Genomic DNA, 228,759 nt, shown 5'->3' on the forward strand with positions numbered 1-228,759 from the left:
CGCTCACCACGGCCCCGCGCAAGCCTGCCGCCCACCGCGGCAAGGGCTGGGAGGAGGTCACCGAGCAGGCCATCCGCGCGCTGGCCGCACGCGGCAAGCCGCTGGTGTCCATCCTGTGGGGCCGCGACGCCCGCAACCTCCGTCCCCTGCTCGGCGACCTCCCGTCGGTCGAGTCCGCGCACCCCTCCCCCATGTCCGCCGACCGCGGCTTCTTCGGCTCCCGCCCGTTCAGCCGGGCCAACGACCTGCTGATCCGGCAGGGCGGGCAACCGGTGGACTGGCGCCTGCCGTGACCGATGCCTCCGGGTTCCTCGCCGTCGACTCCGGGGGGTCCGGGATGCGCGTCGTCGTCGGGACCGTCGACCGGGGTGCGATGGCCGGGCGGGAGTCCCGCGATCCGGTGCGTACGGGTGATCGGGGCATCGACCCCGGGCACCTGATGGAGCAACTGGTGCCCATGGTGCGGGCGTTGCTCGCCGAGACCGGCATCGACCGGCTGGGGGCGGCCGGGATCGGGGCCGCCGGGCTCGCCTCGCTGGGTGATGCGCTGCGCGCCGACCTGCCGGCCGCGCTGGAGCGGGACTTCGGCATCGGGCGGGTCGCTCTCGTCGCCGATGCCGTGACCGCCTATGTCGGCGCCCTCGGGCCCCGGCCCGGTGCGGTCGTCGCCGCTGGTACGGGGCTGATCGCGACGGGCATGGATCTGACGCGCTGGCGTCGTGCGGACGGTTGGGGGCATCTGCTCGGCGACTGCGGCGGTGGTGCATGGATCGGGCGGGCGGGTCTGGAGGCGGCGCTGCGCGCGTACGACGGGCGGACTGGCGGGTCGGCCGGGCTGCTGGCCCGCGCCGAGGAGCTGTTCGGGCCGATCCAGGGGCTGCCCGGCCGGCTGTATCCGCGCCCCGACCGTCCCGCCGTCCTCGCCTCGTTCGCTCCCCAGGTGGCCGCCTGCGCCGACGGCGATCCGGTCGCCGCGGACATCCTGCGCGCCGCCGCTCGGCACATGGCCGAGTCCGCGGCGGCCGTGTGCCCCGGCACCGGAGAGCCCCAAGTCGCGCTCACCGGCGGTCTGTTCAAGATGGGCGCCCCTCTGGTCGTACCCCTGGAAGAGGAGTTGTCGAAGCGGCTGCCGCACGCACGGCAGGTCCCGGCCGCCGGGGATCCCTTGCTGGGGTCGGTGCGGATCGCGACCGATCTGGCGACGGGCGAGCTCACTCTGCCGAGTGACGAGAGGCTGCTCCACGTGGTGACCGAAGAGGCGTGACCGGCAAGGGGGACTGATCTCCCACGCCGTTCGGTTCCGCACTACAGGTAACTCAATCAGACAAAAGCGGACGGATACCGCTCACCTGCACCCTCCCCGAACAGGGGAGCCCAAGAAGCCAGTAACATGCGTCGCCATGAGCTCCCCCACTGGGCCCGCGTCCGGCCTGCCAGTACGAATGCCGCGACCTCGTCAGCCCGGGCGGCACCGCCGACCCGAGCCGTTGGCGGCTCCCGAGGGCGCGCCCGCGCTCGTTCTCGCGGTGCCGGGCACACCGAGCGCCGCCACCCGCGGTCTCGCCGAGGAGGTCGTGAGCATCGCCCGCTCCGAGCTCCCCGGTCTCGACGCCCGGATCGGGTACGTCGACGGTGACGACGGGGAGTTCCCCACGCTCCAGTCCGTGCTGGTGCACGCGGCCGAGGAGCGCGCCGCCCGCTATGAGCAGGCACTCGCCGCAGGGGTGGAGGTCAAGGAGCCGGAGGGCCCCGTCGCCGTTGTCGTGCCGCTGCTGGCCGGCCCGGACAACGCGCTGCTGCGCGTCATCCGTCAGGCCGTGATGGACAGCCGGGTCGCGGCCGACCTGACCGATGTGCTGGGCCCGCACCCGCTGCTCGCCGAGGCACTGCACGTGCGTCTGTCGGAGGCCGGTCTGGCCCGCGCCGACCGCGCCCGCCTGTTCACCGTGGCCACCGCCGCGGACGGCATCATCCTGGCCTCCGTCGGCGGCGAGGAGGCCGTGCAGGCGGCCGGGATCACCGGCATGCTGCTCGCCGCGCGTCTGGCCGTTCCGGTGATGGCGGCGGCCCTGGACCAGGACGGCTCGATCGCGGCCGTCGCCGCGCAGCTGCGGTCCTCGGGCTCGCAGCAGCTGGCGCTTGCGCCGTACCTGATAGGGCCGGAGATCGACCCGAGCCTGATCGCGGAGGCCGCGCAGGAGGCTGGCTGTTCCGCCGCCGAGGCGCTCGGCCCGTACCCGGCGATCGGCAAGCTCGCCCTGTCCAAGTACACGACCGCGCTGGGCATCGCCCCGCAGCAGGCGCAGGGCACGCCGGTGCGCTGACGCGCACGTCAGAGCCACAGTCGTCACTCCGAAGGCCCGCTCCTCAAAGGGGGAGCGGGCCTTCGGCGTACGTCACACCCTGCCCGTGTCCGGGCCGATGACCACGCAGGATGCCGCGGGCGCCTCGATGGAGCCCTCGTAGCGCGGCAGCCCCCGGTCCGGGTCCAGGGCGAACCAGGACACGTCACCGGAGCGCTCGTTCGCGACGTACAGGAGCCCTCCCGCCTCGGTGATCGCGCGCGGCCAGTGCCCAGCGCAGGTCACCGTGCCGGTCAGCCGCAGCTCGTCGCCCTCGACGGCGAACGTGGACAGCACGTCCTCGCCGCGTGTCGCGGTCCACACGAAGCGGCCGTCGGGCGAGGCGACGATGCCCGAGGGATAGGCGTCCCCCGCCGGGGCGCCCGACAGGACCGGTGTCTCCGTCAGGGGCTTCAGCGTGCCGTCGTCGGCATCCCAGTGGCAGACGGTGACGGTGGGGGTGAGTTCGTTGAGGACGTAGGCGTAGCTGCCGTGCGGATGGAAGGCCAGGTGGCGGGGTCCGGAGCCCGGACGCAGGGCGATCTCCCGGTACAGGTCGAGCGGGCCGTCGGCCAGGGTGCACACCCGCACGGAGTCGGTGCCCAGGTCGACGCTGACGGCCCAGCGGCCGCTCGGGTCGGGCTGGACCTGGTGGGCGTGCGGGCCCTGCTGGCGGGGCGTGTGCGGACCGGATCCGGTGTGGCGCAGGACCGTGGAGGGGGCGTCCGCGAGGGTGCCGTCGGCGCGGACGGGGACGGCGGTGACGCTGCCGGAGCCGTAGTTGGCGGTCAGGACGTGACCGGCGAACAGGCTGAGGTGCACGGGCCCGCTGCCGCCCACCGGCACCGGCGGTCCGAGCGGCTCCGGAGTGTCTCCTGTCACGCGGTAGGCGGCCACCGCGCCCTCGGCCGTCTCGCTGACGGCGTAGAGCGTGTCGCCGCCGGGCGACAGGGCCAGATAGGCGGGGTCGGGCAGGTCGTCCACGCCGCTGAGAACGGTCAGCGCTCCGCTGCCCGCGTCCACGGCGGCGGTGGTGATGCCCTGGCCACCGGCCGCCGTGAACGACCCGATGTAGGCCCGTCCTCCCCTTCTGCCGACGTCTGCCACCGCTGTCCCCTTCCGGTCGGTTGCCGTCGGGGCGACGGTAGCAGTGGATCAGCATCGGTCTAGACCAAGAGTCCCGTGCGGCGAAGGAGTTCCGCAGGACACTCCGCACCGGGCTCACCCGCGGGCCGCTCCCGCACGGCTCGCGGGTTCCGTGACGTCCGATGGCCCGGAGTTACCCGGCGGGACGGCTGATCCACCCTCTGGGTGGCCGATGAAGCGACTTGCCCATGTGATCGGGTCAGGCGAGCCAGTCGCTGTAGCGGGTGGCGGCGAGGTGCGCGTCCTTGTCGGTGAGGACGTCGCCCTTGACGGCGGCGAACATGCCCGCCGTGGGGTCGCTGACGACCGTACGCTTGTCGCCCTTGTGGGACAGGGTGATCCGGCCCAGCTCGTCCAGGGCGAAGATCTCGGGTCCGCCGATGTCGCGGATGCCGTTCAGCGGGGAGCCCATGGCCACCTCCGCCACCGCCTCGGCCACGTCCTTGGCGGCGATCGGCTGGATCGGCGTGGCGGGCAGCCGGACGGTGTCGGCGTCGGCGGTCCAGGACAGGACGGCGTCGATGAACTCCATGAACTGCGTCGCCCGGACGATCGAGTAGGGGACCGGCCCGGCCGCGAGGACGGCCTCCTGAAGCGCCTTGGCCTGGTAGTAGTCCAGCTCGGGCACCTGGTCCACGCCGACGATCGAGAGGATGACGAAGTGGCCCGCGCCGCCCTTGTGGGCCGCGGACAGGAGGTTGTCCATCGAGGTCCGGAAGAAGGCCGGGGAGGCTTCGTCGAAGGTCGGGGAGTTCGTCAGGTTGACGACGACGTCGGCTCCCGCCACCGCCTCGTCCACTCCTTGGCCGCTGATGACATCGACCCCGGTGGACTTCGAGTGCGGCGTCGCCTCGTGTCCGGCGGCGTTCAGGATCCTGACGACCTGCGAGCCGATCAGCCCGGTGCCGCCGATGACGGCGAATTTCATGACATGCCTTTCGTGGGGGGAACCTGCGGAGTGCGGCATGAGAACCACCATGGGGGCGCGGCCGGGAACTGCGCCCGGATCGACCGAAAGCGCGCGGCCCTCTCAACCATCGACGAACGTGAGCGTCTCGTCGAGCGGGGCCCGGCCCGTACGGACGTGGTCGACGGTGACGTCCTCGAACCCGATCGACATCCCACAGAAGAGGATGAGCCCGTCCGGGGGCGCCAGGACCTCGCCGACGGTCCGGTGGAACTTCGCCCAGGCCATCTGTGTGCAACTGTGCAGCCCTTCGGCGCGCAGCAGCAGCATGACGGTCTGCAGATACATGCCGACGTCGGACCACTGGGCCGGGCCCAGGTCGCGGTCGATGTAGCAGAACAGCGCGGCGGGCGCGCCGAAGCAGTCCCAGTTCGCGGAAGAGGCCCGCTGGCGTGCCTCGACGTCCTCGCGCGGGATGCCGAGTGCCCCGTAGCGCTGCTCACCGAAGGCGGATCGGCGCTCGCGGTACGGGGACTTCAGCTCGGGCGGGTACTGCTCGTACTCCGGCTCGTCCCAGGAGTCGCCTGCCTCCAGACGCTCGCCGGCGCGCTTCTTGAGTTCGGCCAGTGGCGCGCCGGTCACCACGTAGGCGTGCCAGGGCTGGAGATTCGATGCCGACGGCGTCCAGGCCGCCGCGGACAGTACGCGCTCGAGTACCTCGTTCGGGACCTGCCGGTCGGTGAATCCGCGTACCGCTCGCCGACTGGTGACCGCCTCATAGACGTCCAAGATCGTCTTCCTCCCGTTTGCTGAACTTGTCCATCTGCGTTGCAATCGCGATCGTATCAGTTGATACTTTCTCGTGTTTAACTATGGGCGAGAACAAGTCATCGGCTCCGGGCCCCGACTCGGACCTCACCTTTGGAGAAAGCCATGGCCACGCTGCTGCACATCGACTCGTCCGTACTCCCCGGCGAGGCGTCCTCGTCCCGTTCGGTCGCGGCCGCCTTCCGCACGGCCTGGGAGGAGCAGCACCCGGAGGGCACGGTGATCTACCGCGACCTCGCCGCGGACCCCGTCCCGCACATCACCGCCGTCGCCTGGTCCGCGGGTTACGTCGCCCCGGCCGAGCGCACGCCGGAGCAGTCCGCCGCGTTCGCCGCGCGGGAGATGCTCATGGAGGAACTGGAGCAGGCGGACGCCATCCTGATCGGCGCCCCCATGCACAACTACTCGATCCCGTCGAGCCTCAAGGCATGGCTGGACAACGTGCTTCTGCTCGGCCGCACGGCGGGCGAGAACCCCTCCGCCCAGGGCACGCCGGTCATCGTCGTCGCCAGCCGCGGCGGCTCCTACGCGCCGGGCACCCCGCGCGAGGGCTTCGAGTTCGTCCAGAACTACCTGGAGGCCGTCCTCGGACGCACCCTCGGCCTGGACCTCGACTTCATCGTCCCGGAGCTCACCATGGCCCCCCGCAACCCGGCCATGTCACAGCTGGTCCCGCTCTACGAGGCCTCCCGCAAGCGCGCCTTCGAGGACGCGGCCGCCAAGGCCAAGGAACTGGCGGAGCGCCTGGCCGCGTAACCCTCAGGGCCTCGTAGCCCTCGGGCCGTAGACCCGCAAAGCGCCCGCGCGACAGGCAACCGTCGCGCGGGCGCGCTCACGCCTCGCTGTCTGGCTTGCTGTCTGCGGGGTGGGCGAACCGGGTCAGCAGATCCATCAACTGCTCGGTCTCGCCCGGCGCCAGGCCTGCGACCAGCCCCTCGGCCAGCGGCTGCGCCGACGCATGAGCCGCGTCGAAGAGTTCGATCCCCTTGGGTGTGATCTCCACCGACCGCGCCCGCCGGTCCCCCGGGACGGCCTTGCGGACGGCCAGCCCCTTGCGCTCCAGGTCGTCCACGACCCGCATGATTCCGGCCTTGTCCGAGCCGGTCGCCGCCGCCAGATCCCGCTGCACCGTGGGTCCCTCGTTGACCAGCACGATCAGCACGGCGAAATGCCGCAACTCGACGCCGAGCGGCCGGAGCGCCTCCGTCATCACCGCGGCCGCACGCCAGTGCGCCCGGCGCAGCAGCAGGCCGAGTGCGAACGGCGAGCCGTCACCGGGGCGGTCGGTGGCACGCGCGGTGGGGGTGGGGCTGGGGACGTCGGCGGTCATGAGGTCACCGTACCGTCGACCACTCATTCGATACGGTATCGGCTGAAACCAGATTCCTACGGCTGCTGGGTCACGAGCCGCGACCCGGACGGCGTGCGCAGGGGCTGGGCCAGCTCGGCCAGCGCCCGCTCCAGGCCGTGCAGGTGGGCCAGCGCGGGGTCCGACGCGGCCGACTGCGCGGTGGGGGCGGTGACGTCCGTGCCCCCGGTGAGCGCCTCGACCGCGGCCTCGACACGCCAGCACGCGGCGGCCAGGCGGGCGTCGTGCGAGGCCTCCGGATCGGCGGCGACGGCGGCCAGGCCGCGGATCTCGCGGGCGCAGTCGTCGAGCAGGGCCAGGACCCGGCGGGCACGCCTCTTGCGGGCCGGCACCGGGTTGAGCGGGTGCACCAGCGGGGCGACCGAGAGCCGTACCCGAGCCAGCAGCTGCTCCAGTTCGGCCACCCGGGAGGCTGGGTCGGCACTCTCGTCCCCGGCGAGGCGTGCGGCGGCCTCGGCGGTGGCCGCGTGGACACAGCGCAGGGCGCGCTGGATCCAGGCGTCGGTGATGGTGTGGGTGGTGACGGGCAGGACGAACAGCACCGCCAGCACGGCACCGACCGCCCCGACGCCGGTCTCGGCGAGCCGCAGCGCCAGCAGGGCGGGATCGAGGACGCCCAGGAGGCCGTAGAGAAGCTCGGCGAGCACCGTGACGCAGAGCATCATCCAGGTGTAGGAGACGGCGGCGGTGTAGAAGATGCCGAAGACGCAGACGGCGAGCAGCGCGGCCGTCGGGATTCCCGCGCCGTTCAGCGGGACGGCGACGAGCAGGCCGAGGCCGATGCCGATCACCGTGCCGAGGACCCGGCGGAAGCCGCGGACCAGGGTCTCGCCGCGCGAGGCGGTGTTGACGAAGATCCACCAGGTGGCGCCGACGGCCCAGTACCAGCGCTGGCCGGACACCAGCTGTCCCACGACGAGGGCGAAGCCGGCGCCGGCGGTGGCCTGGACGGCCTGGCGCGTGGTCACGCGGGCCAGGCCGCTGCCGCCCGGCGGCGCGGGTACGGGTGCCGGGGGCATCCGGCGCTCGTAGCACCACAGCCCGAAGCGCACCGCGGACGCGGTGAGCAGGGACAGCAGGACGGCGGCGTAGAGCTCGGGCAGCTGCCGCGGGGTCGCCTGGAGGAACTGCGCCACGAAGAAGGTCATGAACGCGAACACGCCGAGGCTGTGCCCGCGCGGCCCCCAGCGGCGGGCGTACACACCGGCGCCCACGACGGCGAGGAAGGTGAGGTCGCGGGCGACCGGGTGGTCGTGCAGCCCGGCCGCCGCCGCGAGGACGGGCAGCCCGACGAGCGGCAGCAGCGCCGTGGTGACCGCCTGTCCGCGGACCGTGGCGTCGGTGACGGTGAACAGCGCGAGCAGCGCGGCGAGCCCGCCGGTGACGGCGCCGACGAGGGAATGTCCGGCCAGGGCGCAGACGACGACCGCGAGCCCGATGCCGAGGACGGCCCGCACGGCGAAACGCAGCCGCGCCCACCCCGGGTCCGGCGCCGCGAACACCCTCTTCAGCACTGCTTCCCGCCCCTTTGCACCGGCATGAAAAAGGCGCCGCGGGATCCGCAGCGCCATCGACCGGTCCATTGCAGCATCACTGAGGCGACTGGCTCAAGTGGCACTTAATATGGTGGGCCATTGGCACAGACATATCGGTCCCAGCACGTCCATCAGCGGGCCAACGGACCACACAGGCGGAAAGGCCGGACCCCATGGCCGTGGACGAGCTCGACACCCGAATCCTGCGGCTTCTCCTGGAGCAGCCCCGCACGAGCGTGCGCGAGTACGCCCGCATCCTGGGCGTCGCGCGCGGCACGCTGCAGGCCCGGCTCGACCGGCTGGAGCGGGACGGCGTGATCACCGGCACGGGACCGGCCCTCTCTCCCGCCGCCCTCGGCCACCCGGTGCTGGCCTTCGTGCACATCGAGGTCACCCAGGGCCACCTCGACGACGTGGGCGACGCGCTGGCCGCCGTACCCGAGATCGTCGAGGCCTTCTCGATCACGGGCGGCGGTGATCTGCTGACCCGCGTGGTGGCCCGTGACAACGCCCACCTGGAGGATGTGATCCAGAAGCTGATCAGCCTGCCCGGCGTGGTCCGCACCCGCTCCGAGGTGGCCCTGCGCGAGCGCGTCCCGCACCGGCTGCTGCCGCTGGTGGAGTCGATCGGGCGGGCGGCGGCCCGGAAATGACCTTTGACATGCTGGGGCCATGAGCGGTCTCAGCGGCACTTCGGTCATCTTCGATCTCGACGGAACACTCGTGGACAGCGAGCCCCACTACTTCGAGGCGGGCCGCCAGGTCCTGGCCGAGCATGGAGTGCCCGGGTTCACATGGACGGATCACGAGCGGTACGTCGGCATCAGCACGCTGGAGACGGTCACGCTCTGGAAGCGGGAGTACGGCCTGGAGGCCACCGTCGACGAGTTGCTCGCCGCCAAGAACCGCCGCTACCTGGACCTCGCCCGCACGGCCACGCGTGCGTACCCCGAGATGCGCGAGTTCGTGGAACTGCTGGCGAACGAGGGCGTCCCGATGGCCGTGGCGTCGGGCTCGTCACTGGAAGCCATCACGGCGATCCTGGCCGGCACGGGCCTGGACACCCATCTGCGCACCGTCGTCTCGGCCGACGAGGTCGACCACGGCAAGCCCGCCCCCGACGTCTTCCTGGAGGCGGCCCGCCGACTGGGCGTCGCTGCTGGCGACTGCGTGGTCCTGGAGGACGCGGCCCCCGGCGCCGCCGCGGCGCACGCGGCCGGGATGCGGTGCATCGCGATCCCGTACGTGGCCGCACAGGCCGACGCCCCGGAGTTCGCGACAGCCGGCCTCCTGGTGCGGGGCGGGCAGGGGGAGTTCACCGCGCGTGCGGCGTACGACTGGCTCCGCAACTGACCGGAATTAAAACGCTCCAGATCCATTGACCCCCACTCGTCCCATCCCTATCGTCTGGTCGACCATCCGCACACCGTTCGTAATACCGAACGGATGTCCCCCCGCGTGGAGGAGCACCCATGGCACCGCCCCTCTCCAGACGATCCCTTCTCCAGGCCGCCGCACTGGCGGCGGCGACCCCCGCGGTCTCGCTCGCCGCAACGGGCCGGGCCTCGGCCGCAGTTGACGCCCCGCAGGCCGCGACCGTCGCTGCCGCCGCCGCTCCGGCCGCTTGGACCGTCCAGCCGTTCGCCCTCGACAACGTGGCCCTCAGGCCCGGCGTCTTCGCCACCAAGCGTCAGCTGATGCTCGACCACGGCCGCGGCTACGACGTGAACCGGCTGCTGCAGGTCTTCCGCGCCAACGCCGGGCTCTCCACCGGCGGCGCGGTCGCCCCGGGCGGCTGGGAGGGCCTGGACGGCGAGGCCAACGGCAACCTCCGCGGCCACTACACCGGGCATTTCCTGAGCATGCTGGCGCAGGCGTACGCGAGCACCGGGGACCAGGTGTACGCCGACAGGATCGGGACCATGGTGGGAGCGCTGAACGACGTGCGCGAGGCGCTGCGTCGCGATCCGCGCATGCTCAGCGTCACCGGGAAGTTCGGCACCGCCCAGGAGAACGTGCGCGGCTCGTACCAGTACGTCGACCTGCCGTCCACCGTGCTCGGCGGCGCCTCCGCGATCACCCTGTCGGCCTGGGTGAAGCCCACCCACAACGCCAACTGGGCCCGTGTCTTCGACTTCGGCAACAACAACACCCGGTACATGTACCTGGCCGGGCGCAACGCGGGTGGCGTCCCGCGGTTCGCCGTCACCACCAACGGCCCCGGCGGCGAGCAGGGCCTCGACGGCACCGCCGCGCTGCCGCTGAACCAGTGGAGCCACCTGGCGGTGACGATCGGCGGCAGCACCGGCACGCTGTACGTCAACGGCACGGCCGTAGCCACGAACACGTCGATGACGCTCAACCCGGCGGCCCTGGGCACCCTGACGAACAACTGGCTCGGCCGCTCCAACTTCTCCGGCGACCCCATGTTCGCGGGCGCCTTCGACGAGTTCAACGTCTGGTCGCGGGCGCTGACCGCCGCCGAGATCACGGCGCTGCAGAGCAACCGGGCCTCCGCGACCTCGGCCGGTCGGGGCAACCTGGCGTCGTACGACTTCTTCGAGACCGCCGGTGGCACGTTCGCCGACTCCTCCGGCCGCGGGCTGACCGCCACCCTGCGCCGCACCTGGGGCGGACCGAGCCACCCCGGGTTCCTGGCCGCGTACCCGGAGACCCAGTTCATCGAGCTGGAGTCGATGACCAGCGGCGACTACACCAAGGTGTGGGCGCCGTACTACACCGCGCACAAGATCCTCAAGGGTCTGCTGGACGCCCACCTCGCCACCGACGACGCCCGCGCCCTCGACCTCGCGTCCGGCATGTGCGACTGGATGTACTCGAGGCTGTCCAAGCTGCCCGACGCCACACTCCAGCGGATGTGGGGCATCTTCTCCAGCGGCGAGTTCGGCGGCATCGTGGAGACGATCGTCGACCTGCACGCGATCACCGGCAAGGCCGAACACCTCGCCCTGGCCCAGCTGTTCGACCTCGACCGGCTCATCGACGCCTGCGCCGCGAACACCGACATCCTGGACGGTCTGCACGCCAACCAGCACATCCCGATCTTCACCGGTTACGTCCGGCTGTACGACGCGACGGGCGAGGCCCGCTACCTCACCGCCGCCAAGAACTTCTGGGGCATGGTCATCCCGCCGCGCCTGTACGGCATAGGCGGGACGAGCACGGCCGAGTTCTGGAAGGCCCGCGGGGTCATCGCCGGCACGATCAGCGACACCAACGCCGAGACGTGCTGCGCGCACAACCTGCTGAAGCTGAGCCGGATGCTGTTCTTCCACGACCAGGATCCGACGTACATGGACTACTACGAGCGAGCCCTCTACAACCAGGTGCTCGGCTCCAAGCAGGACAAGGCCGACGCGGAGAAGCCGCTGGTCACCTACTTCATCGGCCTGAAGCCCGGGCATGTGCGCGACTACACCCCCAAGCAGGGCACGACCTGCTGCGAGGGCACCGGCATGGAGAGCGCCACCAAGTACCAGGACTCGGTGTACTTCAAGAAGGCCGACAACTCCGCCCTGTACGTGAACCTCTACAGCCCCTCGACTCTGACCTGGTCCGAGAAGGGCGTCACGGTCACGCAGACGACGGACTTCCCCAGGGAACAGGGCTCCACCCTCACCATCGGCGGGAGCAGCGCGGCATTCGAGCTGAAGCTGCGCGTGCCGTCCTGGGCGACCGGCGGCTTCAAGGTGACCGTCAACGGCAGCGCGGTCAGCGGCACTCCGGCCGCCGGCAGCTACTTCACCGTGTCCCGGACCTGGCGCAGCGGCGACACGGTGCGCGTCACCCTGCCGTTCCGGGCACGCATCGAGAAGGCCCTCGACGACCCGTCCCTGCAGACCCTCTTCTACGGTCCGATCAACCTGGTCGGCCGCAACTCCGCCACGGACTACCTCCAGTTGGGCCTGTACCGCAACGCCGGTCTCTCCGGCGACCTGCTGCCGTCGCTCACCCCCGTGTCCGGCAAGCCGCTCCACTACACCCTGAACGGGACCGAGTTCGCCCCCTTCTTCGAGGGCACCGAGGACCCGACCCACGCCTACTTCCGGCGCTCCGAACCCCGGGTGGTCTTCGGCACCACCGACTCCGGCGTCGCCAACCCCGCGAAGTCCGACGGCACGACGCTGTTGGACGAGATCTGGGCCGGGGCTCCGTTCGCCGACAAGGGCGCTCTGGTCACGCGGGTGCGGTCCACCGTGAACGCGTGGGTGAGCGCGGGTCTGCTGAGCCAGACCAACGGGGCGACGGTCGTGCGTACGGCGGAGCAGGCGACGTACGCCCCCTGAGCCGCCGGCCGGTCAAGGGCCCCGGGAGCGAATCCGGGGGCCCTGCCGGCCTCAGCGGTTGCGGGGCTTGCCCCGGCGGGTGCCCTTGGCGCCGCCCTTCGCGCCCTTGGCGCCGCCCGAGCCGCCGCGCCCGCTGCGGCCACCGGCTCCCGGCTGCCGCCGTGCGCTGCCGCCGCTCTCGGGGCGCCCCCGCTTCGGCTGGTCCTTGGCGGCCGAGGCCTCGGAGGTCATACGACCCCGGGTGCTGTTGACCGTGCGGCCGCGGACGACGCCGATGAAGTCCTCAACCTGGTCGGTGGTGGCGTCCTCGGGCCAGGACAGGGCGATGCTCGACTGGGGGGCGTCCACGAGAGGGCGGTAGGTGAGGTCCTTGCGGTGGTGGAGGCGGGCCAGCGACTGGGGCACGACGAGCAGGCCGACGTTCGCCGCGACGAGCTCGACGGCGTCCGCGGTGGTCGCGGGGCGCTCGAAGGCGGGCTGCCCCGGGGGCCGCTCCCAGTCGATGACGTCGTCGAGGGGGTGGAAGACCACCTCGTCGGCCAGGTCCTCGGCGGTCACCTCGTCCACGGCCGAGATGACGTGGTCCTTCGGGACGACGACGACCGTGGTCTCGGTGTAGAGGGGGATCGCGCTGAAGACCGTACGGTCGACCGGGAGCCGTACGAAACCGGCGTCGGCGTCGCCCACGCGGAGCACGTCGGGCGCCTCGGCGGCGGTCACCGAGTGCAGGGTGAGGGGGATCTCGGGGAAGCGCTCCTCCCAGATCCGCACCCACTTCGCGGGGGTCACACCCGGGACGTACGCGAGCCGAAACGAAGGGGTGTCTTGCGAGCCTGTCACCTGGCCAGGTTACCGGCCGTGGTCGGCGACCGTTCACCCAGTCGATACCCTGGGACCATGACGTCGCACCAAAGCACCCAGACCATGAAGCCCGCGACCGCGGCGAAGAAGCTGGGTGTGTACCTCGAAGCCACCCCCGCCGAGTTCCGGGAGGGTGTCGTCACGCGCGCGGAGCTGAACGCGCTGCAGGCCGACCCGCCCCAGTGGCTGCGCGACCTGCGACGTGACGGTCCGCACCCCCGCCCCGTCGTCGCACAGAAGCTGGGCGTCTCCATCGCCGGGCTCGCCCGCGGTGGCGTCACCGAGGCGCTCACCACCGAGCAGATCGAGGCGCTGAAGCAGGACCAGCCCGAGTGGCTGCAGAAGGAGCGCGCCACTCAGGCCGAGGTCCGCAAGGAGACGGCGCGGCTGAAGGCGCGGGACGCCGAGCAGTCCTGACCTCTGCGTCACCGGTGAGGCGAGCCGCCCCGTGCGACCCGCCTCACCGCCAGCGGGTTCAGTCCGTCACGGAGCGTTCCGGAATGGCCTCCAGGAACGTGACCGAGGGGATGAAGAACAGCGTTCCGGTGACCGCCTGCGAGTAGTCCAGGATCGGGTCGGGGCCGGATTCCGAGTCGCCCAGGAACATCTTCCTCAGCATGGCCTCCGGGATCTCGGGCGTCCGGGCGTAGGCGATGAAGTAGGTGCCGAACTCGCCGTGTCCCGGCCGACCGAACGGCATGGCGCCGCGCAGTATCTCCAGCTCCTCCCCGTCCGGGCCGGTGACCGTGTTCACGTCGATGTGGGAGCCGGGCACGTCGAGTTCGATGTTGGTCAGCTTGGAGCGGCCGATCACCTTCTCCTGGGCCTCGACCGCCAGGGCCTCCCAGGCGTCCACGTCGTGCAGGTACTTCTGGACGATCGCGTAGCTCCCGCCGGTGAACGCCGGATCCTCGTCACCGACGATCGCCGCCTCGGCCGCCGACTGGCCCACCGGGTTCTCGGTGCCGTCGACGAAGCCGAGCACGTTGCGCGAGTCGAAGTAGGCGAAGGCCTGGACCTCGTCCTGGACGGTGACCGCGTCGCGCAGCCGCTTCATGATCTCGGCGACGAGGGCGAAGCACAGGTCCGTGCGGGCGGCACGGATGTGGAAGAGCAGGTCGCCGGGGGTCGCCACGGCGCGGTGCCGGGATCCCTCCAGCTCCGTGAAGGGACGCAGTTGCTCGGGGCGGGGACCGTCGAACAGCCGGTCCCACGCGGATGACCCGACACCGGCGACACAGCACAGGCCGCCGTCGGGGCTCGGGAACCCGACGGCCCGGACGAGTCCCGCGAGCCCGGCGAGCAGATCGCGCGCCTCGGGCTCACCGCCCGGTTTGATCGTGACCACCAGGAAGACGGCAACGGGCGCCGGCGGACTGAGCACCGCTTGTGGCTGTGCTCCGGCCCACCGTATCGACGACGACGGCATGGTTCCCCTCTCACCCTCAAACCCCGCCAACTAACGATGCCCGGCCGAACGGCGAACGATACCCGCCAAATTCCGCACATCCGGCGAGTGCGACGAGTGAGGAGAACCGGGGTTCGACACGGGAAACCCGCATGCGAACACGCGTATGGGTCTGGGACCATCGCGGCATGGTCCACCGACTCGAACCCCTGGTCATCCGGCATGCCCACCGCCTCCCCGACCCGACGGGACCCGCCGGGGAAGGCGCCGTCGCGGCACGGCAGTTCGACGCCGCGCTGATGTCCGTGGGCTTCAAGCTCTCGGCGGAGCTGCTGACCCGTCTGTCGGGGCTGTCCGAGGGCACGGTCGTCGACACCGCGGTGCGGACGCTGGGTACGGTCCGCGAGTTGGTCGGCGACCATGTGCGGCACAACGTGTACTTCATCGACTTCCCGGCCAACGTGCCGGACACCTACGACTTCTGGATGCGCTGCATCGCCGAGGCGCTCGCCGAGGACGCGACGCGCGAGAGCGTCCTGGAGCAGCTGAGCGACGGTGTCGTCGACCTGCTCACCCTGCCGTCGTACGGCCGCTACCAGCACACGTACGCCGAGATGCTCGGCCACCACGAGGAGCTGATCGCGGCGGCGGGCGACCGGATGACGGTACTGCACCTGGGCGGCGACGCGGACGCCGAAGTCACCGCGCTCTACCTGGCGTTGGCGGGCAGCAGCACGCCGCTCGGGGAGGACGCGCTGCGTGACCTCGACGTGCTCGCCGAGGCGTGCGTGGGTGGGCCGCAGCCCGAGGCGATCCCGGTCCGGGAGAACCGTGCCGTGCTCAACCGGGCGCGTCTGCGGGCCGGTTCGGAGCTGCTGCTGGACACGGTCACCGATGTGCTGCGGCTGGCCTGCGCGGTGTCCGGCGGTGACGTGACGCTGGTGGAGCCGACGCGGTTCCGGGGACTGTCCCGGCCGGTGCGCCGTGCTCTGCTGGCGGGCCTCGACGCGGTGGTCGCCGCCGCGCCCGCCAAGCTCGCCGACGTGCCCGCGTACCGCGAGGAGTTCAAGCGGCTGGGCGAGCGGCTGCACCCGCACGAGTACCCGCAGTGGCCGCACGCCGCCGACGTGTTCGCGGTCGCGCGGGGCGAGAAGCAGGCGCGTTCCTTCGACAGCCTGGTCGAGGAGCTGCTCGGCGCGCAGGACGTCACCGGCGCGGTGAAGCTGCTCAAGTCCGCGCCGGGCAGGCTGCTGCGCGCGCTGGACCGGCTGCTGCGCATGGCGCTCACGCAGGAGGAGCGGTTCGCGGTCGTGGCCGCCGCCGAGGAGGTCGCCCCGCAGGTCGCCGGACGCGTGCTGCTGTCGGTGCGTGAGCACCTCCACAACCGGGCGAAGGAAACCGGCGAGCGCCGGGTGTTCGTCAACCGTCTCGGCCGTGCCTGGGTCACCGAGGACACCCGTCCGTCGGTCCTGCCGTCCTTTCGGCTGCGCCTGACCACCATGCTCGACGCGGAGTTGCGGCGCCGCCTGCCGGCTCCGGGCCATCTGCTGATCGACCCGGCCGTCCTCGACGTCGCGCTCCCGCTCAGCGGCAAGGCGGTCTCGTCCGGTCTCGGCGTGCTGCCGCGCGGCTCATTGTCGCCGGTCGACGGCGAGCTGCTGCGCTTCTTCGTGTACTGGAAGCAGAAGAGCCGCGACACCGACTACGACCTGTCGGCGCTGATGCTGGACGACGCCTACCGGACCGTCTCCTGGCTGTCGTACACCAACCTCACCGACGTCGACGGCGAGCACTCCGGTGACATCACCGAAGCGCCCGACGGTGCCTCGGAGTTCATCAACCTGCGGCTGGGCGCCGTGCGGGGGACGTTCATCGTGCCGCAGGTCAACCTCTTCTCCGGGGAGGGCTTCGAGGAGGTCGAGGAGTCGTTCTTCGGGTTCATGCTGCGCGAGGGTGAGCAGCAGGGGCGTCCGTTCGAGGCGCGTACCGTGCGCATGAAGTCGGAGCTGCGAGGTCCCGGCCGGGTGGCGCTGCCGCTGGCGTTCTGGCGCGGGGAGGACGGGCGGTGGCGTGCCAAGTGGCTGCACCTGTACCTCAAGGGCACCCCGGCGGCCAACCGGGTCGAGGGCAACCACGTGTCGGTGGCGACGCTCCTGCGCGGCATCGTGGAGCGCGAGCAGCTGACGGTGCGCTATCTGACGGGCTTGATGAACGCCACGACGACGACTCTGTGGGACGGCGAGAAGATCCCGGACGGCCCGGTCACCTTCATCGGTCTGCAGCGCCCGGACGGGCTGCACCCCGAGTCGCGGATCCTCACTCCCGAAAATCTGCGCGACCTGATCCCGGCCTGAGTGCTAGCGTTCGTCGTGGCGAGGCCATGAAGGGGCTTCCTTCTCAACCTCCTTGAATCTAGTCCCTTCGCTTTCCTCGCCACTCAAGCTTCTTCAGCCGGCTCAGCTGTCGTAGTCCACCGTCAGCGTCTCGGACACCGGGTACGACTGACAGGTCAGCACATAGCCCGCGTCCACCTCGGCCGGCTCCAGCGCGAAGTTGCGCCGCATGTCCGCCTTGCCGTCGGTGACCAGCGCCCGGCAGGTGCCGCAGACGCCGCCCTTGCAGGCGAACGGCAGGTCGGGGCGGGTGCGTTGGGCGCCGTCGAGGAGGGACCGCTCCCTCGGCAGGGCGGCGGTGGTCGAACGCCCGTCGAGGGTGATGGTGACCTGGCTGACGGGTCCTTCCGGGCCGCCCTCCTCGTGACGCACCTCCCGCACGGGCTCGTCGTCGGCGTAGAACAGCTCCTGGTGCACCCGCTCGGCCGGGACCCCCAGGCCTTCCAGCACCCCCTGTGCGTCCCGGACCATGCCGTGCGGTCCGCACAGCCACCAATGGTCGGCGCTCCGTACGTCGACCAGCGCGTCGACCAGCGTCGCGAGCCGGTCGGCGTCGATACGGCCGGACAGCACCTCGGCCTCACGGGGTTCGCGGGACAGGACGTGGGCGAGCTGGAACCGGGTCGGGTAGAGGTCCTTCAGGTCGGCCAACTCGTCGGCGAACATCACCGTGCCGGTGCGACGGTTGCCGTAGAGGAGGGTGACCGTCGAGCGGGGGTCGGCGGCGAGGACGGACTCGGCGATGGACATCATGGGCGTGATGCCGGAGCCCGCAGCGATCAGCACATGATGGCCTGGCGTGCCGAGGTCGGGGGTGAAGGCGCCGGTGGGGGCCATGACCTCGACGGTGTCGCCGGGGTGTACGTCGTTGACGAGCCAGGACGAGAACAGCCCGCCGGGCACGACCCGTACGCCGATCCTCGGCCCCGACCCGACCGGCGAGCAGATCGAGTACGACCGCCGCTCGTCCCGGCCCTCGATCTCGCGCCGCACCGTCAGCGACTGGCCGGGCTCGAAGGCGAACTCCTCGGCCAGCTCCGCCGGGATGTCGAAACCGACGGCGACCGCGTCCGAGCACAGGGGCTGGACGGTGGCGACGGTCAGGGTGTGGAAGGCCGGACGGCGGCGGGTGCGCGGGCGGGCCGCGGCGGCCGTCTGTGCTTCCCTCAGGCCTTCCATTCAGATCTCCTTGACGTACTCGAACGGCTCGCGGCAGGCGCGGCAGCGCCACAGTGCCTTGCAGGACGTGGCGGCGAAGCGGGAGGTCTCCTCGGTGTCCGCCGAGCCACAGCGCGGGCAGGTCGCCGCGTGCCGGGTGGGGGACAGCACGAGTGGGACGGGGCCGTCGGCGCGGGGGGCGGGTCCGGGCGGGGCGATGCCGTGCTCGGCGAGCTTGCGGCGGCCGGCCGGGGTGATCCAGTCGCTGGTCCACGGCGGGTCGAGGACGGTACGGATCTCCACGCGCGCGTACCCGGCGTCCCGCAGTCGCGCCGCGACATCCGCCCTCATCTCGGCCATCGCCGGGCAGCCCGAGTAGGTCGGCGTCAGGCTCGCGACCACCGTGCCGTCCTCGGTCAGCTCCACGCCCCGCAGGACGCCCAGGTCGGACAGGGTGAGCATGGGCAGCTCGGGGTCCGGCACCTGGTCGGCGATGTGCCGGGCGCGCCGGGCGTCGAGCAGGGTGGTCACCATGTCGCCTCCGGGTGAGCGCGGGCCACGCCCTGCAACTCGGCCAGCAGCGGGGCGAGATGCCCGGTGTGCTCGCCGTCGCGGCCGGAGCCGGGCAGCGGGCGGTACACCGGCATGGGCAGTCCGGCGGCGTTGGTGACCTGGCGGATGACCGCGACTACCTCGTCGCGCACGTCGTATGCCGTGAACAACTCGCCCAGGTAGGGGGCGACTTGCTCCTGCGCTCGACGCATCCGCCGGTGCGACTCGTCGGTGCCGTCGCCCAGGCGCACCGCCCACTCGGCGGCGTACTGCCGGTGGTAGGCCAGCTCCTTCACGCCCTTCGCGGCGATGGCCGCGAGCACGGGGTCCGGGTGCGATGCCAGCCGCTCGAAGTGCGCGAGGCGCCAGCTGGACAGCACCAGCAGCCGCACGATCGAGAACGCGAAGTCCCCACCCGGCAGTTCGGCCAGGCGTACGTTGCGGAAGTCGCCGGCGTCGCGGAAGTAGGCGTAGGCGTCCTCGTCGCGGCCGGTGCCGTCGACCTGGCCGGCCCGGGAGTAGAGCAGGCGGGCCTGGCCGAGGAGGTCGAGGCCGATGTTGGCCAGCGCCACCTCCTCCTCCAGCTCGGGGGCGCGGGTGACCCACTCGCCCAGTCGCTGGGCCGAGACCAGGGCGTCGTCGGCCAACGCCACGCAGAGGGCGGCCAGTTCACCGGAGTCGATGCCCTCGGGCACGGTGGTGTCGACGCCGTACAGGGGGTCCTCGAAGCCGGTGCCGTAGGCCCAGCGGGTGTCGTCCTCGTGTCCCTCGGCGAGGGTCATGTAGACGTGGTCGTCGCTCATGCCCTCTCCTTCAGATGTGCGGGACGTCGTCGGGGATGTCGTAGAACGTCGGGTGGCGGTAGACCTTGTCGGCGCTGGGCTCGAAGAACGGGTCCTTCTCGTCGCGCGTGGAGGCGGTGATGTGCTCGGACCGCACCACCCAGATGGACACGCCCTCGTTGCGCCGGGTGTACAGGTCGCGCGCGTGGGTGAGCGCCATCCGGTCGTCGGCGGCGTGCAGCGAGCCCACGTGGACGTGGTTGAGCCCGCGCTTGCCGCGCACGAACACCTCGTACAGCGGCCAGTTCTGCCTGTCGGCGCTCATGCCACCGCTCCCTTCTCCGCACGGGCGGCCTGCTTGGCCGCGTGGGCGGTGGCCGCCTCGCGGACCCAGGCGCCCTCCTCGTGGGCGCTTCTGCGCCGCTCCATCCGTTGGGCGTTGCACGGCCCGGCGCCCTTGATGACCCGCATCAGCTCGTCCCAGTCCGGGGTGCCGAAGTCGTGGTGGCCGCGCTCGGCGTTCCAGCGCAGCTCGGGGTCGGGCAGGGTGACGCCGAGCTTGTCGGCCTGTGGCACGGTCATGTCGACGAAGCGCTGACGCAGCTCGTCGTTGCTGTGCCGCTTGATCTTCCAGGCCATCGACTGCGCGGAGTTGGGCGAGGCGTCGTCGGGCGGGCCGAACATCATCAGGGACGGCCACCACCAGCGGTCGACCGCGTCCTGCACCATCTCCCGCTGGGCCTCGGTGCCCCGCATCATCGTCATCAGCAGCTCGTAGCCCTGCCGCTGGTGGAACGACTCCTCCTTGCAGATCCGCACCATCGCGCGCGCGTACGGCCCATAGGAGCTGCGGCACAGCGGCACCTGGTTGCAGATCGCGGCGCCGTCCACGAACCAGCCGATCACACCGACGTCGGCGAAGCTCATGGTCGGGTAGTTGAAGATCGACGAGTACTTCTGGCGGCCCTCGATCAGCCGGTCGGTCAGGTCCGCGCGGTCGGCGCCCAGCGTCTCCGCCGCCGAGTACAGATACAGCCCGTGACCGGCCTCGTCCTGCACCTTGGCGAAGAGGATCGCCTTGCGGCGCAGGGACGGCGCCTTGGTGATCCACTCGCCCTCCGGCTGCATGCCGATGATCTCCGAGTGGGCGTGCTGCGCGATCTGGCGGACGAGTGTCTTGCGGTAGCCGTCCGGCATCCAGTCCCGCGGCTCGATCCGCTGGTCGCGCGAGATCGTCGCGTCGAAGTGCTCCTGCAGCTGCTCCGTCATCGATACCAGCTTCCCCAACCGACCATTCGTTCGGTATCCAGTGTGACGTGTTTCCGCCAGGCGAGCAAGACCCTTTCGTCGCACGAAAACGGCCCAGGACACCCCCGAGGGGTACCTGGGCCGCTTCAGCGAAGGCCCGTCACACGCCCGGCACCCTCAGCTTGTCCCAGCTGACCTTGCCGGGGATTCCGTCCGCGTCCTTGCCCTTGAAGCCGAGCTTCTGCTGCCAGGCGGCGTAGGAGCGGCGGTCGGCCTCGGTCCACTCGGGGCTCGGGCCCTCCTCGTAGCGACCGCAGCCCTCGGCGACCAGGCGGCGGCCCATCGCGGTGATGATCGGGGACTTCTGGCCGGTGTGAAAGAAGCCGCCGCCCGGGAACGGCTCCAGCTTCGGCTTGGGCGCGGGCTTCGGGTCCGGCTTCGGCTCCCCTCCCCCGCCGCCTTTCAGTCGCTGCGCGATGCGCTTGCGCATGCCGTCCATAGTGAAGCCGCGCGGGTCGGTCTTGCCCGGCTGCCACTCCTTGTGGCCGATGACCGAGCGCTCGCTCCAGCCGTGGTGCCGGCAGATCGCGGCCGAAACCCTCTCGATGGCCTCCTTCTGCGCCTCGGGCCAGGGATCCTTGCCGTCGCCGAGGTTGATGCACTCGAAGCCGTAGAAGCGCGCGTTGCCGTCGGTGTCGGCCTCGTTATCGTGCGGCAGCGCGGACTCGTTGATCACGGCGCGCAGGACGTCGCTGTCGCCGAGGCCGGCGTGGTTGGCGCGGCCGTTGCCGACGAGGTGGATCTCGCCCTTCTTGTCGATCACGCCGTGGCAGAGCGGGCCCGGCAGACCGGAGTAGCCGTTGTAGCAGATGCTGACCGAGGACTCGGTGCCCTTGGTGACGGTGTGGTGGATCATCACGCCGTTCACCGGGCCCCAGGCGCCCTTGCTGTTGCGGTTGTGCGTACGCCAGCTGCGGACCTCGTGGACCGTCAGGCCCTCCGCCCGCAGTATCTCCACCATCTTGGACGCGCTCAGGGGCTTGGCCATTACTCGTCTCCCTCCGCCGCCGCCTCCGCATCCGCAGTGGTCTGCGACCTCCCGCCCGACGGGTCCTCCGCCAACTGCTCCTCGCGGCGCGCCTGTTCCTCCGCCGCGAGCGTCGCCTCGTCCGCGGCCGGGATGCTGCTGGCCAGCGGGTTGAAGGCGAGGCGCAGGTCGACGGTGCCGCCCTCGCCCTTGACCAGGGCCAGCGGCGCGTAGCCGCGGACGATGCCGGCCGGGCTCTGGAGCAGCGGACGGCGCGCCGCGTCCGTGGGCCACTCGACGCTGCCGGTGGCGGTGCGGGCGGGGATGATCCAGTGGTCGCCGGTGCGGTAGGCGGCGCCCTTGGCGAAGTACACCTCGACGCCGTCCTCCAGCGTCAGCCACTCCCCCTCCGCGACGGGCACGGCACCGCCCTTGAGGGCGGTGGTACGGCCCTTGCGCCTCGGTCCCTCGTGGTGGTCCCAGCGGCGCAGGAACGGGTTGAGGTGGGGCAGCCGGCCGACCGCCTCGTCGGGCTCGGAGCTCAGGCGGACGCGACGGCCCGGCAGGTCCAGCTCCTCGACCCGGAGCAGGGGCAGGGGCTCCAGCCGGGAGGCGTACGCGGTGTCGACGAGCTCCACGTGGTCGCCGACGTCCAGGTCCAGCTTGTCGTCATGGCCGAGGGACGCCAACTGCACCCAGGTGCCGTCGAGTTCGTCGACCGGGAAGACCACCGAGCCGTTCTCGCGGGACCACTTGAAGGTGGCGTCCTTCGCCCCACCGCCGGCGTGCACCTCGACGCGGTACAGCTGGTTCTCTTGGCCGCGGTAGCGGGCGTCCGGCTTGACCAGGCAGGGGTCCTCGTCGGCGTGGTCGGGCCGCTCGCTGCGGGCGGCGAGGCGCGCGGTGGGCGTGGCCTGCTTCTGCGCCCACTTGTCGAAGGCGGCCCGCACGACCTCCTTGGACGGGTCGGTCTCCTCGATGTCCAGCGCGGCCAGCGACAGCGGCAGCACCTGCCAGACGACCTTCACGCGGGCGGCGGTGTCCGGCATCGCGGCGCCGAGCGCGACCTCGCGCAGCGCCGGGTCCTCGGCGGCGGAGACGGCACGCTCCCACACGTTCAGGTAGACCACGAACGGCGAGGTGGCGGGCGAGGGCAGCCGGTCGCCGGGCTTCTCCGGGTCGCGGAAGCCGTCGGGCTGGTCCCAGTAGGTCCAGTACGGGGGCGGGGTGGCGGTGTCCTGCTCGTCGTCGGCGTCCTCGTCCGGGACCGGCACACCGGGCGCCGGGCGGCTCGCGTCCAGCAGGATGCCGTCGACGTAGTAGCGGCCCCGTTGGATGTGAAGGGTGTCGATGTCGTGCTTGCCGCCCACGTAGTCGATCTTGAAGCCCGCGGCGTCACGCGGCCCTCCGTGCCGGCCGATCAGGTCGGCGGCGAGGGTGCGGGCCTGGTGGAGCTGGATCGCGGTCTGCTCGTTGATGTCCGCGTCGAGCTGGACGCGCCCCTGCTGGGCGATGACCGCCGAGTAGCGCCGCTGCGGGCGGAACGTGAGGCGGGAGAGGTCAGCGTGCATGAAGGGGGTCCCCCTGGTTCAGGAAAGTGCGGGTAGGGCTTACGGCGGCGGCGCGCATGCAATGGCTCATGTCTCGCCTCATGTCACGAAGAAGATCCCGGCGTCCGTGCCCGCCGGGGTGTACTCCGCGAGCCGTGCCCTGAGGCCGTCCTCGCGCTGCGGCCGGTACAGGTCGTGGAAGGCGCCCATCTCGGCGCCGTCGTCCGAGCCGCGCCGGATCTCCTCGGCACACCGGTCGGCGAGCAGGCCGTACCAGGGCGTCCCGTAGCGCTCGGAGGTGAACAACGGCCGTACCCGACCGGCCTGTTCGGGCCCGGCGAGGTCGGGCTGGCAGCGGTACCGACGCGGGGTGCGCGAGCCGGGCGGCACATACGAGTACCGCAGGCAGCCGATGCCGCGCCGGGCCACGTGGAGCCTGCCGGTGAGGATCGAGTTCTCGGCGATCTGCACGGCGTGGGTGTGGATCTCGCCGATGACGGTGGTGCGGTGCAGATGCAGCACGGCGTGGGCGTGGCGGCAGTCCGGTGCGGACAGGGCCTCGCGGTCGCTGCCCGTCGCGTCGAGGATGCTGTCGCGCAGGTGGATGTCGAGGGGGTCCTCGCTCACCTCGTCGCCGATGACCTCGATGGTGCCGAGGATGCTGTGCTCGATCTGGAGGCACGCGGTGGTGCGCTCCAGGACGATGCTGGGCTCCTCCGGCGAGTGCGGATCGCACTCGGGCTCCAGCGACCAGCCGGGCACGAGCGTGGAGTGCCGTACGACGACCGCGCCCATGGGACCTGTGACGTTGATGCCGCGTCCGGCGACCAGCAGTCCGTCGAGCACGATGCGCGGACGCTCGTGCGGGGCGCAGTCCTCGGACACCGCACGGATGTTGAGGGCGTCCGGGCGGTTGCTGTACCAGTCGAGCAGGCGTATCACCGGCCGGGTGCCCTCGGCGGCCCGGACTTCGAGGCGGTCGCCGGGGTCGAGATCGAAGTCCAGCTGCTCCTGGTAGGCGCCGCTGTGGGTGATCTCGATGATGCCGTCGGGACCGGTCCGGTCGGCACGGCGGTCGTGCTGCCAGGCCCGGTAGGCGTCCATGATCTGGCGGTACGGCTGCCCGGGACCGACACGGTAGACCTCGGCGTCGGGACGCGGCTCGCGGTCGGGCCGGTCGTACTCGCCACCGCCCATGTCCGCGGCGAACGCGTACTGGTAGTCCACCCACACGCCCTGCCGGGGCGCCGACCGCGACCCGAACGCGATCCGCCCGAGTTCCGGGTCGACGGCGACCTGGCCGCGCTTGGGCCGGTAGCGCCACTCCGACAGGTCGGCGACCACGATGTCCGACGGCGGTACGGGCTGGTCCTCGCCGTCGCGCCGGATGACGAGGCTCTTGCCGGGGCCGTAGTAGTCGGTGAGCCGGTCGTGGAGCTGGCGCCGCGTGATGAACGCCGGGACGTTGTCGATGGTCGCGATGTGCGTGGGCGACGGCTCCGGGAACGGCTTGGTGACCAGCGGGGTGTCGTTGCCCAGGATCGAGAAGGTGTAGAGGTTGCGGGCGCGGTCGATGCAGTACGCGGGGGACTGGGTGAGCGAGTGGGCCTTCAGACGCCAGACGAAGAGGGCGACTCCGGCGGGCGTCCAACCCCCTTGCCGATGCCGGGAGTTGGCACGCCGGACGTCGACCGTGCGGGCCGTAGCGCCGAAGGGGCCGCCCGCGAGGTCGAGGGCGGAGTTGTCGCGCAGGTCGACGAGTCGGCCGCGCCCGCCCCGGTGGACGCCTGTGTCGCCGTACAGCTTCACCGGCTGGGTGTGGGCGACCTGCCGGGACAGCTCGACGGCGCGGGCGGGCCAGCCGGCGACCTGCTCGGAGAGCTCCTCCAGGAGGTGGAGGGTGCCCTTGCGGCGGCGGTTGGCGACGGTGGCGGCCACGTCGGCGCGCGGGGCGACGGCCTCGGCGAGGGCGGCGCGGCCACCCTCGTGCAGGCCGGTCGTCAGGACCCGCTCGTAGCCGGGCAGGGTGCGGTAGCCGACCAGGTCGCCGAGGTACGGCAGCACCCAGGGCGCCGCCGTCTCCACGAACAGGTCGTCGTAGCCCTGCTGGACGCCGTCGCGGACCCGGTCGAGCTGCTCGGCGATCACCGCGAGCAGCGCGCGCAGCGGCTCACCCTCCTCGGCGTCGCGCAGCAGATGCCAGCGCGGCAGCAGTTCGGCGAGCCCGTCGGGTTCCCTGGACGTCGTCGCCGGGTTCGCGGTCTCCAACTTGACGTCCGGGGACATCACTTGACCTCCGTCAGAATCAGGGTGTCCGCCGCCCTCGGCGACAGCATCGCGAGCTGGGCCGGGCGGATACCGCGGAAGACGAACACCGAACGGCCCTTCGCCAGACGCCGGGTGTCGGTGATGTCGGGGTTCAGGCGCAGGAGTTCGGCGAGCGGGACGCCGTACCTGGCACAGATCTCCGACAGCGTCTCGCCGTTCGCGGCGCGGACCGTGTGGACCTTCTCGTCGTACGTCGCCGGGTGGGCCGGGACGGACGACTTGGGCGGGCCGGGGTTCGTGAGGATCCCGGTGAGTTCGTCGGGGGTGGCGGACGCGGGGACGCCGGTGAAGACGTCCACGTCCACGTAGTCGACGCCGGGCACGGTGTGGGCCGTGGCCAGGACGTCCGAGAGACGAGCGGGTCGCCCCAACTCCCGTCCCTCGTAGCCGAGTCGGCGGAGCAGCGCCTGACGCAGACGCGGCTCGACGATCTCCCACGCATGGTCGGGAGCGACCTTCACCTTGGCGGCGATGAGCAGCAGGACCAGCTCGCGCACATCCACCCGGACGGTGAGGTTGAGATCCCCGTACTCGGTCAGCGCGCCCCGCAGAGCCCTCAGCGTGTCCGAGTCGCCGTCGATCGGTACGTCGTCCGTACCCGCGACCGTCACGTGCAGCACGCGCCGCCGCCCGTCGAAGAGTTCGCGTGCGGCGGCCCGGCCGATGCCGGCCCGGGAGCGGGCGAAGTCCTCGTAGTCGGACGCGGAGACCAGGCGGTCCAGCGCGGAGACGGCGAGCGGGATCGTACGGCGGGTCAGGCCGGGGCCGTCCGCGTCCGCGCCGCCCTTCGCCGGGCGCGGGTTGGTCACCTGGGTGACACCGAGCGGGCGGGTGAGGGGCTGGGTGACGCGGTCGGCGGCGACATTGGCGGCCTTGCCGGTGCCGAAGCGGTAGCGGGCGCGGATGTTCTCGTGACCGCTCGGCAGTCGGGCGCCGTTGACGCCGTCGCCGAACGTCACCGTCGTACGGCCGTCCGCGGTGGAGCCGGTGATGTAGACACGCTCGACCGGACGGCGTCCGGCGAGGCTGTCGACCTCGTGCCACAGGACGCCGTCGACCCGGATCTCCAGCACCGGGGTGGCGCCGAGGGGGTTGTCATCGGCGAGCCACGTGAGCGGGGACTGCCAGAGCGCGAACGTCTGGTTCACCCGGTCCGAGTCACCGCTTCCGATGGCCTCCTCGCGGCTCTCGCCGTGGGTGGCCTCGACGACGTTGCCGAGGATCCTGACCGTCTCGCGCCGATAGCGGTGGGCCAGGTCGGCGGTCAGGGTCAGGCGGGTGTGGACGTGGTCGCCGGGCAGTTGCGGATCGACGGCCGGGTCGGCGGCGGCGATGGTGACCACCTCGGTGGCCTGGACGCCCACCGTGCCCGGGATGTCGCTGCGCTCACCGCTGACGACGAGGGTGCGGCCTGCCCGCAACCCGTCGTACAGCTGGGCGAGTTCGATCTCGTTGCCGTGGACGTCCTCGCCGAGCGGTTCGTCGGCGAGGCGGAGTGCCTCGCCGGCCGCATGGACGGTGGTGTCGCGGATGTGCGAGAGCAGGACGTCGAACTCGTCCAACCACGGGTCGGCAAGGGTGAGTTCGGTGCCCCGGCCGGTGATGCCGTAGTTCGTGTACGCCGCCGTACGCGCCGCGACCACCTGGGTGGTGACGAACGCGAGCTTGGCGTCGCCGGGGATACCGCCCTGGGCGCCCTTGGCGGGACGCTGGATCGCGACCCAGCTGCCGACCGTGATGCCGGTGTGAACCGTGTCCAGCTGCAGGATGCGGCGGTTGAGCGGCTCGGGCTTGCTGGCGATGACGACCTCGACGTTGGGCTCGGTGGAGCCCACCGTGTACTTGAGGCTGACCTCGTACTCGCCGTGCGTGAACTGCTCGCTCGCGTTCGGCCGCAGCGCTATCTGCTCGGACGTGCCGTTGTGGACGCCGACGTGGATCAGGCCCTCGTCGTCGGGCCGGGACACGAAGAGCGTGCGCTCGGGCAGACCCGAGTGGAGGCGGGCCGTGACACCGGGCTCCTGGGAGTCGGTGGGACGGCGGTTCAGCCAGCTGAGGTCGCGGTCCTGGCCGGAGCGTACGGACAGCTCGACCCGGCCCGTGCCGAGCGGGAAGTCGACCGTCTGGGTGACGGGCAGGTTCTCGGCACGCTGGTCGGAGCTGCTGCCCTCGACGTACTGGAACTCGGCCCGGATGGGCGTGCGGCCCGCCGTGTCGTACACGACCCGCATGGTCGCCAGCACGGCGCCGGTGAGGGGCCAGTCGGCGGTGCGGATGACGCGGCCGCGGTCGTCCTGGACCGGCTTGAGCGGGGCCGTGGCGCCGAAGGGGGCGGTCGTGACCCGCATGGCGAGCAGTTCGCGCAGGAGCTGCGGGGTGCCGGGGGCGGCGGCCCTGCGCCAGGCCGGGTAGAGGGTGCCGAGCCCTGGGTTCAGGGCGGACAGCAGGCGGGCGGTGTCGCTGCCCGGGCGTCGGGAGCCGGTTCCGCCCTGAGCTGCGGGGGTCGCCGCACGCAGGGCGGGCAGGACGGCGCTCAGGGTGTGGAGGGCGGCCGCTCGCGGGTCGGCGGCGCTCTCGGCGGTCTTGGCGGACCGCAGCGCCGGCTCGGCCGGGGCGTTCTGCGCGGGCGCCAACTCCAGTGCCCGTTCGGCGAGTTCGGCGAGCACCGCCTTCAGCTGCTCGAACCACGCCGCGACGTCCTCATACGGCTCGGCCAGCACCTGTGCCTCGCCGAGCCGTGCGACGGGCTCCGCGAGCCGGGCCGCGAGCCGCTCGGGGGTCTTGATGCCGTCCAGGTCGTCCCGCAGCGGCGCGAGGACCTGGTCCTCGAAGTCCTCGATCAGCCGGCTGACCGGCCGCGGGTTGGGGACCTCGGGCGTGGGCGGCTCGTCGCCGGGCTCGCCCGGGGCCGCGGGGGCCGCGGCCCAGCGCCGTACCTCGTCGACGAGTTCCTTGAGGGTCGGCGGGGCCGACTTCGGCAGGGAGATCGCGGTGATCTCGTCCTCCCGGTCGACACGCGCCTTGGCCACGGGCAGCAACTTGCGCTCGCCGCCCGCCTGTTCACCGAAGACGAAGAGCAACTGCTCCCCGGTCTGCAGCGAGTTGGCCGTGCCCTCGACGAAGATCTCCGAGCGGCGCTCCAGGTCCCCGGGCGTGACGAGGGAGGGACGCCGACGGCGGACCTTCAGCTCGTTCCAGTCCCAGCGGGCCGTCAGGTCACGGCTGGTCTCGAAGGTCAGGGACTGCTCGTCGGCGGACGCGGGCACGCTGTGGCTGCGGGCGCCGCGCGGGATCAGTACGGACAGCGTCTCGGCGCGCGGATCGCGTTCCAGGGTGTACGCCAGGTGCGTGGCGGCGGCGACGCCGGGGCGCGGGCGGTGGCCGACGAGGCGGCCGAGCAGGACCAGGGAGCGGTGCTCGTTGGCCGTGCGGATGTAGGCCTCGTCGGCGATGCGCTCGGAGTGGAAGGTGAGCAGGTCGCCGAGGACGGCGGTGGCGTCGAGGAGGCCGATCGCCGGGTCGTCCGGGGTGCGGACGGTGAGGCCGCCCAGTGCCGGGTACGCCGGTGAGGCGAGCCGGTCGAGGAGGGCGGCCCGGAAGGAGCCGTACTCGCCGACGCGGTAGTCGAGGGCGCTGCGGCCGGGCGGGTTGTGCACGGGGGCCGGAGCGAGGCGCTCGTCGTGGCCGCCGCGGCATGCGCCGCCGCAGCTGCAGTCGTCGGTGATCGTGCCCTCGGTGGTCGGGAACTCGGTCATCGGGCACCTCCCAGGGAAATCGCCAGCCGGCCGTTCTCCGGCCGGTCCGGGTCGTTGTCGCAGGTGGCGATCTCCAGCGGGCCGAGCCGCAGCACGCCGTCCTCCCTCTCTCCTCGGTCCGGCTCGAACAGCCTCTGCAGCCGGGTGACTTGGACGCTCTCCACGCCGGGGACCGCCGCCGCGACGGCGACCAGACGGCTGAGCCGCACCGGTTCGCCGAAGGTCAGCGCGTCCGGGTGGAAGAAGCCCCGCACGCCATTGCCGAGCGCGCCGCTGCCGAGCACGCGGTACAGCTCCGCCAGGATCTGCCCGTGCTGGTGGCCCGGCTTGGCGCACACGGTCAGCGCGATGTCCAGCGGGACGAGCCGCGAGGCGCCGACGACCAGGTCGTGACCGATACGCCGGTACGGCTCCAGCGACTGGGCGACGGAGGTGAGCAGCTCGTCGGACGGGGCGCCCGTGCCGTACGCGTCGACCGCGACGTGCGCCTCCTGGACGCTGCCGGTCCAGCGCAGCTCCGCCGCCGCGCGCTGCACGCCGGGCAGGGCGGAGGCGAGGGCCGCGTAGTCCTCGGCGGTGACCGCGCGCAGCCGGGTGCGGCGCAGGTCGAGCGGGGCCAACTGGCGTACCTGGTCCACGGGTTCGGGCTCGATGCCGCCGGTGGCGGGCAGCGGGTTGCGGACCACGGCGGCGGGCGGCTGCTCGCAGTCGGACTGGACGACCAGGTGGTTGATGGCCTCCGCGCCGACGTTGCCCGCCGTCCCGCCGCCGAGCCGGTAGTGCAGGGCGAGCCGGGATCCGGGCGTCGGCTTCGCGCCGTGCCGCCCGTCGCCGAAGCGCAGGGACAGACGACCGTCGTCCTCCAGTTCGCCGACGAAGTGCCGGTCGCGGGGGCCGCTGTCGAGCAGGTCGCGGCGCGGTTCCCAGGCGGCGGCCTCGTCCCCGTTCTCTTGGATGTGCACGGCGGGCAGCGCGCGACGCGGGTCCTGGTCGAGGGCTGCGGTCGCGGAGCCACGCAGCACCAGCTCGTCGGGGTGCAGTCCGGCCGCGTACGACGGGCCCCAACTGTGGGCGATCTCCCAGGCGATGTGCCCGTCCAGGACGGTGCCCGCGCGGGCGCGCGCCGTGAGGACCTCGATCCGGCGCAGCTTGGCGTCGAGCAACTGATCGCTGCGGTACAGAAGTTCACGCAGCGCACGGACGGGATGGAGGCGCAGCTCGATCCGCTCCAGGATCCTCAGCCCGTAGATCACCGCGAGTTCGGCGATCTCGGCGTCGGCGAGACCGCCCCGGTCGCGGGCGCTGCGCCACAGCTCGACGAGCCGCTGCCGCACCCGTCCCGGAATCGCGGCGATCCGCTCGGCCTGCCCGGCGGCGACGGTGCCGAGGTCCGGGAACGGCACCGCCTGCACCACGGGCGCGCGACCGAGGACGGGACGGAAGCGGGGCTGGATGCCCGGGTAGACGGACTGGGCGAGCAGCGTGCGCAGGCCGGCGGCCTGGGCGTATGCCGTGCCCGGCACGACGCGCTCATGGCGCTGACCGGCGCGCTCCAGACCGATTCCGGCCCGCGTGGTCGCCCCTTCGCCGACCACCTGGAACAGCTCGCGGACGTCGTCGGGTGTGAGCGCCTCGCCCGACTCCGCCTTGTCCGTGAGGGAGTTGATGAGCCGGGCGGGGGCGTTGCCCTCCTCCCGGTCGTAGCAGCCGAAGGCGGGCGGGTCGCAGGGCGCGATCTCGGCGGGTACCTGCGGGACGGTGAACGTCTCGGGCAGCCCGTGCAGCGTACGGCCGTGATCGACGAGGACGACATTGCCGCGGGCGAGGCTCACGTCCTCGACGGGCAGACAGTCCCGGCCGCCGCGCGTGGTGAGGCAGAGCGGGAAGCGCAGGGCGTCACCGGCGGTCCAGGTGACCTCCAGGACCGGCTGGTCCTCGATGCGGTCCACGGCCGGGGTGACGGAGGTCAGGCGGACGGCCTGGCGATGGCTCGGGTCGGCATCGCCGGGGGTGCCGGTGCGCGGGCCCTTGACCTCCTCGAGGATCAGCAGGTCGCCGGGGAGCAGGTCGAGTCGGCGCTCCCGGCAGGTCTCCGGGTCGACCCACTCGTCGCGCAGGGTGGCGGAGGTGGCGCCCTTCGGCAGGGTGCAGACCTCACCGCCCCACGTCCACAGGCGGATCGCGTTGTGCGCGACGCGCAGCTCCAGCGGGTCGGCGGTGACGACGGGTTCGAAGACCTCCACCGAGCCGCGCTCGTCGAGGTCGCCGAGGTCGGCCTCGTCGACGACCGTGCCGGGCTCGGGTCGGTCGTGCGGGTCGAGGGTGCGTACGTCGACGGAGGCGAAGCGGAAGGTGCCCGGGGCCAGCGTGCGGTCGCCGGCGGTCTCGACGGCCACGTACGCGCGGGCGGTGCACCCATCATGCATCGCGTAGTCGATGAGCCGGACTTGCCGCCGTACGGAGACCCTGCGGCGCGCGGTGTCGAGGTAGGCCTCGGTGGCGACCGCGTCCTGCTGGTAGCTGATCTGGTCGCCGGTGTAGGCGAGCAGCTCGACCAGGGTCATGCCGAGGTCGGCGGGGTTGCTCTCGACCCAGTCGGGGGTGGTGAGCGCGAGCCGGTCGAGGAGCAGCTTGCGGATGGTGTCGTAGTCGCGGGCCGTGTAGTCGATGACGGGCGCGGCCGGGAAGTCGGCGCTCGGCTGCTCGTCTTCCTTGCAGTCGAAGGGAGTGGGGCAGTCGGGCCGGAAGACGAAGGTCGCGCTGTGGTAACGCTGGTCGAAGCCGCGATACGGCTCCGTCCCGGGTCGTCCGTACGGGTCGGTCTCGACCAGGGACAGCCGGTAGCGGGAGGAGTCGCCGGCCTTGTCGAGGGTGACGTAGAGGCGGTCGTCGAGCTCGGGATCCTCCTCGCGCTCCACACTGACGTCCACGGCGGTGATGCCGGTGATACGGCGGCCACCGTCGATGCGGACGTTCTCGGGGACGAGACCGTGCGGGGCCTTGCCGAGGAAGCTGACGGTGAGCAGCAGTCCGTCGTCGCCGACCTCGACGGAGTCGACTCCGCCCAGCTGGGCGGCGCGGACCTTGGCCCGGCGGGAGGTGGTGGTCGTACCGGTCATGCCGTGGCCCTCCCTTCGAACGCGTCGTCGCGCCGGGCGCCGTCGGCGCGTATGGCGTACGACAGATACACACGGACGACGTTGTCCTCGCTGACCACGTCGAGGGCCTCCACGTCGATGAGATCGCCGAGCCAGCGCTGGAGCGAGGCCTGGACGGAGAGTTCGAGGGTGCTGATGAGTTCCGGGCTGGTCGGGGCGAAGACCAGATCGAGGAGCCCGCAGCCGAAGTCGGGACGCATCACGCGTTCGCCGGGGCTGGTGAACAGCAGCTGCTCGATGAGGTCGTGGACGTGCTCGCCGCGGGTGGCGTGCGCGGTACGGCCTCGGCGGTCGGGGTGGAAGGGGAACGCGATGTCGCTGCGCGGGCGCTGGCTGGTTCGGCGGCTCATCGGACGGTGACCTTTCGCTGCGCGGCCTGGACGACGGGCGGCCCCTGCGGCACGAAGGCGGCGGTGAAGCACTCGGCCGCGGCGGTGTCGAGCAGTACGGCCGCGCCGTCGACGGTGATGCCGGTGCCGCCGGCGGTCCAGTGGACCGTCACGCAGGGCGTGGGCACGCCGTTCACGGTGTGCGGGCAGCCGGTGACGACGTACCTGTGGGCGGCCGTGGCGACGGCGGCACCCGCGATGCGTACGCCGCCGGACGGTGAGCTGGCGGCGGTGACGCGGCCGCCGTGCGGGCAGCCGATCACGGCGCCCGCGTCGAGCAGACTCCCGGATGTCCCGGACACGTTCTTCCTTCCCCCGGTTCTTATCGCTTGGACGCGATGGTCAACTGGCCCTCGTTCACGTCCACTTGGTTCCCGCGCAGAATGACCTCCGCGCCGAGGCCGTTGGAGATCACGATGGTTTCCTTGGTGATGCGGATGTACGCCCCGCCCTGGGCCTGCAGCAGGATCCCCTGATCGGGGCCCGGCGGGTCGCTCATCACGATCTTGTGCGCCTCGGGTGTCTGCACCACGACGGGCTTGGCCTGCGACGCGGGCTGCACGAGACGGCGGGCGTCGGGCGGCAGCTCGCCCTGGTCCCCGTACCAGCATCCCGTCCACACCGGAAAGCTGGGATCGCCCTGCTCGAACTCGACCCACACACCGGCTCCCGGCGCCGGCACCACGAACTGGCCCGCCTGCGGTCCGGTGAACGGCAGACAGGGCAGCGCCCAGGTCGACGGCTCGTCACCCAGGACGTCGGGTACCTCGACGGTGATCCGGCCGATGTGCAGCGGATCGTTGTTGTCCACGACTCGGCCGCGGAACTTGCCGAGGTAGCGATTGCTGGGTGCCGCCATGTGAACTGCTCCTGGTCGTGACTGGTCGTGATGGTCGGTTCGGGGTGGATCAGGGGTGGATCAGGGCCTGACGTAGGCGCTGCGCGCTTCGAGCCCCTCTCGCGACAGCGTGAAGTTCTGCTGGAAGGACCCCTGCCGCAGGATGTGCGTGACGGACTTGACGAAGTAGTCGCCGTCGTACGTACGGCCCGAGCCGCGCACACCCACCAACTGGCGCGGCTGCAGGATGTAGCCGTGCCGGTTCACGTCGAGCGAGCCCGAACCGGAGACGACGTCGGCGGACACGGCCGCGCGCGCGAGGAGCTCGGCCTCGGCCTGTTCGCGCTGATGCTTGGCGGTGCCGGCGAGGGTCCTGCGCTTGAGGGCCGGGGTGGGGCGCTTGCCGAGCGGCGGGCGCAGCGGGCTGATCGGCGGCTGGGGCAGGAGCGTGGACTGCCGGGTGCCGGGGTCCTGCCAGCGGGCCTGCGGCTCCTCGCGGGCCGTCCCGTCGTAGGCGAACGTGAGCTGGTCGACGGTGGAGTTGGCGTCCATGTTGACGTTGAGGGCGTGCTGGCGTACGCCGAGGCGCACTTCGGGGCCCCAACGGGCCGAGGACTGGCCGGGGTTGGGGCCCGGCTCCAGGTAGAACGTGTAGCCGTTCGCGCGGGCGAGCTCGTTGATGTACCCCAGATCGGTGCTCGTCTGGTAGTGGACGCGGAGGTCCTGATGCGGCGGCTGGCTCACCTTCTCGGTGTAGACGTCGGGCCGGATGCCGTAGTCGGAGTAGCGGCCCAGGATGGCGAGGACGCGCTGGGAGGGAGGGAGGTTGGGGTAGCGGTCGGTGCGCTCCTCCAGGTCCATCAGGAGGCTCAGGTCCTCGCCGGTGACGGTGAGCGTGGAGTGCCCCGGCTGGTTGCTGGCCCCGACCTCCTGGCGCACGACGAGCCCGTCGAAGAGCACCTCGGGGGTGCCGCGGACGGTGACGGTCACGATGAGCCGCGTCTTCGGGTCGAAGTATCCCTCGGGCAGGAGGGTGCGGCTGATCAGCCCGTTCTTGGTGAGGTCGAAGGCGAGCTGAAATCCGGAGCGCTCGCCCGCGGTGGCGGTGATCTGGGCTGAGAGGAGTGCCTCAGCGACCTCCGCGGGCACGGGCTTGGCCAGCTTCGGCCCCATGTGCAGGGTGATGTGAACGGGGCCGCGCCCCACGGGCAGTTCAGCCACGCCGCACTCCCTGCCGGAAGTGCCCGGCGAGCGGCACCTCGACCTCGCGACCGGGCTCGTCGGTGAGTTCCCGCGGATCCAATACCGGGTTGGCGTCGGCGATCTGCCACCACTGGCCGGGGTCGCCGAAGTAACGCTGCGCGAGCAGGTCGGGCCGCTCACCGGTACGGACGATATGCGTCTGCGTGTCGTCGCCCGCCTCCTCGATCGGAGGCAGCAACCGTCGCTTGGCGTACCGGACCTCGGTACCGTCCGGCAGCCGGTGCACGCCGATCTCGGCATCGTGGTACCGGCTGGTGCGGGGGTACGGGTGGGCCCCCGGTATCGCGTCAAGCGCGTTCTCGTACGGCTCGATGTCAGCCATGGCGTTCGCTCCTCAGCCCCTTCCCACCCCGACGCCACCGGAGCCCAGCCCCAGCGACCCGATCCCCGCGGTGCGCGCGGCGGCGGCGAGGCGCTCCTTCTGCGCGAGATGCGCGTAGTACAACTCGGCACCCGGGTGCCCCAGCGGCAGATCGCTCACGGTGAGCACCTTGAGCCCGATGCTGAGCGAGGCCCGGATCGGGTTGAGGTTCACATCGAACGCGGACTCGTTGATGGACAGTTCGGTGAGCCGCACAGGCATGACCCGCTTGCTCCCCCAGGTGAAGAGGGTGAGCGGCATCTCGATCGGAGAGATCTCGATGGTCCCCTTCTGCGACTGCCGGCTGGCCTCGCGGAGTTGCGAGGACGTCGGCTGCACGAGCATTTCGAGCACGGCGAGCTGCGGGTGGATCCCGTCGGGTGCGGCGATCTCGAACTGGTCGGTGGCGTCGATCTCAGCGGTGAACTTCCAGGTCTCCTGGGCGGGGCCCTTGAGGCGGAGGGCCTCGTTTCTGTCCCCGTTCCCGCTGCCTCCTCCACCGGAATCGCCGCTGCCTCCTGCGGACTGGGGCGAGAGGCTGCGTTCCAGGGTGTCGGGGTTGAACTGGAGCACGATGATGCGTTGGGGGGTGCCGGTCTCGGGGTCGAGCAGGACTATTCCGGAGCGGATGGGTTTGGGGATGTCCTGATATCTGGTCACAAGCGCTCCGAAAGTCGCTGCCGAAGGGGCTCGTAGTCGTGTGCGGGAAATACCTCAGGAAAGACTTCAAGCATGGATTTCAGATTGGTGGCTGACCCCACGAACTCACGGGATGCAAGCGGCGCTTCAGTGAAGAGGTACTGCCATCCGGAGGTCCCCTTGGTGACCAGGATCGCATCGAGATACTGGCAGTAGTCGACATCCATCTTGAAGGTCCCGTGCGCCGGGTCGTAATACCAGATTTCCGGGCTGTCCACGCTTGGCTGAAGCCTGATGGCCGCAAGGGCTCCCGTGCCGCTTTCTGGACGATCGTCCAGAACTCGCAGCTGTTCGTAGAGTTGCCGCTCGGACGTCGAGGAACTGGCGCTGGCCAGTGGAGGGGTGGGCGTGCCCAGGGCAGCAAGCAGGTAGGACATGCGCATTTCACCGGGGAAGGCCACACCTCCGGCCTCGTACCGCCAGTGGCACCAGAATTGCGAGAATCGCATGTAGCAGCGCTGCAGCGACGAACGCAAGGGCATGTCGAACCAGTCGGCGACCAACTGGAAGGCGCTTTCGGCATCGCCGAACTCGTCGGCGATATCACCCTGATTGTCGATGTCCACCTCGATACCAGGAGCGCCCCTCAGCTCATCCAACATCGCCACCAGATTCTCTTCAAATTCTGTCATTTTCGTCACCTTTCTTCCTTGGTGGCTCCTCAGTAATCGATATTACCAAGTTTATCCTGGTCCTCAATTTCCTTGATGACCCGTTCGAAATCATCCAGCGGGCGCCCGATCTTCGGCGGATATGTAATTCCTGAGCCCGGCGCCGGCTTCCCCTCATGCCGCCTCAGCCTGGCAATCAGATCACCGATTCCAGTGGAGTCCCTTTCGGCTGCCAGCTTCCTCAGTACTGTGACGTACCCCGGGGTCGCGTTGAACTTCTCGATAATGTACGCCGGAGACTCACTCACGTCATTCACTCGAACCTTGCGTGCGCCCGAAGGAGACGGGATCACATCGGAGTGGCGCTTCTTCCCCCCTGACACTTCGGGCATCTCCTTCCAAGTCTTCCCATTTTGGTAATAGAAGTTCCAGCTGCTAGTGATGCGCTGCGGGAAATTTTCAAACGGTGCGGGATGGAAATTGACCACCGTCTTGTACCAGATCATTTTCCGGTCACCCTTACGTGCAATGTCCGCGGGTTCCTCCACCTCGTCCTTGAAGTTGTTGTTGATTCGAAGCGGAGCAGGAACCAGGTTGGATCCGGAGGCGAGGCCGCCGAATCGTTCGGTAAGCAGGTGCATCCTCAGGAAATAGTCCGGGGCCGCATACAGCGAAGTGCTGTAGCCCAGCGGATTCCCCGGCCGGTGCGCATCTGATTTTTCCCCGCGAGGTGTGTTCTTGCTGATGTAATGCGTCTTGGTCTCTTTCGGGGCACGGACGTTGTCCGCGAACGGGGGGAAGATCGTCGGGGGGAGGTCGTCTTCGCTCGCGTTCCTGACCGCCATCACTTGGGCGAGCTTGGTCATCTCTCCGCGCAGGAGGTTCAGTTCGGCTGGAGAGGTGGCGGTTGTGAACCTGCGCCTACCCGACGCCTTGTTGGACCTATCTGGTGACATTCCGTTCTGCAGTCGATTTACACCACCTTGGAGTTGCTTGGACCTGTTGAGGGCCCACTCCTGTCGTTCCCGTTCCGGGCCGTCCGGCATGGTTTCGATTTCCTTGCCCCAAGCATGGAAGAAGAGGCGCAACGATTGGGTGACACTGTGCACCTCAAGATCCGCACTCTTGGTCCGCCCGTTGAAGGAGAGAGTGTGGACCTCGCCATTCGCCATACGGAACCGCACCCGCGGTAGTGGAGGTTCCTGCTGGGACAACTGGGATTCTTCTTCTTCCTTTCTCTTCTCCTTTGCGTCCTCGCTCTTCGGTCGCCCGGGTTCGTCCTTGTCCTTGCCGTCACTGTCGGGGTCCTTCTTGCCCGGACTGTCGTTGTCCGACGGGTCCTTCTTGGAGTCGGGATCGGGACGCTTGTTGTCGGGGTTCGGACTCTTGTCCTCGTTGCCCTTGTTCTCGTCCTTCTTCGTGCCGTCCGGCCCGTCCTTCTTGCCCGGATCCTGCTTGGGCTTCGCCGGTGGAGTCGGCTTGGTGTCAGGCTTGTCCTTGTCCGGCTGCTGGTCCTTGTCCTTCGGATTGCCGTTCTTGTCCTTGGACGTCGGGGGCGTCGGCTTCGTGGACGTGTCGCTCGGGGTGTTGTTCTTCTTGTCGTCGGGCTTGCCGTTGTCCTTGCCGGGCTTGTTCGTGGGGCTCTTGGGGTTCGTCGGCTTGGGGGACGGGGCGTCGGTGTCCTTGTCCTTCGGCTTTCCGGGCTTCGTCGTCGCCGGCTTCTTGTCCTGGGGCTTGCCCGGTGCGTCCTTGTCCTTCGGCTTGGCAGGCGCGCCCTGGTCCTTGGGCTTGGCGGGAGCGCCCTGGTCCTTCGGCTTTCCAGGGCCGCCCGCGTCCTTGGGCTTCGTCGGGGGCGTGACCTTGGCCGGGGGCGTCTGCGTCTTCTCTGGAGTCGACGAGGGCTTGTCTTTGTTGGAAGCCGGCGGGTCGCCCCCGCCGTCCTTGCCCTTGTCCGTGCCGCCGCCCTTGTCCTTGCCCAAATTGGCAGCGACACCCTTCAACCGCTGGCCCACCTTCGACACGTACTTGCCGATCCCGCTGAGGATCAACTCGTAGGCCATCTCCAGCAGAACCACGATGCCCGCCGCGATCGCCTTGGCGAAGAGGACGCCCGCGCCGCCCTGGCGTACGGACTTGAGCCACGTGATGACCGCGCCGATCGCCTTGAGGATCTCGCCGAGGGAGCCGATCGCGGCCTGGATGGCCTCCAGGATCGCCGCACCCCAGCCCGCGCCGGGGATCAGCTTCGCCAGGACCTTCGTGATGACGATCTCGCCGATGATGAACGGGAGTTGGGGGACGATCGCGTCCCACACCTCCTTGGCGATCTTCTCTAGGGTCCAGCCGCCCTTCATGAGCTTGTTCCAGACGGCTTCGGTCAGGCCGGTGATCTCCTTGACCTTGTCGTTGAACCACTGCTTGACCGCGCTCTTGACCTCGTTGAAGAGGTGGTTCTTCGCGCCGTCGTACGCGGAGTTCTTCGCGCCGCTCAGCCAGCCGCCCGGGTCGGACAGGATGTCGACCAGGATCATCATGAACTCGCCGAACGCGGCGATGAACTTCGTCGCGAAGTCGAGGACCGCCTTGAGGGCGTCCTTGCAGGCCTTCAGGACGTCGAGGAGCATCTTCTTCAGGACGTTCAGGATGTCGCTGAGAAGCTTCGCGATGGACTCCAGCAGATCCTTCATGATCTGCTTCAGCGCCGCGGCGAGCTGGGTGACGAACGCGAGCGCCGCGTTGATCAGGTCCGTGATGAACTTGCGGATACGGCGGGCGATTTCGATGACCGCTTCCACCAGGGACGTGACGAACTCGATCAGGTCCTCGATGAACTTCTTGATCATCTCGACGATGCCCTCGCGGGCCGCGTTGATCCAGCCCTCGACCGTCTCCTTGAACTTCTTCAGGGCCCCGATGATCGCTTCACGGGCGTCCTTGATGATCTTGACGATCTTGTCCCGCAGCGCGATGAACTGTTCCTTGATCCAGTCGAGCGCCTTGGACAGCCAGTTCTTGGAGTCGTCGGTCTTCTCGTCCTTCTTCTTCTCCGCGTCCTCCTCGGCCTTGGTGCCCTTGTCCTTGACGTCCTTGTCGCTGGTTTCCTTCTCCTTGTCGACGTCCTTGTCGGTGTCCTCTTCTTCCTTCTTGACGTCGTCGCGGATCTTCTTCTCGCGGTCGGACTTCTTCGTGCCGAGCTTCTTGAGCTCTTCGTCCTGGTCCTTGGTCCAGTCGGAGCGCTGCTTGTCCACGTCCGTCAGGACGCCCTCGCGCTTGCCCGTCTGTTCCTTGGTGTTGGACTGGACTTCCTTGTCGACCTGCCGCTTGTGCTTCTCCTGGCCCGTGCGGGTGTCCTGGGTCTTCTTCTCCCGGCCCTTGCCCATGTCCTGGCGGCCGTCGCTGAGCGCCTTCTTGAACTGCGGCTTGCGCTCGTGCTCGGCCACTTCCGAGGCCGCTTCGGGCGGTACGGCACCGGTACCCGCACCGCCGCCACCGACGACCGACTTGCCGCCCTGCCCGGCCGGCACCTTCCCCTCGAGCCGTTCCTTGGGCGCGTCCGGGTAGACCTGGTCCTCGCCCATCTTGCGACCGGCGTCGTCGGCCCCGGTCTCGGCGGCCTCCTGGCTCTTGTCGTCGGTGTTGCCGCCCTGCTCCTCGGCCTTGTCGTCGGCCTGGCCCTGCATCTCCACGCCCGGCGCAGTACCGTTCTGCGCCTGCTTCATGGCCTCGTCCTTGGTCGGCATCCCGGCGAACTGCGCGGCGAGATCCTCCGCCGTCACATCGAGGCCGATCAGGTCGCCCGCCCAGCCGAGGGCATAACCCGCCATCATCCCGACCTGGTCGAAGAAGTCGGGCTCCTCCATCTCCTCGGCCTCGATCTTGCCCTCGGGCTTCTTCTCGCCCTTGACCTCGGCCTTCTCGTCCTCTGCGTCCTCGGCGCGCGCGGCCTTGTCCTCGTTGTACTGTGCCGCTTCCTCGGCGTCCGGCTTACCGTGCAGGGTCTTCGGGGCGCCGGTGGGACGGTCCATGGCGGGCGGCTTGGACGCCAGCTGCTTGTGTTCCTTGCCGACGTCCTTGTCCACGGCGCCGCCGACGCTGTCCATCGCCTCGACGGCCTGGTGCGGCTTGAGGTTCGACGCGGTGGCAAGGCCCTCCTCGGGGGAGCCACCGGAGAGGTCCGGCGCCGCCTTGGACGCCTTCTTCGCCTTGGACGCGGAGGCCTTGCCTCCACCCGTGGAGCCGCCCTTCGGGGCGCCGCCGCCTCCGCCGCGTGTCGGCGCGGGTGCGGCCCGGGAGCCGGAGTCGTCCCCGACACCGGAGTCGGCCTTGCTCTCCGGCTGCGGTGCCTGCTCCTTGGACTTCTCCGTCCGCGGTTCCTGGGCCCTCGGGCTCTGCTTCTCCGTACGGGAGGACGAGCGCGACTCCGTACGCGAGCCTGAACTCGCCGTGTCCGAGCTTGAGTTGTCGCTGCCGGAAGGCTGGCTGGAGGTCGAGCCGGACGGCGACGTCGCACCGCTGTCTGCCGAGCTGTCGGAGTCGGTCGTCCCGCCGCCGGACGCGGACCCGTCCGAAGTGGCGCTCCCGCCCTGGTCCTTGGGTCCCTTCGACTCCTGCGGGCCAGGGGACTCCTCGGCCTTCGCCGCACCCGTGGTGCCCTCGCCGGACGCCGCCTTCTCCCCCTCCGCGGCCGTCTTGGCCGTGTCCGACGGGGACTGGGTGGCCGAGGTGTCGGAGCGGGACTGCGCGGAGCCCTTGTCGCCGCCCGACGCCTTGTCGCCGGGACCTCCCGCGGTCGGCGTGCCCTTCTCGTCCTTGGCGGCCTGCTCGGCCATACCGCCGCCGGTCTCCTTCGAACGGTCCTTGGCCTCCTGCGTGTTGGCCTCGGCCGCAGCCGGACCCGCCTTGGGGTCGTCGCCCAGTTTGGGATCCTTGGAAGCCACGCCCGGTGCGGGCTTCGGCTCGGACTTCTCCTCGGGGTCGAGCTCGCTCTCCGTACGGCGGCCCTGCTCCGCCGCCTCCTCCTCTGCGCCCGGCACGGGCGGGGAGTCGTCGGTGCCCGGGTCGTCCTTCTCCGCCGCCGCCTCGCGCTCGGCGTCCTCCTCGTCCTCCTGCTGACGCTGTGCCTGCACCTTTTCGGCCCTGGTCGGCGGCGGCGCAGAGAAGGAGGGGGTGGGCGGGGCGGAGTTCCCGGCGGACTCGTCGATCTGGTCGGAGGTCGGCACGTTCGACACGTCGAGGTCCTGCTCGGGAAGGAAGTCCTCCGGCCTGAGTTTGATGTCCCACGCGCTCGGCTCCCCGCCGCCGACCTCCACCTCGGAGTCGCCGCCCTGGGCGGGGGACTCCTCCTTCTCCTCCTCACCCTCCTGGTCCTGGGCGCGTGCCCCGTCAAGCGTGCTGGCACGGCCGGGGAACCCGTCGTCCTTCCCCGTGTCCGTAGCGGTGCCCTCGTCGCGGCCCGGCGCGTCCTTCTTGGCCGCCTCGGTCGCGGCGGCGCTCTCGCGGGCCTTGGCGGCTTCGTCCTCGGCGTCGGCGCGCGGGCCTGCCGCCTCCTCCTGGCCGGCTTCCTTCTTGGCCTTCTCCTCGGCCTGCTTCGCCCCGGCCCGGTCGCCGTCCTTCCCGCCGCCCTGCTTCCCCTTGTCCCCCTTGTCCCCCTTGTCTTGCTGCTGGCCCTGCTGTCCGCTCTTCTCCGCGCCGGACTTCTCGCCCTGCTTCCCGGCGGCCTGCGCTCCGGCATTCCCGCCGGCCGCTGCCTCCTGCTGCCCCGGCTTCTGCTCGGACTGCGCGGCGGGCGAAGTGGGCTGCTCGCCGTCCCCCTTGGGGCTGGAGGCGTCCCCGCCCGTCCGCGGGTCGGACTCCTTGTCGTCCTCCGCCTTCCCGGCGTCCGCGCCCGGAGTGCCGCCCTGCGGGATCGTGCCGCCCGCGTTCTCGGGCGTACTGCCCGCGGCGGGAGCGGTGTCGCCGGCCCCGGAGTCAACGGACTGCTTCTCCGGGCCGGGAGCGGGCCCCGTCCGCTCGGTGCGCTGCTGCTCCTCCTGGGCGGCCTCCTGCTCCCTCTCCCGCTCCGCCTGTACGTCCTCGGCCGTGTCCTCCTCGACCTCCGGGGCGAGGAGGCCCCGCTGCCGGGCGGTGGCCTCGCTCTCCGCCTGGCCGTCCTCGGCGATCTCCGTGACCAGGTCCACCACGAAGTCGTGCTCGGAGGTGAGCAGCCGGTGCTCCAGACGGTCCAGTACGCGCTCCTGGAGCTCCTCCGAGAGCGGGGCCAGGGAGGCGCGGACGCGCTGCGCGCTGTCCGTCGGATCGCTACGGATGGACCGGATGACCGTGTTGGCCAGGCGGTCGACCAGCGTGGCGGGGTCGAGGTGTTCGAGCCGATTGCGGTCGGCGTGGACGGTGGTGTACCGCATCCACGCCGGAGTGCTGGCCTCCGGGGCGACCTCGGGTGCCTGCTCGCCGCGCGCCACGGCCTGGGCGGCGTCCTCGGCGGCGCGCTCGGCCGACTCGTGCGGCGCGCTGACCTGGCCCAGGTCGCGGCCGGCCGCCAACGCGCCGCTGGCGAACGGGTGTTGGATCGTGTGCAGCAGCTCATGCGCGAGCAGGGCGCGGCCCTGCTCCGTGCCCGGCTGGTACTGGCCCTCGCCGAAGAAGATGTCCCGGCCCACCGCGACCGCGTCCGCACCCAGCATGCCGGTGAGAGCGCTCGCGTCGCGGTCGGTGTGCAGGCGTACGGAGCCCAGGTCGTGGCCGAGCTGCTCCTCCAGCTCCCGGCGCACACCGGCGTCCAGCGGCTGCCCGGCCCCGCTGACGATGCTCTTCGGCTCGGGCGCACGGTTCTTCGCCGCGCGCTCCTTGCGCTTGCGGCGGCGCTCGGCGGCGGCCTGCTCGGCCGCCTGGGAGTCCTGAGCGGCGGAGTTCGTCATCGCGTCACCTCCCCACGGCCCGAAAGCCCCGCGTGCACCGCGCGGGCCAGCTCCTGGCCGAGGCGGCGCGCGGACAGCCCGGCGGGCATCGGGGGCAGTCCCGACACCCCGTCCACCGACACGGCACCGTCCACGGCCAACGGCACCCCGTGTTCCCGTACGAGACGGGTCAGCTCCCGCTCGAACGACGCCGACACGCGCCGCGGGTCCACGGACGAGCCGAAGCCGTCCAGGACCAGCTCGCCGATGTCGACGCGGATCTCGCGCGGCTCGGGGCGACCGGCCGCGCTCTCCCGGTATGGCCTGTTCACACCCATCCGCGGACCTCCGTCGGCGTCAAGGAGCGTTCCAGCTTGGAGTATTCGGTGCGGGCCGCGGCGAGCATGTGCCGCATCTGCAGCCGGTCGCCCTCCTCGGCGGCGAGGAACGCGCCGGACAGGGCGATGTTGCGGATCGAGCCGCCCGCCACGGTGAGTTGGGCGAGGAGCTCGGGTTCGATGCCCTTCGACGGGGTCTGCGCCGGAAGCACCCGGCGCCAGATCTCCGCGCGCTCCTGCTCGGCCGGGAACGGGAAGTCGACGACGAAGCGGATACGGCGCATGAAGGCCGTGTCCAGGGCCTTCTTCATGTTGGTGGTGAGGATGGCGAGGCCCCGGTAGGCCTCCATCCGCATCAGCAGATAGCTGACCTCGAGGTTGGCGTACCGGTCGTGGCTGTCCTTCACCTCGCTGCGCTTGCCGAAAAGCGCGTCGGCCTCGTCGAAGAGCAGGAGTGCACCGCCGGCTTCGGCGGCGTCGAAGACCCTCCGGAGATTCTTCTCCGTCTCGCCGATGTACTTGCTGACGACCTGCGACAGATCGATGATGAACAGGTCCAGGCCCAGCTCCTTGGCCATGACCTCGGCGGCCAGGGTCTTGCCCGTGCCGGAGCCGCCCGCGAACAGTGCGGTGACGCCGAGGCCGCGGCGCAGGGTCGCCGCGAACCCCCACTCCTGGTGCACGGTGGCCCGCTGCCGCACGTGCGCGACAATCTCCCGCAGCACACTGGTCTGCCGCTCGTGCAGGACGAGATCGTCCCAGCCCGCCTCGGGCTCGATACGGCGGCCCAGTTCGTCCATCCCGATCCGGGCTTCGTTCAGCCCGGCCCGCCAGGCGAGTCCAGCGGCGTCCAGCTCGTCCTCGCCGGGCAGATCACGGCGTACGGCGGCAGCGGCGGACCGTACGACATGCGGTGCCAGCTGGAACTGTGCGACCAGCGACCGCAGTTCGTGCTCCCCGATGTCGACGACGTCCCGGAACGCGCCCACCCACAGGCCGAGTTGCTCCTCGTCGTCCAGGCGCGGCACGGCCACCCGGTCGCCGTGCGGCCGGTCCGACTGGCGCGGATCGCGGCTCGACACGACGACGGGAACGGCGGCCCCGGTCAGGAACGCGTCGGTGGCCGCGTGCTGGTCGCGGTCGAGCTCGCCGATCTCGACGAGCAGCGCGGCGGGCAGCAGGATCGCCTCGCGCTGCCACAGCCGAGCGAGCCGGTCGCGCTCCGCGGCGTCGGTGGGGATGTCCTCGGCGCTCATCGCGTACAGCCCGAGTCCGGACCGGGCGGCCGCCGCGGCGGCGATGTCCGCCCGGCTGCGCAGATCGCCTCCGACAACCTCCACGAGCAGAGGCGCGTCCGGGCGGGCGGCGGTGCTCCAGCCGGCGGCGACCCGGCTCGCGGCCAGGTCGTACGACGGCGGCAGCTCGTCCGGCACCGAGGTGCGGCGCAGTTGGCCGTGCAGCCGGGCGTCCAGGTAGGGCGAGCCGAGCAGGAAGTGCAGGATGCGTTCGTCGAGCCGCAGCCGGGACAGCGTCAGGCGCGACTCGTCGTCCAGCTCCACCATGCGCCAGCGCCGCAGCGGTGCCACGGGCGTCAGGGCGCTCCAGTGCGGTTCGCCGAGGGCGGCCAGGGCCAGTGAGAAGGTGGGGTAGGCACGCTCCGGGTCACCGCTCGCGGCGGCGCAGCGGGCGGCGGTCGTGGCGTCCAGCTCGTAGGCGGCGGTGAGGAGTACGAGGTCCCGTTCGAAGGCCGTGAGGCCGAAGCAGGTGACGAGCGCGTCGAGGGGCGCGGTCGCGGGGGCCGTCGGGTCCGGTACGTGTTCGACGTCGGCGGCACGACCGCGGGAGCCGTCATCGGGCTCCGCTGCCGTGTCCGTACCGGCGGCCGTGCCCGGTTCGGCCGCGCGCGCCGCGTGGGCGTCGACACGGGCCAGGACGCGCCGGATCTCCGCGAGCAGCGTCGGGCTGCCGCCCGGTGCGTTCACGGCACCCGTCCGATGCGTCCCCATGTCCTCACCTGCCCCCGTCGTCCCCATTCCGCCTCAGTTCTCCGCGCCCTCGGGGCCACCCGCCGAGGAGGAGCCCGGTGACGGGTCCGGCGAGGGGTCCGAAGAAGGCGCGGCACCCGTGCTCCTGGCGGTGCCGCGCGCGGACTTGGCCGTCTGCGCCGTCTTGCTGCCGGGCTGGGCATCCTTCCTGGCGCGGGCAGGTGCCTTGGCAGGCGCCTTGGCCGCGGATTTCGCGGGCGCCTTGGCCGAAGCCTTCGCCGGCGCCTTCGCGACCGCCTTGCCAGGCGCCTTCTCAGACGTCCCCTCAGGCGCCTTCCGGGCCGGTTCTTCCGCCGGCGTCCCGCTCTCCGCGGAACCCGCCTCGGGAACCGGCCCATCGTTCCCGCTCCCCCCCGACGCCTCCGCCCCGCCGCCCGGCGGCACCGGCGCACCGGGCGCCCCGAACGGGAGCACCCGCGCCGTGTACCGCTCCACCGGCTTCGCCGGCACCGGCGTCTCGCGGCCCTCGATGAAGACGAGGGCCGCCTGGTAGACCACCGAGAGGGCGTACGGCGTCTGGTGGAGCATCCCCCACAGCTTCGACGTCTCGTCGATGTCCATGACCGTCGGCGTGAACCGCACGCGCTGCGCCGCCTCGGCGAGGTCGCTGCCCGCCAGGTACGGCTTCTCTCCGGCCTGTTCGATGACGTCCTTCGGCAGGATCGGGATCTCGTGCAGGGTGCGCACCACGCCGCCGATCAGCCGTTGCCCGACCAGCTCCGACTCCTCGCCGTACGCGCTGATCAGGTAGTGCAGGTCCAGTGCCGCGACGGGCCGCTTGCGCAGGGTGCCGTCGGTGGCGCGGGTCGGCAGGTCGTTGCCCCGCTGCGAGACGTTGGGCGTGACCTGGTAGCAGAACACCGAGATGGTGGGCTCGGACGGCGGTTCCGTCGGCGGTTTGCCCAGCTCCATCTTGACGGCCTCGTCGAACTCCGGCAGCAGATTGGATGCGATCAGCACGGAGAGGGCCTGGGTGACATGCGCGATGGCGAGTGCGTTGCTCATGGCGTCGGTTCCTCGGTTCCTCGGTCTGTCATGTCACTCCCGCCCTCGCGCCAGATAGTCGGCCAGGCTCAAGGTCGCCCCCGAACGCTCCCTCGCGGGCGTCCGCTGCCGGCCCCCGCCGGACGGTGCCGGTCCGGCCGTCACCTCCAGCCGCCCGATCTGCACCTGAACCACCTGCTCCGGCGCCTTGCCGGGCCGCCGGGCCGCGGCCTGCCGTACGGCGTCCCGTGCCGCCGCCGTGTCCGCGGCGCTGGGCCGCAGGGGGGTGGACACGGCGGCGGGCGAAGCGACGTCCCTGCCCGGGGGGTTGGGCATGGGCGCCGCGCTCTGGGTGGAGTCCCGCTCCTGCCGCCCCCGGCCCACCGCCCGGTGCGCGGCGTCGGGCGTCGGGCGCGGTCCCGTCGCGACCGGTGCGACGGGGCGCAGCAGCGGCGTCTCGGGCAGGGCCCTCGGGGCGGGCCGCGGCGCCGGGTCGGACGGGGCGCGTTCGGTGCGTACGACCGTCCGCTCCCGCTCCGTGTGCGGCCGGGCGGCGTGCGGACCCGGGCGCGGCGCCTCCACCGGCCGTACGTCCGACGGCGTGGTGGAGGGCCACAGCAGGTCGGTCCCGTCGTCCGGGCCCGGTGTCGTGGCCCGTACCGCCTCCACCCGTTCGAACGGGCCGGGCTGCCGGGGCCGTACCCGCACCACGCCCGGGCGGGGACCGGCGGCGGCCGGGGCGTGCCGGGCGATCAGCCGGTCGAGGAAGTCGGGAACCGGCGCCCCTTCGGCGTCAGACATCCGCACACAGCTCCAGGTAGTAACGGCGCCGCAGCGGACTGAGCGCCAGGATCTCCGGCTCGCTCCAGCCGTAGGAGGTGGCGAGCAGATGGACGTCGAGCAGCAGGTCCCGGGCCCAGGTGTCCAGTTCGGTCCAGAGGTAGGAGGCGATGTCGAGCTCGGCGCGGGTGGCCTCGCCGCACTCCGGGCAGGCGATGTTGAGCGTCACGTCGGCCCCGGGGTCGGCCGCCTCGACGGCCTCGGCGATCCGGCGCTGGACCGGGACGGGCAGGTCACCGGGCCCTGCGTCCGTCCCGTCGCGCACCGCCGAGACGAGGCACCGGGCGAGCAGGGCCGCGCGCGGGTCGGCCGCCCGGGCCGCCGCCGTCAGGTCGGCGACACCGGGCAGCCGGAACACGACGTCCCAGCCGTCCTGTCGGACCCGCACGACGGCCCCGGCGGACGAAGCCGACCCGGCGAACGAAGCGGTCCCGACGGACGAAGCCGACCCAGCGGACGAAGCGGCCCCGGCGGACGAGTCGCGCCCGCCCACCGAACCGCCCTGCCCGCCCGTCGAACCGCCCTGCCCGTCCCCCGACCCGCCCCGCCCGCCCAGCGACCTCGCGAACTCCCCGGCGTCCAGGTCGAACTCCATGTCCTCCCCGCACGCCGAGCACGCCAGCCGCACCTGCATCCGCTCCCCGAACAGGGCGCGGCGCAGCGCGAACAGGTCGGCCTCGCGCTCGCCCACCGGCAGCACCGGCAGGCTCGCGACGTCGACGTCCGGGCGGGCCGTGCGGTGCAGCAGCAGGGCGCGCCCGGAAGGTGCCTCGGCGAGGCCAGCCTCCCAGGTGGCCAGCAACTCGACCGCCCCCGTGATCGTCATCTCGTCCCCCCTCAACTACCCACTGATCAAGCGGGGTTGAGGAACGACGGCTCCTCCGGCTCGGGCACCTCGTAGTCCCGCTCCCAACCCTCGCACTCCAGCTTCAGCGACTGGATGGCCACCGCGTTGGCGTTGGCGTCCAGCTCGCCGAGGACCTGGTACTCGCTCGGCCAGGTCCGGTACAGCTTGTGCGAGACGGCGACCTGGCCGGCCTCGTTGAGGACCTGGATGACGATGTCCTTGCGGAAGTCGGCGAGGGACACCTCGGAGCCGAGGCCCGCCCCGACCTGCCAGACCTTGTTGGCCCAGCGGTCGAACTCGGGGTCGTGGGTGACGCCGCGCTCCAGGGTGATGCCCTCGAACTCGGAGCGGCCCGGCGACTTGCGGGGCGACGACGGGTCGCCTCCGTGCCGGTGCTTGACGACTTCCGTCGTCCGCTTGAGCGGACTGATCTTGCTGATGCCGGCGACCGTACGACCGTCCCACAGGACCAGGAACTTGAAGTTCTTGTAGGGGTCGAAGCGATGCGCGTTGACCGTGAACTCAGCCATCGGATTCCTTCAGTTCTCCACGATTCCCGGCGCTTAGAGCGCGAACTGCCCGGACGTCTGCTGGATTTTGACGATCACGAACTCCGCCGGCCGGACCGGTGCGATGCCGACGAGGACGTTGACGATGCCGTTCTCGATGTCCTCGGCGGTCGTCGTGTCGCTGTCGCACTTGACGAAGTACGCCTCGCGCGGGGTGCCGCCCTTGAAGGCGCCCTGACGGAAGAGCGTGTGCAGATACGAGGACGCGGCGAGCCGGATCTGCTGCCACAGGTTCTCGTCGTTGGGCTCGAAGACCACCCACTGCAGGCCCCGCTGGAGGCTCTCCTCGACATGCAGCGCGAGGCGGCGCACCGGCACGTACTTCCACTCGCTGTCGAGCGCGTCCGAGCCCTCCAGCGTGCGCGCGCCCCAGACGACCGGGCCGGTGACCGGGAAGGTGCGCAGGACGTTGACGCCCAGCGGGTTGAGCAGCCCGGCCTCGCGGTCGGTCAGGTTGACCGTCAGCGAGTGCACGCCCGCGAGCCGCGCCTCGGTGCCGGCCGGGGCCTTCCACACACCGCGCTCGGAGTCGGTGCGCGCGATGACGCCGGCGATCGCGCCGGACGGCGGGAAGGAGCGCAGCCGGCCCGTGAGCGGGTCGGTGAGCTGCAGGTGCGGGAAGTACAGGCCCGCGTGGTTGCCGCGTACGGCGTCGAAGGCGGCGAGACCGGCCCGTGCGGTGTCGACGCTGACCCAGGTGCTGGGGGCGTCGACCAGCAGGAAGATCCGGCGCTCGGCGGCCAGACGCTGGGCGGCCGAGATGACGGTGAGCGCGTCCTCGACCTTCTCGTACGCCGCGAGTTCCGGCAGCGCCAGCAGGTTGACGTCGGCGACGCCGCGCAGGGCCTGGATGCCGGTCTTGTCGGCCTCGGAGCCGATGAGGTCGCGCGGGCCCGGTGCCTCGCCGTCCTCGCCGCCCTCCAGCGGGAAGACCGGCGGGTTGACGGAGGCCTCGAGACCGAGGTCGTTGGCGCACTCGCCGAGGAAGCGGACGATGTCCTCGGGGTCGGTGGAGCCGGCGACGACCTGGATACGGCGGCCGAAGGCGGTGACCTCGGCGCCGGCGAAGGCGTGCTTGCCGGGCGCGTCGGGCAGGGCGCGCAGCTTGCGCTCCAGCAGCAGCGCCAACTCGGCGACGCTGCACGGGGGTTCGCCGTCGCAGTCGGGGTCGTAGAGCTTGAACTCGCGCTCCACCTCACCGATCTTGACGGTCAGGTCGACTTCCAGGTTCGGCAGTTCGTCACCGAAGGGCTTGGAGACGGTGCCGGACGGGTCGGGACGGCCCTCGCCGACGACCTCGACACGGATCAGCTTCGAGCCCGCGTTGATCACGGTCTGCGCGTAGCGGCCGTGCGAGGAGTCCATCGACAGGCCGGTGAAGCTCTCGCGGGCGTCGCCCTTGGCGTCGTAGACACGCAGGTTGAACGTCTCGTCGGGGCACGGCGTGTCGTGGTCGACGGCGACGCGCAGGCCGTTGCCCCAGACGCCGGGCTCCTTGGCGTGCACCTCGAGGACCGGGCCCTCGCTGTGGCCCTCGGTGGACTTGAGGGTGACGCAGGCGGCCTTGCCACTGCCGGCCTTGGCGACGCGGACGATGACCGCGATGGTCCCGCCGTTGCCGAAGAACTGGTGGACGGCGTAGCCGACGGCGCTCTGGGCGCTCAGCCCACCGAAGCGGCGCTCGAACTCCGCGAAGCTGTTGACGCGTACCGGCTCGTTGAGCGGACCACGTCGGGTGTGGCCCACAAAGGCGGTCACGGACGTGGTCAGGGTCGAGATGGTGCGGGTACTGCTGGGAAGTTCCTCTACGTATACGCCGGGATACGTCGGCTTGGCGGCGCTGACCGCGCTCATCGGCATTCCCCCTCCTATCCCTGTCTCGGGTACCGGACAAAGGCACCAAGAGATGGCAGAGGGAGGCATTCCCGACCCGGGGCACGACGACGCCACTCACACGAGCGACGCGGACACGTGCACCGCACCAGTTCCCCCGTCATCACCGTGGGCGATCGACCGCACGGCTCAAGCAAACGCGCTTGTGACTCCTGATGCTCAAGTGCTCAACCCACCTTCACGTGTTCGAAGTTGACCGAGCAAGGCGCCTTCAGGCCACCCCAGAAGGGGGTTTGGTGAAGACGCCCTCGCGACATCCACACATCACGCCTGCGCGCCCCGGCCAGGTGGTTCACAGATTCCGCACGCAGAGGGGTGTCGCGGAACCCCACGCGGGCTCCCGACCCCGCCGAAGGCCTGCTACCCACACCGTTCGACTGGTCGCACGTCCGTGCGCCTCCCCGAGTCGTACACAACGCGCCGTGGCTGGTTTTCCGGGGGTGACGCAAACCCACCCCCTTCGTCGATCGCGCTTTATAGGGCCGGTGAAATCTCGCAGCCATGTCTTGACATACGGCTGAAACGATTCGTAGCTTGGCCGATCATTTAGATGCGTGAAGTGAGTTCACGCATGTGAACCACCGAACCAGAACCACCTGGGATCCACGGAGTGTGCCCATGCGCGATCGCCGACGAAGTCGCCGCCCGGCCGCCCTGCTCGTCGCCGCGGCGCTCGCGTTCGGAACGGCCGCGTGCGGCTCCGGTTCCGGCAGCGCGGGCAGCGACGACCCGAACACCCTGGAGGTGTGGACCCGGAGCAATCCGGACTCCGCCGCCACCTATGACCGGGTCTTCGCCGCCTTCACCAAGAAGACCGGCATCAGGATCGACTACCAGCCGGTCATCAACTTCGACCAGCAGCTCCAGAGCCGGGCGTCCACCAAGGACCTGCCGGACGTCATGATCAACGACACGGCGCTGATGGGCAGCTACCAGAGCCAGGGCCTGCTCAAGCCGATCGACCCCGCCTCGATCGCGGGCGGCGACCAGATCACCGACAAGTCCTGGTCCTCCACGGTGGGCGTCGACGGGAAGCACTACGGCATTCCGTACTCCCGCCAGGCCCAGACCCTGATGATCCGCACGGACTGGCTGAAGAAGCTTGATCTCAAGGCGCCGACGACCTGGCAGGAGATGCTCTCCGTCGCCAAGGCGTTCGCCACCGAGGACCCGGACGGCGACGGCAAGGCCGACACCTACGGCATCGTCGCGCCGGGCAGCGCCCAGAACGGCTACGCCGCCTGGTGGGGCGCGAGCTTCCTGTGGCAGGGCGGCGCCGAGATCATCGAGTCGGACGGCAAGGGCAAGTACAGCCCGGCCATGAACTCCGCCGCCGCGGTGAACGCCGTGACCTGGATGAAGGACAACCTCTTCTGCGGCGAGAAGGGTGTCCTCCAGCCCGGCGCGATCACCGCCGTCACGTCGACCGCCACCAACTTCCAGGACGGCAACGCCGGGATGTACATGACCGGCCCGTACAACATCACCACCTTCGACGGCACGCTCGGCAAGGACAAGTACGAGGTCGTCCCCGCCCCCTCGGGCCCGGCCGGCGGCGATGTGCTGGCCGACGGCGAGAACGTCTACCTCGGCGCCAAGACCGGCAAGGACAAGCAGGAGCTGGCGCTGGCCGCGTTCCTGGTCTCGCCCGAGGGCCAGAAGATCGCCATGACCAGCGTCGACGGCCACCAGCCCGTCGTCCGCATCCCGGTGAACTCCACCCTGGACGCGGCCAAGGTCCGCGGCGACGCCCGCTGGAGTGTCGTACAGAAGGCCTACGAGGACGCCTCCCAGCAGTTCCCGAACGCGCCGGACTTCGCCCCGATCAAGCAGGACACCGCCGACGCGCTCAACTCGATCTTCACGTACTGCGGCGGTGACGTCCGCTCCCAGCTGGGAGAGCTCAACGAGACCCTCGCCGGTGACCTCAAGGACCAGGACCTGCTCAAATGACCGCTACCGTCCCCGCGCCCGCGGCGCGCAGAGGCCTCGGCAAGAGGGCCTTCAACAAGAAAGCCGTCGTCCCCTGGCTGTTCCTGGCACCCGGCCTGCTGCTCGCCCTCGTCTTCAAGTTCTGGCCGATGGCCAAGGGCGTCTGGCTCAGCTTCTTCGACGTACGGCCCTTCCTCGGCGACCGGTGGATCGGCCTCGACAACTACACCCGGGTCCTCACCGACCACCGCTTCCAGGACGCCATCGGCCACACCCTGGTCCTGGGCATCGGCCAGTCGCTCGGCGCCATCCTCCTCGGCTTCGTCCTCGCCCTGCTGCTGGAGGGCCAGGCCCGCTCGCTGAAGATCATCCGTATCGCGGTGTTCCTGCCCGCCGTCACCGCCACCGCGGTCGTCGGTGAGCTGTGGCGGCTGATGTACTACCCGACCTCCGACGGCCTCCTCAACAGCGGTCTGCACCTGCTCGGGCTCGGCCCCGTTCAGTTCCTCGACAACCCGGGCATCGCGCTGTACTCGACGATGGCCATGGGCATCTGGATCTGGGCCCCGTACAACATGGTGATCATCCTCGCCGGTCTGGCGGGCGTGGACCGCTCGCTGTACGAGGCGGCGGCGATGGACGGCGTCTCGCTGTGGCAGCGCCTTCGTCACGTCACGCTGCCCGCGATCCGTCCGGCGCTGATGATCGTGCTCACGCTCGCCACGATCCGCGGACTGCGCGTGTTCACCGAGGTCTACGTCCTCACCGGCGGCGGCCCCGCCGGGTCCACCGACGTCTGGATGACCCGCGCCTACACCCTCGGCTTCACCCGCAACGACATCGGCGGCGCCTCGGCGGCCTCCGTCGTGCTGCTCTGCGTGACGCTGCTGCTCACCGTCACGATCAACTACCTCCGCAAGAGGGGAGAAGCGCGATGAGCGCCCCCGTCATCGACCCCGTCCGGCCGGCGGCCCCTGACTCCCCGGCCGGACGGAGCACCAAGGCACAGCGGACCACCCCGGCCCGCTTCGACACCGCCCTCGGCTGGAACGACAAGCCCGGTCCCGCCTGGGCCCTGAGGATCCTGCTCTGTCTGATCGCCCTCGGCGTCTTCGCTGCGCCGTTCCTGACGATCTTCTCGGGCGCCCTGACGACCAACCCCAGCGGCTCCTCGCTGTCCTTCCTGCCGCACGACAACACGCTGCTGAACTTCAAGGTGGCGGGCGAGCGCGGCATCTGGGACTACCTCGGCAACTCACTCGTCATCGCGGGCGGCGGGCTGTTGCTCCAGCTCGTGGTGTGCACGCTCGCCGCCTACGCGCTGGCCCGGCACAGGTTCCGCGGCCAGGCGCTGATCATGATGCTGTTCATGATGACGCTGATGCTCCCCGAGGAGGTCATCGCGATCCCCCTGTCGCTGGTCCTCGGCGACGTCCCGGTGGTTCACCTGGACCTCAAGGGCACGGTCTGGGGCGTCATCCTGCCGCTGGGCGCCTGGGGTTTCTCGGTGATGATGCTGACCGAGTTCATGCGCGACATACCCGACGAGATAGAGGAGGCCGCCCGCCTCGACGGCGTCGGCGTCGGCGTCGGCGTCGGCGTCGGCGAGCTGAGGATGCTGTGGCAGATCGTCCTGCCGTTGTGCAAGCCCGCACTCGGCGTGGCCGGCGTCCTCGGCTTCATCATGATCTGGGACCAGTACCTGCTGCCGCTGATCGCCTCCAAGGACCCCACCGACTACACGGTCACCGTCGCCCTGTCCATCCTGCGCACCGACCCCGAGGTCGGCTCCGGGGTGGTGCTGGCCGGCGCGGTCATCGCCCTGATCCCCAGCCTGATCGTCTATCTGCTCCTCCAGCGCTCGCTGGTCACCGGCATCGCCGCCGGGGCCACGAAGGGCTGAACCACCCCCCACGTTTGAGGGAGACATGAAGTTCCAAGGAGTGCTGTTCTTCCCGGTGACGCCGTTCGCCGCGGACGGTTCGCTGGACGAGGAACGGCTCGCCCGGCACATCGAGAACGGCGTCGCGGCCGGTGCGGGCGGCGTGTTCGTCGCCTGCGGCACCGGTGAGTTCCACGCGTTGACGCCCGACGAGATCGAACGGGCGACGCGCGTCGCCGTGGAGACGACCGCCGGCCGCGTCCCCGTCCTGGCCGCGGCGGGCGGCCCTCCCCCGGTCGCCCGCGACCATGCCGCCCGCGTCGAACGCGCCGGCGCCGACGGCATCCTGTTGCTGCCGCCCTATCTCGTGACAGCGCCGCAGCGGGGACTGGTGCGGTACGTCGAGGAGGTCACGGCCGCCACCGACCTGCCGGTGATCTTCTACCAGCGCGGCACCGCCCGCCTCACCGAGACCACGGCGGCCGAGATCGCCGCCCTGCCGAAGGTCGTCGGCCTCAAGGACGGTATCGGCGACATCGAGCGGATGCACCGCATCGTCCGCGCGGTGCGTGCCGTGCCCGGCGGGGCGGACTTCCAGTTCTTCAACGGCCTGCCCACCGCCGAGATGACGGCGCCCGCCTACCAGGGCATCGGCGTCGACCTGTACTCGTCGGCGGTGTTCGCCTTCGCCCCGGAGATCGCGCTCGCCTTCCACCAGGCGCTGGCGCGGGGAGACCATGAGGTGGTGACGACCCTTCTCGACGAGTTCTACGGCCCCCTCGTCGAACTCCGCGACGAGGTCCCCGGGTACGCCGTGGCCCTCGTCAAGGCCGGAGTGACCCTCCGGGGCCTGGACGTCGGCGGCGTACGGGCGCCGCTGCTCGACCTCACGCCGGAGCACCTCGCCCGGCTGGCGAAACTCATCGACCACGGCCTGGAGGCGGTCCGCGCATGAGCACCACCGTCGGCACCCGGATCCGCGAGCTGATCGTCACCCCGATCGCCTTCCGCGACCCGCCCCTGCTCAACTCGGGCGGCGTCCACGAGCCCCTCGCCCTGCGCGTCATCCTCCAACTGGTCCTGGAGGACGGCACGGTGGGCCTCGGCGAGTCCCCCGGAGGCGTCGCCCGGCTGGAGCGGCTTCAGGCCGCCGCGAAGGTGGTCGTGGGCATGGACGTCTTCGACACGACCGCCGTCTCGGCCGCGATCGACGCCGCCCTGCTGCCCACCGTGCCCAGCTCCCACGAGCGCGGCTGGACCACCTCGGCGGTGGAGGTCGCCTGCCTCGACGCACAGGGCAAGCTGCTCGGCCGTCCGGTCAGCGACCTGCTCGGCGGGAAGGTCCGGGACTCGGTGCCCTTCGCCGCGTACCTCTTCTACAAGTGGGCCGATCACCCTGCCCTCGACGGCCGCCCGTCGGTCGGCGACGAGTGGGGCGAGGCGCTGGATCCCGCCGGGATCGTCGAGCAGGCCCGGCTGATGCAACAGCGGTACGGGTTCGAGTCGTTCAAGCTCAAGGGCGGCGTGTTCCCGCCCGACGAGGAGATCGCGGCGATCAAGGCGCTGGCGGAGGCCTTCCCCGGGAAGCCGCTGCGCCTGGACCCCAACACGGCCTGGACGGTGGAGACGTCGAAGTACGTCGCGCGCGAACTGGACGGCGTGCTGGAGTACCTGGAGGACCCGGCCAAGGGCATCGACGGGATGGCCGAGGTCGCGAAGGACTCGCCGCTCCCCCTCGCCACCAACATGTGCGTGATCGCCTGGGAGCACCTGAAGCCGGGGATCGAGCAGAACGCTATCCAGGTGCTCCTCACCGACCACCACTACTGGGGCGGACTGCGTCGCACCCGTGAACTGGCCGCCGTCTGCGAGGCGTTCGGCATCGCGCTCTCGATGCACTCCAACTCGCATCTGGGCATCAGCCTCGCGGCGATGACCCATGTGGCGGCGGCCATCCCGAACCTCGACCACTCCTGCGACACCCACTACCCGTGGAACTCCGCCGACGAAGTGATCGTCCCGGGTGTCCTGGAACTGCGCGACGGGGCGGTCGAGGTGCCCACGGGACCGGGCCTCGGCGTGGAACTCGACCACGACGCCCTCGACCGGCTGCACCGTCTGTACGTCGACTCGGGGATGCGGTCACGCGACGACACCGGGTACATGCGACGGATCCAGCCGGAGTACGAGCGCCGACTCCCCCGCTGGTGACCGACTGACCGTCACAAGGTGCGGCCCAGCAGCTCCAGCAGGGCCGCCCAGTGCCGTTCCGTCGCCTCGGCGTCGTACATCGCGGTGTCCGCCTGGGTGAAGCCGTGGTGGGCGCCGGGGTAGACCTCGCCGCGGTGGCGGACACCGGCCGCGGCGAGGGCCTTGTCGAGGCGGTCGATCTGCTCGGCAGGGTTGGTCGAGTCCTGGTCGGCGTGGCCGAAGTAGAGCTCGGCGGTGATGCGGTCGGCGACCAGGTGCGGGCTGTCCGGCGCGTCCGTCGCGAGGTACGCCCCGTGGAAGCCGGCCGCGGCCGCCACCCGGTCCGGATACGTCCCGGCGGTGCGCAGGGCGAGGCCGGCACCCATGCAGTAGCCGGTGACGCCCACCGGGCCGTCCACCGTCAGCGGGGAGTCGGCCAGCCAGTCGAGGTAGACACCGGCGTCCCGCATGGCGGCTTGGGGTGTGAGGGTCACGGCGGCCGGGCGCAGACTCTGGAAGATTTCCGGCCGCTCGGCCGGGTTGATGAAGTCGGGCAACTCGACGACGGGCGCCGGGCTATGCCGGTAGAAGACGTTGGGGACCAGGACGGTGTACCCGGCCGAGGCGAGCCGGTCCGCCATCCGCTTCAGGTGCGGGCGCAGGCCGAAGGCGTCCATGTACATCAGCACCGCCGGGTGCGGTGCGCTGCTGCCCTCGGGCCTGGCGAGATAAGCGTCGACGGTTCCGTCCGGGGTGGGGACGGTGACGGGTGTTCCCTGCATGGCGGCCTCAGTTCTCGAAGGTCGTGGCGTCGAAGGTCGTGGCGTCGATCAGTTCCCGGACGCGCTCCGCGGAGACCGGGACGCCCGGGGTCTCGAAGAACCAGCGCCGCGCCTCCTCCTGGTTCAACCCCTCGGGCCGTGGTGCCAGGTACGGGTCGACGTAGACCGGCGTACCGGGCTGGCTGCGTCGGCTGTCGGCGAGCGTCCCGATGTCCACGGCGTCGTAGCCGAGGGTGTCCAGCAGCCGGGCCACGTCGGCCTTGGCCCCGGGGTCGTCACCCGCGATGGGCAGCGCGGTGCGGTCGGGGGCGCCGGAGGGCCGGGCCGAGGTCGCCAGCCGCTGGAAGTCGATGTTGTTGAAGGCCTTCACCACGCGCGAGTCGGCCAGGTGCCGCTGGACCAGGGCGCTGGAGGTCAGCTCGCCCGAGTCCAGTTCGGCGAGGCGGCCGTCGCGGTCCGGGTAGTAGTTCATGGTGTCGATCACGGTCCTGCCCGCGAGGGCGGCGGCCGGAAGGCGGTCGTAGGCCTTGAGCGGGACGGTCGCCACGACCAGGTCACCGGCTTGCGCGGCCTCCTCGGGCGTGACCGCCCGCGCATGGTCGCCGAGTTCGGCGACGAGGTCGGCGAGGGTCTCGGGACCGCGGGAGTTGCTGAGGACGACGTCCAGTCCGGCGGCGACGGCGAGGCGGGCCACAGCGCCGCCGATCATGCCGCTGCCGATGAGTCCGAGGGTCTTGGTCACGGTGTGCGTGCCTCCGTCGCTGTGCTGGGGGGAGCCTGCGCAATGAAGTTTTGTGAAGTGGAGTTTCGTATGTGAAACTGAGTGTCACGTTAGTGACCGAGTATCGGATCTGCAAGTCGGATCGGACGGCGGGATAGGGTCGCGAGGTGAGCGCAGCAGCACGTACCAGCACCAGAGACATCGCCCGGGCCGCCGTACGGGCCCAACTGGCCGAGGTGGCCTTGGAGTTGTTCCAGCGCGAGGGCTTCGAGAAGGTCACCCTGGACGACCTGGCGACGGCCGCCGGCGTGTCCCGCAGCACCTTCCTGCGCTACTTCGGCACCAAGGAGGAGGCCGTCCTCGCCGCCTTCGACGCCCATGGCGACCAGGCCGCCGACGCCCTGCGCGCCCGGCCCGCCGACGAGGACGACTGGACGGCGCTGCGGCACGCCCTGGACACGGTCATCGCGCGCTATCACGAGGACCCGGCCCGTGCCCTCGCGACGACCCGCCTGGTCAGGGACACCCCCGCCCTGTGCGCGCGCCAGCTGGAGAAGCAGCACGGCTGGCGCCCCGCCCTGGCCAGGGCGCTCGCGGAGCGCGCCGGTTCCACGGACGGCCCCTCGGGGGCGGCGACGCTCGGCCAGACGGTGCGCGCCGCCGCGGCGCTGGACTGTCTGAACGTCGCGGTCGACCACTGGAGCGCCTCCGACGGCCGACTCGACCTGGTCGAGCTCCTGGACGAGGCCTTCACGGCGCTCGGGTCCCGCTAGCGCCTGTCCGGCGGATCAGGCCAGGGCCTGTTTCAGGGGTCGCCGAATCCGTGGCCGCGTCCCATCATCGCTGCATGACCGAGCTGACCCGACGAGGCTCGACCAGCAGCAGGAAGGGAGTCGCCGGCCATGTCACTGACTCGCGTCCACAACTTCTCCATCTCGCTCGACGGCTTCGGCACCGGTGAGGGGCTGAGCCAGGAGGCGCCGTTCGGCCACGCCGGCGAAAGGCTGCACGAGTGGATGTTCACCACCCGGTTCTGGCACAACATGATCAACCGGCCCGGCGGAACCGGCGGCCTGGACGACGCCTTCGCGCGGCAGTTCCTGCCCGGGATCGGCGCCGAGATCATGGGCGCCGGGAAGTTCGGCTATCCGGGGTGGCACGAGAACCCGGAATGGAAGGGGTGGTGGGGGCCCAACCCGCCGTTCCACACACCGACCTTCATCCTCACCCATCACCCACGCCCGTCGATCGAGATGGAGGGCGGCACGACGTTCCACTTCCTCGACACCTCGCCCGCCAAGGCGCTCGAGACGGCCCGAGAGGCCGCGGACGGCCAAGACGTACGCATCGGCGGCGGGCCCACCGTGATCCGCGACTTCGCCGCCGCCGGGCTCATCGACCACATGCACATCGTGGTGAACCCGATCCTGCTCGGCCGGGGCGTACGTCTCTGGGACGGCCTGGAGGGCTTCGAGGACGACTACGAGGTCGAGGCCACCTCCTCGCCCAGCGGAGTCACGCATGTGACGTTCACCCGTGCGGGCCTCTGAACCAGCGTGGTGCCGGTGTTGCCGGACCGCTACCCCGTCAGTGCCTCGACGCGCCGCATCACGTCACGGCAGAACGCTCCCACCCCGTCCGGGTCGTCGATGAACTGGTTCGGCTTGACGCAGAAGGTCGTGAAGCCCTGTTCCAGCTGCTCCGGGATCGACGCGAGTGCGGCGCCGAGGTCCGCCGGGGAGTGGTCGTCGGGGAAGACGGCCTGGGTGCCGCCGATCATCTCCAGGTCGGCGAGGTCGCGGCCGGCCGCGGCCAGGGCGTCCTTGAGGAGTTGCATGTCCTCGCCCGAGGGCCGGCCGAGGGGGTGGAATCCATGGCCGTGGCGGACGAGCCGGCGCAGGACCGGGCCGTGCAGGCGCTGTCCGCCGAACCACAGCCGGGGGCCCTCCGGGCGGTACGCCTTCGGCTCGAACCAGACGTCCTTGAAGGAGTAGTGCTCACCGGCGTGCGAGAGCGGTGACGGCCCCCAGGCTTTCGCCCAGATCGCCAGGTGCTCGTCGAGCAACCGGCCGCGGCTGCCGAACGGCACGCCCAGCGCGTCGTACTCGTCCTTGCTCCAGCTGACCGTGGGCTGCACCACCAGTCGTCCTTCGCTGAGCAGGTCGAGGGTGCCCAACTCGCGCGCCATCAGCAGGGGATGGCGCAGCGGGGCGAGGACGGCCGCGGCGGCCAGGCGCAGCCGCTCGGTGACGGAGGCGATGGCGGCGAGCAGAAGCAGCGAGTTCGGCCAGGGGGTGTTCGGGTCCTGGTTGCCCGGGAGGGCGTAGTCGCGGGGGTTGCCCATGACGCCGGCCGCGGCGGCGTCGGGCCCGAGGACGATGTGTTCGCTGACCATCACCGCGTCGAACCCGGCGTCCTCGGCCTCGCGGGCCCAGCGGACGGCCCTGGGGAGATCGGCGCGGCCATCGGTGAGGGTCCAGTTCTCGCTGAGGACGAGAAGCATGCGGGGTGCGGTGGCCGTCGGCCTGGTGACCGTCATGCGCATCCTTGCCTTTCGACGAAGCGGGAGACGTCCTCCGGGGCCGGACGCAGTACCCCGTCACGCACCGCGAGCGCCGTGGCCTGGGCGCGGGAGGCGCAGCCGGTCTTGCGCAGGAGGTGCTCGACGTGGCTGTGCACGGTCCGCGGAGAGAGATAGAGGGCCTGGGCGATGGCCTGGTTGGTCTGGCCCATCGCGGCCCGCGTCAGTACTTCCAACTCGCGCGGACTCAGTCCGTACGGCAGTTCCATGGGCACCTCGTGGACGACGACCGCCCGCCGGATCAGTGCCGAGCCGACGGCGCACCGGCGCAGCACCACGCGGCGCCACTCACGGCCGACCGGCCACAGCACCCGTAGCCGCTGCCCGCCGGTGTGCTCGAACGCCCGGACCAGACAAGCGAAGTCATCGTCCGCGAGGACCTGGGCGGGTCGGTGTCCCGGGAGGTCGACGACGCCTCCGTCGGTGACGAGGTTCGCCCCCGCCTCCGCCGGCAGGTCGTACAACTCGGCCGGTCGGGCCGTCGGGTCGGCGAGGGCGCCCAGGGCCGGGAGCACCGAGGCGAGCAGCCGGCGCGCCTCGGTGCCGTAGGCGTTCGTACCCTCCGCGGCCAGGTGGACCAGGCCCACGAGCCGGCCCTCGTGACGCAGCGCTCCCGTCACGCCATCCCGGAAACCGGCCGGGCGGACGCGCTCGGCGTAGAACCAGCCGTGCCGGAAGCGCTGCCCGGCGTCCTCGGCGTCCTCGGTGATGGACGGCGGGAGTTCCTGCCGTACGACGTTGTCGTACCACGGCGTCCCCACGAACTCGGCGGCCAGCGCCTCGGCGTCCCCCGGTTCGTAGCCGACGCCGGCCACCTGGACGTGGGCGCCGCTCAGCGGGTCGATCGCCAGCAGGGTGGCGGCGTCGAGCGGCAGGGCGGCAGCGAGCTCGCACAGCGCCTGCGCGCAGGCCGAGGTGGTGTCGCGTTCGCGGGTGAGCATGCCGATGCGGGCCGCTGCCGCGAGCTGGTGGTGGCTGATCATGCGGGCCTCCGGGGGCGGGACCACCGGGCGATTGTTTGGGCCCTAACGATATGGGTGGGCGGGGCGGTACACAAGGCGTTGCCGGGCCGGTCCCACTTTTCGCCCCCGCCACCCCTACCCCTCCCATCACTGGGGGGCGGAGCCCCCTGGCGGGGGCGAACCCCCTACGGCCCCGCACCACCCACTCGTCCGCGGCTCCGGCCGCGACGGTCGGTATTTGTACGGATGGCGGCGCGACCTGCCCGGGTCTTTCCTGTTCGGCACGCACCAACGCCCGGCACACCCCGGGCCCCGTCCCCCGAAGGGCACCGCCATGACCGCATCCCCCTCGCCCGCCTCCCCGACCTCAAGACGACGGTTCCTCGCCTGGTCCGGCGTGTCCGTCGCCACCGCCGCGCTGGCCGCCGCCGGATGTTCGGCGCCGGACGACGGAACCGGCTCGGCGCAGGCCGCGGCATCCGGCGGACCGTCGGGCAAGCTCACCAGGATCGGCCTGGACTACCCCTTCACCCAACTCCCGCTCTACTCGACCCTGGTGAAGCTCTCCACGGCCGCCGCCGAGCAGCACCGCATCTCGCTGCTGACCACGAGCGACGCGGGCAACGCCGACACCCAGGCCACCAACCTCAACGCCTGGGTCGCCCAGAAGGTCCCGGCCATCGTGTCGTTCCCGATGGTCTTCGAGGCGACGGAGTCCATCGCCAAGGCGGCGCTGGACGCGGGGCTGATCTGGGTGACGTACGGCGGATCGCTTGAGCACCAGAGCGCCGACATCCAGTTCAGCTTCGTCGAGGGCGGAACGCTGCTCGGAGAGGCCGCCGCCAAGTGGGCGCGCGAACGGCTCGGCGGCAAGGGCAAGGTCGCCTTCCTCACCGACAGCACCATCCAGCTGGGCCGCGAGCGCACCAAGGGCATGATCGACGCCTTCACCAAGAACGCGCCCGGCGTCGACGTCGTCGCCCAGGAGCAGGCCATCGACCCGGACACCGGCCTGTCCAAGTCCCGCGCCATCCTCGCCAAGCACCCCGACCTCAACATCGTCCTCGGTGTCACGGACGCCGCGGCGTACGGCGGGTTCAAGGCACTCCAGCAGACCGGGCGGGCGAAGGACGACGCCAAGACCTTCGTCGGCGGGCAGGACGGCTCGGCACCCTCCCTCCTCGCGATCAAGCAGGGCACCTTCTACCGCGCCTCCGCCGCCCTCGCGCCCAAGGACATCGCCGCCGCCATCGTGGACGTGCCGCGCGCGGTCGCCGCGGGGAAGGCCGACGCGAGCGCCCAGGTGCCGATCACTCTCGTCCAGCGCGCGGACACCGCCCGGATCGACGCCCTGCTCGCCCAGAACGCACAGGGCTGGTCATGACAGCGGTCACCAACCTCCACATCCAGGGTCTGAGCAAGTCCTTCGGCGGCGTTCGGGCGTTGGACGGAGTGGACCTGACCGTCCCGGCGGGCCAGGTGCACGCCCTCCTCGGGCACAACGGCGCAGGCAAGTCCACGCTCATCAAGTGCCTCGGCGGCGCCTTCCCGCCGGACGCGGGGACGATCGAGGTGGGCGGGACGGCGTACACGCGGCTGACTCCCCGCGAGTCCATCGCCGCCGGCGTGGCGATCATCTTCCAGACGCTCAGCGTCGTGGACTCCCTCACGGTCGCCGAGAACATCTTCCTCGGCCAGGAGTGGACCCGGTTCGGCCGCATCGACCGGCGCGCCCAGGAAGAGGTCGCCGACGGGCTGCTGCGGCGGGTCGCGGCCAGTTGTTCGCCCCGTGACCGGGTGGGCGAACTGCCCACGGGGCAGCGGCAGTTGGTCGAGATCGCGAAGGCCCTCAGCCGCAGCGCCTCGGTCCTCGTCCTCGACGAACCGACCGCCGCGCTCTCCGGCGCCGAGAGCGACGCCCTGGCCGCACGGGTCGAGGACCTGCGGGCCCAGGGGCTGGCCATCGTCTACGTCACGCACCTGCTGAGCGAAGTGGAACGGCTCGCGGATGCGGTGACCGTGCTGCGGGACGGGCGTGTGGCCCATCAGTCGGGGGTGGCGGGGCAGACGCGGGGTGAGCTGGTCGAGGCGATCGTCGGTCGGACGGACGCCTCGCAGGGCGTCGCTTCGAGCCTCTCGCCGGGCCCGGCTGCGGGGCTCTCGCAGGCGACCCGTCCGGCGACCGGGGACGACAACGCCCCGCGCCCCGCGCGCCTGACCGTGGACGGCCTGCGCGGCCCCGGCTTCGGACCGGTCGACGTCCGCGTCGACTCGGGCGAGATCGTCGGGCTGTACGGGCTCATCGGCTCCGGTCGTACTCGACTGCTGGAGACCCTGTTCGGCAGACGCCGCGCCTCGGGCGGAACCGTACGGATCGGAGAGCGGGCCGTCGTGGCGACCCGCCCGGCCGACGCGCTGGCCGCGGGCATCGCCCTCGTACCGGCGGACCGGCGCAGACAGGGCCTGTTCCCCTCGCTCAGCGCCCAGGACAACACCCTGCTGCCGACGGTCCGTTCACTCGCCCGGCACGGTGTGCGGGCGCTCGGTGCCGAGCGACGCGTCTTCGGCGCGCTGTCCGACGCGGTGGGCCTGCGTCCGACCCGGCCACGGCTGCCGGCGGCCGCGTTCTCCGGCGGCAACCAGCAGAAGCTGGTCCTGGGCCGGTGGATCAACGCGGCGCGCACCGTGGACGTACTGCTCCTCGACGAGCCGACGCAGGGCGTCGACGTCGGTGCGCGTCAGGAGATCTACGGGGTGCTCTCCTCGCTCGCCGAACAGCACGGCACCGCTGTGCTGTTCGCCTCCAGCGACCCCGAGGAGATCGTCGCACTGGCCCACCGCTGTCTGATCGTCTCCGGCGGCCGGGTCGTCGGCGAGCTGAGCGGAGCCGAACTCACGGAGACGGCACTGCTGTCGGCCGTACATCACACGGCGCCGGCGCCGTCCGGCGGAAGCGCGCCGGCCGAAGAACTCACGGCGCCCACCTGTCCTCCGCCAACAGACAGCGCCGCACGCACCCAAGACCCCACCGCACCCGACAGGCCCGCCGCCCCCGAAGGAGCACCATGACCACCGCCACCAAGGGCTCCGCTCCCAGCCCCACGGGCCCCACGACCACCACCCTCACCAGCCGCCGGCTGCCCTCCCCCGGCACCTTCACCGAGACCGGCCTGACCACCCTGCGGCGTCACCCCCTGCTCGCCGTACTCCTCCTCATGGTCCTGGTCTTCCAACTGACCACCGGCAGCTTCCTCGACGCGGGCAACCTGCGCGGGATCGCCACCGACGCCGCCACGCTCGCCATCGTCGCGGTGCCGCTGGCGCTGCTGGTGATCAGCGGCTACCTCGATCTGTCGGTCGGCTCCACGCTCGCCCTGGGCGGGCTGGTGGCGGGCTGGCTCGCCGGGTCGCAGACGCAGTCACCGGTCGTCGCCGTGCTGGGCGCGCTGGTGGCGGGTGCGGCGGTGGGCGCCGTGAACGGCGTGCTGTGTTGCTACCTGGGACTGTCCGCCTTCATCGTGACGCTGGGCATGCTGACGGCCGTACGGGGACTCGCCCAGCAACTCTTCCCGCTGCCGCTGAGCGGTTTCGGATCCGGGTTCGCCTGGCTGGGCGGGTCACGGATCGCCGGCATCGACGCGCCGGTCCTCATCGCGGTGCTCGTGCTCGTGGCGGGCGCGCTGTTCCTGGCGCTCACCCCGGCCGGGCGGCACGTCTTCGCCATCGGCGTCAACCGGGAGGCCGCCCACCTCTCCGGCATCGACGTCCGCCGTACGCCGTTCACGCTGTTCGTCGTCACGGGTGTCGCCGCCGCCCTCGCCGGGGCCATCAAGGCATCCGTGCTGGACAGTGTCGTCGCCGGGACCTCGGGCGCCGGGTTCGAGCTGACCGTACTGACCGCCGTCCTGCTCGGCGGGGTCGCTCTGACGGGCGGCTCGGGCTCCGTCTTCGGAGTGCTGCTCGGCGTGCTCTTCCTCGGCTGCCTCCAGAACGGCCTCACGCTGCTGAACGTGCCCACGTTCTGGCAGCAGATGGCGCAGGGAACCGCCCTGGTGGCGGGCGCGGCGCTCGCCTACTTCGGTCCGCGGCAGACGCGATGACCGCCCCACCCACGATGACCATCCACGACTCCCCCCCCCAGACATGACCACCCACAACTCCCCCACCGCACGGAAGGGCCCCGCGTGAGCGACACCACCCCCATCCCCACTCCCACCCCCGCTCGCCCTCCCATCCCCGCTCCCCCTCCCACCCTCGTCCTGACCGGCGGTCAGGTCCTCACCGTCGACGCCGGTTTCACGGTCGCCGAAGGCGTCGCCGTGCGCGGACGCGACATCGTCGCCGTCGGCAGTGACGCCGAGATGCGTGCCCTGGCCGGGCCCGGCACGCGCGTCGTCGAACTCCACGGCGGGACCGTGCTGCCCGGCATCAACGACTCGCATCTGCACGGAGCCGCGTACGGCCTGGCCAAGCCGCCCTTCGCCCTGGACGTCGGCAATCCGGCGGTGGGGACGATCGCCGGCATCGCTTCGGTCGTGGAGCGGGCCGTGCGCGCGTCCCGCCCCGGTGAGTGGATCGTCGGGCTCGGCTGGGACGCCGGATACCTCGCGGAGTGTCTGGCCGATCCGCAGCGCTTCCCGCACCGCCGGGACCTGGACGCCGTGGCGCCCGACAACCCGGTCTGTCTGACCGACTTCTCCCAGCACATGGTGTGGGTCAACAGCGCGGCCCTGCGCGTCTGTGGGGTCGACGCGAGCAGCGCGCCACCGCCCGGCGGTGTCATCGACCTGGACCCTGACGGGCGGCCCACCGGCATCCTGCGGGAGGCGGCCGGGAAACTCGTCCAGGCCGCGCTCCCCTCCCCCACCGTCGGCCGGCGCCGCCAGGCCATCCAGGCGGTGGTGCGGGAGCTGCACGCGCGCGGCATCACCAGCTACACCGAGCCGGGCCTCGGCCCCGGCGGTGCGGAGACCCTGTTCGGCGGTCTGAGCACCGACAACTGGACGGCGTACGCCGAACTCGCCGAGGAGGGTCAACTCGACGCCCGGGTCAGTGTGTTGCTGCTGCCCGCGCCCATGGGCGGCTCGGCGGACGACGTACGCAAGGGGCTGGCCGAGCTGCGTCGGCCGGAGTCGGCGGACCCCCGGTTGCTGCGGGCGATCGGCGTAAAGATCTTCGGCGACGGGGTGCCGCCGAACCGTACGGCTTGGATGAACGAACCGTACGCCGACGGTGGCCACGGCGCGCTGTGCGTGCACGGCACCACCCCGGCACTCCAGGTCGCCGAACTGCGCGAGATGATCCGGCTGGCGCACGAGGCCGGCTTCCAGCTGGGTGTGCACGTCACGGGGGACCGGGCCATCGACACGGTCGTGGACGCCTTCGTCGCCGCGAACGCCGCCGCGCCCCGCCCGGACGCCCGGCACTACGTCATCCACGGCGACTTCATCGGCGCCGGCAGCCTCGCCAAGCTGGCCGCGCACGGTTACGGCGTCAACATGAACCCGGCCATCAAGTGGACCATCTCCGACCTGATGGACGAGGTCATCGGCACCGATCGCTCCGCCTATCAGTGGCCCGTGCGCTCCGCCGTCGAGGCCGGGGTCGCGGTCTGCGCCAGCTCCGACGCGCCGATCACCGCGCCCGACTGGCGGCAGGGCGTGGCCGCGATGATGCTGCGGGAGTCGAAGGCGAGCGGGCGGCAGAGCGGCCCGGAGCAGTGTGTGGGCCTGGCCGAGGCCCTGCGGGCGTACACGGTCAATCCGGCCCGGCAGGACTTCGCCGAGGAGTGGAAGGGGTCCGTCGAGGTCGGCAAGGTCGCGGACCTCTGTGTCCTGGACCGTCCGCTGCTGGACCTGGACCCGCACATGATCACGGACGCGGAGGTGGTGATGACGGTGTTCGACGGGCGGGTCGTGCACGAGCGTTGAGGGCTCCGCCTGCCGCCTGCTCCACCCTCTGCTCCACCTTCCGCTCCACCTTTTCGAAAGCATGGCCGCGCACCGGTGACGCCGCTACCGTGATCGACCGATCTTCCGCGCGGCAGAAGGAGTGACGGTGGGCGCAGTCGGGTCGAGGGTCGTGTTGGTCACCGGTGGCAGCGGGTTCGTCGGCAGCCATCTGGTCAAACGGCTTCTGGAGCGGGGGTACCAGGTCCACAGCACCGTGCGGAGCACCGCCGACACGGCGAAGATGCGCCCGCTGCGGGAGTTGCAGGAGACACACCCCGGCCGACTGTCCCTGTTCGAGGCGGACTTGCTGAAGGAAGGCGCCTTCGACGAGGCGATGAGCGGCTGCCGGGTGGTGTTCCATGTGGCGTCGCCGTTCCGCATGCCGGAGAAGATCAAGGACGGCCGCCGGGACATGGTCGACCCGGCGCTGCTCGGCACGCGCAACGTGCTGGCCGCCATCGAGCGGACACCCACGGTCGAGAAGCTCGTCCTCACATCGACCGTGGGCGCGATCTTCGGCGACTACGCCGACGTCCTGGCCATGGACGACGCCGTGCTGTCGGAGCGGTACTTCAACACCACCAGCACGGTGGAGAACAACCCCTACCACTACGCCAAGACGGTCGCGGAGCGCGCTGCCTGGGACGCGGAGGCCGCGCAGGGCCGCTGGCAGATGGTGGCGGTCAACCCCGGCCTGATCCTGGGCCCTTCCCTCACGCCCGCCTCGGAGTCCGGCAGCCTGTTCCTGCTGGAGGAGCTGTTCAAGGGTTACTTCTTCTACGGCGCCCCGGACTTCAGCTTCACCACGGTGGACGTGCGCGACGTCGCCCACGCCCACATCGCGGCAGCGGAGAACCCGGACGCCAAGGGCCGTTACATCCTCGCCGCCCCGACCATGACGTCGTTCCACGAGATGGCCCGCATCCTCCGGAGCCGCCGCCCCCGCGACCTCCGCCTCCCGCGCGCCGCGCTCCCGCACTGGCCCGTACGCGTCCTGGGCCCGGCCTTCGGGCTGACGCAGGACTACATCCGGGGGCACCTCGGCATCCGCTTCCGGGTGGACAACAGCCGGAGCGTGAACGAACTCGGCGTCACCTACCGCCCGATCGAGCAGACGGTCCTCGATCATTACGCGGCGTGGCGGAGTCAACGCGCCGCGAAGTGAATCCGGCCGTCCGTCCACACGGAGCGTCGAAGGTCACAAAAACGTATCGGACATTTCACACGTCAACCTTCACGTGAGTCACACAAGTTGGTTAGGTTACGCCTAGGCCGCACGACGACCTCCGGCGAACCCCGTCGGGACGTGCGGCCTCCGCCGAGTCCGGTGCCTCCATAGGGGCCACTGGAGCCGGGGACCCAACCGAACTTGGGGTGAATCGGCCCAACTGCCCTTCGGGGCAAGGGCCGTAGGGCACACCTTCCGGAACCGATCGCCCGAACCCGTCAGCTAACTCGGTAGGCGGAGTACGGAAGGAGTACGTCGCCCATGGCGCCGGAAGGCACCGCGCGTCCGGGGGCTCTGAGCCTCCCCGGTATGCGCAATTCCGCACTCGCGTCGGCGGCCCTCACCTCTGTGGCACTGCTCGCCCAGACGGCCAACGCCGCCCCCTCCGCGGGGGACGAGACACCGAGCCGCGACGAGGTCAGCCGGAGGGTCAGCTCCCTCTACGACCAGGCCGAGTCCGACACCGGTACTTTCAACGCCACTCGCGCGGCGTCGACGGGGCCGCGCAAGCGCGCCGACCGGCCGACGGACGCCGGACGCGGACCCGCCGCCGCGGCCCGAAGCGCCCGGGGCGAGGAGAGCGGGCGCAGCGACCCCGCGCTCGACAGCGTCACCCGGCAGTGGTTCGACGCCGCCCGCTCGAAGGTGGGTCCGATCGTCCCGGCAGTGCTGCCGAGGGACAGAATGCCGGACCGTCCCACCGGGGCACGACCCGCGCGCCCGGCGGAGAGCACTCCGGAGGGCCTCACCGACCGGGGGCAGGCGGCGTCCGGCCGCGCCGCCCTGGAGCTGACCGCCGCACCGGTGGCGGAACTGTCGGCTGCTCCGACCACCGGAAGGGCTCCCGTGGCGGAGCTGACCGCCGGCCCGATCGCGGCCCTGCCGGCCGCTCCCGAGGCACCGCCGGAGACGAGCCGGCAGGCCCTGGGCGCACAGAGCGCTCAGAGCACCGCGACCGCCCTCGACCTGCCCGCCCCGACGGCCGACCCGCCGCGCTCCTCCCTGCGGGCGACCAAGGAGCAGAACCAGCGCAAGCTCGACCGTGCCCGCCGGCTGCTGTCCCCGTACACCGCACAGCAGAGCACGGCACTCCTGCCGATCGAGAACCCGCTGGGCCAGCCCTCGGCCGAGACACAGTGGCAGGCACTCCAGGACCTCGGAGCGTCCGATCTGACCCCGGTCCAGGCAGGCACAACGGCCTGGTCCGGCACGGCAGTTCAGCCCGCCGTCACCCTCGCGACCACCGCCACCGACCCGACCACGGTCACGAGCCATGCCTTCGACACCGGCCAAGCTTTCGACACCGGCCAGACCTTCGGCACCGGCCAAGCCTTCGACACCGGCCAGACCCTCGGCACCGGCCAAGCCCTCGACACCGGCCAGACCCTCGGCACCGGCCAAGCCTTCGACACCGGCCAGACCTTCGGCACCGGCCAAGCCCTCGCCACAAGCCAGTCTTTCGACACGAGCACACCCCTCACCGGCACCGCCCTCACCAGCACCGCCCCCACCGCCACCGCACCGCAGGACACCCGCGCCGCGCGGGCCCTGGACTTCGCCGTCGCCCAGATCGGCAAGCCCTGCGTCTGGGGCACGACGGGCCCGGGCTCGTACGACAGTGGAGGCCTCACCCAGGCCGCCTGGAAGGCGGCCGGCATCACGCTCCCCCGCACCCCGCAGGAGCAGGCGACCGCCGGCCGCGGAATCGCCCTGACCTATGTCGAGCCCGGCGACCTGGTCCTCTTCCACGCCGGCCACGTCGGCATCTACTCCGGAAACGGCATGATGATCCACGCGCCCGGCCCGGGAACGGTCATCCGCGAGGAGTCGATCCACTACGCCGGGGAGTCGGCGATCCACAGCGTGATACGGCCTGCCTGAGCAGTCGACCCGCCACCACCCACCCGCCATCCACCCACCCATCACCCCGCCCCAACCCTCCCACCCCGCCTCCACGAGGCGGGGTGGTCGTCTTATACCCCCTTGTCGATACGTCCTGACAAACCCATTGACATCACCTCCGGACAGCCGCATAGTTCCTGCCACTAGAGCGCGCTAGTGGAGCGCTCCAGCCGATCAGCACAGCGAGGTGCACGGGACATGCGCAGACACCACAGAGCCGCCGCTCTGACCGCCACCGCCCTGGCCGGCGCCCTGTTCGCAGCGGGCTGCTCCAGCAGCTCAGGCGGCAAGGACTCCGAGGACGGCGCCGCCGACGCCTCGGCGGGCAAGGCCACCACCCCCCGGATGACCGTGGCCATGATCACCCACGCCGCCCCCGGCGACACCTTCTGGGACCTGATCCGCAAGGGCGCCGAGGCCGCCGCCGCCAAGGACAACATCAAGCTCGTCTACTCCAGCGACCCCAGCGCCGGCACCCAGGCCAACCTGGTGCAGAACGCCATCGACCAGAAAGTCGACGGCATCGCGCTGACCGCGGCGAAGCCCAGCGCCATGAAGGCCGTGATCGCCAAGGCCACCGCCGCCGGCATCCCGGTCGTCGGCTTCAACGCCGGCCTGGACAACTGGAAGGACCTCGGCATGCTCGAGTACTTCGGGCAGGACGAGAACATCGCCGGCCGGGCCTTCGGCGAGCGGCTCAACGACAGCGGCGCCAAGCACGCCGTCTGCGTCATCCAGGAACAGGGCCACGTCGCCCTGGAGGCCCGCTGCGCAGGCCTGAAGAAGGGCTTCAAGGGCACCACCGACAACCTCTACGTCAACGGCACCGACATGCCCTCCGTGAAGTCGACGATCACCGCCAAGCTCCAGCAGGACTCCTCCATCGACCAGGTCGTCACCCTCGGCGCCCCCTTCGCCCTGACCGCCGTGCAGTCCGTCGCCGACGCCGGCAGCAAGGCCAAGATCGCCACCTTCGACCTCAACAAGTCACTCGTCACCGCCGTCCAGGACGGCAAGGTCGAGTTCGCCGTCGACCAGCAGCCCTACCTCCAGGGCTACCTCTCCGTCGACTCCCTGTGGCTGTACAAGACCAACGGCAACTTCAGCGGCGGCGGCACCGCACCCGTCCTGACCGGACCCGCCTTCATCACCAAGGACAACGTCGACGCGGTCGCCGAGTTCGCCGCCAAGGGAACGCGGTAGCCCTGAGAACGGGCGGGGCCGGCCGTGACCGCGACGGGGCACGGCCGGCCCCGCCTCCCCACCCTCTCGGAGCTTGCGAACAGGCTCTCAGGCCGGCTCCTTCGGGGCCGGCCCACTCGTGCCCCGGACGACGAGCTTCGGGTCCAACACGGCCTCACGCGGCTCCAGTTCCCGGTTCTCCAGCCGCTCCACGGCGAACCGCACCGCGTTCTCGGCCAGCAGCAGCGCGTCCTGACGGACCGTCGTCAGACCGATCGGCATCAGGTGGGAGAGATGGCTGTCGTCGTAGCCGACGACCGACATGTCGCGCGGGACCTCGACGCCCGCTCGGGTCAGGGCCATCAACAGGCCCATGGCGCACCGGTCGTTGCCCGCGAGGACCGCGCTGGGAAGGGGCAGCCCTCGGTCCCGCTCCGCCAGGAGCAGTCGGCCCGTCTCGATGCCCGACTCCTCCGTGTGCTCGCCGGGGATGACCCGCGCCTCGGGCTCCAGTCCGTGCCTGCGCATCGCGGCCTTGTACGCGCGGCGCCGCTCGGCCGAGCCGGGGCCGCGCCCGCCGTCGATGTGCACGATCCGGCGGTGCCCCAGCTCCACGAGGTGGTCCATGGCCTGCCGTACGCCCTTGCCCTCGGCGGAGTGCACGAAGTCCACGTGGGCACCCGGGGCGCGGCGCCCGACCGAGACGGTCGCCGCCCGGTGTCCGAGTTCGTCGAGGTAGGCCGGGTCGGCGTCGGGGGCGAGCAGGATCAGCCCCTCGCAGCGGTGACCGAGCAGCGCCTCGATGGCCTTGGCCTCGCTGCGGCCCGGCGTGGTGCCGGAGAGCAGGACGTCGTAGCCGAGCCGTTCGGCCTCCGGATAGATGCCCTCGATGAGATCCGTGTGGAAGATCTGATGCACGATGAACATCACGCCGAGCGTGCGGCTGCGGCCGCGCGCGAGCAGCCGGGCCGCGTTGTCGGGCCGGTAGCCGATCTCGTCGGCGACCCGCAGGACCCGCTCGCGGGTCTCCTGGCTCGCCCCCGGCTGATTGCGGAAGACGATCGAGACGAGCGCCCGGGACACGCCCGCCCTCCCGGCGACATCCGCCATCGTGGGCCGCTGCCTGCCCGATCCGTCCACCCGTGCACCCACCTTTCGACGCCGCTCACCTTAGCCGGATCCAGAAATCTTCAGCGGGGTCTCGAAATCTCCCGGCAACAACCTATTGACATGACATTTGGACCAGGGTCATCGTACTCGAACTAGAGCGCTCTAGTAGAGCGCGACAGCACAATCGTCCACCGGCTTCCGTCCCCTCCCCGAAGGACCCGTCATGGCAACGGCGCCAACCTCGCTCCGCACCACCGCGGGCAATCTCTGCCTGGGCTCCGCCCCCGACTCCTGGGGCGTGTGGTTCCCCGAGGACGACCAGCAGGTTCCGTACACCCGCTTCCTCGACGAGCTGGCCGCGGCCGGCTACCAGTGGCTGGAGCTCGGCCCGTACGGCTACCTCCCCACCGACCCGGCCGTCCTCGCCGAGGAGCTCGCGGTGCGCGGCCTGAAGGTCTCCGGCGGCACCGCGTTCGGTGCGCTGCACCGCCCCGAGGCCTGGGACGAGATGCTCGCCCACGTCCGCCAGGTGGCCACCCTGACCGCCGCCGCGGGCGCACACCACCTCGTCCTCATCCCGCCCATGTACCGGGACGAGAAGACCGGCGCGTTCACCGAGTCCCCCGAGCTGACCGCCGAGCAGTGGGCGGGCTTCGGCAGGGCCGCCGACCGGCTCGGCAGGCTGCTGCTCGACGAGTACGACGTACGGCTCGTCATCCATCCGCACGCCGACAGCCACATCCAGACCCAGCCGGAGATCGAGCGGCTCCTCAACGAGTCCGACTCCCGCTACACCAACCTGTGTCTGGACACCGGCCATGTCGCCTACGGGGGTGGCGACAACCTCGACCTGATCCGCCGGTTCGGCGAGCGTGTCGGGTACGTCCACATCAAGCAGATGGACCCCGGCATCCTCGCCCAGGTGGCCGCCGAGAACCTCTCCTTCGGCGAGGCCGTCAAGCGGGGTGTGTGCGTGTCGCCGCCCGCCGGGGTACCGAGGCCCGCCGACGTGGTCGCCGAACTAGCCCGGCTCGACGCCGAGTTGTTCGTCGTCGTGGAGCAGGACCTGTATCCGTGCGCACCCGAGGTGCCGCTGCCCATCGCGGTCGGCACCCGTGAGCACCTGGCCGGCGTCGGCCTCACCGGCACCCGCCGCCCGGCCCTCACGACCCCCGAACGGTGAGGAGGCGGCCCATGGATGTCAGGGACGACTCGACGCAGGCCCCCGCCGCCGTCACGGACGACGCCCCGCCGGCGGTGACCCGCAGGCTGCGGCTCATCACGATCATCGCCACGTTCGGCGGACTGCTCTTCGGCTACGACACCGGCGTCATCAACGGCGCCCTGCCGTACATGACCGACGACCTCGGCCTGACCGCGGTCACCGAGGGCATGGTCACCAGCTCGCTGCTGCTGGGGGCCGCGCTCGGTGCGGTGATCGGCGGGCGGATGTCGGACGCGCGCGGGCGGCGCCGTACGATCCTCGCCCTCGCCGTGCTGTTCTTCGTCGGCGCGCTCGGCTGCACGCTGGCGCCGACGACCGCCGTGATGGTCGTCGCCCGGTTCGTGCTCGGCCTCGCGGTCGGCGGCGCCTCGGTGACCGTGCCGGTCTACCTCGCGGAGGTCTCCCCCGCCGAGCGGCGCGGCGCACTGGTCACCCGTAACGAACTGATGATCGTCAGCGGCCAGTTGCTGGCGTTCACCTCCAACGCGATCATCGCCCGGGTGGGCGGGGAGTCCGGCGAGGTGTGGCGCTGGATGCTGGTGATCGCCACTCTCCCGGCCGTGGTGCTGTGGTTCGGGATGCTCGTCATGCCGGAGAGCCCGCGCTGGCTCGCCTCGCAGACCCGCTTCGGCGAGGCCCTGGAGGTGCTCAAGCAGGTCAGGTCCCGGCAGCGCGCCGAGGCAGAACTCGCCGAGGTGTCCGCGCTCGCCGTCAAGGAGGAGCAGGAGAAGCTGGGCGGCTGGCAGGACATGAAGGCCACGCCGTGGATCCGCAGGCTGATGTTCATCGGCTTCGGCATCGCCATCGTGCAGCAGATCACCGGCGTCAACACGATCATGTACTACGGCACCCAGATCCTCACCGACGCCGGTTTCGCCTCGGACAGCGCGCTGACCGCCAACATCGCCAACGGCGTGATCTCGGTACTGGCCACCTTCGTCGGCATCTGGCTGCTCGGCCGGGTCAACCGCCGCCCCATGTTGATGGTCGGTCAGATGGGCACCACCGCAGCCCTGTTGCTGATCGGCGTGTTCTCGCTGGTGCTGCCGTCCGGCGACGGCCGTGCCTACGCGGTGCTCGCCATGACCGTCACCTTCCTCGCCTTCCAGCAGGGCGCGATCTCGCCGGTGACCTGGCTGATGCTGTCGGAGATCTTCCCGATGCGGATGCGCGGCTTCGGCATGGGGGTCGCGGCCGTGGTGCTGTGGCTGACCAACTTCGTGATCGGACTGGTCTTCCCGTCTCTCGTCTCCGGCATCGGGATCTCCAACACCTTCTTCCTGTTCGTGGTGGCGGGTGTCTTCTCGCTCGCCTTCGTGAAGCGCTACGTCCCCGAGACGAAGGGCCGCTCGCTGGAGACCCTCGAAGCCGAACTCCGGGCGCGCTTCTCCTGATTCCCCCCGTCCCCGGGTCCGTCGCGGCCGGGGATCGCAGAAAGGACCACCACCCATGACTGTGCGAGTAGGCGTCATCGGCGCCGGCTGGATCGGCATGGAGCACATCCGGCGCCTGACCGACACCATCACCGGTGCCCGGGTCACCGCGGTCACCGACATCGACGCCGCCCGTGCCGAGGAGGCGGCGGCACCGGTCGGCGCCCGGATGCTGCCCGACGGTGCGGCCGTGGTCGCGGCGGACGACGTCGACGCCGTCCTCGTGACGTCCTGGGGCCCGACCCACGCCGAGCACGTGCTGAGCGCGATCGCGGCAGGCAAGCCGGTGTTCTGCGAGAAGCCCCTCGCGACGACCGCCGAGGACTGTCTGAAGATCGTCGAGGCCGAGACGGCACACGGCCGCCGACTGGTCCAGGTCGGGTTCATGCGCCGCTACGACGCCGGCTACCGGCGTATGAAGCAGGTCATCGACTCCGGCCGCATCGGTGAGCCGCTGATCGTGCACTGCGCCCACCGCAACCCGACCGTCCCGGAGTCGTACACCTCCCACATGGCCGCCCTGGACACGGCGGTGCACGAGGTCGACGTGCTGCGCTGGCTGCTGGACGACGAGATCGTCTCCACCCAGGTGGTCACCCCGCGCGCCACGAGCAAGCGGTTCGCGCACCTCAAGGACCCGCAGATCATGCTCTTCGAGACCGCCAAGGGCGTCCGAATCGACCTGGAGGTCTTCGTCAACTGCCAGTACGGCTACGACATCCAGTGCGAGGCGGTCGGCGAGGAGGGCCTCGTCCGGCTGCCCGACCCGGCCTCGGTCGGTGTGCGCACCACGGGACAGCACAGCACGGAGGTCCTCACGGACTGGGTGGGCCGCTTCGCGGACGCCTTCGACACCGAGTTCCGCGAGTGGATCGCGGGCATCGCCGCCGGCGACGAGCCGACCGGGCCCTCGGCCTGGGACGGCTATGCCGCCACCGTCATCACCGCCGCGACCGTCGTGGCCCTGGAGTCGGGCCGCGTCGTCGCCACCGACCTCAAGCCCCGCCCCGCCTTCTACGGAGGTGCCGCGTGAAAATCGCCCTCGACCCGTATATGCTCCGCGCGCTCCCCATCGACGAGATGGTGCGCACGGTCGCCGAACTCGGCTACGAGTACATCGAGTTGTCGCCCCGCGACGACTTCATGCCGTTCTTCCTGCACCCGCGCGCCGACGACGAGCGGATCGCGGAGCTGAAGACCTCCCTGCGCACGCACGGCGTCCGGCTGTCCTCCGTGCTGCCGCTGTACAAGTGGTCCTCGCCGGACGAGACGGAGCGGCAGACGGCCGTCCGCTACTGGAAGCGGATGATCGAGATCACCGCCGACCTCGAATGTCCGCTGATGAACTCGGAGTTCAACGGCCGCCCCGAGCGCGCCGCCGAGAGCGAGGCGGCCTTCTGGCGCTCGCTGGAGGAACTGCTCCCGGTGTTCGAGCGTGAGGGCATCGCGCTGAACCTGGAGGCCCACCCGGACGACTTCTGCGAGGAGAACACCCCCGCGGTCGATCTGGTCCGCGCGATCAACAAGCCGTGGGTGAACTACCTCTACTGCGCCCCGCACTCCTTCCACCTGTCCGGCGCCGACCCGACGGCGGACATCGCCGCGATGATGCGCTACGCCGGGGACAAGCTCCAGCACGTGCACATCGCGGACTCCTTCAACCACAAGGGCTCGTCCGGTCTGCGCTACATCCTCAACCCGCCCGGCACCCCGGCCCGGATCCACCAGCACCTGGACATCGGGCAGGGTGAGGTCGACTGGGACGCCTTCTTCGGGACGCTGCGCGAGCTGAACTTCGACGGCGTGGCCACCGCCTGCGTCTTCGCCTGGGAGGAACGGGCCGAGGAGTCCTCCGCGTTCATGCTGGACCGCATCCGCAAGGAGCTGGCCGCGTAGGCGGTACGGACGTTCAGCCGGGCATCCGGTCCCGAACTCACCCGTGGCTCTCGGGACGGAGGCGGTCCGCCCTGCGCTGTGCCAGCCACAGGGCGACCGCCTCGGCAATGGGCTGCCCGGTCTCCAGCTCGACGAAGCCGAACTGGCCGCCCTGGTTGCACTCCAGGAACCACCAGATGCCGTCCTCGTCCTCGGCGAAGTCGAAGGCCGCGTACGCCAGTCCGGCCAGAGTGACGTACTCGTGCACCGACTTGCCGATGCGCTCGGGCACCGGAACCGGCTTCCAGGGGTGCCCGGTGTCGCCGTAGCGGCCGTCGATCTGGCCGGGGTCGGCAATCTTGCGCGCGGCGAACGACCGGGCGCCGACGCAGGTCAGCCGGATGTCCGCCCGCTTGGGTATGTACCGCTGGAGCAGCGCGGGCCCGGCCGCGACGGCCGAGAAGTCGGCGTCGGGCCCGATGAGGGTGGTGGGCAGATCCTGCGCGGGGTCACCGGGCGGCGGCCCCGAGGCGGACTTCACCACCACGTCCCGGTACTCCTCGACGAACTCCTTCGCCAGCCTGGGTGCCGTGGTGAAGACCGTCGGCGGCACGGCGAAACCGCTGAGGTGGGCGACTCTCAACTGCCAGGGTTTCAGGCGTGCCTGGTCGGCGTTGCGGGGATGGTTCATCCACCGTGCGGCGGCGGAGTGGAGCATCCCGTACAGCGCCTGCCGGGTCTCGGCGGTCAGCCACGGTGAGGGGTGCGCGGCGTGCGCGGCCGGTTCGCCGGGTCTGCGCACCCAGATGGAGCGCAGCCCGCCCATGCTGAGCACATGGCCGTTGACCGACAGATGGCCGTCGAAGTCGCCGTGTGCGTAGTCGGCGGACAGCACGGCCTTGCCGGGCAGGTCGGCGGGGTCCAGCCGCAGCACGGGCGTCCCCGTCGCGTGCAGCCTGGCCACCACCAGGTCGGCGGTCACGTCCTCCTCGGACGTGAGGATCAGTACCGTCATGCGCGGTCGGGGTCGTCAGTCGTCGAAGTGGGTCGCGGAGCCGGCGGTGGACGTCGTCGTGCCGACGGCGAGCAGGAGGTCCGGGTCGCTGACGGCGGGGCGTCCGTCGGCCAGCACGTTCAGCTGCCGGGCCGGGTCGAAGTGATACGGCGTCACCGCGTCGGAAAGCCCCCTGAGTGACGCGTAGTTGAGGGTGAACGGTCGCACTGTGAACCTCCTGTGTGGTGCGGGTGAATTACCGTCACTTACGCACCCCTTGCGTAAGGAATTCATCACTTTCCGCCACATCGGCGTGAAGGTCGTCACACACTTCTCCGGATTCCCGGACCCGCCACGGGAACCCTTGACGCTGAACCGTTTCATTGCTTCTCTCAAAACGCAGTTCTCCATGGGAGCGCTCCCAACCCCACGTGAAAGGGATCCCCGTGCAGACAACCCCCCACCCCAGACGCACCCTTTCCGCCCTCCTCACCGCCGCACTCGTCGCCTGCCTGCTGTCGCTGTCCTGGGCCGGCGGCACCCCTGCGCGGGCGGCTGCGGGCGACGGTTCGGTGTCCGACCCCAACATCGTCTATGTGGGCCGCTGGGACACGAGTTCGGGCACGGCCGCCGTGCCCCAATGGTCCGGCGCGTATCTGCGGACGTCGTTCACCGGCACCACGGTGAAGGTCAGGGCCAGGGACGCGGTCAACTTCTACGCGAGCGTCGACGGCGGCCCCGACGTCTTCCACGCGGGCGTCCGCGGCACGGTGAACCTCACTCCCCAGCCCCTGTCCCCCGGCACCCACACCCTACGGATCTCCTATCGCTCCGGCGACACCGTCTTCCAGGGCCTGGTCCTGGACTCCGGCGCCCGCACGGTCGCTCCGGCGGTGCCGTCAGGGCTGGTCGAGTTCGTCGGCGACTCCATCACCGCGGGCGCCCTCACCGACCGGCTGGCGCTCGACTCGTACGCCTGGAAGACCGGCGAACGCCTCGGGATGCGGCACACCCGGATCGCCCGGGCCGGGTACTGCCTGGTCGCCCAGTCCGGTTGCACAGGCCTGAGCAGCCAGTACTTCCGCACCGGCAGCACCGGCGACCAGAACTGGGACTTCTCCCGCTATCCGGCGAGCGCGGTGGTCATCAACCTCGGCACCAACGACATCGGCCACGGCGTGTCCGGCCCCGCCTTCCAGACGGCGTACACCAAGTTCCTGAGCGATGTGCGCGCCCGGCACCCCGAGGCCCACCTCTTCGCCGTGCAGACGCTCAAGAAGCGCTACGTCGCCGAGACCAGGGCGGCCGTGAGCGCCCGCAACAGCGCCGGTGACGCCAAGGTGACCTACGTCGACACCACGGGCTGGCTCACCGACGGCGCCGACTACGAGGACGGCAACGGGCACCCCAACGAGGCGGGCCACACCAAGTTCGCGGACCGTCTGGCCCCGGTCATCGCCGCCCGACTCGGCACCGCCGCCACCGACGCGTCCACCAAGGCCGCCGCTCCCGGCCAGCCCGGCGACCCCAACATCAAGTTCGTGGGCCGCTGGGACACCCGCAGCTCCAGTACCCTCTACACCCCGTACTGGGCGGGCGCCTACTACCGGGTCGGCTTCACCGGCCGGACGGTCAAGCTCAAGCAGCGGGGCACCATCGACTTCTGGGCGCGCATCGACGACGGACCGGTGAGGTTCTACGACGACGTCAAGGGCACCGTGGACCTGACGCCGACGGCACTCGCCTCCGGGAACCACACCCTCCAGGTCAACTACCAGGTGGTCGCGGGCTCGTACCGCGGCGACGCCGTCTTCCAGGGGTTGGCCCTGGACTCCGGCGCGACCACGTTCGCACCGCCCGCTCCGGCCAAGCTGATCGAGTTCGTCGGCGACTCGATCACCGTGGGCACCACCACCTCGCAGAACGCCCGTACCGCGTACGGCTGGCTGATCGGCGAACGGCTCGGCGCCGAGCACACCCAGGTCGCCCAGGGCGGCGCCTGTCTGGTCGCCACGGCCGACGGATGCGTGGGCCTGGAGCAGCAGTTCGGCAGGCTCAACCCCAACTCCTCCACGCCCGACTGGGACTTCTCCCGCTACCAGGCGGACGCCGTCGTCATCAACCTGGGCACCAACGACGTGGGCCACGGCGTCAGCTCCACGCAGTTCCAGTCGGCGTACGCCGGCCTGCTGCGCAAGGCCCGAGCCGCCTATCCGCGGGCCTGGATCTTCGCGCTGGAGACCTTCCGGGGCCGTTACGTCCCGCAGACCGAAGCGGCCGTCAAGGCGGCCGTCGACGGCGGCGACACCCGGCTCTCCTTCGTCGACACCACCGGGTGGCTGGGCTCCGGCGACCTGACGGACTCGGTCCACCCCAACGACCAGGGCCACCGCGTCATCGCCGACCGCCTGGCGCCGATCATCGCGGCGCGGATCGGCGGCTGACCCGACCGGTTCGCCCCGGCCGGTCAGCGCTTCGAGGCGCCGGACCGCAGCTCGCGCAGCAAGTGCGGCGCCGTCTCGATCAGTTGGTCAACCTGGTGGTCGATCAGCCGGAGACACCCGTCGAGCGAGTCGGCGGGTGTCTCCGGGATCTCCAGCAGGTAGCGGTATCCGCTCAGCGGAACGCGCGCCGGTCCGCGTGCAGCGGGGCCGAGAGCCGGATGGTGATGAACTCGTTGTTGTCCGCCTTACCCGCCGTACGGCCGGACGAGAAGGGGAAGTTGTTGTCGTTGAGGACCGCCAGTGTCCGGTCGTCGACGAGGTTGACGTCCTCGATCGTCTGGAACGGGAACCGGAACGTCTCCCCGAAGCCGCCGAGCTGCTCGGGGTTGGCGATGTCCAGCAGGTCGGCGACCAGGGTCTTGTCCATCAGGCCGTCGTTGTCGCGGTCCCGGGTGTCGGCCAGGTAGATGCGCTTGAACTTGGCTGTGTCGCCCTGTCCGCCGTCGCGCTCGATGACCAGGAAGCGGTGCCGGTCGACGGCGATGGCGTCGCCGATGGCGTTCGAGGTCGACTCCAGGCGGTAGACGAAGCGCTTCCCGGTGTACGTGCGCTCGCACAGGTCGAACTCGCTGAACCGCAGGTCGCCGGGGGTGTCGCCGGTCACCGTGCCTTCCAGGAGCGGGTAGAGGTGGCGGCCGTCCACGGAGCGGACCAGGCCCTCGAAGCCCTTGCTGCCGGCGATGTTCGGCTGGGCGCCGTTCAGGTACGGGTTCTCCGGCGCCTTCACCCCGTCGAGCGCGATGGGGGCCTCCAAGAGGCGGCCCTTGGCGGAGAAGTGCAGCAGCCAGGGGCCGAACTCGTCACCCAGCCAGTACGTCCCGTCCGGCATCCGCACGATCGACTCGACGTCGAAGTCGGCGCCGGTGAGCACCCGGTCGGCCCGCGTGAGCGGGAACGGAACGTGGCGGTCGGGGTCGCTCAGGTTGAAGCCACCGAGCACGGTGACCTTCCCGGTGCGGGTGTCCGGCTTGACGCGGTGGACGCGGAGCAGGAAGTCGGCGCTGTTGGCCTTGGTGCCGTATCCGTTGTCCGACAGAGCGTCGAAGGTGCCGTCGCGCCGGTTGACGACGCCGCTGAAGCCCTGGACGGGCTGGTGGGCGAACGGCGCCGCTATCCCGTTGAAGGGACCGGCGCCGATGGCCGCGCCGGACGGCTCGCTGCCCGGCACGAACGTCTCGGCCGGCAGCGACGCGAAGCCGGTCAGCGTGGCCCGGCCGAAGTCCTGCCCGCCCCGGTCGGCCACCGCGGGGGACGCGAGGGAAACGGTCAGCACCGCGGCGCCGGCCATGATCGAGATTCTTCTCATGGCGCGCACGGTAAGAGCATGCGGTGACGTGGGCGCCAACGGCAGGGGAACACCTCACTGCATCGGCATTCCTCCGCCCCGGAGCCGTTCCAGGTCGGAGGGGCGGACCTGGATGACGAGCAGGGCGATCACGGCGGCGATCGCGGTGAAGATCGCGGCCATGACGAAGGCGGCGGAGACTCCCGCGGTGAGGATCTCGTCGGCGTACTGCGCCGGCAGCTGCCCGGTGCGTTCGAAGCGCAGCCGCTCCAGCGGGGTCGCCTGGGACAGGAAGTCGGGGATCTGTTGCTCGGCCTCGTTGTTGCTGGCCGTGCCGTACATCGTGACCAGGATGGACAGCCCGAGGGAACCGCCCACCTGCTGGGTGGCGTTGAGGAGCCCGGAGGCGGCGCCCGTCTCATGGACGGCCACGTTGGACAGCGCCATCAGGGTCAGGGACACGAACTCCATGCCCATGCCGAGGCTGAAGACGAGCATCGGGCCGAGGATGCTGCCCAGGTAGGTGGAGTGGATGTCGGTCAGGGTCAGCCAGGCGAGGCCCGCGGCGGCCAGGATCGCGCCCGTCACCATGAACGGCTTGGGCCCGTACTTCGGCAGGAGTTGGGAGGCGAGCCCCGCGCCGATCGCGATGACGGCGCTCACCGGGAGGAAGGCAAGGCCGGCCTGGAGCGGGCTGAAGTCGAGCACGTTCTGCACGAAGAGGGTGAGGAAGAAGAACATGCCGAAGATCGCGGCGGCGAGGCTCAGCATCATGCCGTAGGTGCCCGCCCGGTTGCGGTCCGCGAACATGTGCAGGGGCGTGATCGGCTGCCGGGAGCGCTGCTCGACCAGGATGAACAGCAGCAGGAAGACGACCGCCGCCCCGAACGCGGCCAGCGTCAGCGGGTCCCGCCAGCCGTCCTGCGCGGCGCGGATGAACCCGTAGACCAGGAGCACCATGCCGATGGTGGAGGTCAGCGCGCCGGTCAGGTCGAAGTGCCCGGGGTGGCGCTCGGACTCCCGGATCCAGCGCGGCGTGGCGAGGACGATGAGCAGCCCGATGGGCACGTTGACGAACAGCACCCAGCGCCAGTTGAGCCACTCGACCAGGATTCCGCCCATCAGCAGCCCGATCGCGCCGCCGCCCGCCGAGACCGCGGCGAAGACGCCGAACGCCCTGTTGCGCTCGGGTCCTTCACGGAAGGTCGTGCTGATCAGGGCGAGGGCGGTCGGGGAGGCGATGGCGCCGCCGACGCCCTGGAGGGCACGGGCGGCGAGCAGTTGCCACTCGTTCTGGGACAGTCCGCCGAGGAACGAGGCGAGGACGAAGAGCAGCACGCCGAAGACGAACACGCGCCGTCTGCCGAGGATGTCACCCATCCTGCCGCCGAGCAGCAGCAGTCCGCCGAAGGTGAGCGTGTAGGCGTTGATCACCCAGGACAGGCTGGTCGTGGAGAAGCCGAGCGAGCGCTGGATGTCGGGCAGGGCGATGTTCACGATGGTGATGTCGAGCACCACCATCAACTGACAGGACGCGATGACCAGCAGCGCCATACCGCTGCCACGGCCATCACCTCGCTCCGTCTCCTGCGGGGTGGTCCGTGCTTCAGGGGTCGGCTCCGGATTACTCATGGCATGCGCCATCGATGGGTGGTCGGGTCTCGTTCCCGCCACCATTCGACCGTACGCCGCAGCCGGACGGCCCTCCAGTCGATCACCGGGCCGGCTGCGGCGCCCCTGGTCAGCGCCCGGCGCGGATCAGCCCCGTGAGATAGCGCCACAGGGACGAGCGCTGCCGGGTGGCCTGGTCCGGCAGGACCGGATCGATCGCCTCGGGTGCCGATTGCGCCGCCGGGTCCGTGGCCGTCCGCTGCGCCGGTACTCGCTCGGACGCGGCGGGCCCGGCGGGCCTCGCGGCGAGTTCGTACCGTACCGGCAGTGAGCGCAGGCCGCGCATGAACGGCGAGGAGCGCCACGGTAGTTGGTCGGCCGGGAGGGCGAGGTCGAGATGGGAGAACCGCTCGAAGAGCCGGCCCACGCCGACCGCCGCGACCGTGGACGCTAGCTCACGCGCCGGGCACTGGCGAGGGCCCGCGCCCCAGGACAGATGGGCCCGGGTGCTGATCGTGCTGCTCGATGCCACGTGGTCGGCGAAGAGCGGGTCGGCGTGCGCGGCGGCGGAGGAGACCCACACCGGGTCGCCCGCCCGGATCGTGTAGTTGCCGAGCGGGGCGTCCTTGGTGGCGAAGCGCGGGACGAAGTTCACCAGGGGCGGCTTGCGCATGACCACGCGGTTCATGGTCTCCCGGATCATCCCGGCGGAAAGGCTGGCGCGGACGCCGCCGTCGCCGTCGCCGGAGATGACCTCGACCACGGTGTTGGACATGAGGATGCCGACGTGGTCGGAGGTCATGCCGAGCAGCATGAACAGCTCACGGGCCAGGTCGTCCAGCGACAGTTCGGGATGCGCGGCCAGCAGGTAGGAGGGGAAGTCGTCCCCCGGCTCCTTCAGCTTCACGGCGGCCAGTTCCGCGAGCGTCGCCAGCAGCCTTTCCAGCGCGGGCTCGGCGTCCGGGCCCGCGTCCAGGACCCGCCACATGTCCATGAGCGCGTCGTCGCCCTGGGAACCGGGGAAGCCGAGCAGATGGCTGGCGACCATCAGCGGCAGCGGGCGGGAGAACTGCGCGGACAGGTCCGCCACGCCCGTGCCGCCGCCCTGCCCGACGAGGGTGATCAGCTCGTCGGCGTAGGCGGTGACGGCCGCCTTCAGTCGCTTCGCCTGGGGGTGCGCGGGATCCTGGAACGGCTTGAGTGCCGCGTCCCAAGCGGTCCGCAGCGGTTTGTATCCGGGACCGCCCTGGATCAGGACGTGGTTGACCTCCAGGGACGGTCCGAGCGGCCAGTCGGCGGGCACTTCGCCGTCCGAGCGGGCCCGCCAGTTCTCCAGCCCCTTCGGCCAGCCGTCGTCGTCCTGGAGTACCTGGAGCGCCTCCCGGTAGCCGAGGACGAGCCAGGCGGGCACGCCCAGCAGATCGACCGGGGCGACGGGTCCGTGCCGCTGCCTCAGCCGCTCGTACACGAGCGAGGGACGCGTCTCGTAGTCGCGGGTCAGCAACGGCTGGGGAGCCAACTCCTCCAGCCTGGTGCCGTCGACGCCCACGGGTCCGCTCCCACCCACCTGGGACTCCATCTGCCTGCCGCCCCCTCCGACACTCCCCGCACCGGCGTACTACCAGTCAGTAGCCGGCAACGTCCGCGACCCTACCCCAGGGGCCCTCGGGGGTGAACGACGGGGGCGAGGGAGGTCAGCCGGTCGTCGGCGGGATGTTCTGGTTGGCGTGGAAGAAGTTGTCCGGGTCGTAGGTGTGCTTCGTCGCGGCCAGTCGGTCGTAGTGGCCCCGGTAGGTGGCGCGGACGCGGTCCGGACTCTCCCCTTCGCCGAGGAAGTTGATGTAGGAGCCGCCCATGGAGTACGGATGCAGGTCGCTCCAGTAGTCGACGCACCACTGCCGGACCAGCCCGGCGTTGGCGGGGTCCGGGTCGATCCCGGCGATCACCGCGGACCACACGGCGTCCCGGTAGGCCCAGGCCGTGTCGTCGGCACCGACCGAGTGGGCCTGCGCATCCACCGGGTACAGGTGCATCAGGGACAGCTCAGTGGGGAGGTTGTCGCCGTACTTGTGGTGCACCTCGATCGAGGCGTCGGAGATCTCGTCGAGGAAGTCGCCGCGCCAGTACCACTGGTAGCCCTTGGGGATCAGCTCGTCGAACATGCCCTGGAGGGCGGGGTAGGGCATGGGGGTGGTGAAGTGGAAGGCGGGCGGCGCCGGTTCGTTCACCGTGGCCAGTGCCTGCTCCAGGCGTTCACCCGCCAGGTCACCGGTGTAGCACCAGACGACGCCGCACATCTTCTGCCCGTGGATCGGCTCGGGGAACGGCGGTCCGGGTGGGATGGTGAACAGGGTGAAGAAGCCGTTGAGGTCCTGCGGTGCGGCCGGTAGGAACTCCCGGTACCAGCGCAGTACTTCCGGGGTGCTGTCGACCGGCCACACCGTCACCGCGACGCCAACGGTGTCCACCGGGTGCAGCCGGAACCTGAACGACGTGACGACGCCGAAGTTCCCGCCGCCGCCCCGCAGCGCCCAGAACAGCTCGGGGTGCTCCTCCTGGGACGCGGTGACGAAGGTGCCGTCGGCGAGGACGACGTCGGCGGACAGCAGGCTGTCGATGGTCAGGCCGTACTTGCGGGTCAGATGACCGTGGCCGCCGCCGAGGGTGAGGCCGCCGACGCCCGTCATCGAGATGATGCCGGACGGTACGCCCAGGCCGAACGTGTGGGCCGCGTGGTCGAGGTCGCCCAGCTGCGCGCCGCCGGCCACCTGCGCGGTCATCGTGCTCGGGTCCACACGCACCCCGCGCATCGTTGACAGGTCGAGGACGAGTCCGTCGTCGACCAGGCACAGACCCGGTCCGCTGTGCCCACCGCCGCGCACCGCGAGCTCCACTCCGGTGTCCCTGGCGAAGGAGAGGACGGCCCGTACGTCCGCCACGTCCACGCACTGCGCGATGGCAGCGGGCCGCCGGTCGATCATGGCGTTGTAGATACTGCGGGCCTCGTCGTAACCCGGGTCCCGCGGGGTGATGACAGGCCCCCGCAGTCCCTCGCGCAAGACCTCCAGTGCCGTTCCGTCGATGCCGCCCATGGCCGGACCCCTCTTGATGAAGACGTCTGTGAAGTCGTCTGTGTGAAGACGGTGAACCGCGGACGGATGGCGGCGCCTGACGTCCGGGCGGGCAGCGGGGGCGTGGTGCGCGGATCCGTTCGCACGTCGTGTCGATGGTCGATGTCGGCAGGACACAGCGGCCCCGCCATGTCCCAGTCTTCACCTCCCCATGGACGTCCGCACGTCGATCGGGGAAAGGGGAAACGGCCCGGGGCCGCTCTCCGGCCCGGGCCGCCCGCCCGGCGTCAGGCCAACTCCTCGGCGGGCTTCGCCCCGTGATCGCGCAGCCAGGTGACCAGGGCGTCGTGGCCGGAGCGGTGGGCCGCGTCGAGGGCGGTCAGGCCGTCGTACCCGATCCAGTTGATGTCACCGCCCCGTCGCAGCAGGTAGTCGGCCATCTGCCGCTGTCCGCCGTGGCAGGCACACCACAGGGCCGAGGTGACGTCCTCCTTGGTGGGCGGCTCCGACTCGGCCGTGAAGCAGACCGCGACACGGTGGGCCTCGCCGAGGGCGGCGGCCTGCCACAGGGTGGTGCGGGCGCCGCGCTCCACCAGTCGCCGCGCGCTGTTCCACTGGCCGAAGGCCACCGCGTCCGCCAGCGGTGTGCCGTTGCCGATGACCGCGCCGTCGGCCTCGATGTCGGCGCCGAGGTCGAGCAGCGCGTCCAGGACGGGCACGTCGTCGCAGCTCGCCGCCCAGTGCAGCGGGGTCTCGCGGTGGGCGCCCGTGAAACGGGCGTTCACCTCCGCGCCCGCGGCGACCAGCGCGGCCACCGTCCGGGGGCCGTCCGGCAGGTGGCCGGGCCAGTCGGTGACGATGTGCAGCAGGGTCCGGGCGCTCTTCATGGTGCCGAGCCGCGCCGTGACCAGCCCCGGATGCGCGGTCAGTAGTTCACGCAACGCGTCCACGTCGCCGGTGCGGATCGCCTCGCCGGCGGCGCGGGCCAGCGGAGCGGTCGTGTCGATCAGCATGGACCACCTCCCGGATTCCCCGAGAACGAATTCCTGAAAACGGATTCCTCGGAACCGGATTCCTGAAAACGGATTCCCTAGAAGCTGAAGGTCATGAACGCCCCGAGGCCGCGATCGGCCGCCTTGCCGAAGAACTCGACCAGTTCCTTGTAGCCGTCCTCGAGCCACTCCCCGCCGTCGTCGTCCCAGATGCGGGGGTACACATCCTCCTTGGTCATCTCCTCCGCGTCGTAGTGCGCCGCCACCTGCTCCCACGGGGTGGCCCGCAGTTGCCGTGCGATGGTCACGACGTCCTCGGCGGCGTACCCGAACAGGGTCCCGTCCTCCAATATCGTGAACCCGTCCATCAGGAACTCGAGTTCCACATCGCTCTCGTCGAGCAGGAACTGGAGGCCGGCCCACATCTTGTCCAGGCCGACGTCGGGACGGTCCTGCAGCGAGTCGTCGTCGCCTTCGTCGTAGTACTCGTAGACGAAGTCATTGGCCCAATCGGGCTCCTTCACCGCCCTGTCCAGTTCCTCCGTCGTCGCGCCGATGAACGAGATGTACATGCCCATTACAAGTATTCCCCCTGTGAACGAACCGTCCGGCCTCTTGATCGAACAACGAGGCCGAGTGTTCCACAGGGCACTGACAACCGGGTTGAGCTCCCTCTGTTACGCTCCCCGGGCCTCCCGCGGGGGAAGTCCGGTGAGAGCCCGGCGCTGACCCGCAACGGTGTGCGTGAGGACCTGGTCGTCCGTCGCGCGAGCCCGATCGCCCGTGGTTGGCGCGACCCGTTGACTGCTCGCCGAGGACTGCGAGGGGGGACCGCGCGGCCGGCACGGTCGTTCGGGCTGTCTCTCTGCCAGAGGTTCACAGGCGGCCCCAGGCGAAGGACCACCCCGCCCGTGCACCGAAGTCCGCCCCGGATACCGGCATCTCCACCACGAACCAGTACGTCACGCGTGCCCGTGCTGCCGCTCGCCCTGGGACTGGGGCTGCTGCTGCTCGTCTCCCTCGTGTGCGGCGTCGGGCTCGGAGCCGCCGGAATCGGGTGGGGCGATGTCTTCCGGCTGCTCGGGGCCGGGTTGACCGGCGGGACCATCGACGCCCGGGACGTCGCCTCGTACACCATCGTCTGGGAGATCCGGCTGCCGCGCGTCGTGCTCGGCGCGATCGTCGGGGCCGGGCTCGCGGCCGTCGGGGTGGCCGTGCAGGCGATGGTGCGCAACGCGCTCGCCGATCCGTTCGTGCTGGGCATCTCCTCCGGCGCCGCGGTGGGCGCCAACGCGGTGATCCTGCTGGGCGCGTTCGCGGGGCTGGGGGTGTGGGCGCTGTCCCTGTCCGCCTTCGCGTCGGCGCTCGCGGCGATGGCGCTGGTGTACACCGTGGCCCGCTCACCGCACGGGCTCACCCCGCTGCGGCTGATCCTGACCGGGACGGCACTGGCGTACGGCTTCGAGGCCGTCACCACCGTCATGGTGTTCGGCGCGGCCCGGGGCGAGGCCGCCCGGTCGGCGATGATGTGGCTGCTGGGGAGCCTGGGCGGCGCGACCTGGGCTCAAGTACCGCTGGCCGCGGTGACCGTGGCGGCCGGATGGGCGTGGCTGCGCTGGCGGGCCGAATCGCTGAACGCCCTCGCCATGGGGGACGAGACGTCGGCCGCGCTCGGCGTCCGGCCGACGCTGCTGCGCAGGGAGTTGTTCCTCGTCACCGCCGCCGTGACCGGGACCGTGGTCGCGGTCAGCGGGGCCATCGGGTTCGTCGGGCTGATGGTGCCGCATGTCGTGCGGATGCTGGTCGGCGCCGATCACCGGCGGGTGCTGGCCGTGGCGCCGCTCGCCGGAGCCGTGCTGCTCGTGTGGGCCGACCTGCTGTCCCGGCTCCTGCTCGCCCCCGCCGAGCTGCCCGTCGGTGTGATCACGGCCGTCGTCGGGGTCCCCGCGTTCCTGGTGCTGATGCGGCGCGGCGGCTACGCGTTCGGGGGCCGGTGACCATGCGGCTCGACATCGAGGGCGTCACGGTCGAGGCCGCCGGGGCACGGCTGGTCGACGACATCCGACTCGCCGTGGACAGCGGGGCGTTCGTCGGGCTCGTCGGCCCGAACGGCAGCGGCAAGTCCACGCTGCTGCGCTGTGTGTACCGGGCGCTGCGTCCGGCCGGCGGCGTGGTGCGGCTGGACGGGGACGACGTACACGCCATGGCGCCCCGGGCCGCCGCGCGGGTACTGGCGGCGCTGCCCCAGGAGTCGGCGGCCGAGTTCGACTTCACGGTCGCCGAGGTCGTGGCCATGGGACGGCTGCCGCACCGGGACCGTACGGCCGCCTCCGACCGGGAGATCTGCGCCGCCGCCATGGAGCGCACCGGCGTCGCCCAGCTCGCCGACCGCGGGTTCCTCGCCCTGTCCGGCGGCGAGAAGCAGCGCGTGCTCATCGCCCGCGCGCTCGCCCAGCAGCCGAAGGTACTCGTCCTGGACGAGCCCACCAACCACCTCGACATCGCCCACCAGTTGGACGTGCTGTCCCTGGTGCGGGCCGATGGCCTGACCGTGCTGGCCGCCCTGCACGACCTCAATCTGGCCGCCGCGCACTGCGACGTCCTGTACGTCGTCGCCGGCGGCCGGGTCGTCGCCTCGGGCCCGCCGCACGAAGTCCTCCGCCCCGACCTGCTCGCCGAGGTGTTCGGGGTCCGTGCCCATCCGGTACGGCACCCGGAGACCGGCGCGGTCCAGCTCCTGTTCGACCTCCTCCCCCAAGGATCCACATGCGCAAGCTCATAGCCACCGCCCTCTGCCTCGCCGCGACGGTCACCGCGACCGGCTGCGGAGCCACGGTGGAGAAGTCGGCGGACGCCAAGTCCGAAGCGGTCACGCTCACCAACTGCGGCCGGAAGGTCACCTACGACGCGGTGCCCGAGCGCGTCGTCACCAACGACGTCGGCATCACCGAGCTGATGTTCGCCCTCGGACTCGAGGACCGCATGGCCGGGTTCGCCATGCCGGACGACAAGGGCGATCTGACCGACGTCCCCTGGAAGGACGGCTACGACAAGGTCCAGTGGCTGTCGAAGGACCAGCTCACCAAGGAGAACGTCCTCGACGCCCGCGCCGACCTCGTCTTCGCCGGCTGGAACTACGGCTTCCGCCAGGACGGCGGCTTCACCCCCGACGCCCTGAAGAAGCTCGGCATCCCCTCGTACGTCCTCACCGAGTCCTGCCTCAACGGCCATACGGAGACCTCGCGCGGCATCATGCCGCCCCTGGACGCCCTGTACGCCGACCTCACCAACCTGGGGAAGCTGTTCGGGGTGGAGAAGCGGGCCGCCACTCTGATCGCCGACTTCAAGAAGCAGATCGCCGAGGTGCAGACGAAGGCACCCACGGGCGCCGACCGGCCGAAGGTGTTCCTGTACGACAGCGGACAGGACCAGCCCTTCACCTCCGGCCGCTACGCCACCCCCGAGCAGATCATCAGCAAGGCCGGCGGGATCAACGTCATGCACGACGTCCAGGACTCCTGGACCACCGCGGGCTGGGAGAGCGTCGTCCAGCGCGACCCCGACGTCATCGTGATCTGCGACTACGGCGATGTGAGCGCCGAACAGAAGAAGAAGTTCCTGCTCTCCTACGCGCCCCTGCGGAACGTCTCCGCCGTCAAGCACAAGCGGATCTTCGTCCTCGACTACGTCGACCTGGTCGAGAGCCCCCGCAACCCGTCGGCCATCGCCCGCCTCGGCGCCTATCTGCGGACGGTGGCCGAGGAGCGCTGACCGCCGGCGCCGGACCGCTCGAAGTGGCTCGGCCTCCCGTCGCGGTGGACCAGCCGACCGAGAGTCTCCGCCCGCGCGCGCGGCATGAGGGTCCAACCGCCATCGGGCTCGCGCAGGGCGGCCGAGTGCCAGGGAGTGGTCCAGGCGTCGGGTGCGTCGAGCAGTCGGATGCCGAACTTGGCGGCACCGGCCGGCTGGGGGTGGATCGACAGGCGTACGGCGCGCGGGTGGTGGTCTGCGATCAGTGCGCCCCAGGCACGGCTGCGCTGGATGACGCCGTACGCCCGTCTGCGGCACTCGCGTTGGAGCGCGGAGCGGGTGCCGGGGAAGTCGGCCGTGTCCTCGACGAGGAAGCGGGTGATGCCCCGGTACAGCGCGAGGGTGGGGGCGTCGGTGCGGACCTCGGCCCGCAGGGCCTCCAGGGTGGGGGCGTAGCGGTCGTGGACGTGGGCGCGTTTGGTGGCGTGGGGGAGGTCGTCGCCGAGGACGTCGCGCAGGTCGAAGACGGAGAGGCGGTCCAGGTCCGACTCCCGTATCAGCGCGCGTAGTTCGTCCGCGTATGCGTCTATGTGGTCGTCGGGGACGCGGATCAGGTCGCCGAAGACATGGCCGTCGGAGCAGATGACGACATGGGCGCCGGGCGGGTGGATCCGCTCGATCCGCCTGCACAGCGTGTCCAGGAACGCGAGGGAGAGGCGTTCGCCCATGTCGGGGAGGTGGCCCAGGGTCTTGGCCGGGTTGGGTGACTTGCAGGGGAAGCCGGGCAGGGTGAAGGCGATGGGGGCGCCCTCGCGGACGAAGTCGGTGATCCTGCGCAGCTGCCGGGGGAACGCCTCGGCCGGGGCGCGGGTCTGGTCGGTCGTGCGGTGGTGGGGCAGGAGCAGGTTCAGTATCTGCGCGCTGGTGGACTCTGCCTGGGCGACGCCGACGGTCTCGGCCTGCGCGACGCCGACGGTCTCGGCCTGCGCGCCGGTGGTCCTGGTCTGCGCACCGGCCGTCTTGGGGAGGGTGTCCGGTGCGGTCGTCAGCGACATGTCGTCTCTCCTCGGGTCGTGCGGGCATGGCGGCATGGCGCCGGGGCGGGCCAGGCGCTGTTGGTCGGGGTGCGGTGGGTGGAGTGCGGTGGTGTGGGGTGCGGTGGTGTGGGGTGCGGCGGCGTGGGCAGGCTGGGGTGGGATCAGTCGGCGGCGGGGGCAAGCCGAAGGCGGGGGGAGGAATCAGCCGAGGGGCGGGCCAGGACCAGCCGGGAGGCCGGGACCGGGCAAGCAGCAAAGCCGGGCCGGGTGAGCAGGGAGGCCGGGGACTGGACCAGCGGGGAGGCCGGGGCCGGGCAAGCCGCGAGACCGAAGCCAGTCCAAGCCCGGCGGCCGGGGCTTGGACCAGCCACGAGGCCGAGCGCCAAATCCGACCGGCAGGCCGACCCCGGGACCAGCCGCGAGGCCGAAGGCCAAGGCCAAGGCCAACCGGGACGCCGAGCCCAGGACCTGCCGGACGCGGGGCCGAGACCAACCGAAAGCCACGGCCAAGACCAACCCGGCCCGGAGGGCCGAGCCCCACCCGGCCCGGAGGGCCAAGCCCGACCGGGACGCCGAGGCCAAGACCAGCCTTCCTCGGCCTCACAGCCGTAGGTCGTACCCCACGGGCAGGTGGTTCGTGCCGCGGCCCAGGACGGCCGGGATCCACTCGATGTCCTCGTCCCTGACGGCGAGACGCAGGCCGGGCAGGCGGGTGAGCAGGGTGCCGAGGGCGATCTGGAGTTCGGCGCGGGCGAGGGCGGCGCCGGGGCAGAAGTGGATGCCGTGACCGAAGGCCAGGTGGGGGTTGGGCGAGCGGTCCAGGTCGAGCGTGTCGGGGTCCTCGAAACGGCGCGGGTCCCGGTTGGCCGCGCACAAGGAGACGATGACCGAGTCGCCGGCCGGGACCTCAGTGCCGTGCAGGTCGCTGTCCTTGTCGAAGAAGCGCCAGGTGGTGAGCTCGAAGGCGCTGTCGTAGCGCAGGAGTTCCTCGACCGCGCGGGGCAGCAGGCCGGGTTCGTCGCGCAGTCGGGCGAGCTGGTCGGGGTGGCGGAGCAGGGCGATCAGGGCCGTCGTGATCTGGTTGGTCACCGGTTCCTGGCCCGCCACCAGCAACTGGAAGATCATCGAGTCCAGTTCCTCCTGGGACAGTTCGCCCCGGTCACGGGCCACGACGAGCCGGCCGAGCAGGTCGTCGTCCGCGCGCTCCCGCTTGTGGGTGACGACCTCGGCGATATAGCTCTGCAGGCCGTGCAGCCGCGCCTCGTACAGCGGCCGCCCCGGGTCCGTCGGCCCGACCGGCTGCACGACCTTGCCCCAGTCGCGGTCGAAGCGCGCGGCCAACCCATGCGGCAGCCCGATGACTTCGGCGAGGACCAGGAAGGGAAAGCGGGCGGCGAAGCCGGTGACCAGGTCGGTGGGTCCGGTCTCCGGAAGGGCGTCCACCAGCACGTCGGCCAACTCCTGGAACCGGGGCCGCAGTTGCTCGATGCGACGCGGCGTGAAGGCATCCGTCACGAAGCGCCGCATGTGCGTGTGCTGCGGCGGGTCCTGGTGGAGGAGGTGGACCTGGAGCCGGGAGTGCTGCGGCTCGGGCATGATCGAGGCACGGGCCCGCCAGCGGTCGTTGCCCCGGTCGTGGTTCTTGCCGAGGCGGTCGTCGTTCAGCGCGGCGTGGGCGGCGTCGTATCCCGTGACGAGCCACGCCTGTACGCCGCTGGGGAAGAGGACCGGGTGGACCGGCCCGGCCTCGCGCATCCGCTCGTACAACGGATAGGGGTTGGCCTTGTACGGGCAGCCCATCAGCGGAACCGGGTCGGGGAGCGACTCCGGGTCCGTGGCCGGAAGGGGTTCCTGGAGGGTCATGCGCGGGCTCCTCAGAGGGCGAGTTCGGGCTTGTGGTGGTCGAGCCAGAGGGCGAGGTCGACGACGCGTTCGAGGCGCAGGCGGTGGCCCCACTCCAGCCGCTCGGGCGGGGTGTCGAGGAAGGGCTTGATGCGGGTCTCGTCGGCCAGCGCCCGGACCTGTTCGACGGAGAGCGCGTCGCGGGCCAGGTCCTGCAGGCCGCGGTTGTAGTCGGGGTGGTGGGTGGCCGGGTAGTGGTTCTTGGGCCGGTGCAGGACCGATTCGGGGGCCAGCCCCGTCCCCGCGGCGCGCAGCAGGCTCTTCTCCCGGCCGTCGAAGCTCTTCAGTGCCCAGGGCGCGTCGAAGGCGTACTGGACGAGCCGGTGGTCGCAATACGGGACCCGTACCTCCAGTCCCCGGGCCATGCTCAACCGGTCCTTGCGGTGCAGGAGTTGGCGCAGCCAGCGGGTCAGGGACAGGTGCTGCATCTCGCGCTGCCGGTGCTCGGCGGGGGTCTCGCCGTCGAGGTGGGGTACGGCGGCCAGGGCGCTGCGGTAGGTGTCGTCGCGGAACTCGGCGATGTGCAGGTCGAGTTCGGGGTTGAGCGGCATGGCGGCCTCGTCGCCGGTGACCAGCAGCCAGGGGAAGGTGTCCGCCCCGAGCGCCTTCGGGTTGTGGAACCAGGGGTAGCCGCCGAAGACCTCGTCGGCGGCCTCGCCGGACAGGGCGACGGTGGAGTGCCGCCGTATCTCCCCGAACAACAGATACAGCGAGGTGTCCATGTCGCCGACGCCGATCGGCGAGTCCCGGGCCACGACGACGGCCTTGCGGTGCTCGGGGTCGAGCAGTGCGTGCGGGTCCAGTACGACCGTGCTGTGGTCGGTGCCGAGGAACGCGCCCGCCTCGGTGGCGTACGGGGTGTCGTGGCCGGTGCGCAGGACGTCGCCGGTGAACTGCTCGGCCTGGTCGCTGTAGTCGACGGCGTAGGAGCGGATGCGGGCGTCCGGGCCTTCGCGCAGGCGGAGTTCGTCGGCGAGCAGGGCGGTCAGGACGGTGGAGTCGATGCCGCCGGACAGCAGGCTGCACAGCGGGACGTCGGCCTCCAACTGACTGCGGGCGGCCTTGCCGAGCAGCGTGCTGATCCGGTCCACGGTCGTGGCCCGGTCGTCCTCGTGCGCACCGGCCTCCAGCTGCCAGTAGCGGCGCTCACGGATGCCGTCCCGGTCCAGGACGAGCAGGCCGCCCGGCTCGACCTCCCGTACGCCGGACCACACCGTCGGCCCGGTGTTGAACAGCAGGCTGTACGCCTCCCGCAGCCCGTCCGCGTCCACCCGGGGCCGTATCTCCGGGTGTTGGAAGAGCGCCTTGGGCTCGGAGGCGAAGGCGAGGCCTCCGTCGACGGCCGCCCAGAACAGCGGTTTCACGCCGAGCCGGTCGCGGACGAGGAGCAGCCGGTGGGCGCGCTCGTCCCAGACGGCGAAGGCGAACATGCCCTCCAGGTGGTCGGCGAGCCCTTCGCCCCACTCTGCGTAGGCGCGCAGCACGACCTCGGTGTCGCTGCGGGTGTGGAACACGTGCCCGCGGCCCCGGAGTTCGGCTCGCAGCTCGTGGTGGTTGTAGACCTCGCCGCTGTGGCTCAGCACGACCGTGGGTTCGTGTGGCCGGTCGGTCATCGGCTGTACGCCGCCTTCGAGGTCGATGACGGCCAGGCGGCGGTGACCGATCGCGGCGTGCTCGCCCAGCCACACACCTCCGGCGTCCGGGCCGCGTCGAGAGAGTTCGGCGGTCATGGCCTCGATGACCGGGGCCTGGGTGCGGGCGTCGCTGTGGAACGACACCCAGCCGGTGATTCCGCACATGGGGTCTCCTGGATCAGGTCGAGACGGTGTCGGTGGTCCGCTCGGGCACGGCGGCGGTCGGTCGGCCGGGCAGCGCGAGCAGCGGTACGGCAAGACAGGCGGCCACGGCTGCGAGGGCCAGCCCGGCCCGCGCTCCGTCGCCCGCCCCGTCGCCCGTCCCGGAAAGGGCCCAGGCGGCGGTGGCCAGGGCCGGGCCGAGGGTGAAGCCGAGACTGCGGGCGACCTGCACCGTCGAGCCGACGGTGGCGATCCGCTCCGGTGGCGCGGCGCCCATGACCAGGGCCTGGGTCGGGCCGCCGCCCAGGCCCATGCCGATGCCGGCCAGCGCGAGCCGCCAGGCCACGTCGGGCGGGGACCAGCCGTCGCCGAGCGGGATCAGCAGGAGCAGTCCGGCCGCGGTGAGCGCGGCACCGGTGACCGCGACCCGCCGGAACCCGTACCAGTCGGCGAGCCGTCCGCCGAACGGCCCGGCCAGCGCCATGCCGAGCGGGAAGGCGAGCACGGTCAGCCCGGTCGCGGTGGCGCTGACTCCGTCGTCCCGTTGGAGGTGCAGGGCGACGACGTAGTGCATGGCGGCGAACCCGGCCGCGAGGGCCAGCACCGCACCGTGTGCGCGGAACAGTCCCGCAGCCCGCAGGACACCGGTCACCGGACGCCCGCCCGGCCCGCGCAGCCACCACCACAACGGCGGTACGGCGGCAACCGCGAGCAGGAACCACGGCGGTTCCCCGGATCCCAGCGTCAGGGCGAGCAGCAGCAGGGCCAGCCCGCAGGCCACCGCCGGCGCGTCGGTCAGTGATCGCCGGTCGGGCCCGCGCAGGGCACCGTCCTTGGGCATCGCCCTCCAGGCCACGACCAACGCCAGCAAGCAGAAAGGGATCTTGACCAGGAACACCCAGCGCCACCCGAGGTGGTCCAGCAGCAGCCCGCCCACCGCCGGGCCGGTCACGGCGCCCAGCGGGCCGAGCGTCGCGGGCACGCTCATCGCCCGGCCGCGCGCCTCGGGTCGTACGGCGCGGATCGCCAGCACCGGCATCAGCACGAACAGCACCGCCGCGCACGCGCCCTGCCCGATCCGGGCGGCGATCAGCCAGGCGGCCCAGGGCGCGAGGGCGGCCAGCGCACTGCACAGAGCGAAGCCGGTGGTGGCCGCCAGCAGCGCGGGCCGCGTGCCCGTGCCGTCCAGCCATCGGCCGACCGGCAACAGCAGGGCCACGACCGGGAGTTGGTACCCCAGCGCCGCCCACTGCGCCGTGGCGGCCGAGACGTCCAGGCCTTCGGCGATGTCGGCCAGCGCCACGTTGACGATGTTCATGTCGAGCATCGCCACGAACGACAGCGTGCCCGCCACGGCCACGAGAACCCAGCGGTCCGTCACCCTCGCGTCCCCTCCCCCTCACGACCGGCTGCCGGACAGCAGCCTCGCTTCAGAGGTCGGGGACGCCGGGGGCTGAGTTCCCGAACATGGCCGGAAATATGATGAAACGCGGAGTCAGCCTCCGTACAGCTCTGTACGGCGCCTTCTACCTGTGTCTCTTCGGCCTTCTACGAACGGTCAGGCCGAGACGATGCCGTCCAGCTTCCCGGACTTGGCTTCCTCGACCAGCGACGAGAACTGGTCGGCACTCATCTGCACCCGTTGCCCGAAGTCGTCCGTGAGGACGACCCGGCGCTCGGCCGGGGCGGCGGGGTCGACGAACAGTTGCGGACAGCCGCAGTCGCAGTTGCCGCAGAAGGTCGCCACCGGGTCCAGGCCGTCAATCCCGTGGATGTCGCTCATCGTTCACAACCTTTCGCGATCGTGGGCGCTCACCGGTGTGACCGCCCGGGACCAGCCCCCAGCGCACCGCTCGGGGCCGACATGGGGATACCCGCTCCGTCCGGCCCGTCCACCGGGGCCCGATGATCGAAGGCGATCAGCGGATCGCCGGTCAGCGGATGGTCCACCACGGTCGCCCGGACGCCGAACACCTCGGCGAGCAGAGCGGGTTGCAGTACCTCGCGAGGTGGGCCCGAGGCGACCACCCGGCCGTCGTGCAGGACGTGCAGCCGGTCGCAGACGGAGGCGGCGGCGTTGAGGTCGTGCAGCGACACGAGGGTGGTGCGGCGCTGGGCGCGCAGCAGGGCGAGCAGTTCCACCTGGTGGCGGATGTCGAGGTGGTTGGTGGGCTCGTCCAGGACCAGGACGTCCGGCTGCTGGGCGAAGGCGCGGGCCAGCAGGACGCGTTGGCGTTCACCGCCGGACAGCTCGGTGAAGCGACGCCCGGTGTGCCGCTCCATGCCGACGTCCCCGAGGGCGCGGGCTACGACGTCCCGGTCGGTGGCGTCCTCCCCGGCGAAGGCCCGCTTGTAGGGCGTACGGCCCATGGCGACGACCTCGCGGACGGTCAGCTCGAAGTCACCGCCGCGCTCCTGCGGGAGGGCGGCGACATGGCGGGCCGATCGGGCAGGTGCCATCTCGCCGATGTCGGTCCCGGCGAGCAGCACCCGTCCGGCGGTGGGCTTCAGGTGCCGGTACACGGTGCGCAGGAGCGTGGACTTGCCGCTGCCGTTCGGACCGACGAGGCCGGTGATCTCCCCCTCGGCCGCGATCAGGTGGGCGCCGGCGACGACCGTACGGCCCGCGTACGCGACGTGCAGGTCCTCGATGTCGATCCTCAATGTCCGCTCCCCCAGATCCCCCGGATCCCCCAGCTCTCCCAGATCCTCAACTTCCGCTCCCCAGACGCCGGTCCAGCAGATACAGCAGGGCCGGAGCACCGATCAGCGAGGTGACCACGCCGACCGGCAGCTCCTGGGTGTCCATCGCCGTGCGGCAGACGATGTCGACGACCACCAGCAGCAGCGCCCCGAACAGCGCGGAGACCGGCAGCAGACGCCGATGGTCGCCGCCGACGACCAGACGGCATACGTGCGGCACCATCAGCGCGACGAAGGCGATCGCCCCCGAGACCGCCACCAGGACGCCGGTCAGCACGCTGGTCACCGTGAACAGTTCCCGCCGCAGCCGGGTGACGTCGATGCCGAGCCCGGCCGCGGTCTCGTCGCCCATCAGCAGGGCGTTCAGGCCCCGGGCGCGTGCCTGGAGGCACAGCCAGCCGGCCGGCACCGCGACCGCGGGTACCGCCAGCAGGTCCCAGTTCGCGCCGCTTAGGCTGCCCATGAGCCAGAACAGCACGCTGTGGGTCTGCTGTTCGTCCCCGGCCTGCAACACCAGGTAGCTGGTGAACCCGGACAGGAACTGCCCGATCGCCACCCCGGCCAGCACCAGCCGAAGCGGCGCGAATCCCCCGCCCCGCCGGGCCACGGCCCACACGAGCGCGAAGGTGGCCAGAGCTCCGACGAAGGCCGCCCCGGACAGTCCGAGTCCCAGCGCCCCGCCGGCCCCGAGACCGAGGACGATCGCGGCGACCGCGCCCAGGGAGGCGCCGTTGGAGATGCCGAGGAGGTACGGGTCGGCCAGCGGGTTGCGCACCAGCGCCTGCACCGCCGTACCGACGAGTCCGAGCCCCGCGCCGACGAGGGCCGCCAACAGGGCTCGGGGGACGCGGAGTTGCCAGACGATCAGGTCGTCGGTGCCGGGGCGCGGGGCCTCGCCGGACAGACGGCGCCCGACCACGCTCCACACCTCACCGGCTGGGATGGACGTCGAGCCCCAGGACACCGCCGCGGTGAGGGTGGCGAGCAGTCCCAGGGCGAGGGCCAGCGCCAGCGGTCCGGAGGGGACGGAACGCGTACGCGTACGCTCCTGTCCCTTCTCCGTGCCCTTCCGGCCGGCCAGGGTGTCGACCACGGTCAGCCGACCTTGCCGGGGTACAGGGTCTTGGCGATCTCCTCGACCGCGTCGGCGTTGGTGACACCGGCGATGGTGGTCCGCTCGGAGCCGATGCGCAGGAAGCGGCCCTCCTCGGCGGCCTTCAGGCCCTTGGTGGCGGAGTTCGATTCCAGCCACTTCTGCGCCTCGTCGAAGGCCTTCTGGTTCGCCGCGTCGCTGCCCCGGTCGCGCACGCCGAGCTGGATCCAGTCCGGGTTCTTGGCGATCACGTCCTCCCAGCCGACCTGCTTGAAGTCACCGTCGCAGTCGGCGAAGACGTTGCGCGCCCCGGCGAGGCCGATGACCGCGTTGGCGACCTGGCGGTTGCAGACGGCCATGGGCTGCTTGGTGCCGGCGTCGTAGTCGAAGAAGAAGTAGGTGGGCCGCTCGTCCTCGGGCGTGCCCCCGACCGCCTTCTGGACGGCGTCGATCTTCTCCTTCATCCCGGCGACGAGTTCCTTCGCCTTCGCGCTGGTCCCCGTGACCGCGCCGAGCGAGGTGATGTCGTCCTCGACGGCGGAGAGATCGGTGACCGGGCTCTTGCTCATGGCGGCGCAGGCCGTCGACTTCAGGAAGGTGTGCTTGATGCCGGCCGCCTCGAACTCCTCCTCGGTCGGGGCGTCCCCCATTCCGCCGCCCATGTTCATCGAGGCGAAGGTGTCGATGTACAGGTCGGCGCCGGAGCCGAGGAGCTTCTCCTTGGGGATGACGGTGTCGCTGAGCACCTTCACCCGCTGTGCCTGCGCGTCGAGTTCGCCGGGCAGGGTGCCCTTGCCGGGCGGGAAGCCGGTACCGATCACCTTGTCCCCGGCGCCCAGCCGGAGCAGCAGCTCCAGGCTGGAGGCGTTGCTGGTGACGATCTGCTTCGGGGCCGAGGCGAAAGTGGTCTTCGCGCCCGTGCAGTCGGTGACGGTGACCGGGTAGTCCGCGGAGTCGCCCTTCCCTGCGGTGGGGCCCGCCTGGTCGCTGTCCCCGCTGTCTCCGCTCCCCTCACTGCCGCAACCCGCCGCCAGCAGGCCGCCGAGCACCGCAGCCGTCGTAGCCCGCCACACACGAGAACGCATCGAAACTCCCCGAATTCACTGGACGCACAGGCGGATCTCCGCCGCCCGATCCAGTAGTCGGGGCGAACCCGGTGTCAGTTCCCGGCCGGGGGAACTGACACCGGGGCTCCCGGTCAGGCGGCCACGGCAGCCGGTTCGGCCGCGGTCACGGTGTCCGCCTCGGCCTCGGTCAGCAGCTCGACGAGGGTCGCCCGGGCGCGGGCCACGCGCGAGCGGACCGTCCCGACGGGGCAGTCGCTCATCTCGGCCGCCTCCGCGTAGGGCAGGCCCGCCAACTGGGTCAGGACGAACGCCTCGCGGCGCTCGTCGGGCAGCGCGTCCAGCAGGTCGAGCAGGGCGATGCCGTCGTCGAAGCCGGGCAGTCCGGTCGGCTGGGCGCGTTCCGCCAGCAGCGTCCAGTCGTCGGTGTCGCTGAGGCGTGGCCGGGCGGCGGCGTACCGGTGGCTGTCGATCACCGCGCGGCGCGCGATGGACAGCAGCCACGCGCGTGCAGAGGATCGGCCCTCGAACCGGTGCAGGCTGCCGAGCGCACGCAGGAACGTGTCCTGCGCCAGGTCGTCGGCGGCCTGTGGATCGGCGGACAGATGGGCCACGTACCGCACGACATCGCGGTGCAGCGAGCGGACGAAACGGTCGGTCGCGTCCGGGTCACCGCCGCGGGCGGCCAGCGCCCAGGCGGTCGTCGACTCGTCGCAGGAGGCCGTTTTGGAGGGGGTGTCCGCCTTCGTGTGTCTCACGCGGGTCACACGTGAGGAGGGCAGGGCAGGAGTGATCACCTGAGTCCTTCTCGGTAGACCGGACTTCGGCACGGCGGCGACGGGCACGACGGTGACGCCGTCGGATACCAGGGCGCGCGCAGACGTACGGCGCGCCGTACCGGAGGTGTCCGGGGGTACGGGACACGGCCGTACGACAGGTACGACCGTCGGCCCGAGGCACGGTCGGCGTCGACTGCTCGACACCGGTACGGCGGTCGCCACTGCGGGCATCCGTGTCCGTACGGCCTCGGGGAACCGGCTGTCTCAGACGACAGCGGTCCCCGCCGGGGGCCCCCGAGAGGTGATCGTGTGAACGAGCGGCAGCAGCCGCGGCGCCCGGTCGGAACGAGCGCGATGCGGACGCAGACGCGGGCGGTGCGGCGGCACGGGCAGGACGAGCGACAGCCGCAGCGGGGCGGCCAGCCATCCGGCGACGGCCCGCAGGATCCGGAACGCGGCACGCTCACCGTGACCCAGCCACAAGCCGCACAGCAGCGCGGCGAGGGTGTGGGCGGCGAGCATGCCCAGGGAGGACATGCTCGCCATGTCGTGGCTCATGTCCATGTGACCTACGGACATGTTGCCTACGGACATGTTGCCTACGGTGTCTCTTCCGGACATGTGGCCCGCGGACATGTGGCTCATGCCCATGTGTCCCATGTCCATGGAGCCCATGTGTGCCGAGCCCATGTCGCTGGAGCCCATGGCGTGCCCGGTGCCGGTGGCCCCAGGGGCCAGGGACTGCGCGTACTCGAAGGCCGCGTGCAGTCCGCCCTGGGCGGCGACCACGACGGTCACGACCAGCGGAAGCCCGCGCTCGCGGCCGGCCAGGCACCAGCCCGCACCGCCCGTGAGGAGGACACCGGCCGCCAACGTCCACCAGGGGACCGTCGCGCCCGACATCAGTACGTGGCCGAGGGCAGCGAGCAGCACACAGACGGCCGCGAACACCGCGGCCCGAACCGTGCGCACACACCACCCAGCAGTCATGACGGCCCTCATCCTCGCATCCTGGGCCCGCTCGTCACGGGTGGGTACGCACAGCACCCCCGTCCCGCACTCAAGCCCAGAAGAGTGATACAGGACACACCGTCACGAGGGAACCGTGCGCGCACGCTGACCGACTAGTAGAGGTGAAGGTCTCGCTGTGCGCGGCCGGCCTCACGAGTCGTCAGCCCTCGCCGGGGCGGACCACCACCGCCGACACCTCGACCCGCCCGCCGTGCTCGAAGTGCAGCGTGAACGGTACGAGGTCACCCGCCCGCCAACCCGGCTTCGCCCGCAGTGTCACGTCCAGTCCGAACGGGGACATGTCCAGGCCGTCGCCGGCCGGGACGCTGGCCGAGTCGACCGTCTGCGCGTAGGCCATGCGGCCGCTGGTCATGCGATGCCTGCTGAGCGTGGCCTCTCCGCCGACGGCGGACGACGTCACCTTCAGGAGCCGATCGTCTGCGCCCCCGGTGTTGGTGATCCGGAAGAACGCGGCGGTGTCCCGGACGTCGCCGAACGGCAGGAAGACCCGCCCTTCGGTCACCGCGATCCGCGCCGGGCTGCCCGCGCTGCCGGAGTTCACCCAGGTGGTCAGCGCGCCCAGGGCGACGCTGCACGCGGCGATCGGGGCGAGTGCGGCGAGCAGGCCGTCCCCGATACGGCGACGGGTCGGGCGCCAGTCCCGGGACTCGGTCCGCCGCTCGGCCGTGGATGTGGTCATCGGTTTCCCTTCTCGTCACCCATAGGCCTCCGGCCCCGGCCCTGCCCCCGAACCTGATCCTGGCCCTGGCCCTGGCCCTGGCCCTGGCCCTGGCCCGCTACACGCTCACGCCCTTGCGCCGGCCCCGGCTGCCACGCCCGCAGCCGCAGGCTGTTGCCCACCACGAGCAGTGAACTCACCGACATGGCCACGGCGGCGACCATCGGGTTGAGCAGGCCGACCATGGCGAGCGGCACGGTCACCGCGTTGTAGCCGAAGGCCCACAGGAGGTTGGCGCGGATCGTGCCGAGGGTGCGCCGGGCGAGCCGTACGGCGTCCCCGAGGGCTTCGATGTCGCCGCGCACCAGGGTCACGTCGGCGGCGCCGATCGCCACATCCGTGCCCGTGCCCATGGCGATGCCGAGGTCGGCTCCGGCCAGTGCGGCCGCGTCGTTGACGCCGTCGCCGACGACCGCGACCCGGCGGCCCTGCTCCCTCAGTTCCCGTACGAGGTCGGCCTTGTCCTCGGGGGTGCAACGTGCGTGCACCTCCTCGATACCGAGTGCGGAGGCGACCGCCCGGGCCGGTGCCTCGCGGTCGCCGGTGGCCAGCACGGGGTGCACTCCGAGGCGTCGCAGCCGGTCCACGGCCCGGTAGGCGCCGGGGCGTACGACGTCGCCGATCTCGATCAGCGCCTCCGTCGCCCCGTCGACCCGAACGAGCACCGGTGTGTGCGCGGCGGCCTCCGCCACCGGCAGGGCGTCCGCGAGCGCTGTGGGCAACTCGTCGTCCGGCGCGAGGACCTCCACCAGCCGACCCTCGACCCGGCCGTGCACGCCCCGGCCCGCCTCCGCGCGGAAGTGGGACACCTCGGGCAACGGCCCGGCCAGGGTCCTGCGGGCGTACGCGACGACCGCGCGGCCCAGCGGATGTTCCGAGCCCTGCTCCACCGCCCCGGCCAGCCGCAGCACGGCCTCCTTGCCCAGCCCGCCGGGAACTGCCGTGACACGGGCGACGCTCATGTGCCCGGAGGTGAGGGTGCCGGTCTTGTCGAGGACGACGGTGTCGATGTGCTGGAGCCCCTCCAGGGCCTGCGGTCCCCGGACCAGGACGCCGAGCTGGGCGCCGCGTCCGGTGGCGGCCATCAGCGCGGTCGGTGTCGCCAGGCCCAGCGCGCAGGGGCAGGCGACGACCAGGACGGCCACGCACGCGGTGATCGCCGCCTGCGGATCCGCCCCGGCCCCGAGCCAGAACCCGAGCACGGTGACGGCCAACGCCAGCACCACGGGCACGAACACCCCGGCCACGGCATCGGCCAGCCGCTGCGCCCGTGCCTTCCCGGCCTGAGCCTCCGTCACCAGCCTCGCGATTTGCGCTAGTTGGGTGTCCGCGCCCACGGCGGTGGCCCGTACGAGCAGCAGCCCGCCCTCGTTGACGGCACCGCCCACGACCGCCGAGCCGGGCCCGACCTCGACCGGTTCGCTCTCGCCGGTGACGAGCGACAGGTCCACGGCGGAGTTGCCCTCCACCACGGTCCCGTCGGTGGCGACCCGCTCGCCGGGCCGCACGACGAAGGCCTGCCCGACCGCCAACTCCTCGATCGGGACCAGGCGTTCGGTGCCGTCGTCCTCGCGCACCGACACCTCCTTGGCTGCCAGCCGCGCGAGGGAGCGCAGTGCCGCACCGGTGCCGTGCCGCGCCCGTGCCTCCAGGAAGCGCCCGGCCAGCACGAACAGCGGGACGCCGACGGCCGCTTCGAGGTACAGGTGCGCGACGCCGTCGGACGCGGAGGTGAGCAGGCTGAACGGCATCCGCATCCCCGGCACGCCCGCACCGCCCAGGACCAGGGCGTACGCCGACCAGGCGAAGGACGCCACCACGCCCAGGGAGACCAGCGTGTCCATGGTCGCCGTCGAGTGCCGCAGCCCGCGCAGCGCCCGCACATGGAACGGCCAGGCACTCCACACGGCGACCGGCGCGGCCAGCACGAAGCACAGCCACTGCCAGTTGCGGAACTGCCAGGCGGGCACCATCGACAGCACGAGCACCGGCATCGCGAGCAGGGCGGTGACCAGCAGCCGGACGCGCTCCTGCCGTACGTCGTCGGACTCCCGCTCACCCGAGGGCTCCCGCTCACCCGAGGACTCCCGTTTCTTCGGAGGCTCGGGCAACGCGGCGGTGTATCCGGCCTGTTCGACCGTCGCCACCAGTTCCTCTGGGCGGACGTCCGGCGGGTGGCTCACCCGGGCTCGGCCGGTGGCCAGATTGACCGTCGCGGTCACGCCGTCCAGCTTCGCGAGCTTCTTCTCCACCCGCCGCACGCAGGCCGCGCAGGTCATTCCGCCCACGGTCAGGTCCGTGGTGGTCATCGGGAGGGGCGGTTCGATGGCCATCAGTGGCCGCCCCCGTGCCGCATGTCCATATCCCCCGTGTCCCCCAACTCCCCGGTGTCCGCGCCGCCGCCGCTCGTTCCCGAGCGGTGCATGCCGGGCGCGACCGGCCCGGCGGCGGATCCGACGGCGTACGACACCGTGAAGATCAGGGCGAGCAGCAGCAGAAACCCGCAGAGAGCGGGTGGCACAAGTTGGGGTGCTTTCATCGACGGCCTCCTGACGCACGTACCGCTTCAGGAGTCGGGCGCGGAGGGCAGGGAGTTCCCGCCCGCCGTCTCAGATGGAGTTCCAGGCCCGCCGTCTCAGCCGGACTTCCCCGGCCGCCGTCTCAGGCAGCCCCGCCGCGCCGGCTCCTGAACCACCACACCCCGGCGCCGAGTACGACGACGGCCGCGCCGATGCCGATCGGCAGGGCCACCGGCATGCCGTCGTCACCGTCGCTCTCGTCCGCGACAGCTTCCGCCGAAGGGGACGACGGCGCGCTGGTCGAGGGCGCCGCCGTGGTCGGTTCCTCGGTGGGGGTGGGGCTGACGGCCTTCGCGCCGGGTGCGGCGGCCTTGAGATCCAGCCGCGGCGCGGGGTGGCCGTGCCCGTGGTCGTCGCCCTCGCTCTCCTCGTCCAGTTCGATCCAGCGGTCCACCTGACCGTCGCTGTACGACTGCAGGGTCTTGAAGACGAGCGTCTTGGTGTCGGGCAACTGCCGTACGGAGACGACGTACTCGGCGTCCTCCCCGACCGCGAGCTTCGGCCCGGACACGGTGTAGCCGCGATCGGTGGGGGCGAGCTTCCAGCCCTTGGGGCCTTCCTTGTAGGTGATGTCGGCCGGGGTGATGCCCTCGGGCAGGATCACCTCCAGCTTGCTGATCCCGGCGGAGCCGGACTCCGACTCCGCGCTGAACGTCAGCGCGACGTTCTGGTCGAGCGCCCGGGCGCCCTCCGCCTCGACCTCCGCGTGCGCCGCCGCCGGTCCCGCGAGGGCTACGGCGGCCGCGAAGGCGACCGCGGTGAGGGCGCCGGTGCGGCGCAGGGTGCGGGTCAGGGTGGGGCGGGGCACGTGTGACTCCCTCGTACCGGTGATGTGGTCGCTGCATTCAAGCGCAGGGGAGTCCGCAATGCGAGGGGCGCCGGTCGAGGCGACGGGCGCTCGTCAGCGCGGAGGGCTTTCGGCAACGCGCAGGCCTCTCGTCATCGCGAGGGTTCCTCCGCCTCGCGCGGGTGGCGGAGGCAGGAGGCGACGACCAGGAACGGCCAGAAGGACTGGATGGCCGTCACCAGGCGTTCAGCGGCCCCGTCGGCACCGTCGTCGTACATCTCGATCACGAACCAGGCCGCGCTCACGAACATCAGAGCGGTCGCGATGAAGGAGGGCACGGGCCTCAGTCCCCACGGTGCCGCGCCACCGCGGTCGGCGGCCAGAACCGGCCACACCGCCAGCAGTGTGAAGGCGACCGCGACCGCCGAAGCGTGGCGCAGCGAACCTCCGCTGCTCGGCGGCGGGACCAGCGCCACCACGAACGCGGCCGCTCCTCCCGCGCCGAGCGCGACCCGGCCGGGCAGTGCGGCCGGGCGCAGGCCCAGGGCGGTGATCATGTGGCAGACACCCAGGGCGGCCAGCGCCGCGTTCATCACCCAGAATCCCGCGGCACCGGAGGCCGCCAGAGCGCTGATCGGCTGCGTGGCGGGGTCGTAGGCGGGCCCTTCGAGCAGCGCCGCGAACGTCCAGCCGGCGATCAGCACGGCAGGTGCACATCCCGACGACAGCAAGGCCCATCTGGGGACATATTGCATCAAGCCACCGTAAAACCCCCTTAGTCGATCCCGTCACGCACACGCCGCGTCGCCAGACCACCGGAGGCCCGACCCTTCGAGGCGGAACTCGAAGACGGGCGTCGGCCCGAACGCCTGCCGGTACCAGGTGGCCTGTGCGGCCAGGTCGCGTACGTTCAGGCCCACATGGTCGACCCGGCCGACCGGGATCCGCTCCTCCAACTCGGCCTTCGGCCTTTGACCGGAACAAGAAATGCGCCGGAGAAGGGGCATCGGGGGTTTGTATGGCTGGTATGCGGCGAAGGGGAACGGCCGTGCTGCCGTCGAACGCGTCGGCCTGAATCGCCAGGACGCGCCAGAGTGCGCCACCCCTTCCGGCACATAGAAATATCCATCAGCATGAAGGGCCCTGATCGGGACGGCAGGGCAGAGAGTGCTGGGGGTTGGACATGCAGGGCACCATGGGGAAGCAGGCCGTCGAGTGGCTCGCCGCGGCCGCCACGGATCCTCGCTCGTGCAAGCGGCAGTGGGACGAGGGCGCGGACGCGGTCCTGTTGGAGGCCGGGCAGCTGTGGGACGTGCTCTCCGTTCCCGAGCACCTCGGCCTGGCCGCCCTGGATCTCCTCAGACGTGCCCGACAGCGGGCCTCGGGCCCCGTGTTGGTGAACTGCGGGGCGCGCAGGGTGGGTTTCTTCCTGCCGCCCGATCCGGTCACCCGGTGGGTCGGGCCCGGCGTACGCCATGTCGGCAGGGGATCGTGGGTCGCCGTACCGCCGCCCGACCGGTCCGCCGGCTGGCGCCTGGAGTGGCTGCTGCCGCCCGACGGCACCGGCGCCCTGTACGACCCCGGCCTCGTGGAGCGGGCGCTGCGCCAGGCGTGCGGCACGGCGGCGGCCCCGGGGCGCCTCAGTCGGGTGTGGGCGGGGCGGAGACGCTGACGCGCCCGCCACTGCCGCGCCACTCCCACAGCTCCACCGGCCCGGGAAGGCCGCGGGGGACGACGACGGCCGGTACGCGCTCCGTCGCCTCGGCCTGCTCGTCGCTCTCCCGTGCGGCCTCGATCGCCCTGACCGGGCCCGTCCACCGCCCGACCGCCCAGGAGGTGACGGCCTGCCCGGGGCCGTCGGCCACGGTGACCGAATCCCACCATGTGTCGCGGCGCCGTGGCACGGCACGGCCGTTGGCCTGCCACTCGGCGACCAGCGCCGCGTAGATCGACGGCTGGGTCCGGACACCGGTGACCGGTACGACGTACGTCACGGGTGCGGCATCGCCTCCGAAGACGCGCCGCGCCGACTCAATGCTGTCCATGCCCGGGGCAACGCCGCGGTGTGCGCCGGTGGTACGCCGTTGGCCCCCGCGACCACCCAGTCGGGTGAGCCGGTCCCCCGGATGGAGCCGTGGTCTGTTCGACCCACCCTCCGCGTTCTGTTCGACCCGCCCTACGCCCACCATCGAGACAGGAGCCGCTTCCATCGACGGACGACAGTACGTTCCCCCCTTCTCCGGCATCCGCGACGGGGCCGACGCCGACACCACCGACGACTGCCCGTGGTGCGACGCCCTGCGCGAGGCGGGCCGGCCGCCGACCGACCAGCCGTCCAGGCCTGCGGGACGGCGGCACGACCCGTATGTCTCCGGCGCCCAGTACGACGACTGGTGAGGCCGGGACAGCTCACAGTTGTCCGTCGAGGTCCTGCTCCGTGCGCTGGTGCAGCTGGGCGGCGAGTACGGCGACGTCGTCCTCGGCATGCCGGGCGTCGAGGCGGGCCAGCACCGTGTCGATGACGTCCTCGACCCCGGCGGTGGCCTCGAATCCGACGCCGGCCAGCCGGTCCAGGGAGTGGTCGATGTCCTCGCCCCGGTGCTCGACGAGCCCGTCGGTGAACAGCACCAGCGTCTGCGTCGGGTCCAGCCGGTAGGTGGCCGGCTCATAGCCGCCCAGGCCCGTGCCCAGGGGTGGGCCGACCGGCACCGGCAGCAGTGAGGTGCGGCCCTCCGCGTCGATCACGGCCGGGGGCAGATGGCCGGCGCTGGCGAAGGTCACCTGGCCGCGGTTGGGGTCGACCCGGGCGATCAGACAGGTGGCCGGCCGGCGCTCGGGCTCTGCGGAGGCACCGTCGTCGAGCTGGCGCAGCACCCGGTGCGGCGGAAGGTCGGCGGAGGCGATGTAGCGCAGCGAGGAGCGGTACGCCGTCATGTCCACGGCGGCCTCAAGGCCGTGCCCCATGACGTCGCCGACGACGAGCAACGTCCGGCCGAAGTGCAGCCGGACCGTCTCGCACCAGTCGCCGCCGACCAGTGCGCTCTGCCCGACGGGCAGGTAGCGGATGGCGACGTCCAGGTTCGGGTGCGGGCGGCCGGGTTCGGCGAGCAGGGCCCGCTGGAGCTTGCCGACGATGCCCGTGACCCGCTCGTGCTCCCGGGCGTGCCGGATGTGGGAGGCGGCGCGCTCGGCGAGGAGGGCGAGCAGGCCGGTCTCCGCCGGGGTGAAGGGCGCTCGGTCGCGGGCGCAGACCAGCCCGCCGTACGAGCGCCCGTCGGTGGCCAGGGGAACGCACAGCGCCGACCGGACACCCCCGGACGCCTCGGCGGGAATGGTGTCCGCGGCCTCCCTCGGGGCGCTCGTTCCGCGTGTCGCGGCCATGGCCCACTGGACGTCGGGCAGCAGCTCCGGGTCGCCGTCGACGGCCTCGTACTCCGCCCCGGTCTCGCTCCCGACCCGCAGCACCGCCGCGGTGCCGCCCACCTGCCGGACGGCCTCCCGGGTGAGCTCGGCGCAGGTGGCGTTCTCGTCCAGCGTGGTGCCGATCCGGGCCACCGTCGCGCGCAGCGCGGTCAGCCGGGACGACACTCCGAGGTCCTCCTCGGGAACGCCGGCGGAAGCGACGGGAGCCACCGTCGCCGGCCTGCGAAACAGCTGAATCCAGCGCACCACAACAAACACCCTAGATCGGGGACAAACGGAGGGATGGCCCGGCGTACTCCGCCGACGCGGGGGCGCACGCCCTGCTCTCTGCCTGTTTGGTGCGCGGGCGCTCGCCCCATACGGGGAATTGAACTGCCGACGTATGGCCGCGGCACCGGCCACCCGGTGCACTGAGGGCCCACCGGTCATCGCACCGAGGCTCCACCGGTCATCAGGAGGCATTTCTTGGCGCTCATGGAGTGGACGAAGTCAATGGAGTGGCTGGCCGCGGCGTCGGAGGACCCCGGCGCCTGCAAGGAGGAGTGGCAGAACGGCATCACCGGGGTCGCGCTGCTCGCGGCCGGACGGTTCTGGGACGTGCTGATCGTGCCGGAGCAACTCGGCCTGCGCGTCGCCGATCTCCTGGAGGAACTGCCGCTGCTCGAACCGGGGCCCAGTCTGCTGGACACCCGACGCCGTCATGTGGGGTTCTTACTGCCCCCGGAGCCGCAGACCGTGTGGATCGGCACCGGTGTACGGCTGCTCGGCGCGGGGACGTGGATCACCGCTCCCGCCCCGCACTGCCGCTGGGGCACGCTGCGCTGGCTCGTCCCGCCGGACGGCAGCGGCACCCTGACGATGCCCGAGGTCCTGGAAGTGGCCCTGCAGCGCTGCGCGGACGAACTGTCCCGCCTCCAGGGCCGCCCCGCGCCCTCCGGACACAGCCGGACGGCATCGGAGGACGGGCAGGTCAGCGGCCCGCAGATGGTGCGCCAGTGCGCGGTGCGGGGATACCCGCAGCCCTGACCTGCCCCCCGTCGACACCAGTCAGCCCAGGAAGCTCAGCCGCACCTGCCGGTTCGGGTTGTCCCGGTTGGTGTCGACGAGGCACACCGACTGCCATGTCCCGAGCTCCAGGCGTCCGCTCAGCACCGGCAGGGTCGCGTGCGGTGGGACGAAGGCCGGGAGGACGTGGTCGCGGCCGTGGCCGGGGCTGCCGTGCCGGTGCTGCCAGCGGTCGTCGGCGGGGAGGAGGGTGTGGAGGGCGGCCAGGAGGTCGTCGTCGCTGCCGGCGCCCGTTTCGATGATCGCGATGCCGGCCGTCGCGTGCGGCACGAAGATGTTCAGCAGGCCGTCGCGGCCTCCCGCCGCCTCCCGCAGGAAGGCCTCGCAGTCGGCGGTGAGGTCCACGACCCGCTCCGAGGAGCCGGAGGCGACGTTCAGAACTCGGGTGGTGAAGGCGTCTGACATGCCCTCCATCCTCGCCCATCCACCGGAGTTCGCAGCCAAGGAGACGACCCCGGGTGGCGGTCGAGCCGTGATACGCAAGGTCCACTTCGCGAGACACCGTTGACCGTCGCCACGCAGGCTGGCTACTTTCAGCGGCATGTTGCGTTCAGCCCTGCTCACCACGCGCGGTCACATCGACCTGCTGCGGGTGGCCTCCGCCGCGTGTCGCCGCGGCTGCTGACGCCCTTTTTCCTCTCACAGCTGCCACCTCCGCCGCCTCACGGCACCGCTCCACCCGCACGTCTGACGTCCCCGTGAGACGTGGCGGCGCCGAAGCGCATGCCCCCATCGGCCGCTCTCCCCCGTGGAGCACTCATGAGCATCAGCCACGCCCCACCCGACTCTTCAGAGCCGGATATTTCCGATATATCCGGTGACACAGTCGTCAAGGCCGCCACCACCGCGACCTCCACCGCCGCCTCCACCCCCTCCCCACCCGACCTCGAACCCCTCGTCCCCACCTCCTCCCGCCGCACGCACGTCCCCCGCTGGCTGCGCCGCACCTCCGGCCCCGTCCTGCTCCTCGCCCTGTGGCAACTGCTCAGCAGCACAGGCGTGTTGACCGCCGACGTCCTCGCCTCACCCGGCCGCATCGCCCAGGTCGCGGGCGATCTGATCGCCGACGGGTCGCTGTCCTCGGCCATGGGCACGTCCCTCACACGGGTCGCCGCGGGGCTGGCGCTCGGCACCCTCGTCGGGACCGGACTCGCCCTGGTCTCGGGCCTGTTCCGGATCGGCGAGGACCTGGTGGACGCACCCGTGCAGATGCTGCGGACCGTGCCGTTCGTCGGGCTCATCCCGCTGTTCATCATCTGGTTCGGCATCGGCGAGGCGCCCAAGGTCGCCATCATCACGCTCGGCGTGACGTTCCCGCTCTACCTCAATGTGTACGCCGGTATCCGCGGCGTGGACTCCCAGTTGATCGAGGCCGGTGAGTCGCTCGGGCTGTCCAGGTGGGGGCTGGTACGGCACGTCGTGCTGCCCGGCGCACTGCCGGGGGCCCTGACCGGCCTGCGCTACTCGCTCGGCATCGCCTGGCTGGCCCTCGTCTTCGCCGAGCAGGTCAACGCCGACTCCGGCATCGGGTTCCTCATGGTGCAGGCGCGGGACTTCCTGCGGACCGACGTGATCGTCGTCTGCCTGATCGTCTACGCCTTCCTCGGCCTGCTCGCCGACTTCATCGTCCGCTCCCTCGAAAGGCTGCTACTGCAATGGCGACCGACGTTCACCGGCCGGTGAGCCCCCAGGCCACCCAGGCGGGGCAGGCCGCACAGACCGCGCAGGCCGTGCATGTGGCGGGGCTGACCCGCTCCTTCGACGGGCGCGCCGTCATCGACCGGCTCCATCTCGACGTCCGGCCGGGCGAGTTCGTCGCCCTCCTCGGGCGCAGCGGCTGCGGCAAGTCCACCCTGCTGCGCATCCTCGCCGGTCTCGACCGCGACATCGAGGGCACCGTCCTGGTGCCGCGCCGCAAGGCCGTCGCCTTCCAGGCGCCGCGGCTCATGCCGTGGAAGAAGGTGTGGCGCAACGTGCTGCTGGGCCTGCCGGGCAAGCCCGGGCGCGCGGTCGCCGAGCAGGCGCTGAAGGAGGTCGGCCTGGACCACCGTACGGATGCCTGGCCCAAGACCCTCTCCGGCGGTGAGGCCCAACGGGCCTCCCTCGCACGGGCGTTGGTCCGCGAGCCCGATCTGCTGCTGCTCGACGAGCCGTTCGGCGCGCTCGACGCGCTCACCCGCATCAAGGCCCAGCGCCTGGTGGGCGAGTTGTGGCAGCGGCGCGGCTGCGCGGTGCTGCTCGTCACGCACGACGTCGAGGAGGCCGTACTCCTCGCCGACCGTGTCCTCGTGATGGACGACGGGGTCATCGCGCACGAGCGGCGCATCGACCTCGACCGCCCCCGCGACATCACCGACCCCCGGTTCGCCGAACTGCGTGCCGGCCTCCTGGAGCGTCTCGGCGTCGACACCGCCGCCGAAGCGGCCTGAGCCCCCACCCCCTCCTTCCGCCTCCCTCCTCCCCCATTCCTTCCCCTCCCTCATTCCCACCTCAGTTCCACAGAACGGATCCGTCATGCGACGTCGCCTCGTCCCCGCCGCACTGCTTCTCCCCCTGGCCCTGCTCCTGTCCGCCTGCGGAGGCAGCTCGTCGGCCTCGACCGGCGGCGACACCGACGGATCGGGCTCCCTCACCCTCAACGTCGGTGACCAGAAGGGCGGTTCGGAGGCCATCCTGCGCGCCGCCGGAGAGCTCAAGAACCTCGACTACAAGATCAAGTGGTCTACCTTCACCTCCGGCCCCCCGCTGCTCGAGGCCGTCAACGCCAAGGCCGTCGACATCGGCGGTGTCGGCAACACCCCGCCGGTCTTCGCAGCCGGTGCGGGCTCGAAGATCACGGCGGTGGCGGCGTTCAAGGGCACCTCCAAGGGCGACGCGATCCTCGTGCCGAGCGACTCGAAGCTGACGAAGCCCGAGCAGCTCAAGGGCAAGTCGATCGCGGTGGCGCAGGGTTCCTCCGCCAACTACCAGTTGGTCGCGTCCCTCAAGGCGGTCGGGCTGAGCCTCGGCGACGTCGACGTCAAGTACCTCCAGCCGGCCGACGCGCTGGCCGCGTTCACCGCCGGCAAGGTCGACGCGTGGGCGGTGTGGGATCCGTACACCTCCCAGGTGCTCCAGTCCAAGCAGGGCCGGATCCTGACGACCGGCGACGGGATCACCAACGGCCTCACCTTCCAGGTCGCGGCGCCCTCCGCGCTGCAGGACAAGAAGAAGGCCGCCGCCATCAAGGACTACCTGGAGCGGCTGCGGCGCGCCACGGCGTGGGTGTACGACCACCAGGAGGAGTGGGCCAAGGTCTGGGCGAAGGACACCGGGCTGCCCTACGAGGTCGCGCTGGCCTCGGTGAAGCGCACCAACGCGACCCGGATCTCGGTCGCGTTGGACAAGCCGGTCATCGCCTCCGAGCAAGAGATCGCCGACACCTTCACCGAGCTGAAGCTCATCCCGAAGAAGGTGGACTTCGGGGACTTCGTGGACACGCGGTACAACGGCGATCTGCCGCCGTCGACGACTGAGGACCGCGCCTCGGAAGGTTCGTGACATGACCGTCCGTCTGCATTGGTTCCTGCCGACCGGCGGGGACGGCCGCACCCTGGTGGACCGGCACGCGTACGGGTCCCACCAGGCCGGGAAGCTCAGCGGCGTACGCACCCCCGACATCGACTACCTCGCCCAGATCGCCAAGGCCGCCGAGCGGTTGGGCTTCGAGGCGGTCCTCACCCCGACCGGCACCTGGTGCGAGGACGCCTGGCTGACCACCGTCGCCCTCGCCCAGCACACCGAACGCCTGAAGTTCCTGGTCGCGTTCCGGCCGGGCCTGATCTCGCCGACGCTCGCCGCACAGATGGCGGCGACGTACCAGCGCGTCACCCGCGGGCGGCTGCTGCTCAACGTCGTCACCGGCGGTGACTCGGGCGAGCAGCGCCGCTTCGGCGACCGCCTGGACCACGATCAGCGGTACGCCCGGACGGACGAGTTCCTCTCCGTCGTACGCGGAGTGTGGCGCGGTGAGCCGTACGACTTCCACGGCGAGCACTACCAGGTCGACGGCGGACTGACCGCGCTGCCGCCGGACCCGGTGCCGCAGCTGTTCTTCGGCGGCTCCTCCCCGGCGGCCGGGCCGGTCGCGGCGCGGCACGCGGACGTCTATCTGACCTGGGGCGAACCGCCCGCACAGGTCAAGGAGAAGATCGACTGGATCCGCTCGCTCGCCGAGCGGGAGGGCCGTACGGTCCGCTTCGGGATCCGGCTGCACACCATCTCGCGCGATTCGTCGGCGGACGCCTGGGCGACCGCCCACCGGCTGCTCGACGACCTCGACGCGGACACCGTCGCGGCGGCGCAGGCGGCGCTCGGGCGCAGCGAGTCGGTGGGGCAGCAGCGGATGCTCGCCCTGCACGGCGGCTCCCGTGCCGATCTGGAGATCTACCCGAACCTGTGGGCGGGCGTCGGCTTGGTCCGCGGTGGTGCGGGGACGGCGCTGGTCGGCAGTCATGCCGAGGTGGCCGAGCGGATCGAGGAGTACCACGCGCTGGGTGTCGAGCACTTCGTGCTGTCGGGGTATCCGCATCTGGAGGAGGCGTACTGGTTCGGGGAGGGGGTGATCCCCGAGCTGGCGGCGCGCGGTCTGCTCGGCGGTACGGTCGCGGCAGCCGAGGCCGAGGGCGGTGTTCCGCTGCTCGTCGCGGGCGGGCGCTGACGTCCGGGCCTCCGGGGGGGGAGAGTGCCTCGGGGGAAGATCCGCGCCCCCTGGGCGGTTGGTAGAAGCGTGAACAACACAGAGGCGGTCGAGGCAGTCGACGTGGTCGTCATAGGCGCTGGTCAGGCGGGTCTGTCCAGCGCCTACCACCTGCGGCGCACCGGTTTCGAGCCGGGCCGCGACTTCGTCGTCCTCGACCACTCCCCCGCTCCGGGCGGCGCCTGGCAGTTCCGGTGGCCGTCCCTGACGTACGGCAAGGTGCACGGGATGCACTCGCTGCCCGGCATGGAGCTGACCGGCGCCGTTCCCGAGCGGCCGTCGTCCGAGGTCATCGCCGAGTACTTCGACACCTACGAGCGGACCCTCGACCTGCGGGTGCGGCGGCCCGTGGATGTGCGTGCCGTGCGCGAGGGCCCGGACGGGCGGCTGCTCGTCGAGAGTTCGGCGGGGACCTGGTCGGCGCGGGCGCTGATCAACGCGACCGGCACCTGGGACCGGCCGTTCTGGCCGCGCTACCCCGGGCAGGAGACGTTCCTGGGGCGGCAGTTGCACACCGCCCAGTACCCCGGGCCCGAGGAGTTCGCCGGACAGCGGGTCGTGGTCGTGGGCGGCGGCGCCTCCGGTACCCAGCATCTGCTGGAGATCGCCCAGTACGCGGCGGCCACGACGTGGGTCACGCGGCGTCCGCCGGTGTTCCGCGAGGGCCCCTTCACCGAGGACGTGGGCCGGTCGGCGGTGGCGCTCGTGGAGGAGCGGGTCCGGCAGGGACTGCCGCCGAAGAGTGTCGTCTCGGTCACCGGGCTGCCGCTGAACGACGCCATCCGGCAGGGGCTCGCGGACGGGGTCCTGGACCGGCAGCCCATGTTCGACCGGATCACGCCGGACGGGGTGGAGTGGCAGGACGGGCGGCACATCGCTGCCGACGTCATCCTGTGGGCGACCGGTTTCCGGCCCGCCGTCGACCACTTGGCCCCGCTGCGCCTGCGCGAGCCGGGTGGCGGGATCCGTATCGAGGGGACGCGCGCGGTCGCCGATCCCCGCGTCCACCTCGTCGGCTACGGCCCGTCCGCCAGCACGATCGGCGCCAACCGGGCCGGCCGCGCGGCCGTCCGGGACATCAGACGGTTGCTGTCCGAGGAGACGGTCGCCGCGTGACGTACCGGTTGCCGGTCAGCTGATCGGTGGCCGGGCCCCCGAAGGGCCGCGCCGACGCTCCGTCGGTCACTTCGTCGGCTTCGCGCTCGCCGCCCTCGCCTTCTGCTCGGCGTTGAACTCGGTGACATTGCGCTCGTGTTCCGCGTAGTCGGCCGTGAAGCGGGTGTCGCCCGGCTTGACCGTGACGAAGTACAGCCAGTCGCCCGGCGAAGGGTTGATCGCTGCGCGCATCGCCTCCTCGCCCGGGTTGTCGATCGGTGTGGGCGGCAGGCCCATGCGCTGGTACGAGTTGTAGGGGCTCTCGATCCGGGTGTCGGCCTCGGTGGTCCGAAGGGTGGAGCGGCCCAGCGCGTAGTTGATGGTGGAGTCCATCTGCAACGGCATCCCGCGTTCGAGCCGGTTGAAGACGACCCGCGCCACCTTGCCCATGTCGGTACTGCTGGCCGCCTCCGCCTGGACGATGCTCGCGATGGTGACCGCCTGATAGACGTTCATGGCGTTGCGCTGCGCCCCGGCGGCGATCGGGGCGCCGTTGAACTTCTTGTTCGCGGTGTCGACCATGGCCGACAGCAGGGACTCCGGCGTCGCCTTCTTGCCGTCGCGCTCCAGCGGATACGTCGCCGGGAAGAGGTAGCCCTCGGGGTTGCCCTCGGCGTCGCCCGGCAACTTCAGGTCGAGTTTTTCGAGGGACTTCTTCGTTGAACCCGGCGGCAGGGCGAGGGCCTTGTCGACGGCCTCGTAGACCTGGCTCGCGCGCCAGCCCTCCGGGATCACCACCGAGGTGGGCTTCGGCTGCTCCTTGCCCGGGCTCAGCAGCGGCACCGCCACGGCGGTGCCGGCCACGACGGCGCCGCCGGCGATGAGAGCGATACGGCCCCGGCGTGTCAGTCGAATCGTTCTCCGTGACGGAGTGTTCAGGTACATGCGCGAACGGTAACCCGCGCATGCTTACAAATCCGGCATAACGCTACCCCGTCGGCTCCAGTTGGGCGTCCCGGCGGACCAGCCCCGCATAGCGGCCGTCCCGCTCCAACAGTTCCTCGTGCCTGCCCCGTTCGGCCACGCGTCCGGCATCGAGGACCACGATCTGGTCGGCGCCCCGAATGGTGGACAGGCGGTGGGCGATGGTGAGGGTGGTGCGGTTGGCGGACAGGGCGTCGATGGCCTCCTGGACGGCGTGTTCGGTGCGGGTGTCCAGGGCGCTGGTCGCCTCGTCGAGGATGAGGACGGGCGGGTCGCGCAGGATCGTCCGGGCGATGGCCAGGCGCTGCTTCTCGCCGCCGGAGAAGCGGTGGCCGCGCTCACCGACGACCGTGTCGTAGCCGTCGGGCAGGGCGGCGATGTGCTCGTGGATCTGGGCCGCCCTGGCCGCCGCGTGCAGTTCCTCGTCGGTGGCGTCCGGTTTGGCGAAGCGCAGGTTGTCGGCGACGGAGGCGTGGAAGAGGTACGTCTCCTGCGAGACGACACCGACCGAGCGGGCGAGGGTGTCGAAGTCGAGGTCGCGCACGTCCACGCCGTCGAGGGTGACCCGGCCGCCCGTCACGTCGTACAGCCGCGGCACGAGATGGCCGAGCGTCGACTTTCCGGCGCCGGTCGGGCCGACGATCGCGAGGCTGCCGCCCGCCGGGACGGTGAGGTCGATGCCGTCGAGGATCGCGCCGCTCTTCCCGTCGTACCGGAACTCGACGTTCTCGAACCGGACCTCGCCCTTGACGCGGTCGAGGTGGACGGGGTCCTCCCGCTCGGTGATGTCGATGGGCAGGTCGAGGTACTCGAAGATGCGCTGGAAGAGCGCGAGCGAGGCCTGGATCTGGACGCCGGTGGACAGCAGGCTGACGGCCGGGCGGAACAGGCCCTGCTGGAGCGAGACGAAGGCGACGATCGTGCCGATCGAGACCTGCGGGCCGCCGAGTTGGAGGGCCGTCCCCGCGGTCCAGTAGATGACGGCGGGCATGGCGGCCATGACGATGCCGATCACGGCCATCCGCCAACGGCCGGCCATGTTCGACCGCACTTCGAGGTCGACCAGCCGCTCGGACTCGTCGGAGAAGGCGCTCGTGAGCGAGTCGGAACGGCCCATCGTGCGGCCGAGCAGGATGCCGCTGACCGAGAGCGACTCGGTGACGGTGGCGGCCATCGCGGCCATCTGCTTCTGGCGCTGGGTGGTGATCTTCTTGCGTTCGTTGCCGACGCGGCGGCTGATCCAGACGAAGACCGGCAGCAGGAGCAGCGAGACGACGGTCAGGCGCCAGTCGAGCGCGATCATCGCGACGATCGTGGCGACCACGCTGGTCAGGTTGGAGACCAGGGAGGTCGCGGTGGAGGTGACGGTGGCCTGCATGCCGCCGATGTCGTTGGCGATGCGGGACTGGACCTCGCCGGTGCGGGTGCGGGTGAAGAAGGCGAGCGACATGCGCTGGAGGCGGCCGTAGACGGAGGTGCGCAGGTCGTGCATGACGCGCTGGCCGACCGTCGTGGAGATCAGGGTCTGCAGCACGCCGAAGACGCTGGTGAGGACGGCGCTGAGGATCATGCCGAGCGCGAGCAGGCTGAGCAGGCCGGTGCGGCCCTCGGGGATCGCGACGTCGAGGATCGCCTTGAGGAGGAACGGCGTGGCAACGCCGACCAGCGACGCGGCGCCGACGAGCAGGCCGACCACGGCGAGGCGCCCGCGGTACGGGCGGAAGAGTCTGAGGATGCGGCGCACCTGCCGGGGCTGTTCCTTCTCCGCGGCGAGTGGTGTCCAGGTGGGTTCCTTGTCGGGGTGCATGGGCTCCTACGGAAGGTGTGGTGATGCGGACTGACGGAGCTTAGCTCATTGTTACCTATGCTCACAATGAACGTCGTCCTGATATTGTTCCCGCATGACCACCCCCGATCCCGACGGCCCGCTCGCCGAGCAGCTCCTGCGCTTCACCCGCCGGGTCCACCGCATCCAGAAACAGCATCTGCAGCAGTGTGGCGTGGGCATCACCCCGGCCCAGTCCCGTCTGCTGCGCACGCTCGCGCACTACGGCTCACCGCCCCGGATGGCCGATCTCGCCGAGCGCCTGGAGGTGGTCCCGCGTGCGGTGACGTCGCTGGTCGACGGGCTGGAGGCAAGCGGGAAGGTACGACGGGTGCCGGATCCGACGAACCGACGGGTGATCCGAATCGAGCTCACCGACGACGGACGGGGAGCCCTGCGGGAGCTGCACGGTGCGCGGCGGTCGGCGGCGGAGGAGATCCTGGCGCCGCTGACGGACGAACAGCGGGGCGTGTTGGGCGAGTTGCTGGACACGTTGATCGACAGGGGTGGGGAGCGGCGCTGCTGAGCGGCGGACGCGAACCCGGCGGCGCCGGCTGAGCAGCAAAGCGGGACAGGCCGCGGCCCCCTCCAGTGGTGTGGAGGGGGCCGCGGCCTGTTGGTGGGGGTGGGGTCAACTGGCCCCGGAGGCGGTCTCCTTGTCCGTCTGGGCGGGCACGGCGACCGGCTCCCCGGACTCGGAGGCCTCGGACGTCTCGGGCTTCTTTAGCTCAGCCTTCTCCGCCTTCCCGGGCTCCGCCTTCTCCGACTCCTCGTCGTCCAGCTCGACCACGATCTCGCCGTCCAGGACCTTCCTCGCCCACTCCTTGTCCAGCGCGCCCTCCCAGCGCGAGACCGCGAAGACGGCGACGCAGTTGCCGAGCAGGTTGGTGACGACGCGCATCGAGTCCATGATGCGGTCCACGCCGAGGAGCAGGGCGACGGCTCCGGCCGGGATGGCACCCAGCGAGGAGGCGGTCGCGGACAGGGCGAGGAACGCCGAGCCGGGGATGCCCGCCATGCCCTTGCTGGTCAGCATCAGGACCAGGATCACGGTGACCTGCTGGCCGAGGCTGAGGTCGACACCCACGGCCTGGGCGATGAACAGCGTGCCGATGGACAGGTAGAGCGAGGCGCCGTCGAGGTTGAAGGAGTAGCCCGTCGGCAGCACCAGACCCACGGCGTCGTCACGGGCGCCGGCCTTGCGCAGCTTCTGCATCACGCGCGGCAGGACCGACTCGGTGGACGCGGTGCCGAGTGCGAGCAGCATCTCCTCACGGATGTAGCGCAGGAACTTCCAGAGGCTGAGCCCGGTGACGACCTTCAGGGCGACGGCGAGGAGCGCGATGAAGAGCGCCGCGGCCGCGTAGCACAGGATGATCAGCTTGCCGTAGGTCTCGATCACGCCGAGCCCGTAGTTGCCGATCAGGACGGCCATGGCGCCGAACACCGCTATGGGGGCCAGCCGCATCACGAAGCCGACGATCGCGAAGATGATCTCCTGGGCCTGCTCGATGGCGGGCAGCACCTGCGGCACCTTGGTGTGCCCGAGGTGCAGCAGCGCGGCACCCACCAGACAGGCCAGGACGAGCACCTGCAGCAGGGAGTTCTCGGCGAAGGCGCCGATGAAACTGGTGGGCAGGGCGTTCAGCGCGAACTCGGTCGTCGAGGGCAGGTGTCCGCCGCCCGTCTTCGCGTCGACCGCCGAGGCGTCGAGCGTGGACGGGTCGACGTTCATCCCGGACCCGGGCTGGACCAGGTTGGCGGCGAGGAGCCCGATGAGCAGCGCGAGCGTGCTCGCGACCTCGAACCAGATCAGGGCCTTCAGCCCGATCCGGCCGAACGCCTTCAGGTCACCGGCCTTGGCGATACCGACGACGACCACGCAGAACACGAGCGGGGAGATGATCGTCTTGATGAGCCGGATGAAACCGTCGCCGAGCGGCTGAAGATCCGCGCCGAAGCCGGGCCACAGCTTCCCGACGACGATTCCGAGTACGAGCGCGCAGGCGACCTGCGCGAAGAGAGAGGTACGCAGCATGCGTGCGACGCGTCGCGGAAGGGACGGTACGGACGGCGGCACGGGGACTCCTTGGGGACGGCGGCACACAGAAGCCCCCAGGGACGGTTGGGACTTCTGCCATACGGAAAGCGGATTCCGTGCCGATCACTTTGAGGGTCATGATGTCCTGACACAAGACCCCCGTGTTGCATCCGTGTAAATCGCGCCCCGAGTGACGCATCGCACACCACCCGTCTCAGCAGCCTCTGTTGTCCTCCGTGAGCACCCCTTGGACGCTGGTCAGCGAGCGGTCGTAGCAGCCGTCCGAGCCGTGCAGCCGGTAGCGCTCGCTCGTCGTACCGACCGCCTTCCGCTGGTCGCGCGGCACGTTCATCGTCCAGGCGGCGTCACCGGTGTAGGTGTCGTCGAGCCGCGACCAGGAGATGCGCCGGTCGCCGTACGACGTGACGGCCGCGGCATGGTCACCGAGGGTCAGCACGGTGCGCAGCCGGTCGCCCGCGCCCAGCGTGATCGTGCCGTCCATGGTGTACGTCCGCTCGGTGCGCGTGGTGCGGGCGGGCCCGTGCCCGTCGACCGTGACGGACAGGGCGTCCGTCCAAGTGGCGTCGAGCGCGTCGAGGTTCTCGCCGTCGGTCCAGCGGTGGACGGAGGTGTTGCTCAGCGCACGGCGGACGGTGGTCGCCACGCGCCCGTGCGAGGTGTCGACATAGCCGGCGACGGTCAGCCGGTGCCCACCCTCCGTGTCCACCCGGTGCTCCGAACCGGGCGTGTACGTCGAGGAGTTGGCGAGGTCACCGACCCGGTGCGCGGTGAGCTTCCCGGTGACCTGCGTACTCTTCGCGTCCTGCCAGACGAGGACGTTCACCGGTGCGCTCCAGCCGCTCTGCCCCTCGGGGACGCCGACGACGGAGACCTCGACGCGATGCGGGCGGCCGTCGTTGAGGATGCCGGCGAAGGGAGTCAGGTCGTATTCGATCGGCTTGACGTCGAAGGCGCGCGGTCCCGGAACGACGTACCAGAGGAAGGGGTTGGACCAGCCGCCGGTCCACACGTGCGGGAACGGCGCGGCGATTCCGGCGAGCCGGCCGTCGACCTTGATCTGCACCTCGCGGTAGGGGCCACCGGCGGCCTTGCAGGAGTAGGGCGCCGGGTCGGGCGCGGACAGGTACCAGAACTCCTCGCAGCCGCCGCCGGATCCGGTGGCGTACACCTCGGCGACGATGCGTTCGCTGTTGCGCGGGGTGGTGAGGGTGCCGTCCTGGAGGGTGAGGACGCGGTCGGGGGTGGCCGCGGGGTTGTCGAGGGTCGCGACCGGGCCGCCGGTGGCCTCGGCAGCGCGGCCGGCATAGAACGTCAGCATGACCTTGACGTCGATGACGCCGGTGTACGTGTCGTCGACGACGTTCCCGATGAGCATCTCGACGTCCTGGCCGCGGCGCAGGGTGTCGCTGTAGCGGGTGACGTCCTTCTCCACGGACCACTCGATGCCGTCGGGTGACGGCTCCGGAGTCGACGTACGGAAGATCTCGACGCCGCCTACGTGCAGATAGCCGAGCCGGTCGTACTGGCGCCCCTTGACCTTGCCGTCCATGCGCAGCACGACCTTGCTCCAGCGGTCGCCGCAGCCTTCGGGCGGGGTGTAGGTGCCCTTGTACGGGGTGAAGTCGCGGAACTGAGCCTCGGCGACGGTGACTTGGCAGGATTTGCCGGACGGTTCGGTGATGGGCGGGGCGGCGGTGATGGGGTCGTGCCAGTCGGTGCCGAACTCGGCGGGCACGTCGGCCGATCGGGCGGGGGACGCCCCGAGGACCGAGGTCGCCAGGAGGGTCGCTCCGGCGAGCATGGACATGACGATCCGTCTCTTCATGGCCGGTGTTCTACGGGGAGTTGGGCATTCGCCGCAACGATGCCTGCTGCGTCAGTGCGAGCGTTTCAGGTCGGCCCTGTCCCCCATCACCACCACGGGATGCCGGTCCGGATCGAGCGTGCGCAGTAGATACTCCATCGCCGATTCGGACAGACTGACACAGGCCGACGTGCCGCTGCCGTGGTCCATGTGCAACCAGATGCCACCGCCCTTGGCCTCGCCCTCGGGGCGAGTGGGGTCGTTGGGCGGGGTGCCCTTGACACGGTTGTAGTCGATGGCGATGACGAAGTCGAAGTCGTGCCAGTACGACTTCGCCCACCAGCGCGGCGCCGCGAAGGCCGCGGACCTCGTGTACGGCAGCCTGGACCCGGGGTCCTTCAGTACGCCGCCCGCGTCGCTCAGCGTGAACACACCGACAGGACTGCGGTTGTCGCCCTCGCGGTGGTCGGTCGTCCAGCCCTTCTTGCCGTTGTGCGCGGGCCAGCTGCGGGTGCTTTCCCAGGTGGAGCCTTGCCTCATGTACAGCACGACCGTGGAGTTCGCGGCGTCCTTGCCCTCGCCGTAGACCGCCACGACCTGGCGGGAGTCCGCGGGGATGCGCCGCTGCCAGCGGTCGCCGACGCCCGGGATGCGCGTCGGGTCCATGGTGGCGGCCGGGCGCGTGGGGGCGCCCTTGCCGCCCGTGCCTGTGCCGTGCCGCGCGCCTTCGCACGCGGTCAGGATCGCCATGACCGCCAGGAGGGAGCCGAGGGCCGCCGTCGCGCCCCTCGACCGCCATGCTCCGCTGTTCCGCATCGCTCCATGGTGGCACCGCGTACAGCGTGGCCGGGGGATCGCCGGTGCTGCGTTCCGGAGGGGACCGGAACTGTGCGGCGCAGCGGAAAACCGTTTGCGTCCGACCACGCTGCGACGCGAACCTGTCACGGTTTGCTGCCGCCGTGCGCGTCCCCACACCACGCATCGGCACCCCATCAACTCACCACCCCCATCCCTGATCCCCCCACTGACACGAGCCACTGGGACGTCATGCAGATTCAAGACCTTCCGTATCCCGATCCAGGTGTGCCGGACGCACGCTCGGGTCCCCGATTTCTGTGGTGGCTCTTCCGGAACCAGCTGGGCGGACAGCTGAAGGCCCTGGCCTGGGGGCTGCTGCACTTCCTGTCCGTCTCCGCCCTGCCGTTCTGCGTCGGCGTCGCCGTACAGGCCGTCGTCGACCGCTCCGGGACGAGCCTCGCCCTCGCGGGCGGTCTGCTGGCCCTGTGCTGTGCCGGAACCGCGATCGGCGAGACCTTCCTCCACCGCACCGCCGTCACCAACTGGATCACGGCGGCCGCCCGCGTTCAGCAGGTGCTGGCCCGCAAGGCCGCACAGCTGGGCTCGGCGCTGACCCGGCGCGTCGCGGCCGGTGAGGTCGTCGCCGTCTCCACGGGTGACGTCGAGAAGATCGGCTGGTTCGTCGAGGCCTGGTCGCGGTTCACGGCTGCGGCGGTCACCATCGTGGTCGTCTGCGTCGGACTGGTCGTCTACCAGCCCGCGCTCGGTGTCGTGGTCGCCGTGGGCCTGCCCGTGCTGGCGGTCGCCGTACTGCCCCTGCTGCCCCGGGCGACCCGACGGGCCGACTTCCAGCGCGAGAAGGCGGGCCGCGCCACCGAACTGGCCTCGGACACCGTCGCCGGACTGCGCGTCCTGCGCGGCATCGGCGGCGAGGAACTCTTCCTCGACCGCTACCGCAGCGCCTCCCAGGAAGTACGCCACGCCGCCGTGCGCAGCGCCCGGATGTGGTCCCTGATCTCCGCGATCCAGGTGCTGTTGCCGGGGCTGCTGCTGATCGCGGTGGTCTGGTACGGCGTCCACCTGGCCCGCGACGGCCGCGTCACCATCGGCGAACTGGTCGCCGTCTACAGCTCGATCATGATCCTCACCTACCCTCTACGCCACTTCGAAGAGATCGCGATGGCCTACTCCTTCTCCCGCCCCTCGGCCCGGCGGGCCGCGCGCGTGCTGGCACTGGAGCGGGTCACCGACACCGACGGTTCACGCGACGGGTCCGAGGTGCCCTCCGGGGACCTGTACGACCCGGCCACCGGGCTCCTCGCCCCGACGGCCCGGCTCACCGCCGTCGTGTGCGGCGACCCGGACGCGGCAGGGCGGCTCGCCGAACGCCTCGGCGGACACGCCTCGGAGGAGGGCACGCCCGTCCTCCTGGGCGGCGTCCCGCTCGACGAGTTGCCGCTCGGCAGCGCCCGTACGGCCGTCCTCGTGCAGGACAAGGATCCGGTGCTGCTCTCCGGCACGCTGCGCGAACTGCTCGACGTACCGAGGTCGGGCGGCGTCGGTGCCGAGGAGGCACTGGCGGCGGCGCAGTGCGAGGACGTCCTGGCCGCCCTGGTCCAGGGGTCGCTCGGCGCCGAGGACCCGATGGACGCCCGTATCACCGAACGCGGCCGGTCCCTCTCCGGCGGCCAGCGCCAGCGCCTGGCGCTCGCCCGGTCGCTGATCACGGACCCGGAGGTGCTGGTCCTGGACGAGCCGACCTCGGCCGTCGACTCACACACGGAGGCCCGGATCGCGGAGGGCGTGCGAAAGCTGCGGGCGGGACGCACGACGGTGGTGTTCACCTCGTCCCCCCTGCTCCTGGACCGTGCCGACCGGGTCGTGCTCGTCCACGAGGGCGAGGTGGCCGCGGTCGGTGTGCACCGCGAACTGGTGCACACCGAACCGCGGTACCGGGCGGTGGTGACCCGGGAGACCGACGAGGAGGCCGCGGTGAACGGCACGGCGGGCGACAAGGCCGCCCCGGACGGTGCGCTGCGCAAGGGGGCCTCCCTCAACGACGTACTGAAGGAACTGGAAGAGATCGAGGAGTCGGCATGATCGGCGTGGCGCCACCGGCCTACGACCCGGCGGCCCCGACAACGGCGAACACCTTGCCGGTCGGCGCCCCCGCGACCGTACGCGCCTATGTGGTCGAGTTGTTCCGCAGGCACCGCCGTGCCTTCCTCCTGCTCGTCTCCGTCAACACGATCGCCGTGGTGGCCTCCATGGTGGGGCCCTGGTTGCTGGGCGGGCTGGTGGAACGGGTGTCGGACGGCGTCGCCGACCGCGACCTCCATCTGGAGCTCACCATCGGCCTGTTCGTGGCCGCACTCGTCGTCCAGGCCGTGTTCGTACGGCAGGTGCGGCTGCGCGGCGCGATGCTCGGCGAACGGATGCTGGCCGATCTGCGCGAGGACTTCCTCGTACGGTCGGTCGGGCTGCCGCCCGGTGTCCTGGAGCGAGCCGGGACGGGCGACCTGCTGTCCCGGATCACGACGGACATCGACCGGCTGGCCAACGCCATGCGCGAGGCCGTGCCCCAGCTGGCGATCGGCGTGGTGTGGGTGGTCCTGCTGCTGGGCGGGCTGGTCATCACCGCGCCACCGCTCGCGGCTGCCGTGCTGCTCGCGCTGCCCCTGCTCGTGATCGGCTGCCGCTGGTACTTCAAGCGGGCACCGGCCGCCTACCGCTCGGAGGCCGCCGGGTACGCGGCCGTGGCCGCCGCGCTCGCCGAGACCGTGGACGCCGGGCGCACCGTCGAGGCCCACCGGCTCGGCGAGCGCCGTGTCGAACTGTCGGAGCAGCGGATCAAGGAGTGGACGGCCTGGGAGCGCTACACGCTCTGGCTGCGCTCGGTGTTCTTCCCCTTCATCAACGTCACCCACGTCATGATCCTCTCCTCGGTCCTGCTGATCGGCGGCGTGTTCGTCCTGCAAGGCTGGATCGGGGTCGGTCAGCTGACGACAGGTGCTCTCATCGCGCAGATGCTGGTGGATCCCGTCGGGCTGATCCTTCGCTGGTACGACGAGCTCCAGGTGGCCCAGGTGTCGCTGGCCCGGCTGGTCGGTGTCCGGGACATCGAGCCGGAGGCCGGGGACGACCAGCTCACGCCCGAGGGCCGTGACGTGCACGCCGACCGGGTGCACTTCGGCTACCTGGAAGGCGTGGACGTGCTGCGCAAGGTCTCCCTGGAGGTCGCGCCCGGCACCAGGCTGGCGCTGGTCGGCCCCTCGGGCGCGGGCAAGTCGACCCTGGGCAGGCTGCTCGCCGGCATCTACGCGCCCCGGGACGGCCGGATCACCCTGGGCGGTGCGGAACTGTCCCGGATGACCGCCGAACGGGTCCGCTCCCACGTGGCCCTCGTCAACCAGGAACACCACGTCTTCGTAGGCTCCCTGCGCGACAACCTGCTGCTGGCCCGCACCGACGCGACCGACACCGAGCTGTGGGCGGCGCTGGGCGCGGTCGACGCGGACGCGTGGGCCCGTGCGCTCGACGACGGCCTGGACACCGAGGTCGGCTCGGGCGGGTTCGCGCTCACTCCGGCCCAGGCCCAGCAGATCGCCCTCGCGCGCCTGGTGCTGGCCGACCCGCACACGCTGGTCCTGGACGAGGCGACCTCGCTCCTCGACCCACGGGCGGCCCGCCACCTGGAGCGATCCCTGGCCCGCGTCCTCGACGGCCGCACCGTCGTGGCCATCGCCCACCGCCTCCACACCGCCCACGACGCGGACGCCATCGCCGTCGTCGAGAACGGCCGCATCACCGAGCTCGGCAGCCATGACGACCTGGTCAGGGCCGACGGGGCGTACGCGGCGCTGTGGCGGTCCTGGCATGGGTGAGCGGTGGGGGGAGCGGGGGTGAGCGCGGGGCTTGGGTGACCCCGGTTGAGGGGTGGGGTTGCGGGGCTCGGGCAGCGGTGATCGGGAGCGGAGGTGGCCTGGCTCGGCCGACCGTGGTTGGGCGCCGTAGTGGCTTGGCTCTGCCGACCATGGTTGCGAGCCGGGGTGGGCCGACTCGACCGACCACAGTCGGGAGCCGAGACGGCCGAGTTCGGCCCACCATGATCGGGAGCCAGGGCGGCCGGGCTCGACCCACCACGATCGGGCGCCGCAGGGTCCCCGCTCGGCCCACCACGCCTGCGAGCCGAGACTGCCGACCTCGGCCCACGACGATCCGGAGCCAGGGAGGCCTGGCTCGACCCACCACGATGCGGCGCCGCAAGGTCCCCACTCGGCCCACCACGACTGCCAACCGAGACAGCCGGTCTCGACCCACCTTGATCCGGAGCCACAGCGGCCTGCCTCAACCCACCACGACCCGGCGCCGCAGGGTCCCCGCTCGGCCCACCACGATCGGGCCCCAGGGTGGCCCATCCGGACGGCACGGAGCGCAGTCCGCGGGCTGTATCGGGACCGGGCGGCGTGGCCCGGCCAGGCACTGCCTGCTCCGGCGTGGCGGCATGGATCCGGGCGCGGCCCATCCGCGGTCCTCACCCTGGCCCCGTGCCGTTGCGCAGGGGCGAAGAGGGGTGGAAGGCTGGATAGCGGCACCGGTTCGGGGGCACCCGGGCACCAGGTGATTCTCGCCGGGTGCGGCCTGTGCCCCGCGCTGCGGCTGCCCGCCGCCGACCGCGGTGACTTCCGGCCCGTCCCCACCACCTGGAGGTACCCGTGAACAGCGCCGACGGATGGGGTGACGACGTCTACCAGCCCGACGCATCCGATCAACGTGAGGACACGGGGCTGCTCGACGCGGAGGACACCCTGGAGAACGACGGCGTCGACGACCCCCTGGACCGGGGCTGGTCCCCTCCGGACCGACCATGGGCGGTGGAGCACACCGGCGTGACGGCCGCCGAGCGCCGAGAGGGCGAGACACTCGACCAGCGGCTCGCCGAGGAGATGCCCGACCTCGTCCCTGGGGACGGCGACGGCCTGGGCGACGCCGAGGGCACCGACGGGGAACTCCTCGACAACGAGGTCGGCGCCATGCGCTCCGGCCGCCTCGTGGCCCCCGACGAAGGGACCCACGAGGACGAGGAGAGCGCGCTTGTCGCTACGGACGTGGGCATCGACGGCGCGGCGGCGTCCGCCGAGGAGGCCGCCATGCACATCGTCGACGATGACGCCCTGTACAGCTGACCGTCGTCCGGCTGACCGCCAAGCGGCTGACCCCTGTACGGCAGAGCGCACAGCCACCCGTGCCCCGGTCCGCGTGCCTTCGGCCCCACACCGTCGGCTCTTGCCGATGCCGCCAGAGGAGGAACTCGCATGCAGCAGGACAAGCACCCCGACTACCACCCGGTCGTTTTCCGCGACCGCTCCGCCGGCTACGCCTTCCTGACCCGGTCCACCGCGAGCAGCGACCAGACCATCGATTGGGACGACGGCGAGACCTACCCGGTCGTGGACGTGGAGATCTCCTCGGAGAGCCATCCGTTCCATACGGGCAAGGCAAGGACCCTGGACTCGGAGGGCCGTGTCGCGGCCTTCGAGCGACGCTACGGCGGCGGGGCGGGACAGGGCGGCTGATCCGGAAAGGCCGGAGATGCTGGAGAGCGCACCGTAAGCCCCACCGCACGTCCATAGCTCCTGGCGGCTCGGAACCGGAAACCCGGAAGAACGGATCCCCGGCGTGAGAAGCTGCCGGAACCCTTCCCCTGCACCGGTGCCGAGCGGATCGCCCCGGCCCGGAAGCTGACCCTGACCCTGGCCCTGCCCGAGGCCCCAGGGACCCCTCCCGATCAGATGACGTTGAGCGCCGCCGCGCAGCCCACCCCGCCGAGCACCATGAACACCGGCATCAGCACCTTGAGCTCGACCCAGCTGCCCGCCCGGAACCGCATGGCCTTGGGCGGGCCCACCGGGTACCAGCGCTTGCGGCCGACCGGGATCGGCCACAGGATCGGGCAGCCGGACACCGTCAGCGCGTCCCCGATGTCGTGCACGAGCGCGCCCAGCACGATCGGCAGCCCCAGCCACAGATACTCCTGACCGGGCGCCGTGAACAGCCAGTCCGAGCCGTTGCCCGGCTTGTCCAGGACTCCGGCGATGATCCACGAGCTGGTAGCGGCCAGCAGCCACACCAGGACATCGGCGCTGGAGCCCCGGGTCGCGCGCCACAGCAGGCCCTCGATGGCCAGCACCATGTGCGCGAACAGGATCGCCAGCACCGCCCAACGGCCACCGGTGATCGCCAGGACCGAGGCACCTCCGCCGATCAGGACCGCCCACAGCCAGGTGTGCGTGAGCGTGCGGTGCCCACCGGAGCGACGCGGATCGCCCTGCTTCTTCGTCCCCTTGTAGACGGCGTACGACAGCTTGTCGACGATCTCGCACAGCCAGCGCGACAGCGGCCCGAAGGCTCGCGAAATGGTGGCCGCCTTGTGATCGAGGTCCGGGGCGAGGGCGGCCCCGGCGCAGATCAGCGCGCCGGCGAGGAGGACCGGCCAGGGCATCCCATGCCCGGCAGCGGTTGCCGCCGCTCCGACGCCGAGCCAGGCCGCGGCCCCCGACAGTGAGTGTGCTGGTCCCATCATTGCCGTTGCCCGCCCCATTCCTCGTGTGCCGCTGTCCAGTTGACCGGGTTCGCTGACGTGTCGTCGGCGACACAGCGTAGCGTTCGCGATCTTCGCCCTCGCATCCGATTCCCCTATGGGGCAGGAGGGCAGGCAAGATGGGTGGGTGACCCTCATCGATCAGCTGCCGCCGACCGCCGACCCCGACGCCCTCTACGAAGCCTTCGAGTCGTGGGCCGAGGAGCGTGGTCTCACGCTCTACTCCCATCAGGAGGAGGCGCTGATCGAGGTGGTCTCCGGTGCGAACGTGATCGTGTCGACGCCCACCGGCTCCGGTAAGAGCATGATCGCCGCGGGTGCCCACTTCGCCGCGCTGGCCCGGGACGAGGTCACGTTCTACACCGCTCCGATCAAGGCGCTGGTCTCGGAGAAGTTCTTCGAGCTGTGCAAGATCTTCGGCACCGAGAACGTCGGCATGCTGACCGGCGACGCGTCCGTCAACGCCGATGCCCCCGTCATCTGCTGCACCGCTGAGGTGCTCGCGTCGATCGCGCTGCGCGACGGCAAGCAGGCGGATGTCGGCCAGGTCGTCATGGACGAGTTCCACTTCTACGCGGAGGGGGACCGCGGCTGGGCCTGGCAGATCCCGATCCTGGAGCTTCCCCAGGCGCAGTTCATCCTGATGTCGGCCACGCTCGGCGATGTCTCGATGTTCGAGAAGGACCTCACCCGGCGCACCGGCCGCCCGACGGCGGTGGTCCGCTCGGCGACCCGTCCTGTGCCACTCTCCTACGAGTACAAGCTCACCCCGCTCACCGAGACGCTGACCGAGCTGCTGGAGACCAGGCAGGCGCCGGTCTACATCGTGCACTTCACGCAGGCGCAGGCCGTCGAGCGGGCGCAGGCGCTGATGAGCATCAACATGTGCTCGCGCGAGGAGAAGGACCAGATCGCCGAGCTGATCGGCAACTTCCGCTTCACCACCAAGTTCGGCCGCAACCTCTCCCGTTACGTGCGGCACGGCATCGGCGTCCATCACGCCGGCATGCTGCCCAAGTACCGCCGTCTGGTGGAGAAGCTCGCGCAAGCCGGTCTGCTGAAGGTCATCTGCGGTACAGACACGCTCGGCGTCGGCGTCAACGTCCCCATCCGTACGGTGCTGTTCACGGCCCTGACCAAGTACGACGGCAATCGCGTCCGCACCCTGCGCAACCGGGAGTTCCACCAGATCGCGGGTCGCGCCGGGCGCGCCGGCTTCGACACGGCGGGCTTCGTTGTCGCCCAGGGCCCTGAGCACGTCATCGAGAACGAGAAGGCACTCGCCAAGGCGGGCGACGACCCGAAGAAGCGCCGCAAGGTCGTCCGCAAGAAGGCACCCGAGGGCTTCGTCGGCTGGACGGAGAACACCTTCGAAAAGCTCATCGCCTCCGAACCGGAGCCCCTGACCTCCCGCTTCCGGGTCACGCACACCATGCTGCTGTCGGTGATCGCCCGCCCCGGCAACGCTTTCGAAGCGATGCGGCACCTCCTGGAGGACAACCACGAGCCGCGCAAGCAGCAGCTGCGGCACATCCGGCGCGCGATCGCGATCTACCGTTCGCTGCTGGACGGCGGCATCGTCGAGAAGCTCGATGAACCGGACGCCACCGGACGTATCGTCCGCCTCACGGTCGATCTCCAGCAGGACTTCGCGCTCAATCAGCCGCTGTCCACCTTCGCCCTGGCCGCGTTCGAGCTGCTGGAGCCCGAGTCGCCGTCCTACGCCCTCGACATGGTGTCCGTCGTCGAGTCCACCCTGGACGATCCGCGGCAGATCCTCGTCGCCCAGCTGAACAAGGCCAAGGGCGAGGCCGTGGCCGCGATGAAGGCGGACGGCGTCGAGTACGAGGAGCGCATGGAGCGCCTCCAGGACATCTCCTACCCCAAGCCTCTGGAGGAGCTCCTCTTCCACGCGTACAACACGTACCGCAAGAGCCACCCCTGGGTCGGCGACCATCCGCTGTCGCCGAAGTCCGTCATCCGGGACATGTACGAACGGGCGATGTCCTTCACGGAGTTGGTGTCCTTCTACGAGCTGGCCCGCACTGAGGGCATCGTGCTGCGCTACCTCGCCAGTGCCTACAAGACCCTCGATCACAACATCCCGGACGACCTGAAGTCCGAGGATCTGCAGGACCTGATCGAGTGGCTCGGCGAGATGGTGCGCCAGGTCGACTCCAGCCTGCTCGACGAGTGGGAGCAGCTCGCCAACCCGGAGGAGATGACCGCCGAGGAGGCCCAGGAGAAGGCCGACGAGGTCAAGCCGGTCACCACGAACGCGCGCGCCTTCCGCGTCCTCGTCCGCAACGCCCTGTTCCGTCGTGTCGAGCTCGCCGCCCTCGACCAGGTCGAGGAGCTGGGCGAGCTGGACGCCGAGGCCGGCTGGGACGCCGACGCCTGGGGTGAGGCGATGGACAAGTACTGGGACGAGTACGAGGACCTCGGTACCGGACCCAACGCGCGTGGTCCCAAGCTCCTGGTGATCGAGGAGGAGCCGGAGAACCGCCTGTGGCGGGTCCGCCAGATCTTCGACGACCCGAACGGCGACCACGACTGGGGCATCAGCGCGGAGATCGACCTCACCGCCTCCGACGCGGAGGGCCGCGCGGTGGTCCGCGTCACCGACGTAGGCCAGCTGTGAGCACAGGAGAATTCCACCCATGACGACGAACCCGGCCGAAAGGCTCGTCGACCTGCTCGACCTGGAGCAGATCGAAGTCAACATCTTCCGGGGCCGCAGCCCGCAGGAGTCCCTGCAGCGGGTCTTCGGCGGCCAGGTGGCCGGCCAGGCGCTGGTCGCCGCCGCGCGCACCACGGACGGCGACCGTCCCGTGCATTCGCTGCACGCGTACTTCCTGCGTCCGGGTCGGCCGGGTGTGCCGATCGTGTACCAGGTCGAACGTGTGCGGGACGGCAGGTCGTTCACGACCCGCCGGGTCACCGCCGTGCAGCAGGGCCGAACGATCTTCAATCTCACCGCCTCCTTTCACAAGCCTGAGCAAGGGAGCTTCGAGCACCAGCTGCCGCCGGCCCGCAAGGTCCCGGACCCGGATTCGCTGCCGACGGTCACCGACGAGATCCGGGAGCATCTGGGCACGCTGCCCGAGCAGTTGGAGCGGATGGCACGCCGTCAGCCCTTCGACATCCGCTACGTGGACCGGCTGCGCTGGAACGCCGAGGACGTCAAGGGCGCCGAACCGCGCAGCGCGGTGTGGATGCGCGCGGTCGGGCCGCTGGGCGACGACCCGGTCGTGCACACCTGCGCGCTGACCTACGCCAGCGACATGACGCTCCTGGACGCGGTCCGCATCCCGGTCGAGCCGCTGTGGGGCCCGCGCAGCTTCGACATCGCGTCGCTGGACCACGCCATGTGGTTCCACCGGCCGTTCCGCGCGGACGAGTGGTTCCTGTACGACCAGGAGTCGCCGATCGCGACCGGCGGGCGGGGCCTCGCCCGTGGACGGATCTACGACCTGGAGGGACGCCTGCTGGTGTCCGTCGTCCAGGAGGGTCTGTTCAGGGCGTTGTAGTCCGGGGAGTCCTGCGCCGCAGCCAGCTCAGGAGGCCGCGTGACGGCTCCTGCTCCTTGGGCGTGGGTGAACCATCGGGCACTGGATGCGTCGGCGCCGGGGCCCGGTTCGCTGTGGGACGCGGCGCCGGCCGCGTCTCGCGAGCTTCGTGCAGGACTGCCGTCAGGTCGGCCCGCAGCAGGCTGATCTCGTCCGGGTCGTCCGCCGTCATGAGCCTGTCGGCGATGTGCGCGGCGGGCGAACCCGGTGCCCCGGATGCCGGCGGCCCTGGCCGGAATCGGTTCAGATGGGAGCGCTCATAGGGATCGGGGACGATCTCCGCGATCTGGACGGGATCGAGGAAGGCAGCCAGCGCGCCCACCCTCTCCCATGCGTCGTCGGTCTGTCGCAGCAGAAAGCCCCGGTGGCGTCCGCGCCAGTTGCGCGGACGCAGATCCACGCCGGCGTCCAGCAGGCCGCGCAGACCCTCGGGCGTTCGGCGGGCGTTCAGCAGTGGGGCGTTCTGCTCGTCGGTGGCGAACTGCTTCAACTCCTCGGCCAGATACATCCAGACCACGGCTCGATAGCGGTTCAGATACCAGTTCACCGGAACGATCAGCCCCAGGCGCGCAAAGCGTGTGAACCTGCCGTTGGGCACGTCCATCAGGCCTGCGCCCTCCACCGTCCCCACCGTTTTCACGCGCTCCAGCAACGAGTCGGGAAACCTTGCCCCCGAGTACATCCGGTCGATCTCGGACCGGGGGACGCGTCGGCCCCCGCCTCCTTCGTCGGGCACGGTCCGGATGAGCCCGAGGTGGACGGCAAGCTCCAACTCCCTTCGTTTCAGCCCCAGGTCCCGGGCCGCTCGACTCGGCGTGCAGGACGGGTGGTGCGGCTTGGTGACGGTGTCGCCGGACATGGTGATCTCCCCCGTGGAGTCAGTGGCTCACGCTGTGTGCGATCGCCGTGACAAAACCGTAGCCAATCCGCCAGACCTCGTGGCGAGCCTGTGGATAACTCCGCGGGGGACGACGAATCAGCAGGTCAGAGGTCTGTGACCGGTGCCCGTTCGGGCTGTCGCGCGTCCACGTCGAGATGCTCGCCGACGCGGTTGACGAGCAGGGTCATCTCGTAGGCGATCTGGCCGATGTCGGCCTCCGAGCCGCTGAGCACGCACAGACAACTGCCGGTACCCGCCGCGGTGACGAACAGGACGGCGTCGTCGAACTCGACCATCGTCTGGCGCACTCTGCCCGCGCCGAAGTGCCGTCCCGAGCCCTTGGCCAGGCTGTGCAGTCCGGACGAGACGGCGGCGAGGTGCTCGGCGTCCTCGCGTCGCAGTCCTGTGCTCGCGCCGGTGACGAGGCCGTCGTTGGACAGCACCAACGCGTGTCGCACATGATCGACGCGCTCTGTCAGATCGTCCAGGAGCCAGCCAAGTCCCTGGTTCTGCGCCATGATCCGGTCTCCCCGTGTAGATGTCTCCCCCTGCACCGGAGGAATCTCCTTCGCCACCATTCCCGACGATCCGGCCCATGGGCAAGGAGGATGGGGGCATGGCGCAGAAGATGACCGATGAGGAATGGCGCGCGTTCGTCTCGCACGGCACGCGCACCGGCAAGCTGTCGACCGTACGAGCCGACGGGAGCCCGCATGTGACGCCGATCTGGTTCGTGCTCGACGGGGACGAGGTGGTGTTCAACACCGGCGCGTCGAGTGTGAAGGGGCGCAATCTGGCCCGGGACGGCAGGGTGGCGCTGTGCGTGGACGTCGATCAGCCGCCGTACGACTTCGTGGTGCTGCGGGGCCGCGCCCGGATCTCTGAGGATCTCGCGGAGCTGAGGCACTGGGCCGGGCGTATCGGGGCGCGGTACATGGGCGAGGAGCGCGCGAAGGAGTTCGGGGAACGCAACGGCGTTCCGGGGGAGCTCCTGGTCCGCGTCACCATCGAGAAGGTGCTGGCGGAGAAGGGCGTCGCGGAGTGAGGGCGGTCCCGACTCCGGACGAAGCCGACAGCGGCTGAGAACCGGTCATCCCACGGAGTCGAGCAGCCGGGCGGTGTGCATCCGTCCGGCGTACTCGACGAGCCGGATCAGCACCTCCTTTCCCGAGTCGCGGTCCCTGGCGTCGCAGAGGACCACGGGCGTTCCCCGGTCCAGGTCGAGGGCGCGTGAGACGTCTTGGGCGCCGTAGGCGCGGGCGCCCGCGAAGCAGTTGACGGCCACGACGAACGGGATGTGCCGGTGCTCGAAGTAGTCCACGGCGGGGAAGCAGTCCTCCAGGCGCCGGGTGTCCGCGAGGACCACCGCGCCCAGGGCTCCCTGCGACAGTTCGTCCCACAGGAACCAGAAGCGGTCCTGGCCGGGGGTGCCGAAGAGGTAGAGGGACAGGCCGGACCGGATGGTGATGCGTCCGAAGTCCATGGCGACGGTCGTGGTGACCTTCTGGTCCACACCGTCGGTGTCGTCCACCAACTGCCCGGCTTCGCTGAGCAGTTCCTCGGTGCGCAGCGGCCGGATCTCACTGACCGCGCCCACCAGGGTGGTCTTCCCCACGCCGAATCCACCGGCGACAAGGATCTTCAACGCCAGCGCGGTCGTCTCGCCATCGGAGGCGTCGGACGCGTCGGAGTGCTCGGAGACCATCGATCACTTCTCTCTGGAGTGCCGGCATCGGTCGACGTCGCGGTGCGAAGTCAGCATCATGACAACTGCGGCTGACTTTCGTGGCGTTGGACCGCTTTTTGCCCGAGGCGACCGTATCTTTCCTTGAAGTGTCATTTACAGCGCCCGCAATCCTTCGATCACCTCGCGCAGAATCCGCTCGTCCGGAAGCTGCGCGGGCGGTACCGGACGGCTGACGGTGACGCAGCCCATTTCCAGGAGGTCGCCGAGGAGCACCCTGACGACCCCCACGGGCAGATCGGCGCCCGCGGCGAGTTCCGCGACCGACTGTGTCTCCGGACGGCACAGCTCGATGAGGGACCGGTGTTCCGGCCCGAGCGCGGTGTCGTCGTCGGCTCCGGGCGCGGCGGCATCCAGCGTGACGAGGGCGATCAGGTCGAAACGCACCCCGGTGGGGCCGGGCCTGGTCCGTCCGCCCGTCATGGCGTACGGGCGCACGAGGGGCCCGGCCTCGCTGTCGTACCACTGACTGCCCTGCTCGCGCGGGGCGCCCGTCGTGTCCTCCGTCATCGGCGCGGACCGCCCTTCCGGCTCATCCCGCGGCGGGCGGCCGCGCGGCGGCCCGCGTCGGCGTGTAGAGGTGTTCGCCGACGCGTTTGACCAGCCGTGCCATCTCATAGGCCACCAGCCCGATGTCGGCGGTCACGGCGGTGAGGACCGCGAGGCAGGAGCCGTCGCCGGCGGCCGCCACGAACAGGAAGGCGTCGTCCATCTCCACCATGGTCTGGCGCACTCCCCCGGCGCCGAAGTGCCGGCCCGCGCCCTTGGCCAGGCTGTGGAAGCCGGACGCGACCGCTGCCAGGTGCTCGGCGTCCTCGCGGCGGAGGCCGGTCGACGCGCCCACGGCGAGTCCGTCGTTGGACAGCACCACGGCGTGCCGTACCTCGCCCACCCGCAGCACCAGGTCGTCGAGCAGCCAGTCGAGTTCACCGGACCGCTGGGCGGCCCTCATGCTCGGATCCTGGATCATGCGAGATCTCCTTCGCTGCTGTCGCTGCGCGCAGTGGAATCGGGAGTGGCACCGCGGCCGGGCTGCCTGCCGCCGCCGCGCGCCCAGCCGTCGCGGTACGCCGCCATGCGGTCTCTGACGAGTTCGGGGGTACGCCCGTCGTCGTGGCGGGAGGTGACTGTCTCCGGCGGTTCCTCCGGACGCCCTTCGCGCAGTTGGGGCGCGAGGCTCGCCTGTCGTACGCGGCGTGGGAGGTCGTCGGAGGCTTCGGAGTCGTCCGGGGGGCGGTGCAGTCGCAAGGTGGTGACTCCGGGGGGTGGGGTGTCGGTCGTGGTCCTGGCCACGGGCGGTGCGGGAGCCACCAGCGCGGGCCGGTCGGCGGCCGCGTGGACGGATTCCTGGTGCCGGTCGGTGACCCTGCCAACGGATTCCCGGTGCCGGTCGGCGGCGGGCACGCGCGCGTACTCGCCTTCGGAGGGCCGCTCCGACTCCGTCTCCCTTCCGGGGGAACGTTCCGCCGTCGCGTTGTGCAACAGGGCCGTGGGCAGCAGGACGACCGCGGTGGTGCCGCCGTACGGCGAGGTGCGCAGATGCACTTTGACGCCGTGCCGGGACGCGAGCCTGCTCACCACGAAGAGGCCGAGCCGGTCGCTGTCGAACAGGTCGAGTGCCTCGGACTGCTCGATGCGCCGGTTGGCCTCGGCGAGAGTCTCCTTGCCCATGCCGAGCCCGCGGTCCTCGACCTCGACGGCGTAACCGTTGCCGACGGGTTCGCCGGTGATACGCACGCGCGTGTGGGGCGGTGAGAACTGGGCGGCGTTCTCGACGAGTTCGGCCAGAAGGTGGGTGAGGTCGGCGACAGCCGCCCCGATGACGGCGGTCTCGGGGAGCTGTCGTACCTCCACACGCGCGTAATCCTCGACTTCGGAGACGGCAGCGCGGACCACGTTGGTCAGGGAGACCGGCATGCGCCAGGCCCGGCCGGGCGCCGCTCCCGAGAGGATGATCAAGCTCTCCGCGTGGCGCCGCATGCGGGTGGTGAGATGGTCGAGCCGGAAGAGGTCGCTCAGTTCGTTCGGATCGTCGGAACGCCGCTCCATGCTGTCCAGCAGGCTCAGTTGACGGTGCACGAGGACCTGGCTGCGCCGGGCGAGGTTGACGAAGACCCCGGAGATGCCGCTGGCGAGCTCGGCGCGCTCCACGGCGGCCCGGAGAGCGGCGCGGTGGACGGTGCCCAGGGCCTCGCCGACCTGACCGGTCTCGTCTTCGGCGGGCGGTCCGGGCGGAGCCTCGGCCCGGATGTCGATCTCCTCCCCGGCCCGCAGCTTCCGCATCGCCTCGGGGAGTTTGCGCCGCGCGATCTCCAGTGCGCCGTTTCGCAGGCTGACCAGTTCGACGACGAGACCACGTCCGATGCGTACGGAGATCACGAGTGAGGCGGCGACAGCCGCGAGACCGAACACCACGGCGGCGCCGGCCGGGGTGAGCAGCCCGCGGGTGAAGGGGTCGGCTCGCTCCGCGACGTCGCGCCCGGCTTCCAGCTCGATCGTTCGCATTCCGCCCTGCACGCGTGCGTGTGCCTTGCTCCAGGTGGCTTCCGGCACCGCGTCGATCGCCCGTTCGCCCGGTGCGGTGGCGAGGACCTTGTCCTCGACGGCGGCCACGGCGGCGTAGTCGCTGCCCTCGGCGAGGCTCTGCCAGGCCGTGCTTTCGGGGCCCCGCAGGTCGGCGACGGCGGACTCGGTGAGGGTACGGCGGGTGTCGACGGCGCCGGTGAACAGCCGCAGTCGCACTCCGTCGAGATGCCCAGCGAGGCGTGCGCTGTCCAGCACGACGTCCTCCCGGGCCAACGCCTCGCCCGCGCGGGCGAATTCGAGCAGCACGCGCGCGTCGGAGCCGAGCTCGGCGTCCTGGATTCCGCTGAGCGCACCGCCGACCGAGAACGCGGTCGCGATGGTCTTCGTGTATCGCCCGTACGCCTCGTCCCAGCCCGAGCGGCGGTCTAGGACGGCACTGCGTACGGTGTTCAGCTGCTCGGCGCCGGTGACGAAGGCGTCCAGTCGCCGGGCCACTCCGGCGGGGAGTTCCTCGCCGTCGGCGACGGTGCTGCGGTCGTCGAGCCGCAGCCGTGCCACGGCCCGGTCCGTGACCTGAGCGAGCCGCTTGTAGTCGCCGCTCTGTCCGGCTGAGGGATCGCCCGCGTAGCGGACCGCGGCCGCACGTTCGGCCTGGAGGGCGGCTACGGCCGCCGCGACGGGGGCCCTGATCTCGGAGTCGACGCGCTGCAACTGGCGCAGCCTGGACACGTCCTGCGCGGTGGTGACGGTGGCGTAGGCCCACAGGGCGAGCAGGGAGACGACGGGCACCATCAGCAGGCAGACGATCTTGGCGCGGACGGTGCGCGGCCGTATGCGCCAGCGCTCCGCGCGCGTGGGCGGGGCATCAGGCGACACACCTGTGGGCTCTTCGGGGCGTTCGTCGGCCGGCGGTCCGGCATGAGCGCGACGGCCGCGCACAGGGGGCGTGGACGGCGTCCTGCCGTCGGCCGCGGTGGTCCTACGGGGTGTACGCATGGCCTCCTCGCTCGGAAGTGGTTCGGGGGGCGTGCCTTGCGGGCCGTCGCCGGTCCGGGCCCGCGGCTAGCCGACGGCTCCTTCGACCGGTCGCTGAGCCGACGCGGACGCCTCACGTTCGCCCGTCGTGGGCGACAGTGCGACGAAGGCCGAGGTCAGGAAGAGATAGGACCCGAGGCCGACGGCGAGGGGGAAGATGAACTGCATCGCCGTGGCCCCGGGCAGGACCCCGCCGGACGGCGTGACGTCGACACCGACCGCGAACATCCCGGTGTAGTGCATGCTGCTGACCGCGGCGCCCATGATCAGGGAGGCGATGGTCACGGCGATCGGCGACTTGATGTTGAGCGCCGCCCACAGGGCGGCCGTCGCCGCGACGACGGCGATCAGGACGGAGAGTCCGACGAGGACGGGGTCGTAGGTGACATCGCCGTGGAGCCGTACGGCGGCCATGCCCAGGTAGTGCATGCTCGCGACGCCGAGCCCGGTGGTGAGCCCGCCGAGGAAGAGCGCGCGGGTACGGTCACGGCTGTAGCCGACGGCGAAGACGCCGGCGCAGACGACGGTCACCGCGACGAGGAGGCTCACGATGGTGAGCGGTACGTCGTAGCGGATGTCGGTGCCGCTGACGCTGAAGCCCAGCATGGCCACGAAGTGCATGGTCCAGATGCCGGTGCCGATCGCCGAGGCCGCGGTGATCAGCCAGTTGCGGCGCGACCGGCCGGTGGCGCCGAGCGCGCGGACGGTGCAACGCAGTCCCAGCGCGGCGCCTATGCACGCCATCACATACGACAGCACGGGGGTCAGCCAGCCCAGGGCGGCGTGGTCCAGGTGTCCCATGGCCCCGGGACGCTAGCCGGAGCACGGGCGCACAAAGGGGGCGCATTTCGAAAACTGTTGGAATATGACGCACCGATGCACCGGAACGATCGCGTCACGCTCGAACGTGTGCACAGCGATGTCATCCGTCCCGGTGAGGGATCATGCGGAGCATGAGCGACGACCACACACACGTGCAGGAGTTCTTCTCGGCCCGCGCCGCCGGCTGGGACAGCAAGTTCCCCGACGACGGGCCCGCATACGCGGCCGCCGTCGCCGAGCTCGGGCTGCGCGAGGGGGCACGCGTGCTCGACGCCGGCTGCGGCACCGGACGCGCCCTGACGCCGCTGCGTGCCGCCGTGGGGCCCTCGGGAGTGGTCATCGGGGCCGATCTGACCCCGGCGATGCTGGAGGCCGCCGTACGGGCCGAACGGGACCGGGACGGGCAGTTGCTGCTCGCCGACGTGGCCGCGCTGCCGGTGCGGTCGGAGTCCCTCGACGCCGTGTTCGCGGCCGGCCTCATCGCGCACCTGCCCCAGCCCGCGGCGAACCTGCGGGAGTTGGCCCGTGCGGTGCGCCCGGGCGGCACGCTCGCGCTGTTCCACCCCATCGGCAGGGCGGCGCTCGCGGCGCGACAGGGCCGGCAGATCACTCCCGACGACCTGCGGGCCGAGCCGAATCTCCGGCCGCTGCTGGCCGGCTCCGGGTGGCGCATGACGTCGTACGTCGACGAGGACGACCGGTTCCTGGCGCTGGCCGTACGGGAGTCCTGACGACTCAGTTCTGCCCGACGACCGCCGCCGCGAAGGCGTCGGGATTGTCGAACATGACGTTGTGCCCGGCGCCGGGCACGGTCACGACCCGTACGCCGGCGGCTTCGAGGGCCTTCCTGCCGGGGAGTTCGCCGCTCAGCTCGCCCTGTAGGTACACGCGGTCGACCGACAGCCCTTCGAGGATGTCGCGCATGATCGGCTCGGAGCCGCGCCTCAGCCAGGTGGCGCTGCGGTGCAGGGCTCGCGGGTCGGCCAATCGCATGGTCGCCGCCCAGAGGGGCCCGACGGCTTCCAGCACCCGCGCGTATGCGCCGCCGACGAACTCGTCCTCGTCGTAGGCCGTGATCCACGCGCTCCCGGCGGCGGGCGAAGGCGAGGCATCGAGATTGGCCTCGGTGAGGACCAGGCGGGAGACGAGGTCGGGCCGACGACGGGCGAGCACGATGGCGACGGAGCCGCCCATGCTGTGCGCGATCAGCTCCGCGCCGGTCAGCCCCGCCACGTCCAGGGCTACCGCCACGGCGTCGGCGTGGTCCTCCAGCCGGTAGCCGTAGTCCTCGGGACGGTCGCTGATGCCGTGCCCCGGCAGGTCGACGAACAGGCTGCGGCGCCCTGCGAGTTCCGGCCGGGCCGCGATGTGGGCGTGGTACACGGAGGAGACCGACCCCAGCCCGTGCACATACACGCGCGCGGGCCCCTCTCCCGGCGTCTCCGTCCAGCGGATGCAACTGCCCTTGCCGTCGAACTCGGCCTGCCTCATCGCGTCCTCTCCTGGAGCCTTCGGTCGACGCTCAGCCACGGAGCCCGAGCCGCTCGAAGCGCTTCACCGCGCCGCCCCCTTCTGTCGCCGAGACTCCAACTCTACGTTGATTAGGGGAAGATGGATGATCAGTCAGGTCACCCACACAGGGGGAAGGCGGTCAGTATGTGGGGCAGGGTGCGCAAGGCGAGTGCGAGATTTCTCCGTTCCTTGCGCGTGGAGGCGGACACCGGCAAGGACAAGGACAGGCGCACGCACAACCTGTTCGAGGCCGCCGCCGTGTATGTGTCGGCCCGCGCGGAGGACGACCAGGAGCAGATCGACGAGGCCACGGGCTGGGTGTCTCCGGAGGCGCTCTCGTTCGGGGTGAGTGAGCTGGCGTGCCGGGCCGTCATCGCGCTGGCCCGGGAGCGCGACGAGTCGCCGCAGACCGTCGCCCGGTCCCTCTTGGGGCTCCCGGCGGCCTGACACCGGGGACATTCACGGTCGATTCGCCCCGTCCAGTCGGAAAACTGCAGCTCCGGGTGTGTCTGGGAGTCGTGACAAGCGGCTTCCGGGCGCACTAAGGTGCGCGCCGATGGACGAACCGATGGGGAGGCTGGGATGGCCGGGACGGACGAGGAGGCCGTCGCCGCTGCGGACGACGCGCTCTATGTGCTGACGGCGGTGTTGCTGACGCCGGCGCAGTTCCCGAGCGTGCTGGGCGACGACTATCCGGAGGCCTGCGCGGCGCTCGACCTCGCGCCGCTCGCCGACGGGTACGGACTGGTACTCGGCCAGGACGGCGAGGGTGCGCGGTGGACGGTCGTCATCGACGACGTCTCCCTGGTCGCCGTCGCCATCGCGTCCTGGGACTGCGGCATGGAGTACGACCTGTCGCCGAATGAACGCACGGTCGTGGCCGCGCTGCCCGGATGGCCCCTCGCGGTCGCCGTCGCCGCCCCCAATGTTCCGGCACCGCACGATCCCGACCCTGATGTCGCGGACGGTCCGCTCCTGGCGCCGCCTGACACGAGCGTCTGGGGCCCGGCTCAGCGGCGTCTGGGCGCCGACGAGATCGCCCTGCAGTGGGCGACGTGGCGGGATCAGGTCAACGACGCCGCCTTCGCGACACCGAGCGGCGGGTCGGACGCCGCCGCAAGCAGGGACGAAGGCGAGGGCGAGGGCCCAAGCAAGGGCGAGAGCGAGGGCTCCGGCGAAGGCCAGGGCCAAGAGGCCAAGAAGTCCGGGGGGAAGGTAAGCCATAGCGGCATCCAGCGGGTGCTCGCGGAGGCGCACGCGTACGTGGACGCCCCGCCGCCCCTCGGCCGCGTCCGGTCGTCGTTCGCCCCCGGTGACGCACGGACCCTGCGTGCGGACGGTCCCGGCTGGTCGCTCGTGGCCAGGACCGACGACATCGCGTTCGTGCTCCTCGACGACGAACCCGGTGAGGTCCTGCCGGTCGGCCGCGGACCGGAGCTGCCCGGGCTGCTGGAAGCACTCGACAAGATGGCCGTTCGGCCGAGCTGAGGCGTCGCCCGGGCGCCAGGCAGCTTGCCTGGAGGAAGCGGCGACCCGTGGCAGAGTCACGGCTCCCTGATGCTGCGCGGAGCCCCTTGGCCTCCCATCTCTGTCCCGAAGCCCCATTCGACGGCGACGTTCCATGTGGCCCCACCCCATGGAAGGCGCGGAACCAGACCCGCACCATGAGGCAGCCTTCGCGGCTCCGCTCTCTGTGTTGTGCTCCGTCTCCCGCCTTCAAGGAGGCCGTCATGCGCCTGTCCCGAGGTGTCCCGTTCGTCGCCGCCACGCTGCTGGTCGGCGCCCTCGGCTGGCCGGCTCCCGTTGCAGCCACGGCAGTTGGCGAGCAGCACTGCGTCCGTCAGGATCACGTACGAGTACCCGGCGCCGCATTCCAGCAGAGCGCCTGCCTCGTGGATCTGACCACGACGGGACTCGCCGGGACGCCCCACACCGACCTGGCCGACCAGGCCGGGCTGACGGCTCGGGGTACCCGGACACCGACCGGGGTTCCCGGGATTCAGATCGACGGATACTTCCCCGACTCCTCCCGCTTCAACGCCACGCACGGCTGGCAGCACGACGCACAGTTCGTGATCCGGCTGCCGGACCGTTGGAACGGCGGACTGGTCGTCACCGGAGCCCCTGGCACGCGTCGGCAGTACGCCACGGACACGGCGATCTCCGACCAGGTGCTCGCCCTGGGTTACGCCTACGCCTCGACCGACAAGGGCAACAGCGGCGCCGACTTCTACCGCGACGGCAAGCGCCCCGGAGACGCGGTCGCCGAGTGGAACACGCGGACCACCGAGCTCACCCGGGCCGCGAGGAAGGCGGTGGCCCAGCGCTACGGGCATGCTCCCCGCCGGACATACATGACCGGTATCTCCAACGACGGCTATCTCACCCGCTGGCAGCTGGAGAACCATCCCGAGCTGTACGACGGCGGCGTGGACTGGGAAGGCGCCCTGTGGACCGCGAACGGCCCCAACCTCCTCACCTCCTTGCCCATGGCAGTGGCACGCATGGTCGGCAGCGCGCGGGACGAGGACCTGTACGCGGCGGGTTTCGCGCGCGGCTCCGAGTTTCTGTGGCCGTACCACGAGCGGGCCTACTGGGGAGTCACGCAGAAGATCTACCGCGCCGAGTTCGACCCGGCATACGACTCCGACTGTCCCGGCCCGTCCGCCGGGAGCACGCCGGAGCAGATCCGGGCGCCGTGCGCGTCGGATGCCGCGTACGACTACGCGTCCCGTCCGGCGTCCGTCCACCGCGCGGTGAGCCGCGTCGCTCTGACCGGGCGCATCGGCAGGCCTCTGATCACGTTGCACGGTGATCTGGACGCGCTGCTGCCGAAGGCCGTCGACTCGGATGTGTACGCGCGCTTGGTGGACGCCAGCGGGCGAGGCCCACTGCACCGCTATTTCACGATCGCGGGCGGCACCCACGTCGACGGGCTGTACGACACCTATCCGGACCGGCTCCGGCCGATCCTGCCCTGCTACCGGTCGGCGTTCGACGCGCTGGTGTCATGGGTGGAGCGAGGCACTCGACCGCCCGCGGACCATACCGTCGGCAGGCCCGCGAACGGTGAGGTGCTCAACTCCTGCACGCTGTCCACGCCGGTCGCACCGGATGCCAGGTGAGGCTCAGCGGCCGAGTTCCTTGCGGGTGGTGCGGCGCAGCCTGCGCCGCTGTGACGGGTCGAGCGTGAGATACGCGGCGGCCGGAACTCCCAGAACTATCAGGAGCGAGGCCCACCAGGGCAACCAGATCAGCAGGATGATGCCCGCCGCCACACCTCCTGCGGCGATCTTCGCGTTCTTCGACATGTGCGTCGCCTCCTTCGCGGCCACTGCCGCTCTCTGTCCTGAAAACGGGTCCGCGCTTCCGGCAGTTCCGGACCGCGACCCTGAGACGACCCTGAGGTGCGGCCCCTACTGGTCACGGAGATCCGGTGACGAACGAGGTGCGGTCGGTGCACCGGGCTCCGCACAGGACAGATACCCACACCGGCCAATAAGTGACCCAGGTCACCGCGCGGGGATGCCGGGTTCGCAGACGAAGTGCTGTACCCTCGGCCACTCAACCGCGAGTAGTCAAATTTGAGGAGCGTCACAGAGCTGTGCCGAGGCTTTCCGAGGCAACACCGTCCCAGATCTCCGAACTGGCATCCTGCTGTGCCGTTTTCGTACCCGGCGATCCTGCCCGCACCGGCCGGTTCGCGTTCTGGCGAGCCGATGGCGACGCGGCTCCCTTCGTCGCGTCCGGATCAGTGGACGAACAAGCCGTCGCACTGCCGGTCGAGAACCTGACCGTCACGCTGCCCGGAGAGGACGGTGTCGAGCTGGTGAGCGTGCCGGCCGTCGTGCTGCCGGTGCGCACCGCACTGCCTGTGCTCACGCGTGCGCGTGCCGACGCGCAGGCTCACCGAGCGGCCACTTTCTGGGGCGCGGCCACGGTGCTGGCCCTGCAGCTCGTGGCGCGCGGTCTGCTGTTGCCCGGCCTGTCGGCGACCGATCACGACGCCTGGCGCGTCGGTCCCCTGCGACCGGAGGACGTCGAACGCGTCCGTGCCCTTGCCGCCGCCATGCCGCCCGAAGCGCACGCCGTGCCACTGGAGGACGTCGAGCCACTGACGCTGCCGGACCCGGAGCGGCTGCTGCGGGCCTTCCTGGACGCGGTCGCCGACGCGCTGCCCCGCTCCCCCGCCGCGACGCTCGTGACAGGCGGGCCCGCCTATGCGGCGACGGAGCCGCAGCGGATCCCCGACCAGCGTGCGTGGGCCGCCGATGTCGCAGCCGGCCACGACGCTGGCGTACGGATCTCCCTGCGACTCGAGGTCCCCGGCCTCACCGCGGCGACACAGGATGATGCGGCGCTGTCGTTCCGGGCGGTGCTGCAAGTGCACAGCGTGAGTGATCCGACGCTGGTCGCGGATGCCGGCGACGTGTGGGCGGGGACCGGCGCCTTCGGCCCACACGCGCCGATGGACGCCCTGCTGGCGCTTCGCCGGGCAGCGCGTGCGTGGAACCCGCTCACGCCGCTGCTCTCGGCGGCCGTGCCGGACGCCGTGGAACTCGCCGACGAAGAGGTGACCGACCTCCTGGGAGAGGGCGCCCGGGCCCTCGCCGGTGCCGGCGTCGAGGTGCACTGGCCCAAGGAGCTGGCCCGCAAACTGACGGCACGCGCGGTGATCGGCCCGCCGGACGACGAGTCCGCGCCCGGCAGGGTCTCCTCGGACACCCCGTCGTTCCTGTCCGCCGACGCGTTGCTCGCCTTCAACTGGTGGTTCGCGCTGGGCGACCAGCGGCTCACCCGCGAGGAGCTGGACCGACTCGCCGAATCGAACCGCCCGATGGTGCGGCTGCGCGACCAGTGGGTCCTTGTCGATCCTCAGGAGGTGCGACGCGCCCGCGCGCAGCAGGACCACAAAGTGACGCCCATCGACGCGCTCGGAGCCGCTCTGACGGGCTCCACCGAGGTCGACGGCCGCCAGGTCGAGGTCCGGCCCACGGGGTGGCTGGCGGCGCTGCGCGAGCGGCTCGCGGATCCCGAGGGGCAACAGCCGGTCGGACAGCCGGCGGCGCTCGCGGCGACGTTGCGGGACTACCAGCGGCGGGGCCTGAGTTGGCTTGCCCGGATGACGTCCCTCGGCCTGGGCTGCTGTCTGGCCGACGACATGGGCCTCGGCAAGACGATCACGCTCATCGCGCTGCATCTGCACCGGCAGTCCGAAGCCTCGTCCGCCGGTCCGACGCTGGTGGTGTGTCCGACGTCCCTAATGGGCAACTGGCAGCGCGAGATCGAGAAGTTCGCGCCCGGCACACACGTGCGTCGCTTCCACGGGTCACGGCGTGACCTGGACGACGTGGCGGACGGGGAGTTCGTGCTCACCACGTACGGCACCATGCGTATGGACGCGCACCGGCTCGCCGAGGTGCCGTGGGGCATGGTCGTGGCGGACGAGGCCCAGCATGTGAAGAACCCCTACTCGGCGACCGCGCGGGAGCTGCGCTCCATCGGCACACGCGCGCGCGTGGCGCTCACCGGCACCCCGGTCGAGAACAACCTGTCGGAACTGTGGGCGATCCTCGACTGGACCACTCCCGGCCTGCTGGGCCGGCTCGGCACCTTCCGCACGCGCTACGCACAGGCCGTCGAGAGCGGACAGGACCCAGCCGCAGCCGAACGCCTCACCCGGCTCGTGCGCCCGTTCCTGCTGCGCCGACGCAAGTCCGATCCGGGGATCGCTCCGGAACTCCCGCCGAAGACGGAGACCGATCGTGCCGTGTCCCTCACCGCGGAACAGGCGGGTCTCTACGAGGCCGTGGTCCGCGAGACGCTCGCGGAGATCTCCGGCGCCGACAGCATGGCGCGACGCGGTCTGATCGTGAAGCTCCTGACAGGCCTGAAGCAGATCTGCAACCACCCGGCGCAGTTCCTGAAGGAGGAGCGGCCGAGAATCTCCGGACGCTCGGGGAAGCTGGAGCTGCTGGACGAGTTGCTCGACACCATCCTCGCCGAGGGGGCGAGCGTGCTGGTCTTCACCCAGTACGTGCGCATGGGACGCCTCCTCGAAGAACATCTGGCGGCGCGCGGCATGCCCTCGCAGTTCCTGCACGGCGGCACACCTGTGGCCGAGCGCGAGGCCCTGGTGCGGCGCTTCCAGGACGGTGAAGTGCCCGTCTTCCTGCTGTCGTTGAAGGCGGCCGGCACCGGCCTGAACCTCACCCGCGCCGAACACGTCGTGCACTACGACCGCTGGTGGAACCCCGCCGTCGAGGCACAGGCCACCGATCGCGCCTACCGCATCGGGCAGACCCGGCCCGTGCAGGTGCACCGGCTGATCGCCGAGGGGACCATCGAGGACCGCATCGCCGACATGCTGAACCGCAAACGGGAACTGGCCGACGCGGTGCTCGGCGGCGGCGAGGCGGCACTGACCGAGCTGACGGACGCCGAACTGGCCGATCTGGTGGAACTGCGAGGGGGCGCGCGATGAATCGACACGACGGTGACCTGGAGCGCACGTTCGCCGCACTGCCTCCCGCGCGCGGGAAGGGGTTCGCGCAGACGTGGTGGGGCCAGGCCTGGCTGAAGGCGCTGGAGGAGACGGCGCTGGACTCGGAGCAGCTCAAAGCCGGCCGCAGGCTCGCGCGCGCGGGAGCGGTCGGAGCGGTGTCGGTGCGTCCGGGGCGGATCACGGCCGTCGTGCAGGGCCGCGACCGTACGGCGCACCGGGCCGACGTGCTGCTGGAGGAGCTGTCCTCGGAACAGTGGGACCGCTTCCTGGACATGACCGTCGAGCGGGCGGGGCATGTCGCGGCGCTGCTGGACCGCGAGATGCCACCGCACCTGGTGGAGGACGCGGCCGCCACGGGCATCGAACTGCTGCCGGGCATGGGCGACCTGGAGCCGGAGTGCGGCTGCGGTGCCTGGGACCACTGCGGGCACACGGCGGCCCTCTGCTATCAGGTGGCACGGCTCCTGGACCAGGACCCGTTCGTCCTGCTCCTGATGCGCGGACGCGGCGAACGCGACCTGCTGGACGATCTCCAGACCCGTAGTGCCGCGCCCGCCGGAAGGTCACCCGAACCTTCCGCGTCGGCCGAGCCGGAGGGGGTGAATGCCACGGAGGCGTACGCGACCGGCGACATCCTCCCGCCGCTGCCCGCCCTGCCCGAACTGCCCGCCGAGCCGGGAGTGCCGCCCTCCCTGGACACCGAGACGCCACCCGCGCCCGGCGTCGATCCGGACGCCCTGGAGTTCCTTGCCGCCCGGACAGCCGCCGAAGCCCACCGCCTGCTCGCGGAAGCACTACGCACCGGTCCGGAACAGCACACCGTGGGTGAGGAGTTGACACCTGCCCAGGACGCGGTGCGCCTCGCCGCCGGTGCCCCCTCCGAGGGTGTGGCGGAGCGGCTGGCCGACGCGTCGGGGCGCGGTCGGGAGGGGCTGGCGACGGCTGTGACCGCCTGGCGCCTGGGAGGCGTTGCCGCGCTGTCGGTGCTCGACGAGGAGTGGTCCGTCGAGGGCGAGACGCTCGCACGCGCGCGTGCCGCTCTGAAGTCGGCCTGGGACGAGGGCGAACGGCCGTCTCTGCGGGTGAATCGCAACCGCTGGACGGTCGTCGACACGCCGAGCCAACTGCGCCTGGGGCGCGACGGACGCTGGTGGCCGTACCGCAAGGAACGCGGACGCTGGGTACCCGCCGGAGGCGCTGCGCAGGATCCGGCGACTGCGTTGGCCTCGGCTGAACTCATGTTCGAGGACAGGGTGTTGTAGGGCCTGGGCCGTGGGGGCTTCGGCAAGGATCGCACCTGACCTGTCGAGGCCCTCGGCACCCGTCCCGGCAAGAACCGGTGTGGAAGGGCGGCTGAGTCGACCTGACACAAGGCATTGCGGCCAACCATCCTCACTCTCTCCGACCAGCTGCCCGTGGAAGTCGGCTCGACGAGCGCCCGTCGCATTGTGTTCACCTCACCGTCGTACGACGTTCCGCGCAGACTTCAACCCTGGCCGCTGTCAGCGAACTTGCTCCTCAGGAGGCCCGATGTCCCCGCACGCCACCGGCCGGCGCCGCGCTCACCGATTCGTCGCAGGGGGCGCACCCCTCGCCGTGGTCGCGACGCTGCTGGCCGCCGCCGGACCCGCCGCCGGCTCCGGGGACGCGGCCGGCGAGGCGCACGTCGTGCGCGCGGCGACGCTGGGCGACATCTCCCTCGGCGAGTTCAGCAACGCGCTGCTGCCCGGCACCGTGGCCGACGACCGGGGCGTGGACCTCGGCGGCATCGGCAGCGACATCTACCCGACGGGCCGCAAGGGCGAGTTCTGGACGGTCACCGACCGCGGCCCCAACGGCCAGATCAAGGTGGACGGCACGAAGCGCCGTACGTTCCCCGTGCCGGGCTTCGATCCGGCGATCGTGAAGATCCGGGTGTCGGGAGGCACCGTGCGGATGCTGGACGCGATCCCGGTCACGACCAGGTCCGGGAAGCCCGTCACCGGGCTGTCGAACCAGGAGGGGCGCGACGAGGCACCGTACTCCTACAACGCGCGGACCCCTCTGACGTACAACCCGAACGGGCTGGACACCGAGGGCATCGTGCGGGCCACCGACGGGAGTTTCTGGCTCGTCGACGAGTACGGTCCGTCCCTTGTGCACGTCTCCGCGCGCGGGAAGGTCCTCACCCGCTACGTACCCGAGGGGCTCGGCCTCACCGGCACCGACTACCCGGTGGTGGAGGCGCTGCCGTCCGTTCTGCTGCACCGGAAGATCAACCGCGGCTTCGAAGGGCTGGCCCAACTGCCCGGCGGCGACCTGGTGATGGCCGTACAGAGCCCGCTGTCCCTGCCGGACACCGATGCCGGGGAGGCGTCGCGGACCACGCGGCTGCTGCGGTTCTCACCGAAGAGGAAGGCAGTCACCGCGGAGTACGCGTACCGCTTCGACCCGGTGGACGTGGTGGACCCGAGCGAGGACGACACCTCCGAGCTGAAGATCTCGTCGGTCGTGGCCGTGGGCGGGAACCGGTTGTTGGTCGAGGAACGCACCGACAAGGCCGCCCGGATCCAGATGGTGCGTCTGGACCCGGCCTCGAACATCCTGCGTGGTCCCTGGGACGACGACATGACGTCTCCGTCGCTCGAGCAGCTCGACGACCCTGCCGTCTCGGGGGTGCCGGTGCTGGCCAAGAAGCTGGTCGTCGACCTGGGCACGGTCGCCGGCGTGCCCGGCAAGATCGAGGGCATCGCGCGCGTGGACCACGACACTCTCGCGCTCATCAACGACAACGACTTCGGTATGACGGACGGCGAGGGCGCCTTCGACGCCCAGGGCCGGCTGGTCGACAGCGGTGTGGAGACGTCGGTGATCTACGTGCGGCTGCCGCGCGGCATCTGACAGTCGCTCACGAGACCGCCTACGGCAGCTACTCCCCCAGGGACGGAAGCAGCGACTCCAGATCGCTCGGAAAAGCGCTGGGCAGCTCGGTGGGGAACCCCGACGGCAGCGACGTCGGCAGCTCGCTGGGGAGCTTGGTCGGGATGCTGAAGGACGGCTTGGGCGTGCCGCTCGTGCTGGTCTCGCCCGATGGTTTCCCGTCGGGCGAGTCGTCGCTTCCCGAGGCCATGAGAACTACGGCCACGACAGCTCCGACGACCACGATCGCGGCGAGCAGGATGAACAGCGGATTCCGCCGCCGCCTCGGTCCACCACCCCCGTCGGGTGGTTCCGGCGGCGGCCAGTCACCGTACGAGGGCGGGCCGCTGTTGCCCGGAGGGGGACCGTAGCCTCCCGGGGGTCCGTATCCCCCCGTCGGAGGCGGTCCGAAGCCGCCACCCGGAGGCGGCGTGTCACCCGGCGGTCCGGGCGGCTGAGGCGGTACGGGCGGCATGGCCATACCGTCAAGAGTCGCCTCATATCCGTCAGGACGCGACCCCTGCGGGCGAGTTGATACCCGCCCATGCCGTGGATCAGATGATTCCGGAACATCCGGCACGAAGCCCCGTCAGCACCGCGCAACGCGCACCGCGTGTGACCGGATCCCTCGGGCGGGCGGGTCACACGCGGTAGGGCGATGACAGGGCACGCGCGCGTGGCCTCAGCCGCGGGCGCCCAGCAGGTGGTCCATCGCCAGCTGGTCGAGACGCTCGAAGGCCATCCCGCGCGCGGCGGTCGCCTCGACGTCGAACTCCTCGAAGGCCGTGCGGTCCGCGAGCAGCGACTTGAGGCCGTCGGCGGCGGTCGGCTGCGCCAGCTCGTCCAGGCGCGAGGCACGCAGGGCCTCCTGCACCTCTGGGTCGGCACGGAAGGCGGCCGAACGCTCCTTCAGGATGAGGTAGTTGCGCATGCATCCCGCGGCCGATGCCCACACACCGTCGAGGTCCTCGGTCCGCGGCGGCTTGAAGTCGAAGTGCTTGGGGCCCGCGTAGCCGGCGCTCTCCAGGAGGTCGACCAGCCAGAAAGCGGCGCGCAGGTCGCCGGCGCCGAAGCGCAGGTCCTGGTCGTACTTGATACCGGACTGGCCGTTGAGGTCGATGTGGAAGAGCTTGCCCGCCCACAGGGCCTGCGCGATGCCGTGCGGGAAGTTGAGCCCGGCCATCTGCTCGTGGCCCACCTCGGGGTTCACGCCGTACAGCTCGGGGCGCTCCAGGCGCTCGATGAACGCCAGTGCGTGGCCGACGGTGGGCAGCAGGATGTCGCCGCGCGGCTCGTTCGGCTTGGGCTCGATCGCGAACTTCAGGTCGTAGCCCTGGGAGGTGACGTACTCGCCGAGGAGGTCGAAGGCCTCCTTCATGCGGTCGAGAGCCACGCGCACGTCCTTGGCGGCTCCGGACTCGGCGCCCTCGCGGCCGCCCCAGGCGACGTACGTCTGCGCGCCCAGCTCGACCGCGAGGTCGATGTTGCGGATCGTCTTGCGCAGGGCGTAGCGGCGCACGTCGCGGTCGTTGGCGGTGAACGCGCCGTCCTTGAAGACGGGGTGCGTGAAGAGGTTGGTGGTGGCCATCGGCACCTTCATGCCGGTCGCGTCGAGGGCCTCGCGGAAGCGCTTGATGTGCGCCTCGCGCTCACTGTCCGAGGACCCGAAGGGGATCAGGTCGTCGTCGTGGAAGGTGACGCCGTGGGCGCCGAGCTCGGCCAGGCGCTGCACCGTCTCGACGGGGTCGAGGGCACGGCGGGTGGCGTCGCCGAAGGGGTCCCGTCCCTGCCAGCCGACGGTCCACAGGCCGAAGGTGAACCTGTCCTCGGGGGTGGGCTGGTAGCTCATGCCGCGGCTCCTTGCTTGCTGACGACTGCTTGCTACGGGTTACTACGAGCTTGCTCCGACTATTTCGTCATCGCGGTTTACAAATTAGTATGCCGACGCGTCCCTGGGAAGGGACAAGATGTCCCCGAAGGGGTGAGGTCCGGGTCGTGGTTTTCCGGGGCACCCTTGAAGCAGCAGGTCAGATCCCGCGAGCCGCGGAAGAGGGAGAGCCCGATGTCAGCAGCCGAGGGTCCGCTCGTCGTCGGCGTGGACACGTCCACCCAGTCCACCAAAGCGCTGGTCGTCGACGCCTCGACCGGACAGGTCGTCGCGAGCGGCCAGGCGCCGCACACGGTGTCCTCCGGAGCCGGCCGCGAGAGCGACCCGCGCCAGTGGTGGGAGGCCCTGTGCGAGGCGCTGCACCAGTGCGGCGATGCCGCGCACGAGGCCGCCGCGGTGTCGATCGGCGGGCAGCAGCACGGCCTGGTCACCCTGGACGCACAGGGCGAGCCGGTGCGTCCGGCTCTGCTGTGGAATGACGTGCGCTCGGCGCCGCAGGCCGGCCGGCTGACCGAGGAGCTCGGGGGCGCGAAGTTCTGGGCCGAGCGCACGGGCTCCGTCCCGGCCGCGTCCTTCACGGTCACGAAGTGGGCCTGGCTGGCCGAGCACGAGCCCGAGGCGGTCCGGGCCACCAAGGCAGTCCGTCTCCCCCACGACTATCTGACCGAGCGCCTCACCGGTCAGGGCACCACCGACCGCGGCGACGCCTCCGGTACGGGCTGGTGGGCGTCGGGGACGGAGTCGTACGACGAGGAGATCCTCGCGCACGTCGGGCTCGACCCGGCGCTACTGCCCCGTGTGGTCCGGCCCGGCGAGGTCGCGGGCACCGTGCGTGACAGCCACGATCTGCCGTTCTCCAAGGGCACCCTGGTCGCTCCCGGCACCGGCGACAATGCCGCCGCCGCTCTGGGCCTCGGTCTGCGACCCGGTATGCCCGTGCTGAGCCTCGGCACGTCGGGCACTGTGTACGCGGTGTCGAGGCGACGCCCCGCCGACCCGACCGGCACCGTGGCAGGGTTCGCCGACGCGCACGGCGACTGGCTGCCACTGGCATGCACCCTGAACTGCACGCTCGCCGTCGACCGCCTCGCCGCCCTGCTGGGCCTCGACCGCGAGGCCGTCGAGCCCACCACCGGCCTCACCCTCCTGCCCTACCTGGACGGCGAACGCACCCCGAACCTGCCGAACGCCTCCGGTGTCCTGCACGGACTGCGCCACGACACGACCGCCGGTCAGCTGCTGCAGGCCGCCTACGACGGCGCCGTCCACGCGCTGCTGGGTGCCCTGGACCTCGTCCTGGACGACGACGCCGACCGCTCGGCCCCGCTGCTGCTGATCGGCGGCGGCGCCCGGGGCACCGCCTGGCAGCAGACCGTACGACGGCTGTCGGGGCGCCCGGTGCAGGTGCCCGAGGCCAAGGAACTGGTCGCGCTCGGCGCGGCGGCACAGGCGGCCGGCCTGCTGACCGGCGAGGATCCGGCAGCGGTCGCCCGGCGCTGGAACACCGCGCGTGGGCCGGTGCTCGGCGCCGTGGAGCGGGACGAGAGGACGCTGGCCAGGATCAGCGGGGTACTCTCCGACGCGGCCCCGCTGCTGGAGCGAAGCCCAGAAGCCCACTGAGGACGGACGAGGACTGACGGAGGCATGACCGCACCGCTGCACGAGGCCCATCCGGCCGGCGCCGGACCCGCGCTGCCCAACACCCAGCAGGGCATGCGCCGCCGCAACCTCGCCCGCGTGATGCACACCGTCAGCGCCGAGGGTCCGCTCTCCCGTGCCGCCGTCGCCTCCCGTATCGGGCTGACCCGTGCCGCGGTGTCGACGCTCGTCGACGAGCTGATCCGCTCGGGGCTGCTGGAGGAACTCGGTCCCGAGCGGCCCGGCCGGGTGGGCCGCCCCGGATCGGCGCTGGCCGTCAGCGGGCACGGTCCGGCCGGGATCGGCGCGGAGATCGGCGTCGACCACCTCGCCGTCTGCGCAGTCGACCTGCGCGGCGAGGTGCGGTCCAGGGCCGTGCGGTACGGCGCGAACCGGGGCCGTACGCCCGAGCCGGTGATCGGGGAACTCACCGAGCTGGTGCGCCGGGTGCTCGCAGAAGCCGAGCGCGAGGGGCTGTGGCCCGCCGGTCTGGCGATCGCCGTGCCGGGACTCGTCGCGCGGGACGCCCGTACGGTCGTACGTGCGCCGAACCTCGACTGGCGCGACACGGACCTCGGCGCTCTGCTGCCCGTGGACTTCCCCATGACCGTGGACTTCCCGCTGACCGTCGGCAACGAGGCCAACTTCGGCGCGCTCGCCGAACTCTGGCTCGGCGAGGGCACTCCGCGTGACTTCCTGCACGTGTCGGCGGAGATCGGCATCGGCGCGGCTGTCGTGGTGGACGGTGGGCTGCTGCACGGAACCCGTGGATTCGCGGGCGAGTTGGGGCACGTGCCCGTCCGACCGGACGGACCCCAGTGTCCGTGCGGCGGGCGCGGATGCCTTGAGCAGTACGCCGGTGAGGAAGCCGTACTGCGCGCAGCCGGACTGGAGCCGGGCGAGGACCGCGTCGGCCTGCTCGCCGAGCGTGCCGCCGAGGGCGACGAGGACGTACGGCGGGCTCTGCGCGACGCGGGCACGGCGCTCGGTATCGCCCTGACGGGCGCGGTCAATCTGCTCGACCCCGAGAGCGTGGTGCTGGGCGGCGCGCTGGCGGGACTCGCGCCCTGGCTGCTGCCGTCGCTGGAGGCCGAGTTGGACCGGCGCACCGCGGGGCCCGCCTGTCCGGTGTCCGTGTCGCGGCTGGGTCCGCAGGGGCCGTTGCTGGGGGCGGCGCATTCGGTGGTGCGGGCGGTGCTCGACGATCCGGTGGTCGTGGCGGAGCGCACCTGACGGTCCGCGGAACTGCCGAACCGACCTCATTCCAGGTCGAGTTCACTCGTGTGAGTGAGCGAGTTATCCACAATCGCGGGGCTGTCCACGGAAACCCAGCGCTCCCTTCTGCCCGACCCACCAGCGCCGTACCGTGATTCCCGCGAGACGCCCCTCCACCACCGGCCTTCCGCAGAACGGAGCTGTGCAGCGATGAGCGACCCCCGGATCCTGACCGTGCGACCCGAGCCCGGCGAGTACGCCTGGACCTTCGGCGGGGCACCTCCCGTGGCGCGCATCGCACCCGGCACGGTCCTCGACCTGTACACGGAGGACTGTTTCGCCGGACGGGTGCGGTCCGAGAAGGACCTGGTGTCCGAGGTGTGCGAGTTCCCCTTCCTCAACCCGCAGACCGGGCCCTTCTACGTCGAAGGCGCCGAGCCGGGTGACACGGTCGCCGTGCACTTCGTGTCGATCGAACCGGCCCGGGACTGGGCCGCGTCCAGCACCGTCCCGCTGTTCGGCGCACTCACCTCGACGCACACCACGGCCACGCTGCAACCGCCGCTCCCGGAGACCGTCTGGATCTGGCAGCTCGACCGGACACGGCGTACGGCGCTGTTCCGGGCGCACGACAGTGACATCGAGGCCGAGCTGCCCATGGACCCGATGCACGGCACCGTCGGGGTGGCGCCGGCCAATCTCGAGGTGCGCTCGGCCCTGGTGCCCGACGCCCACGGCGGGAACATGGACACACCGGAGATGCGGGCGGGCGTCACCTGCTATCTCGGGGTGAACGTCGAGGGCGCGCTGCTCAGTCTCGGCGACGGACATGCCCGGCAGGGGGAGGGCGAGACCTGTGGAGTCGCGGTCGAGTGCGCGATGAACACCGTGGTGATCGTCGAGCTGCTCAAGGGACTTGCCACGCCCTGGCCCCGCATCGAGTCGGACACCCACATCATCGCGACGGGTTCGGCCCGGCCGCTGGAGGACGCCTTCCGGATATCCCAGTTGGAGCTGGTGCAGTGGCTGGTGCGCGACTACGGGTTCAGCGAGCTGGACGCGTACCAGTTCGCGACCCAGGCCGTCGAGTCGCCGCTGGCCAACGTGTGCGACACCAATTACACGTGCGTGGCCAAGATCCGCAAGCAGTGGCTGCCCGCACGTGAGACGCACCGTGGCGTCCACGCGCGACTGCGGGAGACGGCAGCGACACTGCGCTGAGCGCCCCGGCCGACGTCAACACCGACCCGTGGCCAACCTCGACGATGAAAGGCCATCGCCCTTTGGAACGCGTAAGCCCCCTCCTCAGCCGACGCCGGATCCTGCAAGGCACCGCCCTCGCCGCCGTCCCGTACGCCCTGCTCCCTGAATGGCGGGCCGGAGCACACATCCCGGGTCCGGACTACCCGCTCGCCGAGTGGCAGCCGGCGAGCACCGCCAACTACACGGTGGCGAACCGTCCTACGACCCATCCTGTCGACCGGGTGATCATCCACGTGACGCAGACCACCTACCCCAACTCCCTGTCCGTCTTCCAGAACCCGAAGAAGAAGGTGTCCGCCCACTATGTCGTCCGGTCCGCCGACGGACACACCTCCCAGTGCGTTCGCGAGGCGGACATCGCCTGGCATGCCGGGGACTGGGACCACAACACGCGCAGCATCGGCATCGAGCACGAGGGCTGGGTCGACCGGCCCGGCTACTTCACCGACGTCCTGTACGAGACATCGGCCCGGCTCACCGCGGCCATATGCGCGAGGCACGGCATACCGAAGGACCGCGCGCACATCATCGGGCACTACGAAGTGCCGGGCACCGACCACACCGATCCCGGTCCGCACTGGGACTGGACGCGCTACATACGACTGGTCGACGCCGTCTGAACACACGACTGGTCGATGTCGCCTGAACACACAACTGGTCGACGCCGCCTCAACACATGACTGGTCGATGTCGCCCGAGGAGTCGCACATCTGCGCCGGTGTGCCCGTCCTTCGGGTGCCTCCCGTCGAAAAGGTTGTCCGCGCGCGTACCCGGAGTGACGATGTCCCCAGCCGCATCGCCTTCCGGGGAGGCCGAGTTGACCGATCCGTGGGTGGCCCTGGAGCCGGGGGCCGACCCCGCCGAGCGTGTCCGTGTGCTGCGCCGTGCGCATGAGACGTTCACCGAGGCGGGGACGGTGCCGCAGCCGGTGCGTGACGTGGTGGCCGACTCGTGGCGGCGTTCCGCGCGGGCCGGTGTCGGTCCGGACGGGACCGCCAATGTGGAGCTGGCCGACGGAGACCTCGGCGCCTATCGCGCGGAGCATCCGCTGGCGCGGGTGATGCCGCTGTTCCGGGAGCTGCTGGGCACGTTCGCCGCCGACGGCGAGCACCTGCTCGCCGTGTGCGACACGCACGGCAGGCTGCTGTGGGTGGAGGGCCATCCCACGACCCGGCGGAAGGCGGGGCGGATGAACTTCGTGCCGGGGGCGCGGTGGGCGGAGACCGCGGTCGGTACGAACGCGCCGGGCACGGCGGTCGCCGTGGACCGGCCGGTGCAGGTGTTCGCAGCCGAGCACTTCATCCGCCGGGTACAGCCCTGGACCTGCGCGGCGGCGCCGGTGCACGATCCGCGCAGCGGACGGGTGCTGGGCGCGGTGGACATCACCGGCGGGGACAGGCTCGCGCATCCGCACAGTCTGGGGTTCGTGCAGGCGGTGGCCCGTGCCGCGGAGTCCCAACTGGCGCTGCTCGCCCCGCCTGCGCCGGCCGCCGACACGCCGGAGCTGAGCGCACTGGGCCGGGACGAGGCGCAGCTGCTCATGGGTGGCCGACGGGTCAGACTCAGTCGCCGGCACAGCGAGATCCTGGTGCTGCTGGCCCGCCATCCGGAGGGGCTGACCGGGGACGAGTTGCTGTGCGCGCTGTACGAGGACGAGTCGGTGACGCCGGTGACACTGCGCGCCGAACTGGCCCGCCTGCGCCGGACGCTGAGCCCCGGGCTGCTCGCCTCGCGGCCGTACCGGCTGACGGTGCCGATCGAGTCGGACGTGGCGGTCGTCGAGCGTCGGCTGGAGACGGGTGCGGTCACGGCCGCGGTCACGGCGTACTCCGGCCCGCTGCTGCCCGGCTCCCAGGCACCGGCGGTGGTGCGGCTCAGGCGGCGGCTGGCCGACGGCCTGCGTACGGCGCTGATCGCCCGCCACGACCCCGACCTGTTGGCCGACTGGGCGCACACGCCGTGGGGCGAGGACGACCTGGACGTGTGGCGGGCGCTCGCCGTGGTGCGGCCGACGGCGGTGGTGCGGTCGAGGCTGGCCGCGCTGGAGTCCGAGCTCGCGGCGCAGCCTGTCTGGGAGGGCCGTCCGCCGTACTGATCGAAGCGCCACCACCGTCAACTGGTCGAACCGCCGTCAACCCGTCGAACCGCCATCACCGGTCAACTGATCGAACCAGCGGCGGGCTGGTCGAACCGCCGGCCGACCGATGGGCCCACCCCTGGCCCGCGCAACGTACTTGCAACCTAGCCGTCCCTAGCCTCGCGCCGAGAGCTGCCCAACGGCGGGCAGCGCTTCTTCGGGAGGCAGAGCAGCATGACCCGTTACGCGGCGCCCGGCACCGAGGGCGCGATCGTCTCCTACCAGGCGCGCTACGACCACTTCATCGGCGGTGAGTACGTGCCGCCGATCCGGGGGCAGTACTTCGAGAACCCGACGCCGGTGAACGGGCAGCCGTTCACCGAGATCGCGCGGGGTACGGCGGAGGACGTGGAGCGGGCGCTGGACTCGGCGCACGCGGCCGCCCCCGCGTGGGGCCGGACGTCGGTGACCGAGCGGGCCGACATCCTGCTGAAGATCGCCGACCGTATGGAGGCGAACCTAGAGAAGCTGGCGGTTGCCGAGAGCTGGGAGAACGGCAAGCCGGTACGGGAGACGCTGGCGGCCGACATCCCCCTGGCCATCGACCACTTCCGCTACTTCGCGGGCGCGATCAGGGCGCAGGAGGGCTCGCTGGGCGAGGTCGACGACGACACGGTGGCGTATCACTTCCATGAGCCGTTGGGCGTCGTCGCGCAGATCATCCCGTGGAACTTTCCGATCCTGATGGCGACCTGGAAGCTCGCCCCCGCGCTGGCCGCGGGCAACACGGTCGTGCTCAAGCCGGCCGAGCAGACGCCGGCGTCCATCCACTACTGGCTGAGCCTGGTCTCCGATCTGCTCCCGCCCGGCGTGGTCAACGTCGTCAACGGATTCGGCGTGGAGGCGGGCAAACCGCTGGCGTCCAGTCCCAGGGTGGCCAAAGTGGCGTTCACCGGGGAGACCACGACCGGCCGGCTGATCATGCAGTACGCCTCGGAGAACATCACCCCGGTCACGCTCGAACTCGGCGGCAAGTCCCCGAACATCTTCTTCGACGACGTCTGGGCGGCCGACGACGACTTCCGGGACAAGGCGCTCGAAGGCTTCACGATGTTCGCGCTCAACCAGGGCGAGGTGTGCACGTGCCCGTCCCGGGCGCTGGTCCAGCGTGGCCGCTACGCCGAGTTCATGGACGCGGCGATCGCTCGCACCGAGCGCATCAAGACCGGCCACCCGCTGGACACGGACACGATGATCGGCGCACAGGCGTCCAACGACCAGTTGGAGAAGATCCTCTCCTACCTCGACATCGGCCGGCAGGAGGGCGCCCGGGTCCTCACGGGCGGCGAACGTATCGAGCACGACGGCGAGTTGAAGGGCGGCTACTACGTCCAGCCGACCGTCTTCGAGGGCGATAACCGGATGCGGATCTTCCAGGAGGAGATCTTCGGGCCGGTCGTGTCGGTGACGTCCTTCGACGACTTCGACGACGCCGTCAAGATCGCCAACGACACGCTGTACGGGCTTGGTGCGGGAGTGTGGACGCGGGACATCAACACCGCGTACCGCGCGGGCCGCGCCATCCAGGCGGGGCGCGTGTGGACGAACTGCTACCACGCGTACCCGGCGCATGCGGCCTTCGGCGGCTACAAGGGCTCGGGCATCGGGCGTGAGACGCACAAGATGATGCTGGAGCACTATCAGCAGACCAAGAACCTTCTTGTTTCATACAGCCCGAAGAGGCTTGGGTTCTTCTAGAGCTTCAAGTCGGTTGTCTGGAGGGAGCTCTGCCTTCCAGACAACCGAGACCCGAAGTCACTGTAAGCAATTGCTCGACGACGCTTCGTGGCGACCGGCTCTGAAGCAACGAAGCCAGATCCCCCCCGCCCTTCATGATCGGCCGATCCCCTGGCCAGTATGTCCAGCTGTGACCCACACCCATCCGTCACCGACTGGACCCGAGGGCGGCTGGCCGTCGAAACACATCCAACTCGTCCTGGATGCACTGGACATGAGCCTGTGGCAGCACGACCGAGACGGTCGTCCATCCATGGCCCTTTCACGGTGCTCGGTGACTCACAGGCCGTTGATGGCCCCCGGATCACCGACTCGCCCGTCAGCCTGCCGCGTGTCAAGGGGCGTGTCCTGCAGCTGGACTGTCCACCCGTACCCCACTACCCGTACAAGCCCTGACACTTCGCCCGGCATCTGGGCGCAGCATGGGCACTGCATGGCGACGGCGCGCTCATCGTCCGTTGCGCCTTGGCGCGATTACCGGATGGCCACGCGATCCCTTCAGGCCGTGGCCAAGCGTTACGGCAGTTCTGAAGCACGGCCGGCACGCTCAGCAGCACGCCGTACGCCGCGATGGCCAGACCCACCACCCAACCGGGCAGGTCCAGGCCCAGCCCGGCGAGGAAGAGCCACATGAGCGGGGCCGTGGCCCACATACTGCCCGCCCCGCCCGCGGCGGACCGCTCGACCTCGTCGTACACCCGCTCCTGCGACACTCGGATGCGCCGCAGATCTCGCCATGCTCACCCCCTCTGAAGCCCGCCGTGCTCTGGCGTGAGCAGACCCTGCATTTCGTCCCTCTGGACAGAATTCCGGTCACTGGCCTTCTCGTTGGTGGCTGGACACGACGACACGGCCCTGCCCGACGCCTCCGCTGCAGAAGCGGACCGCACCCTCACATGCCTGGGGGCTTCCGTCCTTGGGCGCTTCAACGGCGTCGACGCGGGCCGCGGCGATCAACCCGCACTCGTCTACGACTCACCCGTGACCGGCACCCGGCGCACCTACACCTACGCCCAACTGAGGGACGAGGTGGCGGCCTTCGCCGGAGGGCTCGCGCAACTCGGTGTGGAACAGGGCGACCGAGTGGTGATCTACATGCCGATGGTCCCCGAGGCCGCCATCGCGATGCTGGCCTGTGCGCGCATCGGCGCCGTGCACTCGGTGGTCTTCGGCGGGTTCGCCCCGCACGAACTCGCCCTCCGCATCGACGACGCCGCCCCCAAGGTGGTCGTCTCCGCCTCCTGCGGCATCGAGGGCAAGCGGGTCATCGCGTACAAGCCGCTGCTCGACCGGGCGATCGAACTCGCGGTCCACAAGCCGGAGAAGAGCGTGGTCCTGCAACGTCCGCAGGAGAGGGCCGAGTTGGGGGTCGACGATCTCGACTGGGCCGACCTGGTCGCCGCGGCACCGCCGGCCGGCTGCGTTCCCGTCCCGGCGAACGCGCCCCTGTACATCCTCTACACGTCCGGAACGACCGGGAAACCGAAGGGAGTTGTCCGTGACTGCGGCGGTTGTGCCGTGGCCCTGCACTGGTCGATGGGCGCCGTGTACGACGTGGGCCCGGGCGAGACGATGTTCACCGGCTCGGACGTCGGATGGGTCGTCGGGCACTCGTACATCGTCTACGCCCCGCTGCTGGTCGGCGCGACCACGGTCCTGTACGAGGGCAAGCCGGTCGGTACCCCGGACGCGGGGCAGTTCTGGCGCGTCGCCGCCGAGTACCGCGTCAAGACGATGTTCACCGCGCCCACCGCTTTCCGGGCCATCCGTAAGGAGGACCCCAAGGGTCTGCTCGCCGTGGACCACGACCTGTCCGGCCTGCGCCACCTCTTCCTCGCGGGCGAGCGCCTCGACCCCGAGACGTACCGCTGGGCGAGCACCCTTCTGGACATCCCGGTGATCGACCACTGGTGGCAGACGGAGACGGGCTGGCCCATCGTCGCCAACCCGGTCGGCATCGAGGCCGCGCCCGTCAAGCCCGGTTCCCCCACCCGCCCGCTGCCCGGCTGGGACGTCCGCGTCCTCGACCCCTCGGGCGATCCGGTGCCCGCGGGCGTCGACGGCGCCATCGTCGTGAAGCTCCCCCTGCCGCCGGGCGCGCTTCCTACCCTGTGGAACGACGACGAACGCTACGTCGCCTCCTACCTCTCCGCATTCGACGGCTACTACCTCACCGGCGACAGCGGGCACATCGACGACGACGGCTACGTCTTCGTCATGGGCCGTACCGACGACGTCATCAACGTCGCCGGACACCGGCTGTCCACCGGCAGCATGGAGGAAGCCCTGGCGGCTCATCCCGATGTCGCGGAATGCGCCGTCATCGGGGTCGCCGACGCACTGAAGGGGCAAGTGCCGCGCGGTTTCGTCGTCCTCAAAGCCGGCATCAGCCGCGAGGCGACCGAGGTCGAGGCCGAACTCGTCCAGCTCGTACGCGACCGCATCGGTGCCGTCGCCTCGCTCAAGAGCGTGGCGGTCGTGGCCGCCCTGCCCAAGACCCGATCGGGAAAGATCCTTCGCAAGACGATGCGCGGCATCGCCGACGGCCTCGACGAACCCATCCCCTCCACCGTCGACGACGCGAGCGTCATCGAGGCTCTCCGCCCTGTCCTTCGACGCGCAGGCCGCGCCGTATGACCGTCCATCTTCTGCTATGCGCTGTTGAGCTGTCCGCGGCTGTCGTCCAGCGTCATGTCGATCACAGGGTGGCGGGTGCACTTCACCCGGCGAGACCTCGCGTGGCCGAGGGAAGTGAGCCCATACATACGGGAGTTCAATGAGCTGTTCGGCGATCTGGATCAACGGCTGGATGACCTGGGCGTACCCGGAGGTCAGCCGTTCCGAATCAGTCCGAATCAGTCCGACGGCCGAGGGATCGCTGTGGCGTTGTCGCGTGCGGCTGGAGCGGTCGAGGAGTTGGCGGTGTGCCGCTGGGGTGGCGCTGACGCGCGGGGTGTAGTCCTGGCCGCGTCGTACGGTCACGGCCTGGCTCAGAACAGCAGTACGGGGCGCCCCCGTACACCGCCCCCTTCGAAGAGACGGTGCGCCTCTGCCGCCTGTTCGGCTGGGAACGTGGCCGCGACGCGGAGTGTGAGGATGCCGGACTCGGCCTGGTCGCGTAGTTCCGTCAGGGCTGCCGTGTCCCGGAGCCGGTCCCCCACGAACCAGGGCAGCCGGCGCACACCACGGTCCGTGGTCCCGGTAAACCCCTGAAGGGTCACGATGGTTCCGCCGTCGCGCACCCCTGCGGCCACCGCCGCGTTCGTCAGCCCGGCGCCGATGATCCCGCCCGCGCCGGCGGGGGGGCAGTTCACGGACTCGTTCGGCGAATTGGTCCCCGCGGGGGAGCACGTGCTCGGGCCCCAGGCCGGTGACGAGGCCGCGGTCCTTGTCCGCCGCGTCGGCGATCACTGTCAGCCCGGCGGCCTTGGCCGACTGCACCGCGTAACCGCCCACCGCGCCGGCTGCGCCGGTCACCGCGACCGTCGCTCCGGGGGGCAGTTCAAGGGCGTCCAGCGCCATCCGCGCGGTGAGCGCGTTCATCAGGAGGGTCGACGCCGCCGTCAGGTCGGCCCTCTTGGGCGCACGAACCACCGATTCCGGGGTTGCGACCACGTGGCGATCGTCGACGCCGTTCTCATGCCTTTGCTCTGACGGCCATTTGTGAAGCGTCACCGGCAGGCGATCGGTCGGAAGCGAGTTCAGGGTTGGTGTGCCCGCCACGAGCAGAGTGGCGCTGCGTCGCGAGGTCGGGTGTGGACCTGTTCGCCCGCCTTGAACCCGTGCACCGCGGGTCCGACGCGGCAGGCGAGGCCCGCGACGTCGCGCCCGTACGTAGGGGGTGGACAAGGCTGCGTGCAGGCTCCAGGTGTCGAGTGGGTACCTCTTCCCGTACGGGTGTCGCGCCGCAGGTGAGGTGTTGGCGTGGTGCCGAGGGCGCGGCGCCCGCTCCGCGGTGTCCGCTTGAACGCCGGTCAGTGCGCCGCCCTGGCGTCCCCTTCATGCTCGATGCCCAGGAGGGCGAGGGCGTTGTGGATGCCCTGTTCGAGGACTTGATCAGCGAGCTGCGGGTCGGCGAGGGCCCGCGAGAGCTGGAGTGTGCCGGCCATCATGGCGTACGAGCTCAGTGCCATGGGGCGGACCGAGAGCGGGTCGTTGGGCGCCAGGCGGGTGGCGATGCCGTCGGCGACCACCAGTACGCCGTCGGTGTAAGCCTGCTTGGTCGGGTGTGTGCAGCGCCCTATCTCGTCGAGCAGGGCAGCGGAGGGGCAGCCGACGTCACGGCTGTCACGGTGCCAGGGGGACAGGTACCAGCGCACGATCTGTTCGAGGCCGGCGCGGCCCGGTTCCGCGTGCGCGACGATAGTCGCGTTCTGAGCCTGCAGCTGGTCGGCGATCGTGGTGGCCACCAGGTCGTCCTTGGACGTGAAGTGGGTGTAGAAGGCGCCGTTGGTCAGCCCGGCGTCCCTCATGAGCGCCGCGATGCCCGAGCCGTCGATGCCGTCCTCCTTGAAGCGACGGCCCGCCGTCTCGATGATCCTCTGCCGGGTGGCCTGCTTGTGCTCTCTCCCGTATCGCACCACACACTCCTCTACGTACCGGGCGGCCGCTCGCCCTCCATCGGCTCCTCCAATGTATTGTATTGTGAACGTAATTCAATAGCCCAGGATTCCGGCACCCTCGCGACCGGGACGGGGACACGACCTCTCAGTTCCTGTCGTACTGGACCGCTTGCACCGCCGGTCCGCATTCGGCTCCACGGCCGACCGCGGGCTCCGCTCACCACACAGACACCCCCTTGTACATCAGAAGCGTCCATGCTTAATATTATGATCATCATTTAATTGCCTCGCGGCTCGGCCCGATGGATTCCGAGGCGATCGGAGCGCGCCGGAAGCCGCCTGGGTGACCCCAGGGGTCGAGAAGGTGTCGAGCGATCCGAGCGGATCGGATCGTCGGCCTGATCCACAACTCCAGCTCGCCTCTTCGAGCGCCGGCCAACGGCAGCGGCCCCACAGGCCCAGCACGTCTCCCCGTGTGCCGCGTGAGCAGACCCGCCAGAACTGACGGGCACCCGCCAACAAGAGAAGGACGTCATGAGCACATATCTGGCCGACACGGCCGAGAACCTCACCGTGGAGGGGCCCTCCGCGACCTTCACCTATCGGCGCATGGGACCGCAGGGCGGCGTCCCGCTGGTCCTGCTGCAGCGTTTCCGCGCGACCATCGACTGGTGGGACCCGGAGTTCCTGGACTACCTGGCCGCCGACCACGACGTGATCGTCTTCGACAACGTCGGCGTCGGCTACACCACCGGAGAGCCGCGCGACTCCCTCGACGGATTCGCCGAAGGCGCCGCCGAGTTCATCGAGGCCCTCGGCCTCACGCAGGCCGACCTGCTCGGCTGGTCCCTTGGCGGCTTCGTTGCCCAGCGCCTGGCCGCGCGCCGCCCGGAGCTGGTGCGCAAGATCATCGTGGCGGGCAGCGGCCCGACCGGCTGGGTGCCCGGCGCGCCGGAGGCGAGCGAGAAGGTCCTGGGCATCATGGCCAAGCCCGACGCCGACCTGGAGGACATGCTGTACCTGTTCTACCCGGAGACGGACGCGGCCCGCGCCTCAGGGCACGAGCACTTCACCCACGTCGCGACCCGGCTCGCCGCCGGCGGCCCCGCGGTCACCGAGGCGACGGCGCAGGGCATGCTCGCCGCGATCGGCCAGCTCTTGGCGGCCCCCTTCGACGAGATACGGGCCGAACTGGAGTCCATCAAGCACCCCGTCCTGTACGCCAACGGCCTGCACGACGTGATGGTCCCCGCCCACGCGTCCTACGTCGCCGTCCAGCACCTGGCCGACGCCACCCTCCTCCTCTACGGCGACGCCGGCCACGCCTTCCTCTTCCAGCACGCCAAGGCCTTCACCAAGCAGGTGACCGACTTCCTCGCAGCCTGAGCACACCGACCCGCGCCGCCGATCCCGAACCCCGGCGGCTGGCCGACAGTTGTGCAAGCGCCGCCTCACAGCCGTGAGGCGGCGCTTGCACGATGGTTGACCGGCGTCGCCATCGAGGCTCGGCAGTCGGTGCGCACCGGCGACGTGACAATTCTGGATTGCCGGTTCCGAGTAGTTCACCGTCGTGTAGCTGAGGCCCTCGCCGAAGCGGCCGTGATGCCCCCGGCCCTGGCCGCAGTAGACCGGCAGCTGTCCGGCAGGGCGGGGAACGCTGAGCGGCAGCCGCCCACTCGGCTCGATGCACCCGAGCATGAACTCGGCGATCGCCCGACCGCCCCGTATCCCCGGGTTGAAGGCCTGGATGATGGCGTCCGCGCCGAGTTCCGAGGCGGGCAGCGTCGAGGGATTGCCCTGAATCAGGACGACGACGAGGGGCCGGTCGAGAGCCTCTGGAGGGCGTCGAGGAGCGCGATCTGACTCACCATGAGCTCCAGCGTCGCCGTGGAGCGGCCTTTCCCCGGTCAGACCGACGGTGTCGCCGACGACCGCGACGACGTAGTCCGCCTGGGACGCGACCGCCACCGCCTCAGGCAGTTCGGCCTCGCCGACCTTGGCGGGCAGGGTCGACCGGATCCGGGATCGGCCGGCCGATCTGCGCACCACGACGGTGTTGCGCAGGAGCACGAGTGAACATCACGACAGTTCGAGGTCGGGGCGGACGTCGATGACGACGACGCTCACCGCGTCACCGGCCGGGATGCCTTTGGGCCGACCCGTGAGCTCGGCGCAGCGGAACCCGTGGAAGGCCATGGCCGGTTCGAAGGCGCCTTCGCAGCCGCTCAAGATGAAGTGGTTGGTCGCCAGGGCCGAACGCAGCGGCCGTACGCACAGCTCGCTGTCCCCAAGGACCCCGGGTGCCGCGCCGTGATGCCGCCCCGGCCACTCCGCGCGCACGGAGCTTGAGCCGGCCCACGGTGTTCTGTCCGAAGTCGAGGAGAAGGGGGGCCAGGAAGCGACGCGCCAGATCCGCCGCAGGTGCACGTGGGCATGCGCCGTACCGGCGGCGCGGGATCGGGGCTGAGGCGGCGTTGTCGAGACGGTGCAGGCTCCGGCTCAGCCCTCGTCCTGGATCCCGGGGCGCAGCCAGGCGTCGCCGTCACGCCGGCATCGATGTCCTGACCGTCGTTGTCACCGCTCCGGGGCCGGACGGCCACGACTCGCCGGTCACGATCAGCGTCTCGGGGCCGTCGGTGTAGGTGAGCCGCTCCTGCTCTGGTGGTGCGTTGCGCTATGCGCCATGGCGCTTGGCGGAACTCGGGATTCCACAGCTGTGCATCCAGTTCGGCTCCCCCACTTGCACCCCGATTGAAGTACGGTCATACTTCAATGGTCGGCGGGTTGCTCCAGGGACCTGATCCAAGGGGTTTCGCACTTCCGGGGCCTCCTCTGACCGCCGACTCCGGACTGCAGTCGCAGCCGGGAGACCGGGAGCCGCTCCGCGCCCACCTGCGAGGAAGCAGAAATTTGCGCGCAGTGGCGGTAACCAACACATCGAAGGGCACGACCGTGAACGCACACGAAACGCGAGGCGACGTGGTGACGTCGTACAAGAGCGCGCAGACCCGCACCGTCACCGCCGACGGAGTGACCTTCGCCTACCGCGACCTCGGCCCCCGAACCGGCATGCCGGTCATCTTCATCACCCACCTCGCCGCGGTCCTGGACAACTGGGACCCCCGGGTCGTCGACGGAATCGCCGCCAAGCACCGGGTGATCACGTTCGACAACAGGGGCGTGGGCGCGTCCAGCGGCAAGACGCCGAAGACCATCGAGGAGATGGCCAAGGACGCCGTCACCTTCATCCGGGCGCTGGGGTTCGAGCAGGTGGACGTCCTCAGCTTCTCGATGGGCGCGATGATCGCCCAGGAGATCGCCCAGACCGATCCGCAGCTCATCCGCAGGCTGATCCTCGCGGGCACCGGTCCGGCCGGAGGCGAGGGCATCAAGAACGTCACCCGGATCTCGCACTACGACACCGTCCGGGCACTGCTCACCCTTCAGGACGTGAAGCAGTTCCTCTTCTTCACCCGCACCCCGAACGGGATTCGGGCCGGAAAGGAATTCCTGGCCCGCTTGAAGGAGCGCACCAAGGACCGGGACAAGGCGATCCGCCCCACCTCCTACTTCTCCCAGCTCAAGGCCATCCACCGCTGGGGGCTGGCGCGGCCGCAGGATCTGTCCATCATCCAGCAGCCCGTGCTCGTCGCCAACGGTGACAACGACAGGATGGTTCCGACGTCGAACTCGGAGGACTTGGCCCGGCGGCTGCCCAACGCCGAGCTGGTGATCTACCCCGACGGCGGCCACGGCGGCATCTTCCAGTACCACGAGCAGTTCGTGCCGACGGCGCTCGAGTTCTTCGGCCGGCCGTAGGGCCGCGGTGCGGTCTGCGTACGGGCCGAGGACGTTTGACTCAGAGCCGTGACGCCCGGCGGGCGTCACGGCTCTCGTGACCTGTTCGACGTAACTGACCTGCTCGCTTCTCAGTCCTACGGCGCCGAGGCGGTTTTTGTGCGGACGGCGATGCGGAGACCGGCGTGGTCGATATCCCGTCTGTGCCAGTCCGCTACGGCGTATCGAATGAGTAGAGCGTCATGCGCCGTACGAGCGGAGGATCGCCGCATCGGTGTCGCTTCCGAGATCGCAGTCGTCCCGGCGACCGCCCGCTCACGCTGACGGCTGGAATCGCGGGTGCGCGGCACCGGCGTCCCGGCCCTTGCCAGGTGGTCAGCCAGCCGGTACCGACCGCTGTTGCGCGAAGGTGAGGGCGTTCTCGATTCCCTGCTCGAGGACCTCGTCGGAGAACTTCCGGTCGGAGAGCGCCCGGGACAGCTGCAACGTTCCCACCGCCATGGTGTAGAGCCCGATGGCCTGACCGCGGGCGGATTGCGGATCCTCGGGTGCCAGGCGGGCGGCGAGCTCGTCCAGGATGGCCCTGGCGCCGTCGCTGTAGGCGTCCTTGGTCGCGTCACCGCAGCGGCCGATCTCGTCGAGCAGGGCCGCGGACGGGCAACCGTCACCGGGGTTGTCCCGGTGCTCGGGCGACAGGTACCAGCGGATGAAATCCTCAAGTCCCTCGCGGCCGGGCCGGAGCGTGTCGTACTGCTTGACCTGCGCGCGCAACTGCTCGGCGACGACATGGGCGACGAGGTCGTCCTTGGACTCGAAGTGGGCGTAGAAGGCTCCGTTGGTGAGTCCGGCGTCGGACATCAGCGTGGAGATGCCGGAGCCGTCGATGCCGTCCTGCTTGAACCGGTGGCCGGCCCGCTCGATGATCCGCTGCCGCGTCACCTGCTTGTGCTCTTTGGTGTAGCGCGCCACAGGGTGCCTCCCTCAACTCTGCCGGACATTGCCTCGTAATCCCATCCTAATCCATGGCCTGACGCACGTAATATTACGATCGACAGGTGATTGTGTGGTCGATCTCCCTCCCAGCGGACGGCAGGCCACGGGCTCGCATGGCGGCCTTGGCTGTTGCCCGGCGCGACCGCCCCTCCTGGAGACCACCGACTTGCCGGCGGACGAGATCGCCGGCCAGGTCGGCTTCGGTGCAGACACCTTGCTGCGACCTTGCTGCGACCTTGCTTAGCGGCCTGAACGCCCGTCGAGCTTGCCGAGGATCGCGTGCACCACGCGATCACGTGCCAGACGCCCGTCGATCACCGGGTTGATCACTCCTCGCGGCACGGACAGCGGGGCCCAGCGAGCCGGCCGGATCACACGGGGTGACCGGTGTTCGATGACCCGCACCACGGCTTTCGGCGGCCTGGTCCGGCACCAGGCGCTTGAGCAGCGGCCCCGGCGATGTCCTGGCCGGTATCTCAGTGATCGCAGGATCCGCGTCGACGCCGTTTCTGATCATGTCCGTCTGGATCAGAGAGAAGTGGGCGGTGGTGGCGGAGGCGCCGTGGCGGGCGAGTTCCAGGCGCACTGCCCATGATGCCGGCGCTCGCGATCGCGACGCCGACCCGCCCGAACCGCTCACGCTGGGCCACGGCATCGTTGAGCGCGCCGCGGTCGCAGACGTCCGCGGTAAAGCCGACGACGTGGGACGACGAGATGTCGGCTGCGATCTCCGGCGCGTCCGGACGCAGATCCACGATGCCGAACCGGGCGCCGCGGGAGAGAAGGGCCCGGGCCGTGGCGCTGCCGAGTCCGCGGGTGCCGCCGGTGCCGCCGGTGCCGCCGGTGCCGCCGGTGCCGCCGGTGCCGCCGGTGCCGCCGGTGCCGCCGGTGCCGCCGGTGATGAGTACGACCTTGTCGGCGAGTTCGCATGCATTGATGCGGATGCCTCGTCTTCAGTCATGGGATGGGGCCGAGTCCCCGTCCGGTGCGGCGAGTCCGGATTCAAAGCCGCGGGGCGAGACCTCGTCGTCATCGCCGGCGCACCGCTCGCGTCGCGAGCGCATTTGCCCCGCTGCCTGGCTGCGCCGCGCGCACGCCGAAGCGCCCGAGGAAGGCGACTCCCTCGGGCACCGGGCGCGCTGGTCAGGCGGCGTAGGTGGGGTAGTCGGTGTAGCCGGCCGCGCCACCGCCGTAGAAGGTGGCCGGGTCGGGGGTGTTCAGGGGCGCGCCCGCACGGATGCGCTCGACCAGGTCGGGGTTGGCGAGCGCCATTGAGCCCACGGTGATGACGTCGGCGATGCCGTTCTCGATGTCCTTGGCGCGGGTGTCGATGTCGGTGCCCGCGCGGTTGAGGAGCAGCGTGTTCGGCCACAGCTCGCGCAGCGTGCCCAGGAGTTCCTCGTCGCCGCCGTGGGCGAGGTGCAGGTAGGCGAGGTCCAGGGCAGCGAGGGCGCGCACGAGGTGCGGGTAGAGCTCGCCGGGGTCGTCCTCCGTGAGGTCGCCGAGTTGGAAGGGGTTGCCCGGGGAGAGCCGGATGCCGGTACGGTCGGCTCCGATCTCGTCGGCCACGGCGGCGGCGACCTCCACCGCGAAGCGGATGCGGTTGTCGAGGGAGCCGCCGTACTGGTCGGTGCGCTGGTTGGTGTTGGTGGCGAGGAACTGATGGACCAGGTAGCCGTTGGCGCCGTGGATCTCGACGCCGTCGGCGCCGGCCGCGATGGCGGCCGCGGCGGCCCGCCGGAAGTCGTCGACCGTCGCGGCGACCTCCTCGGTGGACAGTGCGCGCGGCTCCGGCATCTCCTGCATCCCGGAGCCGGTGAACGTGAGGCCCCCCGGCTTGATCGCGGAGGGGGCCACCGGCTGCCGGTGGTGGGGGGTGTTGTCGGGGTGGGAGATACGCCCGACGTGCATGAGCTGGATGACGATACGCCCGTCGGCCTTGTGTACGGCGTCGGTGACCTTGCGCCAGCCGTCGATGTGCTCGACCGTGTAGATGCCCGGCGTCACCGGGTACCCCTGGCCGTCGGCGGAGGGCTGGGTGCCCTCCGTGATGATCAGGGCGTGCGAGGCGCGCTGGGCGTAGTACTCGGCGTTGAGCTCGGTCGGCACGCCTTCCGGGGTGGCCCGGCTGCGGGTCAGGGGGGACATCGCCAGACGATGCGGCAGGGAGATCTTTCCGGCGACGGTCGGGGTCCACAGGCTGTCGAGCATGCGTGCTTCCTCAGGTTGTTGGTGGCGGACATCCGGCAGACCTACGTCCGGGCTGTGAATCCGATGAGGCGTCCGCCATGAGCATGGATACATTATATTACGTACATAATATTTTACTGGGTGGCGGACGGTGCCGGGACGGCCGTCGGCCGAGGACGTGCCGTTCGCCTTGGCGTGCAGCTACTTACTCGTCGAGGAACTGGAGGGCGTGCTTGAGGAACCGCTCGGGGTACTGGAAGTGGGCTCCGTGTCCGGCGTCGGGGTAGATCAGCAGCTGGGCGTTGGGGATATTCTGGGCGAGGTGCCAGGAGTTGATCGAGGCGATCATCACGTCGTTCTCGCCGTTGAGGACCAGCGTCGGCTGGGTGATCGCGTTCAGGTAGGCATAGGGATTCTCGCCCGGCAGCGGTTCCGCATAGGCCATGGACGCTTCGAACTGCGCCTGCCCGACTACGGGCGAGCTCGGCGGGTCCTGGTCGGCGCGCTGGTGGCGTCGTTCCCAGAAGGCCCGGCCGGCTTCGACCGCGGCTTCCGAGCGGCCGAAGAACAGGAAGAGGAAGTCCTCCAGGCCGGGGACCGGATTCAGTGCCACTTCGGGCACCTTGGGGTCCATCGTGGGGTCTCCGCCTCGCAGGCCGGTGCCGAGCAGGAGGAGCTTGCGCACCAGCTGGGGGTGGCGCAGCGTGACCTCCTGCGCTTGGTAACCGCCGAGCGAGAAGCCGAGCAGATCGACCTGCTCCAGCCCCAGCGCCTGGATGACCGCGGCGATGTCGTCGGCCATGTCCTCGACCCGGTTGCGCGGCGTGCCGGATGACGAGGCGATGCCGCGCCCGTTGAACAGGATGACCTCACGGCCTTCGGCCAGGCCGTCGGTGAGCAGGGGGTCCCAGTTGTCCATACCCCCGCGGAAGTGCTGGACGAGGAAGATCGGGACGCCGGAGGGCTTGCCCCAGCGGCGGTAGGCGAATCGGTCACCGTCGACCTCGATGTACTGGGTCGATGCGGTCACATGCTTGTCACTCACGGCCTGGGCCTTTCTGGTGGGGATGAGCAATACGATGACGTTCGTAATCTAAAAAGTCAACCTCTTAGATGTCGATCGACATCTATGTATGCTTGACCGTCGAGCGTCGACCGTGGAAGGGGTGGCTGGACATGCGAGTGACCAAGGCGCAGGCGGAGCAGAACCGTGCGCACATCGTCGCGACAGCCGCCAGGCTGTTCCGCGAGCGCGGCTACGACGGTGTCGGCGTGGCGGAACTGATGGCAGCCGCCGGGTTCACCCATGGCGGGTTCTACAAGCACTTCCGCTCCAAGGCCGACCTGATGGCCGAAGCGTCCGCGAGCGGGCTCGCGCAGACCGCGGCACGGACGGAAGGCCTGGACCCCGCCGAGTTCGTCGAGCGCTACGTCTCCCGGGAGCATCGCGACGGCCGCAGTGACGGTTGCACCATCGCGGCCCTCAGCGGCGATGCCGCACGTCAGTCGGCGGATATCAAAACGGAGTTCGCGGCCGGGATCGAGAACCTGTTGACGGCCCTTCAGGACCCGAGCGACACGCCGGGGGATGCGGATCAACGCGTGGACCGCACCACGCTGATCGACATGCTCGCTCATTCGGTCGGCGCGGTCATGCTGTCGCGGGCATGCCCCGACGGTTCTCCGCTCGCGGACGAAATCCTCGATGTCTGCCGCAAGGGAATCCTCGCCTCGCTGGCGCACGGCAGCGAGGACCAGCCGGCGGCACTGAGCCCAGAAGCCTGAGCTTGTCCTACGGTTCTAGCGCGGGCGGGCTTGATGGCCTGGGCCGTTCGAGAGCCGTCGAGGTCCGGGACGAAGTGGCAGTGGAACATCGGCTGATCAATTGCGTACTGCCGTAGCTCGCCGATCCGGGTGTCGCTGGTCCGATGCGCGATCGAGCTGCAGGTCCCCGTTCTCGCAGGTCACGCCTCCGTACCACGAGAAACGAGCCATCAGATGGCGCGGCCGGCATCGCGCGACACTACTGTCAAGCGGTCTCTTTCAGCTGCGGGGAGGAGTCCTCCACCCGCAACACATAGGCCGCAGCGACGGCGTAGGAAGCCTCGACGACAAGAACGGCGATCAGCACCGCATGGGGCCACCCATCCGCCACGATGCTGACCACGCGCCCCACAGCCAGGCCGCTCATGAAGGTGAACAGCGTGATGAGCGAAGTCCTGGTGTAACGCGGATTGGAGGCTCCCAGGCAGAACAAGATCGCCACGGCTACGAACAGTGACCCGGAACCGCTCCTGAAAATGTTCGCCTCCGATGGCGACTGGATGTCGACCCCGTAGACGTCGAGCAAGAGGTGGGGAGCCAAGAGATAGATCAACCCGATCACGGCGATCCCGAGGCCCGCGGAACCAAGAACAATCTTCTTCAGACTCATCTTTCTTGATACCTCCGGTGTGGGAGCTCATCGAAGAAGCTCCAGAACATGTGGCACGAACTGCTCGTGGTGCTGGAAGACGCCGCCATGGCCGGCATCGGGGTAGATCCGAAGTGAGGCGTTGGGCAGGCGATGCGCGAGGTCGGACGGTGCTCGTGTTGGAAGCCTGCGGTCGTCCTCGCCGGACGCGACCAGAACGGGATGCCGGATCAAGGAGAAGTCCATCGGTGCTTGATTTCCCCAGCGAAGAGTCGCCTTGAGCTGGGCAGCGACCCTCTCGGTGAGGTGCCGGACACAGCCTCGAGGTTCGGACCCCGGCGGGCGGGGCGCGGCCCTCCGGCAGGGAGCCGGCGGCCGGGGCTGCCGTTGGGGCGCGCCCGGCCGCCGCAGGGACCCTGGTGGGCCACCGAGGATGGCACCGGCCCAGGCTGTCGCGGCGCCTACGGGCGCCCAGTGGGGCGCTGCGGTCGGTCGTGGGCGCGGCCGGGGCGATCAGAGGGCTTCGCTGACCCGGCCGATGTACTCACCCAGCTGGTACTCGACGTCGAGGCCCTTTTCGGCAACCAGTGCGCCGAGTCCGACCGCACGCGCGGCGAATCCCTGCTGCGTCAGGGTGCCCGCGAACTCGCCGAAGGCGGCGACCAGGTGGGCGTCGGGCGGCAGTGTCGCCCGGTTGACCTGGGACTTCGCGGTCGCCAGCGCATGCCGGTCGAAGGAGGCGAGGCGGGCGACGGTCGCGTCGACGAAGGCGTCGAGTTCCGCGTCGGGCAGGGTCCGGGTGACCCAGCCCCAGCGTTCGGCCAGGTCGGCGTCATAGTCGACGCTGGTCAGGATGGCCTCCAGGGCGCGGTCGCGGCCGATGGAGCGCGGGAGCCGCTCGGCGCCGCCTCCGCCCGGGACGAGGCCGAGGCCGACCTCGGGCTGGCCGAAGAACGCCTTCTCGCGGCTGGCGTAGCGCAGGTCGCAGGCGAGGGCCAGCTCGTTGCCGGCGCCGCGGGTACGGCCCCGGATGGCCGCGATGCTGACGAACGGAGCCTTGCTCAGCCGCAGGACCATGTCGGTCCACAGCGGGTTGTCGTCCTCGTGCTCGGGCACGGGAAGGTCGGCGGCCGCGGCGGCGTCGAAGTGGTTGATGAAGAAGTCGGGAAGTTCGCTGGCGAAGACGACGACCTGGATGTCCGGGTCGTTCTCCAGCTCCGAGACGATCTTGTGCAGCGTCACGATCGACTCGGGAACCACCAGGTTCACGGGAGGATTCGAGAACGTGATCCTCGCGGTCCGCGGGGTCGTCCGCTCCAGGCGGATCGTGCTGGGCTGGCTCATGGCGTGGTTTCCATTTCATAGGGGCTTGGGCTTGCATGACCGTGATCGCGTCCGGCGACCACGGAGCCGTTGCGCCTGGCGGGGTGGGGGTGTCGCCGACTTGTCCGTCGGAGCGGCGTCGGCTGGGCCGGCCCCGCCTGCACCTGTGCGGCATGGTGTGGGCTCTGTTCGTTCGAGCTGATGGCGAGCCATCGCTCGTTTCCCACCATTCACCTTACGATCGTAATACAATAGGTCGGAAACCGCTCATCAGGCAAGACCCGACACACGGGGCGAGCCACCGGCCAGCCGTTTTCGCATGGATGGCCGACCGGCGAACCGCAGCCGTCGAGACCGTCCGGCGGCGCACGAGAGTGGGAAAGGTCAGGCGGGCGGAAGAGATCCTCGCTTTTGAGCGAGGCCGCCGCCGAGGTCTTTGCGGATGGAGGGGAGGGTGGGGGTGACGATCAGGTTGTCGAGCGCGGTGATGACTCCGGCCATGCTGGTGATGACCGCGGCCCCGACGGCACCTGCCCCCGAACCGGTTGCTTGTGATGCTGTGGCAGGACGTTCCCTTGGCAGACGTGCCTGGCGGTTGGCCGGCGAGGGCGGGCCCTCCTCAGGGGAGCTGCGGGTAGAGCGCCGAGACGCCCCCGGACAGTGCTGCCTGTGCCTGGCGGGCCGCATTGTCGGCGAGGATCTCGTAGGCGCCGGCGGCGATGCCGTCCACGGCGATGCGCGCGATGTCGGCCGGGTCGGACTTGGCCGCGTCGACGGTTCGGACCATGTCGGTGTCCATGTAGCCGACGTGCAGACCGGCCACGCGGATGCCCTGGTCGGCCAGTTGCACGCGCAGGGTGTTGGTAAGTGACCACTCCGCGGATTTGGCGGCGCAGTAGGCGCCGAACTCCGGGAAGCTGACCCAGGACAGGCCGGACAGGACGTTCAGCATGGCCCCGCCACCGTTGGCCGCGATCTGGGGTGCGAAGGCGCGGGCCACCGTCAGGGTGCCGAGGTAGTGGGTGTTCATCTCCAGGCGGATGTCGTCCAGGTCGGCGGTGAGCAAGTCGGCGCCGGTGGAAGATCCCGCGTTGTTGACCAGGATGGTCACATCGCCGGTGGCCGCGGCGGCGGCCGCGACGGAGGCGGGATCGGTGATGTCGAGCGCGATCGGCTTGGCGCCGGGCAGGTCGACCTGGTCGGGGTTGCGGGCGCCGGCGTAGACGGTGGCGCCGCGGCTGAGTAGTTCGGCGGCGAGGGCCCGGCCGAAGCCCCGGTTCGCTCCGGTGACAAGGGCGGTGCTGGCGGAGAGGTCCATGAAGGTTCCCGGTGAAGTGGAGAGGAGATGACCAGAGCGCTGATGGCGTGACCCGACGTGGCCCAGGTTCATTGAATTACGATCGTAAGAGTAAGCAGGCTGAGTCAGTGATCGCAAGCGATCCGCCTGATGAATGACGCTGAGCCCGGCCTCTTGCCGGAGCACTGTCAAGGAGCTGATCGATGCGGGCAAGGCCAAGTACTTCGGACTGAGCGAGACCGGCCCGCAGACCTTCCGCAGGGCGCAGGTGGTGCGGCCGGCCTCCGCCCTTCAGGCTGGCACTCCTGTTCGAGCGGAACGTCGAGCAGCTCTTCCCGGTCCTCGACGAACTGGGCGTCGGCTTCGTCGCCTACTCGTCTCTCGGCCGCGGCTTCATCACCGGCACCGCCACACCCGCCGGCGAACGCGACGTAGCCGACATGCGCAATGTCGGCCCCCGCCGGCAGCCCGGCAACGTCGAGAAGAACGTCCAAGCCGTGGGCAAGCTCGGCGACCTGGCCGCGACCAAGGGCATCACCGTCTCCCAGCTGGCCCGCCAGCGCCGTCGATGTCCCTCTGACCAGGGGCGACGGCCTCGCCACGATCGACGAGATTCTGCACACGGCGGCTTCGGCGCCCGATACTCCGAGGACCACGCGCCCGTCTGGATCTGAATCCGCGCCGGGACCCAAGCCGCCCTTCCTGACGGACACCGCCGGGACCCTCACCCCGAGGGCACCGACAACCGGCTCGCGACGGACAACGGACAACGTAAAACCCTGTCGACAATGACGGCTCGTACGCTGCATCACGACCTTGGCCCCGCCGCCCGCCGCACCGATCGCCTCCGCCACGGCTTCCGCCACGTCGTCGTCGATGAGGCACGCCGGATCCTCACTCCATACTGCGACCCGGAAATCAGCGAGTCCGGTCGCGCGCGGAGGCGCGAGTGTGTAGGTGAAGCCGACGTCGTGGTCCGCCGGCCCGACCACCGCCTGCAGGATCGGGACGAGGTCACGTGGGTCGCGGACCTGTGCGCCGCCGCAGGCCATGTCCGCCTCTGTCCCCTCTGTCCCCCGTCCCGGCCCCGGGCCGTAGGGAATATGTCCGATGAGGGGGATCGATCGCCTTGTCGACTCGTGCCCGTACAGGCCGGTGAAGTGGGACGACCGCCTCCGGCGGACCCGCCCGACGTACGGGCCCTGTCCCACGGGTGTGATGAGGGGCCGAACACGGGGTTGTCGGCCTGGACGTCCTGGTTGCCCGCCGGCATGTTGCTCCTGCCCATGATGACGGCGCCCGCCGAACGCAGCCCTCTGACCGCCTCGGCGTCCTGGTCGGGTATGTAGTTCTTCAGATCCGTACGGCCGCAGACGGTGCGCATTCCTGCCGTCTCGAAGCTGTCCTTGACCGTGCTGGGGACACCGTGCAGGGCATCCACAACGCATCAGCGCTGTTGGACGTCGGACACCAAAACTCGGGGCAGTGAGGGCATTGAACGGACGCATCTCCAGGCACGCCTGACCGGCGATTCCCGTCGCACGCCGCGCCAACTCTTTGCGCCAGCAGGCGAGCAGCCTTCGCACGGGCCCCAGAAGGGACAGTTCGGTCGAGCCCGTAGGGCGAAGGGTTCCCCCGCGCACCGAGACATTGCCGGCGCCGGTCGCCGTGGCGTGAGCCGCCCCCACTCGTGTGGCAAGGGCGCTCAGGGGCGCAGCCTGGGAGGCCCGTTGGCACGCAGTGACATGTCGCACACATCTCACAGGCTGTTGACAGGCCATCACAGAGTCCGTGATTCTCCTGATCACAACACGGCGCATCACGACAACAGCGGCTTGCAGCTACCTGCACGCTTCCGCGAGGTCCGGCTGGAACCTCACGGTCCGTGCCCAGCTCGTCGTCCGCGTTGATCCGCCAAGCCCCCGACGCAGCACCCTGTGCATCGAGTGGCAGCAGATGCGAACAGCCCCATGTGCTGTGTGCCGTGCTCCCCTGGGCGCCACACCCGTTGGCCCTTGCCCACCATCGCCATCCCGTGACCGGCCGGACCCGCCTGCCGGCATCGGACGCTGCGCGCTGCGCCGTCACCCACCCTCAATGCCCGGAGGTTCCGTGCACTCGTTTTTCTCCCCGAACCCCCCTGGCCCCCCGTCGGCCCCGCTCCCGTCGCACCATGACGGACCGTCACACCACTTGGACAGACTCCGCGAGACCGCGCATCGCCTGCAGCGCGACTTCCTTGTCGTCAACGGGATCCCCTTCGCCGTCGGCATCACACTGTCCTGCTTCACGGACGTCCCCGCGGTGCAGGTGTACGGCAAGCTCACCCTGGGCCTGATGTGGGGCGTTCTGCAATGCGCCCTGTTCATCGCCACTGCCTGGTTGTACGAGATACGAAGCGCCCGGTCGACCGATCCCCTCGAACAGGCTCCGACCTCCGACGCACCGCCCACCAACGTATCCGATGCCGCCTCCGCCAACGGTTCCCGGTGGTGACGCGGTGACTCTGGACATCCTGAGCTCGGGCGTACTCGACCCCATCGGTTCGGACGCGAGACGCCCCGTGATCATGGCCTTCCTCATCTTCATCGGAGGGTCCCTGTTGTGGCTCTTCACTCTCGCCACGGCGGAGGAGGAGAATCCGGAGAGGCTTTATGTCGCCAACCGGTCGCTCTCCCCGGTCATCAACGGATTCGCCCCGGCCGGTGAGCAGATCTCGGTCGTCACTCTGCTGACGGTCTCCGCCGGTGTCGCGCTGTTCGGTTACGACGGGTTCACGTACGCCCTCGACGGCCTGATCATGCTCGGCGTACTGCTGCTTCTCGCCCAGAAGATACGTACCAGCGGTCGCTACACCCTCGGTGACCTCTACGCATTGCGGGCGTCAGGACCGGGCCCCCGCCTCGCCGCGGCGGCGGTGACGCTGGCCATCACGATCCCCCTCATCGTGATCCAACTGCGCGTCGCCGGAACCAGTACGGCCCTCCTGGTCGGTATGCCGACCGACGGGGGGCAGCTCGTGTGCACGATCCTGATGGGCTGCCTCGTCGCCTGCTTCGCCGCGGTAGCGGGCCTTCGCGGCAACAGTTTCATGCACGTCGCCAAGGTCCCGCTGACCCTGACGGCACTCGCGGTACTCACACTGCTGGCCCTCCGGAAGTTCGACTGGGCCCCTGGGTCTCTGTTCTCGGCCGCGGTGGACAACAGCACGGCGCCGGACGAATATCTGGAGCCGGGGTTCTGGCCGTACACGGCGAGTTTCGGCTCACTCAACACATTCGGCAATCACATGGTCTTCATCCTCGGCACGGCCGTGATGCCTCACCAGATCCTGCGGGTCAGCGCATCCCGAACCGGCCGCACGGCACGGCGGTCCACGAGCATCGCCACAGGACTGGTCGGCGCGTTCATTCTCCTGCTGATCACCACCGGCTTCGCAGCAGCGGCCGTGGTGGGCGCCTCCGGTCTCGGCGCGGTCGATGCCACAGGGCAGTCGTCCCCGATCCAGTTGGCCTCCGAGGTGCTCCAAGACGGTTCGACGGGACGCATCGCGCTCATCACCGTCTTGGCATGTGTCGTGTTCCTCACGGTGATCACGGCCATGACCAGCGTGACCTTCGCTGCCGCCGTCTCTCTCACCCACGATGTGTTCGCGCGTGGCAAGCGCCTGCGCACCGAGACCCAAGAGCTACGGGCGCTGCGCATGGCCGCCGTCAGCGTGTGCGCGGTGGGCCTTTCGCTGGCCGCGGCCATCCACCGGTACCCGACTGAATTCCTGGTCGCCTTCTCGATCAGCGTTGCGGCCACGTGCGTCTTCCCGGCGTTGATCTACTCCTTCTTCTGGAGTCGCTTCAACCGTAGAGGCCTACTGTGGTCCGTCTACGGGGGACTACTGCTCTGCACCGTCCTCACGGCCTTCTCCCCCATCGTCTCGGGCACCGCGTTCGCGCTATGGCCGCAAGCCAGTTTTGACTGGTACCCGTTCCAGACCCCAGGCCTGATTTCCGTTCCCGCGGCGTTCGCCCTGGGCTGGCTGGGGAGCATCACCTCATCCCGAGAACCCCAAGTCGATTTCCGGCACGTGCAACACGAAATCCTGACCGGACAGAGAGCCAGATGACCGGCGGGACAGTGGACTCACCGCCGCCGTCCTGCACTGGACCATCTGAAGGGACCCCGCAGCGACGCACTCAACCATCTAGGTTTACTTACTTATACTCAGATGGTAACGTCCCGATCAACCGTCCGCAGGGTCGCCACAAGTCGCGGACCCGCACCAAGTTGCCGCACCCATCTGGCAACTGCGCCCACCGCTGTCCGATCCGGAACTCTCCAGGCGCACGTGTCAGCGCCTCACGGCGACAACGCCAAGGCCCTCCCGCTGCGACGACCGACCAGCCACGGTCGCTCAACTGCGGGTTCGCCGATCAGGGCACACAGAAACGAGGCTCTCCGTGCGCGACCTCCCCTTCCAACCGGCCACGGACCAACTGGATGCGCTGGCGTCAGGGCAGGTTTCGAGTGAGGAACTGCTCGAAACCTACTTGCGACGCATTGGCGTGCACAACGAAACGCTGAACGCAGTCGTCACGCTGGACGTCGAGCGGGCGCAGTCCGATGCCAGGGCAGCCGACGCGAAACGGGCGGCCGGGGCGGAACTCGGCGCGCTCCACGGTCTCCCGATCACGCTGAAGGACAGCTACGAGACCGCCGGCCTGCGGACGGTCTGCGGTCGCACCCACCTCAAGGACTACGTACCCGAGCAGGACGCAGAGGCGGTACAACGCTTGCGGGCCGCAGGTGCAGTGATCATCGGCAAGACCAATCTGCCCGCCGGAAACCAGGACGTCCAAGCGGACAACCCCGTGTTCGGGCCGACGCTGAATCCCTGGAACACCGCCCGCACGTCCGGAGGTTCCGCGGGCGGTGGAGCAGTGGCAACAGCCGCCGGACTCACGGCTTTCGACTTCGGCTCGGAAATCGGCGGATCCACCCGGATTCCGGCACACTTCAACGGTCTGTACGGACACAAGGCGACCTGGCGGTCCATCCCCCTCATCGGACACGTCCCGGGCGGACCAGGTGTCGGACGGTGGGCGGAGATCGACCTCGCTTGTGCCGGCGCCCAAGTGCGCGACGCACGCGACCTGGTCCCCATCCTCCACGCGACGGTAGGACCGCCGGAGCGTGACGGTGGCTTCAGCTACACCCTCGCACCACCACGAGCGAACGAACTCGGCGCCTTCCGTGTGGCGGTGTGGACCGAGGACGCGTCATGCCCGATAGACCACGATGTCGTTGCCGCAGTGGACGACGCCTTGAGCGCCCTGAAAGCGGCGGGCACGAAGGTCGAAGTACGGCCCACCAGCCTGCCCGTCGACATGACGACCAGTCATGCCCTGTTTCAGCGCCTGCTCTTCGGCGCCTTCACCTACGACCGGTCCGGACTGACAGCGGCCTCCAACGCCGCGACCCTCGCGCGTCTTGTCCAACACCCTCGTGGAGAGGTGCTGGACGCGGTGAGAGGAACCTTCCAGTCCCACTACAGCTGGCTGCAAGCGGACGTCGCACGCCATGAACTCCGGCACCGGTGGGCCGAGTTCTTCCGTAAGTTCGACGTCCTGCTCATGCCAGTGACTCCGACCACGGCGCCGCCTCATCACACCAAGCCGATCGACAGGTTCGGCCGCCGGATCCAGGTGGACGGGCATTCCCGTTCCTATTGGGATCAGGTCAAGTGGAGCGCCATCGCCAATGTGGCAGGCTCTCCGGCGACGACCATCCCCGTCCGAACGGGCCGTGACGGTCTGCCCGTCGGGCTGCAGGCGATGGGGCCGAGCGGCGGCGACCTCACCACCATCAAGTTCGCCGAGCTCCTGGGGCGGGAAGTCGAGGGCTACCAGCCCCCTCCGGCCTTCGCGTGACGATCAGCCGCCCGTCCCCGCATGGGTGAACGGCCACCGGATCGGCCCGCACGGTTTCACTCGCCGTCGGGCACCATCGAGACCACGACCTTGCCGGCCTTGGTGCGGCCCTGCTCGACGTACGCCATCGCCTCGAGCGTCTGGTCGAAGGGGAAGGTGCTGTCGATGACCGGGCGGAGCTTCCCGCTGTCGTAGAGGGCGCCGAGTTTGCGCAGCTGGGAGCCGTTGGCCTCCATGAAGAAGAACTCGTAGCGCACGCCCAGCGCCCTGGCCCGCTTGCGGATCTTGCGGCTGAGGGCGCTCATGACCAGGCCCATGACGGCGGGGGCGCCGAGCTGCTTGGCGAATCCGGCGTCCGGCGGGCCGACGACACTGATGGCCAGGCCGCCGGGCTTCAGCACGGTCAGCGACTTCTCGAGGTTCGCCCCGCCCACGGCGTCCAGCACCAGGTCGTAGCCGGAGAGCACCTTCGAGAAGTCCTCCTTGGTGTAGTCGACGACGAGGTCGGCGCCGAGGTTCTTGACCAGTTCCTCGGTCGCGGTGTTCGTGGTCGTCGCCACCGTGGCGCCGAGGTGCTTGGCGAGCTGGATGACCGTCGATCCGAGGCCGCCGGCACCGGCGTGGACGAGCACCTTCTGCCCCGGCTTCACGTGCGCGCGCTCGACGAGGACCTGCCAGGCGGCCAGGGCCACCAGCGGCACCGCGGCTGCCTCTTGGAGGGTGAGGGAGGCGGGCTTGGGCGCGACATCGTCGACGTCGATCGCGATGTACTCCGCGAAGCCCCCGACGCGAAGGTCGCGCGGGCGGGCGTAGACCTCGTCACCGACCTTGAAGCCGCGTACGGCGGAGCCGACCTGTGTCACGACACCGGCCACGTCGTGGCCCAGCACGAACGGGGTCTTGTACTTCAGGAGCTGCTTGAACTCCCCGTTGCGGACCATTTTATCCAGCGGGTTGATGCTGGCGGCGCTCACTCTGACCAGAACGTCGCGGGCTCCGACGGTGGGCTCGGGCACGTCGGCGGCGCGGGCGCCGTCCTTGCCGTACTTCTCGACGACGAATGCCTTCATGGCGGCCGCCTTTCTGCGTGGGTGTCTCGGTGGTCGGTGTGATTCTTGGGACGGGTCCCCTGTGCGCCTGCTTCTCGTCTGCGGCAGGGTTGACGTGCCGATCATGACAGTACTGGCTGAGTATGGAAAAGTAAACTCAGAGGAGGTTAGGATCACCCCCATGGATGCAACGACCGAAGCTCTACAGGACGCCGGCGTGGACCCCCGTCTCGACCGGGACACGTCGAACTGCTCGATCGCCCGGACCCTTGAGGTCGTGGGCGAGAAGTGGACGATCCTGATCCTGCGCGAGGTCTGGTACGGCTCGTCCCGTTTCAGCGAGTTCGAACGCGTCCTCGGCTGTCCTCGCAACCTCCTCGCGGCGCGACTCAAGATGCTCGTGGAGGAAGGGATCCTGGCCACCGAGACCTACAAGGAACCGGGCTCGCGGAGCCGGCCGAAGTACGTGATCACACCCAAGGGTGTGGATCTGGTCCCGGCCGTGATGGGGCTCCTACAGTGGGGCGACCGCTACCGCGCCGACCCGGAGGGCCCGGCCATGCTGACCCGGCACCGTGGATGCGGCGCGCACGTCGACGCCCAGATCCGCTGCGACCAGGGCCACGCCGTACAGCCGGAAGACATCGAGAGCATCCCCGGCCCCGCTTTTCGCCTGAGGCCCGCCGAGTGAACTGAGCGCGGTGGCGCCGGGAGCTCGCGACGGGCTCGGTCCGTCCAGGTGCGCTCGCGCTCGCCCGGTCCGGCCCGGGTCTGCGTTCTGGCGGTCGCCGCCGGGACCTGGACCACCAGTGGCGATTGCGGGCGTCGGTCGCCGGACGTGGACCAGGCGGCCCCGAGAATCGAACAACGCCCGTTCCCGCCCCCGCCGAGCGCGGCCCTGAAGCGGTCACGCACCCACCACCTCTCCAGGCAGGTCACGCCACAGGCGCAGGCAATGCCCGCACAAGTAGCGCAGCAATCACGGCGGCGCGGGCGGCGGGCACGGTCAGAACCCTGCGCCCCGGCTCGGGCGTCGCCATCCTGAGCTGCGTCTCCAGCGCCAACACGACTGCGATCGCGCAGACCGAGTACAGCCAGAGCAGCGGCAGGTGAGAGGCATCCATGCCCATCAGGCCGACCGCGCCCGCCATGACCAGGGTGCCCATCAGCAGGGACAGTCCGGCCATGAGAGTGCTGCCATTGGCGAGGGTGAGCGCGTAATAGAACGCTGTCAGGCCCAGGCCTCTGTGCGAGTCGAGCGGATGCCCGTCCTTCACGGTGACGTCGGCCGGGTCGGCGAGCAGGAGGCGCGCCGCAGCGGGCAGCTTCGCCTCCTGCACTCCGGACTGCGCGGTCAGCTCCGTGCCCACTTGCAGCGAGGCGTTCTCGGCCGCTGTGCCGATCAGCGCGCAGGTGCAGGAGGTGAAGTCGTCAGGCACGACGCGCGCGCCGAACAGCTTGCCCTTGCCGAGCTCCTCCTTCACCTCCTTCTCGTCCATCACCTTCCCACCCATCGGTCTTGTCTCCGCCGACGACTGACTTCATGATCGACCAGGTTGTCCGCGCGCCCAGGTTGACGTGCTTCCCGCCGCCGACCGCCCCCTCGTCGGCGTTGACCAGAGCGGCGGGCAGTTTGTGCAGGTGGCCACCGGATCGACGTTTGCGCCGAGACAGCGGACCGCGAACAACAGGGCCACGACGCCCGCGATGGCACCGGTGACTGTCCACAGGCCTCGGATGAACTCCAGTTCATGTAAAGACGGCTCCCGTCCCTGATCAGCTGCCGGGAGCGCGGGAGCGCGCCGGGGCTCACACCACCCGCACGACGTCGAGGAAGCGAGCGGCGTAGTCGGCATCGCCGGAGATCCGCAGGTCCCACTGGAGTGCCACGAGAGGCGAGTGCCCCCCGCGTCCCGCGGTGCCGGCCGTCGTACGAGCCCTTGAGCTCCCCGGTGAGGAAGTCCGGGCCGACCTCGCTCGCCTTCAGCTCCTCAGCGAGCATGGCGAGTTCGATGCCACGGCCGAGTCGTTTGTGTTCGTGGACGAAGAGGGTGACGGCGACGCCGGAGGCACGGATCTCGGGTGACCCCGGCCGCGGCGAGGGAGTCGAGCTGTGTGTCGAGGGACTGCCGGGCGGTCGCGGCGCGGGCGTAACCGCGGCGGACATGCCCGCCCGGTCCGGCGCCGGCACACACAGGCCGGGGCAGCCCGGTCCATACCGTCCCCGTCTCGCGTACGGCGGGGGTCGGCACACTGAGCGCCTTGCCGAGTTGGGGCACCAGCCGGAAGCGCGCGGTGTGGTACTGGATGGCCGGCTTGCCCTTGCCGGTCCGGCACGGCCAGCCCGCCGGCGCGGGCCTCATAAGACATGATCGCCGCAGATGGACCGCCGCCCGGCGGGGTGGCCCACCGTCGGCGTGCCCGACCGCGACTTCGGTGCTGCCCCCTTCACCTGGGATTGCTGCGGCAGTTAGCCGAGGTAGAAGTCCTTGCGGACGGCGACGAACTCCTCGACGGCCAGGGGCCGCCTCCCGGTGATGCGCTCGACGTCGATGGTCGCCCTGTCGTAACGGTTCGCGCGGTGCAGCTGCGCCATGGTCGCGATGTGCTGCTCGGTGTGCTGTGGCAGGCCCGCGTTCGCCAGTACCTCTGTGCGCCACCATTGCAAGGGGACGTCCAGGTAGGTCACCGTGCGGCCGAGTGCCTTGGAGAACTCCTGGGCTACTTCGGTCATGTCGAGCGCCCGCGGTCCGGTCAGCTCGTACACCTTCCCGGCGTGCTCCCTGGGATCGCGCAGGATGGTCGCGACCACCTGGGCGACGTCGTCGGCAGCGACTGGGGAGGTGCGTCCGGTCCCGAACGGCAGCGCCAGCGTGCCGTTCTCGCGGATCGAGCGCGCCGCGAGGGCGGTGAACAGCGGATTGTCGAGGAACGTCGTCGGGCGCACATGCACCACGGGCAGGCCAGACCAGTCCAGCACCTGCTCCGCCAGCCAGTGCAGCCGCTGCTGGTGGGATTCCGCGGTGCTGGTGGCGGTCATCTGCGAGACCGTCATCTGCGACATGTCCACCAGGAGGTCGAGTTCGCCGTGCGCCTTGGCGACCGTGGCCATGACGGTCGCCGCCAGCAGGTGGTCCGGGGACACGCTGAGTCCGAAGTACGTCCGGCGGACGCCGTTGAGCGCGGCCGCCACCGTTTCGGGCCGAGTCAGGTCCCCGGTGACAACCTCGGCGCCCCATGCCCGCACCTCGGCCGCGCGCTCGTCCTCGCGGCGGATCAGGACGCGGACCGGCACGTTCTGCGCGCGCAGCCGCTCGGTGACGAGGCGGCCCATACCGCCGGCGCCGGTGACGAGAACGAGGTCGTGATCAGCCATCGGTGGCTTCCTTCCGGAGGTGTTCGCCTCGGCCAGGCCCTGGCCGCTGCGTGGGCGGTACTGCGTGTTGGTGCTCGACGTCGCCGATCGGCCTCGACGAACGGCCAGCCGCACTTGTGTGTGGGGGTGTGGTGCTCTGGGCCTGCGGGTGCCCGTGGTGCCTCCTTCATCGGAGGAAGAAGTTGAGGAGAGCTTCGGTGCGCTGCCTGCAGCAGGCGGGTGGCGTTCCAGCGTCCTTGCACGTAGATGCCCTTGGGGTGGCTGAGCGTGCGGAAGCCTTCGATGCCGTGGTATTTGCCCATCCCGCTGGCGCCGACGCCGCCGAAGGGGAGGTCGTCCTGGGCGACGTGCATGATGGTGCCGTTGACGGTGACGTTGCCGGAGGTCGTGCGGTCGAGGACCTTGCGCCGGTCGGGGCCGTCGTCGCCGAAGTAGTAGAGCGCGAGCGGCCGGGGTCGTGCGTTGACGTAGTTGATGGCGTCGTCGATGTCGCGGTAACCGAAGATCGGCAGGATGGGCCCGAAGATCTCCTCGTGGGCGATGCGCATGTCGTCGGTGACGCCGAGCACGACGGTCGGTGCGAGGGTGTGCGGACGGCGGGCCGCGTCGCCCGGCCGGTGTCCGACCTCGATGATCCGCGCCCCGTGAGCACGGGCGTCGTCTATCAGGTCGGTGAGGATCTTGTACTGCTTGTCGTCGATGATCGAGGTGTAGTCGTCGCTGGTGGGGCCGTCGGGGTAGGCGGTCTTCACCAGTCTGTCGTAGGTGGCGATGAAGGCGTCGATCTCGGATTCGTGCACCAGGGCGTAGTCGGGGGCGATGCAGGTCTGCCCGCCGCTGAGAAGCTTGCCGAAGACGATGTCGGACACGGCCTGGTCCCGGATGTGTCCCTTGGCCACGATGGTCGGAGACTTGCCGCCGAGTTCCAGCGTGACGGGGACAAGGTTGTCGCTGGCCGCCTTCATCACGGCTCGCCCGACCTCGGTGCTGCCGGTGAAGACGAGATGGTCGAACGGCAGGGAGGAGAACGCGGAGCCGTCGCCGCTGACGATCGTGACCTGCTCCGGCGGGAAGAGTTCGCTGAGCATCGACGCGAGCACCGCGTTCGTCGCCGGGGTCAGCTTCGACGGCTTGAGCATGACGCGGTTGCCGGCGGCGATCGCGGTGACGACGGGCATCAGCGACAGGTTGACGGGGTAGGTCCACGGCGAGATGACGCCGACCACGCCGAGCGGCTGCTATTCGATGCGGTTGCTGCCGTTACGCAGCAGCAGCTCGATGTGGCGGCGGGTCGGGCGCATGAATCGGCGAAGGTTGCGCTGCAGGTAGTCGATGCCCTGCACGACGCCCACGAGTTCCATGAACGCGGTCTCGTGTCGCGAGCGATGTCCGAAGTCGGCGTTGATCGCCTCCTCGATGGCTGGCGACGGTCATGATCGTGTTCCTTGGCTGTTGGTGCGGGCGACGGGGTGCTGCGGGCGCTGGCGGCGGGCCATCCAGCCCATGAACCGGACCATCGAGCGGCGCGGCAGGAGCCTGCCGATGATGGCGAGCGGCCGGCCGTTGGTGACCACCGACGGGGGCGCGGACCGGCGGTCGAGCGTGTCGAGAGCGATCTTCACGACCTGCTCGGGGGTTGCCCGCTTCGTGCCGTAGTCGGCGGACTGGCTGCCGACGACGTCGAAGAACTCAGTCCGGGTGGCGCCGGGGTTCACGGCCAGGACGCGCAGGCCGGTGCCGCGGGTCTCCTCCCACAGCGCTTCGGTGAAGCTGAGGACGAAGGCCTTGGTGGCGCCGTAGACACCCATGTAGGGGGTCGGCTGGAAGCCCAGCAGGCTCGCGACGTTGATCAGGATGCCGGTGTCGGCGGAGGACAGCGGGTCGATATAGGCGCGGCTGAGGTCGACCAGCGCGCTGACGTTCAGCGCGATCATGCTCTGCAGGCGGTCGGGGTCCTCGTCGGTGAACGCGTCGTGGGTGCCGAAGCCGGCGTTGTTGACCAGCCCGGTGGCGTAGATGCCGCGGGACTCGAGTTCGGCGCGCAGCGTGCGGCCGGCATCGGGCAGGCCGAGGTCGCGGGCGACGGCGGTCACCGTGACGCCGTGGGCGCGGGTGAGTTCGGCGGCCAGGCTCTCGAGCCGGTCCGCCCGGCGGGCCACCAGCACGAGGTTCGCGCCGCGGCGGGCCAGCTGGCGGGCGAATTCGGCGCCGAGGCCGGAGCTGGCGCCGGTGACGATGACGGTCTGGCGGTGGTAGTCGATGGCACTCATGACATTCACTCTACGCACGCTTTTGCACTGAGTGCAAGTTCCTGCATCGAGTGATACGACGTACCATCGGTGCATGGCTCAGAAACCGACACCTATTCGGGCACAGACCCGCTCCGTGGTCCGATCACTGCTGGCCCGGACCGCCATCGAGCTGTTCGCCGCCAAGGGCTACGACGACACGACCCTCGACGAGGTCGCCGCCACAGCGGGCGTCTCCCGGCGGACCCTGTTCAACTACTTCCGCAACAAGGAAGACCTCGCGCTCAGCGGCCTGGACGAACAGGGCGACCTGATCGCCGCGCGCCTCGCGGAGCGCCCGGCCGACGAGGACGCCTGGGCGGCGCTGCGCGCGGCGTTCCAGGTGCTCGAGGAGATCGACACGACAGCCGAAGGGCGCCTGGAGTTCATCACGCTGCTGTTCGGCAACGATTCCCTACGCGCCGGACACGCCGAGAAGCAAGCCCGCTGGCAAGACCTGTTCGCACCGCAGATCGAGCCGCGACTGCCCGACTCCGACCGCCGCAGCCTGCAAGCCCGGGCGATCGCAGCCGCAGCGATCAGCTGCATGCAGGCAGCCAACGAGGAATGGGTACGCCTGGGCGGACAGGCCGACATGTTCGACCTCTACGACACCGCCGTACAGGCCATCCGCCCCCCCACCTGAAACCGGCCACGTCCAGCAAGACCGAACCACGCGCGGATGTCGTCGTCGACTACAAGAAGCAGGAGTTCGAGACAGTGCTGCACGATCACGACGTCGTGCAGGACTCGCTCCGCGGCCACACGCTTCAGCAGTCCCTGAAGGTGCTCCCGTTACAGAAAGATCGGGACATGAGCACCCCCTGGAACTCCCCCTCCCCCTCGACGGCGTCGCACAAGAACGCGGCGACCCGCTCCGTGTCCGTTCTCGGCGAGAACTTCGCCTACCGGGAACTCGGCCCCAAGGACGGCGTACCGCTCATCCTCCTGGTTCACCTGGCCGGGGTGCTGGACAACTGGGACCCGCGCGTCGTCGACGGACTCGCCGCACGTCGTCGGGTCATCACCTTCGACAACCGCGGAGTGGGCGGATCGAGCGGCTCCACACCCGGCACGATCGAGGCGATGGCCCGCGACGCCGTGCTGTTCATCCGGGCTCTCGGGTTCGACCAGGTCGATCTGTTCGGCCTGTCGATGGGCGGCTTCATCGCACAGGTCATCGCGGCGGAGGAGCCGCACCTCGTGCGCAAGGTCATCCTCGCCGGCACCGGACCCGCCGGGGGTCCCGGCATCGACAAGGTCCCGGCACTCGCCATCCAGGCCGCGCTCAAGGGCGCCCTCACCCGTCAGGACCCCAAGCTCTTCCTCTTCTTCACCGACACCGCAGGCGGTCGGCAGGCCGGACGCGAGTTCCTGGAACGGCTGAAGGAGCGCACGCACGACCGCGACAAGGACATCTCGCTGCCGTCGTTCCGCGCTCAGTTGAGGCCATCAAGCGGTGGGGCCGACAGGCGCCGTCGGACCTGTCCGCCGTTCGGCAGCCGGCCCTCGTGGCAAACGGCGAGATCGACCGGATGGTACCCAGCCCGAACACACTCGACCTGGCCGCCCGCCTGCCCGAGAGCGAACTCATCCCCCTCTACCCGGATGCCGGGCACGGAGGTGTCTTCCAGTGCCACGACGACTTCGTGGCCCGGGTGCTGGAGTTCCTCGAGTCCTGAACTTGAGTGGCTGTCGCAGGAGTGGGGCCTTACGGCCCGGCCCCGGCCCTCTGCGAGCCGGTACGGCGTGGCATGGTGCCGACGCTTTGCCCCCCAGGGGTCGGTGGAGTTGCACAGCACGAGGTCGGTACCCACCTCCGTGTGCTCCATGGGCAGCTTCCGCCCCTCGATGGGGACAGAGGCGGTGGTCCACGAGGCGCCCTGCTGAGGCGAATTGAGGCTCCGGTCGTGCGGAGTCGCCGCCGACCTGCGGATTCCGGCGACTTGGGACCGGCTGCACCACCCGGCGGGACGCCATCTGAGGCCATCGCACCGATGTGGGCGGCCGGCAGTCGCAGGACCTTCTCCAGGCGGGGTGAATCAAACTGGGCGTCGTGGTGAGGACGCACACCGGGTGGCATACACGGCCGGCCGTCGCACACGGTGACGTAGTAGCCGAGGAACTTGCCCGTGCGCACCAGCGCATGCCCAGGTACGCGTTGAACGGACGTCCGATCGCGGCGGCTGCGCATGTCGGCCCGTACGGCCGGTGGCGCAGCCGTGAGCAGGGTGTCGCGCACGCCTTGCGCACCGGGGCGCGGATCGTCGCCGTCCGAGAGGGGGAGTTCCGCCCACGCCCCGAAGCGGAGCGGGATCAGGCCGGATCGACGAAGATGTCGAGGGCGAGTTCCCCCTCGAAGCCGGCAGGGCTGTACCCGGAGAGGTCGGCGACGCCTTCGTCCGACAGGACCTCGTCGTCGATGAACAGGTTGCCGGTGCACTTGCGCGCGTCACGCGTGAGGACGGCGTACGCGGCGTCAGCCATGATCCGCGGACTACGGGCCTGTCCGGCGCCGCCGACCACGTTGCGTACGGCGGCGGTGTCGATCAGCGTTCGCGGCCACAGCGAGTTGGCGGCGATGCCGTCGGCGGCGAGCTCCTCGGCGAGCCCGATGGTGCACAGACTCATCCCGTACTTCGACAGCGTGTAGCCGAGATGCTTGCCCACCCAGTGCGGCGCGAGGTTCAACGGCGGCGAGAGGGTGAGGATGTGCGGGTTGTCCGCTTCCCGCAGGTGCGGGATCGCGGCCTTGCTCAGCAGGAACGTGCCGCGCGTGTTGATGTCCTGCATCAGGTCGTACCGCTTCATCTCCAGCTGCTCCGTCGACGACAGGTCGATCGCGCTGGCGTTGTTCACCACGATGTCGATGCCGCCGAAGGCAGTGACCGCGGCGTTGACGGCGGTGCGTACGTCGTCCTCGTTGCGGACGTCACCGACGACGGCCAGCCCCTTGCCGCCCGCGCGCTCGATCTCCTCGACCGCGGTGTGAACCGTGCCTTCGAGCTTCGGGTGCGGTACGGCGGTCTTGGCGAGCATCACCACGTTCGCACCGTCGCGGGCAGCGCGCAGGGCGATGGCGAGTCCGATGCCGCGGCTGCCTCCCGACATCAGGACGGTCTTGCCGGCCAGCGTCCGTGGCATGGTCGAACCTCCAAAATCGATTGGTGAACTAATCATACGTGACACGAATGATATGGTCCGCGCATGACTTCCACTCCCGCACGCCAGAGCGACCGGCTCTACCACGAGCTCCTCGCCCCCAAAGAGACCCAGTCCGTACGTGCCGCCGTGCGCCGGATCGCGGAGCACGAGGTGGCTCCGCACGCCGCGGCGATCGCCAACGGCGACGAGCGCACCGACGGCTTCCCCCGTCAGGCGTTCGACGCGCTCGCATCGGCGGGGGTCTTCCGCATCCCGTTCCCCGGCGAGGTCGGCGGCGACGGTCTGACCCACCCGGCGACCGCCACCGCCGCGGCGATCGAGGAACTTGCCTACTACTCCAGCAGCGTCGCGGCCGTCTTCGACGTGCACTGCATCCTGGCGGGCAACGCCCTGCGGCAGGGCACCGAGGAGCAGCAGCAGCGCTGGCTGCCCAAGGTCGCGGAGGGCTCGGTGGTCGGCGCGTTCGCCACCACCGAGCCGGACGCCTCCAGCGACCTGTCTCCGCAGGCCGTTCAGACCGAGGCCGTACGCACCGAGACCGGCTGGGTGCTGAACGGCCACAAGCGGTGGATCTCCAACTCGCCCGTGGCCGCGTTCGTGGTGGTTCTCGCCCGCACCGGCGAGCGGCTGAGCATGTTCATCGTCGACACGGCACTTCCGGGCGTTCAAGTCGGCCTCGCCGACCGCAAGATGGGCAACCGCGGCCAGCTCACCGCGGACATCCGCTTCACGGACGTACACCTGTCCGACGACGACCTCCTCGGCGGCACCGAGGGACACGGACTGCGCCACGCACTGACCACCCTCACCTACGGCCGGATCGGCATCGCCGCCGCCGGGGTCGGCATGGCACAGGCCGCCTTCGACCACACCGTGGCCCACCTGTCGACGCGCCACGCCTTCGGCAAGCCGGTGGCCGCCAACCAGCACTGGCAGTTCCTGCTCGCCGAGCGGGCCACCGAGATCGACAACGCCCGCACCCTCGTCACCAAGGCGGCCCTTCGCCTGGACGCCGGCAACCCGTCCCCGGAACCCGAGGCCGCGATGGCGAAGTACTACGCCACCAAGCTGTCGGTGGACATGGCGCGCGACGCCGTCCAGGCTTTCGGAGGCCTCGGCTTCGCCCGCGAACTGGGTGCCGACGGCAGCCCCGGCCCTGTCGAGGCGATCTACCGGGACAGCAAGATCGGTGAGATCTACGAGGGCACCAACGAGATCCAGAAGTGGGTCATAGCCCGGCAGATCTTCGGCCGGACCATCACCGGCTGACGACCCCGCGCATCCCCTGCCCTGCGTGCCCCGATTCAGCGCGCCTAGATCGCTGACCCTGTCCGGCCACCTCAGGCCTTCTCGTAGGATGGACCCAGACGATACGCAGGGCTAACCATAGGCGGGATAAACGATGTCCGAGGCTCCGCTGGTACCGGGGACAGTGGCTGAACACACCATCTGCCTGCTGGTCAAACTCGGGCAGGTGGCATTCAGGATCGCCGAAGACGGCATCAGCGGCACCGGCCTGCGCGTGCGCCACTACAGCGTCTTGCAGGCCCTGGCCGACAACGGGGCCATGCCGCAGCTGGCGCTCGGCTCGTTCCTGCGCATCGACCCGGCGACGATGGTGACAAGTCTCGACGACCTTGAGCGGGCCGGATACGCCGAGCGGACACGCGATCCGCAGGACCGACGCCGCTACGCCGTCGACATCACCGACGACGGGCGCAAGGTCCTGGCCGACCTCAACCGCACACTCGTCGGCCTCGACACCGAAATCCTCCCCGACCTCGGCACCACTGAGCGGCACTCGCTACACGCCCTGCTGAGCAGCCTTGCCGAGAGTCCCGCTCTCACCGCCATGTTCGACGTCGTCCGCGAGCAGAGCGGCGCGAAAAGGGCTTGACGTGCTCCCGGACCTAGGCCGTGTCTGATAATTGATCTTGTGGTTGGTCGGGGTGAGTTGACGGATGCGGCGTGGGAGCGGATAGCTCCGCTGCTGCCGGGTGCGGATGGTCGTGGGCGGTCTTGGCGGGAACACCGGCAGGTCGTGAACGGCGTGTTGTGGCGGTTGCGGACAGGAGCGCCCCAGCAACACGGCCGGGTGCAGATACCTCTTGCCCGGTCACAGCGCACCCGCGCAACCCCCTCGGCTTCGCCGACGCCCTGAGACACCACGGTCTGCCCGCCCGCGCAGCCCGGAACACCGCCATGATGGACGCCCTCGTAGACCTGCCGCCCATGGTCATCACCGACCTGCTCGGCATCCAACCCAAGACAGCCGAAGCCGGGGCCACCCTCGCGGGCGGGAACTGGTCCGAATACTTGGCAGCGCGGCAGTCCGCCCCGCCGGGCTGAAGCCCCGGGCTCCTCCAGACGGCTGTCATCGCTGGGCGCTCTGTCGACCGACCCCACGCCATCGGACCCGTGCGGGGAATAGGGGGAAGTCGACCTTCCTTGCGGCCATTGACAGGGTACGAACGCACCTCTTAACGCACCCACGTGCAGGAGCACCCCGTCGGCTCACCTCGTCCGCGCATGCCCGCCTGCGGCCCGAGGGGCCGATGGAACCGACCGTAGCGATCCTGCCGCTCTTCGACGAGGAGCCCTCCCAGCCAGTCGCCGACCGCCTGCGCGCAAAGCTGGAAGGCGTCGGGCAGGACCACCTCCTGGTCCTGGCCGCGGACTCCGCTTCTGGGCCCGTACGGTCGCCCAGCGGCGCCTCAGTGCCACCGTCCAGGACCGCCTGGCGCCGGGAAGGCCATCATCGCCCGGCTCCTCGCGGGCGGCAGCAACACGGCCTTCGAGCCGGTGTCGGCCACCTTCTCCGTTGTGGCCGAACCGCGCCAGACCACCGATGGTAAGTGGATCGACTTGCCATGAGGGTGGTGCGGGAGTTACCTTCAAGTGGTGAGTCCATTGACTTACCTTACGCCTCGGCAAGGAACCATGAACATGACTCGTCTTATGGGCAAGCGCGCCCTCATCACCGGCGGCACGAGCGGGATCGGTCTGGAGACCGCCCGGCGTTTCCTCGCGGAGGGGGCCGACGTGCTGGTCACCGGCGTGACCCCGGCCAGCATCGACAGGGCCCGGCAGGTCCTCGGGGACAAGGTGCCCGTCGTGCAGGCCGACGCACGCGATCTCGATGCGCAGCGCGCCCTGGCCAAGCAGGTGGGTGAGCACTTCGGAAAGCTGGACGTGGCGTTCCTGAACGCCGGCGTCTCGGACTGGCGGCCCTTCGAGGACCACACGGAGGACAGCTACGACCGGCTCTTCGACATCAACGTCAAGAGCGTCTTCTTCCTCACCCAGGCCCTGGTGCCCGTGCTGGCCAACCCGTCCTCGGTCATCCTCAACGCGTCCAGCAGCGCGCACGGCGGCTACGGGCACTCGAACGCCTACGCCGCGACGAAGGCGGCTGTCTCCTCCCTGATGCGGTCGTGGAACGCGGACCTGCTCAAGTCGCACGGCATCCGCTTCAACGCGGTCAGCCCCGGCCCGGTGGACACCCCGCTGTACGCCAAGCTCGGGATCGAGGACCCCGCGGTGCAGGCGGCGGTCCTGGAGGGGATCAGCGCCGGCATCCCGCTGGGCCGCATGGGTCTGCCGGAGGAGGTCGCGGAGGCCGTCGTGTACCTGGCCTCCGACGCCTCCGCCTTCGCGGTGGGCCAGGACCTTATCCTGGACGGAGGCCAGACCGTCCTCTGACAGCGAGGACACGGCCGGGAGACGGGCGAGAGGCGTGAGCATGTCGGTGGCGGACCGAGCGGAAACCGGTGGCGACACATGCCAGGCCGGATATCACGCGCAGATCAAAGAAGAGAACCGCGCCCGCATCATCCGCGCCGCCCGCGACCTCTTCCTCGCCCGGGGATACGACAAGACCTCCTTGGCCCAGATCGCCAAGGAGGCCCGCGTCTCCACCGGCACCCTCTTCAAGCGGTACCCCTCCAAGGCCGCGCTGTTCGCGGCCGTCACCTCCGAACAATGGCAGCTGGATGTGGAGTACGCCGCGCCGCCACCGCCCGGCGACCCCCGGTACGGTCTCGACCACATCGGCCGCGACTACGCCTGCCTGGTCGCGCGGCCGGGCACGGCGGCGCTGTGCCGCCTCATCATCACCGAACTCCCCCAGATGCCGGAACTCGCCGACATCGTCGGCACCGGCTTCGCCATCGACCGGGGCCCCTTCTTCGACCGGCTCCGCGACTACCTGGAGGCCGAAGCACAGGCGGGCACACTCGACTTCCGTTCGGCCGACGGACAGTCGCTGCCGGCATCCGAAGTGGCCGAACAGTTCCTCGGCATGATCTGCAGCCAGTTCCTGTGGCCCCAACTCGTGCGGACCGACTTCGTCCCGCCCAACCCCACCGACGCCGCGATCGTGGACGAAGCCGTCGCCCTCATGCTCAGCCGCTACGGCACCGGATCCTGAACCCCGGACCTCCGGTTCACGCCGCAAGGACTTCGATACGTCGCCCTACCGTCGGCAGCGCTCGCGGTCGTCCGTCCAGGAGGTGGGCGGATACAGCCGCCGGTCGATCAGCGTGCGTCCGCGGCCGGTAGGCGAGGAACACACCGATCTGGCAGTTCTCGAAAGCCGCCGGCAGCACGCCTCCGCGAGAGCGTCACCAATGTCGAGCCCTCATAACGCTACATGTTGATCATGTGGCCGGCGAGGCCGTGGACGGCTTCCTTGACCGCCTCGCCGAGGGTCGGGTGGGCGTGGACGTTGCGGGCGACCTCGTGGACCGTGAGGTCCCACTGCTGGGCCAGGGTCAGCTCGGGGAGGAGTTCGGTGACGTCGGGGCCTATGAGGTGGCCGCCGAGGAGCTCGCCGTACTTGGCGTCGCTGATCAGCTTCACGAACCCGGTCGCATCGCCCAGGCCATGGGCCTTGGCATTCGCGGTGAACGGAAACTTGGCCACCTGGACGTCGAAGCCCTTCTCCCGGGCCTGTGCCTCGGTGTAGCCGAAGCTGGCGATCTGAGGCTGGCAGAAGGTGGACCGCGGGATCATCACGTAGTCCAGCTCCATGGTCTCCGCGTCCGCGATCGTCTCGGCGGCGACCACGCCCATGGCCTCGGCGGCGTGCGCGAGCATCAGCTTCGCGGTGACGTCACCGATGGCGTAGATGTGCGGGACGGAGGTGCGGCAGCGGCCGTCGACGTCGATCGCGCCGCGTTCGGTGACCCGCACGCCGGTGTTCTCCAGGCCGTAGCCGGTGACGTTCGGCGCGAAACCGATCGCCTGCAGGACCTTGTCGGCCTGAAGGACCTGCTGGGCGCCGTCCTTGCCGGTGACCGTGACACGGACCTGCGCGCCCGACTCGTCGATCGACTCGACGCGGGTCGAGGTGAGGACGTCGATGCCCGACTTCCGGTACTGCTTGGCGAGTTCGGCGGAGACCGCGGCGTCTTCCAGCGGGGCGATCCGGTCCAGGAACTCGACGATGGTGACCTTCACACCGTAGTTGTGCAGGATGTACGCGAACTCGACGCCGATGGCGCCGGCTCCCGCGATCACGATCGACTGCGGCAGGTCCTCGGCGAGGATCTGCTCCTCGAACGTCACGACACGCGAGGTGCGGCGGGTGCCGGGCAGCAGCTTGGGCGTCGCTCCGGTGGCGATGACGCAGTGGTCGAAACCGACGGTTCGGGTGTTGCCGTCGTAGTCCACGACCTGGAGCGTATGGGGGTCGAGGAACGTGCCGCGCCCACTGATCTCCGTGATCTTGTTCTTCTTCATCAGGTAGTGGACGCCCTTGACCCGGCCGTCCGCGACCTTCCGGCTGCGGCGGAACGCCTCGCCGTAGTCGAAGGAGACCTCGCCGTCGACCTTGATGCCGAAGGTCTTCGCCTCGCGCGTGAAGACGTGCGCGAGTTCGGCGTTGCGCAACAGGGCCTTGGTGGGGATGCAGCCGACGTTCAGACAGACGCCTCCCCAGTACTTCTCCTCGACGACCGCGACCCGCTTGCCCAGTTGTGCGGCCCGGATCGCGGCAACGTACCCGCCGGGGCCCGCGCCGAGTACGACGACGTCGAAGCGCTCACCCTGCTCATCCATGGACGGCTTCCTTTCCGCTGGTGCGGCCGGCCCCCGCGGGGGGCGGACTCACTCCCGATCGAACCATCTGTTCACCAACCCGCCGGCGGCGGCATCCGCCACCGCCCGCCGCGCGGGGAACCGGTGGAGGCGGCCGTATGGTCCACCGTCTCGGCGGCTTCCCGAACGTCAGCTTCAGCGCCGCGGCTTGGTGATCTATGCCCGCTCAGTCATCATCGACGGCGGGCCGGCCGCCCCGTCGACTTCGTGTACTCCGGCCTCGGCGGCACCGAGCCTGAGAGTGTCGAGGCCGAAGGCGGCGACCGGGCCGTGCGCACCGGGCTTGAGTACGGCATCCGGCTGAGCCGCGTGGGCGGCGCCCCACGCCAGGAGGGATCCCGTCATCTCGTACGGATCGGGTCCGGTGAGGGCCGTCGTGGCCAGGGGTCGGCCGTGGCTGTCGCGGGCGACGGCGATCACCAGGGAACGGCCGTCGGGATCAGGCTCGCGCTGTGATCCCGGGAGCCGCTCGGACCACCGCGCCAGCGCGGCCCGTACCTTCGCCGAGCGCAGCATGGGCGCCTGGAGCGTGGCAGCGATCTGCACCGGGCGGGTCCACCGTCCAAGCCACCCGAGGCCCACCTCGACGCTCTCCAACTGAGGGAAGACCTCCGGCAGTCCGAGATGCTCCGTGCCCGGGACGGTCATGGTCGTACGTTTCATGCCTCCGTAGTGGAAAGTGCGTACCCGCTTGGCGGCGCGCTCGTCGACCACGCGGGCGCCGGCCCAGGGGCGCGGCCTGCGGTAGGCGAACCCGTCCTCGGCCGCGGCAGCGACCAGCGTCTGACGTGTGCCTCCCGTGGTCAGGGTGTACGCGTCGCGCAGGGTGCTGCGGTAACGCAGTTCGTCGCCGTGTCCGGCGCGTGTGATGAAGTACCCGGTCTCCACGTGGCGTGCCCGCTCGCCCGCGCGCGTCAGGGCGAGCGCGCCGGCGAGGTTGCCCGGCACGTAGTCGTAGCCGAAGGCGGGCACGAGAGTCGCTCCCCGGCCGGCCGCGACGGCGTCCAGCTCAAGGAGGACGCGGCGGGCGAAGGTCCCCTCCCCCGTCGAGTCGAAGTAGTGCGCCCCCGCCCGCGCGGCAGCCGTGACCGCGGGCATTCCGAGCCACATGAACGGTCCGATCGTGGAGACGACGACATCGCTGGGCTCCACGAGGCGCGTCAGGTCGGCCGTGGAGGTGACGTCGACCTCGGCCACCGGCAGCTCCGCCTGGAAGCGGTCGGCCAGGGTCTGCATCCTGGTCCGGCTCCGCCCGACCAAGGTCGGCTTCTCCCCTCGTGCGAGCAGTTCCCGGAGCACGCGCTGCCCGGTGTACCCCGTCGCACCCAGCAACACGATCCTGCGCTTTTCCACGGCTCCGCCTGCCTTCCGGAGGGCACTGTCACGACAATCACCCGACTGACCTCAAGTCATTCACTGACCCAGGGTCACTGAATATACGATGGTGCGCATGCGAGGGCCAAACCGACGACAGATGTATGCGGAGCAGACCCGGGCGGACCTGGTGACAGCCGCGCGGAAGCTGTTCGTGGACAACGGGTTCGCGGACACGTCGGTCGAGGCCATCACCGGGGCGGCGCGGGTGAGCAAGGGCACCTTCTACAGCCACTTCCCGGACAAGAGGGCAATGTTCGCCGAGCTCTACATCGAACTGCTTCAGCAGGTCGGCGCCCTGTGCGACACGACGTCCGAGGCGATCCGTGCGACAAGGCCGGACCAACCCGCCATGACCGCGGTCGCCGACCTCACGCACGCCTTCCTGCGGCGGACCATCGACGACCCCCTGCACCGGGAGCTGATGGCCCAGGCGCCCTCGGTCCTGGGAGAGCAGTACCGGCATGTCAACGACACCGTCGCCCAGCCGCAGATCGAACGGCTGCTGACCGTTCTGGCCGAACGCGGTGACCTGCAACCGGACGTGCCCGTCGCCACCGTCGCCCGACTACTGCTGGCCGGCCTGTGCGAGGGCAACCAGATCATCGCCGCCGCGATGGACCGGGAGGAAGCCCTGACCAGGACATTCCAAGCGATCACCCTGATGATGTCGGGCCTGGCGGCCGACGGCGTCAGCGCCCGCGGTTGACCTGAACCGGGGCACGGCGGACGGCATCGGCCTATGGCGGCCCGCCTCGGCCACTATGGCCTGTCGTCAGCTTGCCACCTCGTCTCGAGGTCGCGGACCAGGTCGATGGCCCGGCCCAGGGTGGCGAGCCGGGCGTCGAGAGTCTCGCCGGCGGGATAGAAGCGGACGGTGTCGACACCGACGTCGCGCCACACGCGCAGTCGCTCACGCACCATGTCCTCGGTTCCGATCAGCGTCGTCGCCAGCACCATCTCGTCGGTGATCAGACCGGCCGCGCCGTCCCGGTCCCCGGCCTGCCAACGGGTCCGGACCTCGGCCGCGACCTCGGCCCAACCCTGGCGGCTGTAGGCGTTGTTGTAGAAGTTCGTGGTCGCCGAGCCCATGCCGCCGAGGCTGAAGGCCAGCTCCTTCTTGCGTCCGGCCACCATCATGCGCAGGTCGTCCTCGTCCTCCGCGAAGGCGACCTCGGCGCCCTGGCAGATGTCGAGGTCGGCGCGTGTACGGCCGGCGTTGGCAAGGCCCCGGTCCAGGTGGTCGAAGTACGCCTCTTTGGCGCCTTCGGGTACGAAACTGGTGCCCAGCCAGCCGTCGGCGATCTCACCGGTCAGGTGCAGCATCTTCGGCGAGAGGGTGGCCAGGTAGACGGGGATGTCGTGCTCGGCACGCACGGACAGACGCATGGGCCTGGCCTCCCCACCGGGCAGCGGGATCTGGAATTCACGGCCGGGGTGGGAGATCTTCTCCCCCGAGGCGGCCTGTCGCACGATCTCGACGGTCTCGCTCATCCGGGACAGCGGCCGGTCGAAAGGCACGCCGTGCAACCCTTCGATCACCTGCGGTCCGGAGGGGCCAAGCCCGAGGAGGAAGCGCCCCTGGGAGATCTGCGACAGCGTGATCGCGGCGCGCGCGATGGCCATCGGCGTGCGGGTGCCGAGCTGGATGATTCCCGATCCGAGAAGCATGCGCTCCGTCTTCGCGGCGAGATAGCCCAACGGCGAGGGTGCCTCGGAGCCCCACGCCTCCGCCACCCAGCAGATGTCCAGACCGAGCCTCTCCGCCTCGGTGACGTAGTCGACGATCTCCCGCCAGTCGCCGCCGGAGGCTTCGATCGTGGTGGAGGTACGCATCACAGACTCGCCTCGCCCGAGGTCCGGGGGCTCTCGGCCAGCTTCTTGACCCCTTCGAGGGTGACGGTCATGTTGGCCTCGAACTCCCGCATGCGCACGAAGACGATCTTCTGCTCCTTCTCCGGCATGCGTTCGATGGCGAAGGAGAGACCCGAGGGAGCCGGCCCCATCTGCATCCACTCCCGCAGCAGAGTGCCTTCGTCCTGCGGCTCCAACGTGAACCGCCAGATCGCCGTGGGGTACTGCGGATCCTCTACCGCCCAGGCGAGCCGCTTCGGCGGCTCGCACTCGACGATGTGGGACGTGGTGGCCCACTCCCCGAGCGCTTCATGCTTGCTCCGGCCGACGAACCGGGCTCCCAGAGCGGGCCCGCTGCCGTCCAGCCATTCCACCGACTGCAGCTCGGGGCTCATGCGCGGCATCAGCTCGATGTCGGACACCAGCTTCCACACCTGAGCCGGTGGTGCGGCGATCCAGGTGTGGACCTCAACCGTCGGCTTGTCCGCATAGCGTGCGCCCGTCCACTCCATGACCCCGCAGCCTCTCTGCCGCCAAGAACACCCACATGAGCGTCTGACCAGTAAAGTTGCGTAGGTAGACCCACTTGTCAAGGGTGACGTGCCTTCCAGGGCGCTGCCCGGTCAGCCCGCGAACCGCTCCCGCACATCCGGCCGTTCGGCCAAGTGCGGTGGGTAGCCGGGGCCCATCCGGGGGTGGGTGTTGTCCAGGGTCAGGGGCTCACCGCAGGCGGCGCACACCACCTCGGCATGCGTCTCCTGCCCGCACGCCTCGTGGCGCATCGTCACCGGTGGGCCCGCTTCGCCGGAGAGCCAGCGGTCCCCCCACCGGTTCATCACCAGCAGCACGCCATAGAAGTCGCGCCCCTTCTCGGTGAGCACGTAGTCATGGCGGACCGGCTCCGTCTGGTAGGGCCGCTTCTCCAGCAGCCCCTCCTCCACCAGCCGACGCAGCCGGTCCGTCAGCGTGTTGCGGGCGATCCCCAGCGACTCCTGGAACGCGTCGAACCGCCGGATCCCGTAGAACGCCTCACGCAGCACCAGCGGCGTCCACCAGTCCCCGAGCAGGTCCATGGTGCGCGCGATCGAGCAGGGCCACTGCGCAAAGGATGTCCGTCTCATGACGGCCAGCATAGGTTCGTCCAGTCGTGAGACCCAGCAGGTGAACCGAACAGCGACCCGGTGCGCAGTCTCTTGTGCTCCATCAATAACGAAGTTATGTTGCCGCCATGAAACGTGACTTGCTGGGCAAGAAGCTGGTTGTTACCGGAGCGGCACGCGGCATCGGTGAGAAGGTGGCCCGCCTGGCTGCCGCCCGAGGGGCCCGGGTGACCGTGATCGGACTCGAAGCCGATCGGTTGCGCGCCCTCGCCGACGAGCTGAGTCCCAGCGCTTCGTGGCGTGAGGCCGATGTGCGCGACAGGGCCGCTCTACAGTCGGCGATCGACGAGGCCGCCGAGGTCATGGGCGGCGTCGACCTCGTGGTCGCCAACGCCGGCGTCGTGGCGTACGGGACGGTGCGGCAGACGGACGAGGCGTCGTTCGAGCGGGTTCTGGACATCAACCTCAACGGCGTCTTCCGCACCCTCAAGTACGCGACGCCCCATCTGGAGCGCAGCCGTGGCCATGTGCTGGTCGTGGCGTCCGCGCTGTCGTTCATGCCGCTGGCCGCGATGGCCTCGTACGGCGCGAGCAAGGCCGGGGCCGAGCTGCTCGCTCTGACCTACCGCCAGGAGGTGGCCCACCTAGGAGTCACGGTCGGCGTGGTGCACCCCTCCTGGATCGACACGGACCTCGTCCGGGGCGCCGAGGCGGACCTCCCCTCGTTCCAGGGCCTGCGCGCGCGGCTTCCCTATCCGGGCAACGTCACCACGAGCGCCGACCGGGCGGCCGCCGCGATCGTCGACGGGCTCGTGCGCCGACGCAGCCGTGTGTACGTCCCGCGCGCGGTCGTCGTGGCCAACTGGGCGAAGGGGGCGCTGAACTCGCCATTGGCGTGGCCTTGGATGAGGCGTTTCGCCGCCCGGGCGGTTCCCTCCCTCGAACGGGAGGTCGCAGCCCTGGGCAGGAACGACCAGCGCACGCCGAGCACCGATACCCCTGCCGCGAAGACCAGGTCGTCCTAGCCGCACCCGGGGCAGCGCCCAACCCCCCGGCTTCTCACCGGACTTGGGCGATCGAGTCGTACAGGCGCGCACCGGCCGCATGGGAGGCCTCAGCACGCTCCCGCTCCCCACCCAGTCCGACAGTGAAGTTCACGCCCATCGGCACGAGCACCTGCGCCACGGCGTCGTCGAACTCGACGAAGTGCTCAGCCAGTTCAAGGGTGATGTAACCGTGCACGTAACTCCACAGCTGGGCGGCGATGGCTCCGGGTTCCTGACGCTCGATCCTGCCGGTGCGCACGAGCCGTTCGCACGCCGCGGTGACATGAGCGTGGGCTTCCCGAAAGGCCGGGGAATGCCCGCTCATGCGACGGTCCGTATCCGGCAACGGCCGGTACGTCGCCCGAGTGGACAGACCGAACATCAGGTCGTAGAGGTGAGGGTTCTCACGGGCCTGCCGGCGGCAGGTCAAGGCCATGGCGAAGAGGTCCGCGACCGGGTCCTCCGTCACCGGTACCCGGCCGAACGCCGCGCCGAGTTCCTTGAACCCGTGGTCGGCGACAGCGCTCATCAGCTCGGGGATCCCACCGAAGTGGCTGTAGACCACCATCGTCGACAGTCCGCTCGCGGACGCCACCGCGCGCACCTTCAGAGCCGACGGACCCTGCTCGGCCAGCAAGCCGACGGCCGCCTGCACAAGTCGTTCCGGTGCGTCATCGACTCTCGCCCGCCCTGCCATGTCCCGCACGCCTCCACCGTTGACACACATGAAATAACTTGGTTATGTAATTCTTCACGGCAATAGTACACATCGTGTGTGACCTGCCGCCTCGGATACACACGTCCGCTCTCGGACACGCCATCACGCGCTGGTCCAGTCTCCTGCCGCCCCTGCGGGCACAGCGTGTCGGGCGAACCCGACCTCATCGCTGCGACACGCATCCGCGGCCGTCCCCACGCACTTTCCCATCGCCATGAACTCAGCACGGGAGCAGAACTCATGCCATACAAAGACAAGGGCCGTCTCACGGTCGAAGATCGCGGGGCCGTTCTGATCGCGCGGGTCGACGGCGGCCCGCTCCAGGAGTTCGGCCTCGACATCGCCCAGCAGCTGGAGAAGCTGGTGGCCCGAGCCGACCGTGATCCGAACATCCGTGCCGTCGTCTTCACCGGGGCACATCCCGAGCGGTTCGTCAGCCATGCCGCGGTCCGGTGGCTGCAGGAAGAGGGCGCCGCGAGCCCTACGGTCGGCCGGCGCGCTGCCTCAGCCGTCGTCCGCATGGCCAAGCACGTGGACCGGTCCCGCCTCCTCGGGTCCGTGATGCGCAGAACCCCGATGCGCGGGGCTCTGCAGCTGGAACGTCTGCACAGGACCTTCCTGCGGATGAACGCCAGCGGTGTGCTTTACGTCGCCGCCCTCAACGGTTCCGCTCTCGGCCTCGGCGCGGAGTTCGCCTGGGCGTGCGATCTGCGGGTCATGGCCGACGGGGACTTCTTCATCGGCCAGCCGGAGATCCTGCTCGGCATCATCCCGGGCGGGGGCGGCACCCAGCGGCTGACCCGCCTGATCGGCACCCACCGGTCCCTGGCCGCGATCCTCGAAGGCAAGCCGTTCACGCCCGAAGAGGCCCTCGCCAACGGGGCGGTGGACAAGGTGGTCGCGCAGGACAAGGTGGTCGCGCAGGCGGTCGATCTCGCCGAGCACTTCGGAAAGCGGTCGAAGGCGTCGGTCGCGGCCGCCAAGAGGTCGGTGTACTTCGGCGGCTCGATGTCACTGGAGGACGGTCTGCACGTCGAACGCGCCGAGTTCTTCGCCCAGATCATGTCAGAGGAAGGCCAGAGGCTGATGCTCGACTACCAGGCCACAACCGCCGCCACCGGCGAACTCCCGCTCTACACACCGGGCACCTACGCACGAGCCCTCGCCTCGGGCAGCGTGCCGGGCCGTCGCTCGACGAGCGGGCGGTGAACCGACGATGACCACTCAGCAGTCCTTCACCCGTCACGACATCACGTTCCCTTCCGGCGACAGCAACTGCGCCGGCTGGCTCTACCTCCCCACAGGCGTCACGTCTCCGCCCGTCGTCATCCTCGGGCACGGCCTCGGCGCCGTCCGCGAAATGCGGCTGGACGCCTTCGCCGAGCGCTTCGCGCAGGCCGGCATCGCCGCGGTGGCCTTCACCTACCGGCACTTCGGCGACAGCGGCGGCCACCCTCGCCAGCTCCTGTCGATCAAGCGTCAGCTCGCCGACTGGGACGCCGCCATCGCCTACGTCAAAGCCCGCACGGACGTCGACCGGACCCGCATCGCCGTATGGGGCAGCTCGTTCGGCGGCGGCCATGCCATCACCGTCGCCTCCCGCCACCCCGAACTGCGCGCGGCAGTGTCGCAATGCCCCTTCACCGACGGTCTCGCCTCCGCGCTCGCGCTGGGCCCTGCCGCCTCACTCAAGGTCCTCCCCGTGGTCGCCCGCGACCTGGCGGCCAGAGGCCGCGGAAAGCCGCCCGTGATGGTGCCGATCGCCGCCACCCCCGGCTCTTCGGCCCTCATGAACGCCCCGGACGCCCTGCCCGGATACCAGGCGCTCCAGCCTCCGGGAACGACGTTCCGCAACGAGGTGGCGGCGCGGGTCATCCCGACCATCCTCACCTACCGGCCCGGGCGCGCGGCCAAGAAGATCGCCATGCCGATCCTCTTCTGCGTCAGCGACACCGACTCCGTCACGCCTCCCGCCCAGACCCTCCGCTACGCGCGCACCGCACCCAAGGGAGAGATCAAGAGGTACGACGCCGGCCACTTCGACTTCTACACCAGCGAGACCTTCGAAGTACTGGTGCGCGACCAGATCGAGTTCCTCACCCGCCAGCTGAACCCGGCAGCCGCCACTTCAGCTCCGTGACCGGACCGCATCACACCCAGACAGGTACGCCCTCGCCATGAATTTCGCATCTCTGCCCGACCGCCGCGCGTCCCTCGACCCCGACGGGGCCGCGGTCTCGGACGGCCGCCAGGCCCTCACCAACGTCCAGTTGCTGCGTCGCGTCCAGGCGGCGACACGTCACCTCCAGGACCTCGGGATCGGCCCCGGCGATGTCGTGGCTGTCAAGCTCACCAATCGCGTGGAGTTCGTGCTTCTGCTGTTCGCCGCCTGGCGGCTCGGCGCCACCATCACGCCGGTCAACCCGAGCATGACCGACATCGAAGTGGCCCGACAGCTCAAGGACTCCCGCGCACGCCTTCTGCTGAGCGAGGACGGCGAGGCCGCAGTGGCGGACGGGACTGCCTTTCTCGCCGTCGGCGAACTGCGCGACGACGCAGCGGCGGAGCCGGATGAAGCCCCTCTTCCGGACCCGTCCGCGCTGGCCCTGCTCATCTACACCAGCGGCACGACCGGGGTTCCCAAGGGGGTGATGCTCGATCACGCCAACATCGACGCCATGGCGGACATGGGGCGTCGGGCGCTGGAGGTCGGTCCGGTCGACCGGTGTCTGCTGATCCTGCCGCTCTTCCACGTCAACGGCATCGTGGTCAGCACCCTCGTACCGTTGCTGGCGGGCGCGAGCGTCACCATCGCCGACCGATTCAATCCCCAGACGTTCTTCGACGTGGTCGAGCGCGAGCGCCCCACCTTCTTCAGCGCCGTGCCGACGATCTACAGCATGCTCGCGGCGCTCCCGGACCAGGTCCGCCCCGACACGTCGTCCCTGCGCTTCGGAGTCTGCGGCGCGGCACCCGCCTCCGCCGAGCTGCTGACCCGGTTCGAGGCCCGTTACGGATTTCCGCTCGTCGAGGGGTACGGGCTGTCCGAGGGAACCTGCGGCTCCACCATCAATCCTGTCGCGGGCCCTCGACGCGCCGGAACCGTGGGACTGCCCTTCCCCGGCCAGGAGATCCGGATCGTCGACGCCGACGGCAGCGAGGTGCCGCCGGGCGGGGACGGAGAGGTCGTCGTGCGGGGCCCCAACGTCATGCGGGGCTATCTCGGCCGCCCGGAGGAGACAGCCAGGGTCATCGTCGACGGCTGGCTGCACACCGGCGACGTGGGCCGGCTCGACGCCGACGGATACCTGACCCTGGTCGGACGTTCGAAGGACATGATCATCCGGGGTGGGGAGAACATCTACCCCAAGGAGATCGAGGACGTCCTCGTCGGTGACCCGTCGGTGCTCGAGGCCGCCGTGATCGGCGTCCCCGACGAGAAATGGGGAGAGGTCGTCGTCGCCTACGTCCAGCCCCGACCGGGTTCGACCGTCGATCCGTCGGCACTGCAGTCCCTCTGCGCGCGCAGCCTCACCGGCTTCAAGCGCCCGACCGCGTTCTTCGTGGTGGATGCCATCGCGAAGAACGCGGTCGGCAAGATCGACAAGGTCTCGCTGCGTGCTGCCCACGCCGAGGTCTCCGCGCGGTCCTGACCTCCAGGAATGGCGCTTGGGGCTGTCTCCGGTGGCGGCCCTCAGCTCCGTGTCAGGGACCGAGTCCAGATCCGGGACCCCCCAGAACTCCGCGAGCTTCGCCACTCGCCCGGCCTGCCGGGGACATCCGCGAAGTTGCACGCAAGGATGGCCCAGCCCTATCGGTGCGCTCGCTCCCAGGCCGCTCCTGCCGGAGCAGGTCGGTAAGGAGACACCATCAAGATCCGGACCATACACGGACCAGCTCCCGCCAACGCTCCACATACCTCGCATTCGCACAGGTCAGCGCCATACGTACGGCGTACCGCCAGCAGACCAAGAACCTGCTGGTGTCGTATGCGCCCAAGAAGCTGGGCTTCTTCTAGACACCAGGAAAAGGGCGCCTGACCGGGCAGATGCCCGTCAGGCGTCCTTCGCAGCGCACGGATCGGGATCGGCTCGGCATCGAAGTCCGCTGCGCGTACGGACTACTGCCCCGGACTCTCCTCGCGCACGTCCAGGATCCAACGGGCACCGGCCGCGCGGCCCAGGACGATGGGGATCACCTGGCCGGGGGTGGCGAGTAGTGCGGCGAGCTCGCTCTCGGCCTGGGCTGTGTCTGCCTCGCAAAAGACGAACTCCAGGGGCGGGTCCGTCTCCTCCCGGCGTCGCGTGATCAGCTCGGGGATGTCGTCGGCGGACTCGAACGTGTCCACGTTCCGCGCCAACTCGGCAACCGAGCCGACGGCGACCGCGCAGGCCTGGTCGAGTATCGGGCTGGCGCCCAACTGCAGGACCAGGGACTCCACGAGCCTGCGGCCCGCGTCGGGTTCGCCGCGTACCGCGATGGCTCCGGGGGCCTGGGCCAGGTCGAGGAAGAGGCAGCCGCCGTCCTCCTCCGATGCTCCCACGCACACGAACGCGAGTCCGCCTTCGGGGGTTTCGTAGGGCACAGGGTGCCAGCCGATGCTGCCGGCCAGGGATTCTTCGGTGTCACCCCGGACTCCGCGCAGGATCACGGTGACCCGGTCGTCGCCGAAGGAGACCGTGTGGGACAACGTCGGCACAGGTGGGGCCGGGAGCTCCGCGGAGGTTGCTGACGGGGTGGGCTGTTCGGCGGATTCGGTACGTCCCGTCGTACGCGGTACTCGCCGGGCGGATCCGGCACGCGGGCCCCGCGCCGGGGTGGTGAGTCGGCTGGGGCGGGCAGCGGTCGCCACCACGGAGGCAGGGGCGGGGGCGGGGGTTGCTGCCGCGCGCACCGCTGTCGGGGCTCGCAGGAGGGTCGGGATCCGGGCTGGGGCGGGCCCCACCTCGCCGGACCCGGACCTACGGTTCACGGACTCCGAGGTCCCGGACTCGGAGGTCCCGGACTCGGAGACGACGGTCTCGGAGGTCCCGGACTCAAAGACGACGGTCCCGGACCCGGGGATATCCCTATCGGTCTCGGCGATATCAGCGCGCCGTGCGGCGCCGGCCGTCGTGCGCCGTACCGTCCGCGGGATCCTGGCCGTCGGGGCGGGGCGCACGGTCGGAGCGGTCGTCGTGTCCGCCTCCGCCACGGCGGCGGCCTCGGTAGCGTCGGCGGTCGCCGGGGCGGCCACCTTGCGCCGGCGCAGCAGGAACACCCCGGCACCCGCGCCCGCCGCGAGCAGTACCGCCCCGCCTCCCATGGCCCACGTCACGGCATCGCCCGGGCTCTGCGCCGGGGTCGCCCGTCCCTCCCGGGATGAGTCCACGGCTGCCTGCCGCGAGGGCCGCGCAAGGGGGAGCGGCCCGAACCGCACGCCGGGGCCCTGGGCGTCCGGAGGCAGTTCGAGCACCCAGCCGGGGGCGATCACGGTCGGCTGGGTCAGGGCCGAACCATCGGCCTGGGGGCGGCCCTTGTTCAGGTCGAAGATCTCGGTGAAGCGCTCGCCGTCACCCAGAACGCGCTCCGCGATGTTGAAGAGGAACTCCGGTTCGCCGTCCGGGCGGGACTCGACCACCACGTACTTGACCTTCTCCTCGTCGGCGGCGACGGCCGCCCGCGCGCTGCCCGGTACCTCGGCCACCGCCGGTAGCGCCGGTGCCGCCAGCGAGAACAGCAGTCCGGACAGGAGGACCGCCACGGCCCTGGTCACCGCACGCCGGTCGGGGGTCATCTCCGCCTCCGCGTCATCTCGATCGTCACGATCGTCTCGTTCGCGCGGGCTGCTCGGCCCGCATGCGATGGCACGCGGGGCCGGGGCCCCCGGTTCATCTCGTACGGCCCCCTGCTGAACCACCGCCGGGTCGGCGACGTACGGCCGCCGGATCACCGTTCGCCGACTCGCGCGCTCGCCCGCTCGCCCGTTCGCCCGTTCGCCCGTTCGACGCACCGTTCGTCGACCGCTGACGGCCCCTTTCGACCGCTCACCGACGGTCACCTACGCATACGCCAAGTGGCGGATATCTCGGTGCGCCGCCTTTGCCAATCTCCCTGTCATGCCCCACTGCCCGCACCAACGGGTGGTCCCGACAGACGACTTGACGAAGAGGTGATCCGGGTGAGCTCCACTGCCCTGCAGCGCAACGAGAAGTCGGCCCTGCGGCCGGCCCGCACCGACGAGCAGGCGCTCGCCGAGCTGAAGAAGGAGCACGGCAGGGCCCTGCTCGGGTTCCTGATGAGCCTCACCTACGGTGACCGGCAGCGCGCCGAGGACCTGCTGCAGGAGACGTTCGTGCGTGCCTGGCAGCACCCGGAGGCCCTGGAGACCGACCACGAGTCGATGCGGCCGTGGCTGTTCACGGTGGCCCGGCGTATCGCGATCGATGCCCGCCGTGCCCGGCAGGCCCGGCCCGCCGAGGTCAACGACCAGGCCGTCCTGGAGGCCAAGCCGATCCCGGAGGACCACGCGGAGCGCTCGGCGGAACGCCTCGACGTACGCCGCGCCCTGGGCACGCTGTCCGCCGAGCACCGGGCCGTGCTGATCCAGGTGTACTTCCGCGGCCAGTCCGTGAACGAAGCGGCGGAGGCGCTCGGCGTGCCGCCGGGCACGGTCAAGTCGCGTACGTACTACGCGCTGCGGGCGCTCAAGAAGGCGATGCCCGGCTACTCGCTCTGAGACCCGCGCCCCACTCCCGCTCGACCTTCCCGACCGCCCCACTCCCGCTCCACCTTCCCGACCGGCCTGCCCCCGGCCCGCGGCGGTGCTCCCCCGGCCCGTCGCGGGCAACCGAAGCCGCCCGTACCCCGCTTGACGATGCGGGGCACGGGCGGCTTTGCCGTGCGAGCGTGCGGGTGCTGTGCAGTCGCACGGCCGAGTGGACGAGCCGCCCGCGCGGGCTGCGCGAAATGGGCCCTGTGCTTGCGGAGAGCGAGGATCAGGAAGGCGCGACCACCTCGATGACGGCGGTGCGCCGGCCCTGCTCCGGCGCGGTGCCGCGGTTGCCGCGTGACGTGGTCTTGATGGGCACGGCGACCGGGTTGAACGTGCCGTCCACGTCCGCGTTCGCGGCCCTCAGGCGGCTCAGCGCGTCGGCGAGCTCCACGCGCAGGAGCTGAGCGATCTTGTTGGCCCGGTCACGGCCGTCCCGCATGCCGGTGAGCCGTGAGTTGCCGTAGCCGGTGATCTTCACCGTGGGCAGGGGGCGCCCTTCCTGGTGGGCGGTGCGCAGTTCCTTGAACAGATCGGCGGCCAGTCGCTTGATCTGCAGGGTCGCCTCCGGGGTGAGGCGCGTGCCCTCGGTGAAGGCGAACACGGAGGATGCGGGGGCCTGGGCCGGTGCGGGCGGCGCGGGCATGCTGACGCCCGGCAGTTGCTGTCGCTCGCCCTGCATCAGGGCGTCGATCTGCAGGGGCGGCCCTGCCTGCCCCGGTACCGGCGCGATCTGCGGCCCGAAGACGAAGGGGATGTCCGCCGAGCTCAACTTCGGGGTGCCGTCGCCCAGTTCGGCCCATTCGCCGAAGCGTGCGGTGAGCCGCTCGGCCAGGTGGAGGGCCGCCTTCTGCTGGAGGTTGGCGTTCAGCGGGCCGCCCGTGGTGCCGCCGTTGAACTCGACGACCGGCGGCGGCAGTTGCTCACGACTGCGCCACACCGCCACCTTGGCGATCTTGTCGACGAGCTTGTCCAGGCGTGATTTGTCCGCGTCGGTGAGCTGCCCGCCGGGACGGTCGCCCTCCAGCAGCACGGACTGGTCGCCGTGGTCACCGAGCACGACCACGGTCAGGGCATTGGGCACGACGCTGCTGTTCTCGATCGTGTGCAGGTCCGTTCCGGGTGCCGTGCTGTACGTACGGAAGTACCAGGCATCGCCGTTGCGCCGCAGGGAGTCGCCGGCGATGGCGGTGAGCAGTCGGCGGGCCTCCTTCGTGGCGCCCGTGAGCTGCTGCTCCAGACCGGGGACGTCGGTGCTCGCCGCCTCGATGGCGTTGTTGAGCTCCACGATCTCCTCGATCTTCTCGAAGAGCGCCACCTCGGGTGCGTCGGCCGACAGGTCCCCGTTGTCGATGCGCTGGCGCAGCTGGGTCGCGGTCTCGTCGAGCCGGCCCGCGTAGTGCTCGATGTTCAGCCGCAACGCGTCGTCCAGGACGGCTCGGGTGAACTCGGCACGGCGTACGTTCTCCAGCGTCACCACACTGCGGCCGTCCCCGCTGAACGTGACGGCGCTCGCGAAGTGGTAGCCGAACCCGCGCCGGGTCAGCGAAAGCTGTCTGTCGCCCTCGGCGTTGAGCTGGGGCACGCCCTGGGAGGTCATCGCCTCACCGATGTGCTTGGGCAGGGCGAACTCGTTGATGCCCAGATCCTGCGCCTGCTGTGCGGCGCCCGGATCCGTCGCCTGGAAGGCCTTGTACTCCTTGCCGGGCGCGGGCCAGTCCTGCGCCACCTTGCCGAGGCCTTGCTGTATCAGCGCCTTCGCCTGCTCCGCGCCGACCTCACCGTTCGTGCTCGCCGCTTCCGCGATGCCCTGGGCGAGGTGGGCGATGCCGGATACCTCGGTGGCGCTGGAGGTGTTGATACGGGCGACGGCGGTCGTGCCGCCGTTCGGGGACCGCAGCACCGCGTGGGTCTGGTAGCCGCCGAGTACCTGCTGCGAGAAGTCCCGGCAGATGTCGATGGGGTTCGACCTGAACGTCGGTGTGACCCGGATCAGTTCATGGGTGGTGCCGTTCTTCGTGAACCTGATCATGGTGTCGGGGTGGGACCGCAGCGTGACGTTGCTGCCGATCAGCTTCAGTTCCTTGTTGGCGGCGGCGAAGTTCTCCTGGGTGATGAAGATTTCGCGGCCGGTGTCCGGGACCACGACGGTGCCGTCCTCGGACACGGTGAGCCGGGGATCCTGCGGTTCGGCCTCGCGCATCGGCATGTAGGCGGGGAAGGCGCCCGGGTTCGCGTCGGTGCGCATGTCGTAGACGGCCGGGGGCTCCAGAGTGACGAAGGGCCGGTCGTCACCCTGCAGTCCCTCGGGCATGACGAGCCGGTACGTGCCTTCGGCGGGGACGGGGTTGCCGGCTTCGTTCTCGCCCTCCGATGCGTCCTCGGTGAGGTCGGAGTCGGAGAGCGGGGCGTCCAGATAGGGGTCGTAGGCGTCCAGGTAGCCGTCGCTGGAGGCGCTGTCCGGCGGTGCGTCGTTCGCTTCGTCGGTGGTGTCGGTCGGTGTGCCGGAGGAGTCGCCGCCGTAGCCGTCGAGGATGTTGATGATCGCGTCGGAATCGGTGCCGTTGTCCGACGTGTCGGGCTCCTGGTCCGATTCGGGGCTGTCGTACAGGGCCTCGGTGTCGTTGCCGTCGCCGTTGCTGCTGTGGTTGTCGTTGTTGTCGGTCACGGGCGGCGTGCCCGTACCTCCGGCGCCCGGGTCGGACTTCGGCGACACCCGTACACCACCGCCCTCGCCCCGGGCACCCGGCAGCGCGCCGGGTACGGGCTCGGCCACGGTCGGCCGGGGCGTGTTCGCCGCGATCGCTCCCGGTGTGGCGGAGAAGCCGAGCGGTCCCACCGGCGAGGTTCCGATGTCTCCGCCGCCCGGGCGGAAGACCACCCACGGCTGCCAAGAGGCGTCCGCGGGCAGGTCCGCCGGACGCTCCACGAGCAGGACGGGCGTGTCGGAGCCCTGCTCGTAGCCCTGGAAGACCTCTCCCCAGGGGGCGATGACGGGCCCCTGCTTGGCGTCCGCGAGGGCCTGGCCGGGCGGCGTTCCGTAGATGTCCGCTCCTGTGTCGTCCGGACCCAGGAGCTTGCCGGACGCCGCGTGGTTCACCGCGAGGACGAGCGGTGCGTCGCCGGGCATGCCTGCGTCGTCGAGGCGGTCGGCGACTTCGGTCATGGTCAGCGGCTGGTATGCGCCGCCGCCGTTGCCGTCCGGCGTGAAGGCCTGGACCTTGCCGCCCTTCAGCGCTCCTTCGACGAGATACGTCTCCTGGGCGCCCAGTGAGTCCATGGCCTCGTTCAGGGCCGTCGACGGGGCGGCGGGGTTGTCACGCCAGACGTTGTCCACCTCGGAGCGGAACGAGGCGGCGCCGGCGAACGACTCGTCCCAGGCGATCTGGGCGTGGCCGGGCTGCTGCGGCTCGTAGGCGTTGAACGCGGTGTCGCTGTCCGGGTCCGCGTAGGCACCGACCTTGCCGTCCGCGCCGATCGCGACGACATGGCCGCTGCCCCAGACGTCGACCCCCTCGTCCGCGAAGCTGTTGGCGAACTCCTGCGCCGCGAGAGTGGGTTGGAGGGTGTCCGCGCCCAGTTCGCAGGACAGGGGGACGATGGTGAGGCGCCGGCCGGTGAGGGCGGCGTACTCCTTCAGCGCCGCGTACTGCGGCCCCTGTTTGACCAGCTCGGCCAGGTGTCCCGGGCTGGTGCGCACGAGACCGTCCGTGTTGCCGAGCTTGGGGTTGTCGAGCGCCGGGGAGAACCGGTCGGCTCCGGCGTGCGAGGAGACGTACAGGGTCAACTCGCCGCCCCACGGCATGGGTTGGCTGCCGCTGTGCAGGGCGGCGCCGGGGCCGGCCGGTGCGAGGAAGAAGACCTCGTCCGCCGCGCCGGCGGTGTGCTGCTGCCAGTACGCGGTCTCGGTGGCCGTCTCGCTCTTCGGCGTGAACTGCATGACCACCGCGTTCGGGGACGCGGTCGGCGTGTACTCCCACTTGAAGGCGGACAGGCCCGCCGAGCCGACCACACCGGACGGCTGCAGCGCTGCCGCGCTCGCGGCGGCCGCGTCGGCGCCCTGGGTGTGCAGGGTGTGCGCCACGTCGAGCAGTTGGGCCTGCTGGACCGAGGGGTCGGTCGCACCGGGGCGGCCCGGCGCGTTGGCCTTGAGGATGTCCTTCGCCCGGTCGAGGACTCCCTTGCGCTCGGAGGCGGTCAACTGGCCCTTGAGGGTGTCCAGTTGGGCGATCTTCTTCGCGGTGAGCAGGGCCGCACCGGGTCCACCGGTGGTGAAGGCCTGCGCGACGGCCGAGTTGACGGCGTTCTGGCGGGGCGCGTCGAACTGGGTCAGGCCCGGGTGCACTACCTGGGCCAGGTTGCTCGCCTCGGTACGGATCCTCTCCAGGTCGGTGAGCCGCAGGGACCCCTTCTTCAGGCCCGCGTCGAAGGCGGCCTCGGCCTTCCTGGCGTCCTTGAGTACGGAGTCGGCGGAGCCGGAGACGGTCTTCTCCACGGCGGAGGCGGCCTTGTCGAGCGCCTTGGCAGCCGCTTTGGCATCGGCGGCGCTCGTACTCGTCGAAGCGGTCGGCGCGGTGCCGGGAATCGCGCGGGTGCCCGGCGCGGACGACGACGCGTCACCGGACCGGTCGGCCTTGGACACCTGCCGCACTCCCCCACCGGCCGCCACCGCGCTCAGATCGGCGGCGGTGACCGGCTTGCCGCTCTTCTTCGCGGCAGGCACCAGGTCCACGAGGTCTCTGCGCTGCGCCGGGGTGACGGTGGCATCTGGGGCGAACTTGAAGACGTCGCGCACGAGCGGATCGAGTGAGCTCGGGGTGAGGGGGCCGGTGTGGCTGTACTCGCGTCCCAGTACGTCGCCGAGGCGGCGCAGGTCGGTGAGGCGGGGCGTGGTCGGCGGCGTGGTGTGGCCGTCGAGATGCTGGGCCGTTTTCACCAGGTCCTGGACGGCTGCGAGTTCGGTCTCGGTGACCGGGGTGAATCTGCCCTTCGCCTTGCCGCCGAGGCCCTCGGCCTTGTGTACGCCTGTCTCGCGGGCGAGGTCCGTCAGCTGTTCGGGAGTGAGGTCGACGTTGTCGGCCGGGTTGCCCTCGGGGAAGGCGTCCAGGAGCACCTGCGAGTGGACGTCCATCTCCGGGTCGCCGAACAGGTCACGGACGGCCTGGGCATCGCGGCCCGTCTCGCGGACCGTGACCGGGAAGTCGTCGGCGGTCAGCGACGTACCGGCGGGCTGCTGCCGCAGATGGGTCTCCAGGCTCCCCTGGAATGCGGTCCGCACCGCCTCGGCCCGGGCATCGGCGAGAGACTGCTCGCCGGGCAGCGACTGCACGGTGATCTCGATGTGCGGCGGGTTCAGGCCCTGCTTGGCACGCCAGGTGGCGGCCTTGGCTACCTTCGCCGCCGTGCGGTCGAGGATCGTCTGCTGGGTGGTGTCGAGGGTCGTCGTGCCCGGGGGCAGGGCGAACTCCTGGTGCTGGTTGTTCTGGCCCGCGACGACGACGGTGGTGAGGGGGTTGGTGACGTCGATGGTTCCCTCGGGGCTGCGGAACTGGAAGTCGTGGAAGGTCTCTCCGGGTGCGCGCCCGTACATGCGGACGAACCACATGTCGCCCGCCGAGCCCAGCTCTTCGGCGAACACGGCGGTCATGGCGCGCACCGCGTCCCTGCGGGCGGCGGTGGGTGCGTTCTCCAGGAGCTTCAACTGCTGCTGTGCGTCGGGTCCCGCGGTGCCCGAGGCGATGGCCTGCTTCAGGGCGGCGAGTTGCGCCTCGGCGTCGTGCAGCTTCTGCAGCGACTCCAGGAGGCGGAAGCGAGGGTCGCCCGAAGGCAGCGTGCCGGCGGCGACGGCCTGGTCGAGGCTTGACTTCACGTCGTCGAAGCGGCCCGCGTAGTGGCTGAGGTTCTCGTCGACGAGCGTCTCGATCTGCTCCCGGGCCAGGCTGCGGAAGTTGGCGTTCTCAACGCTGACCTGGTGGTTGCCGTCGAGGCTCTCCAGTACGACGGCACCGAAGTGGTAGCCGTAGCCGCTGCGGTCTCCCGGCACGTCGAAGCCACCGCTGTCGGGCGCCGTGAAGTCCGGCTTGAAGTCCCGGGTGGTGCCCTCGACGCGGGAGGCGATCGACGACTGGTTGTAGGCCTCGCCGGGCTTGGCGAAGGCGCTCTGGTTCACCCCGAGGGTCGCCTCCAGCGCCTTCAGGCCCTGGTTGCGGAACTGCTGCGCGGGATCCGCGGTGTTCTGCGCGCTGCCCCACGCCTCGCCCGGGGTCGGCCAGGTCGACTCCGGTTCGGTCATCGCCTTGGTCACCTGTGCCGCCGCGCCCTGCGGGCTCACCTTGTCGAGCAGAGCGGGGTTGTCGATGGCCTCGGTGAGCATCTGGACCAGGTGGTGGCTGCCCGCCACCTCGACCGGGCTCTTGGTGTCGATCCTGGCCGTGCTGACCTTGCCCGTTCCGCCCATGCCCGACGGTCGGGCGTCGTAGAGGACCATGTGGGTGTGCGTACCGCCGACGATGCCCTCGGAGAAGTCCCGGCACACGTCGCTGAGTTCGGACGAATAGTCCGGCTTCACCTTGTACAGCTGCTGTGGGGTGCCCTCGTTGTCGAAGGTGACATACGTTCCCGGGTCCATCCGCAGCTTGATCTTGCTGCCCGACTGGTCCAGGGCGGTGTTGGCCTTGGTGACGGCTTCGGGTACGGCGTAGAACTCCTTGATGCGTCCGGCGGAGGTGTTGATCGCGAGGGTTCCGTCGCCGGACACCTTCAGTACGGGGGCGGCCTCGGCGATCACCGGGCGGGACGGCCGGATGGACGGGAACGACGCGGCGCTGCCGTCGTCGGCGATCTCGCTGCGGGTCACCATCTTGGGGTCGCGTGAGGTGAACGGAGCCTGCTGCAGTACCTGGTCGGGGCTCAGCCCGTCGTAGGTCGCGGTGCCGTTCGGCGTCACCACCTGGAAGTCCGTCACCTCTCGGGCGGGCTTGATCTCCGATAGGGGCGGGGCGGACCGGCCCGGGGCCTTGGAGGCGTCGAAGGCGCCTGTCTCGTCCGGGCCGATCGGGTCCTGGTCGAGCAGGGCGGCCTCGGCGTTGAGGTTGTCCTGGAGGAGGTCGAGCAGGGCCGGGTCCACGGCGGGGGTCTCGGTGGGCGAGGTGGGTGAGTCGGCCGAGATGGGCTGTCCGCCCGGCGGCGGTGGCGCGGTGCGAGTGTTGTCGCCCGGCCGGCCGGGCGCTGCCCCGCTCGGACCGATCACGGGTGAAGTGGGCGGCGGCGGCGAGGAGTTGAGGGCGGCCTCGGCAGCGACGGCGTCCTGCAGCAGGTCCTTGAGTTCGCCGCCGGGCGTCTGCCCGACGAAGGTCCGGGCGTCCTGTACGGCGGTGGGGCTGCCCGAGTTGAGGATCTTCATGGTCTCGACGAGCGTCACGAAGTCGTCGGGGCTGCGCTCGGACAGCGGCCTCGGGTCGCCGTTCGCGGGGGCGGGCCGCACGATCGCGGCCGCGTCCGCCTCCAGCTTCTGGAACGCCGCGTCGCCGAGCGCCGTGTGCAGCACGCCGGCATCGCTCTGCGCCTTGCCCACGGGGTTGAACAGGGCATCGAGCGCGTTCCCGTCGAGCCCGGGGGTGGTCGAGGCCGCGGCGAAGTCGGTCAGTGACGCGAGGTCATTCGCCGATACGGGGGAGCCGGGCGGCAGTGCCTTCGCGTCGTTGATCAGGTTCTTGACGTCGTCCAGCGTGACCTTGCCATGCGGCCCGTCGGCACGGTTCGGGTCGAGGCGGATCGCGTCGGTGATCTTGCGTACGGCCTCCAGCTGGGGCTTCGAGATGTTCCCCGCGCCGGGATGCAGCTCCTGGCCCAGCTTGGTGAGGTCGAAGAGCCGCTTGAGGTCGCTCTGGTCGGGCGGGCGCCTCGACGCGATACCGGGCGACTGGGTGTTGAGGCCGATCTCCTTGGTCAGGTCGGCGAGGTGGTTGACGCCGGTGGCGCGCGGACCGGTGAGCTCGTCGAGGTTGGTGAGCGCGGCGGCGTCCTGGTCCGTGAACGGTGCCTTCGGGTTCGCCAGGAGCAGTTCGCCGGCGCGTATCGCGGCCGCGTCGAGCTGCGGCCGGGTGAGGTTCGGCGCTGCGGGGGGCGGTTCCTCCTTTCCATTCGCCTTCGGGTCAGCGGTCTGGGAGTTGGCCGGGGAGGCGGTGTTCGCGCCCTGGTTGTCGGTCTGGTTCTCGGTCTGGTTCGCGGTCTGCCCCTGGTCCTGCTTCTTCTGCTTCTTCTGCTGCTTCTTCTTCTCCTTCTTCGAGGTCGGCTCACCGCCGTGGTTCGCCTTGTCCTTGGCCTGAGCGCCCTTGCCACCGGTGTCCTGCTGCTTGCCCGATGTCCCCGCACTGCTCGCCGTGTTGGCACCACCAGGGTTGATCAGCGCCGCGGCCGCATCCGCCTGCTTCTTGATCGCGTCGAGTGCGTCCTTTCGCTCCTTCAGGAGCTGCTCCGCGAGCGGCTTGGTCCCGCTGTCGGCCCGGGCGGCGAACCATTCGGAGTAGTTGACCGCCTCCTGGGCATTCTCGACGGCCTTCTTGTAGAAGCCCATGACCCGCTTGTCGGCTCCGGGCGCCTTGTCTTCCTTCGCCTCGGCGATCTTCGCCGCATCCGTATTGCCGGCGTTCGCGTCGGCGCGGGCGGTGGCGGCGTCCTTGAGGATCGCCTTGTACGTCTCCAGCGCGTTGTCGCCCTGGCGGGCGTAGTCGGCCGCGGTGTCCGACTTCTTGGCCGCGGTGAAGGCCGGGACGTTGAAGGTGCCGTTCGGGTTGAACCGGCCGTCGCCCACCTTGTTGTGCACGGTGATCGGCGCGGGCCAGCCGTTGGGGTTCTTGCCCTCGGTCAGATCGACCGGCAGGCCGGCCCCGAATTTCGCCTCCGGGCGGTACATGCTCGACACCAGTTTGCCCAGGTCGGCGGGGTCGGTGAGCGACAGCGCGTACTCCTGGAACGGGCCGCCTACGCGGATCACCTCGCGGACCGTCGACAGGGCGATGCCCTTGGTGAAGTCGTCCCCGTGGAACACCTCCTGATCGAAGCTGATGGTGTGCTTGGCGCCGTCCGGGTAGGTGTTGGTCCACTCGGACCGGGTGCCCGAGCCGCCGACCGCGGGCGTGTACGCCGACGTGCGCACCGGAGTGTCGGGGGCGGGCGTGGTGGTGCTCTGCCCCGGCGTCGTCGCCCCGGAGCCCGACGAGCCGGTACCCGGCATGTTCAATTGCTGCATGGCAGGGCGGTCCAGCGGGTGCAGCTGGTCGTGCAAGGAGACCCAGCCGCCCAGGTCCTGCAGGACGGTCGCGTCGAACACCATGGTGGTGGGCCCGTAGCGGGTGTTCATCGGGCCGTCGCCGACCTCCACGCGGAAGAACACGAAGTCGTCGTTGCCGAGATTGCCGGTGTTGGCCGCGCTGCTCTTGCCGGAGGAGAGGAACATCTGGTCCAGGCGCCTCAGGTCGCCCTGCGAGGTCATCTTCCCGCTGTTGGAGATGGCGTAGTAGGCGGGTGTGGCGTGCTTGAGCCGGAACGGCAGGTTCTCCACCCGGCCCATGAAGTCCCGGAACTCCTGGGCGTGCGCGTTCAGTTCGGGCGAGTCGAGCAGGCCGTCCACCTCGTTCTGGAGGTTCTCGACGTTCTTCTGCGACAGCTCCTTGACGAATTCGGCCTTCTCGTCGGGCGAAAGCTTGTCCAGGCCCGGCTTGACCAGGTTCCACTGGGTGCCGGTGGGGACTTCCGCGTACGCCTGCTTCGACCGGCGGTCGCGTGCGGCGGGGGCGAGGCCGCTCAGGGTCTCCGGGCTCACGGGCGGCTTGGGGCCGAGGGTGCCGTCGGTCGACGACGCGATCAGGTCGGTCAGGTTCTTCGCGGCGCCGGTCACCGGGGAGATCTCGTTGCGCAGCGTGTAGACCCCGCCTTCCGTCTGCGCGTTGGTGATGAACCCGGACAGGTCGAGGTTCAGGTTCATGGCATCGAGCCCGAGGACCGCCGAGTTCTTCCGCGTGTGCACCGGGATGGAGTCGCCGGAGTGCTGGCTCAGGGTGTCGACCAGGTCGCTCAGGTTGCTGCTGACCGAATTGGCCCGCTGGCGGATCTCCACGGCGTCCCACGCGACCTGCCCGGACAGCCTGCGGTTCTTCGCGTCGAACTCCGCCTTCTGGCCGTCGGTGAGATCCTGTGTCTGCGCGTCGCCCTCGGTGGCGTACTTCGCCTCCGTCGCCGCCGTCAACTCGTCGCGCAAGTCCTTCAGTTCGGTGCCGGCCTTCGCGTCCAGCTTCTTGGCGTAGTCCTGGAGCTGCTCCGCGAGATCGGACCTGCCCGCCTTCGCGAGGTGGTCGGTCAGCTGATGCAGATCCTGCTGGCTCAGCTGGTCCGCCGTGACGACGAGCGGCGTCTGCGCACTGGTCCCGCTCGGCAGCGCCTTCCACTCCGCCCAGGACAGCGCGTTGTTCACGCTGTCCTTGGGGCCGAGCACCTTCCACTGGGCCCCCTTCGTGCGGGCGAGACGCAGCGGGGCGTCCCCGTCGCCCTTGTTGTTGGTGTGGGAGGGTTCGAAGGTGAAGCTGCTGCTGCCCGAGCCGACCGGGCCGCCGTCGGTGCCGTACGAGGCGACGCTCGCGTCCTCCGGTGTGGTGCCGGCGCCGGACAGCGGCTTCAGGGGGGTGCCGGGCGGCAGCTTGTGGTCCCGGACGACCGGCCCCGAGGTGATGGCCGTCTCGATCTGTTTCAGGTAGTCGGCCGGCAGGCCGGCGCTCAGGCCGTCCGCGCCGGTGTTGGCCATGACACCGCTGTTGTCGGTCTTGGACGGGTCGTTGCGGAACAGCTTGCCCGGGTCGGTGTACCGGTCCTTCACACCGGCGTAGTGCAGCACCTCGTGCACCAGCATCGGGCCGTCGCCGGTCTTGAAACTCCCCTCCGCGTCGGGAGACTTGAGCGCGAAGGTCTTCTGGTCGGAGTCACCTCCCTTGGGGGTGACGGAGATGTCCACGGCGTCCTTGCGGTCCGGGCGCGGGGTGAGGACGACGTTGATGTTGATCTGGTCCTTGGAGCCGGGCAGTTCGTAGCCCGGGTCGTTGATGTGCAGGCCGAGCAGATCGTTGATGTCCTTCTGCAACCCGGGCAGCTGCGCCTCGGAGAAGCCGGGCCCCGGCCGCACCGGCAGTGTGACGGTCAGGTCCGTCACCCAGCCGCCGCTGTCCGCCTGGATGCGGCGCACCCGGGTGCGGACATAGGTGGCGTCACCGATGAGCAGTCCGTCCGGGCGGTTCGAGCCGAGGGCGTTGGTGCTCGGGTCGAAGATCTCGGTGACCACTTCGGCGGGCGTGGCACCGCCACGACGGTACTTCCAGTACGACGGCGGGATCGGGGTGGCCTTCGGGGTGGCCATCTCCGGGGTCTTGCTCCCGGTCCTGCGACTGCCGCCCGGGGAGCGGGACGGGGTCTGGGCGGGTGCGTCCGCCTTCGGTGCGTCCGCCTTCGGTGCGTCCGCCTTCGGTGCGTTCTTCTCCGAGGTGTTCTTCTTCGGCGCCTTGGTCCTACCGGTCGGGGGTCTGGGCGCCGGCGGCGGCACCGGGATCGTTGCCGGTGCGTCGCCGAGCAGGGAGCCGGAGGGATTCGTGCCCGCTCCGGCGTCCTGGGTGGCCGGCTTCGGCCGTGCGGGGGCGGGCTGGGGCGCGGCGGGCCTGGGTGCGGGCGCACTCGGCGAGTGAGCGTCCGGGGTGCTCGGCACGGCGGACATGGGCATGCCGGGGGTGCCGACTCCCGCCGGGGCCACCGGAGTCGGCAGGCCGACAGGGGTGCCCGAAGTACCGCTTGCTGCCTGGCTGTTGGCTGCTGGGGCCGCCGTGGGGGCAAGTACGTCGCCCATGGTCGGCGCTTGCTGCGGCGGACTGGACGCCTGAGAGAGCTTGGATCCGCCCGCGGGTACCGGTGTGGCGGATGAAGCGTCGGACTTCGGGATGCTGCCGCCGCCGGCGGTGGGGGCGGTGCCCTGATCGCCGTTCGGGGGCTGTGCGGGGGTGGGGGCCGGGGCCGGATCGAGGGCGGCGGCCGGGGCAGGATCGGGGGTCGGTGTCTGCAGATTCGGGGTGTCGACCGTTGGCGGCGCGGGGATGTCCGGCCCGGAGGTGAGCGATGGTCCGGGCAGGTCAGGGGTCGACGTGGTCGGATTCGGATTCGGGGCCGGTGCGTCCGGAGTCAGCGAGGGCGGCGGAGTCGGCACCGGCGTATCGGGAGCGGGCGCAGGCGGCGCCTGTGTGTCTGGGACCGGCGCGGGTGGCGGAGTCGGCGCCGGCTGCTCCGCCACCGGGGCCGGCGCGGGGGCGGACGCATCGGGGACGGGGCTGGGCGCTGGGGCGGGCGCATCGGGGGCAGGTGTGTCGGTCACGAGGCTCAACGCCGGAGCGGGTGCGGGCGCGTCGGGCCCCGGATTCACAGGCGGCGTCGGCGCGTCCGGCGCGGGCGTCGAGGACGGACCGGACGCATCGGGGGCAGGTGTCTCGGTCACCAGGCTCGGCGCCGGAGCCGGTGCGGGCACGTCAACCCCCAGGGCGGCAGGCGAAGACGGCGGCGCCTCCGGGACCGGGCCGGGCGCGGGCGTCGAGGACGGGCCGGACGCGGGGGCGTCCGTGGTCAGGGACGGGGCGGGCGTCGGTGTCGATGACGTATCCGTGGTCAACGGGCCCGGTGCGGGCAAGGACGACGGCGTACTCGAACCATCAGAGCCCGGTGCGGGCAAGGACGACGGCGTACTCGAACCAACGGGGCCCGGTGCGGGCGCCGGAGCAAGTCCAGGCGTCGACGTGCCGCCGCTCGGCGTCGCCGATCCGTCCGGCGTGGAGGGCGTGGAAGGTGTCGGCGTACCGCCCGGTACCCCTGGATCGCCGCCACCCGTCGGCGAGTCGGCAATGCTGCTGGGCGGCGCATCGCCCAGGTCGGGAGCCGGTGCCGACTTGATGATGCCGTCGTTCGTCGGCGTGACCGTCGGCGCCCCGTCGCCCGTCTTGGACGGAATGCCCTTGTCCGACGCGCTCGCCTCCGGCGACGCACCCGTCGGGCCCGCCGGGCTGGGCGACTGCTCAGAGCCCCCGCCGTCCGGTGCGGGCGAGAAGGTGGGTGGCTTGATGCTGAGGTCGATGCCGTTCGAGTCGACATTGACGTTGATGTCGGCGATCTTCGTGCCCTTGTAGTCCTTGGCCTTGCCGTGCAGGCTGGACGCGCCGCCCTCGAACAGCCCACCGATGAACGGGTTGGCACCCGGGTCGTCCACGGGCTCGCCGGTGATCTTGCTCATGCCATGGGCGATGATGTGCTCGGTGGTGCCCTCGACAAGGCTGTCCTTGATGGTCTCGCCGAGGAAGCTGTCGCCGAGCTTCTTGGCGAGGTTCTTGCCGAGCGTCTTGCCCAGGCCGAAGTCCAGGCTCTTGCCGAGGCCGAAGCCGATGACACCGCCGGCTGCGCCGAGTGCGGCCTGCATGCCCAGCTCGCCGAGGTCGAACCCGTTGCGGTGGCCGCGGGCGATCTGGATGGCCTGGGCCAGGCCGTTGATCGCGACCATCATCAGGGCGCCCATCAGGATCGACTTGATGAGCTGGAAGACGAGCTTCTTGGCGAGCAGCGCCGTCATCTTGATGAGCGCGGCGAACGCCGGACCCGATGCGCCGAAGGTGAAGAACAGGGAGATACCGGCGGCGATCAGCTCGGCGACCACCATGGCGGCCATCGCAATGATGCTGATCTTCGCGGTCTCGACGTTGTTGGACGTCTTGCGGAGGTTCTCGGC

Annotated in this window: 189 protein-coding genes, 5 pseudogenes and 2 riboswitches (2 of these 196 running past the window's edge); of the genes and pseudogenes, 84 read left to right on the forward strand and 110 right to left on the reverse strand. The window is 70.6% G+C overall.

The genetic code is table 11. The features are described 5' to 3' along the window. The 3 genes from BLU79_RS01580 to BLU79_RS01590 all read left to right on the forward strand — a co-directional run. Positions 1-293: the end of a uracil-DNA glycosylase gene (locus BLU79_RS01580; protein ID WP_093903728.1), read on the forward strand. 385 nt of this gene lie to the left of the window's left edge; only the last 293 of its 678 coding nucleotides appear in the window; its start codon lies beyond the left edge, outside the window; it ends in the stop codon at positions 291-293. Next, entirely contained in the window at positions 290-1,264 is a 975-nt protein-coding gene (locus BLU79_RS01585; protein ID WP_093903729.1) for an N-acetylglucosamine kinase, read from the forward strand. The genes BLU79_RS01580 and BLU79_RS01585 overlap by 4 nt, the downstream gene beginning before the upstream one ends. 136 nt (positions 1,265-1,400) lie before the next feature. Further along, entirely contained in the window at positions 1,401-2,324 is a 924-nt protein-coding gene (locus BLU79_RS01590; protein WP_093903730.1) for a sirohydrochlorin chelatase, read from the forward strand. Positions 2,325-2,396: 72 nt separating this feature from the next. On the opposite strand, the gene BLU79_RS01595 is transcribed toward BLU79_RS01590, so the two are convergent. The 3 genes from BLU79_RS01595 to BLU79_RS01605 all read right to left on the reverse strand — a co-directional run bounded on the left by BLU79_RS01595 (position 2,397) and on the right by BLU79_RS01605 (position 5,184). Beyond that, positions 2,397-3,449, reverse strand: a complete 1,053-nt coding sequence (locus tag BLU79_RS01595; RefSeq protein ID WP_093903731.1) for a lactonase family protein — start codon at positions 3,447-3,449, stop codon at positions 2,397-2,399. Between the two features lie 238 nt (positions 3,450-3,687). Next, positions 3,688-4,416, reverse strand: coding sequence for an SDR family oxidoreductase (locus BLU79_RS01600; protein ID WP_093903732.1), 729 nt, complete (start codon positions 4,414-4,416; stop codon positions 3,688-3,690). Between the two features lie 102 nt (positions 4,417-4,518). Then, entirely contained in the window at positions 4,519-5,184 is a 666-nt protein-coding gene (locus BLU79_RS01605; RefSeq protein WP_093903733.1) for a nitroreductase, read from the reverse strand. Between the two features lie 144 nt (positions 5,185-5,328). On the opposite strand from BLU79_RS01605, the gene BLU79_RS01610 reads away from it, so the two are divergent. Beyond that, positions 5,329-5,979: an FMN-dependent NADH-azoreductase gene (locus BLU79_RS01610; protein ID WP_093903734.1), complete on the forward strand. Its 651-nt coding sequence runs from the start codon at positions 5,329-5,331 to the stop codon at positions 5,977-5,979. A gap of 76 nt (positions 5,980-6,055) precedes the next feature. On the opposite strand, the gene BLU79_RS01615 is transcribed toward BLU79_RS01610, so the two are convergent. Further along, a complete protein-coding gene (locus BLU79_RS01615; protein ID WP_093903735.1) occupies positions 6,056-6,553 on the reverse strand; it encodes a MarR family winged helix-turn-helix transcriptional regulator in 498 nt (165 codons plus the stop codon). A gap of 56 nt (positions 6,554-6,609) precedes the next feature. Beyond that, complete coding sequence (locus BLU79_RS01620; RefSeq protein WP_093903736.1) at positions 6,610-8,106, reverse strand: FUSC family protein; 1,497 nt, start codon at positions 8,104-8,106, stop codon at positions 6,610-6,612. A 194-nt stretch (positions 8,107-8,300) separates the two neighbouring features. On the opposite strand from BLU79_RS01620, the gene BLU79_RS01625 reads away from it, so the two are divergent. From BLU79_RS01625 to BLU79_RS01635, 3 genes are all read left to right on the forward strand, one after another. Beyond that, positions 8,301-8,780 carry an Lrp/AsnC family transcriptional regulator gene (locus BLU79_RS01625; protein ID WP_093903737.1) on the forward strand — a complete coding sequence of 160 codons (480 nt, stop codon included), beginning with the start codon at positions 8,301-8,303 and terminating at the stop codon, positions 8,778-8,780. A gap of 19 nt (positions 8,781-8,799) precedes the next feature. Further along, positions 8,800-9,480, forward strand: a complete 681-nt coding sequence (locus tag BLU79_RS01630) for an HAD family hydrolase (RefSeq protein WP_093903738.1) — start codon at positions 8,800-8,802, stop codon at positions 9,478-9,480. 119 nt (positions 9,481-9,599) lie between these two features. Next, positions 9,600-12,434: a beta-L-arabinofuranosidase domain-containing protein gene (locus BLU79_RS01635; RefSeq protein ID WP_093903739.1), complete on the forward strand. Its 2,835-nt coding sequence runs from the start codon at positions 9,600-9,602 to the stop codon at positions 12,432-12,434. A gap of 51 nt (positions 12,435-12,485) precedes the next feature. Here BLU79_RS01635 and BLU79_RS01640 read toward each other — a convergent pair whose 3' ends face one another. Beyond that, entirely contained in the window at positions 12,486-13,274 is a 789-nt protein-coding gene (locus BLU79_RS01640) for a LysR family substrate-binding domain-containing protein (protein WP_093903740.1), read from the reverse strand. Positions 13,275-13,331: 57 nt separating this feature from the next. Between BLU79_RS01640 and BLU79_RS01645 the strand changes: the two genes are divergently transcribed. Further along, positions 13,332-13,712, forward strand: a complete 381-nt coding sequence (locus tag BLU79_RS01645) for a DUF5997 family protein (RefSeq protein WP_093903741.1) — start codon at positions 13,332-13,334, stop codon at positions 13,710-13,712. Between the two features lie 58 nt (positions 13,713-13,770). Here BLU79_RS01645 and BLU79_RS01650 read toward each other — a convergent pair whose 3' ends face one another. Next, positions 13,771-14,724 (reverse strand): Dyp-type peroxidase, encoded by a 954-nt coding sequence (locus tag BLU79_RS01650; protein ID WP_093903742.1) that lies wholly within the window; start codon positions 14,722-14,724, stop codon positions 13,771-13,773. Positions 14,725-14,891: 167 nt separating this feature from the next. Here BLU79_RS01650 and BLU79_RS01655 point away from each other — a divergent pair, with 167 nt between their 5' ends. Beyond that, positions 14,892-17,057, forward strand: a complete 2,166-nt coding sequence (locus tag BLU79_RS01655; protein WP_093904183.1) for a TerD family protein — start codon at positions 14,892-14,894, stop codon at positions 17,055-17,057. 102 nt (positions 17,058-17,159) lie between these two features. Here the strand turns inward: BLU79_RS01655 and paaE are convergent, their stop codons facing one another. From paaE to BLU79_RS01780, 25 genes are all read right to left on the reverse strand, one after another. Further along, a complete protein-coding gene (gene paaE, locus BLU79_RS01660) occupies positions 17,160-18,275 on the reverse strand; it encodes a 1,2-phenylacetyl-CoA epoxidase subunit PaaE (RefSeq protein ID WP_093903743.1) in 1,116 nt (371 codons plus the stop codon). Beyond that, positions 18,276-18,788 (reverse strand): 1,2-phenylacetyl-CoA epoxidase subunit PaaD, encoded by a 513-nt coding sequence (gene paaD, locus BLU79_RS01665; RefSeq protein ID WP_093903744.1) that lies wholly within the window; start codon positions 18,786-18,788, stop codon positions 18,276-18,278. Further along, positions 18,782-19,609, reverse strand: coding sequence for a 1,2-phenylacetyl-CoA epoxidase subunit PaaC (gene paaC / locus BLU79_RS01670; protein WP_093903745.1), 828 nt, complete (start codon positions 19,607-19,609; stop codon positions 18,782-18,784). The genes paaD and paaC overlap by 7 nt, the downstream gene beginning before the upstream one ends. A 10-nt stretch (positions 19,610-19,619) precedes the next feature. Then, positions 19,620-19,913: a 1,2-phenylacetyl-CoA epoxidase subunit PaaB gene (gene paaB / locus BLU79_RS01675; RefSeq protein ID WP_093903746.1), complete on the reverse strand. Its 294-nt coding sequence runs from the start codon at positions 19,911-19,913 to the stop codon at positions 19,620-19,622. Then, complete coding sequence (gene paaA, locus BLU79_RS01680) at positions 19,910-20,857, reverse strand: 1,2-phenylacetyl-CoA epoxidase subunit PaaA (protein ID WP_093903747.1); 948 nt, start codon at positions 20,855-20,857, stop codon at positions 19,910-19,912. Before paaA ends, paaB begins: the two co-directional genes overlap by 4 nt. A gap of 139 nt (positions 20,858-20,996) precedes the next feature. Next, complete coding sequence (locus BLU79_RS01685) at positions 20,997-21,884, reverse strand: peptidoglycan-binding protein (RefSeq protein ID WP_093903748.1); 888 nt, start codon at positions 21,882-21,884, stop codon at positions 20,997-20,999. Further along, positions 21,884-23,434 (reverse strand): DUF6519 domain-containing protein, encoded by a 1,551-nt coding sequence (locus tag BLU79_RS01690; protein ID WP_093903749.1) that lies wholly within the window; start codon positions 23,432-23,434, stop codon positions 21,884-21,886. Before BLU79_RS01690 ends, BLU79_RS01685 begins: the two co-directional genes overlap by 1 nt. A 78-nt stretch (positions 23,435-23,512) precedes the next feature. Continuing rightward, positions 23,513-25,699, reverse strand: a complete 2,187-nt coding sequence (locus BLU79_RS01695; RefSeq protein ID WP_093903750.1) for a hypothetical protein — start codon at positions 25,697-25,699, stop codon at positions 23,513-23,515. Beyond that, positions 25,699-29,496 carry a putative baseplate assembly protein gene (locus BLU79_RS01700; RefSeq protein WP_093903751.1) on the reverse strand — a complete coding sequence of 1,266 codons (3,798 nt, stop codon included), beginning with the start codon at positions 29,494-29,496 and terminating at the stop codon, positions 25,699-25,701. The genes BLU79_RS01695 and BLU79_RS01700 overlap by 1 nt, the downstream gene beginning before the upstream one ends. After that, entirely contained in the window at positions 29,493-32,615 is a 3,123-nt protein-coding gene (locus tag BLU79_RS01705; protein WP_093903752.1) for a putative baseplate assembly protein, read from the reverse strand. Before BLU79_RS01705 ends, BLU79_RS01700 begins: the two co-directional genes overlap by 4 nt. After that, positions 32,612-33,004: a GPW/gp25 family protein gene (locus tag BLU79_RS01710; protein WP_093903753.1), complete on the reverse strand. Its 393-nt coding sequence runs from the start codon at positions 33,002-33,004 to the stop codon at positions 32,612-32,614. The genes BLU79_RS01705 and BLU79_RS01710 overlap by 4 nt, the downstream gene beginning before the upstream one ends. Then, positions 33,001-33,345 (reverse strand): hypothetical protein, encoded by a 345-nt coding sequence (locus BLU79_RS01715; RefSeq protein ID WP_093903754.1) that lies wholly within the window; start codon positions 33,343-33,345, stop codon positions 33,001-33,003. The genes BLU79_RS01710 and BLU79_RS01715 overlap by 4 nt, the downstream gene beginning before the upstream one ends. 20 nt (positions 33,346-33,365) lie before the next feature. Next, positions 33,366-33,902 (reverse strand): phage baseplate assembly protein V, encoded by a 537-nt coding sequence (locus BLU79_RS01720; protein WP_093903755.1) that lies wholly within the window; start codon positions 33,900-33,902, stop codon positions 33,366-33,368. A 60-nt stretch (positions 33,903-33,962) separates the two neighbouring features. Next, entirely contained in the window at positions 33,963-35,102 is a 1,140-nt protein-coding gene (locus tag BLU79_RS01725; protein WP_093903756.1) for a hypothetical protein, read from the reverse strand. Then, positions 35,095-35,466 carry a LysM peptidoglycan-binding domain-containing protein gene (locus BLU79_RS01730; RefSeq protein ID WP_093903757.1) on the reverse strand — a complete coding sequence of 124 codons (372 nt, stop codon included), beginning with the start codon at positions 35,464-35,466 and terminating at the stop codon, positions 35,095-35,097. The genes BLU79_RS01725 and BLU79_RS01730 overlap by 8 nt, the downstream gene beginning before the upstream one ends. A gap of 12 nt (positions 35,467-35,478) precedes the next feature. Continuing rightward, complete coding sequence (locus BLU79_RS01735) at positions 35,479-36,165, reverse strand: hypothetical protein (RefSeq protein ID WP_093903758.1); 687 nt, start codon at positions 36,163-36,165, stop codon at positions 35,479-35,481. After that, positions 36,162-36,836 (reverse strand): hypothetical protein, encoded by a 675-nt coding sequence (locus BLU79_RS01740; protein WP_093903759.1) that lies wholly within the window; start codon positions 36,834-36,836, stop codon positions 36,162-36,164. The genes BLU79_RS01735 and BLU79_RS01740 overlap by 4 nt, the downstream gene beginning before the upstream one ends. 29 nt (positions 36,837-36,865) lie before the next feature. Next, positions 36,866-43,729, reverse strand: coding sequence for an eCIS core domain-containing protein (locus BLU79_RS01745; protein WP_093903760.1), 6,864 nt, complete (start codon positions 43,727-43,729; stop codon positions 36,866-36,868). Continuing rightward, positions 43,726-44,046, reverse strand: a complete 321-nt coding sequence (locus tag BLU79_RS01750; protein ID WP_093903761.1) for a hypothetical protein — start codon at positions 44,044-44,046, stop codon at positions 43,726-43,728. Before BLU79_RS01750 ends, BLU79_RS01745 begins: the two co-directional genes overlap by 4 nt. Beyond that, positions 44,037-46,052: an ATP-binding protein gene (locus tag BLU79_RS01755; RefSeq protein WP_256333096.1), complete on the reverse strand. Its 2,016-nt coding sequence runs from the start codon at positions 46,050-46,052 to the stop codon at positions 44,037-44,039. The genes BLU79_RS01750 and BLU79_RS01755 overlap by 10 nt, the downstream gene beginning before the upstream one ends. Positions 46,053-46,085: 33 nt before the next feature. After that, complete coding sequence (locus BLU79_RS01760; RefSeq protein ID WP_093903763.1) at positions 46,086-47,096, reverse strand: Pvc16 family protein; 1,011 nt, start codon at positions 47,094-47,096, stop codon at positions 46,086-46,088. A 33-nt stretch (positions 47,097-47,129) separates the two neighbouring features. Continuing rightward, positions 47,130-47,876, reverse strand: a complete 747-nt coding sequence (locus BLU79_RS01765) for a hypothetical protein (RefSeq protein ID WP_093903764.1) — start codon at positions 47,874-47,876, stop codon at positions 47,130-47,132. After that, positions 47,869-48,741 (reverse strand): hypothetical protein, encoded by an 873-nt coding sequence (locus tag BLU79_RS01770; RefSeq protein WP_093903765.1) that lies wholly within the window; start codon positions 48,739-48,741, stop codon positions 47,869-47,871. Before BLU79_RS01770 ends, BLU79_RS01765 begins: the two co-directional genes overlap by 8 nt. A 26-nt stretch (positions 48,742-48,767) precedes the next feature. Beyond that, positions 48,768-49,292 (reverse strand): phage tail protein, encoded by a 525-nt coding sequence (locus BLU79_RS01775; protein ID WP_004003113.1) that lies wholly within the window; start codon positions 49,290-49,292, stop codon positions 48,768-48,770. Positions 49,293-49,325: 33 nt separating this feature from the next. After that, positions 49,326-51,191 (reverse strand): phage tail sheath subtilisin-like domain-containing protein, encoded by a 1,866-nt coding sequence (locus tag BLU79_RS01780; RefSeq protein WP_093903766.1) that lies wholly within the window; start codon positions 51,189-51,191, stop codon positions 49,326-49,328. A gap of 651 nt (positions 51,192-51,842) precedes the next feature. Between BLU79_RS01780 and BLU79_RS01785 the strand changes: the two genes are divergently transcribed. From BLU79_RS01785 to BLU79_RS01805, 5 genes are read left to right on the forward strand one after another with little or no spacing between them, the layout of a single operon-like run. Next, positions 51,843-53,177, forward strand: a complete 1,335-nt coding sequence (locus BLU79_RS01785; protein ID WP_093903767.1) for an ABC transporter substrate-binding protein — start codon at positions 51,843-51,845, stop codon at positions 53,175-53,177. Next, positions 53,174-54,094 (forward strand): carbohydrate ABC transporter permease, encoded by a 921-nt coding sequence (locus BLU79_RS01790; RefSeq protein WP_093903768.1) that lies wholly within the window; start codon positions 53,174-53,176, stop codon positions 54,092-54,094. Before BLU79_RS01785 ends, BLU79_RS01790 begins: the two co-directional genes overlap by 4 nt. Next, positions 54,091-55,059 (forward strand): carbohydrate ABC transporter permease, encoded by a 969-nt coding sequence (locus tag BLU79_RS01795; protein WP_093903769.1) that lies wholly within the window; start codon positions 54,091-54,093, stop codon positions 55,057-55,059. Before BLU79_RS01790 ends, BLU79_RS01795 begins: the two co-directional genes overlap by 4 nt. Positions 55,060-55,084: 25 nt before the next feature. Next, positions 55,085-55,993: a 5-dehydro-4-deoxyglucarate dehydratase gene (locus BLU79_RS01800; protein ID WP_093903770.1), complete on the forward strand. Its 909-nt coding sequence runs from the start codon at positions 55,085-55,087 to the stop codon at positions 55,991-55,993. Beyond that, positions 55,990-57,249, forward strand: a complete 1,260-nt coding sequence (locus BLU79_RS01805) for a glucarate dehydratase family protein (protein WP_093903771.1) — start codon at positions 55,990-55,992, stop codon at positions 57,247-57,249. The genes BLU79_RS01800 and BLU79_RS01805 overlap by 4 nt, the downstream gene beginning before the upstream one ends. Before the next feature lie 11 nt (positions 57,250-57,260). On the opposite strand, the gene BLU79_RS01810 is transcribed toward BLU79_RS01805, so the two are convergent. Both BLU79_RS01810 and BLU79_RS01815 read right to left on the reverse strand, forming a co-directional pair. Further along, a complete protein-coding gene (locus BLU79_RS01810) occupies positions 57,261-58,010 on the reverse strand; it encodes a dienelactone hydrolase family protein (RefSeq protein ID WP_093903772.1) in 750 nt (249 codons plus the stop codon). Between the two features lie 7 nt (positions 58,011-58,017). Beyond that, positions 58,018-58,758, reverse strand: a pseudogene (locus BLU79_RS01815) (NADPH-dependent F420 reductase); the annotation flags it as partial. Between the two features lie 140 nt (positions 58,759-58,898). Between BLU79_RS01815 and BLU79_RS01820 the strand changes: the two are divergent. Both BLU79_RS01820 and BLU79_RS01825 read left to right on the forward strand, forming a co-directional pair. Then, positions 58,899-59,504: a TetR/AcrR family transcriptional regulator gene (locus BLU79_RS01820; protein WP_093903774.1), complete on the forward strand. Its 606-nt coding sequence runs from the start codon at positions 58,899-58,901 to the stop codon at positions 59,502-59,504. Between the two features lie 129 nt (positions 59,505-59,633). Continuing rightward, positions 59,634-60,281, forward strand: a complete 648-nt coding sequence (locus BLU79_RS01825; RefSeq protein ID WP_093903775.1) for a dihydrofolate reductase family protein — start codon at positions 59,634-59,636, stop codon at positions 60,279-60,281. A 29-nt stretch (positions 60,282-60,310) separates the two neighbouring features. Here the strand turns inward: BLU79_RS01825 and BLU79_RS01830 are convergent, their stop codons facing one another. Both BLU79_RS01830 and BLU79_RS01835 read right to left on the reverse strand, forming a co-directional pair. Then, the gene (locus tag BLU79_RS01830; protein WP_256333097.1) at positions 60,311-61,270 is read right to left on the reverse strand and encodes a TIGR03619 family F420-dependent LLM class oxidoreductase; all 960 of its coding nucleotides are present in this window, start codon (positions 61,268-61,270) and stop codon (positions 60,311-60,313) included. Further along, the gene (locus BLU79_RS01835) at positions 61,267-62,319 is read right to left on the reverse strand and encodes a helix-turn-helix transcriptional regulator (protein WP_371131794.1); all 1,053 of its coding nucleotides are present in this window, start codon (positions 62,317-62,319) and stop codon (positions 61,267-61,269) included. The genes BLU79_RS01830 and BLU79_RS01835 overlap by 4 nt, the downstream gene beginning before the upstream one ends. 289 nt (positions 62,320-62,608) lie before the next feature. Here BLU79_RS01835 and BLU79_RS01840 point away from each other — a divergent pair, with 289 nt between their 5' ends. From BLU79_RS01840 to BLU79_RS01875, 7 genes are all read left to right on the forward strand, one after another. After that, positions 62,609-63,658, forward strand: a complete 1,050-nt coding sequence (locus BLU79_RS01840) for a sugar ABC transporter substrate-binding protein (RefSeq protein WP_093903777.1) — start codon at positions 62,609-62,611, stop codon at positions 63,656-63,658. After that, entirely contained in the window at positions 63,655-65,343 is a 1,689-nt protein-coding gene (locus tag BLU79_RS01845; RefSeq protein WP_093903778.1) for a sugar ABC transporter ATP-binding protein, read from the forward strand. The genes BLU79_RS01840 and BLU79_RS01845 overlap by 4 nt, the downstream gene beginning before the upstream one ends. After that, on the forward strand, positions 65,340-66,374 hold the full coding sequence (locus BLU79_RS01850) for an ABC transporter permease (RefSeq protein ID WP_256333098.1): 1,035 nt from the start codon (positions 65,340-65,342) through the stop codon (positions 66,372-66,374). The genes BLU79_RS01845 and BLU79_RS01850 overlap by 4 nt, the downstream gene beginning before the upstream one ends. A 132-nt stretch (positions 66,375-66,506) precedes the next feature. Then, complete coding sequence (locus tag BLU79_RS01855) at positions 66,507-68,204, forward strand: amidohydrolase (protein WP_093904186.1); 1,698 nt, start codon at positions 66,507-66,509, stop codon at positions 68,202-68,204. 127 nt (positions 68,205-68,331) lie between these two features. Then, a complete protein-coding gene (locus BLU79_RS01860; protein ID WP_093903779.1) occupies positions 68,332-69,390 on the forward strand; it encodes an NAD-dependent epimerase/dehydratase family protein in 1,059 nt (352 codons plus the stop codon). A 141-nt stretch (positions 69,391-69,531) separates the two neighbouring features. After that, a riboswitch (cyclic di-AMP (ydaO/yuaA leader) is annotated at positions 69,532-69,706 on the forward strand. Positions 69,707-69,762: 56 nt separating this feature from the next. Continuing rightward, positions 69,763-71,334, forward strand: coding sequence for a C40 family peptidase (locus tag BLU79_RS49740; protein WP_305657732.1), 1,572 nt, complete (start codon positions 69,763-69,765; stop codon positions 71,332-71,334). Positions 71,335-71,553: 219 nt separating this feature from the next. Continuing rightward, on the forward strand, positions 71,554-72,558 hold the full coding sequence (locus tag BLU79_RS01875; RefSeq protein WP_093903780.1) for a sugar ABC transporter substrate-binding protein: 1,005 nt from the start codon (positions 71,554-71,556) through the stop codon (positions 72,556-72,558). Positions 72,559-72,645: 87 nt separating this feature from the next. Here the strand turns inward: BLU79_RS01875 and BLU79_RS01880 are convergent, their stop codons facing one another. Next, the gene (locus BLU79_RS01880) at positions 72,646-73,647 is read right to left on the reverse strand and encodes a LacI family DNA-binding transcriptional regulator (protein WP_093903781.1); all 1,002 of its coding nucleotides are present in this window, start codon (positions 73,645-73,647) and stop codon (positions 72,646-72,648) included. Between the two features lie 223 nt (positions 73,648-73,870). Between BLU79_RS01880 and BLU79_RS01885 the strand changes: the two genes are divergently transcribed. The 4 genes from BLU79_RS01885 to BLU79_RS01900 are packed head-to-tail and all read left to right on the forward strand — an operon-like array spanning position 73,871 to position 78,201. Then, positions 73,871-74,830 (forward strand): TIM barrel protein, encoded by a 960-nt coding sequence (locus BLU79_RS01885; protein ID WP_093903782.1) that lies wholly within the window; start codon positions 73,871-73,873, stop codon positions 74,828-74,830. Positions 74,831-74,841: 11 nt separating this feature from the next. Continuing rightward, positions 74,842-76,266 (forward strand): sugar porter family MFS transporter, encoded by a 1,425-nt coding sequence (locus BLU79_RS01890; protein WP_093903783.1) that lies wholly within the window; start codon positions 74,842-74,844, stop codon positions 76,264-76,266. A gap of 55 nt (positions 76,267-76,321) precedes the next feature. Then, entirely contained in the window at positions 76,322-77,338 is a 1,017-nt protein-coding gene (locus tag BLU79_RS01895) for a Gfo/Idh/MocA family oxidoreductase (protein WP_093903784.1), read from the forward strand. Then, positions 77,335-78,201, forward strand: coding sequence for a sugar phosphate isomerase/epimerase family protein (locus tag BLU79_RS01900; protein ID WP_093903785.1), 867 nt, complete (start codon positions 77,335-77,337; stop codon positions 78,199-78,201). Before BLU79_RS01895 ends, BLU79_RS01900 begins: the two co-directional genes overlap by 4 nt. 37 nt (positions 78,202-78,238) lie before the next feature. Here the strand turns inward: BLU79_RS01900 and BLU79_RS01905 are convergent, their stop codons facing one another. Continuing rightward, positions 78,239-79,195 carry an MvdC/MvdD family ATP grasp protein gene (locus tag BLU79_RS01905; protein ID WP_093903786.1) on the reverse strand — a complete coding sequence of 319 codons (957 nt, stop codon included), beginning with the start codon at positions 79,193-79,195 and terminating at the stop codon, positions 78,239-78,241. A gap of 15 nt (positions 79,196-79,210) precedes the next feature. Continuing rightward, a complete protein-coding gene (tgmA, locus tag BLU79_RS01910; RefSeq protein ID WP_177000823.1) occupies positions 79,211-79,402 on the reverse strand; it encodes a putative ATP-grasp-modified RiPP in 192 nt (63 codons plus the stop codon). 218 nt (positions 79,403-79,620) lie between these two features. On the opposite strand from tgmA, the gene BLU79_RS01915 reads away from it, so the two are divergent. Continuing rightward, positions 79,621-81,618 carry a GDSL-type esterase/lipase family protein gene (locus BLU79_RS01915; protein WP_093903787.1) on the forward strand — a complete coding sequence of 666 codons (1,998 nt, stop codon included), beginning with the start codon at positions 79,621-79,623 and terminating at the stop codon, positions 81,616-81,618. Positions 81,619-81,790: 172 nt separating this feature from the next. Here the strand turns inward: BLU79_RS01915 and BLU79_RS01920 are convergent, their stop codons facing one another. From BLU79_RS01920 to BLU79_RS01945, 6 genes are all read right to left on the reverse strand, one after another. Next, on the reverse strand, positions 81,791-82,984 hold the full coding sequence (locus tag BLU79_RS01920) for an esterase-like activity of phytase family protein (RefSeq protein ID WP_256333099.1): 1,194 nt from the start codon (positions 82,982-82,984) through the stop codon (positions 81,791-81,793). 54 nt (positions 82,985-83,038) lie between these two features. After that, a complete protein-coding gene (locus tag BLU79_RS01925; protein ID WP_093903789.1) occupies positions 83,039-84,517 on the reverse strand; it encodes an MFS transporter in 1,479 nt (492 codons plus the stop codon). A 187-nt stretch (positions 84,518-84,704) separates the two neighbouring features. Continuing rightward, the gene (locus BLU79_RS01930) at positions 84,705-86,153 is read right to left on the reverse strand and encodes a cytochrome P450 (RefSeq protein WP_093903790.1); all 1,449 of its coding nucleotides are present in this window, start codon (positions 86,151-86,153) and stop codon (positions 84,705-84,707) included. Between the two features lie 115 nt (positions 86,154-86,268). Further along, complete coding sequence (locus BLU79_RS01935) at positions 86,269-87,666, reverse strand: FAD-binding oxidoreductase (protein ID WP_177000824.1); 1,398 nt, start codon at positions 87,664-87,666, stop codon at positions 86,269-86,271. Positions 87,667-87,932: 266 nt separating this feature from the next. Then, positions 87,933-88,658, reverse strand: a complete 726-nt coding sequence (locus tag BLU79_RS01940) for an ankyrin repeat domain-containing protein (RefSeq protein WP_093903791.1) — start codon at positions 88,656-88,658, stop codon at positions 87,933-87,935. A 77-nt stretch (positions 88,659-88,735) separates the two neighbouring features. Beyond that, positions 88,736-89,209 (reverse strand): YfbM family protein, encoded by a 474-nt coding sequence (locus tag BLU79_RS01945; protein ID WP_256333100.1) that lies wholly within the window; start codon positions 89,207-89,209, stop codon positions 88,736-88,738. 128 nt (positions 89,210-89,337) lie between these two features. Further along, positions 89,338-89,420, forward strand: a riboswitch (cobalamin riboswitch). A 185-nt stretch (positions 89,421-89,605) separates the two neighbouring features. On the opposite strand from BLU79_RS01945, the gene BLU79_RS01950 reads away from it, so the two are divergent. Genes BLU79_RS01950 through BLU79_RS01960 form a run of 3 tightly spaced genes read left to right on the forward strand, consistent with a single transcriptional unit; the run spans position 89,606 to position 92,408 of the window. Then, positions 89,606-90,634: a FecCD family ABC transporter permease gene (locus tag BLU79_RS01950; protein WP_093903793.1), complete on the forward strand. Its 1,029-nt coding sequence runs from the start codon at positions 89,606-89,608 to the stop codon at positions 90,632-90,634. A 2-nt stretch (positions 90,635-90,636) separates the two neighbouring features. Next, complete coding sequence (locus tag BLU79_RS01955; protein ID WP_093903794.1) at positions 90,637-91,419, forward strand: ABC transporter ATP-binding protein; 783 nt, start codon at positions 90,637-90,639, stop codon at positions 91,417-91,419. Next, positions 91,404-92,408 carry an ABC transporter substrate-binding protein gene (locus BLU79_RS01960; protein ID WP_093903795.1) on the forward strand — a complete coding sequence of 335 codons (1,005 nt, stop codon included), beginning with the start codon at positions 91,404-91,406 and terminating at the stop codon, positions 92,406-92,408. Before BLU79_RS01955 ends, BLU79_RS01960 begins: the two co-directional genes overlap by 16 nt. On the opposite strand, the gene BLU79_RS01965 is transcribed toward BLU79_RS01960, so the two are convergent. The 16 genes from BLU79_RS01965 to BLU79_RS48020 all read right to left on the reverse strand — a co-directional run bounded on the left by BLU79_RS01965 (position 92,378) and on the right by BLU79_RS48020 (position 108,884). Beyond that, positions 92,378-93,442, reverse strand: a complete 1,065-nt coding sequence (locus BLU79_RS01965) for an L-tyrosine/L-tryptophan isonitrile synthase family protein (RefSeq protein WP_093903796.1) — start codon at positions 93,440-93,442, stop codon at positions 92,378-92,380. The genes BLU79_RS01960 and BLU79_RS01965 overlap by 31 nt on opposite strands. A 582-nt stretch (positions 93,443-94,024) precedes the next feature. Beyond that, a complete protein-coding gene (locus BLU79_RS01970) occupies positions 94,025-95,287 on the reverse strand; it encodes a cytochrome P450 family protein (protein ID WP_093903797.1) in 1,263 nt (420 codons plus the stop codon). 11 nt (positions 95,288-95,298) lie between these two features. Continuing rightward, positions 95,299-97,125, reverse strand: a complete 1,827-nt coding sequence (asnB, locus tag BLU79_RS01975) for an asparagine synthase (glutamine-hydrolyzing) (protein ID WP_093903798.1) — start codon at positions 97,123-97,125, stop codon at positions 95,299-95,301. Between the two features lie 13 nt (positions 97,126-97,138). Further along, positions 97,139-98,503: an MFS transporter gene (locus BLU79_RS01980; RefSeq protein ID WP_256333101.1), complete on the reverse strand. Its 1,365-nt coding sequence runs from the start codon at positions 98,501-98,503 to the stop codon at positions 97,139-97,141. Positions 98,504-98,680: 177 nt separating this feature from the next. Then, positions 98,681-98,905 (reverse strand): hypothetical protein, encoded by a 225-nt coding sequence (locus tag BLU79_RS01985; protein ID WP_093903799.1) that lies wholly within the window; start codon positions 98,903-98,905, stop codon positions 98,681-98,683. Between the two features lie 29 nt (positions 98,906-98,934). Next, complete coding sequence (locus BLU79_RS01990) at positions 98,935-99,786, reverse strand: ABC transporter ATP-binding protein (RefSeq protein WP_256333102.1); 852 nt, start codon at positions 99,784-99,786, stop codon at positions 98,935-98,937. Between the two features lie 46 nt (positions 99,787-99,832). Continuing rightward, the gene (locus tag BLU79_RS01995) at positions 99,833-100,918 is read right to left on the reverse strand and encodes a FecCD family ABC transporter permease (RefSeq protein WP_093903800.1); all 1,086 of its coding nucleotides are present in this window, start codon (positions 100,916-100,918) and stop codon (positions 99,833-99,835) included. A 2-nt stretch (positions 100,919-100,920) separates the two neighbouring features. Further along, positions 100,921-102,003, reverse strand: coding sequence for an ABC transporter substrate-binding protein (locus BLU79_RS02000; RefSeq protein ID WP_093903801.1), 1,083 nt, complete (start codon positions 102,001-102,003; stop codon positions 100,921-100,923). Positions 102,004-102,116: 113 nt separating this feature from the next. Further along, entirely contained in the window at positions 102,117-102,779 is a 663-nt protein-coding gene (locus BLU79_RS02005; protein WP_371131795.1) for a sigma-70 family RNA polymerase sigma factor, read from the reverse strand. Positions 102,780-103,025: 246 nt separating this feature from the next. Next, positions 103,026-103,751, reverse strand: a complete 726-nt coding sequence (locus tag BLU79_RS02010) for a hypothetical protein (protein WP_093904190.1) — start codon at positions 103,749-103,751, stop codon at positions 103,026-103,028. 181 nt (positions 103,752-103,932) lie between these two features. Next, positions 103,933-104,472 (reverse strand): copper chaperone PCu(A)C, encoded by a 540-nt coding sequence (locus BLU79_RS02015; RefSeq protein ID WP_093903803.1) that lies wholly within the window; start codon positions 104,470-104,472, stop codon positions 103,933-103,935. Then, entirely contained in the window at positions 104,469-106,844 is a 2,376-nt protein-coding gene (locus tag BLU79_RS02020) for a heavy metal translocating P-type ATPase (RefSeq protein ID WP_093903804.1), read from the reverse strand. Before BLU79_RS02020 ends, BLU79_RS02015 begins: the two co-directional genes overlap by 4 nt. Beyond that, a complete protein-coding gene (locus BLU79_RS02025; protein ID WP_093903805.1) occupies positions 106,844-107,050 on the reverse strand; it encodes a hypothetical protein in 207 nt (68 codons plus the stop codon). Before BLU79_RS02025 ends, BLU79_RS02020 begins: the two co-directional genes overlap by 1 nt. Positions 107,051-107,172: 122 nt before the next feature. Further along, positions 107,173-107,898: a DUF1775 domain-containing protein gene (locus BLU79_RS02030; protein WP_093903806.1), complete on the reverse strand. Its 726-nt coding sequence runs from the start codon at positions 107,896-107,898 to the stop codon at positions 107,173-107,175. A gap of 131 nt (positions 107,899-108,029) precedes the next feature. Then, positions 108,030-108,632 (reverse strand): DUF998 domain-containing protein, encoded by a 603-nt coding sequence (locus tag BLU79_RS02035; RefSeq protein ID WP_093903807.1) that lies wholly within the window; start codon positions 108,630-108,632, stop codon positions 108,030-108,032. A 33-nt stretch (positions 108,633-108,665) separates the two neighbouring features. Next, entirely contained in the window at positions 108,666-108,884 is a 219-nt protein-coding gene (locus BLU79_RS48020; protein ID WP_177000826.1) for a VOC family protein, read from the reverse strand. A 176-nt stretch (positions 108,885-109,060) separates the two neighbouring features. On the opposite strand from BLU79_RS48020, the gene BLU79_RS02045 reads away from it, so the two are divergent. Next, positions 109,061-109,549 (forward strand): bifunctional DNA primase/polymerase, encoded by a 489-nt coding sequence (locus BLU79_RS02045; RefSeq protein ID WP_093903808.1) that lies wholly within the window; start codon positions 109,061-109,063, stop codon positions 109,547-109,549. On the opposite strand, the gene BLU79_RS02050 is transcribed toward BLU79_RS02045, so the two are convergent. Then, on the reverse strand, positions 109,518-109,922 hold the full coding sequence (locus BLU79_RS02050) for a hypothetical protein (RefSeq protein ID WP_143052442.1): 405 nt from the start codon (positions 109,920-109,922) through the stop codon (positions 109,518-109,520). The genes BLU79_RS02045 and BLU79_RS02050 overlap by 32 nt on opposite strands. 64 nt (positions 109,923-109,986) lie before the next feature. Here BLU79_RS02050 and BLU79_RS02055 point away from each other — a divergent pair, with 64 nt between their 5' ends. Beyond that, the gene (locus BLU79_RS02055; RefSeq protein WP_093903810.1) at positions 109,987-110,274 is read left to right on the forward strand and encodes a hypothetical protein; all 288 of its coding nucleotides are present in this window, start codon (positions 109,987-109,989) and stop codon (positions 110,272-110,274) included. Positions 110,275-110,286: 12 nt separating this feature from the next. Here the strand turns inward: BLU79_RS02055 and BLU79_RS02060 are convergent, their stop codons facing one another. Then, positions 110,287-111,465 carry a PP2C family protein-serine/threonine phosphatase gene (locus BLU79_RS02060; RefSeq protein WP_256333103.1) on the reverse strand — a complete coding sequence of 393 codons (1,179 nt, stop codon included), beginning with the start codon at positions 111,463-111,465 and terminating at the stop codon, positions 110,287-110,289. Between the two features lie 309 nt (positions 111,466-111,774). On the opposite strand from BLU79_RS02060, the gene BLU79_RS02065 reads away from it, so the two are divergent. Then, positions 111,775-112,326 (forward strand): hypothetical protein, encoded by a 552-nt coding sequence (locus tag BLU79_RS02065; protein ID WP_256333131.1) that lies wholly within the window; start codon positions 111,775-111,777, stop codon positions 112,324-112,326. A 21-nt stretch (positions 112,327-112,347) separates the two neighbouring features. Here the strand turns inward: BLU79_RS02065 and BLU79_RS02070 are convergent, their stop codons facing one another. Continuing rightward, a complete protein-coding gene (locus BLU79_RS02070) occupies positions 112,348-112,770 on the reverse strand; it encodes a secondary thiamine-phosphate synthase enzyme YjbQ (protein ID WP_093904191.1) in 423 nt (140 codons plus the stop codon). A 136-nt stretch (positions 112,771-112,906) separates the two neighbouring features. Here BLU79_RS02070 and BLU79_RS49820 point away from each other — a divergent pair, with 136 nt between their 5' ends. From BLU79_RS49820 to BLU79_RS02095, 6 genes are all read left to right on the forward strand, one after another. Next, positions 112,907-112,990, forward strand: coding sequence for a putative leader peptide (locus BLU79_RS49820; protein ID WP_349817350.1), 84 nt, complete (start codon positions 112,907-112,909; stop codon positions 112,988-112,990). Between the two features lie 134 nt (positions 112,991-113,124). Then, positions 113,125-114,048: an ABC transporter permease gene (locus BLU79_RS02075; RefSeq protein WP_093903813.1), complete on the forward strand. Its 924-nt coding sequence runs from the start codon at positions 113,125-113,127 to the stop codon at positions 114,046-114,048. After that, positions 114,021-114,794, forward strand: coding sequence for an ABC transporter ATP-binding protein (locus BLU79_RS02080; protein WP_093903814.1), 774 nt, complete (start codon positions 114,021-114,023; stop codon positions 114,792-114,794). The genes BLU79_RS02075 and BLU79_RS02080 overlap by 28 nt, the downstream gene beginning before the upstream one ends. Positions 114,795-114,879: 85 nt before the next feature. After that, a complete protein-coding gene (locus tag BLU79_RS02085) occupies positions 114,880-115,905 on the forward strand; it encodes an ABC transporter substrate-binding protein (protein ID WP_093903815.1) in 1,026 nt (341 codons plus the stop codon). 1 nt (position 115,906) lies between these two features. Continuing rightward, the gene (locus BLU79_RS02090; protein ID WP_093903816.1) at positions 115,907-117,064 is read left to right on the forward strand and encodes an LLM class flavin-dependent oxidoreductase; all 1,158 of its coding nucleotides are present in this window, start codon (positions 115,907-115,909) and stop codon (positions 117,062-117,064) included. A 69-nt stretch (positions 117,065-117,133) separates the two neighbouring features. Continuing rightward, complete coding sequence (locus BLU79_RS02095; RefSeq protein WP_093903817.1) at positions 117,134-118,219, forward strand: NAD(P)-binding domain-containing protein; 1,086 nt, start codon at positions 117,134-117,136, stop codon at positions 118,217-118,219. Between the two features lie 66 nt (positions 118,220-118,285). Here BLU79_RS02095 and mltG read toward each other — a convergent pair whose 3' ends face one another. Both mltG and BLU79_RS02105 read right to left on the reverse strand, forming a co-directional pair. Further along, complete coding sequence (gene mltG / locus BLU79_RS02100) at positions 118,286-119,143, reverse strand: endolytic transglycosylase MltG (protein WP_093903818.1); 858 nt, start codon at positions 119,141-119,143, stop codon at positions 118,286-118,288. Between the two features lie 43 nt (positions 119,144-119,186). Continuing rightward, positions 119,187-120,989, reverse strand: a complete 1,803-nt coding sequence (locus BLU79_RS02105) for an ABC transporter ATP-binding protein (RefSeq protein ID WP_093903819.1) — start codon at positions 120,987-120,989, stop codon at positions 119,187-119,189. A 94-nt stretch (positions 120,990-121,083) separates the two neighbouring features. Here BLU79_RS02105 and BLU79_RS02110 point away from each other — a divergent pair, with 94 nt between their 5' ends. Continuing rightward, positions 121,084-121,533 (forward strand): MarR family winged helix-turn-helix transcriptional regulator, encoded by a 450-nt coding sequence (locus BLU79_RS02110; RefSeq protein ID WP_093903820.1) that lies wholly within the window; start codon positions 121,084-121,086, stop codon positions 121,531-121,533. 105 nt (positions 121,534-121,638) lie between these two features. Here BLU79_RS02110 and BLU79_RS02115 read toward each other — a convergent pair whose 3' ends face one another. The 3 genes from BLU79_RS02115 to BLU79_RS02125 all read right to left on the reverse strand — a co-directional run bounded on the left by BLU79_RS02115 (position 121,639) and on the right by BLU79_RS02125 (position 125,689). After that, entirely contained in the window at positions 121,639-123,087 is a 1,449-nt protein-coding gene (locus BLU79_RS02115; RefSeq protein WP_093903821.1) for a cation:dicarboxylate symporter family transporter, read from the reverse strand. 175 nt (positions 123,088-123,262) lie between these two features. Next, on the reverse strand, positions 123,263-124,894 hold the full coding sequence (locus BLU79_RS02120; protein ID WP_093903822.1) for a peptide-N4-asparagine amidase: 1,632 nt from the start codon (positions 124,892-124,894) through the stop codon (positions 123,263-123,265). Positions 124,895-124,945: 51 nt separating this feature from the next. Continuing rightward, entirely contained in the window at positions 124,946-125,689 is a 744-nt protein-coding gene (locus tag BLU79_RS02125; RefSeq protein ID WP_093903823.1) for a L,D-transpeptidase family protein, read from the reverse strand. A 231-nt stretch (positions 125,690-125,920) separates the two neighbouring features. On the opposite strand from BLU79_RS02125, the gene BLU79_RS02130 reads away from it, so the two are divergent. The 4 genes from BLU79_RS02130 (at position 125,921) to BLU79_RS02145 (ending at position 131,247) form a co-directional block, all read left to right on the forward strand. Beyond that, complete coding sequence (locus tag BLU79_RS02130; protein ID WP_093903824.1) at positions 125,921-127,771, forward strand: ABC transporter transmembrane domain-containing protein; 1,851 nt, start codon at positions 125,921-125,923, stop codon at positions 127,769-127,771. Next, positions 127,768-129,555 carry an ABC transporter ATP-binding protein gene (locus BLU79_RS02135; protein WP_093903825.1) on the forward strand — a complete coding sequence of 596 codons (1,788 nt, stop codon included), beginning with the start codon at positions 127,768-127,770 and terminating at the stop codon, positions 129,553-129,555. Before BLU79_RS02130 ends, BLU79_RS02135 begins: the two co-directional genes overlap by 4 nt. Before the next feature lie 831 nt (positions 129,556-130,386). Continuing rightward, the gene (locus tag BLU79_RS02140; RefSeq protein ID WP_093903826.1) at positions 130,387-130,857 is read left to right on the forward strand and encodes a DUF5709 domain-containing protein; all 471 of its coding nucleotides are present in this window, start codon (positions 130,387-130,389) and stop codon (positions 130,855-130,857) included. 129 nt (positions 130,858-130,986) lie between these two features. Next, positions 130,987-131,247 (forward strand): type B 50S ribosomal protein L31, encoded by a 261-nt coding sequence (locus BLU79_RS02145; protein ID WP_093903827.1) that lies wholly within the window; start codon positions 130,987-130,989, stop codon positions 131,245-131,247. A 212-nt stretch (positions 131,248-131,459) separates the two neighbouring features. Here BLU79_RS02145 and BLU79_RS02150 read toward each other — a convergent pair whose 3' ends face one another. Further along, positions 131,460-132,254, reverse strand: coding sequence for a metal-dependent hydrolase (locus tag BLU79_RS02150; RefSeq protein WP_093903828.1), 795 nt, complete (start codon positions 132,252-132,254; stop codon positions 131,460-131,462). Between the two features lie 145 nt (positions 132,255-132,399). Here BLU79_RS02150 and BLU79_RS02155 point away from each other — a divergent pair, with 145 nt between their 5' ends. Together BLU79_RS02155 and BLU79_RS02160 are read left to right on the forward strand one after the other, a co-directional pair. After that, complete coding sequence (locus tag BLU79_RS02155; protein ID WP_093903829.1) at positions 132,400-134,913, forward strand: DEAD/DEAH box helicase; 2,514 nt, start codon at positions 132,400-132,402, stop codon at positions 134,911-134,913. A gap of 19 nt (positions 134,914-134,932) precedes the next feature. Continuing rightward, the gene (locus tag BLU79_RS02160) at positions 134,933-135,802 is read left to right on the forward strand and encodes an acyl-CoA thioesterase (RefSeq protein ID WP_093903830.1); all 870 of its coding nucleotides are present in this window, start codon (positions 134,933-134,935) and stop codon (positions 135,800-135,802) included. Here the strand turns inward: BLU79_RS02160 and BLU79_RS02165 are convergent. After that, a complete protein-coding gene (locus BLU79_RS02165) occupies positions 135,789-136,700 on the reverse strand; it encodes a DUF6397 family protein (protein WP_093903831.1) in 912 nt (303 codons plus the stop codon). The two genes, BLU79_RS02160 and BLU79_RS02165, sit on opposite strands and share 14 nt — an antisense overlap. Before the next feature lie 125 nt (positions 136,701-136,825). Continuing rightward, complete coding sequence (locus BLU79_RS02170; protein WP_093903832.1) at positions 136,826-137,239, reverse strand: roadblock/LC7 domain-containing protein; 414 nt, start codon at positions 137,237-137,239, stop codon at positions 136,826-136,828. A 98-nt stretch (positions 137,240-137,337) separates the two neighbouring features. On the opposite strand from BLU79_RS02170, the gene BLU79_RS02175 reads away from it, so the two are divergent. Next, positions 137,338-137,766: a PPOX class F420-dependent oxidoreductase gene (locus BLU79_RS02175; RefSeq protein WP_093903833.1), complete on the forward strand. Its 429-nt coding sequence runs from the start codon at positions 137,338-137,340 to the stop codon at positions 137,764-137,766. A 45-nt stretch (positions 137,767-137,811) separates the two neighbouring features. Here BLU79_RS02175 and BLU79_RS02180 read toward each other — a convergent pair whose 3' ends face one another. From BLU79_RS02180 to BLU79_RS02200, 5 genes are all read right to left on the reverse strand, one after another. Next, positions 137,812-138,426: a GTP-binding protein gene (locus BLU79_RS02180; protein ID WP_093903834.1), complete on the reverse strand. Its 615-nt coding sequence runs from the start codon at positions 138,424-138,426 to the stop codon at positions 137,812-137,814. A 135-nt stretch (positions 138,427-138,561) separates the two neighbouring features. After that, positions 138,562-138,975: a DUF742 domain-containing protein gene (locus BLU79_RS02185; protein ID WP_093903835.1), complete on the reverse strand. Its 414-nt coding sequence runs from the start codon at positions 138,973-138,975 to the stop codon at positions 138,562-138,564. Positions 138,976-138,997: 22 nt separating this feature from the next. Then, entirely contained in the window at positions 138,998-139,435 is a 438-nt protein-coding gene (locus BLU79_RS02190; RefSeq protein ID WP_093903836.1) for a roadblock/LC7 domain-containing protein, read from the reverse strand. Next, complete coding sequence (locus BLU79_RS02195) at positions 139,432-141,987, reverse strand: sensor histidine kinase (RefSeq protein ID WP_093903837.1); 2,556 nt, start codon at positions 141,985-141,987, stop codon at positions 139,432-139,434. The genes BLU79_RS02190 and BLU79_RS02195 overlap by 4 nt, the downstream gene beginning before the upstream one ends. Before the next feature lie 66 nt (positions 141,988-142,053). Beyond that, the gene (locus tag BLU79_RS02200; protein ID WP_093903838.1) at positions 142,054-142,827 is read right to left on the reverse strand and encodes an MHYT domain-containing protein; all 774 of its coding nucleotides are present in this window, start codon (positions 142,825-142,827) and stop codon (positions 142,054-142,056) included. Between the two features lie 152 nt (positions 142,828-142,979). On the opposite strand from BLU79_RS02200, the gene BLU79_RS02205 reads away from it, so the two are divergent. Next, positions 142,980-143,579 carry a class I SAM-dependent methyltransferase gene (locus tag BLU79_RS02205; RefSeq protein ID WP_093903839.1) on the forward strand — a complete coding sequence of 200 codons (600 nt, stop codon included), beginning with the start codon at positions 142,980-142,982 and terminating at the stop codon, positions 143,577-143,579. A 4-nt stretch (positions 143,580-143,583) separates the two neighbouring features. Here BLU79_RS02205 and BLU79_RS02210 read toward each other — a convergent pair whose 3' ends face one another. After that, positions 143,584-144,339 carry an alpha/beta fold hydrolase gene (locus BLU79_RS02210; protein WP_093903840.1) on the reverse strand — a complete coding sequence of 252 codons (756 nt, stop codon included), beginning with the start codon at positions 144,337-144,339 and terminating at the stop codon, positions 143,584-143,586. A 165-nt stretch (positions 144,340-144,504) separates the two neighbouring features. Between BLU79_RS02210 and BLU79_RS02215 the strand changes: the two genes are divergently transcribed. The 3 genes from BLU79_RS02215 to BLU79_RS02225 all read left to right on the forward strand — a co-directional run bounded on the left by BLU79_RS02215 (position 144,505) and on the right by BLU79_RS02225 (position 147,485). Then, on the forward strand, positions 144,505-144,807 hold the full coding sequence (locus BLU79_RS02215; protein ID WP_093903841.1) for a hypothetical protein: 303 nt from the start codon (positions 144,505-144,507) through the stop codon (positions 144,805-144,807). 135 nt (positions 144,808-144,942) lie between these two features. Beyond that, complete coding sequence (locus tag BLU79_RS02220; protein ID WP_093903842.1) at positions 144,943-145,848, forward strand: hypothetical protein; 906 nt, start codon at positions 144,943-144,945, stop codon at positions 145,846-145,848. Positions 145,849-146,090: 242 nt separating this feature from the next. Continuing rightward, positions 146,091-147,485, forward strand: a complete 1,395-nt coding sequence (locus tag BLU79_RS02225; protein ID WP_093903843.1) for a tannase/feruloyl esterase family alpha/beta hydrolase — start codon at positions 146,091-146,093, stop codon at positions 147,483-147,485. A gap of 3 nt (positions 147,486-147,488) precedes the next feature. Here the strand turns inward: BLU79_RS02225 and BLU79_RS02230 are convergent, their stop codons facing one another. Then, a complete protein-coding gene (locus tag BLU79_RS02230; protein WP_093904192.1) occupies positions 147,489-147,671 on the reverse strand; it encodes a hypothetical protein in 183 nt (60 codons plus the stop codon). A gap of 293 nt (positions 147,672-147,964) precedes the next feature. Between BLU79_RS02230 and BLU79_RS02235 the strand changes: the two genes are divergently transcribed. The 3 genes from BLU79_RS02235 (at position 147,965) to BLU79_RS02245 (ending at position 153,745) form a co-directional block, all read left to right on the forward strand. Beyond that, positions 147,965-150,844, forward strand: a complete 2,880-nt coding sequence (locus tag BLU79_RS02235; RefSeq protein WP_093903844.1) for a DEAD/DEAH box helicase — start codon at positions 147,965-147,967, stop codon at positions 150,842-150,844. Then, entirely contained in the window at positions 150,841-152,127 is a 1,287-nt protein-coding gene (locus tag BLU79_RS02240; protein WP_093903845.1) for an SWIM zinc finger family protein, read from the forward strand. Before BLU79_RS02235 ends, BLU79_RS02240 begins: the two co-directional genes overlap by 4 nt. Positions 152,128-152,395: 268 nt before the next feature. Beyond that, positions 152,396-153,745, forward strand: coding sequence for an esterase-like activity of phytase family protein (locus BLU79_RS02245; protein WP_093903846.1), 1,350 nt, complete (start codon positions 152,396-152,398; stop codon positions 153,743-153,745). A gap of 28 nt (positions 153,746-153,773) precedes the next feature. Here the strand turns inward: BLU79_RS02245 and BLU79_RS02250 are convergent, their stop codons facing one another. Continuing rightward, a complete protein-coding gene (locus BLU79_RS02250) occupies positions 153,774-153,989 on the reverse strand; it encodes a hypothetical protein (RefSeq protein WP_256333104.1) in 216 nt (71 codons plus the stop codon). Positions 153,990-154,445: 456 nt separating this feature from the next. After that, positions 154,446-155,612 (reverse strand): xylose isomerase, encoded by a 1,167-nt coding sequence (gene xylA / locus BLU79_RS02255; protein ID WP_093903847.1) that lies wholly within the window; start codon positions 155,610-155,612, stop codon positions 154,446-154,448. A 213-nt stretch (positions 155,613-155,825) separates the two neighbouring features. Between xylA and xylB the strand changes: the two genes are divergently transcribed. The 7 genes from xylB (at position 155,826) to BLU79_RS02295 (ending at position 166,278) form a co-directional block, all read left to right on the forward strand. Beyond that, the gene (gene xylB / locus BLU79_RS02260; RefSeq protein ID WP_093903848.1) at positions 155,826-157,271 is read left to right on the forward strand and encodes a xylulokinase; all 1,446 of its coding nucleotides are present in this window, start codon (positions 155,826-155,828) and stop codon (positions 157,269-157,271) included. A gap of 24 nt (positions 157,272-157,295) precedes the next feature. Then, the gene (locus BLU79_RS02265; protein ID WP_093903849.1) at positions 157,296-158,522 is read left to right on the forward strand and encodes an ROK family transcriptional regulator; all 1,227 of its coding nucleotides are present in this window, start codon (positions 157,296-157,298) and stop codon (positions 158,520-158,522) included. A gap of 192 nt (positions 158,523-158,714) precedes the next feature. Next, on the forward strand, positions 158,715-159,725 hold the full coding sequence (locus BLU79_RS02270; protein ID WP_093903850.1) for an acetamidase/formamidase family protein: 1,011 nt from the start codon (positions 158,715-158,717) through the stop codon (positions 159,723-159,725). A 62-nt stretch (positions 159,726-159,787) separates the two neighbouring features. Beyond that, positions 159,788-160,387 carry an N-acetylmuramoyl-L-alanine amidase gene (locus BLU79_RS02275; RefSeq protein WP_256333105.1) on the forward strand — a complete coding sequence of 200 codons (600 nt, stop codon included), beginning with the start codon at positions 159,788-159,790 and terminating at the stop codon, positions 160,385-160,387. Between the two features lie 161 nt (positions 160,388-160,548). After that, positions 160,549-161,862 (forward strand): GAF domain-containing protein, encoded by a 1,314-nt coding sequence (locus BLU79_RS02280; protein ID WP_093903852.1) that lies wholly within the window; start codon positions 160,549-160,551, stop codon positions 161,860-161,862. Between the two features lie 216 nt (positions 161,863-162,078). Beyond that, positions 162,079-163,602: an acetaldehyde dehydrogenase ExaC gene (locus BLU79_RS02285; protein ID WP_093903853.1), complete on the forward strand. Its 1,524-nt coding sequence runs from the start codon at positions 162,079-162,081 to the stop codon at positions 163,600-163,602. Between the two features lie 870 nt (positions 163,603-164,472). Continuing rightward, positions 164,473-166,278: an AMP-binding protein gene (locus BLU79_RS02295; protein ID WP_305657733.1), complete on the forward strand. Its 1,806-nt coding sequence runs from the start codon at positions 164,473-164,475 to the stop codon at positions 166,276-166,278. 353 nt (positions 166,279-166,631) lie between these two features. Here the strand turns inward: BLU79_RS02295 and BLU79_RS02300 are convergent, their stop codons facing one another. Together BLU79_RS02300 and BLU79_RS02310 are read right to left on the reverse strand one after the other, a co-directional pair. After that, on the reverse strand, positions 166,632-166,955 hold the full coding sequence (locus BLU79_RS02300) for a zinc-binding dehydrogenase (RefSeq protein ID WP_093903854.1): 324 nt from the start codon (positions 166,953-166,955) through the stop codon (positions 166,632-166,634). A gap of 660 nt (positions 166,956-167,615) precedes the next feature. After that, entirely contained in the window at positions 167,616-168,224 is a 609-nt protein-coding gene (locus BLU79_RS02310) for a TetR/AcrR family transcriptional regulator (RefSeq protein ID WP_093903856.1), read from the reverse strand. 513 nt (positions 168,225-168,737) lie between these two features. On the opposite strand from BLU79_RS02310, the gene BLU79_RS02315 reads away from it, so the two are divergent. Next, positions 168,738-169,589 (forward strand): alpha/beta fold hydrolase, encoded by an 852-nt coding sequence (locus tag BLU79_RS02315; RefSeq protein WP_093903857.1) that lies wholly within the window; start codon positions 168,738-168,740, stop codon positions 169,587-169,589. Between the two features lie 288 nt (positions 169,590-169,877). Here the strand turns inward: BLU79_RS02315 and BLU79_RS48755 are convergent. Together BLU79_RS48755 and BLU79_RS02325 are read right to left on the reverse strand one after the other, a co-directional pair. Then, positions 169,878-170,273: pseudogene (locus BLU79_RS48755) on the reverse strand (glycoside hydrolase family 3 C-terminal domain-containing protein); the annotation flags it as partial. A gap of 9 nt (positions 170,274-170,282) precedes the next feature. Next, a complete protein-coding gene (locus BLU79_RS02325; RefSeq protein WP_093903859.1) occupies positions 170,283-170,543 on the reverse strand; it encodes a family 78 glycoside hydrolase catalytic domain in 261 nt (86 codons plus the stop codon). 612 nt (positions 170,544-171,155) lie between these two features. Between BLU79_RS02325 and BLU79_RS02330 the strand changes: the two genes are divergently transcribed. Continuing rightward, complete coding sequence (locus BLU79_RS02330; protein WP_093904194.1) at positions 171,156-172,022, forward strand: alpha/beta fold hydrolase; 867 nt, start codon at positions 171,156-171,158, stop codon at positions 172,020-172,022. A 354-nt stretch (positions 172,023-172,376) separates the two neighbouring features. Here the strand turns inward: BLU79_RS02330 and BLU79_RS02335 are convergent, their stop codons facing one another. The 4 genes from BLU79_RS02335 to BLU79_RS02350 all read right to left on the reverse strand — a co-directional run bounded on the left by BLU79_RS02335 (position 172,377) and on the right by BLU79_RS02350 (position 176,229). Further along, complete coding sequence (locus BLU79_RS02335; protein WP_093903860.1) at positions 172,377-172,970, reverse strand: TetR/AcrR family transcriptional regulator; 594 nt, start codon at positions 172,968-172,970, stop codon at positions 172,377-172,379. A gap of 500 nt (positions 172,971-173,470) precedes the next feature. After that, positions 173,471-173,938, reverse strand: coding sequence for an SDR family NAD(P)-dependent oxidoreductase (locus tag BLU79_RS49825; protein ID WP_177000854.1), 468 nt, complete (start codon positions 173,936-173,938; stop codon positions 173,471-173,473). Positions 173,939-174,137: 199 nt separating this feature from the next. Beyond that, positions 174,138-175,205 (reverse strand): alkene reductase, encoded by a 1,068-nt coding sequence (locus BLU79_RS02345; RefSeq protein WP_093903861.1) that lies wholly within the window; start codon positions 175,203-175,205, stop codon positions 174,138-174,140. A 184-nt stretch (positions 175,206-175,389) separates the two neighbouring features. Then, positions 175,390-176,229 carry an alpha/beta fold hydrolase gene (locus tag BLU79_RS02350; RefSeq protein WP_093904195.1) on the reverse strand — a complete coding sequence of 280 codons (840 nt, stop codon included), beginning with the start codon at positions 176,227-176,229 and terminating at the stop codon, positions 175,390-175,392. A 68-nt stretch (positions 176,230-176,297) separates the two neighbouring features. Here BLU79_RS02350 and BLU79_RS02355 point away from each other — a divergent pair, with 68 nt between their 5' ends. Further along, positions 176,298-176,969 (forward strand): TetR/AcrR family transcriptional regulator, encoded by a 672-nt coding sequence (locus BLU79_RS02355; protein ID WP_256333106.1) that lies wholly within the window; start codon positions 176,298-176,300, stop codon positions 176,967-176,969. 244 nt (positions 176,970-177,213) lie between these two features. On the opposite strand, the gene BLU79_RS02360 is transcribed toward BLU79_RS02355, so the two are convergent. The 4 genes from BLU79_RS02360 to BLU79_RS02375 all read right to left on the reverse strand — a co-directional run bounded on the left by BLU79_RS02360 (position 177,214) and on the right by BLU79_RS02375 (position 180,238). Continuing rightward, positions 177,214-177,618, reverse strand: coding sequence for a DUF4345 domain-containing protein (locus tag BLU79_RS02360; protein ID WP_093903862.1), 405 nt, complete (start codon positions 177,616-177,618; stop codon positions 177,214-177,216). 27 nt (positions 177,619-177,645) lie between these two features. Next, complete coding sequence (locus BLU79_RS02365) at positions 177,646-177,843, reverse strand: alpha/beta fold hydrolase (protein ID WP_218137755.1); 198 nt, start codon at positions 177,841-177,843, stop codon at positions 177,646-177,648. Between the two features lie 267 nt (positions 177,844-178,110). Then, entirely contained in the window at positions 178,111-178,941 is an 831-nt protein-coding gene (locus tag BLU79_RS02370; RefSeq protein WP_093903863.1) for an enoyl-CoA hydratase/isomerase family protein, read from the reverse strand. A 598-nt stretch (positions 178,942-179,539) separates the two neighbouring features. After that, a complete protein-coding gene (locus BLU79_RS02375) occupies positions 179,540-180,238 on the reverse strand; it encodes an SDR family oxidoreductase (protein ID WP_093903864.1) in 699 nt (232 codons plus the stop codon). A gap of 329 nt (positions 180,239-180,567) precedes the next feature. Here BLU79_RS02375 and BLU79_RS02380 point away from each other — a divergent pair, with 329 nt between their 5' ends. Next, the gene (locus tag BLU79_RS02380) at positions 180,568-180,891 is read left to right on the forward strand and encodes an aldo/keto reductase (RefSeq protein WP_371131805.1); all 324 of its coding nucleotides are present in this window, start codon (positions 180,568-180,570) and stop codon (positions 180,889-180,891) included. Between the two features lie 174 nt (positions 180,892-181,065). Here the strand turns inward: BLU79_RS02380 and BLU79_RS49830 are convergent. Continuing rightward, a pseudogene (locus BLU79_RS49830) lies at positions 181,066-181,428 on the reverse strand (amidase family protein); the annotation flags it as partial. After that, positions 181,401-181,658 (reverse strand): annotated as a pseudogene (locus BLU79_RS49835) (amidase family protein); the annotation flags it as partial. The pseudogenes BLU79_RS49830 and BLU79_RS49835, both read right to left, overlap by 28 nt. Before the next feature lie 752 nt (positions 181,659-182,410). On the opposite strand from BLU79_RS49835, the gene BLU79_RS02390 reads away from it, so the two are divergent. The 3 genes from BLU79_RS02390 to BLU79_RS02400 all read left to right on the forward strand — a co-directional run bounded on the left by BLU79_RS02390 (position 182,411) and on the right by BLU79_RS02400 (position 186,141). Next, on the forward strand, positions 182,411-182,713 hold the full coding sequence (locus BLU79_RS02390) for a DUF485 domain-containing protein (RefSeq protein ID WP_093903865.1): 303 nt from the start codon (positions 182,411-182,413) through the stop codon (positions 182,711-182,713). A 4-nt stretch (positions 182,714-182,717) separates the two neighbouring features. Then, entirely contained in the window at positions 182,718-184,337 is a 1,620-nt protein-coding gene (locus BLU79_RS02395; protein WP_256333107.1) for a sodium:solute symporter family transporter, read from the forward strand. Positions 184,338-184,671: 334 nt separating this feature from the next. Further along, positions 184,672-186,141: an amidase gene (locus tag BLU79_RS02400; RefSeq protein WP_093903866.1), complete on the forward strand. Its 1,470-nt coding sequence runs from the start codon at positions 184,672-184,674 to the stop codon at positions 186,139-186,141. Positions 186,142-186,197: 56 nt separating this feature from the next. On the opposite strand, the gene BLU79_RS02405 is transcribed toward BLU79_RS02400, so the two are convergent. After that, positions 186,198-187,211 carry an NADP-dependent oxidoreductase gene (locus tag BLU79_RS02405; protein WP_093903867.1) on the reverse strand — a complete coding sequence of 338 codons (1,014 nt, stop codon included), beginning with the start codon at positions 187,209-187,211 and terminating at the stop codon, positions 186,198-186,200. Positions 187,212-187,371: 160 nt separating this feature from the next. Here BLU79_RS02405 and BLU79_RS02410 point away from each other — a divergent pair, with 160 nt between their 5' ends. Beyond that, the gene (locus tag BLU79_RS02410) at positions 187,372-187,881 is read left to right on the forward strand and encodes a winged helix-turn-helix transcriptional regulator (protein WP_256333108.1); all 510 of its coding nucleotides are present in this window, start codon (positions 187,372-187,374) and stop codon (positions 187,879-187,881) included. Between the two features lie 244 nt (positions 187,882-188,125). On the opposite strand, the gene BLU79_RS48760 is transcribed toward BLU79_RS02410, so the two are convergent. From BLU79_RS48760 to BLU79_RS02435, 5 genes are all read right to left on the reverse strand, one after another. After that, on the reverse strand, positions 188,126-188,689 hold the full coding sequence (locus BLU79_RS48760; protein WP_256333109.1) for an SNG1 family protein: 564 nt from the start codon (positions 188,687-188,689) through the stop codon (positions 188,126-188,128). 971 nt (positions 188,690-189,660) lie between these two features. Next, the gene (locus tag BLU79_RS02425; protein ID WP_093903869.1) at positions 189,661-190,566 is read right to left on the reverse strand and encodes an NmrA family NAD(P)-binding protein; all 906 of its coding nucleotides are present in this window, start codon (positions 190,564-190,566) and stop codon (positions 189,661-189,663) included. Then, positions 190,467-191,792: an aldehyde dehydrogenase family protein gene (locus tag BLU79_RS02430; protein WP_218137757.1), complete on the reverse strand. Its 1,326-nt coding sequence runs from the start codon at positions 191,790-191,792 to the stop codon at positions 190,467-190,469. Before BLU79_RS02430 ends, BLU79_RS02425 begins: the two co-directional genes overlap by 100 nt. A gap of 12 nt (positions 191,793-191,804) precedes the next feature. After that, entirely contained in the window at positions 191,805-191,927 is a 123-nt protein-coding gene (locus tag BLU79_RS48765; protein ID WP_256333110.1) for a hypothetical protein, read from the reverse strand. A 69-nt stretch (positions 191,928-191,996) separates the two neighbouring features. Continuing rightward, positions 191,997-192,836: an SDR family NAD(P)-dependent oxidoreductase gene (locus BLU79_RS02435; RefSeq protein WP_093903870.1), complete on the reverse strand. Its 840-nt coding sequence runs from the start codon at positions 192,834-192,836 to the stop codon at positions 191,997-191,999. A gap of 73 nt (positions 192,837-192,909) precedes the next feature. Between BLU79_RS02435 and BLU79_RS02440 the strand changes: the two genes are divergently transcribed. Together BLU79_RS02440 and BLU79_RS02445 are read left to right on the forward strand one after the other, a co-directional pair. Further along, the gene (locus tag BLU79_RS02440) at positions 192,910-193,500 is read left to right on the forward strand and encodes a TetR/AcrR family transcriptional regulator (protein ID WP_093903871.1); all 591 of its coding nucleotides are present in this window, start codon (positions 192,910-192,912) and stop codon (positions 193,498-193,500) included. A 167-nt stretch (positions 193,501-193,667) separates the two neighbouring features. Beyond that, positions 193,668-194,744, forward strand: coding sequence for an alpha/beta fold hydrolase (locus BLU79_RS02445; RefSeq protein ID WP_256333111.1), 1,077 nt, complete (start codon positions 193,668-193,670; stop codon positions 194,742-194,744). Between the two features lie 426 nt (positions 194,745-195,170). On the opposite strand, the gene BLU79_RS02450 is transcribed toward BLU79_RS02445, so the two are convergent. Beyond that, the gene (locus BLU79_RS02450) at positions 195,171-195,998 is read right to left on the reverse strand and encodes an SDR family oxidoreductase (protein ID WP_093903872.1); all 828 of its coding nucleotides are present in this window, start codon (positions 195,996-195,998) and stop codon (positions 195,171-195,173) included. A gap of 63 nt (positions 195,999-196,061) precedes the next feature. On the opposite strand from BLU79_RS02450, the gene BLU79_RS02455 reads away from it, so the two are divergent. From BLU79_RS02455 to BLU79_RS02475, 6 genes and pseudogenes are all read left to right on the forward strand, one after another. Continuing rightward, on the forward strand, positions 196,062-197,288 hold the full coding sequence (locus BLU79_RS02455; protein ID WP_093903873.1) for an acyl-CoA dehydrogenase family protein: 1,227 nt from the start codon (positions 196,062-196,064) through the stop codon (positions 197,286-197,288). A gap of 163 nt (positions 197,289-197,451) precedes the next feature. Further along, entirely contained in the window at positions 197,452-197,916 is a 465-nt protein-coding gene (locus BLU79_RS02460) for a MarR family winged helix-turn-helix transcriptional regulator (protein WP_177000828.1), read from the forward strand. Positions 197,917-197,955: 39 nt separating this feature from the next. Continuing rightward, positions 197,956-198,099: pseudogene (locus BLU79_RS02465) on the forward strand (transposase); the annotation flags it as partial. A 122-nt stretch (positions 198,100-198,221) separates the two neighbouring features. Next, a complete protein-coding gene (locus BLU79_RS48030) occupies positions 198,222-198,368 on the forward strand; it encodes a hypothetical protein (RefSeq protein ID WP_177000829.1) in 147 nt (48 codons plus the stop codon). 597 nt (positions 198,369-198,965) lie between these two features. Further along, positions 198,966-199,721 (forward strand): SDR family oxidoreductase, encoded by a 756-nt coding sequence (locus BLU79_RS02470; protein WP_093904198.1) that lies wholly within the window; start codon positions 198,966-198,968, stop codon positions 199,719-199,721. Positions 199,722-199,761: 40 nt separating this feature from the next. Next, positions 199,762-200,448: a TetR/AcrR family transcriptional regulator gene (locus tag BLU79_RS02475; RefSeq protein WP_093903875.1), complete on the forward strand. Its 687-nt coding sequence runs from the start codon at positions 199,762-199,764 to the stop codon at positions 200,446-200,448. A 218-nt stretch (positions 200,449-200,666) separates the two neighbouring features. Here the strand turns inward: BLU79_RS02475 and lpdA are convergent, their stop codons facing one another. Together lpdA and BLU79_RS02485 are read right to left on the reverse strand one after the other, a co-directional pair. Further along, positions 200,667-202,079 carry a dihydrolipoyl dehydrogenase gene (gene lpdA / locus BLU79_RS02480; RefSeq protein ID WP_093903876.1) on the reverse strand — a complete coding sequence of 471 codons (1,413 nt, stop codon included), beginning with the start codon at positions 202,077-202,079 and terminating at the stop codon, positions 200,667-200,669. A 195-nt stretch (positions 202,080-202,274) separates the two neighbouring features. Beyond that, on the reverse strand, positions 202,275-203,471 hold the full coding sequence (locus tag BLU79_RS02485; protein ID WP_107489267.1) for a saccharopine dehydrogenase NADP-binding domain-containing protein: 1,197 nt from the start codon (positions 203,469-203,471) through the stop codon (positions 202,275-202,277). A gap of 97 nt (positions 203,472-203,568) precedes the next feature. Between BLU79_RS02485 and BLU79_RS02490 the strand changes: the two genes are divergently transcribed. Then, positions 203,569-204,201: a TetR/AcrR family transcriptional regulator gene (locus BLU79_RS02490; protein ID WP_177000830.1), complete on the forward strand. Its 633-nt coding sequence runs from the start codon at positions 203,569-203,571 to the stop codon at positions 204,199-204,201. A 53-nt stretch (positions 204,202-204,254) separates the two neighbouring features. Here the strand turns inward: BLU79_RS02490 and BLU79_RS02495 are convergent, their stop codons facing one another. The 3 genes from BLU79_RS02495 to BLU79_RS02505 form a co-directional block, all read right to left on the reverse strand. Then, on the reverse strand, positions 204,255-205,328 hold the full coding sequence (locus BLU79_RS02495) for an LLM class flavin-dependent oxidoreductase (RefSeq protein ID WP_093903878.1): 1,074 nt from the start codon (positions 205,326-205,328) through the stop codon (positions 204,255-204,257). Continuing rightward, positions 205,328-205,858: an SRPBCC family protein gene (locus BLU79_RS02500; protein WP_093903879.1), complete on the reverse strand. Its 531-nt coding sequence runs from the start codon at positions 205,856-205,858 to the stop codon at positions 205,328-205,330. Before BLU79_RS02500 ends, BLU79_RS02495 begins: the two co-directional genes overlap by 1 nt. A gap of 111 nt (positions 205,859-205,969) precedes the next feature. Next, positions 205,970-206,467 carry a winged helix-turn-helix transcriptional regulator gene (locus BLU79_RS02505; protein ID WP_093904200.1) on the reverse strand — a complete coding sequence of 166 codons (498 nt, stop codon included), beginning with the start codon at positions 206,465-206,467 and terminating at the stop codon, positions 205,970-205,972. Between the two features lie 107 nt (positions 206,468-206,574). Between BLU79_RS02505 and BLU79_RS02510 the strand changes: the two genes are divergently transcribed. Next, the gene (locus BLU79_RS02510; protein WP_093903880.1) at positions 206,575-207,471 is read left to right on the forward strand and encodes an SDR family oxidoreductase; all 897 of its coding nucleotides are present in this window, start codon (positions 206,575-206,577) and stop codon (positions 207,469-207,471) included. A gap of 34 nt (positions 207,472-207,505) precedes the next feature. Here BLU79_RS02510 and BLU79_RS02515 read toward each other — a convergent pair whose 3' ends face one another. Further along, positions 207,506-208,189, reverse strand: a complete 684-nt coding sequence (locus tag BLU79_RS02515; protein ID WP_093903881.1) for a TetR/AcrR family transcriptional regulator — start codon at positions 208,187-208,189, stop codon at positions 207,506-207,508. 261 nt (positions 208,190-208,450) lie between these two features. Between BLU79_RS02515 and BLU79_RS02520 the strand changes: the two genes are divergently transcribed. Genes BLU79_RS02520 through BLU79_RS02530 form a run of 3 tightly spaced genes read left to right on the forward strand, consistent with a single transcriptional unit; the run spans position 208,451 to position 211,863 of the window. Then, the gene (locus tag BLU79_RS02520; RefSeq protein WP_093903882.1) at positions 208,451-209,419 is read left to right on the forward strand and encodes an enoyl-CoA hydratase/isomerase family protein; all 969 of its coding nucleotides are present in this window, start codon (positions 208,451-208,453) and stop codon (positions 209,417-209,419) included. A 7-nt stretch (positions 209,420-209,426) separates the two neighbouring features. After that, a complete protein-coding gene (locus BLU79_RS02525) occupies positions 209,427-210,350 on the forward strand; it encodes an alpha/beta hydrolase (RefSeq protein ID WP_093903883.1) in 924 nt (307 codons plus the stop codon). 37 nt (positions 210,351-210,387) lie between these two features. Further along, the gene (locus BLU79_RS02530) at positions 210,388-211,863 is read left to right on the forward strand and encodes a class I adenylate-forming enzyme family protein (protein WP_093903884.1); all 1,476 of its coding nucleotides are present in this window, start codon (positions 210,388-210,390) and stop codon (positions 211,861-211,863) included. 467 nt (positions 211,864-212,330) lie between these two features. On the opposite strand, the gene BLU79_RS02535 is transcribed toward BLU79_RS02530, so the two are convergent. Next, positions 212,331-213,986: a LysM peptidoglycan-binding domain-containing protein gene (locus BLU79_RS02535; RefSeq protein ID WP_093903885.1), complete on the reverse strand. Its 1,656-nt coding sequence runs from the start codon at positions 213,984-213,986 to the stop codon at positions 212,331-212,333. 423 nt (positions 213,987-214,409) lie between these two features. On the opposite strand from BLU79_RS02535, the gene BLU79_RS02540 reads away from it, so the two are divergent. Beyond that, positions 214,410-214,928, forward strand: a complete 519-nt coding sequence (locus BLU79_RS02540; protein WP_093904201.1) for a sigma-70 family RNA polymerase sigma factor — start codon at positions 214,410-214,412, stop codon at positions 214,926-214,928. Between the two features lie 259 nt (positions 214,929-215,187). On the opposite strand, the gene BLU79_RS02545 is transcribed toward BLU79_RS02540, so the two are convergent. Further along, positions 215,188-228,759: the 3' portion of a WXG100-like domain-containing protein gene (locus BLU79_RS02545; RefSeq protein ID WP_093903886.1), read on the reverse strand. The gene runs 303 nt beyond the window's last position; the window shows 13,572 of its 13,875 coding nt (coding positions 304-13,875); its start codon lies off the right edge, out of view; it ends in the stop codon at positions 215,188-215,190.

Origin of the sequence: Streptomyces sp. cf386 (assembly GCF_900103585.1) — a bacterium.
Classification (GTDB): domain Bacteria; phylum Actinomycetota; class Actinomycetes; order Streptomycetales; family Streptomycetaceae; genus Streptomyces.

Bases quoted from the DNA above. Each gene is read 5' to 3' on its own strand.
- BLU79_RS01590 (WP_093903730.1), top strand. From the start codon at position 1,401: ATGAGCTCCCCCACTGGGCCCGCGTCCGGCCTGCCAGTACGAATGCCG.
- BLU79_RS01600 (WP_093903732.1), bottom strand. From the start codon at position 4,416: ATGAAATTCGCCGTCATCGGCGGCACCGGGCTGATCGGCTCGCAGGTC.
- BLU79_RS01610 (WP_093903734.1), top strand. From the start codon at position 5,329: ATGGCCACGCTGCTGCACATCGACTCGTCCGTACTCCCCGGCGAGGCG.
- BLU79_RS01615 (WP_093903735.1), bottom strand. From the start codon at position 6,553: ATGACCGCCGACGTCCCCAGCCCCACCCCCACCGCGCGTGCCACCGAC.
- BLU79_RS01625 (WP_093903737.1), top strand. From the start codon at position 8,301: ATGGCCGTGGACGAGCTCGACACCCGAATCCTGCGGCTTCTCCTGGAG.
- BLU79_RS01630 (WP_093903738.1), top strand. From the start codon at position 8,800: ATGAGCGGTCTCAGCGGCACTTCGGTCATCTTCGATCTCGACGGAACA.
- BLU79_RS01635 (WP_093903739.1), top strand. From the start codon at position 9,600: ATGGCACCGCCCCTCTCCAGACGATCCCTTCTCCAGGCCGCCGCACTG.
- BLU79_RS01645 (WP_093903741.1), top strand. From the start codon at position 13,332: ATGACGTCGCACCAAAGCACCCAGACCATGAAGCCCGCGACCGCGGCG.
- BLU79_RS01650 (WP_093903742.1), bottom strand. From the start codon at position 14,724: ATGCCGTCGTCGTCGATACGGTGGGCCGGAGCACAGCCACAAGCGGTG.
- BLU79_RS01655 (WP_093904183.1), top strand. From the start codon at position 14,892: ATGGTCCACCGACTCGAACCCCTGGTCATCCGGCATGCCCACCGCCTC.
- paaE (WP_093903743.1), bottom strand. From the start codon at position 18,275: ATGGAAGGCCTGAGGGAAGCACAGACGGCCGCCGCGGCCCGCCCGCGC.
- paaD (WP_093903744.1), bottom strand. From the start codon at position 18,788: ATGGTGACCACCCTGCTCGACGCCCGGCGCGCCCGGCACATCGCCGAC.
- paaC (WP_093903745.1), bottom strand. From the start codon at position 19,609: ATGAGCGACGACCACGTCTACATGACCCTCGCCGAGGGACACGAGGAC.
- paaB (WP_093903746.1), bottom strand. From the start codon at position 19,913: ATGAGCGCCGACAGGCAGAACTGGCCGCTGTACGAGGTGTTCGTGCGC.
- paaA (WP_093903747.1), bottom strand. From the start codon at position 20,857: ATGACGGAGCAGCTGCAGGAGCACTTCGACGCGACGATCTCGCGCGAC.
- BLU79_RS01685 (WP_093903748.1), bottom strand. From the start codon at position 21,884: ATGGCCAAGCCCCTGAGCGCGTCCAAGATGGTGGAGATACTGCGGGCG.
- BLU79_RS01690 (WP_093903749.1), bottom strand. From the start codon at position 23,434: ATGCACGCTGACCTCTCCCGCCTCACGTTCCGCCCGCAGCGGCGCTAC.
- BLU79_RS01695 (WP_093903750.1), bottom strand. From the start codon at position 25,699: ATGTCCCCGGACGTCAAGTTGGAGACCGCGAACCCGGCGACGACGTCC.
- BLU79_RS01700 (WP_093903751.1), bottom strand. From the start codon at position 29,496: ATGACCGAGTTCCCGACCACCGAGGGCACGATCACCGACGACTGCAGC.
- BLU79_RS01705 (WP_093903752.1), bottom strand. From the start codon at position 32,615: ATGACCGGTACGACCACCACCTCCCGCCGGGCCAAGGTCCGCGCCGCC.
- BLU79_RS01710 (WP_093903753.1), bottom strand. From the start codon at position 33,004: ATGAGCCGCCGAACCAGCCAGCGCCCGCGCAGCGACATCGCGTTCCCC.
- BLU79_RS01720 (WP_093903755.1), bottom strand. From the start codon at position 33,902: ATGGCGGCACCCAGCAATCGCTACCTCGGCAAGTTCCGCGGCCGAGTC.
- BLU79_RS01730 (WP_093903757.1), bottom strand. From the start codon at position 35,466: ATGGCTGACATCGAGCCGTACGAGAACGCGCTTGACGCGATACCGGGG.
- BLU79_RS01740 (WP_093903759.1), bottom strand. From the start codon at position 36,836: ATGACAGAATTTGAAGAGAATCTGGTGGCGATGTTGGATGAGCTGAGG.
- BLU79_RS01745 (WP_093903760.1), bottom strand. From the start codon at position 43,729: ATGACGAACTCCGCCGCTCAGGACTCCCAGGCGGCCGAGCAGGCCGCC.
- BLU79_RS01750 (WP_093903761.1), bottom strand. From the start codon at position 44,046: ATGGGTGTGAACAGGCCATACCGGGAGAGCGCGGCCGGTCGCCCCGAG.
- BLU79_RS01755 (WP_256333096.1), bottom strand. From the start codon at position 46,052: ATGGGGACGCATCGGACGGGTGCCGTGAACGCACCGGGCGGCAGCCCG.
- BLU79_RS01760 (WP_093903763.1), bottom strand. From the start codon at position 47,096: ATGAGCAACGCACTCGCCATCGCGCATGTCACCCAGGCCCTCTCCGTG.
- BLU79_RS01765 (WP_093903764.1), bottom strand. From the start codon at position 47,876: ATGTCTGACGCCGAAGGGGCGCCGGTTCCCGACTTCCTCGACCGGCTG.
- BLU79_RS01770 (WP_093903765.1), bottom strand. From the start codon at position 48,741: ATGACGATCACGGGGGCGGTCGAGTTGCTGGCCACCTGGGAGGCTGGC.
- BLU79_RS01775 (WP_004003113.1), bottom strand. From the start codon at position 49,292: ATGGCTGAGTTCACGGTCAACGCGCATCGCTTCGACCCCTACAAGAAC.
- BLU79_RS01780 (WP_093903766.1), bottom strand. From the start codon at position 51,191: ATGCCGATGAGCGCGGTCAGCGCCGCCAAGCCGACGTATCCCGGCGTA.
- BLU79_RS01785 (WP_093903767.1), top strand. From the start codon at position 51,843: ATGCGCGATCGCCGACGAAGTCGCCGCCCGGCCGCCCTGCTCGTCGCC.
- BLU79_RS01790 (WP_093903768.1), top strand. From the start codon at position 53,174: ATGACCGCTACCGTCCCCGCGCCCGCGGCGCGCAGAGGCCTCGGCAAG.
- BLU79_RS01795 (WP_093903769.1), top strand. From the start codon at position 54,091: ATGAGCGCCCCCGTCATCGACCCCGTCCGGCCGGCGGCCCCTGACTCC.
- BLU79_RS01800 (WP_093903770.1), top strand. From the start codon at position 55,085: ATGAAGTTCCAAGGAGTGCTGTTCTTCCCGGTGACGCCGTTCGCCGCG.
- BLU79_RS01805 (WP_093903771.1), top strand. From the start codon at position 55,990: ATGAGCACCACCGTCGGCACCCGGATCCGCGAGCTGATCGTCACCCCG.
- BLU79_RS01810 (WP_093903772.1), bottom strand. From the start codon at position 58,010: ATGCAGGGAACACCCGTCACCGTCCCCACCCCGGACGGAACCGTCGAC.
- BLU79_RS01825 (WP_093903775.1), top strand. From the start codon at position 59,634: ATGTCACTGACTCGCGTCCACAACTTCTCCATCTCGCTCGACGGCTTC.
- BLU79_RS01830 (WP_256333097.1), bottom strand. From the start codon at position 61,270: ATGACGGTCACCAGGCCGACGGCCACCGCACCCCGCATGCTTCTCGTC.
- BLU79_RS01840 (WP_093903777.1), top strand. From the start codon at position 62,609: ATGACCGCATCCCCCTCGCCCGCCTCCCCGACCTCAAGACGACGGTTC.
- BLU79_RS01845 (WP_093903778.1), top strand. From the start codon at position 63,655: ATGACAGCGGTCACCAACCTCCACATCCAGGGTCTGAGCAAGTCCTTC.
- BLU79_RS01850 (WP_256333098.1), top strand. From the start codon at position 65,340: ATGACCACCGCCACCAAGGGCTCCGCTCCCAGCCCCACGGGCCCCACG.
- BLU79_RS49740 (WP_305657732.1), top strand. From the start codon at position 69,763: ATGCGCAATTCCGCACTCGCGTCGGCGGCCCTCACCTCTGTGGCACTG.
- BLU79_RS01875 (WP_093903780.1), top strand. From the start codon at position 71,554: ATGCGCAGACACCACAGAGCCGCCGCTCTGACCGCCACCGCCCTGGCC.
- BLU79_RS01880 (WP_093903781.1), bottom strand. From the start codon at position 73,647: ATGGCGGATGTCGCCGGGAGGGCGGGCGTGTCCCGGGCGCTCGTCTCG.
- BLU79_RS01885 (WP_093903782.1), top strand. From the start codon at position 73,871: ATGGCAACGGCGCCAACCTCGCTCCGCACCACCGCGGGCAATCTCTGC.
- BLU79_RS01890 (WP_093903783.1), top strand. From the start codon at position 74,842: ATGGATGTCAGGGACGACTCGACGCAGGCCCCCGCCGCCGTCACGGAC.
- BLU79_RS01895 (WP_093903784.1), top strand. From the start codon at position 76,322: ATGACTGTGCGAGTAGGCGTCATCGGCGCCGGCTGGATCGGCATGGAG.
- BLU79_RS01905 (WP_093903786.1), bottom strand. From the start codon at position 79,195: ATGACGGTACTGATCCTCACGTCCGAGGAGGACGTGACCGCCGACCTG.
- BLU79_RS01920 (WP_256333099.1), bottom strand. From the start codon at position 82,984: ATGAGAAGAATCTCGATCATGGCCGGCGCCGCGGTGCTGACCGTTTCC.
- BLU79_RS01925 (WP_093903789.1), bottom strand. From the start codon at position 84,517: ATGGCGCTGCTGGTCATCGCGTCCTGTCAGTTGATGGTGGTGCTCGAC.
- BLU79_RS01930 (WP_093903790.1), bottom strand. From the start codon at position 86,153: ATGGAGTCCCAGGTGGGTGGGAGCGGACCCGTGGGCGTCGACGGCACC.
- BLU79_RS01935 (WP_177000824.1), bottom strand. From the start codon at position 87,666: ATGGGCGGCATCGACGGAACGGCACTGGAGGTCTTGCGCGAGGGACTG.
- BLU79_RS01940 (WP_093903791.1), bottom strand. From the start codon at position 88,658: ATGCTGATCGACACGACCGCTCCGCTGGCCCGCGCCGCCGGCGAGGCG.
- BLU79_RS01945 (WP_256333100.1), bottom strand. From the start codon at position 89,209: ATGTACATCTCGTTCATCGGCGCGACGACGGAGGAACTGGACAGGGCG.
- BLU79_RS01955 (WP_093903794.1), top strand. From the start codon at position 90,637: ATGCGGCTCGACATCGAGGGCGTCACGGTCGAGGCCGCCGGGGCACGG.
- BLU79_RS01960 (WP_093903795.1), top strand. From the start codon at position 91,404: ATGCGCAAGCTCATAGCCACCGCCCTCTGCCTCGCCGCGACGGTCACC.
- BLU79_RS01965 (WP_093903796.1), bottom strand. From the start codon at position 93,442: ATGTCGCTGACGACCGCACCGGACACCCTCCCCAAGACGGCCGGTGCG.
- BLU79_RS01970 (WP_093903797.1), bottom strand. From the start codon at position 95,287: ATGACCCTCCAGGAACCCCTTCCGGCCACGGACCCGGAGTCGCTCCCC.
- asnB (WP_093903798.1), bottom strand. From the start codon at position 97,125: ATGTGCGGAATCACCGGCTGGGTGTCGTTCCACAGCGACGCCCGCACC.
- BLU79_RS01985 (WP_093903799.1), bottom strand. From the start codon at position 98,905: ATGAGCGACATCCACGGGATTGACGGCCTGGACCCGGTGGCGACCTTC.
- BLU79_RS02000 (WP_093903801.1), bottom strand. From the start codon at position 102,003: ATGCGTTCTCGTGTGTGGCGGGCTACGACGGCTGCGGTGCTCGGCGGC.
- BLU79_RS02010 (WP_093904190.1), bottom strand. From the start codon at position 103,751: ATGACTGCTGGGTGGTGTGTGCGCACGGTTCGGGCCGCGGTGTTCGCG.
- BLU79_RS02015 (WP_093903803.1), bottom strand. From the start codon at position 104,472: ATGACCACATCCACGGCCGAGCGGCGGACCGAGTCCCGGGACTGGCGC.
- BLU79_RS02020 (WP_093903804.1), bottom strand. From the start codon at position 106,844: ATGGCCATCGAACCGCCCCTCCCGATGACCACCACGGACCTGACCGTG.
- BLU79_RS02025 (WP_093903805.1), bottom strand. From the start codon at position 107,050: ATGAAAGCACCCCAACTTGTGCCACCCGCTCTCTGCGGGTTTCTGCTG.
- BLU79_RS02035 (WP_093903807.1), bottom strand. From the start codon at position 108,632: ATGCAATATGTCCCCAGATGGGCCTTGCTGTCGTCGGGATGTGCACCT.
- BLU79_RS48020 (WP_177000826.1), bottom strand. From the start codon at position 108,884: ATGCCCCTTCTCCGGCGCATTTCTTGTTCCGGTCAAAGGCCGAAGGCC.
- BLU79_RS02045 (WP_093903808.1), top strand. From the start codon at position 109,061: ATGCAGGGCACCATGGGGAAGCAGGCCGTCGAGTGGCTCGCCGCGGCC.
- BLU79_RS02050 (WP_143052442.1), bottom strand. From the start codon at position 109,922: ATGGACAGCATTGAGTCGGCGCGGCGCGTCTTCGGAGGCGATGCCGCA.
- BLU79_RS02065 (WP_256333131.1), top strand. From the start codon at position 111,775: ATGGAGTGGACGAAGTCAATGGAGTGGCTGGCCGCGGCGTCGGAGGAC.
- BLU79_RS02070 (WP_093904191.1), bottom strand. From the start codon at position 112,770: ATGTCAGACGCCTTCACCACCCGAGTTCTGAACGTCGCCTCCGGCTCC.
- BLU79_RS49820 (WP_349817350.1), top strand. From the start codon at position 112,907: ATGTTGCGTTCAGCCCTGCTCACCACGCGCGGTCACATCGACCTGCTG.
- BLU79_RS02075 (WP_093903813.1), top strand. From the start codon at position 113,125: ATGAGCATCAGCCACGCCCCACCCGACTCTTCAGAGCCGGATATTTCC.
- BLU79_RS02080 (WP_093903814.1), top strand. From the start codon at position 114,021: ATGGCGACCGACGTTCACCGGCCGGTGAGCCCCCAGGCCACCCAGGCG.
- BLU79_RS02085 (WP_093903815.1), top strand. From the start codon at position 114,880: ATGCGACGTCGCCTCGTCCCCGCCGCACTGCTTCTCCCCCTGGCCCTG.
- BLU79_RS02090 (WP_093903816.1), top strand. From the start codon at position 115,907: ATGACCGTCCGTCTGCATTGGTTCCTGCCGACCGGCGGGGACGGCCGC.
- mltG (WP_093903818.1), bottom strand. From the start codon at position 119,143: ATGTACCTGAACACTCCGTCACGGAGAACGATTCGACTGACACGCCGG.
- BLU79_RS02105 (WP_093903819.1), bottom strand. From the start codon at position 120,989: ATGCACCCCGACAAGGAACCCACCTGGACACCACTCGCCGCGGAGAAG.
- BLU79_RS02110 (WP_093903820.1), top strand. From the start codon at position 121,084: ATGACCACCCCCGATCCCGACGGCCCGCTCGCCGAGCAGCTCCTGCGC.
- BLU79_RS02120 (WP_093903822.1), bottom strand. From the start codon at position 124,894: ATGAAGAGACGGATCGTCATGTCCATGCTCGCCGGAGCGACCCTCCTG.
- BLU79_RS02125 (WP_093903823.1), bottom strand. From the start codon at position 125,689: ATGCGGAACAGCGGAGCATGGCGGTCGAGGGGCGCGACGGCGGCCCTC.
- BLU79_RS02130 (WP_093903824.1), top strand. From the start codon at position 125,921: ATGCAGATTCAAGACCTTCCGTATCCCGATCCAGGTGTGCCGGACGCA.
- BLU79_RS02135 (WP_093903825.1), top strand. From the start codon at position 127,768: ATGATCGGCGTGGCGCCACCGGCCTACGACCCGGCGGCCCCGACAACG.
- BLU79_RS02145 (WP_093903827.1), top strand. From the start codon at position 130,987: ATGCAGCAGGACAAGCACCCCGACTACCACCCGGTCGTTTTCCGCGAC.
- BLU79_RS02150 (WP_093903828.1), bottom strand. From the start codon at position 132,254: ATGATGGGACCAGCACACTCACTGTCGGGGGCCGCGGCCTGGCTCGGC.
- BLU79_RS02160 (WP_093903830.1), top strand. From the start codon at position 134,933: ATGACGACGAACCCGGCCGAAAGGCTCGTCGACCTGCTCGACCTGGAG.
- BLU79_RS02165 (WP_093903831.1), bottom strand. From the start codon at position 136,700: ATGTCCGGCGACACCGTCACCAAGCCGCACCACCCGTCCTGCACGCCG.
- BLU79_RS02170 (WP_093903832.1), bottom strand. From the start codon at position 137,239: ATGGCGCAGAACCAGGGACTTGGCTGGCTCCTGGACGATCTGACAGAG.
- BLU79_RS02175 (WP_093903833.1), top strand. From the start codon at position 137,338: ATGGCGCAGAAGATGACCGATGAGGAATGGCGCGCGTTCGTCTCGCAC.
- BLU79_RS02180 (WP_093903834.1), bottom strand. From the start codon at position 138,426: ATGGTCTCCGAGCACTCCGACGCGTCCGACGCCTCCGATGGCGAGACG.
- BLU79_RS02185 (WP_093903835.1), bottom strand. From the start codon at position 138,975: ATGACGGAGGACACGACGGGCGCCCCGCGCGAGCAGGGCAGTCAGTGG.
- BLU79_RS02190 (WP_093903836.1), bottom strand. From the start codon at position 139,435: ATGATCCAGGATCCGAGCATGAGGGCCGCCCAGCGGTCCGGTGAACTC.
- BLU79_RS02195 (WP_093903837.1), bottom strand. From the start codon at position 141,987: ATGCGTACACCCCGTAGGACCACCGCGGCCGACGGCAGGACGCCGTCC.
- BLU79_RS02200 (WP_093903838.1), bottom strand. From the start codon at position 142,827: ATGGGACACCTGGACCACGCCGCCCTGGGCTGGCTGACCCCCGTGCTG.
- BLU79_RS02205 (WP_093903839.1), top strand. From the start codon at position 142,980: ATGAGCGACGACCACACACACGTGCAGGAGTTCTTCTCGGCCCGCGCC.
- BLU79_RS02210 (WP_093903840.1), bottom strand. From the start codon at position 144,339: ATGAGGCAGGCCGAGTTCGACGGCAAGGGCAGTTGCATCCGCTGGACG.
- BLU79_RS02215 (WP_093903841.1), top strand. From the start codon at position 144,505: ATGTGGGGCAGGGTGCGCAAGGCGAGTGCGAGATTTCTCCGTTCCTTG.
- BLU79_RS02220 (WP_093903842.1), top strand. From the start codon at position 144,943: ATGGCCGGGACGGACGAGGAGGCCGTCGCCGCTGCGGACGACGCGCTC.
- BLU79_RS02225 (WP_093903843.1), top strand. From the start codon at position 146,091: ATGCGCCTGTCCCGAGGTGTCCCGTTCGTCGCCGCCACGCTGCTGGTC.
- BLU79_RS02230 (WP_093904192.1), bottom strand. From the start codon at position 147,671: ATGTCGAAGAACGCGAAGATCGCCGCAGGAGGTGTGGCGGCGGGCATC.
- BLU79_RS02240 (WP_093903845.1), top strand. From the start codon at position 150,841: ATGAATCGACACGACGGTGACCTGGAGCGCACGTTCGCCGCACTGCCT.
- BLU79_RS02245 (WP_093903846.1), top strand. From the start codon at position 152,396: ATGTCCCCGCACGCCACCGGCCGGCGCCGCGCTCACCGATTCGTCGCA.
- xylA (WP_093903847.1), bottom strand. From the start codon at position 155,612: ATGAGCTACCAGCCCACCCCCGAGGACAGGTTCACCTTCGGCCTGTGG.
- xylB (WP_093903848.1), top strand. From the start codon at position 155,826: ATGTCAGCAGCCGAGGGTCCGCTCGTCGTCGGCGTGGACACGTCCACC.
- BLU79_RS02265 (WP_093903849.1), top strand. From the start codon at position 157,296: ATGACCGCACCGCTGCACGAGGCCCATCCGGCCGGCGCCGGACCCGCG.
- BLU79_RS02270 (WP_093903850.1), top strand. From the start codon at position 158,715: ATGAGCGACCCCCGGATCCTGACCGTGCGACCCGAGCCCGGCGAGTAC.
- BLU79_RS02280 (WP_093903852.1), top strand. From the start codon at position 160,549: ATGTCCCCAGCCGCATCGCCTTCCGGGGAGGCCGAGTTGACCGATCCG.
- BLU79_RS02285 (WP_093903853.1), top strand. From the start codon at position 162,079: ATGACCCGTTACGCGGCGCCCGGCACCGAGGGCGCGATCGTCTCCTAC.
- BLU79_RS02315 (WP_093903857.1), top strand. From the start codon at position 168,738: ATGAGCACATATCTGGCCGACACGGCCGAGAACCTCACCGTGGAGGGG.
- BLU79_RS02345 (WP_093903861.1), bottom strand. From the start codon at position 175,205: ATGCTCGACAGCCTGTGGACCCCGACCGTCGCCGGAAAGATCTCCCTG.
- BLU79_RS02355 (WP_256333106.1), top strand. From the start codon at position 176,298: ATGTCGATCGACATCTATGTATGCTTGACCGTCGAGCGTCGACCGTGG.
- BLU79_RS02360 (WP_093903862.1), bottom strand. From the start codon at position 177,618: ATGAGTCTGAAGAAGATTGTTCTTGGTTCCGCGGGCCTCGGGATCGCC.
- BLU79_RS02365 (WP_218137755.1), bottom strand. From the start codon at position 177,843: ATGGACTTCTCCTTGATCCGGCATCCCGTTCTGGTCGCGTCCGGCGAG.
- BLU79_RS02370 (WP_093903863.1), bottom strand. From the start codon at position 178,941: ATGAGCCAGCCCAGCACGATCCGCCTGGAGCGGACGACCCCGCGGACC.
- BLU79_RS02375 (WP_093903864.1), bottom strand. From the start codon at position 180,238: ATGGACCTCTCCGCCAGCACCGCCCTTGTCACCGGAGCGAACCGGGGC.
- BLU79_RS02405 (WP_093903867.1), bottom strand. From the start codon at position 187,211: ATGAAGGCATTCGTCGTCGAGAAGTACGGCAAGGACGGCGCCCGCGCC.
- BLU79_RS02410 (WP_256333108.1), top strand. From the start codon at position 187,372: ATGGATGCAACGACCGAAGCTCTACAGGACGCCGGCGTGGACCCCCGT.
- BLU79_RS48760 (WP_256333109.1), bottom strand. From the start codon at position 188,689: ATGGACGAGAAGGAGGTGAAGGAGGAGCTCGGCAAGGGCAAGCTGTTC.
- BLU79_RS02425 (WP_093903869.1), bottom strand. From the start codon at position 190,566: ATGGCTGATCACGACCTCGTTCTCGTCACCGGCGCCGGCGGTATGGGC.
- BLU79_RS48765 (WP_256333110.1), bottom strand. From the start codon at position 191,927: ATGGAACTCGTGGGCGTCGTGCAGGGCATCGACTACCTGCAGCGCAAC.
- BLU79_RS02435 (WP_093903870.1), bottom strand. From the start codon at position 192,836: ATGAGTGCCATCGACTACCACCGCCAGACCGTCATCGTCACCGGCGCC.
- BLU79_RS02440 (WP_093903871.1), top strand. From the start codon at position 192,910: ATGGCTCAGAAACCGACACCTATTCGGGCACAGACCCGCTCCGTGGTC.
- BLU79_RS02445 (WP_256333111.1), top strand. From the start codon at position 193,668: ATGAGCACCCCCTGGAACTCCCCCTCCCCCTCGACGGCGTCGCACAAG.
- BLU79_RS02450 (WP_093903872.1), bottom strand. From the start codon at position 195,998: ATGCCACGGACGCTGGCCGGCAAGACCGTCCTGATGTCGGGAGGCAGC.
- BLU79_RS02455 (WP_093903873.1), top strand. From the start codon at position 196,062: ATGACTTCCACTCCCGCACGCCAGAGCGACCGGCTCTACCACGAGCTC.
- BLU79_RS48030 (WP_177000829.1), top strand. From the start codon at position 198,222: ATGATGGACGCCCTCGTAGACCTGCCGCCCATGGTCATCACCGACCTG.
- BLU79_RS02470 (WP_093904198.1), top strand. From the start codon at position 198,966: ATGACTCGTCTTATGGGCAAGCGCGCCCTCATCACCGGCGGCACGAGC.
- BLU79_RS02475 (WP_093903875.1), top strand. From the start codon at position 199,762: ATGTCGGTGGCGGACCGAGCGGAAACCGGTGGCGACACATGCCAGGCC.
- lpdA (WP_093903876.1), bottom strand. From the start codon at position 202,079: ATGGATGAGCAGGGTGAGCGCTTCGACGTCGTCGTACTCGGCGCGGGC.
- BLU79_RS02490 (WP_177000830.1), top strand. From the start codon at position 203,569: ATGCGAGGGCCAAACCGACGACAGATGTATGCGGAGCAGACCCGGGCG.
- BLU79_RS02495 (WP_093903878.1), bottom strand. From the start codon at position 205,328: ATGCGTACCTCCACCACGATCGAAGCCTCCGGCGGCGACTGGCGGGAG.
- BLU79_RS02500 (WP_093903879.1), bottom strand. From the start codon at position 205,858: ATGGAGTGGACGGGCGCACGCTATGCGGACAAGCCGACGGTTGAGGTC.
- BLU79_RS02505 (WP_093904200.1), bottom strand. From the start codon at position 206,467: ATGAGACGGACATCCTTTGCGCAGTGGCCCTGCTCGATCGCGCGCACC.
- BLU79_RS02510 (WP_093903880.1), top strand. From the start codon at position 206,575: ATGAAACGTGACTTGCTGGGCAAGAAGCTGGTTGTTACCGGAGCGGCA.
- BLU79_RS02515 (WP_093903881.1), bottom strand. From the start codon at position 208,189: ATGGCAGGGCGGGCGAGAGTCGATGACGCACCGGAACGACTTGTGCAG.
- BLU79_RS02520 (WP_093903882.1), top strand. From the start codon at position 208,451: ATGCCATACAAAGACAAGGGCCGTCTCACGGTCGAAGATCGCGGGGCC.
- BLU79_RS02525 (WP_093903883.1), top strand. From the start codon at position 209,427: ATGACCACTCAGCAGTCCTTCACCCGTCACGACATCACGTTCCCTTCC.
- BLU79_RS02530 (WP_093903884.1), top strand. From the start codon at position 210,388: ATGAATTTCGCATCTCTGCCCGACCGCCGCGCGTCCCTCGACCCCGAC.
- BLU79_RS02535 (WP_093903885.1), bottom strand. From the start codon at position 213,986: ATGACCCCCGACCGGCGTGCGGTGACCAGGGCCGTGGCGGTCCTCCTG.